Raw genomic sequence first — 230,686 nt, forward strand, 5'->3', positions numbered from 1 at the left:
ATTTGCGCAGGTCGAATTACGTCGGCGTCATTTGTGACAAGAGTGCACCAGAGCGTGCAAAGTGTCGTACGGTGCCAGTGGCACTTTTTGGGGAAGAAGTGTCGCATGAGTGACGTGACGATTCATGTGACGGCGAGAAACGTCGCGTGATCTGCGCGTCGGCGCGGTTCGTCTCCGCGGTGACGCTCCTCCCCGCACGGGCCGGGCAGACAGCCGGGTTCGGTCACAGCAGTTGGGAGGGTGTTGTGGGGCGAAGGGGCTCACGCGCAGGCGTGCGGCGTCCGGCATTGGTACGCGCGCGCTCGGCCGGTGCGCGGGCTCTGCTGGGCGCGAGCGTGGTGTGCGCCCTCGTCGCAGGCCTGCCCGGCACGGCTGCCGCGGTGCCGCCACCGCCACCGAACCCGTCCGATGCCGAGATCGAGAGCGGAAACGCCCGAGTCTCCGAGGGTGTCTCGCAGGTCGGCGACCTCATCAATCAGGTCGCGACCGCGAACCAGCAGCTCGCGCAGCTCGACGACGAGGTTGCGATCAAACGCGAGGACGTCAACAAGGCCCTCGTCGACCTGCAGACCGCGCGGGACGAGGCCGCAGCCGCCGGTGCGCAGGTGGAACAGAGTCAGCAAGCGTTGCGCGACGCCGGCACCCAGATCGAGCAGGCCCGTAAACGGTTCACCGACTACGCGGTGTCGAGTTACACCAAGGGGCGTAACGTCGCGTCGCTGTCGTCGTTCTTCGGCGCGGACGGACCCGAGGACATCCTCGACCGGGCCCAGATGATGCGGATGCTGTCGGCGAGCCAGAAGGCGATCCTGGAGAACCTCGAGCGGGCGCGAACCGAGCAGGCCAACCGGGACTCGGCGGCGCGCGAGGCGAAGCAGCGCGCCGATGCCGCCGCGGGCGCTGCCGAGAACAAGAAGGCCGAAGCCGAACAGGCGATCGCCGCGGCTCGCAACGCCCTTCAGGAACAGGCCGCACGCAAGGCGCAGATCGAGTCCCAGCGAGACGGCGCCCAGGCGCAACTCGACGCGGCGCGCGCCAACGTGAGCGGTCTGCAGGGGCAGCGCGACGCCTATCTGGAGTGGGACAACCAGCGTCGTGCCGAGGAGGCCGCAGCGGCGGCTGCGGCTGCGGCGGCCGCCGAGGCCGCGCGCCGGGCGGCCGCCGACCAGGCGTCGCGGGAGCGCGCATCGCAAGTGGCGGACAGCGAGCGGCCGCACACCCAGATCGACGACGACGGCGAATGGTCGGCGCCCGCGCAGTCCGCGCCCAAGCCGATGGCGCCGTCGGTGACCGGAGCCGGCGCGATCGAGACGGTGATCGACCGCGGCATGTCGCAGCTCGGCCTGCCGTACGCGTGGGGTGGTGGCAACGCGAACGGTCCGACGCTGGGCATCCGCGACGGCGGCGTCGCGGACAGCTACGGCGACTTCAACAAGGTGGGGTTCGACTGCTCGGGCCTGATGATCTACGCGTTCGCCGGGATCGGGATCTCGCTCCCGCACTACACGGGTTACCAGTACACCGCCGGTACGCAGGTCCCGTCGTCGCAGATGCGACGCGGAGACATGATCTTCTGGGGCCCCGGCGCAAGCCAGCACGTCGCGCTCTACCTGGGTGACGGGCAGATGCTCGAGGCCCCGCAGTCCGGTACGACGGTCCGGGTCTCGCCGGTGCGCTGGGACGGAATGACTCCGTACGCTGTCCGTATGGTGTCGTAGCTCGCGCCGGCTTCGTGCGGCGGTGGGGTGACACCTGGAATAGTTGAGCGGGCAAGACTGGCAAGGCGATGGAACCGATCTAGGTGGAAGCGGGGACTGTTGGTGACCTCACGTGACGGCGCGGTGGCTGGGTCGGGTTCGCAGGGGGCGGTCCATCCGGACGCGGGCTCGGGAACGTCGGACCTGGCGCGGGACGTGCACACGCTCGAGCGCGCGATCTACGAGGTCAAGCGGGTCATCGTCGGCCAGGACCGTCTGGTGGAACGGATGCTCGTCGGCGTTCTCGCCAAGGGTCACGTGCTGCTCGAGGGTGTTCCGGGCGTCGCGAAGACCCTTGCGGTGGAGACGTTCGCGAAGGTGGTCGGCGGATCGTTCTCCCGCGTCCAGTTCACCCCGGACCTCGTGCCGACCGACCTGATCGGCACCCGCATCTACCGGCAGGGGCGCGAGCAGTTCGACACCGAGCTCGGCCCGGTGGTCGCCAACTTCCTGCTGGCCGACGAGATCAACCGCGCTCCCGCGAAGGTGCAGTCCGCACTGCTCGAGGTCATGGCCGAGCGGCACGTCTCGATCGGCGGCAAGACCTACGCGATGCCGGAACCGTTCCTGGTGATGGCGACGCAGAACCCCATCGAGAACGAGGGCGTCTACCCGCTGCCCGAGGCGCAGCGCGACCGCTTCCTGTTCAAGGTGCTCGTCGACTACCCGTCCGTCGAGGAAGAGCGCGAGATCGTCTACCGCATGGGTGTCGCGGCACCCGAACCCAGCCAGGTGCTCGACCCGCAGGAACTGGTCCGGCTGCAGAAGGTCGCGAGCAACGTCTTCGTGCACCATGCGCTCGTCGACTACGTCGTCCGCGTCATCGCCGCGACCCGCACGCCGCGCGAGTTCGGTCTCGACGACGTCGCGGGCTGGATCGCGTACGGCGCGTCGCCGCGCGCGACCCTCGGCATCATCTCGGCGTCGCGTGCGCTCGCGCTGCTCCGCGGCCGCGACTACGTGGTACCGCAGGACGTACTCGAGATCATCCCGGACGTCCTTCGCCACCGGCTGGTGCTGTCGTACGACGCCCTCGCCGACGAGGTCACCCCGCAGGACGTGATCACTCGTGTCCTGCAGACCGTCGGGCTGCCGCAGGTCGGTGCACAACCGGTGCCGCAGGCGGCGCCGCCCGCGCCCCCGGCGTACGACGCCGGGCCGCTGTCCCCGTCGGGCACGCAGCCGCAGTGACCCGGAAACCGGGTGCGGTTCCGTCGTTCCGGTCCGGATCGTTGCGTGATCCGGAACTCACCGCGGCGCTGCGCACGCTCGAACTGACGGTGCGTCGACGCCTCGACGGCGTGCTGCACGGCGATCACCTCGGGCTCATCCCGGGCCCGGGTTCCGAGCCCGGCGATGCCCGCGAGTACCAGCCCGGCGACGACGTCCGGCAGATGGACTGGTCGGTCACGGCGCGCACCACGCACCCGCACGTCCGGCAGACCGTCGCCGACCGCGAGCTGGAGACGTGGCTGGTGGTCGACCTGTCGTCGAGCCTGGACTTCGGCACCGCGCTGTGCGAGAAGCGCGACCTCGCGGTGGCGGCCGCGTCGGCGGTGACCTATCTGGCGGGTGGCAGCGGCAACCGGATCGGGGCGGTCGTGGCGACTGGCGACCGCATGCTGCGCATCCCGGCCCGCGGCGGACGCGTCCACGCGCAGGCGATGCTGCGCCGGATCGCAACCACCCCGCATGCCGCCGAGGGCGTGCGCGGCGATCTGCGGGGCGCGCTCGAGTCGCTGCGCCGCCCGGAACGTCGACGCGGGCTCGCAGTGGTGATCAGTGACTTCCTCGGCCCGATCGACTGGGAGCGGTCGCTGCGGGCGCTGTCCGGGCGACACGAACTGCTGGGCATCGAGGTGCTCGACCCGCGGGACCTCGAGCTGCCCGACGCCGGGGACGTCGTACTCTTCGACCCCGAGTCCGGTCGCACCCGCGAGTTCGCGACCACGCCGCGCCTGCGTGCCGACTTCGCGCAGGCCGCGGCCGCGCACCGTCACGCCGTCGAATCGACGTTGCGGCGTTGTGGCGCACCGCGGCTGAGTCTGAGCACCGATCGGGACTGGATCGCCGACGTCGTGCGGTTCGTCTCGTCCCGGCGGCACAGCTACGGCGCGCCCACTCGCGGGGTGACCGGCCGATGAGTCTGTCCCAGTTCGCATCTCCGTGGTGGCTGCTGTTCCTGGCGGTCGTCGTCGCGCTCGCCGCCGGGTACGTGGTGATCCAGCGGCGCCGGCAGAAGCACGTGCTGCGCTTCGCCAACATGGAGCTGCTCGAGAAGGTCGCACCGAACCGGCCGAACATCACCCGCCACCTGCCGACCGCGCTGCTGCTGGTCGGGTTGGTGTTCCTCACGGTGGCGCTGGCCGGACCCACCGCCGACAAGCGGGTGCCGCGCAACCGCGCGACCGTGGTGCTGGTGATCGACGTGTCGCTGTCGATGAAGGCGACCGACGTCGAGCCGAGTCGTCTGGCCGCAGCGCAGGAGGCCGCTAAGTCGTTCGCGGACGGGCTCACTCCGGGCATCAACCTCGGTCTGGTCGCGTTCGCGGGCACCGCGTCGGTGCTGGTGTCGCCCACCCCGAACCGCGATGAGACGAAGGCTGCGATCGACAACCTGACGCTCAGCGAACGCACCGCGACCGGTGAGGCGATCTTCACGTCGCTGCAGTCGATCGACACCCTCGCGGCGGTACTCGGCGGCAGCGAGCAGGCGCCGCCTGCCCGGATCGTGTTGCTGTCGGACGGCAAGCAGACGGTCCCGGAGAGCCCCGACGACCCGCGCGGCGGTTTCACCGCGGCCCGCCAGGCCAAGGACAAGGGCGTGCCGATCTCGACGATCTCCTTCGGTACCGGTTACGGCACCGTCGAGATCGAGGGCGACCGGATTCCCGTCCCGGTCGACGACCCGTCGCTGCGGGAGATCGCGAACCTGTCCGGCGGCAACTTCTTCACCGCGTCGAGTCTCGAGGAACTACGTGACGTCTACGACACGCTCGAGGAGCAGATCGGATTCGAGAACGCACGCGGCGACGCGAGCCGCCCCTGGCTGGTGCTCGGTGTGCTGTTCAGCGCCTCGGGGCTGGCCACCGCGCTGATCCTCCGGCAACGCCTGCCATGACCGCTGGGGCGCCCGTCCCGTGCGTCGATTTCGTCCACCTGGACACGTAACCCGCAACCGAACAGATAGGTTGATCGCATGTCGAACACCAGCAGCCCGTCCCGTTCCGTGCTCGTGACGGGAGGCAACCGCGGCATCGGCCTGGCCGTCGCGCGGCGCCTCCTCGACGACGGTCACAAGGTGGCCGTCACGCACCGTGGCTCGGGCGCGCCGGAGGGGCTGTTCGGAGTCAAGTGCGATGTCACCGACGCGGATTCGATCGATCGTGCGTTCAAGGAGGTCGAGGAGCACCAGGGGCCGGTGGAGGTGCTGGTCGCCAACGCCGGCGTCACCGACGACACGCTCCTCATGCGCATGGACGAGGACCAGTTCACCCGCGTCCTCGATGCCAACCTCACCGGTGCCTTCAGGTGTGCCAAGCGCGCCAACCGCGCCATGCTCCGCGCCCGCTGGGGTCGGATGATCTTCCTGGGATCGGTGGTCGGCATGGCGGGCCAGGCCGGTCAGATCAACTACGCCGCCTCCAAGGCCGGTGTGATCGGCATGGCGCGGTCGCTCACGCGTGAGTTGGGGTCGCGATCGATCACCGCGAACGTCGTCGCGCCGGGCTTCATCGAGACCGACATGACCGCCGAACTGTCGGACAACCTGCGGGACACGGCCAAGAAGTTCATCCCGCTGCAGCGGCTCGGGCAGCCCGAGGACGTCGCCGCCGTGGTGAGCTTCCTGGCGTCCGACGATTCCGCGTACGTCTCCGGTGCCGTGATCCCGGTCGACGGCGGCATGGGCATGGGGCACTGACCGCACCCGCTTTTCCCGGAAATCTCACGCACCCACAGACTTTCATCACAGGAGTAGCAACAACATGGGCGGACTGCTCGCGGGCAAGACCATTCTCGTCACCGGCATCATCACCGACGCCTCCATCGCGTTCCACGTCGCGCGAGTGGCGCAGGAGCAGGGCGCGAAGGTGATCATCACGGGCTTCGACCGCCTGCGGCTGATCGACCGGATCGCGCAGCGGCTGCCGGAACCGGTGCCGCCGGCAGTCGAACTCGACGTGCAGAACGACGAGCACCTCGCGACCCTGGCCGAGCGGGTCCGCGAACTGGCCCCCGAGGGCCTCGACGGTGTCGTCCACTCCATCGCGTACTCGCCGCGCTCGGGTCTCGGCGCGCCGTTCCTCGACGCCCCCTGGTCGGACATCTCGAACGCGATGGAGATCTCGGCGTACTCGTACGCGTCACTCGCCAAGGCGCTGCTGCCGGTCCTCAACGACAACGCGTCGATCGTCGGCATGGACTTCGACCCGTCCCGCGCGATGCCGTTCTACAACTGGATGGGCGTGTCGAAGGCCACCCTCGAGGCCGTGAACCGGTACGTCGCCAAGGAGGTCGGCGCTCGCGGGATCCGCTCGAATCTCGTTGCGGCCGGCCCGGTCAAGACGCTCGCCGCGAAGGCCATCGCGGGCGACGCGACCGGCCCCGGCGCGGAGTTGAACAAGCTGAACACCGCGTGGGACAGTGCGGCGCCGATCGGCTGGGACGTCGACGACCCGACGCCGGTCGCGAAGAGCGTCTGCACGGTCCTCTCGGACTGGCTGCCCGGCACCACAGCATCGATCATCTACGTCGACGGCGGCTTCCACGCGGTGGTCGGCTGACCCGTCCCGGGCACCGATGTCGACACTGGGCGAGAATGGACGCATGAGCGGACAGCGGAATTCGGATTTCGACGCACTTCTCGTGCTCTCCTTCGGGGGGCCGGAGAAGCCGGACGACGTGATGCCGTTCCTCGAGAACGTCACCCGCGGTCGAGGCGTTCCGCCCGAGCGTCTCGCCGCGGTTGCCGAGCACTACATGCATTTCGGTGGCGTGTCCCCGATCAACGCTCTCAACCGCGACATCATCGCGCGCCTGGAAGCCGAATTGCGTGAGGGCGGAATCGATCTGCCGGTGTACTTCGGCAACCGTAACTGGCATCCGATGGTCGAGGACACCGTCGCGCGTATGCGTGACGACGGCGTCCGGAACGCGCTCGTGTTTCCCACATCGGCGTGGGGCGGCTACTCCGGGTGTCGTCAGTACGACGAGGACATCGCGCGGGCCCGGGACGCAGCGGGCCCCGACGCACCGAGCCTGGAGAAGCTGCGGCAGTACTACGATCACCCGCTCATGGTTGCCGCCTTCGCCGATGCGATCCGTGCTGCGCGCGAACAGCTTTCGGAGGATGCGCGGGACCGGGCGCGGCTGGTGTTCACCGCGCACTCGGTACCCCTCGCTGCCGACGAGAACGCCGGTCCGCCGGCCGAGGGCGGCAACCTCTACAGCCGGCAGGTCGCCGATGCGTCCCGTCTGTGCGCAGAGGCGGCGGGCATCGACGACTTCGACCTGGTGTGGCAGTCGCGCTCCGGTCCGCCGCAGGTGCCGTGGCTCGACCCCGACATCTGCGATCACCTCGACACGGTTGCGGCGTCGGGCGCGCCCGCGGTGATCGTGTGCCCGGTCGGATTCGTCTCGGATCACCTCGAGGTGGTGTGGGACCTCGACACGGAGGCCCGCGACAAGGCGGCGGAACTGGGGATCGAATTCGTGCGCGCCGCGACACCGGGCACGGATCGCCGCTTCCCGCGGATGATCCGGGAACTCGTGGAGGAACGTCGTGCCGGCGCGGCCCCCGCGCGCCTGGGCCGGGAACCGCTGCTCGGTGCGACCTTCGACGGGTCGCCGTGCGCGGTGAACTGTTGCGCGCCGGCGCGCCGTCCGGTTGGAAACTAGCGAGGGACTCTTGACCTCGATCTACGTTGAGGTTCTAGGGTCGCGGAATGACCGAGATTCTGCGTATCGACAAATTCCACGTCCCCGAGGCGTCCCTGCCCGAGTTCCTGGCGACGGTGGGGCAGACCCATGAGGTGCTGGGGCGCCTGGACGGCCTCGTCGCCAACGACGTCGTCCGACTGCAGGAGGGCGAGAGTCACTTCAACGTGGTGACCGTCGTGAAGTGGCGGGACCGGCATGCCCATGATGCAGCCGGGCGAGTGATGGCCGATCGCGCCCGCGCCACCGGATTCGACAGGACCGCGTTCTGGGACCGCCTCGGCGTCGAAGCGGATCTGGGGATCTACACGGCCTAGGCTGTGCTGCCGTCGTTGTCCCTCGGCCTGTTTCCGGATGGAAACCGCCCGGCCGACTATGTTGATCGGGTGCAGGACAGCCTCTATCACCGCTTCGAGTTCACATTCATCGTTCCGCTGCTGACGGTGTCGCGGGAAGCGGCCATCGCGGACGAGTTCGACGTGACCGTGCGTGATCAGGGCGGGCTGCAGTTGCTGACGGTGACCGCCGAGGGAATGCGCTGCGCCACAGCGGGAATGAGCCTGGTCGATCAGCTCGTCGCGCACGGGGTGACTCCTGCGCGCACTCATCCGGACCTCGTCACCCGCCAGGACGTCGCGGATCGCGCCGGAGTGACCCGGCAGGCGGTGGGGCAGTGGGTGCGCGGCGTCCGGCAACGCGGGACGCCGTTCCCGACGCCGTTCAACACGGTCTCGGGCGGCATCTGGCTGTGGGGCGACGTGTACGCCTGGCTGCGGCAACATGACTACGGCCGCGACACCGGACTGCTCTACCCGACGCTCGACGAGCACGTGCGAATCGACCGGCACATCGTGATGAACCACCGGTGACGCGTCGGGAGATCGGCCGTCAGGCCCGGTGGGCGTCCCTCGCCGAGGCGGACACCGCGGCCACGCGGGCCGTCCGGACCGCGGACCACAACGGGCGCAACAGTTCCTCGCGGGCGGCCGCGCTCGTCGCGGACGGCGCCTCGGTGGGTGAATCGTGTTCGGCAACGGACAGGATCGCCGCCACCTGATCCGACGAATCCAGGATGCGCAGCGCCCGCGTGGGCATCGAGTCGGGGTAGCGGTGGTGTGCGCGGTCGTCGAGCGCCTCGGCGATCCGGCGGCGAGGATCGCCGTCGGCCCGGCCCGTCTGCACCGACGACAGCTGCAGCAGCGCGTCCGCGGCATCGCGGATCGCCTCCCGCATCGCGTACTCGGCCTCACCGAGACCTGTGTGCTCGGCGACCGGCGGCACCGCAGCGATCGAGTGGACCGTCCAGCGCAGGACGTCCGGGCCCTCCACGACGGGCACCAGTCCGATGCCGGGCTGTCCGGGTTCGCCGACGATCACGCCCTCACCGGCATCGAGTGCGGCCCGGGCGAACGGGGAGCCGGCGGGCAGCCCACGCACGTCGCCGGGGGCAGGTAGCACCAGGCGAAGTCCGCCAGGATTGGCGATACTCCGGCGGACGAGGCGCAGCAGGATCGGTGCCCCGCCGTCCTGTACCCCCGGCCACCCGAGATCGGTCGCCAGCGCGGTCTCGGCGTCCGCCGCGCCCACGAGGTGCATCGGCGCCCACTGCTGCAGAGCGTCGATCACGTCGTCGGGTGCGCTGTCCCCGGCGAGCCAGGAAGCGGCCCACACGGTCAGCGTCGCGCTGGGAGAACTCACGGTTACCGAGCATAGGACGGCGTGGCGGTGTCCGCGCGTGCCCCCGGCTGACATAGCGTGAGGTGCCGTGAACGCGAGCAACATGTACGGCGACATCTTCGCCGGCCACTCCCGGACCCGGAAGCCCAAGACGCCCGAGGTGGCCGCCGAACGCGACCTCGTGGTGGAGGACGCCGCCACCGGATTCTGCGGTGCGGTGGTCGGTATCGAACGCACCTACGACGGCGATTTCGTGCGGCTCGAGGACGGCGCGCGCCGCACCCGCCTGTTCGCGATGCGCGAGGCCGCGTTTCTCATCGACGGTCGCCCCGTCACCCTCGTCCGCCCCGTGCCGCGGCAGCAGAAACCGGCGGCGCAGCGGTCGGCCTCGGGTTCGACCAAGGTCGAGGGTCTGAGAGCGCGTACCGCCCTGCCGAGCCGGATCTGGGTGGAGGGCGTGCACGACGCCGCCCTGGTCGAGCGGGTGTGGGGCCACGATCTGCGGGTCGAGGGTGTGGTGGTCGAGCACCTCGAAGGGCTCGACAACCTCGGTGATCGGCTCGCGGAGTTCCGGCCCGGCCCGGGACGCAAGGTCGGCGTGCTCGTCGACCACCTGGTGACCGGATCCAAGGAGGAACGCCTGACGCAGGGCCTGGGGCCGCACGTGATGGTCACCGGCCACCCCTACATCGACGTGTGGGAGGCCGTGCGGCCCAAGTCGGTCGGCATCGCCGCCTGGCCGAAGATCCCGCGCGGCCAGGACTGGAAGACCGGCGTGTGCACCGCGCTCGGCTGGGGGACTCCGCAGGACGGCTGGCGCCGCGTCTACGGCGCCGTCGAGAGTTTCCGCGACCTCGAGGCGCCGCTGATCGGCGCGGTGGAGCGACTGGTGGATTTCGTGACCGCCGACTGAACTGTGGTTTCGCCACGGCTGCCGTTTCTCCACAGGGCGTTTCGCGAACATCGCGGTGACCGGTACTTCTGGTTAGATGGTCTTGTGGCAGCTTTGATTTGGCTGGTAGCGGGCGTTCTCCTGGCAGCGGCGGAAGCGCTGGTAGGGGAGTTCTTCCTGCTGATGCTCGCGGGCGGCGCACTGGCGACCGCCGGATTCTCCGCGGCGACCGACTTTCCGGTCTGGGTCGACGCGGTGGTGTTCGGTGTGGTTTCGCTGGTCCTGGTGCTGGGTGTGCGCCCGGCGCTGCTCCGCCGGTTCGAGAAGCCGCCACTGAAGCTGATGAACACCGAGGCCCTGCCGGGTAAGCATGCGCTGGTGCTCGAGGAAGTCGGCGAACATGCCGGCCGGGTCAAGCTCGACGGTGACGTGTGGACGGCCCGTCCACTCGACGTCAGCGAGGTGTATCCGCCGGGGACCACAGTCACGGTGATGGAGATCGACGGCGCGACCGCCGTCGTATGGAGGGGACCGTAGAGAAGATGGCTGCACTGATAGTTCTGGCGGTACTGGTCGTACTCGTCGTCATTCTCGTCGCGAAGTCGGTGGCGTTGGTGCCGCAGGCCGAGGCGGCCGTGATCGAGCGGCTGGGCCGCTACGCGCGCACGGTGTCGGGTCAGCTGACCTTCCTGGTGCCGTTCGTGGACCGGATCCGGGCGAAGGTGGATCTGCGCGAGCGGGTGGTGTCGTTCGCGCCGCAGCCGGTCATCACGCAGGACAACCTGACGCTGTCGATCGACACGGTCGTCTACTTCCAGGTCACCAACCCGCAGGCCGCCGTCTACGAGATCAGCAACTACATCGCCGCGGTCGAGCAGTTGACCATCACCACGCTCCGCAACGTCGTCGGCGGTATGACGCTCGAGGAGACGCTGACGTCCCGCGACTCGATCAACGGGCAGCTGCGCGGCGTGCTCGACGAGGCCACCGGACGCTGGGGGCTGCGTGTCGCCCGCGTCGAGCTCAAGAGCATCGACCCGCCGCCGTCGATCCAGGAGTCGATGGAGAAGCAGATGAAGGCCGACCGTGAGAAGCGGGCGATGATCCTCACCGCCGAGGGCCACCGCGAGTCGGCGATCAAGACCGCCGAGGGTGCCAAGCAGAGCCAGATCCTGGCGGCCGAGGGTGCCAAGCAGGCGTCGATCCTCGGGGCCGAGGGTGAGCGGCAGTCGCGGATCCTGCGCGCGCAGGGTGAGCGTGCCGCCAAGTACCTGCAGGCGCAGGGTCAGGCCAAGGCGATCGAGAAGGTGTTCGCCGCCATCAAGTCCGGCAAGCCCACCCCGGAACTTCTTGCGTACCAGTACCTTCAGACGCTTCCGCAGATGGCGCAGGGCGACGCCAACAAGGTGTGGCTCGTGCCCAGCGACTTCGGGGACGCCCTCAAGGGGTTCGCGAAGACACTCGGCGCGCCCGGCGACGACGGCGTCTTCCGCTACGAGCCCAGCCGTACCGAGGACGAGAACCTGCCTCGGCCCGAGGACGACTCCGACGAGGTCGCCAGCTGGTTCGAGACGAAGGCCGACCCGGCAGTTGCGCAGGCCGTCCGCGCGGCCGAGGCCGTCGCGCGGACTCCCGTCGAGAGCCCGCTGTCGCAGGAGCACTTGCTCGGCGGTGGCGAGCAGCCGGAAGGACTTCCGCCGGGGCAGGCGTAGTTGGTGCTGCGCTGGTTGGACCGCGAACCGGTCCAGCGGTGGCTCGGGACACTATTCCTGGCGTGGCTCGTGGTCCTCGTCGGACCGTCGGCGATCGATCGAGCGACGTCGGAACCGTCAGCATGGGACTGGGTGTGGCTCGGTATCTTCGGCTCCGCCCTGGCCGTCTCCGTCGTGTCGACTATTCTGGCGTGGCGCAACCGCAACACCGTTCGGGTGCCGGCGAAGGTCTCACCGGCAGAGGTCGCACTACCGGACGTGTCTGCGGCGATCGCGTCCTCGTCGGGCCGGATCGACGCGATCAGACGACTCCGGCAGATGTATCCGGGACTGGGGTTGCTCGACGCGAAGGAACTGGTCGACAGGCAGCTCCCGGGTCCCGGCTGAGGCGGGTGGGACCGGTGGTCAGAGCGTGTCGGTGAACAGGTCTTCGACCTCGCTCAGCGGCAGTCCCGTCCTCGGCGATGTCGTCCAGCGGCAGCCCCGCCCGGCACAGTTCGACGGCGCGGGAGCGGGGACCGTCGAGCCATCCGAGGGACACGAGGGACTGCTCGGCGGCGTGCCTGAGCTCGGCCCGCTGGGAGGGCGACCACGGTGCCGTCCGCGATCGCGACGCCCTTCCGATCCAGTGGCGCAACAGCTCTCCGAGAGTCTCGCGTTGCTGCGCCGTGGGGCGTCCGCCCATCGCTTCCTCGGACACACGGATGTCGACGAGCATCGCGGGCTCGACCGTCTCGTAGCGGGTGAACGACCGTCGGCCGTAGCTCTCGGGTAGGCAGCGCAGACAGATGACGAGAGCGCCGGGGACCGACTTCGTGGCGACGGCGAAGTCGACTCCGGCGTCCTGCAACTCGCTCGCCAGCCGGTACACGTCGCCGACCGGCCCGGTGTCCGACGTGACCACGAGATCCATTCGCCCGACGATACCTACTTGCGGCGCTGGTAGGCGGAGGTCAGAGGCTCAGCAGCTGCTCGGCTCGGGCTTCGTCGAGGCCACCGCGCCAGGAGGCCAGGGGAACCGGGATGTCCGATCGCGGCCCGCTCTTGACGCTGCGATACGCCGCCCTGCGTTCGGTGTCGGGGACGAACCGATCCCAGCTCGGTACGAGGGCAGGGCAGGGTAGGACTCCGATCTCCGACAGTCCGATCAGGATTCCGTAGCGCTGATACTTGTCGGTACCCGGAACGATCTTGGACCGTGCGACGGCCTTTTCGAGTTCGCTCGGAAGTGTCCCCGCGGGCTGCGTGCGGACGAGGTCCAACAGGACACGCAGTCGTTGCCGGTCGTCGCCGGTCGGGATCGGAAGACCTTGCGCTACAGCGGCTTCGAGATCGGGAAGATAGTGCTGAGGCAGTTCGTTCCACGCCCATCCGAGCGAGAGCCGCAACAGTCTCTCCGTGACGTCGACGGCGTACGAGTCCTCGGTCAGACCGCAGTCGGGGACACCGCGATCGCCCCGACGACCGGTACCGAGATGCCGAGCCCACCCGAACGAGATCGCCGTCTGTCGGCCACGCGGAGCGCTACCCAGTCCGGCGACGAAGGCGCCCAGTACAGCGTCGACGTCGAGGGCGTCGGCGGCGACGGTCGCGCGTTCGACGATCTCCTGTGGCGTCCAGCGTTCTGTGCTCCGGACCGGCCACCCGAATCCTTCGGCAGCGGCGATGTCCTCGGGTGCATGCGACGGTTCCGTGCCCTTGACGGTTCCCGCCCGGGTGAGGCGGTAGCCGTAGCAGAGGAGCAGCGGCTCGAGTTCGGCTCCCTGCGGGATGCGACGCGGCGCGGTGCTCACGATCGGTCCCGAAGCGCTGTTCTCACCCATGACGCTATGTCACCAGCGCCCGGCCGACGCCCGCCACGGCGATGGCCCACAGCACGCTTGTGAAGGTGCCGATGATGAACTGCTCCGACGCGTGCGGCTCCCGCAGCTCGGGATAGCGGGCCAGGCCCTTCACCGCGAGGACGATCGCGATGCCCTCCGGCCAGCCCGCGAGGACCGAGACGGCCACGGCGGTGCGCTCGAGCAGTCCGATGACGCGGCCGCCGCGCAGCGGGCCGTCGTCGGGTTCGGGTCCTGCGTCGGGCTGGCGGCGGGCGAACCGGAAGGCGGCCAGCACCATCGGGGCGCCGCCGGTGGCGGCCGCCGCGACGGTCAGGACGTAGGTGGCGCCGAGGGCGAAGCCCTGGACCGGCGGCACAGCCGTCGCCGCGAGAGCGGACCCCGCGAGTGCCAGGACTGCGACGGCAGGGGCGATGCGAACGACCGTCCCGGCCCGGCTGGACGTCGCACCCAGCCGGCCGGCGACGACGCCGACCAGCGCCGCGATCCCCACGAGTGCGAGGCTCAGTGCAGTCATCGGTCGGCCCTCGCGAGGAGTCGAGCCGCCAGTTGCCTGCCGGCGGACTCGGCGTGCCAGCCGGCTGCGATGAGGCGCTGCGAGACGGCTTGCTTGCTGATGCCGAGTTCGGCGGCGGACTCGGCCTGGTTGAGGCCGCGTCGCGCCAGATCGACGGCGGCGTGGCCCTGCGGTGTCCGGCGCGAGACCAGCAGCGCGAGCAGTGTGAGGGCGGCATCGGCATCGGCTGCCGCCAGGGCGTCCGTAGCCTCGACCGCTACCCCGGACGGACTCCTCTTGGCGCGTTCGACGGCGTCGCGTGCGGCCTCGAAGGCGGGTCCGCGGCCGGCGCGGGTCTGAGCGGGGAGGGGTTCCTCGACCTCGCCCACTCCGATGCCGACACTCCAGTGTTCGCGGCGCACGAGGTCGAGTGCGAGATCGACGACGATGTCGGCGTCGTCGGCCACGGCCTGGACCTCGTCTCCGGCGGTCCGCTCGAACGGGCGGAGCAGGGGAGTCGAGGCGAGGTCGTCGAGCAGTGGTCCGACGCGGTCGATGTCTCGCCTGCTGCCTCGCTGGTCGACGGTCAGTACGAACATGATGCAAGGTTATGAGCTTGATTCTGCAAGATCAAGCTCCTGGGCCTTACTTTTAGGAATCCAGGTCTCGAGCTTGACCAACTGTGGGCGTCGGGGAGAGCGGGGTGCGGGCGTCGACGAACAGGCCCAGCATCCCCACTGCGATGCAGATGCCCGACACCACCAGCAGTCGCGGATCGGTCTCCCCGGTCAATGCGTCGCCGAGAAGCACCACGCCCACCGTGCCGGGCAGAATCCCGGCCACCGTGGCGAGCGTGTAGGGCAGCACCCGGACGGAGGAGACGCCGCAGCAGTAGTTCACCACCGAGAACGGGATCATCGCGATCAGGCGCATGGAGCCGACGGCCAGCCAGCCGCGCCGCTCGAGCCGGGCGTCCACCGAGCGGACTGCGGGATGGGTCAGATGCGCGGCGACGGCGTCTCGGCCGATCGCGCGCACGATCAACAGGGCGAGGACCGCGCTGATCGTCGTGGCCGCCATCGTCACCGCGATGCCGGTAGCCGCACCGAACAGCACACCGGCGCTGACCGTGAACAGCGTCCGCGGGACGGGCGCGATCGTCACCACGACGTGAACAAACAGGAACACCAGAGGGAACATCGGTCCCACCGATTCCGCCCACGACCGAATCTGCTCGATCGACGGGTGCGGGACCATCGCCGCGGCGACGAACAACACCGCCAATCCGACGAGGGCGCCGAGCACACGGGGATCCCTCAGTCGCGCAATCACAATCGTTCAGACTACCTGCGAGGCCGGTGCCGACGCGGCTACCGGCTGGGGCGCCGGCACGTGACGGTGGCCACGGCACACTCCCGGCCGTCGCTGCCGGTGCTCGTGACACGTGCGACCGCGACCGACCGGCCGGCGCGCACGACCTCCGCGGTGAACGTGACATCGGCGTCGACGGGGGCGGGGCGGAAGAAGTTGATGCGCATGGATGCGGTGTACATGGGTGCGTCCGGCCTGCTCAGGGCGGCGGCGCCGACCAGATCGACGGCACAGGCCTGGATGCCGCCGTGCATGACGCCGAGCTTGTTGGCCAGGGCCGGGTTCGCGGGTACGACGAGGCGCGCGCCCGCGTCGTGGTCCTCGAACCGCGCACCGATCCGCGTCAGTGAGGACACGGAGGCGTCCGGAATCGAGCCGGGTGCGGACGAGGGACGCACGACACTCGTGCTGCGATCGGCGTTGCCGTCGACGAAGTTGCCCCACGCGGTCGCGGTGGCGAGCAGCGTCCCGGCGCCGTCCCGAAGTTCGGTCGAAGCGATACCGCCGTCGGCGGTGATCGCGACGGCGCGACCGTCGGCTACCACTTCGGGACCGACCCAACCGGTCGGTGTGACGAAATCCACGGACAGATCGGCGGTCACGACGCCGGCACGGTCCCCGCGCCGGTCCCAGAGCGTGAAGCCGAGGATGTCGTCGATCAGAATGCCCAGCGTGGCGGTGGGGGAGACGCCGTGCGCGGCGTGCCCGTCGATGTCCATCGTGAGGCGGTTGACCCCGTCGAGTCGCTGCGGGCGACTCATTCGGAAAAGCCGCTGGGGGGTGATCGAGACACCTTCTTCCAGCACGTTCGCAACGCTCATGAAAAGAGGCTAGCGAACCGTGGGTGGCCTGACGTCGGGAGCCGGACCGGTGCGGTTAGCATCACAGGTCGAGGGGACGAGAATCGTCCGATTTGTTTGCCCGATTGTTTGTCCGATTGGAAGACCGCTCGCACGAGCGATCATGCACGAGAGTGAGAGGGAGCCGCCCCGTGTCACCAGCTTCACAAGCCGAGGACGCCGCGCGCGCCTACTCGGAATGGCAGCAGGCCGTCGCCGGCGTGCTTGCCAAGTCGCGTCGAGTCGACGCCGCCGAGCTGGGCCCGGAGCCGCAGAAGCTTCTCGATACCACCACGTACGACGGCGTGACCGTATCGCCGCTGTACTCCGGTCGCGACGAGCTTCCCGAGGCACCGCTGCCCGGTCAGTTCCCGTTCGTCCGTGGCGCCGACGCGAGCCGTGACGTCAACTCCGGCTGGCTCGTCAACGCCCGCTTCGGGCAGGACACCCAGGACGCAGCCGCGGTCAACCGCACCGTCCTCGACGGTCTGGAGAACGGCGTCAGCGCGCTCACCCTGTCGGTCGGTGGCAAGAACCTGCCGGTCGCCGAACTCGAGGCCGCGCTGGCCGGTGTGCTGCTCGACCTCGCCCCGTTGACCCTCGACGCCGGCGCGGACGTCGCCGCCGCCGCGCAGCAGCTCTACTCGCTGCTCGACGCGCGCGCCGCTGCCGGTGACGGCGTCTCCGACCGGGCGCAGGTCCGCATCGGCCTCGCTGCCTCGCCGCTGACCGACGCCTTCTCGGGCGCCTCCGGTGTGGAGCTGGACGACGCCGTCGCGCTCGCCACGGCCGCCGCGGCCCGTACCGAGACGGTCCGCGCCCTCATGGTGGACGGCACCGCCTTCCACAACGCCGGTGCCGGTGACGCCGAGGAACTCGGCGCCGCGATCGCCGCCGGTGTCGAGTACCTGCGCGCGCTCACCGCGCAGGGCCTGACCATCTCGGAGGCCCTGGGCCAGCTCGAGTTCCGTCTCGCCGCGACCGACGACCAGTTCCAGACCCTCGCGAAGTTCCGGGCCGGCCGCCAGGTGTGGGCGCGCGTCGCGCAGGTGTGCGGCGCCTCCGAGTTCGGTGGCGCAGTGCAGCACGCGGTCACCTCTGCCGCGATGATGTCGCAGCGTGACCCGTGGGTGAACATGCTCCGCACCACGCTCGCCGCGTTCGGTGCGGGTGTCGGCGGCGCCGACTCGGTGACGGTGCTGCCGTTCGACGTCGCGCTGCCCGCGGGCGCTGCGGGAGTGTCCAAGTCGTTCTCCGAGCGCATCGCGCGCAACACCCAACTGCTGCTGCTCGAGGAGTCCCACCTCGGCCGCGTCCTCGATCCGGGTGCCGGCTCGTGGTACGTCGAGCAGCTCACCGAAGAGATCGCGGCGAAGGCGTGGGAGTTCTTCCAGCAGATCGAGGCCGCCGGTGGCTACCGCGCCGCGCTCGCCGCCGGTGTCGTCGCCGACCGGATCGCCGCCACGAAGGCTGCCCGAGACGCGGACATCGCGCATCGCCGGACCGCTGTCACCGGCATCAACGAGTTCCCGAACCTGAGCGAGGCGCCGCTGCCCGCGGGGGCCGCCGAGGCCGGAGCCGCCGTCTCCGGCACTCCCGTCGCCCGTTACGCGTCGGCGTTCGAGGCGCTGCGCGACCGTTCGGATGCCTATCTGGCCGCGAACGGGGCTCGCCCGCAGGTGCTTCTGGCGCCGCTGGGCTCGGTCGCCGAACACAACGTGCGCACCACGTTCGCCGCGAACCTGCTGGCCTCCGGCGGCATCGAGGCCGTCAACCCGGGCCCGCTGGATCCGGCGGACGGCGGCATCGCCACGGCTGTCAAGGAGTCGGGTACGAAGATCGCGGTGCTGTGCGGCACCGACAAGCGTTACGGCGAGCAGGGCGCGGCGGCCGTCACGGCACTCCGCGAAGCCGGTATCGAGCAGGTCCTGCTGGCGGGGCCCGAGAAGATCTTTGCCGACGTCGAGGACGGCGCCGCGCGTCCCGACGGATTCCTCACCGCCCGCATCGACGCAGTCGCGGCACTGACTGAACTGCTCGGCGCGATCGCCGGTGACAACGAGTGAGTGGGAGCACCGAAGTGACAACGAACGAGGTCAAGCACCTCATCGGCAGCTTTGCCGACGTCGCCTTGACGGACCCGGACTTCCCGCAGCCGCCTGCCCCCACCGCGGAGCAGGCCGATGCGCTGGTCGAGAACCTCGCGGCCGCGAACGGCTACACCGCCGAGCAGGTCGTGTGGTCGACGCCCGAGGGTATCGACGTCAAGCCCGTCTACACCAAGGCCGACCGGGACGCCGCCGAGGCGGCCGGCTACCCGCTCGACAGCTATCCGGGCGCGGCCCCGTTCCTGCGCGGGCCGTACCCGACGATGTACGTCAACCAGCCGTGGACCATCCGTCAGTACGCGGGCTTCTCCACCGCGGCCGAGTCCAACGCGTTCTACCGCCGCAACCTCGCGTCCGGTCAGAAGGGCCTGTCGGTCGCGTTCGACCTGGCGACTCACCGCGGATACGACTCCGATCATCCGCGCGTGCAGGGTGACGTCGGCATGGCCGGTGTCGCGATCGACTCGATCCTCGACATGCGTCAGCTGTTCGACGGCATCGACCTGTCGCAGGTGTCGGTGTCGATGACCATGAACGGCGCCGTGCTGCCGATCCTGGCGCTGTACGTCGTGGCCGCGGAGGAGCAGGGCGTCGCTCCCGAGCAGCTGGCCGGAACCATTCAGAACGACATTCTGAAGGAGTTCATGGTCCGCAACACCTACATCTACCCGCCGAAGCCGTCGATGCGGATCATCTCCGACATCTTCGCGTACACGTCGGCGAAGATGCCGAAGTTCAACTCGATCTCCATCTCGGGCTACCACATCCAGGAGGCCGGTGCGACCGCCGACCTGGAGCTGGCGTACACGCTCGCCGACGGCATCGAGTACATCCGCGCCGGTCTCGACGCGGGCATGGACATCGACAAGTTCGCGCCGCGGCTGTCGTTCTTCTGGGCGATCGGCATGAACTTCTTCATGGAGGTCGCCAAGCTCCGCGCCGGGCGTCTGCTGTGGGCGGAGCTCGTCGAGAAGTTCGCGCCGAAGAACGCCAAGTCGCTGTCGCTGCGTACCCACTCGCAGACCTCTGGCTGGTCGCTCACCGCGCAGGACGTGTTCAACAACGTCGGCCGCACGTGTGTCGAGGCGATGGCCGCGACGCAGGGCCACACGCAGTCGCTGCACACCAACGCGCTCGACGAGGCGATCGCGCTGCCGACCGACTTCTCGGCCCGCATCGCCCGCAACACTCAGCTGCTGATCCAGCAGGAGTCGAACACGGTCCGGCCGATCGACCCGTGGGGCGGCTCGCACTATGTCGAGTGGCTCACCAACGAGCTCGCGAACCGTGCCCGCGCGCACATCGCCGAGGTCGAGGAGGCCGGCGGCATGGCGCAGGCCATCGGTGAGGGCATCCCGAAGCTCCGCATCGAGGAGGCCGCGGCTCGCACCCAGGCCCGTATCGACTCCGGCCGGCAGCCGCTGATCGGCGTCAACAAGTACGTGCCGGACGAGCCGGACAGCATCGAGGTTCTCAAGGTCGACAACACCAAGGTGCGCGCCGAGCAGATCGCGAAGCTGCAGCAGTTGCGCGCCGAGCGCGACGAGGCCGCCACCCAGGCGGCGCTGGCCGAGCTGACCCGCGCCGCGGCCTCGAACGAGGGCGGCATGGAGAACAACCTGCTGGCCCTCGCCATCGACGCTGCGCGTGCGAAGGCGACCGGCGGCGAGATCTCGGACGCGCTCGAGAAGGTGTACGGGCGCCATCAGGCCGAGATCCGGACCATCAGTGGTGTGTACCGGGACGAGGCAGGCAAGGTGAGCAACATCTCGAACGCAATCGCACTGGTCGAGAAGTTCGCCGAGGAGGAGGGACGCCGTCCCCGCATCCTCGTCGCGAAGATGGGCCAGGACGGTCACGACCGCGGCCAGAAGGTGATCTCCACCGGCTTCGCGGACCTCGGCTTCGACGTCGACGTGGGACCGCTGTTCCAGACCCCCGAGGAGGTCGCCCAGCAGGCGGCCGACGCCGACGTCCACATCGTCGGCGTGTCCTCCCTCGCCGCAGGTCACCTCACGCTGGTGCCGGCGCTGCGGGAGGCGCTCGCCGCGGCGGGCCGCCCCGACATCATGGTCGTGGTCGGCGGCGTCATCCCGCCGGGTGACTTCGAGGAGCTGTACCAGGCCGGTGCCGCGGCGATCTTCCCGCCCGGCACGGTCCTCGCGGACGCGGCGATCGGTCTGCTGCAGAAGCTGTCGGAGCAGTTGGGACACGATCCGATTGCCGCCGACTAACCGTCCGCCGCTCGATCTGGCTGCGCTCGGTGACGCGGTCCTCGAGGGCCGGCGAAGTGATGTGTCCAAGGCGATCACGCTCGTCGAGTCCACCCGGGCCGATCACCGGGAGCAGGCGCAGCAGTTGCTGCTGCGCCTGCTCCCGCACGCCGGAAGCGCGATCCGTGTAGGCATCACGGGTGTGCCCGGCGTCGGCAAGTCGACGACCATCGAAGCCCTCGGGATGCACCTGATCTCGTTGGGCCACAAAGTTGCCGTCCTCGCGGTCGATCCGTCCTCGACCCGCACCGGTGGCTCGATCCTCGGCGACAAGACCCGGATGCAGAACCTGTCGGTGGAACCGAACGCCTTCATTCGGCCGTCCCCGACGTCGGGCACGCTCGGCGGCGTCGCGAAGGCGACCCGCGAGACGATGGTGCTCCTCGAGGCCGCCGGCTACGACGTGATCCTCGTCGAGACGGTCGGCGTCGGGCAGTCGGAGGTGACGGTCGCCAACATGGTCGACACGTTCACCTTCCTCACCCTCGCCCGCACCGGTGACCAGTTGCAGGGCATCAAGAAAGGTGTCCTCGAACTCGCCGACATCGTCAGCGTCAACAAGGCCGACGGCAAGCACGAGACCGAGGCGCGCGTCGCGGCCCGTGAACTGAGCGGTGCTCTGCGGTTGATCTACCCGCACGACGCACTGTGGAAGCCGCCCGTGCTCACGATGAGCGCGCTCGAGAACATCGGTGTCGACAAGTTCTGGGGCGAAGTGCTCCGGCATCGGCAGGTCCTCGGTGACGCGGGGGAACTCGAACGCAAGCGGCAGAAGCAGCAGGTGGACTGGACGTGGTCGATGGTGCACGACCAGTTGTTGCGTCGCCTCGACTCGAACGAGCGCGTCCGGAAGATCCGCAGTGAGGTCGAGGACCAGGTTCGGGAGGGCTCGCTCACTGCGGCACTGGCGGCGAACCGGATCCTCGACGCGTTCGACGGCGCCGAATAGCGCAGTCTCGCAGCAGGTACGACGCGAGGGCCCCGCACCGTACGGTGCAGGGCCCTCGCGTTGTTCGGCTCTCAGATGTCCGTCGTCAACCGCACCCGCCCGTCGGCGTCGACGCTCCAGCCCGGGTTGTGGCAGATCTCCCAGATCACGCCGTTCGGATCGGCGAAGTGTCCGTGATAGCCGCCGAACGCGGCCTGCTGCGGATGCTTGACCAGCGCGGCGCCCGCCCGCACCGCAGCGGCGACCAGGGCGTCGACCGCCTCGGCGCTGTCGACGTTGTGGGAGAAGGTAATTCCCGACGTCGCGACGTGTGTGCCGGGCCGTCCGATGTCCTCACGGAACTTCTCGGCATCGAACAGGCCCAACACCGTGCCGGGTGCAGTCTGGAAGAAGATGATCTCCCCGGGCACGTCGAGTAGGGCTTCCCACCCGAGCCCGCCGCAGTAGAACGCGCGCGCTGCATCGAGATCCGGCGTCGCAAGCGTCACGAAGTGGATGTGCTGGTCCATGCTCGGCAGTCTCGCACTGTTCCCTGCGGTGTGCAGGAAACCCCCGGAAACCCCCGGAAACCCCCGGAAACCCCCGTGCCCTGAGCGCGGGCACGGGGGACTGAATGGATTCAGGCCTCGGGGTCCGCTGCCTGGGGTTCTGCCTCGGCAGGCGGGGTCCACCGTGCCGCACGAATCGCCGAGAGTTCCGCGGCGTCCTCGGTGGTGGCGATCGCGGGAAGTAGGTACTCCCACATGTCGTCGACGCGTTGCTCGATGTCGGCGCGCAGCGTGAGGACCTGCGACACGAGTTGCACGCCGGTGAACGACCCGATCACGAACCGCGCGAGGGAAGCTGGATCGACGGTGCTCGTGATCTCGCCCTGCTCGATTCCGTGCTCGACGATCTGCTGCGCATTCGCGATCCACTCGACGTAGGGCTGGGCAGGTTCACTCGAACCACCGAACTCGAGGGTGAGCCGCATGCCGGCGCGCACGACCGGATCGTGAATGATCTGGCGCGCCATTTCGTGGCACAGCATCACGAGTTGCCGCAGCGGGCTCGCACCCGTCTCGGTCACCGCGCGAACCGATTCGATCGATGTACGGTGCTGCTCCTCGATGACGACGCGAGCCAGCTCGTCCTTCGAGCGGAAGTGGAAATAGAGCGCGCCCTTGGTTGTTCCCGAACCGTCGACGATGTCGCCGAGGCTCGCTCCTTCGAATCCGGATTGCTCGAACATTCGAGCCGCACCGGTGATGATCTGCTGCCGTGTTGCCACGGCGCGTGCCTGTCGTGCCACGTGTACCGCCTTTTTTCCCGACTGAACAACCTGTCTGGCCGTAGCCGGCATGCCGACTGGACGCCCATCCAGATCACGAAACGGTACCAGTGTCGAGCTACCGTTCGGTTCGCTCCGATTGCTGTCCGAAGGGCCGCGCGAAGGCGGCCAGCCGGGTGATCAGGTCTTCGAGAAAAACGGACTCATCGGTATCCCACGCAATCCGGGCATTGGGTGATCTTCCCCACAGTCCGTGACGATCGGCGACCGTCTGTCCTCGCGTGATCCGCCCCTCGGTTTCGACATCGACCGTGGCGGCTCGGTAGGTGGCGATCGACGGATCGAGGGCGACCGCCGCCGCGAAGGGATCGTGCAGATGCGCGATGAACCCTTGCGCATGGTCGCGGTGGAACTCGAAGTAGAAGCGCACCGCGTCGCAGACGTGCCGGACCAGGGGGTTCGATGCAGCGGACCGGAGTCCGGGCGGGTCGGTCGGCTCGATGTCCTCGATCGGGGCGCTGCCGGCGAGTTCCGCGAACCGTCGAACGTGGTCCGGGGTCAGCACGATCCGCTCGGTCAGGTTGAGCCCGCAGACGATGGGCGCCCGTTCGGGCGGGACGGCGGAGAACGCCGCGAACACCTCTGCCGCGGCCTCGGGATCGACGGAGATGTTCCATTCGGCGACGGGTGTGGTGTTCCCGGGATACTCGAAGGCGCCGCCCATCACGACCAGCCCCCTCAGCCGATGGGGGAGTTCGGGGTCCGCCCGGATCGCGAGCGCCAGGTTCGTCAACGGACCGGTCACGAGGCCGACCAGTTCACCGGGCCGCTCGCGCGTGAGCTCCACCCAGGCGTCGGCTGCAGAACGCCCGGACGGGCGCAGTTCGGGGGCGGGCAGCTCGGCGTATCCGATGCCTTGCGGCCCGTGGGTGTCCTCGGTGGTGCGCAGCGGGACGGACAGTGGTCCGTCGGCGCCCACGGCGACCTCGATGTCGGTGCGCCCGCACAGCTCCAGCCACGCCAGATTGTTGGCGGCGACCTGCGCGGTGGGTACGTTGCCGGCGGTCGAGAGAACCGCGACGATATCCGCGTCCTCGCGGGCGAGCAGGTACAACAGGGCAATCGAGTCGTCGATTCCGGTGTCCACGTCGACGATGAGCGAGGTGCGGTCGATCATCGCGGACCGCCGTCTGCAGTGACCGTGGAGCGGTGCCCGACGGCGAAGTTCACCGAACGAGCGATGAAACACATGTCGTGTGCGTCGGCATGCAAGCGCTCGGCACGCGCGACCATCGACGGCTCGGCCACCACCACCTGCGGTGCCAGCACCACCTCCGAGAACTGGCCGGAGCCATCGGGGTTCGTTTCCATCCGGCCGGTGGGGTGGTCGGTGTACCGCGTGACGACGATGTCGGCGTTTGCGGCCAGCCCGAGATACCAGAGCATGTGGCACTGGGACAGCGCAGCGACCAACAGTTCCTCGGGATTCCACGCTTCCGGAACGCCTCGGAACGCGGGATCCGCGCTTCCCGCCAGCGTCGGTTTTCCTGGAGCCGACACCGTGTGTTCGCGGTCGTACTCGCGGTAGCCGCTCGTTCCGGAACCGCGGTTCCCGGTCCACTCGACGTCGAGGCTGTAGGTGTGGTCGGCCATGCAAGCATCATGGCTCGAGCCGGGGTTCGGCGGCGCCGCGGCGTCCCGGTCCTACCATGTGACGATGAACTCGCAGCGGAGCCGTTCGGTTCGGGTCGCCTGGACGGTTTTCGGGCTCCTCGGGGTCGCGCATCTCGCCGCCCAACTACTCGATGCCGACGCGGTCGCGAACGTCACCCAGTGGTTCCTCATGCCGGTGCTGGCGGCGATCGTGTGGCTGTCGACCGAGACGCCGCGCACGCGGCTGGTGATTCTGGTCCTGATCGCGCTGGGCTTCTCGTGGCTCGGCGACACCGCCCCCGACCTCGCCGACGGGGACACGGCGTTCCTGCTGATGGTGGGCTTCTTCCTGGCGGCTCAGGCGACGTATATCGCCGCTTTCGTGCCGTTCAACGGGCGCGGGGTGATACGCCGACACGCCGGCCTGGTCGCGGTGTACGCCGTCGCCGTCGTACTGCTCGTCGCCGCGTGCGCGCCGGGCGCCGGGGCCCTACTGGTTCCCGCACTGGTCTACGGGACAGCGCTCGGGGCCATGGCGGTGCTGTCGGCGGGACTCGGGCGCACCGCGGCGATCGGCGGCGGTCTGTTCCTGGTCTCGGACGGCATGATCGCGCTCGGCGCCTTCGCCGATTGGTTCGAGCCCCCGGCGGAAGGATTCTGGATCATGGCGACGTACATCGCTGCGCAGGTGCTGATCGTGCTGGGAGTGCTCGCGCGAGACCGCGGTCACCACTCGGCCGTGTCCGCGCCCCAGGCTCTCGCCGGAAAGGGATAGTCGGGGAACTCCGGCAGCGGTGGCCGTGCCGTGGTGATCCCGTCACGGGTGACGACCGTGGCGGGCCCCGGCGCCGCCGCGACCGGCGGTTCGGCGCGCCGACCGGGAGCGGCGAGCAGCCAGGCTGCGGTGCACGCGAGGGAGACGTCGACGTCGTGTCCGCCGCCGTCGTGGTGGCGGCGGGCGAGGGCGTCCAGCACGCCGGACGCCAGCAGGTAACCCGACGCGTGGTCGAGGATCTGCGCGGGCAGGGCGCCGGGCCGTCCGTCGCCCTCGACCAGCGCGATGCCCGACGCGGCCTGCACGATGCTGTCGAAGCCGCGGCGGCCGGCCCAGGGGCCGCGGTGACCCCAGGCGCAGACCCGGCCGTGGATCAACCCGGGACGGTACCCGGCGGCGTCGCCGATCAGGGACTCGACGGCGCCCGGCCGGTACCCGGTGAGCAGGATGTCGGCGCGGGTGAGCAGTGTCCGGAACCGTTCGAGTCCACCGACGTCCCGCAGGTCGAGCAGCGCCGACCGCTTTCCCTGCCCGTTCTCGAGATGCTGCCACGCGATCTCGGGCAGGGCCGGTGGATCGATCCGCAACACGTCGGCCCCGAGCAACGCGAGCGCGCGCGACGCGACCGGGCCGGCGATCACGCGGGTGAGATCCAGAACGCGCACCCCGGTCAGCGGTTGCGAGGCGGTACCCGTCGCTCGGTGCGACGACCGGTCGCTGCGGGCGTGAACGCTCACGAGTGCGCCCGACGCTGCCGCGACACCGGCGGCACTCGATGCCCACTCCTGCTCGGTGCGGACGCGGACCGCGATCGCCTCGCCCGCGGCTGCCCGCTCCTCCACTTCTGCGCCGGACAGGGTCGCGACACGTCGGGCGAATTCTGCTCGCGAGCAGTCCGCGGGCAGTTCGACGATGTCGGTCAGTCGGGCGCGGTGGTGGGGATAGTTCGCATGCGTGCGGATCCAGCCGTCCGCGACGTCGAAGAAGCCCGACAACTCCGCGAACCCCGCGACCGGTCGGCCGTCTCGGCGGAACATCCGGTCACCGGCGAACGAGGCGGCGATCCGCTCCGGAGCGATGGTCACCCCGTGCGGTGCGTGCCCGGTCGCGACCCGCATCGCGTCGGCTGCCGTCGCGAATGCGGACACCGCGTGCACCGCGAGGTCGAAGGCGGGCAACCGGGCCGCCAGGAACGCATGAGTCGGGGGAGTCACCTCGTGAAGGCTAGGGCCCGGCCGAGGATCTGCCTGCCGCCGACACCCGAGTTTCGCCCGCCTCGCTATTGCGGACCGAATGTGTCCGCAATAGCTCGTAGCGTGGTTTTCATCGAGCTCGACCCACACCGACCGAAGGACGAAACACCATGAGTGGAATCGACAGCGGACGCGCCGACATCCTTGCGCTGCTCGACGATCAGCGCCACAACTTCCTGATCACCGTGCGGGGGATCGACGACGAGCAGGCCCGGACGCGTTCGACCGTGAGCGACCTCACGCTCGGGGGTCTGGTCAAGCACGTGACCCACACCGAGCGGGACTGGGTGCGCAAGATCGTCGAGCGCGACGAGACCGCGGAGTTCGACATGGAGACTGCGATGGCGACGTACACGATGACCGAGGACGAGACCCTCGCCGGTCTGCTCGACGACTATCGGGCAACCGCGCAGGAGACCGCGCGGGTGGTCGCGTCGCTCGACGACCTCGACCTGCTCGTCCCGCTGCCGACCGCACCGTGGGCACCGGAACGGCAGTGGTGGACCGCACGCCGGGTGCTGCTGCACGTGCTGCGCGAGACTTCGCACCATTCGGGCCACGCGGACATCATCCGCGAGTCGTTGGACGGGGCGAACACGACGATGCAGATGGGCGCCGACGCCGGCATGGAGTTCTGACGGCGGCGAACGCGCACACCGGGAGGGTGTGCGCGTTCATACTGGTGCGAGACCGGCCTCGACGTCAGGAGGACGACGACCATGTGTCGACTGTTCGGAATGTCAGCCGCCCCGCACCGCGTGCACGCCACGTTCTGGTTGCTCGATGCGCAGGACAGCCTCGCCCAGCAGAGCCGGCGGATGCCGGACGGGACCGGCTTGGGCACGTTCACCGAGGACGGGACTCCACGGCTCGAGAAGCAGCCCGTCGCCGCGTACGAGGACAGCCGGTTCGCGTGGGAGGCCAAGGAACGCGAGTCGGCCACGTTCGTCGCGCACGTGCGGTACGCGACCACGGGCGCGAACAACCTCGCCGACACCCACCCGTTCGAGCAGAGGGGCCGACTGTTCGCGCACAACGGGGTGATCGAGGACCTGCCGAAGCTGGAGGCGGAACTGGGGGACTACCGCGATCTGGTGCAGGGGGACACCGACTCCGAGCGCTACTTCGCGCTCATCACCCGGCACATCGACGAGAACGACGGCGACGTGGCTGCCGGGATCACGGCCGCGGTCGGCTGGATCGCCGACAACCTGCGGATGCTCTCGATCAATTTCGTCCTGATCGAGGCGGAACAGATGTGGGCGTTCCGCTACCCGGACACCGACGACCTCATGGTGCTGCGGCGCCGTCCCGGAGGCCCCAGCGGGCGGCGACACCTCGACCACGCGAGCACTGCGGGCACCGTCCGGGCCAGGTCGGGTGCGCTCGCAACCCTGCCGGCGGTCGTGGTCGCGACCGAACCGATGGACGAGGATCCCGACTGGGAGTCGTTGTGCCCGGGCGAGCTTCTGCACGTGGGGCCGAACCACGAAGTGACCCGGACGATGATCCGCGAGCGACCGCCGAACCATCGGTTGACACTCGCGGATCTGTCCGAGCACGCCGCGTCGTCGCAGGGGCAGAGCGGCGCCTGACGGTCAGGCCGGTTCGGCGCGGATCTCGAATCCCGCAGCGCGCAGGCGGTCGGCCAGCACGTCGCCCATCGCGGTCGCGGGGGTGAGGACGCCGGCACGATCGGGTAGCTCGTCGCGCTGCAACGCCAACGCCAGCGCCGACTCGCCGAACATGACCGCCGTCGCCGCGTACCCGGGGTCGCCCTGCGCGGCGATTCGGCTGGTGTAGCGGGCGCCGGACGTCGTGTCGCCGTACAGGTCGATCGTGAAGTGGCCGCTGCGCCGCGCCTTCTCGCTCGGTCCCTCTCCCGGCTTGGGCAGCACACGGTCGAGCACCCAACGGGTCGGCGGGAACAGCAATCCGCCGACCAACGCACCCATGCCCGCGGCCACGGCTCCGGCCAGCACGGGGGACACGAACGACGACCCGACGTTCATCACCTCGCGGTACCGGAAGTGTTTGCCGTATGCGTAGCCGGAGAGGGCGTTGGAGCGGCGGACCACCCGCGTGTTGTACGGGCCCATGAAGAAGGGCGCCTTCCATCCCGCCATCCCCGGCCTGATGTCCGACCCGCGCACGAGGGCCATGTCGGGCTGGCGGCCGAGATCCGGTTCCGCCGCCCGATCCGGGCTGAGCGAGTACGGCGAGACGGTGATCCGGCGCAGCTCGGCATCGCGCTTGGTGGCATCGAGCTGGGTCCGCAACGAATCGATGGTGCCGCCGCTGACGCCGCCACGCATCGAGGTGACCACCAGCGTGGTGTCGGTGAGATCACCGGCACCGTCCGCCTGGACCCGCCGGTGCAGCACGTGTACGCCGAGATCCGAAGGGATCGAGTCGAATCCGCACGAGTGGACGATTCGGGCGCCACTCGCGACGGCCTTGTCGTGGAAGCGGTCGATGCTCTCCCGCGCGAAGGGCGTCTCCCCGGTGAGGTCGACGTAATCGGTTCCCGCTTCCGCGCACGCTGCGACGAGCGGCAACCCGTACTTGGCGTACGGCCCGACGGTGGTCGCGACCACGTGGGTGGCGGCGGCGAGATCTCGCAACGACTGCTCGTCCTTCGCGTCCGCCCGCAGAAGCGGCCAATCCGCCGCGGCCGGACCCAGTTCCGCCCGGACGCGTTCGAGCCGGTCGATCGAGCGGCCCGCCAGGCCGATGCGGGTACCGCCCGGCGCGCTGCGTGCGAGATACTCGGCGACCAGGCGCCCGACGAATCCGGTGGCGCCGTAGACGACGACATCGAGCGTGCGGGTGCGCTGTTCAGAGGTCATACGACGACCCTACTAGCGAGTAAGAAATCGTGCGAGGAAAGTCACACGGGGGCGCGGCGTCCGCTACCGCGATGCCGGAGCGTCACGAAACCGATCCACGACGCCACCACGCACAGCGCGACGAGTGCCCGGACGACGTCGAGGGCGTCGGTCGGGTAGAGCACACCGGTCAAGTAGTGCGCGATGAATCCGTCCGACGGCAGTTGCTGCTCCCCGGCCTTGCCCCGGGCCCAGTTCTCGAGGTGCGTGAGAGGGCAGTCGAATCCGACGAGCACCGTGGCGAATCCCCATGCCACCGCCGCGACGTGCAGCCAGATCGTCCGACGCCATCGCCACGCGAGAAAGCCACCCGCCACCACGTACCCGAGGAACGCCAGGTGGACGAGGACCGTGGCGTCCACGAGAAACCCATACGGCACCGCGCCACCTCCCCGGCGAATCGGGACGGGTCTTCGGGAGTGGGACCTGGGTCCAGGCTACTGCGGTTCCTTCACCACCAGCACCGGAACGTCGACCTCGAGCAGGATGCGTTGCAGCGACCGTTCGAGCAGGAACTTGCCGATGGGAGACATCCGTTTGCTGCCCGCCACGAACAGTCCGGCGCCGCTGTCGGCGACGAGGTCGACGAGAGCGCCGACGCGGTCCCCGCTGTGCTCGCACGTCCGCAGTTCCCACGGGGATTCGCCGACTCCGCCGGCGTCGAGCACGGTCTGTACCTCCGCGCGCAGGGCCTCGCGGTCGGCGTCGCTGCCGGCATCGTCGAGCACCTGCAACACGAGCAGCTGTTCGCGACGCTGCATGGCTTCCCGCGCGGCGTACACCATGGCCACGCGGCCTTCCGGGCTGTCGCTGTGTGCAACGGCAATCGCCATCAGGCCTCCAGAGCAGGGAGTGATCGGTACGCCCACCCAGTATCCCCGCTCCGCGGCGGAATGCCGGTGTGGCACACGTCGCTCTCCGCGCTCACCAGGGTGACGGCCGGTAGTCCTTGAGGAAGCACCCGTAGAGATCCACGCCCGCCTCGCCCTGCACGATCGGGTCGTAGACCCGGGCCGCGCCGTCCACCAGGTCGAGCGGGGCGTGGAAACCTTCGTCGGCCAGGCGCAGCTTCGTGTAGTGCGGGCGCTCGTCGGTGATCCAGCCGGTGTCGACGGCCGTCATGAGGATGCCGTCGTCGAGCATCTCCTTGGCGCTCGTGCGGGTGAGCATGTTCAGCGCGGCCTTGGCCATGTTGGTGTGGGGGTGGCCCGGGCCCTTGTAGGCGCGGCTGAACTGGCCCTCCATCGCCGAGACGTTCACCACGTACTTCCGCCGAGCCGCGGCCGCCGCCATCGACGGACGCAGCCGCGAGACGAGGATGAACGGCGCGACCGAGTTGCACAGCTGCACCTCGAGCAACTCGATGGGATCGACCTCGCTCACCGTCTGGACCCAGCTGTTGGTGTGCGCCAGATCGGGCAGCAGCCCGCCGGCGTCGATCGCGACACCCTGCTCGATCCGGGCCGGGGTTGCGGAACCGGCGACGAGAGCGAGGGAACTCACCTCTTCGGCGGTCAGATTCGCGGACGCGGCCAGCGCGGACGTGGACAGCGAACCGGCCAGCGCGGCCGGGTGCGCGTCGCTGGTCTTGCCGAACGTCACGACGTCGGGCAGCTCGCCGGCCGGCAGCGGCCCGGACTCGGCGTCGGCCAGCGCGCTGTACGCCCCGGGGGAGCGGCGCACCGTCTGGGCAGCGTTGTTGATCAGGATGTCGAGGGGCCCCTGCGCCGCAACGGAATCGGCCAGCGCGACCACCTGCGCGGGATCGCGCAGGTCGATGCCGACCACCCTCAGGCGGTGGATCCAGTCGGTGCTGTCCTCCATGGCCTTGAAACGCCGGATGGCGTCGTTCGGGAACCGGGTGGTGATCGTCAGGTGGGCGCCGTCGCGCAGCAGCCGCAACGCGATGTACATGCCGATCTTGGCGCGGCCTCCGGTGAGCAGGGCCCGGCGTCCGGTCAGATCGGTGCGCTGGTCCCGCTTCGCGTGACTGGCGGCCGCGCAGTCGGGGCACAGCTGGTGGTAGAACGCGTCCACCTGGGTGTACCGCTGCTTGCAGATGTAGCACGGGCGCGGCCGGATGAGCGTTCCCGCGGTGGCGCCGACCGTGTTGGACGTCAGGGGGATTCCGGCGGTCTCGTCGTCGATGCGGTCGGGCGAACCCGTCGCGGTTGCGGCGACGACGGCGCGATCGGCCTCGGAGACCGCGTCGCGCGTCTCGTTGCGGCGACGACGCTTGAGCTTCTTGAACAGGTTGCCGACGGCGCGCTGCAGTGCGACGGAGTCGGGGTGGTCGGCGTCGAGCGAGGATGCCTCCGACAGCACTCGCAGGCAGACGTCGAGGTCGGTGGGGTCGATCCCGGTCATCGGTTGTGCCATCGGTGGGTAACTCAGTCCTGATCTCGAGTGGAGGCCGCTCGCCCCGGATGTGGGTGGGCCGACCGGACATTCTACCGACCGCACGAGTCGCTGATTCACGCTCGCCGGGCTGGTGACACGGCAGCCCCGCCGGAGGAGCATGTGAGCTACCAGGGGGACTGCCCCCCGGGCAGCCCCCGCTCGAGAGATGACCCTCGAGGAGGGTGAGGACAATGAACGAGTCGAACGGTTCCTCCGGGCGATCCGCGACGGACCGGTCGGGGTCGGGCGCCGTCGTCGGTACCTTCGAGGCGCTGCACGGCGAGGCCGTCGCACCGGTCGAAGCGCCGCTCCAGAAGGACGGGCCGTTTCTTCCGGAACTGACCGAGGTGGACCTGCTGGTGCGGGCGCCGGAGGCGCGCCGCGACTTCAACGTGTCGGGATCCGGAATCACCGTCGCGGTCCTCGACACGGGCCTGCGGTCGACGCACGTCGACTTCGCGGGACGTGTCGTGCCGGGCCGCAACTTCACGTCCGACTACGGAGGTGACCCGTCGGAGGTGACCGACGGCCACGGCCACGGCACGTCCGTCGCGGGGATCGCCTGCGCCGGGCGGATCCACACCGGGATCGCACCGAACGCGCGGATCGTGCCCGTGAAGGTCCTGTCGAACGCCGGCACCGGGCGGTTCGCCGACATCCGTGACGCGCTCGACTGGCTGCTCGACCGCCGCTCCATGCTGGGCATCTCGGCGCTGTGCCTGGCCACCGGCGCGGCCGACAACCGGACCACCGACACCGACATGCCCGGTGACGCGATCGGGGCGCTGCTGCAGGAGCTGACGGACGAGGGCGTGTGCTGTTGCCTCGCGGCCGGCAACGACTACTACGCGCACGGCGGCATGCAGGGAATGTGTTACCCGGCGATCTTCCGGCAGACCATCAGTGTCGGTGCGGTGTACGACGCCGACGAGGGCAGCTTCCGGTACCGCGACGGCGCCAAGGCGTTCGCATCGGACTCCGACAGGCTGACGCCGTTCACGCAGCGCCTGCACCGGACGATCGGAGGGCCCTGCGCGACGGACACATTCGCACCGGGCTCGCCGATCACGTCGTCGGGCATCCTCAACGACACCGGTGAGTCGATCCAGTACGGCGCGAGCCAGGCGACACCCGTCGTGCTGGGCGTGGTGGCGTTGCTGCAGTCGTTCCACCTGCGGACGACGGGGCATCTGCCGACGGTCGCGGACGTCAAGCGGTGGCTGGCCCGAGGCTCGACCGTCGTGTACGACGGTGCGGACGACCACGACAACGTCAATCACACCGAGTCGACGTTTCCTCGCGTGAGCGCGCTGGGCTCGCTGTTGGTGTGTGCCAAGGATCTCGCGGTGCGGGAACTGGCGGAGGCGCACCGCGTGGATCGGAGAGCCGGGACCATGCGCTCCTGACGACGAGAGCGGACCGATCCCGGGGGGTGGATGGAGAACGACGAAGACCCCGGTTCGATGAACCGGGGTCTTCGTCGTCTGTCTCAACTCAGAGTGTCCGAGGGGGGACTTGAACCCCCACGTCCGTTAATAGGACACTAGCACCTCAAGCTAGCGCGTCTGCCATTCCGCCACTCGGACTCGTTGCTTTCCCGCCTGTTCGCGGGGCCTTCAGTTGTTTTTCGTCTGCCCCCGTTCTCCGGGTGCCTGGAAAGATTATCCGATATTGCGCCAGGTCCAAAATCGGCTGGTCAGGGGTGGTTTTTGCGGCTTATATGTGGGCTTGTCGGTTCATCGGTGGGGCGCCCGACGGTGGTAGGAAAGTGGGGTGGCAGCAAATGGAGAAGCAGTGACGTCGGATCGGTCGTCGGAGGGGTCCCCGGGCCGCGCCGAATCCGAGGTCGTCGAGCTCGTCAGTTCCCTGATCCGGTTCGACACGTCGAACACCGGTGAGCTCGAGACGACCAAGGGGGAGCGAGAGTGCGCCCTGTGGGTGCAGGCGAGGCTCGAGGAGGTCGGCTACGAGACCGAGTACGTCGAGTCGGGCGCCCCCGGGCGCGGAAACGTCTTCGCGCGACTGAAGGGCGCGGACCCGGCGCGGGGGACGCTGCTGATGCACGGCCACCTCGACGTCGTCCCCGCGGAGCCCGCCGACTGGAGCGTGCATCCGTTCTCGGGTGCAGTCGAGGACGGCTACGTGTGGGGCCGCGGCGCGGTCGACATGAAGGACATGTGCGGCATGATGCTCGCGCTCGCCCGGCAGTTCAAGGCCGAGGGCACGGTGCCCCCGCGCGACATCCTGTTCGCGTTCGTCGCGGACGAGGAGGCCGGCGGCAAGTACGGGTGCCAGTGGCTCGTCGACCACCGGCCGGACCTGTTCGAGGGTGTCACCGAGGCCGTGGGCGAAGTAGGTGGCTTCTCGCTGACCGTCCCGCGCGCGGACGGCACGGAGAAGCGCCTCTATCTCGTCGAGACGGCCGAGAAGGGACTCGGGTGGATGCGACTGACCGCGAAGGCCACGGCGGGCCACGGATCGTTCCTGCACGAGGACAACGCGGTGACGATCCTCGCGGACGCGGTATCCCGGCTGGGCAACCACACCTTCCCGCTCGTGATGTCCGACTCGGTTGCCGAATTCCTCACCGTCCTGGCGGAGGAGACCGGTGTCGACTTCGATCCGCACTCCCCGGACATCGACGGCACCCTCGCGAAGCTGGGCAGCATCGCGCGCATCATCGGTGCGACACTGCGCGACACCGCGAACCCGACGATGCTGAAGGCGGGCTACAAGGCCAACGTCATCCCGCAGACGGCCGAGGCCGTGTTCGACTGCCGCGTACTGCCGGGGCGGCAGGCCGCGTTCGAGCGGGAAGTGGACGCGCTGATCGGCCCGAACGTCACTCGCGAATGGATCACCAAGCTGGACTCGTACGAGACGACGTTCGACGGGGATCTGGTCGACGCCATGAACGACGCGATCCTCGCGCACGATCCGAACGGGCGCACCGTGCCGTACATGTTGTCGGCAGGAACCGACGCAAAGGCATTCGCGCGCCTGGGAATCCGCTGCTTCGGCTTCGCGCCGCTGCGGCTGCCGCCGGACCTGGACTTCGCGGCGCTCTTCCACGGTGTGGACGAGCGTGTGCCCGTCGACGCCCTGCGCTTCGGCACCCGGGTGATGGAACATTTCCTGATGCACAGCTGATCGAGAGAGAGGACTCCCACATGTCGCACAACCCGTACGACGACCTTCCCGCCCTGCCGTCCTTCACGCTGACGTCCGACGACGTGACGGACGGTGCGCCGCTGAAGAACGATCAGGTCAGCGGGATCTTCGGGGCGGGCGGCCACGACGTGTCCCCGCAGTTGTCGTGGTCGGGATTCCCGCCCGAGACCAAGAGCTTCGCCGTCACGATGTTCGACCCGGACGCCCCGACCGCATCCGGTTTCTGGCACTGGGCGGTCGCGAACATCCCGGTCGGCACGACGTCGCTGGCCGCGGACGCCGGAGACGAGAACGGATCCGGGCTGCCCGCCGGCGCCGTGACGCTGGAGAACGACGGCGGTCTCGCCCGGTATCTGGGCGCATGCCCGCCCAAGGGGCACGGGCCGCACCGCTACATGTTCGCGGTCCACGCGGTGGACGTCGATCACCTCGACATCACCGCGGACTCGAAGCCGGCATTCCTCGGCTTCAACCTGTTCTCGCACGCGATCGGGCGCGCGGTGATCACCGGAACCTACGAGCAGAAGTAGCTTTCCACCGTCGAGGGCCCGCCACCGGATCAACGGTGACGGGCCCTCGACGCGTGCGGGGCTACGTTCGTGCCCCGGCGCCCACGGCATCGGCGATGGACCGGAAACCGGCCTCGCGAACCTTGCGGGCCAGGCCCTTGTGCAGCTTCTTGGCGTAGAAGGGGCCGCCGTAGATGAAGCCGGTGTAGCCCTGCACGAGCGTCGCGCCCGCGAGGATCCGCTCCCACGCCTGGTCCGCTGTCTCGATACCGCCCACCGAGATCAGAACCAACTTGTCGCCCACCCGGCCGTGCAGGCGCCGCAGCACCTCGAGCGAACGCGCGGCCACCGGCGCACCGGACAGTCCGCCCGCGCCGATCTCCTCGATCCGGGACTGCGGGGTGTTCAGCCCAGTCCGCGAGATCGTGGTGTTGGTGGCGACGATGCCGGCCAGCCCCAACTCCACCGCGAGATCGGCGACCGCGTCGACGTCCTCGTCGGACAGGTCCGGCGCGATCTTCACGAGCACCGGGATGTGCACGGTGTCGAGCACGGCCTGCAGCAGCGGGCGCAGCGACTCGACGGCCTGCAGATCACGCAGGCCCGGCGTGTTGGGGGAACTGACGTTGACGACGAGGAAGTCGGCCAGCGGGCCCAGCAACCGGGCGCTCGCGGTGTAGTCGCCCGGTGCGTCCTCGGCCGGGACGATCTTCGTCTTGCCGATGTTGGCGCCGATCGGCACGTCGCCGCGACGGTGACGGAGGTGGTTGGCCGCATTGCCGGCGCCGTGGTTGTTGAAGCCCATCCGGTTGACCAGGGCCCGGTCGTCGGGCAGCCGGAACAGTCGCGGCGCCGGGTTTCCGGGCTGCGCCTGCGCGGTGACGGTGCCGACCTCGGCGAAGCCGAAGCCCAGCGGACCCCACGTGTCGACACCCGTCGCGTCCTTGTCGAAGCCGGCGGCCAGGCCCACCGGGGCCGGGAAGTCGACGCCGAACGCCGTGGTGCGCAGCGCGGGATCGTCGACGACGAGCACCTTCGCGACCAGCGCGCGGATCGGCGCGAAGCGCGTGACGAGCCGCATCGCCGCGAACGCGAGGTGGTGGATGCGTTCCGGGGGGACCCGGAACATCAGACGAAGAAGCAGGTAGTACACGAATCTCCTCGAGGCAGGATGCCGGAAACGTGATGGGTGGTGTCGATCAGCCCGCGAGCGGGATCCGCTGCAGGCCGTCGCCGGTGGCCGACCCGACGACGAGCGTGCCCGTCGCGGTGTCGACCGTGACCGAGTTCGGCTGACGGACGGTGTCGAAACGGTTCTTCTCCACGGGCACGCCGGTGGACAGGTCGTAGCCGACGACCTTGTTGTTGCCCGTGAGTGTCACCCACACCAGGTCGGTGCGATTGTCGTACGCGAGCGCGTAGGGGGCGTGCGGGACGGGGTAGCGCTGGCGCATCATCAGCGGATCGGTCGTGAAGACCAGCAGTTCGTCCCCCGCGGTGTCGGTGACGAGGATCCGCTCGTGCTCGTCGGTGACGAGTTGCGTGGCGCCCTCGCCGGCGCGCAACGCCATGCCGAGCGACGAGTCACCCAGATCGATTTCGGTGAGCGACGTCTGACGGCGGTCCAGGGCGCTCAGATCTCCGTCGGTGAGGGCGAGTTCGTCGACCGATGCGAGCCCGGAGATCGTCTCGGTGACCTCGCTCGTGGTGGGGTCGACGAGCTGAACCTTGCCGCCGGCAAGACCCACGGCGAGCTTGCCGTCGGGCAGGAAGAGAGCGGACCGGGCGTCGCCGTCGACCGTGACTGCCGACTTCTCCCCGGAGGCCGCGTCCACGATCTGCACCCGGCCGTCCATCGGGAGCAGCAGTCGGCCCTCGGCGGCGACGGTCATGTCGACGGCCCGGCCGTCGAGCGTGACGGAGCGCGGCTCACCCGCACCTCGCAGCAGCAGGTTCGCGCCGCCGTCGGTGAGAATCGCCGTGGTGTCGGTGGCCGGGTCGAACGCGAGAGCGTCCACCGGGCGCCCGAGGGACTCGACCGATCCGGACGGTGTGGCCGCGGCCGGGGCGACTGCAGCGGTGGCCGGTTCGATCGTCTGGAGATCGTCACCGTCCTTCTCGCTCGAGCACCCGGTGAGCAACAGCAGCGCGGCCCCGATCGTGCAAGCGGTGATGCGCGGTGCGGTTACTCGCATGGGTGTGCTCCTCGGAGATGATGCAGGGGTGCTGCGTGGTCGCTCGCCTCTAGCATCCATGATCGACACCGACCGTCGGAATTCGAGTCGGCCTGTTCGTGAGGCGCGCGACACCCACACGCGGTCAGTGCCGCGTGGCAGTACCGTCGTCGCGGCGCGGAAGGACCAGCGTGGCGCCCGAACGGGGATGCTCGAACACTTCGACCGGATGCCCGTACACGCGGCTGAGCAGTTCCTCGGTGAAGACCTCGGCGGGTGTGCCGTCGGCTGCGGCACGCCCATCCTCGAGGATGCAGATGCGGTCGGCGTAGGCAGCGGCCAACCCCAGGTCGTGCAGCACGACGACGACAGCGGCGCCGTTCGCGGCCCGGGCCCGTGCGATCGTCATCACCGACTCCTGATGACCCAGGTCCAGCGCCGCAGTGGGCTCGTCGAGGAGGACCGTCTCGGTGTCCTGCGCGAGGACCCGGGCCAGGGCGACGCGGGCCCGTTCCCCGCCGGACAGGACGCTGAACGGTCGATCGGCGAGGTGCGCGACGTCACAGATCGCCAGGCTCTCGTCGACGACCTTCTCGTCGTCGGCGCTGCGATCGGTGCGCTGCCACGGGGAGCGTCCCATGCGCACCACGTCGCGAGCGGTGAACGAGAATCCGACGGTGTGCTGCTGCGGCAGCACCGCGCGGCGACGCGACATCTCGGCCGGTGTCCACGCGGAGAGTGGCCGGCCGTCGAGTTCCACGGTGCCATTCGCGACGGGCTGGTCCCCGGACAGTGCGGCCAGCAGCGTCGACTTGCCGGCGCCGTTCGGCCCGACGAGGGCGAGGACCTCGCCCGCGCGAACCGTGATGTCGACGCCGTCGAGGACGATGCGGCCGCCGCGTTCGACGCTGATGCCGGCGGCCCGCATGGTGACGGCGCCCGGCTCGGTACGTCCCGGTCCCGTGACCTCGCGACCGAACAGGTTGCGGGCCCGGTCGAGCAGCGATGCCATCAGGCCCACCCTCCCTGCCGGGACCGGGTGCGGCGGAGGAGCCAGAAGAAGAAGGGCCCGCCGACGAGCGAGGTGAGCATGCCGAGCGGCAGATCGGCGTTCTCCACGAGGGTGCGCGAACCGAGGTCGGCGGCGAGGAGGACCACCGCGCCGCCGAGCACGCTGGCGGGTAGCAGCAGACGGTGTCCGGGGCCGACCAGCATGCGCATCACGTGTGGGACGACCAGGCCGACGAACAGGATGATGCCGGTGAACGCGACGCCGGACGAGACCAGCACCGCGACGATGACGATGGCGATCAGGCGCAGCTTCTCGACATCGACGCCGAGATGCCGGGCCGCGCTCTCGCCGAGGGCGAGCAGGTCCAGCTTGGGGGCGATCAGCATCGACGCCGCGATACCGGCGATCGCCATGGGGGCGACGATCGCGACGGCATTCCAGGTGGCGCCGTTGAGACTGCCGAGTTGCCAGAAGACGATCTGGTCGCGGGCCGCGGGGCTGGCCACGAACGTGAAGAACGCGATGAGACCACCCGCGAAGGCGTTGATCGCGACGCCGGTGAGCACGAGCGTGACGACCTCGGTGCGGCCGTCCGAGCGGGCGAGCAGGTAGACCAGTGTCGTGGTGACGAGGCCGGCCACGAACGCCGCGCCCGCCACCGCGGGGCCCGCGGTGAACGCGCCGCCCAGGACGATGGCCGCGCTGGCGCCGACGGCCGCGCCCGCGGAGACGCCGATGACGCCGGGTTCCGCGAGCGGATTGGAGAACACGCCCTGCAGGAGGGCGCCCGAACAGCCCAACGCCGCCCCGACGAGGATCGCGAGGATCACCCGCGGGAAGCGCACCTGCCACAGCGTCACCTCGCCGCTGGGATGCGACGGCATGGGTCCGATGTCGAGTCCGACACGGTGCGCGATGCTGCCGAGGACCTCGGCGGGGCTGGTGGGCACCTGGCCGATGCATGCCGACGCGAGCGCCAGCAGGGCCAGCAGGACCACCAGCCCGACGACGACGGCACCGGGCCGCACTCTCGGCCGGCTGGCGACGGCGGTGCTCATTCCGCGTCGGGGTGGTAGATCGCCTCGGCCAGTGCCGCCAGAACCTGGCCGGTGTTGGAACCGAAGCTGAGCAGCATGGTGTCTGCCATGTCGACGACACGTTCGTTGCGGCCCGCGGGTGTCTGCGCGATGCCCGGGATCTTCTCGAGCCCGTCGACGCCGCCGATCGACTGGAGGCCACCGCTCATCATCAGGATGACGTCCGGGGCCGACGCGATCATGGCCTCACTCGTGATGGGAACGAACTCACTGGTCAGTCCGGACGCGGTCCCGGCGTCGGTGGCCCCGAGCGCGGCGATCAGCGAATCGGCTCCCGAACCGGGGCCGGCGAGCATGGTGATCGACGGCCCACGCATGTAGAGGAAGGCGATCTTCAAGTTCTCGGACCCGGCCGGGACCATGGCCTTCGCGTCCGCGATCTCCTGTTCGGTGCGCGCGACGAGCTGCTCTCCCTGGCCCGGCACGCCCAGCGCCTGCGCCACGGCGGTTATCTGCCCCGGGACGCCCGCGAGGGTGCGCGTCGGATCGAAGAAGATCACCGGGACACCGGCCGCACGCAACTGGTCCTGGACGGACTTGGGGCCGATGCTGGTGTCGGTCAGCACGACGGTGGGTGCGAGGTTCAGGATCGCTTCCGCGTTCATCGCCTGGCCGCCGGGGGTGACGTTCGGGATGTCCTTCGCAGCCGGGAACGCCGACGCCGTGTCGCGGCCGACGACGTTGTCGCCGAGTCCGAGGGCGAACACCGTCTCCGTCAGCGTGCCGTAGCGGTCCGCGGTGACGATGCGACTGGCATCGGTCACGGTGACGTCGACGCCGTCGAAGCTGCGCACCGTGACCGGCAGTTGGGGCACGGGGTCGTTCGAGACGGGTCGCGGATCGGCGTCGGCGACCACCGCGGTGGTCCGGCCGCGCTGCTCGGTGTCGCCGGTGGGGACCGACGTACACGCGGCGAGCGAGACCACGGTCGCGGCCGAGGCGGCCACGACGAGGAGCCGGGAGAGCACAGATCTCATTTCACAAGGTAACGATCGATGTCGGCTTCGAGGTCCGCGAAGAGGGCACCGTTGAGACCGTAGGCGAGGTTGACCTCGGCGATGAAGCGAGCCTGTTCCTCGGGGGAGAGCGGTGCTGCGTCGAGGTTGGCGCGGTACTCGTCCTTGAAGACCTTCGGCTTGGCGATCCGGTCGAAGATGTAGAAGCGCAGTCCGTCGACCTCGTAGCCGTAGGCGCGCTCGAGCATGCGGCGGATGATCTGGCCGCCCGAGAGGTCGCCCATGTAGCGCAGGTAATGGTGCGCCACGAAATCGGCGGCCGAGTCGAACGCCACCTCCTCGAGGCGGGCGACGTATGCGGCGGTCGCGGGAGTCGCGACGACCTGGTCGCGCCAGCCGGGTCCGAGGAGGAATTCGAGGTCCGCGGCGAGGGACGGCAGCCGGACGAGGTCGTCGGTGATGAAGGGCGCGGCGATGGGGTCGGCGACGTGCGCCTCGGCAGCGCGCTCGAGTGCTTCGTACACCAGGTACGTCTGCGCCAGCAGGGCCGCGTAGCCCTCCTCGGTGAGCTTGCCCGCGAGGAGATCACCCACGAATCGGGACTGCTCGGTGGCGCGGTGAGCAGCATCGGTCTCGCTCTTGATGCGCTCGGCGAAACCGGCGAGTTCGCCGGCTTCGGTACCCTGGTCCAGCACGTCCATGTGATCTCCTTCACGTCGACATCCGTCGAACTCAACGGACACGAGGTTAGCCTATCCTCGCATGGTTGTCGTCGCTAAATACCGGGAATCAATCGAAAGTTGGACGCGCGCCCGATTCACGCGCTCACGTCGTCCAACGCCGCAGCGATTGCCGGGGGAAGCCGGAGGTCTTCGGCGGACAGCACGCCCGTCAGCTGGGCCAGATCCCGAGCGCCGACCACGGCACTCGCGATACCGGGACGGTCGCGCGCCCACGCGAGCGCGACCGCGAGCGGTGACGTGCCGAGCCCGTCCGCGGCGGTGAGGACGGCGTCGACGACCCGGATCGACGACTCGGTGAGGTAGCTGCGCACCTCTGAGGCATGGGCGGGGTCCGCGCCGCGGGAATCGGCCGGGATGCCGTCCCGGTACTTGCCGGTCAGTACGCCGCCTGCGAGCGGCACCGCTGCGAAGACGCCGATGCCGTGGTGTGCCGCCGCCGGCAGCAACTCTTCCTCGACCCCCCGCGCGAGCAGCGAGTACTCGGCCTGGGTGGCGACCAGTCGCCCCGGCCCCGAGCGGCCCGCGGCGGTGGCCAGCTGCCAGCCGAGGTAGCCCCGGGCGCCGGTGTAGCGCACCCGTCCGCTGGTGACCGCGAAGTCGAGGGTGTCGGCGATCTCGTCGACGGGCGTCAGCCGATCCCACGTCGCGACCTGCCACATGTCGAGGTGGTCGGTGCCGAGTTCCCGCAGCGTCGCGTCGAGTTGCGTGAGCAGTCCGCGGCGCGAGCAGTCCACCCGCTGCTCGGGCGGCGCGAAGGGGTTGATCCCGGCGCTGCCGCCGAGGATGAGGTAGTCGCGCGGCACGACGTCGTCGAGGAGTTCGGCGAGTAGGCGCTGCGCCTTGCCGTCGCCGTAGGCGGGGGAGGTGTCGACGAGTGTGCCGCCCGCGTCGACGAAAGCGGACAGCTGTGCGGCAGCCTCGTCGCCGTCGGTGTCCCTGCCCCAGTGCAGGGTGCCCAGACCGAGCCTCGACACTCGCAGCCCGCTCGTTCCCACTGCTCTGTATTCCATAACCGCCCACGCCTCGACACCGGATGAATTCGTCGGCGGGTGGCACCCGCCGATCAAGAACACTAGTAGCGCGCACGGCGCGCCGAGTACAGCCACGCCGGGTACCGTCTGAGCCGTGAAAATTGGACTACATGCGTGTAATCCGGATGCCCCCAACCTCATCCGCGGTACTGCCCGTTTCTCGAGTGGCTCGGGGTGCCGCGCGTGATCGGCGAGGCCATGACCTGGCTACAGGCGATCGTCCTGGGGGCGGTGCAGGGTCTGACGGAGTTCCTGCCGATCTCCTCGTCCGGACATCTGCGCATCGTGTCCGAGATCTTCTTCGGCACCGACGCCGGCGCGTCCTTCACCGCCGTGACCCAGTTGGGCACGGAAGCTGCTGTGCTGCTGTACTTCGCGCGCGACATCGGGCGCATCGTCGTCGCGTGGTTCCGGGGCCTGCTGCATGCCGAGCACCGCTCGGACCTCGACTACCGCATGGGCTGGTATGTGATCCTCGGCACGATTCCGGTGGGCGTGCTGGGCTTTCTGTTCAAGGACCAGATTCGTACCGGCGCAAGGAATCTCTGGCTGATCGCGACCATGCTGATCGTGTTCGCGCTGGTGATCGCCGCAGCCGAGTACTACGGCCGCAAGACCCGTCCCATCGAGGACCTGCGGGCCCGGGACGGCATCATCATGGGTTCGGCGCAGGCGCTCGCACTCATTCCGGGTGTCTCCCGCTCGGGCGGCACCATCAGCGCGGGCCTGTTCCTGGGTCTGACCCGTGAGGCCGCCGCCAGGTACTCGTTCCTGCTGGCGATCCCGGCCGTCGTGGCGTCCGGGTTGTTCAGTCTCCCGGATGCATTCGAGCCCGCAGGTGAGGGACTCAACGCCTCCGGTTCGCAGCTGCTGGTCGCGACGCTCATCGCGTTCGCCATCGGCTACGCCTCGATCGCGTGGCTGCTCCGCTTCGTCGTCAACCACTCGATGTACTGGTTCGTCGGATACCGCATCGCGCTCGGGACGCTCGTGCTCGTGTTGCTCGCGACCGGCGTGGTCTCGGCGACGTGACCGGCGTCCGAGCCCGATCCCACTAGGCTGTGACGCATGACGGTGATCCTGCTCCGACACGGACGTTCGACCGCGAACACGGCCCGCACACTGGCCGGTCGCTCGTCGGGCGTCGCACTCGACGAGTTGGGTGTGGAGCAGGCGAAGAGGGTGGTCGAGCGTTTGGCCGGACTCTCGGTGGTGGAGATCGTCCATTCGCCGCTGCTGCGCTGCGAGCAGACGGTCGCTCCGTTGGCCGTCGATCGTGGCCTCACCCCCCGAGTCGACGACCGATTGGTCGAGGTCGACTACGGACAGTGGACCGGGCGTGAGCTGAAGGAACTCGTCGAGGAACCGCTCTGGAAGGTCGTCCAGCAGCACGCCTCCGCGGCTGTCTTCCCCGGCGGGGAAGGCCTGGCCCAGGTTCAGGCACGTGCCGTCGTCGCGGTGCGGGAGCACGATCGGCGACTCGCCGAGGAACACGGCGGCGACGTGCTGTGGGTGGCCTGCAGTCACGGCGACGTGATCAAGGCGGTGCTCGCCGACGCGGTCGGCACGCACCTCGACGGATTCCAGCGAATCGTCACCGAGCCCGCCTCGATCAGCGTGATCCGGTACACGGACACCAGACCGTACGTCCTGCGTATGAACGACACCGGCGGAGACTTGAGCGGCCTCGACGGGCAGGGGCACAAGCCCGACGCGCGCGAGCCCGTTCCCGGAGGTGAGGTCGGTAACGGCGACTAGGCGGATAATGAGGCGGTACGAAGAATTCGAGGAGGTGCAATGCCGCGCGCGATACACGTTTTCCGCACCCCTGATCGATTCGTAGCGGGGACGGTCGGCGAGCCGGGCGACCGGTCCTTCTATCTCCAGGCCGTGCACGACGCCCGGGTGGTGAGCGTGCTGCTCGAGAAGCAGCAGGTGCAGGTGCTCGCGGACAGGATGGGTCTGCTCCTCGAGGAGGTTCATCGCCGGTTCGGCACGGCGGTGCCGCCCGAGACCGGCGAGCTGGACGATCTGAGCCCGTTGGTGACGCCGCTGGACGTGGAGTTCCGGGTGGGCACGATGGGACTCGGCTGGGACGCCGAGGCGGAGTCGGTCGTGGTCGAGTTGCTCGCGGTGAGCGAGACCGAGTTCGACGAGTCGGTGGTTCTCGACGACACGGAAGAAGGCCCCGACGCCGTTCGCGTGTTCCTGACCCCGTTGCAGGCCCGCGAGTTCGCGTTGCGGTCCGAGCGGGTCGTCGCGGCCGGGCGCGCCCCGTGTCCCCTGTGCGGGGAACCGCTCGGTGCGGACGGACACGTGTGCATCCGCACCAACGGCTATCGCCGGATCGCCGGGTTCGATTCCTCCGTCGAGTTCGGGGAAGAGCTCTGACCGCGGTGCCGATCGAGCCTCTCGATCCTGCCGACGGTGCACTGCTCGCGGAGGGCGAGCTGACCCTGGTCGGCCGTATCGTGCACGCCAGTAACGCGACCCTCGTGTGTGATGCGTCGACGGACGGGCGATCGGTGCGGTGTGTGTACAAGCCGATTCGCGGCGAGCAGCCGCTCTGGGACTTTCCGGACGGGACCCTCGCCGGGCGCGAGGTGGCCTCGTACCTGATTTCCGAGGAACTCGGCTGGGGCGTCATCCCGCCCACCATCCTGCGGGACGGTCCGTTCGGTCCGGGCATGGTCCAACGGTGGATCGAGACCCCGGAGCGCCGTCCCGAGGAGGGCGGCCAACCCGATCTGGTGGACATCTGCCCGCCCGAGGAGGTGCCACCGGGCTGGCTCGAGGTGCTGCGGGCGCTCGACGTCCAGGGTGCAGAGGTCTCGCTGATCCATGCCGACGACCCGCGGCTGCAGCGGATGGCCGTGCTCGACGTGGTGTTGAACAACGCGGACCGCAAGGGTGGCCACGCGCTCGAGGGCGTCGACGGCTGGGTGTACGGCGTGGATCACGGCATCTGCCTGCACGAGGAGAACAAGCTCCGGACGGTGCTGTGGGGATGGGCGGGCACGTCGATCGCGGACGACCTCGTAGCCGATTTGGCTGCGCTCGCCGAGCGCCTCTCCGGCGACGAACTGCCCGCGGTGCTGGCCGAGCACATCACGTTCCGGGAGATCGACGCATTGCGCGACCGCGTGCGGATGCTGGTCCGGGATCCGGTCATGCCGCATCCGTCGGGCTCCCGGCCCATTCCGTGGCCGGCGTTCTAATCCGCCGGTTCGTGGCGGGCGCGGATCAGTTCGATCAGGAGCGCGCGTAGCGCGGGGGGATCGGAAACACCCGCGGTGAGCGAGTCGTCGTCCTGTTCGAGGGCGAGCAGTCGGGTGTAGATGTCGCGGCCCGACGCGGTGATCGTGACGCGCTGTCGACGTTCGTCGCCGGGATCGGTGGCGCGGGTGACGAAGCCGCCGCGCTCGAGCCGCTCGACGGTGCGGCTCATCGTCTGGTCGGTGACCCGGCACGCGCGCGCCATGTCGCGCTGGGAGCGGGGTCCGTCGGTGAGACTGTGCAGCGCGATCAATCCGGCGTGGGTGGTGCCGTGTGCGCGCAGCACCTGTTCCCACGAGTGCTCGACCAGGCGAGCCGCGGTCGACAGCAACCGGCCCGTGGGCCAGGTGTCGAAGCCTCCGGTCTCCGGCGGACGGTTCGGGGCGGGCTCGGTCAAGGGCGTCTCCGTGCAATTGTTCAGTGGGCTGAATAAACTCCGAGGGGAAGTGTTCCGAGAGTAGCCGTCCACCGACCCCGGAGGCCCCGTGAGCAAGCCGGCAACCAGCAACTCCACAACGCGTCGCACCTCCCGGTGGCGGTGGCTGCTCCCGGCGGTCCTGGTCCTGGTGTGGCTGGGCGTCGGCGGTTTCGGCGGGCCGTTCGCCGGCAAGCTCGGTGACGTCCAGCAGAACGACAACACCGCCTTCCTGCCGTCGTCCGCGGAGGCCACCGAGGCGGGTGCCCTCTACGACGGCTTCACCGACACCCGTTTCGTACCCGCCATCGTCGTAGCCGAACGCGATTCGGGGACAACGCCGTCGGACTCGGATTTCCTCGCACGGGTGGGCGCCTCGGTCGCGGGACAGCCGGGATTCGGTGACCAGATCTCACCGCCGATCCCGTCGCAGGACGGCCGCGCGCTGCAGATGATCGTGCCGATCGATTCGACGGTCGACGTCGGCGACAGTGTCGAGACGTTGCGGACGGATCTGAGCAGCCCGCCGGACGGTCTGACGGTTCTGGTGACCGGTCCGGCCGGGCAGGTCGCCGACCTCTCGACGGCGTTCAAGGGCATCGACGGGTTGCTGCTGCTGGTGGCGGCCGCGGTGGTCCTGCTGATCCTCGTGATCGTCTACCGCAGTCCGCTGCTGCCGTTCCTGGTGCTCTCGTCCGCAGTGTTCGCGCTGGGACTCGCGAGCCTGCTCGTCTATCTGCTGGCCGATGCCGGTGCGATCGCGCTGAACGGGCAGAGCCAGGGCATCCTGTTCATCCTCGTGTTCGGTGCCGCGACCGACTACGCACTGCTGTTGGTGGCGCGCTACCGCGAGGAGCTCCACAACGCGCCGGACCGGTTCGACGCGATGAAGCGGGCGTGGCGCGCCACCCTCGAACCGGTCGCTGCCTCCGCCGGCACGGTGATCGCGGGCGTGCTGTGCCTGCTGCTGTCCGATCTCAACTCCAACCGCGGTCTCGGTCCCGTCGCCGCCCTGGGTATCGCGGCGTCCTTCGTGGCGTCGATGACGTACCTGCCGGCGGTGCTCGTGCTGTTCGGGCGGGTCGCCTTCTGGCCCAAGCGACCGGCGTACGACCCCGAGCACGCCGACCGGGACGAGGCTGCCGACCACCGGTTCTGGGGCGCGCTGGCGCGCAAGGTGGGCGCGCATCCGCGACGGTTCTGGGTTGCGTCCACGCTCGTGCTCGCCGCGTTCGCGTTGCTGCTGCCGACCTTCAAGGCGAGTGGCGTTGCGCAGTCCGACATCTTCCTGCTCGACGTCGATTCCGTGGCCGGCCAGCAGATCCTCGGGGAACACTTCGATGCGGGCTCGGGGTCGCCCGCGGTCGTGATCGCCGACGCCGACGCTCTGGACGGAGTCCTCGCGGCGTCCCGCGTCGACGGGGTGAGTGACGCGCGAGCGGTCACGGCGCCGAGGGAGGCGACCCCACTGGTCGTCGACGGCCGGGTCGCGATCCAGGCGACACTCACCGATCCGGCCGATTCGCTGGCCGCTGAGCGCACGATCGAGCGACTGCGCGAGTCGGTGCATGCGGTTCCGGGGGCCGACGCGCTGGTGGGCGGTCCGACCGCGACGGACCTGGACACCAAGAACACCTCCACCCGGGACCGGACGGTCATCATCCCGGTCGTGATCGCGGTGGTGTTCGCGATCCTCGCGCTGCTCCTTCGATCGCTGCTGGCGCCGCTGTTGCTGATGGGCACCGTCGTGCTCTCGTTCGCTGCAACCCTCGGGGTGTCGTCGCTGGTGTTCGACCACCTGCTCGGCTTCCCGGGCGCGGACCCGGTGGTTCCGCTGTTCGCGTTCGTGTTCCTCGTGGCGCTGGGGATCGACTACAACATCTTCCTCATGACCCGGGTGCGGGAGGAGTCACTGCGCGTCGGCACCCGGCGCGGCGCCCTCCGGGCGCTGACCGTGACCGGTGGAGTGATCACATCGGCCGGTGTGGTGCTGGCGGCCACGTTCTCGGCGCTCGCGGTGATCCCGCTGCTGTTCCTCGCGCAGCTCGCGTTCATCGTGGCGTTCGGCGTGCTGCTCGACGCACTGCTGGTGCGGTCGCTCCTGGTGCCCGCGCTCACCGTCGACATCGGACAGCGGATCTGGTGGCCGAGCCGTCTGGCGTCGGCACCGGAGCCGTCGGACACGCCGCCCGCGAGGGCGGAATCGACTCTCCACTAGGCTCGTTCCCATGCAGTCTTGGTCCGACACCGCTGTCCCGTCCGTGCCCGGTCAGGGGCCTGCCCTCCGGCTCTACGACACCGCGGATCGGCAGGTGCGGCCGGTCACTCCGGGCGCGACGGCGAAGATGTACGTGTGCGGCATCACACCGTACGACGCGACCCACCTCGGTCACGCCGCCACCTATCTGACGTTCGACCTGGTGAACCGGGTGCTGCGGGACGCCGGTCACGCCGTGCACTACGTGCAGAACGTCACCGACGTCGACGACCCGCTGTTCGAGCGCGCCGACCGCGACGGCGAGGACTGGGTGGTGCTCGGCATGCGGGAGACGGCGCTCTTCCGTGAGGACATGGAGGCGCTGCGGGTGCTCCCGCCGCAGGACTACATCGGGGCCGTGGAGTCGATCGGCGAGGTCGTCGAGTTGGTCGAGAAGTTCGTCGCGTCCGGTGCGGCGTACGTGGTCGACGACCCCGAGTACCCCGACGTCTACTTCCGCGCGGATGCGACCGCGCAGTTCGGTTACGAGTCGGGCTACGACCGGGCGACCATGGACCACTTCTTCGCCGAGCGCGGCGGCGATCCGAACCGGCCCGGCAAGCGGGATCCGCTCGATGCTCTGGTGTGGCGGGCGCAGCGTCCGGGCGAGCCGTCGTGGCCGTCGCCGTTCGGCCCGGGCCGTCCCGGCTGGCACATCGAGTGCGCCGCGATCGCGCTCAACCGCATCGGCTCGGGTTTCGACATCCAGGGCGGCGGTAGCGACCTGATCTTCCCGCACCACGAGTTCTCGGCGGCGCACGCCGAATCTGCCACCGGCACCGATCGTTTCGCCCGCCACTACGTGCACACCGGCATGATCGGTCTGGACGGCGAGAAGATGTCCAAGAGTCGCGGCAACCTCGTGTTCGTCTCGAAGCTGCGCGGCGAGGGTGTCGATCCCGCCGCGATCCGGCTCGGTCTGCTCTCGGGGCACTACCGGGTCGACCGTCCGTGGACCGATCACGTGCTGGCAGACGCGCAGGAGCGGCTCGCGTTGTGGCGCAAGGCCGCCGCGCTCGAGTCCGCCCCGTCGGCCGAGGACACCGTGGCGCGGCTGCGGCAGCATCTCGCGGACGACCTGGACACCCCCAAGGCCCTCGACGCGCTCGACGGCTGGGCCCGGCGTGCCGTCGATCACGGGGGTCCGGACGCGGGGGCGCCGGGTGCCTTCGCGGCCGCGGTGGATGCGCTGCTGGGCGTCGAACTGCGCTGACCTACAGCCGGGTGAACTTCTCGCTGTCCGCCTCGAATTCGGTGAGTAGTTCGGTGGTGAGGGTCGGTCGGGTGTCGGCGATCGCCGCGAGGTAGTCGTCGGTGGTGGCCGGTCTGCCCGATCGCTCGGTGACCTCGCGTTCGAAAGCGGCCTGAGAACCCTTCCGGGACGCGAACTCGATGTCGGCCGGGGTGAACAGCTCGCTCGCCTCGACGAGTCGGTCGAGATCGACGTGCGCCGCCGATGCGCCGAGATACCGGTGCCAGACGGCCTTGCGGGCCGGCTCGTCGGGCGGGCCCACGGGGATCACGTAGTCGAAGCGCCCCGGCCGCAGGAAAGCGGAGTCGAGGGAATGCACCGAGTTGGTGGCACAGACCATCAGTCGGCGCTCGCCCTCCCGGAACGCGGGAATGAGTTTGAGCAGTTCGTTCGTGACGCCGTGCGCGGGGTTGGTGGCGACTCCGGTTCGGGCGCTTGCGATCTCCTCGACTTCGTCGATGAACAACACCACCTCGTCGAGTTCGGCCAGATCCGCGAACACCTCGCGCAGGGACGCGGCGAGCCCGCCCTCGGACGATGCGGCGAGGCGGGACGGGAACAGTTCGACGAACGGCCAGTCGAGGCGTGACGCGATGGCCTTGGCGAAGCTGGTCTTGCCCGTGCCGGGCGGGCCGAACAGGATCACCGCCTTGGGCGGCTGAACGCCGTAGCGGTCGGCGAGGTCGGGGTTCTCGAGCGGCGAGACGATGCGGCGCTCGATGACCTCCTTGACTCCCTCCATGCCGGACATGGTGTGCCACAGTCCTTCCGGCATCACCCGGCCGCCGAGCTCACTGAGCAGAGTCTTGTCCGGGCCCAACGGTTCGAGCAGTTCGTAATAGACCAGGCCGTCGCGACGGAGGTATCCCGAGTGCTCGAACGCCGCGGATCCGGTGGCGGCATCGGGCATCACCGCCGAGATGCGGTGGGCGCCCGCGCTGCGCAGTCGTCGCTCGAGGTTCGCGAGCAGGGCGCTCCCGATGCCACGGTTGCGCCAGCGTGAGCCGAGCGCGACGAGCAGGATCCACGCCCGTTCGCCGTGCACCTGTGCGACCGCCATGCCCACCAGTTCGTCCCCGACGGTTGCGACCACCGCGGGCTGGCCGGCGCGGGCCGCCGCCATCACCTCCGCGAGTGTGAACACCGGTTCGGACGAGCCCGGGATGCGACTCTGGTCCCAGATCTGGATGGCCTGGTCCAGGTCGTCGTTCTGAAAGTCGCGCAATCGCCACACCGGCATGTGCGGTCACCTCGATCCGATCGGGTCGGTCACGTCGTCGGGTCCTACGAGTAGACACCGCGCTCTCGGGGCTGTCAGCCCGAGGCGGGAATTGCAACGACCCTGATATGCGGCAAATCCCCTGGTCATCTGCATGTTCGACGCCAAACCGCTGTGGTGCGGCTCACCTGGTCGTTAGATTGTGGGGGTCCCTGCGACGTGTGGAGGCGGTCGGCCATGCCACCGGACGAGCTCATGAACGAGGCGTGCCGACTCGCGATCGAGTCGGTCGAGAACAACTGGGGTGGTCCGTTCGGGGCGGTGATCGCCCGTGACGGGGACATCGTCGCGCGCGGCCAGAACCGCGTCCTGCTCACCGGCGACGTCACGGCCCACGGCGAGATCGAGGCCATCCGCAAGGCCGTCCAGGTACTCAACGCGGCGGCGCCGAGCATCTCGCGCGAGCACGTCGACGAGTCCACCCTGAAGCTGGTGCCGCGGCCGGAGGGCTCGCCGGATCGGGTACCCGAACGGGCACGGATGTTGATGGGGATGGAGATCTACACGTGCGGGGCGCCGTGTCCGATGTGTATGAGTGCGATCTACTGGTCACGGCTCGACGCGGTGTACTTCGCGAGTGATCTGGCGGCCACGAGCCACATCGGCTTCGACGACGCGTTCCAGTACGAGGATTTCACCCGTCCGCTCGCGGAGCGGTCCATCAAGGTCGAGCAACTGCGCGCCGACCTGGGCGCAGCTGCGTACGCGACGTGGGCCGAGAAGCCCGACAAACATCCGTACTGACATGGCGCCCGAGCCGCCTGCGAGCAATCCTCGACCCGCGACGGTCGTCGTCACCCATCGGCTCCGCCCGGGGGCCGACGCCGACTTCCGGCGATGGCAGGGCGAAGTGGATTCGGCCGCAGCGACGTTCGTCGGTTTCCTCGGTTCGGAGATGGTGCCGCCGTCGATGGGCGGCTCCGAGTGGTCGGTGGTGTACAGCTTCGATTCGCTCGATCACCTCCGCGCCTGGCTCGACAGCGGCCGGCGGCGGAAACTGGTGGACGGCGGCGCCGCTCTGTTCGCCGAGACACCCACCCAGAACGTGCTGCCCGAGAACGCTTCGGAGGCGGTGACCGTCGTGGTGTCGCATCCGCCGGTGCCGGGCCGCGAGCCCGAGTTCGTGGCGTGGCAGCACCGAATCACCGACGCGGAGAAGACGTTCCCGGGCTTTCGGGGCTCAGAGTGGCACCCTCCGATACCGGGGGTGCAGGACGACTGGACGATCCTGTTCACGTTCGACTCCCAGGCCGACCTCGACCGGTGGCTAGGGTCACCGGAACGGGCGGCGCTGCTCGCTGAGGGACAGGAGTTCAGGGACTTCACCGTGCGGCCGATCCCGAGCCCGTACGGATCGTGGTTCTCGGCGGGCGGGGCCGGGGAGGCGAAGGTGCCGTCGTGGAAGACCGCGTTGTCGGTGCTGGTGGGGCTGTACCCGCTCGTGGTGGTTCTCACCATCACCATCGACGAGTTGTGGCCGGACGCGCCCCTGTGGGCGAGTCTGCTGATCGGCAACATCGCCTCGGTGTGTCTGCTGACGTGGGTGGTGATGCCCGTGGTCACCCGAGTCCTGCGTTTCTGGCTCGAACCGGGCGACGCGTCGATCGGGCGCGTCGACACGATCGGGCTGGTGGTCTCGGTGGGATTCCTCGCAGTGGCGGCAGTCGTGTTCTGGCTCGCGACCACGGTGGTGTGGTCCCTGCCCTGATCGCGGACCTCCCGCTACCCCGACCCCGTCACGGTCAGCCACAACAGCGCGATGTTCAGCGCCGTGACGAGTCCGACACAGATCCACGCGACGGCGGTGGTGGCGGGGGCGTTCCGTTCGGGACCCATCAACTCGGGATCCGACGTCATCCGCACGAGTGGGACCAGTGCGAACGGGATGCACAGGCTCAGCACGACCTGACTGATCACGAGCGCGTACGTCGGATCGACGCCGATCCCGAGCACGATCAGAGCGGGGATGAGGGTGACTACTCGTCGGGTGAGTACCGGGATCCGCATGTTCAGCAGGCCGTGCATGATCTCGGACCCGGCGGCGCACCCCACCGATGTCGACGCCAGGCCGGATGCGAGCAGGCCGACGGCGAAGACGACCGCTATGCCGGGGCCGAGCGACGCCTGGATGGCGGCGTGGGCGCCCTCGATACTGTCGGTGCCCGGGACCCCGCGCAACGCCGACGCGGCGAGGAGCAGCATGCCGATGTTGACTCCGCCTGCCACGACGAGTGCCGCCGTGACGTCCCATCGCGTGACCCGCAACAGACGGTGCAGGCGAGGGCCGTGCCCTGCCGCGCCGTGCCGATCGCGGGCGAGTGCGGAGTGCACGTAGATGGCGTGCGGCATGACGGTGGCCCCGAGCATGCCGGCCGCGAGCAGCACGGTCTCGGTGCCCTCGAAGCGCGGCAGCAGGCCGGTCGCCGCCTCGCCGACCGCGACATCGGTGAAGAACAGTCCGGCGAGGAAGCCGATCGTGATGATCGCCAGCAGTCCCATCACCACGAATTCGAAGGTTCGTTGGCCGCGGCGCGACTGGACGGACAGGATGACCATCGACACCACGCCGGTGACCAGGCCGCCGACGAACAGAGGCAGGCCGAACAGCAGATGCAGCGCGATTGCGCCGCCGATCACTTCTGCGAGGTCGGTCGCGGCGGCCATCGCCTCCGCTTGCAGCCAGAACGCGCGGCGGTTGCCCTTCCGCAGTCGCCGGCCCAGCATCTCCGGCAGGGATCGCCCGGTGACCAGGCCGAGCTTCGCCGAGAGGTACTGGATCAGGACCGCCATCGCGTTCGCGAGCACGAGTACCCACACGAGGAGGTAGCCGTACTTGGCGCCGGCGGTGAGATTGGCCGCGACGTTGCCCGGGTCGACGTATGCGATTGCGGCGACGAAAGCGGGACCCATGAGGGCTACGGAGCGCAGACCCCCACCGCGCCGTCGGAGCGGGGTGGGGGCGTCGATCTCGGTGCTCACGGGACTCCGCTCGTCGAACTTGCCGGGTACGGGCAGCGAGCACCGAACGCGCGGTGATTCGCTTATTCGTACTATAGAGTTCGGGGAGCCGAACTTTCAATCGACGCGGGTTCAACGCGAATCGCCCCCTGCCGGACGGGGTGTCCGGCAGGGGGCGACGAGGTGGGCCGTCAGTGGAAGACGGAGAGCGCGCGCTGGAAGCTGTCGATGCGCTGCGGCAGGCCGTGGGTCCCGCCGTTGACGATGCGGGAGACGCTCTCGATGCTGCCGGAGTCCGACACGGCATTGAGGTTGCGGGACTGCCAGTACCAGGCGGCGGTCTCGAAGGCGTTCTCCGGTGTCGCCATCAGCTCGGGGTTCGCGACGAAGTCGATCCCGAGGTACTGGCTCACACTCTCGTAGTTGTGGCGTCCGGTCACCTGGATTGCGCCGCGACCCTTGAACCGCTCGCCGTCGCCGGGTGCGAAGTTGCCGAGATCCGAGCGGCCCTCGTAGGCGCGACCGGACGCGTACTCCTCGAACGTGCGGAACGAGTCGGATTCGACCACGAGCTGGGCGATGAATGCGGCCTTGCGGAGCGGGGTGTCGATCGCGGCCTTCGCGAGTGCCTCGTTGAGCGGTGCGACGTACTGTGCCAAGCGGTCGGGCGCCACCTGCGGGACGATGTTGACGAGCTCGTCCAGGGTGACGGACGCGGGGGCCGGCGGGGGCGGGGGTGCCGGCAGTGCAGGTTCCGGCACGACGCGCGCCTGCGGGACGGGTGCGGGAGCGGTCGAGGACTGGGGCAGCTCGAGCGCCTTCAGCAGGCCGGCGGTGTCGAGGAACTGGGCGGGCGCGGTGGGTAACGAAGGCGTGACGCTCGCGGAGGCGACCGGTCCGGTCGCGAGGTTGCCGGCGCAGAGCCCGGCGACGGTGGCGGTTGCGAGGACGGCGACACGGGCTCGCGACAGGAGTCCGCGCTGGGTGCCGCTCTTGCGATCGGTCGTGCAGTCAGGAGTGTTGTGCAAGGCTCATGCTCCGGCTGGGGGCTGCGGGTGCAGCCGCTTCGGGCGTGAACACCGGTATCATCGGAAGTGGTCCTCGGGATCGAGACCGTCGGATCACCGGGTGGTCACGGCAATGTCACAACCAGATAACAGGCCGTTACCAAAGATCTTCAAGTGATCGAGACGAGCGCCACTCTGGGCACCGAAAGTGATTCAGATCACAAATCTGTCGGCGTGTCGTTACGGGCTTTGTGCCCTCAGGCCTGGTAGGTGAGCCTTTCCTCGTGGCTCGGGTGGGGGAGGGAAACCCCTCGTCGTGACCTTCCAGCCCCGCAATCGGCTCCACACGAGCGCGAAGATGAACCGCGATCGGCGCCCACGAGACCGGTTCGTGACATCGGTTCGTGACATCACCGCCGCCGACCGATACATGTCTGCGACCCCGTGCCTCGACCCGTCGGCCTCCTCGGGTGGGGGCAACGAACGGCGCCGCCCGGCGTCCCTACGCGTCCGCGAACTCCAGACCACCGTCCGCCGTGGCGGGCACGCGGCGCCGCAGCGGTGACCCCAGGGCCCGGGCGAGATCGCTGCCGTCGTGCTCGGCGAGCAGGTCGCCGCCGGACCAGACGAGCAGTGCCGCGCTGACGCTCTGTTCGGCTGTCGAGTGCGCCAGGTCGTAGTGCGCGCACCCCGGAACGCCCGGGTACGTGATCCAGAGGTCGTAGCCGGTCATGAACAGGTCGAGATCGAACTGGACACTCAGACCCAGCAATTCGCTGCGCCCGTTGTCGTCGACACCAGCGAAGGCCTCGTCGAGGCCCAGCAGGCGGGGCGAGTGCGGATCGGCCGACGAGAGCATCACGTGCGCGGCAGCGAACAGCGGAAGGTGCAGGGATACCGATTGCTCGCCACCGGACAGCGCGCTGTGCCGCGCCACGGTGAGACGGTCCTCGCTGCCGTCCCCGCCGATCAATGTGAACGAGAACACCCGCCACCGGCGGTAGTCGAGCGCCGACGCGAGGATCTCGGGGTACGAGCGCTCCGGGTGCGCGGCCCGGGCGATGCGCACCTGCGCCGCGAAGTGGGCGCGGATGGTCGCCAGCTCGTCGGCACTCAACGCCGCGGGCGCGCGGTCCAACAGCTTGGACACTGCACGGGAGGTGTCGTCGAGGTTGTCGGCGAGTACCCAGTGCACGCCGATCGTGCTGCCCGACGACATGCGCCGCTCGCGCATCTCGGCACCCATCTGGGCGATCAGGTCACGGGCGTCCGCGGTGCGCTCGTGGATCTGCTGGGCGAGGCCGGTCAGCAGCGCGTCCTCGAGGATGCGCCGCTCGGAGTCGGTGAGCAGGACCTCCTGGTCCTGACGTGCCGCCGCGATCCGCGTCGAGAACTCGCCGATCGACGAGTAGCCCTGATCGTCCTGGACTCGGACGACGGTCAGCCCGTCCGGCGCGTCCCACTGCAGGCGGTAGTCCTGACCAGCCGCGGCCAGTTGCGCGTCGAAGTCCTGCAGTGCCGCGGTGAGCGCCGACCGGGTCGACTTCTTCGCGTTCTCGCTGGTCCGGACGGACGCGGTCGCGGCGTCCATCGCGCGATAGAGCGCCGCGACCTCGGCCGGCAGGATCGGTGCGTCCGGATCGCCCTCGGTGACGATCCGGTAGACGAGCTGGTCCGGGGTGAGCCACGCGGCCGCACTCTGCGGCCAGGTGTGCTCGCCCTCGACCCGCAGCAGGTCGAGGAGGTCACGTCGCGCGTACGGTGCCAGTCGGTCGGCGTCGGTCCGGGTCTCGGTGAGCGCGCTGCGCAGTCCTTCGACGGCTGCGTTGTGCGCACCCTCGGCCTTGCCGATCTGCTCGACCGCCGCGTCGTAGGCCTTGCGTGCCGCCCGCTGTTCGGTCTTGCACACCTCGATCCGCGCCCGCGCTTCCTCGAGATCGGCATCGATCTGTTCGGCGCTCGCTCCCAACGCCTCGCGCAGCGTCTCGAGGCGCGAGACCTGCTGCGCGTAGTTCTCCTCGGCGACCGCTGCCTCCTCGACGAACTCCTCGGTGTTGCCGCGGGCCTCCTCGAGCCGGTCCTCGGCCTCACGGTGGAGTTCCAGTTCCTTCTCGTGCTCCCGGCGGCAGCGCAACAGCTGTTCGCCCTGGCTCTCGAAGTGCCGGATCGACGCGGCGAGGGCATCGACGTCACGGGCGTGGTGCGACACCCGATGCGCGACCGCGACGGCCCGAAGTTGCTTCTCCTTCGCCGTGTGATCGGCGATGGCCTGGTCGAGTTCCTGGCCGGACGACTCGGTCGACTCCGACCGGGTTCGCAGCGCTCCGGCCGCCTCGGTCAGCTTCTTGAGCGCGGCGAGGACGGCACCGGTGCGCGGAAGAGACTTCGCGGCGCCCGCGAGCGTGTCGAGCAGTGCCTTCGCGTCGCCTTCGACCGCGCGGGCGGCGGTCCGGGCGTCCTCCGCCGCGGTGATCTCGGCGTCGAGTTCGTCGATGCGCTGGGCGCGGCGACGTTCGCGCGCCGTGGTGCCGATGTACTCGGCGTCGGCCTTGACGTGCCGGCCCCGCGCTATGCCCTGCCAGAACCGTCCGTCGACTCCGATCCCGACGTGCGTGTCGCGGGCGCTGCCGTCGCGGTCCAGCGAGACCGAGTCGAGGATCGCCCGGACCCGCTCTTCGGGCACTCCGGTATCGCTTTCCACGGCGAGCACGTCGGCGAGGGTCGCGCCCTGCGGGCGGCGGTCTTCCGGCAGCGGCTCGAGGAACTGCTCGGACTCGATGTCGGCCGGCGCATCGTCGGTGGGAAGCACCCACCCGTCGAGGAGGTTCGCGGCAGCGAGCGCGGACTCGACGCCTGCAGCGATGACGGGTTCGACGTCGTCGGCGAAGCGCACGAGACGCCACAGCGGAGCTCCGGGCAGTTCGCTGCGGTCCCCGGTGCGGGACGCGAATCGGGCAGGGGCGTCGTCCTTCTCGGCGGCGACGTGCTTGCGGTCGGTCTGCAGTTCCGCGATCCGGGCGGTCGCGGCCGCCTGCGCGGCGGCGGCCTCGCGGCGGCGGGCCCGCTGCTCGTCGAGCGCGGCTTCGACGTGCTCGTGCAGCACGGTGCTCAGACTGGGGGAGTCGTCGTCGCCGGCCTGCGCGAGCGCCTTGTCCAGTGCCGCGAACAGGTCCGCGGTCACGCCGATCGCGGCGTAGTCGGCGGAATGCTCGGTCCACCAGGAGCGCAACGCCGCCGCGCAATCCGCCCGGGCCAGCTCCACCGTCGCCTCGGCTTCGGCGACCGCGGCCTGTGCGGCCTCGAGCAGTTCGCGTCCCTTGTCGGCGGCCCGGTCCGCGCGTTCGCGTTCGGTGTTCGCCTTCTCGACGGTGGCGAGGGCGGCGCGCACGGCGCGGACGTCGCCGTCGCGTTCCTCGGCGTGCCCGCGGACCGCGGCGATGATCTGATCCGATCGCGAGCCCTCCGGCAGCGGGGTCCACGCGATGCCGGCCTGCTCGGCGGCCTCGGCCAGTTCGGTCTCGGCGCGTACCAGTGCCGCGGTGGCGGTCCGCACCGATTCGGTGGCGCGCGTTGCCTCGCCGGTGCGCTGTTCGAGCGTGGCCTGCGCCTTGCGGGCCTTGTCTGCCTGCTGCTCGGTCGACAGCTTCAGCTGTGCGACGGCGGCCGCGAGGTCGTCGAGCTGCTGTTTGCCCTCGTAGGCACCCGAGCGTTGCAGGGTGTCGAGGTCGGCGCGGGCCTGCTCGAGGGCGCGCTCGGCGGCGGTGAAGCGGTCCTCGGCGAGCAGTCGCTCCTCCTGTCGCGACGATTGCAGCGCGACCGCCGCGTCGAGCACCGACCGGGCGCGGTCCACCGATTCGAGGCGTCGCGCCACCTGTTCGACGTCCGTGCGGGCCTGCTGCGCCAGATACTTCGAGTACACGGTCACGAAGCTCTGCGCCGCCTGATCCGCGGCGGCCAGACCCTCGAGGGCGCGGCCTACCTCTTCCATGTCGCTGAAGGAGCGGGCCGCCTCGAGCACGAGCTGCTCGTCGAGCGGGCGCAGACCGTCCGTGAGGGCCTGCGACAGCCCCTTGGGGTCGAGGTTCTTCGCCAGCTGCGGACGCCGCAGCGTCAGGATCAGGTTGATCAGCTGGTCGTACCGTTCGGCGCCGAGCCCGAACAGCCGCGCATCGATGGCGGCGCGGTAGTCGACGGGACGATCGGTGATCGCGTCGCTGCCAAGCTGTTCGGCGAGCTGCTTCTTCGTCAACGGCCGGTCGTCGTCGCCGAGGAGCGAGAAGTCCACGCCGACCCGGCCGTCGGCGACGAAGTACCACCGGGTGACCTTGTCGTTCTGCCGGCTCGCGCGCATGCCGATTCCGACGGTGACGGCCTCGGGGTCGTCCTGCGGCCCGCGGGCGAACTCCATCCACACGTAGGAGTGCGCCGAATCCTGGCCCCGATACAGCAGATTGGACTTCATCGTCCGCTCCTCGCCCGCGAACGGGTTCAGTCGCCGCGGCTCGATGCGGCCGTCGAACACGAACGGGAACAGCACCTCGAGCGCCTTCGTCTTGCCCGAACCGTTCGGGCCCCGGAGCACCAGCCGGCCGTCCGCGAACGAGAACTCCTGGTCGCGGTAGTCCCAGAGATTGATGATCCCGGCGCGGGTCGGTTTGAAACGCGCAGATGCCATGCGAAAAATGCCTCTACTTCTCTAGGAGTGCTTCTCGGCGGAGACCGGTTCGTGGAACAACTCGGACTGGGCGCTCCGGTCGCGGATGTTGACGACGACGCCACGGAACCGGGCGATCGGCGGCAGCACGAGTACGCCGCCGTCGACACTGCGGACGAGCTGCAACCGATCGAGGAGCGCGACGGCGTTGCGGCGCAAGCCGTTGCGGTCCGCCTGCCATTGCGCGGCGAAGGTGCGCCCGAACCGGAGTACCAGTTCGTCGACGGCCCCGGTCACCCAGTCGTCGTCGAGGAGCGCGTAGCGGGCGGGTTCGATCGGGTCGTCACGGTCGTCGGCGGCGTATCCCGCCGACTCCGCTGACTCGGCCGACTCGAACGGGTCGGCCAACTGCTCGAAGATCCCCGATCGGGGGATCGCCGAGTCCAGCCGCTCGATCAGCTCGGCCTGATCGGTGGTCGGCAGCGGGTGCCGGGGGAGAGGGGCAGCATCGAGATCGAGGACCCGGTCGGCCATCTCGCCGGCCAGGAGCAACGCGACCTGTGCGATGGTGCCGGTGCTGGGGAACCGCACGTCGGACATCCGACCGGACGGATCGATCATCGCGATGCCCTCGGCGCGGCGCTCGGCCACGAGCCCGGTGAGATCCTCGACGTCGGCGGCGGTGCGCGGCAGCGCCAGCTGCAGTCGCTCGTCGTCGGTGAGGGTGTCGGCATACACGACCGGACGCTCGACGAGGGCGCGCCGCATCCGCCGGGCGGTCTCGCGCGCGTCGGTGGGTCGGTAGGCGGTGATGTCGTCGTCGAGGGGCGCCGGCTCACCGGTGAGCAGCGAGCGCACCGACGTCACGTGCTGCAGTGCCCGGGGCGGCCGGAACAGCGCCACCACGACCGAGCGGTCGATGTCGTAGAGTGCCTCTCCCGCATCGGGATTCGACGCCCATCCGCCCGCGTCACCGTCGGCGAGGACGATCGCGCCGCGCGCGGCGAGCCAGCCGACGGCGTCGACGAACGCGTCCCGGTCGGCCGCGCGGTCGGTGGACAGCGTCACTCCGGCGACCTGCGTGGCCTCGGATGCGACGTGATCGGCCAGTTCCGACAGGGTGATCTGGTTGCCGGCGCGGCCGAGCGCGGCGAGGGCGAGCGCCAGGTACGCGTAGCGATGCCGGTCGAAGGGGCGATCGGTGCCGGTGCGGGCGGGCGCGCCGGGTTCGAGCCGGTCCGTCACTGTGAACAGGCGCGCGGTGGTCTCGGTGACCTCGAGTCGGTAGCCGAACAACTCGAGCAGGTCGTCGCGCAGCTCGGTGGCCCACCGGCGCAGCAGCGGCAGCGCGAGGCGATCAGGATACGTCTGCGTCACAAGGTGATTCGAGAGGATCACCCGCGCGGCCCGCTGGTACGAATCGAGGTCGAGTGGGGAGACGGAACGGTTCCTCATCGGACGCTCACCCGCAGTCCGTCCAGATGGAGCCTGCCGCGAGCGGTGTGCACGACGGTCGATTCCCCGTGCGGGCTCAGTGTGAGCTTGACGCCGTTCTCCGACCCGGTGGAGCTGGGAACGGTTCCGGTGACCGGCACCCGGGCGGTGAGTGCGGCATTGAGCAGGCTGAGCAGGACGTCGGTCTCCTGCTCGTCGAGCACCCGGTCGTACGCTCCGGAAGCCGCCAGCGACGACGCCGCGATCGCCCGCGCCCGCTGGGCGGCGAGTTGTTCCTCCCGGAGGCGGCGGATGCTGCCTTCGTTGCGCTGCATGCGCGACGGCATACCGGGCTGGGCGGCCCGGCCGGTCTCGGCGAGCGTGCGGGAGATCTCCACCGGAGTGGCGTCCCACCACGACCGGGACTCGGGAATGATGTCCGCGTCCGGGTGCACCATCGACAGGTGTCGAGGGCGACCCAGGTCGAAGACGAGCTGGAACAGCGCGTGGGCCGATTCCTCGTCCGGGGTTGCGGCGAACCAGCCGGCCAGGTGCCGCAATTGACTCTCGCGGCTCACGCCGCCGCGTCTGGTCTCGGTGACGCGGCGCAGCAGCGAGAGCACTGCCGCGATCGCGCTCATCGTGCCCTCGCGCAGCCTGTCCGACTCGCTCGGCCCGGCGGCCGCGACGAACCACTGCGCCAGGCCCGACCACCGCGCCCGCCAATCGGATTCGCGTTCCTCGCGGGAGAGGAACACCCGGTCGTCGCTCGCGGCGGCACGGGTGATCAGCGATTCGATGCCGGTCGCCTCCACGTTCTCGATCGCGGCACCGAGCTTCGGCGCGTACCGCGCGAGGTCGGAACTGAACTCGCGCATGTGACTGAGCAGCGCGTCCTTGTGCGAGAGGAACGCCTCCGGCGTGATCTCCGTCGTGCGCACCAGATCGCCCAGCATCAGATAGAACTGGGCGGCGCGGGCCGCCATGTCGGTGAGCGTCGAATCCAGCCGCGCGAGCTTGCGATAGATGAGATCACCGTCGCCGCAGCGGTTCGCCTGCGCGAGTTCCTCGAGGTCGGACAACAGGTCGGGCAGCGCGAGCCGGGAGAGCGTCGCGTCCTCGAGCCGTGCACCCAGCAGGTCCTCGACCGCCCGGAACGCGAGGTAGCCGGCCTGGCTGAACTGGTACACGAAGTGCCGGTTCCGGTACTCGGCGAGCGTCGCGGCGCGGCTGCCGTCGTAGCTGCGTTCGAGCACGCCCCACGTGTGCAACTGGTCGAGGAGGGGCGGGATCTCACCGGCGGTGAGAGCACCCGACGGATCGTCGTCGGCGATACGGGCGAGGATGTCGGCGACCTCGCCGGCATGCAGCAGGACAACGTAGTTGGCACGCGCGTGGTCGAACGCCCGCATCACCCACAGGTAGTCGGTGCGTTTCTCCGCCGTGGTGAAGGAGAACAGTCGCAACCGGTCCTCGCGCACGGCGAAGTCGACGTCCGCGGCGGACGCGCGCGGGTCACCTGAATCGCTCACCGTGACAGCCTAGGGCGTCGGCCCTCCGACGAGCGAACACGCCGGTCGGTCACCGCGCTCGGCGCATCTCGCGGCGCCAGCCGGACTCGTCCGCGCGCATCGTCGTCAGCTGGTAGTCGGCGGCATCGGGGTGCCGGAACGGACCGGCGACGAGGTCTGCGTAGGCGTGCGACGGGGCGACGCAGCGCAGTCCCTCGCGGATCTGCATGCGCTCGAACACCACCGCCGACCACGGCGTGGCGATCACGACATCGCCACCGCCGTCGACGGGGCGCAGATCGAACTCGGATGCGAAGGCGTCGACGTCGTCGGCATACAGTTCGAGCACGTCGGGCCGGGCGTAGTCGGTGGCACCGATCCCGGTGACCGCGTAGCCCGGGTCCCCGCTGCTCGCGGCGAGTCGGGACCGCAGGTCGTCGAGGCCGTCGGGCGACGCGAAACGCCGCGTGCGACAGGGCTTGCGATCGGTGGCCCACGCCCGCAGCATGTGCTCCCAGCGGACGTCGGTGACGGGGCCGCGGGGCATCCGGCTGAGGAGTTCGCGCTCGAAGAGCACTTCCACGACGCGGTAGGCGGCACCCGTCGACGCGCCCGAGAGCTTGATCAATTCGGGCACCGACATTTCGCCGACGTGATCGGCGAGAGCGCGCACGACGCGTTCGGACGGCTCACCGGTGAGGACGCCGGACGGGCGACCCGGGCCGCGCCACGGGTCCGCGTCCGCACCCCGGTTCCGCACCCAGATCGCCGGCCGGTCCGCGACGAGCGTGAGGTTGCCCGTGGCGTCGGCGTAGGAAATGCCGTGCGAGTCGAGTTGCCGGCGCACCGGGTCGGACAGGTAGTGCGCGCACACGAACCCGCGGTCGCTGTCGGACAGTTCGTTCGCGATGCGGGCGATGTCGCCGCTCAGTACGCCCTTGGACGTCACGATCGCGTACGAGACGGTGTCGCCGTCGGGGGCGGTGACGAGAAGTCGATTGGGTGCGGCGGGGGAGCGGGGGCGATCCGCCGACACGGTCCAGCCGTTGGGCAGTGCGCCTTCCAGCCAGGCCACGGCGCGGCGGTAGATGTCGATGCTGCGCTCGGGGCGAGGATTCGGGGCAACGTCGGTGATGCTCACATTCGTCACAGTAGTCACTCTGTGCACTACGGAACCAATAGAAACTCCGAAACCTGAGCGGCGTGTCGCTCGGAAGTCGGTAGGGGACGGAACATAAGGAATTACCGAATCATCGCGGCGAATGTCGCGTGTTCGGGCGCCTGTCTCGAGATCGGCTACGGAGGTCGAGGGCGCTTCAGTCGGCGCGCGGGCCCCGGGGCATGAGCAGCGGCGGCAGGATCGCGAGAAGCAGCGCGGGCACCAGGAAGCTCGCGCTCGGATGGGTCGCGTACAGCGGGGTGAGGGTGAGCGGCGCGAGTGCCGCTCCCGAGAACCGGAACGACTGCACCACCGACACCGCGCCGCCGCGGTTGCCGCCCTCGGCGCCCAGAACTGCGGCATTGACGCCGACCAGCAGGAACTGCGACGCGACCCCGGCAACGAACCAGGCGATCGCCGCGACTGCGACGTAGCCGACGGTTCCCGCCACGGCCACGAGCGTGGCGCCGGCGACGGCGCCCAGCACGACCGTCCTGCGGGCGCCGATCCGGTCGATCAGGGTGCCGACCGGGCGCGCGGTGAGTATGCCTGCGACGCCGAAGCCGGTCAGCAGCAGCCCGCGGGCGGCCGGGCTCATGCCGAAGACGTCCTCGGCGCGGAAGGCGAGCAGGAAGCCGAGGCCGCCGAGAGCTCCCCACCCGAGCAGGGCGACGACACCCACTCGGAGCACGTCCGGCCGCAACGCGTCGCGCAGCCGGGCTCCGGTGTCGGCCGGAATGGTGCGTGCGGCGTCGGGCAGGCCCACCGCGCCGAGCAGCGCGGCGACGAGGGCGATCGCGAGGAATGCCAGACGCCAGTCGGCTTCGGCGGCCAGGCCGCCGATCAGCGGGGCGCTGGTCTGCCCGGCCGCCTGCAGCGCGCCGAACGCGCCGAGGGCGCGGCCGAGCTTGTGTTGCGGCGTCATCGCGGCGAGCGTCGCCAGCAGCAGGGGAGTGGTGAACGCGTTCGCGCAGCCCTGGAGAACGCGGGCACCGAGGAACAGTTCGAGTGTCGGGGCCGCGAAACAGGCCAGCGACGCCGCGAGGTACACCCCGTACGCCACCCGCACGGTCCGCATCCGACCCCAGCGTGCGCCGAGCGTGCCCGAGACGAGCATGACGAGCGCGAACGGAAGCAGATAGGCGGTGAGCGAGGACGCCGCCGCAGCGGCGTCGGTCCCGAGTCCGTCGCCGATCTCGGGGAGCATCGATGTGACGACACCGCCGCCGAACGGACCCAGGAATCCGCCGGCGTACAGCGCCGAGCGTTGCAGCGTCGCGCGCGGACCGGCGGCGCCGTCCGCCGTCACGCCCCGAAACGCCCCGGTCCGCGGCGACGCAGATAGCGCTCGAACTCGGCCGCCAGCGCGTCCCCGTCGATCTTGGAGATCGCGTCGGAGATGTCGGTCTCGGCGTCGCCGCGTTCCTCGAGCGAGCGCACGTACTCGGCGATCTCCTCGTCGTCGCGGGTCATCTCCGACACCGACTCCTCCCAGTCCTCTGCCTGGTTGGGCAGATCACCGAGCGGCACCTCGATGTCGAGGACCTCCTCGACGCGCTGGAGCAGCGCGACCGTCGCCTTGGGATTGGGCGGCTGCGACACGTAGTGGGGGACCGCGGCCCAGAACGAGACGGCAGGAACGCCCGCCTTGACGCACGCGTCCTGCAGCACGCCGGCGATTCCGGTCGGGCCCTCGTAGCGGGACTTCTCGAGGCTGAACTGCTCGGCGGCCTCGATGCTGTGCGCCGTGCCGGTCACGGGCACCGGTCGGCTGTGCGGGGTGTCCGCCAGGAGCGCGCCCAGGATCACCACCGTGTGCACGCCGAGCTCCTCGACGAACTCGAGCAGCTCGTCGCAATAGCTGCGCCAGCGCATGTTCGGCTCTATACCGCGCAGCAGCAGCACGTCGCGGTCGCTGCCCGGAGGGGTGCACAGGGACAACTGGGTGGTGGGCCAGACGATCTCGCGGGTGACGCCGTCGACCTGCCGGATGATCGGCCGGTTGACCTGGTAGTCGTAGTAGTCCTCGGAGTCCAACTCGGCGAGCGGCTTGGCGTCCCACGTCAACTCGAGGTGCTCGACGGCACCGCTGGCGGCGTCGCCGGCATCGTTCCAGCCTTCGAAAGCGGCGATCAGCACGGGATCGCGCAGGGGTGGCACGTCCGCGTCGGTTTCGTCCGCAGCGGAGGTGTCGGGGAACTCGGGTGAACTCACCCACCCAGCCTACGACCAGGGGCCGACGAGCCGCCCACTACTGTGGACGGCATGTCTGCACCATTCCACTCTGCCCTGCTCGATGCGCTGAAGCAGCGCGTTGTCATCGGCGACGGCGCCATGGGCACGATGTTGCAGGCCGCGGATCTGACTCTCGACGACTTCCTCGGGCTCGAAGGCTGCAACGAGATTCTCAACGAGACCCGTCCCGACGTGCTGCGCGACATCCACCGCGCGTACTTCGAGGCCGGCGCCGACGCGGTCGAAACCAACACTTTCGGTTGCAACCTCCCGAACCTCGCCGACTACGACATCGCCCACCGCATCCGGGACCTGTCCGAGCGCGGTACCCGGATCGCCCGCGAGGTCGCGGACGAGATGGGTCCCGGCCGCGACGGCATGGGCCGGTTCGTGCTCGGCTCGATGGGTCCGGGCACCAAGCTGCCCACCCTCGGCCACGCCCCGTTCGCGGTCCTGCGTGACGCCTATACCGAGTCTGCGCTCGGCATGATCGAGGGGGGCGCCGACGCGATCCTCGTCGAGACCTGCCAGGACCTGCTCCAGGTGAAGGCTGCGATCATCGGCAGCCAGCACGCGATGGAGAAGCTGGGGCGCCGCCTGCCGATCATCACCCACGTCACGGTCGAGACGACCGGCACGATGCTGCTCGGCAGCGAGATCGGCGCCGCGCTCACGGCGCTCGAGCCGCTCGGCATCGACATGATCGGCCTCAACTGCGCCACCGGCCCGGACGAGATGAGCGAGCACCTGCGCCACCTGTCGCGGCACTCGAAGCTGCCGGTGTCGGTGATGCCGAACGCCGGTCTGCCGCAGCTGGGTCCGAACGGTGCCGAGTACCCGCTGTCGGCCGACGAACTCGCGGTCGCGCTGTCGGGCTTCGTGAGCGAGTTCGGTCTGTCGTTCATCGGTGGCTGCTGCGGCACCACCCCCGAACACATCCGTCAGGTCGCCGACGCCGTCCGCCGGGTCGAGCAGGCGAAGCGCACGCCGGAGCCCGAGGACGGGACGTCGTCGCTGTACCAGGCGGTGCCGTTCGATCAGGACGCCTCGATCCTGATGATCGGTGAGCGGACGAACTCCAACGGCTCCAAGGCGTTCCGCGAGGCCATGATCGCCGAGGACTACCAGAAGTGCATCGACATCGCGAAGGACCAGACCCGCGACGGCGCACACATGCTCGACCTCAACGTCGACTACGTCGGTCGTGACGGCGCCGCCGACATGGCCGCGCTCGCAAGCCGATTCGCGACCGCGTCGACGCTGCCGATCATGCTCGACTCCACCGAGCCCGAGGTGCTCCGCGCCGGGCTCGAGCATCTCGGTGGCCGCTGCGCCGTCAACTCGGTGAACTACGAGGACGGCGACGGCCCGAACTCGCGCTACCAGCGAATCATGAAGCTGGTCAAGGAGCATGGTGCCGCGGTCGTGGCGCTCACGATCGACGAGGAGGGCCAGGCCCGCACCGCCGAGCACAAGGTCCGGATCGCCGAGCGGTTGATCCAGGACATCACCACCACATGGGGCCTGTCGCAGTCGGACATCATCATCGACGCGTTGACGTTCCCGATCTCGACGGGCCAGGAGGAGGTCCGCCGCGACGGCATCGAGACCATCGAGGCGATCCGCGAGATCAAGCGCCGCTACCCGGACGTGCACTTCACGCTCGGTATCTCGAACATCTCGTTCGGTCTCAATCCCGCTGCGCGCCAGGTGTTGAACTCGGTGTTCCTGCACGAGTGCACCGAAGCCGGCCTCGACACGGCGATCGTGCATGCGTCGAAGATCCTGCCGATGGCGCGCATCCCCGACGAGCAGCGCGAGACCGCGCTCGACCTGGTCTACGACCGTCGCCGCGAGGGGTACGACCCGCTGCAGAAGCTCATGGAGTTGTTCGAGGGCGTCTCGGCGGCCTCCGCGCGCGAGTCACGGGCCGAGGAGTTGGCGGCGCTGCCGCTGTTCGAGCGGCTCGAGCGGCGCATCGTCGACGGCGAGCGGAACGGGCTCGAGGCCGACCTCGACGCCGCGATGGTCGAGCGTCCGCCGCTCGAGATCATCAACGAGACCCTGCTCTCGGGTATGAAGACCGTCGGCGAGCTCTTCGGCTCCGGCCAGATGCAGTTGCCGTTCGTGTTGCAGTCGGCCGAGGTCATGAAGGCCGCGGTCGCGTACCTCGAGCCGCACATGGAGTCGACCGGCGACGAGGGCAAGGGCCGGATCGTGCTCGCCACCGTCAAGGGCGACGTGCACGACATCGGTAAGAACCTCGTCGACATCATCCTGTCCAACAACGGGTACGAGGTCGTCAACATCGGCATCAAGCAGCCGATCGCCACCATCCTCGACGTCGCTCTCGACAAGAAGGCCGACGTCATCGGCATGTCGGGTCTGCTCGTGAAGTCGACGGTCGTGATGAAGGAGAACCTCGAGGAACTCAACGCGAAGGGTGTCGCGGAGCAGTTCCCGGTCCTGCTCGGCGGTGCGGCGCTCACCCGCTCGTACGTCGAGAACGATCTGTCCGACGTCTACCAGGGCGAGGTTTCCTACGCGCGGGACGCGTTCGAGGGCCTGCATCTGATGGACACGATCATGGCCGTCAAGCGCGGCGAGGGTCCGGCACCGGACAGCCCGGAGGCGATCGCGGCCGCAGAGAAGGCGGCCGAGCGCAAGGCCAGGCATGAGCGCTCCAAGCGGATCGCGGAGAAGCGCAAGGCAGAGTCTGCGCCCGTCGAGGTTCCGGAGCGGTCCGACGTCGCCGCCGACATCGTCGTGCCGAGTCCGCCGTTCTGGGGTACCCGCATCGTGAAGGGCATCGCACTGGCCGAGTATTCGGGTCTACTCGACGAGCGTGCGTTGTTCCTGGGGCAGTGGGGTCTGCGCGGTCAGCGGGCCGGCGACGGCCCGACGTACGAGGAACTGGTCGAGACCGAGGGGCGTCCGCGCCTGCGGTACTGGCTGGACCGGCTGAGCACGGAGGGTGTGCTCCAGCATGCCGCCGTCGTCTACGGATACTTCCCGGCCGTCTCCGAGGGCGACGACGTGATCGTCCTCGAGTCACCGGACCCCGATGCGCCCGAGCGGTTCCGGTTCACGTTCCCGCGTCAGCAGCGCGATCGGTTCCTGTGCATCGCGGACTTCGTGCGCTCCCGTGACGACGCCCGCAAGGACGGGCAGGTCGACGTGCTGCCCATGAACCTCGTGACGATGGGCCAGCCCATCGCGGACTTCGCGAACGAGTTGTTCGCCGCGAATTCCTACCGCGACTACCTCGAGGTGCACGGCATCGGCGTCCAGCTCACCGAGGCGCTGGCCGAGTACTGGCACCGCCGGGTCCGCGAGGAACTGGTGCTGCCCGGCGGTCACAACCTCGCCGAGCAGGACCCCTCGGATGTCGAGGACTTCTTCAAGCTCGAATACCGGGGCGCGCGTTATTCCTTCGGCTACGGCGCCTGCCCGGACCTCGAGGATCGGCGCAAGCTCGTCGCGCTGCTCGAGCCGGAGCGGATCGGCGTCGAGCTGTCGGAGGAGGTCCAGCTGCATCCCGAGCAGTCGACCGACGCATTCGTCCTGCATCACCCGGAGGCCAAGTACTTCAATGTTTGATCGAACGTCGGCGGAGGCCGGCACGCTGCGGGCCGTCCTGTGGGACATGGACGGCACGCTGCTCGAGTCGGAGAACCTGTGGGACATCGGGGTCCGCGAGCTGTCGCTGCACCTCGGCGGCCCGATGTCGGAGGAGACCCGCCAGGCGACCATCGGGGCATCCAGCTACAACGCGCTGATCACGGTGTTCGCGGCGCTCGACCTCGATCCGCATCCGGACGCGCTGGCCGACGCGAAGAGTTGGCTGTACACGAGGATGGGGAAGCTGTTCGAGGCCGGACTGCCGTGGCGGCCGGGCGCACAGCAGGCGTTGCGCACCGTTCGCACGGCGGGACTCGGATCGGCGCTCGTGACCAACACCGACCGGGAACTGTGCGAGTTCGCGCTCGACACGCTCGGGCGCGAGCATTTCGACCACTCGGTGTGCGGCGACGAGGTGCCGGAGGGTAAGCCGGATCCCGCGCCGTACCTGCGGGCGGCCGAACTGCTCGGTGTCGAGACCGCCGAGTGCCTCGCGGTGGAGGATTCGCCCACCGGCGCCGCCGCGGCGGAGGCGGCGGGCTGCACGGTACTGGTGGTTCCGTCCATCACGACGGTCCCCGAGTCGCCGCGTCGGATCTTCCGCACGACGCTCGAGGGTCTCACCGTGCCGGATCTGTTCGCGCTGCATCGGCAGGAGGCCGCCTGACATGGCGACCCCGAAGATCGTTCTGTTCTACCGGTTCACGCCACTCGCCGACCCCGAGGCGATCCGGTTGTGGCAGCAGACCCTCGCCGCGTCGAACAACCTGACCGGCCGGATCCTCATCTCCGAGCACGGCATCAACGCGACTGTCGGCGGCGACATCGCCGACGTCAAGCGGTACGTGCGGGGAACGCGCTCGTACGCACCGTTCAAGGACGCCGACATCAAGTGGTCCGACGGCACCGGCGACGACTTCCCGCGGCTGTCGGTGAAGGTCCGCCCCGAGATCGTCACCTTCGGTGCCCCCGACGAGCTGAAGGTCGACGCGGACGGGGTGGTCGGCGGCGGGGTCCACCTGTCGCCCGACGAACTCCACGAGCTCGTCGAACATCGTGGCGACGACGTCGTGTTCTTCGACGGGCGCAACAAGTTCGAGGCCGAGATCGGGCGATTCCGCAACGCCGTGGTCCCGGACGTCGCGACCACGCGAGACTTCCTGTCCGAGCTCGACAGCGGTCGCTACGACCACCTCAAGACCAAGCCGGTCGTCACCTACTGCACAGGGGGTGTCCGGTGCGAGGTGTTGTCCGCGCTGATGCGCAATCGCGGGTTCGAGGAGGTCTACCAGATCGACGGGGGCATCGTCCGGTACGGCGAGGCCTACGGCGACGAGGGCTTGTGGGACGGTTCGCTGTACGTGTTCGACAAGCGGATGAACCTGCAGTTCTCCGGCAACGCCGTCACCCTCGGCACCTGCACCCTGTGTCAGGAGCCGACGTCGCGGTACCGCAACTACCCGGACACGGGCGGCCGCGAGCTCGTGCTCGTGTGCGAGTCCTGCGTGCCCGACGCCTGACCGACGGCGATGGCACGCGCCCCACTGCCGGTGCGGGACGGTCTCGGTCCGGACCGGATCCGCATGCCCGCGGCTGCGGTCGCGCGCACGATCGTCGAGTTCCTGACCACGCATCATCCCGATGAGGACTGGGCGGGACGGATCGCGGCCCGCGAGGTGGTCGACGAACACGGGCGGGTCGTCGACCACGGGACCGGCTACCAGCCCACCCGGTTCGTGTACTTCTACCGGGAGCCGGCACCGGAGGTGCCGGTGCCGTTCGACATCGACGTCCTGCATCACGTAGGCGGCCTGGTCGTTGTCGACAAGCCGCATTTCCTGTCGACGATTCCGCGCGGCGCACACATCCGGGAGACGGTCGTCGTGCGTCTGCGGCGCGACCTGGGCCTACCGGACCTGGTCCCGGTGCACCGCCTGGACCGGATGACAGCGGGGGTGCTGCTGTGCACTGCCGATCCCAGCCTGCGCCGCCCGTACCAGGAGATGTTCGAGCGCCGACGCGTGCGCAAGGTGTACGAGGCGATCGCGCCGTACCGCGGCGACATCGAGTTCCCACGCACCGTGCGCAGCCGGATCGTGAAGGTGCACGGCGAACTCACCGCGTACGAGGAAGCAGGAGAACCGAATTCGGAGACGCTGATCGAGCTGGTCGAGCGCCGCGGTGACCTCGCGCGGTACCGGCTGCACCCGAGGACCGGCCGCACCCACCAGTTGAGGCTGCACCTGAACGCGATCGGCGCGCCGATCGTGGGCGACAACTTCTATCCGCAGTTCCGACGCCGCGATCGCGACGACTTCACCGACCCGCTGCGGCTTCTCGCGCGGAGCCTCGAATTCGACGATCCGGTCACCGGCGAGAGCAGGCGGTTCGAGAGCCGGCGGGTCCTGGAGTACTGAGTGCGGGCGGCTCGTCGCCTCGTGAGACAATCGATACCCGTGAAGACCTTCGAATCCCTGTTCGCCGAGCTGACCGAGCGCGCCGCCTCCCGCCCCGAGGGATCCGGCACCGTTGCCGCGCTGGACGCAGGTGTCCATGCGCAGGGCAAGAAGGTGCTCGAGGAGGCCGGCGAGGTCTGGATCGCCGCCGAACACGAGACCGACGAGGCACTCGCTGAGGAAATCTCTCAGCTGCTCTACTGGGTCCAGGTTCTGATGGTGGGTAAGGGACTCAAGCTCGAAGACGTGTACCGACATCTGTGATCGCCGCACCGAGCCACTGACACCCCTGGGTTCCTGATACCCATCCCCGGAAGGACCACCCCACATGCTGCGCGTCGCAGTACCCAACAAGGGATCGCTCTCCGAGTCCGCGAGCCAGATCCTGACCGAAGCCGGCTACCGTCGCCGTACCGATTCTCGTGACCTGACCGTCCTCGATCCCACCAACAACGTCGAGTTCTTCTTCCTGCGGCCCAAGGACATTGCGATCTACGTCGGTTCCGGCGAGCTGGATCTCGGCATCACCGGCCGCGACCTGGCACGCGACTCCGGTGCGCCCGTGGACGAGCGTCTCGCACTCGGTTTCGGTGGTTCCACGTTCCGGTACGCCGCACCGGCGGGCAAGGACTGGAGTGTCGAGGACCTCGCCGGTCTGCGCATCGCCACGTCGTACCCGAACCTCGTGCGCACCGACCTGGCCGCCCGTGGCCTCGAGGCCACCGTCATCCGTCTCGACGGCGCCGTGGAGATCTCGATCCAGCTCGGCGTCGCCGATGCCATCGCCGACGTCGTCGGCTCCGGGCGGACGCTGCGTCAGCACAACCTCGTCGCCTTCGGCGAGTCGCTGTGCGACTCCGAGGGCGTGCTGATCGAGCGTCAGGGTTCGGACCGCACCGACAAGGCTCGCAACCAGCTGATCGCCCGCGTGCAGGGCGTCGTGTTCGCGCAGCAGTACCTGATGCTCGACTACGACTGCCCCAAGACGGCGCTCGACGAGGCCGTCAAGGTCACGCCGGGGCTCGAGTCGCCGACCCTCTCGCCGCTCGCGGACGAGAACTGGGTTGCGGTGCGGGCCATGGTGCCGCGCAAGGGACACAACGCGGTCATGGACCGGCTGGCCGATCTCGGGGCGAAGGCGATCCTCGCCTCCGACATCCGGTCCTGCCGCGCCTTCTGACACGGCACTCTCGAACACGTCGACGGCGGTGATTCCCCTCGGGGAGTCACCGCCGTCTGTGTCCGAAGCCGGCGGGGCGGGTGAAGCCGCTAGCGGGCCCGGACCTGGACCGTCTGGTTGATCCGGCCGACGGCCCCCGTCTCGTCGTAGACGACCCCGGCGCACATGCCGACCCCGTCCGGGCCGTACGACGTCTCGGACGACAGCCCGATCCACTCGCCGTCCGGCACCCGGAACAGGTGCACCGTCAGATCGGTGTTGAGGAAGGTCCACTCACTCGGATGGATCTTGGCGCCGACGCCGTTGGAGACGTCGACCACCGAGAAGAGTCGTTGGATCGGGCTCAGCGACTCACCCTCGACGAGAACGGGATTGGGGCGTGCCCACACCTGGCCGGGACCCTCGCAGCCGATCTCCTTCAACCAGCGCCAGTCCAGGCTCGTGACGAACCCCGAACCCCAGAACGGCCCGTCCATGGGGAGCTCGTGGCCCTCGGACACCGGACGCAACGGGGCGTCGGCCGTGTGCGCCACCGCAGCGGTGTCGACGGTCTCCATCCGCCACCCGGTGCCGCGGGCGACCGCGCGGGCCGTACCGTCGGGCCCGGCAGCCCACAGCTCGGCGACCACCAACTCGACCCGCCGGCCCGGCCGCTCGACCCACGAGCGCACCTCGATGTCGCTGATCGGCACCGGGCCGAGGATCTCGACGACCACTCGGGTGAGGCGGGTGTCCGGCCGGGCGTCGCAACGCTCGAGCGCGCGGACCAGCAACGCCGACGGCGGAGCCCCGTGCTGCATGGTGTCGGCCCAGGTGCTCGCGGTCAGAGGTGTGGACGCGAACCTCTCGACGCCGTCCTCCACGCTCTCGAGCGGTACGTAGTAGGCCAGATCGCTCAATCGACTATCTCCTCGAACTCCGAACTCCCCTCCGAAGGGACGTCCGGCCAACCCGGATACGGGGGCGGTGTTCCACCGAAGGCCGGGCAACGAGACCTATGGTCGCACCAGTCACACAATCGGCCCGGATTGGGGCGGAAGTCCCCCGTGGTGCCCGCTTCGGAGATCGCCTGCCAGATCGCCGACAGCGTCCGCTCGAATCGCAGCAGCTCGTCCTCGGCGGGGTCGTAGGTGAGGGTCTGCCCGTCGCCGAGATACAACAGTTGCAGCCGGGCCGGGACGACGCCCCGCGTCCGCAGCAGCACCAGGGCGTAGAACTTCATCTGGAACAGGGCCTTGGACTCGCTCAGCTCCCACGGCGCCCGCCCCGTCTTGTAGTCGACGACGCGGACCAGGCCGGTGGGGGACACATCGACACGGTCGACGAATCCGCGCAGCAGGACTCCGTCGTCGAGCTCGGTCTCGACCCGGAGTTCGCACGCCTCCGGATCGAAGCGCGTCGGATCCTCCAGCCGGTAGTAGTTCGCGATCAGCCGCCGCGCGTCGGTCAGGAACTGCCCTCGGTCCGCGGGCCCGATGAGTTCGGCGAGTTCGGGGGAGTCGGCGAGTACCCGATCCCAGGCAGGCTCGACGAGTTCCTTCGCCCGGTCGGCCACGCGTTCACCGGCAGGCAACGCGAACAGGGCCTCGAGCGCGGCATGCACGACGGTGCCCTTCACCTGTGCCTTCGACGGTGTCTCGGGAAGCCGATCGATGGCCCGGAAGCGGTACAGCAGTGGACATTGCTTGAAATCGCCCGCCCGCGAGGGTGAGAGCGCGAGTCGCCGCGGGCGTCCCGACTCGTCCGCCCGCCCGGCGCCGTCGGTAGCGGGGGCAGGGTGCATCGGAACGCTCGTGGTCACACCTGGCAGGCTATGCGCTGGGTCCGACACGGTGTCGGGCACGGTCGACGACAGGAGTGGGCACGAGATGGCATCAGGCGGACTGGGACGTAGCGGACCGTTTCAGGTCGGTGATCGCGTCCAACTCACCGATGCCAAGGGGCGCAAGTACACGGTGGTCCTGGAACCCGGCAAGGAGTTCCACACGCATCGTGGTGGGATCCTGCACGACGCGCTGATCGGCACGGACGAGGGCACCGTCGTCACCTCGACCAACGGCACCCCGTACCTGGCGTTGCGGCCGTTGCTCACCGACTACGTGCTCTCGATGCCTCGGGGCGCGCAGGTGATCTATCCCAAGGACGCGGCGCAGATCGTGCACGAGGGCGACATCTTCCCCGGCGCCCGGGTCCTCGAGGCGGGGGCGGGTTCCGGTGCGCTGACCTGCTCGTTGCTGCGCGCCGTAGGACCCACGGGGCGGGTGACGTCGTACGAGGTGCGTGAGGATCACGCCGAGCACGCCGTCCGCAACGTCGAGACGTTCTTCGGCGGACGCCCCGAGAACTGGGATCTGACGATCGCCGACCTCGCCGAGTACGAGGCCGACGTCGACGGCAAGGTCGACCGCGTCGTGTTGGACATGCTGGCGCCGTGGGACGTGCTGCCGGCCGTGTCGAAGGCGCTGGTTCCCGGCGGTGTCCTGGTCGTCTACGTGGCCACCACGACGCAGCTGTCGAAGGTGGTCGAGGCGATGCGCGAGCAGGAGTGCTGGACCGAACCGCGGTCGTGGGAGTCGATGGTGCGTGGGTGGCACGTCGTGGGGCTCGCGGTCCGCCCGGAACACCGGATGCAGGGGCACACCGCGTTCCTGGTCACGGCCCGTCGGCTCGCCGAGGGCACCGTGACCCCCAAGCCACAGCGCCGACCCAGCAAGGGCTGAACACCCCGGACGACGACGGAGGGCCTGTCACGCGGTTCGCGGACAGGCCCTCCGGTGTGCCGGGTGGGTCAGGAGCAGGACAGCCGGCCCATGCCGAGGATCTCGCACGTGCTCGCGTCGGAGATCAGCCACTTGCCGTCCTTCTGGACGAAGGTGACGGGCACGGGAGCGCCGCCGTGCGGGCCGGCGATCTGCGTGGTGGCCACGACGGTGTCACCCTCGACCGCAACCTCGCCGACCGTCGCCGTCAGCGGGTAGCCCGCGAGGACCCCGTTTAGCTGGGCGATGACGTCCGCACGCTGGTCACCGTTCTCGATCACCGCGGTCTTCTGCTCGACAGGGGCGGCGGGGTCGAAGAACGTGGTGAGTTCCTCCTGCAGTACCTCCGTGGACGGCGCAGCCACCGTGGATCCCGAGGCTGTCGTGGTCGTGGCCGAGGCGGCTGCCGTGGTGCTGGAGGAGGTCGTGTCCGACGAATCGTCCGAGCTGCACGCAGTCATTCCGAGGGCGGCGACCAGCACGCCGGCGGCGACGAGGGATTTGCGGATGAACACCGTGAGGCCTTTCGGTTCGGGGCACGATCGGGCGCGACCGGCCTTTAGAAAGGTAAGGCTAACATGGGTCACCAGGGCTTCCGTGGGCGTCACGGTTCGTCGGCGGCTGTGTCTCGGAACGGTTCGAGGTCGTGTCACACCCCGCTTTGCTCGCGCTGCCGGTAGCGTTGATGGATCGGACTGGGAGGAGCTGCACATGAACCCGACTGAGAATCCGGATCCGGTTGCCGCGGCACGCGAGCTCGATGCGCTGCGGGCAGAGATCTCGGCGCTCCGCAGGCAACTCGCGGAATCACCCGAGCAGTTGCGCGAGCTCGAGTCCCGCGTGGATTCGCTCACCGTCCGCAACGGCAAACTGATGGACACCCTCAAGGAGGCCCGGCAGCAGCTCATCGCTCTCCGCGAGGAGGTCGACAGGCTCGGCCAGCCGCCCAGCGGCTACGGGGTGCTGCTCGCGGTTCACGAGGATCAGACCGTCGACGTCTTCACGTCGGGACGCAAGATGCGCCTGACGTGTTCCCCGAACGTCGAGACGGACACGCTCCGGATGGGCCAGACGGTGCGCCTCAACGAGGCGCTCACGATCGTCGAGGCCACGAGGTTCGAGAGCGTCGGTGAGATCTGTGCTCTGCGTGAGGTTCTCGACGACGGACAGCGTGCGTTGGTGGTGGGACACGCAGACGAGGAGCGGGTCGTGTGGCTCGCTGCCCCTCTCGCGGAGATCGCCGAGGAGGACGACGTCAAGGACCCGGATTCCCCGTCGCGCCGCCTGCGTCCCGGAGATTCCCTCCTGGTCGACACGAAGGCCGGGTACGCGTTCGAGCGCATCCCCAAGGCCGAGGTCGAGGACTTGGTGCTCGAGGAGGTGCCGGACGTCGGTTACAACGACATCGGCGGCCTCGGTCGGCAGATCGAGCAGATCCGTGACGCGGTCGAGCTGCCGTTCCTCCACAAGGACCTGTTCCACGAGTACGCGCTCCGCCCGCCCAAGGGTGTGCTGCTGTACGGCCCGCCGGGCTGCGGTAAGACACTCATCGCGAAAGCGGTCGCCAACTCGCTCGCCAAGAAGATCGCGGAGGCCCGCGGGGAGGACAGCAAGGAGGCCAAGTCCTACTTCCTCAACATCAAGGGCCCCGAGCTGCTCAACAAGTTCGTCGGTGAGACCGAGCGGCACATCCGGATGATCTTCCAGCGCGCCCGGGAGAAGGCGTCCGAGGGCACGCCGGTGATCGTATTCTTCGACGAGATGGACTCGATCTTCCGTACCCGCGGGTCGGGTGTGTCGTCGGACGTCGAGACGACCGTCGTCCCGCAGCTGCTCAGCGAGATCGACGGCGTCGAGGGACTCGAGAACGTCATCGTGATCGGTGCGTCCAACCGCGAGGACATGATCGACCCCGCGATCCTGCGGCCCGGGCGGCTCGACGTGAAGATCAAGATCGAGCGTCCCGACGCCGAGTCCGCACAGGACATCTTCTCGAAGTACCTCACCGAGACGCTGCCCCTGCACGCCGACGATCTCGCGGAGTTCAACGGCGATCGGGCGGCCTGCGTCAAGGCGATGATCGAGCGGGTCGTGGACCGGATGTACGCGGAGAGCGACGACAACCGCTTCCTGGAGGTCACCTACGCGAACGGTGACAAGGAGGTCCTGTTCTTCAAGGACTTCAACTCCGGCGCCATGATCCAGAACATCGTGGACCGTTCCAAGAAGTACGCGATCAAGTCCGTGCTCGAGACCGGGTCGCCCGGCCTACGAGTGCAGCACGTGTTCGATTCGATCGTCGACGAGTTCTCGGAGAACGAGGACCTGCCGAACACCACCAACCCGGACGACTGGGCAAGGATCTCGGGCAAGAAGGGCGAGCGGATCGTCTACATCCGCACTCTGGTCACCGGGAAGAACGCCAGCGCCAGCCGGGCCATCGACACCGAGTCGAACACGGGTCAGTACCTCTAGACCCCGCCACCGCCGAGGTAGTCGGCCAGCAGGACCCGCGTGTCCGGAACGAACGGCCACGTCGGGTCCTGCAGGTGTGCCTGCAGTTCTCGTTCGGTCCACCACCAGCCGTCGGTGACCTCGCTGGGTTGAAGGCGCAGCGGCCCGTCGTAGCGGGCCTCGAACGCGAACAGGTGGCACCGCAGCGGCGCACCGTTCCACGTCCCGTCCCACGCGATCCGCGAGATCGGGGACAGTTCGACCTCGGTGACGCCCAGTTCTTCGAAGAGCTCGCGCCGCGCCGTCTGCTCGGGTGTCTCTCCCGGGTCGACGACGCCGCCGGCCAGGCAGTCGTGCATGCCCCCGAACACAGCCTTCTGGGGCGTCCGCCGATGAACGTAGATGCGGGAGCCGTCGAGCGAGCGGAGCAGCACGCCGGCGCTGGCATGCCACAGCCCTTCCGCGTACACCCGCGACCGGGGCGCGGTGCCGACCGGTTCACCCTGCGCGTCGTATACGGCGACGACCTCGTCCATGCCCTCATCGTCGCACCGCGCGCCGCGGTGCTGTCAGCGCGGACGTCGACGTCGCCCGCTGTCGCGGTCGCGCAGACCCAGGATCACCGCAGCGGTCCCGGCAACGGTCCGGTCCTGGTCGGCGCCGAGCCGGACGAGGATCTCCCGGACGGTTTCGCCGGGAATCTCGGCCAGCGCCTGCGTGATTCGCAGGCGCGTGGGCGGGTCGTCGGAGTCGTCGAGCGTGTCGTGCACCAGCCGGGCGACGTGGTCGGGATCCGGGGTGCTCGCCGCCAGCCGGCCCAGCACCTCCGCGGCCTCGACGTCCGACCGCCCGTCGACGATCATCGTCATGAGAGTCGGGATGGCATCGGTGTCGCCGAGGGAGCCCAGGGACAGTGCGGCCCGCTCGCGGATCGAGGTGTCCGGATCGTCGAGCACCCGTCTGAGGAGTGCGGTCGCCTCGGGTGTCCGAACCGACGCGATCGCGGCGGTGGCGCGCCGACGGATCTCGACCGACGCCGAGTCGAGCGCGGCGGCGAGTTCGGGAAGTCCCCGATCGGCGGCACGCGCCAGCGACCACTGCAGCGCCCCCGCCACATTCGGGTTCTCCTCCGCCAGCGCGGCTTCGACCAGTGCTGCGACCGGCAGCGCGGCCTCCGGGTCCTGGGACAGGACGGCCTGTTGCCGGCGGCCCGCCGACTCGGAGTCGAGGGCGTGCAGCAGACCGACGACGCGCAGCACGTCGTCCCACAGCGTGGGTCCGGCGTCGTCGACCCGCTCGAGTTTGGCGAGCAGTTCCTGTTCGGCGGCGATCCGCCGGCGGGTGTGCCGGATGAGGTCTCCCACGAGAGCGGACGGTGCGAACTCGGGCTCGTCCAGTGCCCGTTTCGTATCCTCGAGCGACAGCCCCAGCGTCCGCAGACTCTCGACGTGGAAGAGCCGCCGGATGTCGTCGGGGGAGTACTCGCGGTAACCACCCGAGGTGCGCCCGGTGGGGGTGACCAGCCCCAGGGCGTCATAGTGACGCAGCATGCGAGCACTGACCCCCGAACGCCGGGAGACCTCACCGATCAACATGACTGCTCCTGCTCCGTGCGTCTCTATGCATCCGGTCCGGTCGCCGCGACGCGCCTCGCGAGCTCGACCGACACGGTGAACCCGCTGTCCGGATCGAGGTGGAGACGCTGCGTAGCCTGGGCGTGCGCTCGAACGTACGGATCGGCGTGCGCGGCCGCCACGTCGAGTGCCGGCAGGACGTCGTCGCCCAGCGCGACCAGCGCGCGGCTCAGACTGAGCTGCCGATCCCGATCACCGCGCCCGAGTTCGGTCGCGAGATCCGCGGCGAGGTCGGGCTCGGCGCCGGGCGGCACCACCGCGACCGCGGCCCGCCACGCGCTGCGTGCCACGTCGTCGTGACGATCGTGCAGCAAGGTCCGTACCGCCGGCCACGCGCGCGTGTCCCCGATCTTGGACAGCGTGTGCAGCGCCTGACTGCGTGCCTGCGTGATGTCGGAGCCGAGCTCGTCGATGAGCAGCGGCACCGTCACCTCCGCAGGGAGACGGCACAGCGCCCAGGTCAGCATGTCGCGGACGAAGAAGTCCGGTTCGACGCCGCAGCGCGCGACAAGTGCCTCCGCAGAGGCCGGATCCGCGTCCGTGCCGACAGCGAGTGCCGTCCGCAGCCGATCCGAGGGTCCGGGCGCGGCCAGGGCGCGGACGATGCGGGCAACCGGCCCGCCGTGGTTCGTGGTGTTCACGACGACCACCTCCTTCGCCGCCCATTCGAGTCCTTCTCACTGTGTCAGGGTCAAGCGGCTACGTCTCGGAGGCTCCGCGAAGTGGGGATACGCTGGCGTGGACGAGAGGTGGTGACGCCGTGCCCCTTCCACGTTCACTCGCGCGGGCCAATCGGGTGGGACTCAACCGGGTCGTGGTCCACATCGCCGGACGAATTCCCGGCTTCGCGCTGATGCATCACCGCGGCAGACGCTCGGGCCGGCCGTACACGACCCCCGTCAACGCGTTTCGGATCGGAAACGGCTATCGATTCGCCCTGACCTACGGTTCCGGCAGCGACTGGGTTCGCAATGTGCTCGAGGCGGGGGAGTGCGACGCCACCGTTCGGGGACGCACCGTGCATCTCGTCGATCCTCGTCTCGAGAAGGATCCGGGCGCGCGATGGGCACCGGGTCCGGTGGCGGCCGTGCTGCGCCGAATCGGTGCGGACACGTACCTCCAGTGCCGGATCGACGAGTCCCGATGACGATCTCGATGCCGTCGTCCGGATGCGGAGGCGTCTGACGATCTAGGCTCGTGCCATGCAGCGGATCATCGGTATCGAGGTCGAGTACGGCATCTCATCGCCCGGAGAGCCCTCGGCGAACCCGATTCTGACCTCCACGCAGGCGGTCCTGGCGTATGCGGCGGCGGCCGGCGTGCCGCGCGCCAAGCGCACGCGATGGGACTACGAGGTCGAGTCGCCGCTACGGGACGCACGTGGATTCGACCTCGGACGGCTCAACGGCCCCGCGCCGGTGATCGACGCGGACGAGGTGGGTGCGGCCAACATGATCCTCACCAACGGTGCGCGTCTGTACGTCGATCACGCGCATCCCGAGTACTCGGCCCCCGAGGTCACCGACCCGCTCGATGCCGTCATCTGGGACAAGGCGGGTGAGCGGGTTATGGAGGCTGCGGCCCGGCACGCGTCGAGCGTTCCCGGGGCGCCCCGACTGCAGCTCTACAAGAACAACGTCGACGGCAAGGGCGCGTCGTACGGGACGCACGAGAACTACCTGATGTCCCGGGAGACGCCCTTCTCCGCGGTGATCGCGGGGCTGTCGCCGTTCTTCGCGTCCCGGCAGGTGATCTGCGGCTCGGGACGCGTCGGTATCGGCCAGTCCGGGGACGAAGCCGGGTTCCAGCTGTCGCAGCGCGCCGACTACATCGAGGTGGAGGTGGGCCTCGAGACGACGCTCAAGCGGGGCATCATCAACACCCGCGACGAACCGCACGCGGACGCCGACAAGTACCGCCGACTGCACGTGATCATCGGCGACGCGAATCTGGCGGAGATGTCGACGTACCTCAAGGTCGGTACGACGGCTCTGGTGCTCGACCTCATCGAGGCCGGAGTCGATCTCACCGATCTGCAACTCGCGCGACCCGTCACGGCGGTCCACCACATCAGCCACGACCCGACACTGCGGGCCACCGTGGCACTGGCGGACGGACGTGAGCTCACCGGACTCGCCCTGCAACGGATCTACCTCGATCGCGTCGCCAAGCATGTCGATCGCGAGGGCGACGACGATCCTCGCGCGGCCGACATCATCGACAAGTGGGCGATGGTGCTGGACTTGCTCGAACGCGACCCCATGGAATGTGCACACCTGCTGGACTGGCCGGCGAAACTGCGTCTGCTCGAGGGATTCCGCAGTCGCGAGGGGCTGGCGTGGTCGGCGCCTCGGCTGCACATGATCGACCTGCAGTACTCCGACGTGCGACTCGAGAAGGGCCTGTACAACCGCTTGGTCGCGCGTGGGTCCATGGAGCGCCTGGTCTCCGAACAGCAGGTGCTCGACGCGGTACACAACCCGCCGACCGATACCCGCGCGTTCTTCCGCGGCGAATGCCTGCGCCGCTTCGGTGCCGACATCGCCGCGGCCAGCTGGGATTCGGTGATCTTCGATCTCGGCGGCGAATCGCTCGTACGGATCCCGACACTCGAGCCGCTGCGGGGCAGTCGCGCCCACGTCGGGAAGCTCCTCGACTCGGTGGATTCGGCCGCTGAGCTGGTGGAGCAGCTTACGAACTGATCACACCGGCAAATCGCGCCGCGTGCTTGCCGCCCCACGGTCACTGTCGGTCGGTAGGGTTAGGGTCCGAGCAGTACGGACGGCCGGAGGGTTGCTCCGGCAGGTCCGAGGTGAAGAGGAGGTCGGTGGGTATGGCCCAGGAGCAGACCAAGCGCGCTGGTGGTGGCGACGACGACGATGCCCCGATCGGCGAGGGCGCAGCCGGGCAGGAACGGCGTGAGAAGCTCGCGGAGGACACCGACGATCTGCTCGACGAGATCGACGACGTGCTCGAGGAGAACGCCGAGGACTTCGTGCGTGCGTACGTCCAGAAGGGCGGCCAGTGACGGCGGGTCGTGCAGGGGTGCCGTCGACCGTCGGCGGCCTCGGTGCCGGACTCGGATCGGGGTTCGCCTCGAACCTGTCCTCGTTCACCGAGTACCTGCGTCTCAACGCGCCGGAAATGCTGCCCGGCAATCGAATCGACATGAACGGCAACGGCCCGGACGGTGACGTCGCGCCCCACGGCACGACGATCGTCGCGTTGACGTTCGCGGGCGGTGTCGTCGTCGCCGGCGACCGGCGCGCCACCATGGGCAATCTCATCGCGAGCCGCGACGTCGAGAAGGTGTTCGTCACCGACGACTACTCCGCAGCGGGCATCGCCGGCACCGCCGGGGTGGCGATCGAGCTGGTCCGGTTGTTCGCCGTCGAACTCGAGCACTACGAGAAGATCGAGGGCGTCCAGCTGACGTTCGACGGCAAAGCCAACCGGTTGTCGTCGATGGTGCGCGGCAACCTCGGTGCCGCGATGCAGGGCCTCGCGGTGGTGCCGCTGCTCGTCGGTTTCGACCTGGACGCGCCCGACCCCGAACGGGCGGGCCGGATCGTGTCGTACGACGTCGTGGGTGGACGGTACGAGGAGCGGGCCGGCTACCACGCCGTCGGATCCGGATCGCTGTTCGCGAAGTCATCGCTCAAGAAGCTGTACCGCGAAGGCGCCGACGAGGACTCGGCCCTGCGGATGGCGATCGAGGCGCTCTACGACGCCGCCGACGACGATTCCGCCACCGGTGGACCCGACCTGGTGCGCTCGATCTATCCGACGGCGGTGTCCATCACCTCGGCCGGCGCGGTGAACGTGCCCGCCGAGCGGACCGCCGAACTGGCGCGCACAGTCGTCGCCGGCCGCACCGAGGAAGGACGCACCCCGCGATGACGCTGCCGTACTACGCCTCAGCCGAGCAGATCATGCGCGATCGCTCGGAGTTGGCGCGCAAGGGAATCGCGCGCGGTCGCAGCGTCATCGTGCTGACCTACGCCGACGGCGTCCTGTTCGTCGCGGAGAACCCGTCCACGGCGCTGCACAAGGTCAGCGAACTGTACGACCGCCTGGGCTTCGCCGCGGTGGGCAAGTACAACGAGTTCGAGAACCTGCGCCGCGCAGGCATCGTGCACGCGGACATGCGTGGCTACTCGTACGACCGCCGCGACGTGACCGGCCGGTCGCTGGCGAACGGCTACGCCCAGACGCTCGGGACGATCTTCACCGAGCAGCCCAAGCCGTACGAGGTGGAGATCTGTGTGGCCGAGGTCGGCCCGCAGGAAGGGCCGCGGCACGCCCAGCTCTACCGGATCACCTACGACGGTTCGATCGTCGACGAGCAGCAGTTCGTCGTGATGGGCGGCACCACCGAGCCGATCGCGTCGGCTCTGCGTGAGTCGTACCGCCCGGGAATGGATCTGGCCGAGGCCGTGTCGGTCGCGGTGACCGCGCTGCGGGACGGAACTCCCTCCGGCAACGGCGATTCCGAACGTCGAGCGCTCGGGGTTACGGGCCTCGAGGTTGCCGTGCTGGATCAGTCCCGGCCGCGCCGCACCTTCCGCCGCATCGCGGGGGCCGCGCTCGAACCACTGTTGCCGGCACCGTCCGCGCCGAAGCAGGAGTCCGCGGAAGGCGGCGAGGCCGGCGGTGCCCCCGATACCGGGAGCACCACCGGGTCCGACTAGAGCCGGCGGTAGAGCACCACGCGCCGGGGCTCACTGCGGAACTCGAAACGGCGACCGTCGGCGACCACCTCGCCGTCGGTCGCCAACGCGACCGGGTCGCCGTCGATCTCGATGGACACCGAGGGTGCATTGCGGTGCGCGTACGTCGGTGAGGTGCCGAGTGTGCCGGTGAGCGCGGCCGCAACGAGCCTGATCCGGGAGAACCGGTGGTCGGCAAGTAGATACCGCACGTCGAGGGTGCCGCGGTGGATCTCCGGTCGCGACATCGGTACCTGGTCGGACGGGGTGTAGCGGCCGTTCCCGACGAAGAGCATCCAGATCGCGTGCTCGGCGCCGTCGATGGTGACCTTCAGCGGCTGCGCGGACTTGAGCACCCTGGCCATGGCGAGAGCGGCCGCCGGCCACTTGCCCAGCCGGGGCTGCCAGCGCTCACGCAGTCGCACCGAGTCCGGGTAGCCGCCCAGGCTCGCGGTGTTCACGAACGTGGCCTCCTCGCCGCCGTCCACCCGGATCCGGCCGAGATCCACCAGTTCGGCGCTGCCGTCGGCTATCGCGGCCGCGGTCGATGCGACGTCGCCGACACCGGCGTCCCGAGCGAAGTGGTTCAGCGTGCCGCCCGGAAAGACCGCGAGCGGAAGGTCGTGGTGGACGGCGGCTGCGGCCACGGTCACCACCGTGCCGTCGCCTCCGCAGACCCCCAGCGCCTTCGGGGAGCGCGCGGCGACGATCTCGTCGATCTGGGCGGCGAAGTCCCGGTCACCGTCGAACTCGACGATCCGAGCCTTGGGCAGCGCCTGCTCGACCTCGGTACGGACGGCGTCGTCGTCGCTGCCGGACCCGGGGTTGACGAACACGACCATGCCGTCGCCCTCGACCAGCGCCTGCGTCGTGCGATCCGGTCCCAGCGTTGCGGGCTCCTCGTCCCGCACTGCCCACCATCGCCTCGTAGCGAGGGCGACTGCGGCGCCGACACCGGCACCGACCGCGATGTCGGACGGCCAGTGCACGCCGGTGTGCACGCGCGAGTACGCGACTGCCGCGGCGAGCGGTGCGAGCGCAACGCCGGCTGCGGGGTATTCGAGCGCGACGGCGGTGGCGAATGCGGCCGCGGATGCGGAGTGGCCGGACGGGAACGACGACGAGCGCGGCGCGGGCAGTCCGCGTCGAACCGTGAACTCCGGGGTGCCGGCGGGCGGCCGGCGTCGCGGGAAGACGGGCTTGAGGACCGCGTTCGACAGCGCGCTGGCACCGGCCACCGCGAGGACGCCGCGGACCGCGGCGCGCCGAGCGCGGCCACCGGCCAGTCCCATACCTGCCGCGACACCCATCCAGAGGACGCTGTGGTTCGCGGCGTTGCTCAGTGTCCGCAGCCCGCCGTCGAGCCGCGAGGGCGGTAGATCGGCGCTCAGGCGCATGAGTATCCGGTCGGTACGTTCGGGGAAACATCTCACTTCGGCCACGTTCCCACCCTAGGGCCGCGAGGCTGTTCGCGAACGGCAAGGCAAACGCGCTCGGCGCTGTACTGTCGAAGTGTGCAGCGACGAATCATGGGAATTGAGACCGAGTTCGGTGTCACCTGCACCTTTCACGGTCATCGACGGCTGAGTCCGGACGAGGTTGCCCGCTACCTCTTCCGGCGGGTGGTCTCGTGGGGCCGCAGTTCCAACGTCTTCCTCCGCAACGGTGCCCGGCTGTATCTCGACGTGGGATCACATCCCGAGTACGCGACGGCCGAGTGCGACAGTCTCCTCCAACTCGTGAACCACGACCGCGCGGGCGAACGCGTGCTCGAGGACCTTCTGGTCGACGCCGAGCAGCGCCTGGCCGAGGAGGGCATCGGTGGGGACATCTACCTGTTCAAGAACAACACCGATTCGGCGGGCAACTCGTACGGCTGCCACGAGAACTTCCTCGTGGTCCGCGCCGGGGAGTTCTCCCGGATCTCGGATGTGCTGCTGCCGTTCCTGGTGACCCGGCAGTTGATCTGCGGCGCCGGCAAGATCCTGCAGACGCCGAAGGCGGCGACGTTCTGCCTGTCGCAGCGCGCGGAGCATATCTGGGAGGGTGTCTCGTCGGCGACCACCCGTTCGCGGCCGATCATCAACACCCGCGACGAACCGCACGCGGATGCGGAGAAGTACCGACGTCTGCACGTGATCGTCGGCGATTCGAACATGGCCGAGACCACCACGATGCTCAAGGTCGGTACCGCGGCGCTGGTCCTCGAGATGATCGAAGCCGGGGTCCCGTTCCGCGATTTCGCGCTGGACAACCCCATCCGGGCGATCCGTGAGGTGAGCCACGACCTGACCGGCCGCCGTCCCGTCCGGCTGGCAGGCGGGCGGCAGGCCAGTGCGCTCGATATTCAGCGGGAGTACTACTCGCGGGCCGTCGATCATCTGCGCACCCGCGAACGCGATCCCCAGGTGGACCAGGTGGTCGATCTGTGGGGCCGCACGCTCGACGCCGTGGAGAGCCAGGATTTTGCGAAGGTCGACACGGAGATCGACTGGGTGATCAAGCGCAAGCTGTTCCAGCGCTACCAGGACAAGTACGGCATGGACCTCGCCGATCCGAAGATCGCCCAGCTCGATCTGGCCTACCACGACATCAAGCGTGGTCGTGGGGTGTTCGATCTTCTGCAGCGCAAGGGACTCGCCAAGCGGGTGACCGAGGACGAGACCATCGAGGCCGCCGTGCAGACTCCGCCCCAGACGACTCGGGCGAAACTGCGCGGCGAGTTCATCGCGGCGGCCCAGGACGCGGGTCGCGACTTCACCGTCGACTGGGTGCATCTCAAGCTCAACGATCAGGCACAGCGGACCGTGCTCTGCAAGGACCCGTTCCGCTCGGTCGACGAGCGGGTGGAGCGGCTCATCGCGTCGATGTGACCGACGCGGTTGCTCGCCCGGTCCGCTGCGGGCGAAACGACCGTTTTGTTACCGCCCGGTCTGCTTTGCGGCCGCTACTCTTCTCCGAGTGGCGACCACCAAAGTCGAACGGTTGATGAATCTCGTCATCTGCCTGTTGTCGACCCGACAGTTCCTGACCGCCGAGAAGATTCGCGAAAGCGTCGTGGGCTACCACGACTCGCCCAGCGACGAGGCGTTCAACCGGATGTTCGAACGGGACAAGAGCGAACTCCGGGATCTCGGCATTCCGCTCGAGACCGGTCCGGCGAACCGCTTCTCGACCGTCGAGGGATACCGCATCAATCGCACGGCGTACGAGCTGCCCGAGGTGGATCTCGACAGCGGCGAGGCAGCCGCGGTGGCGGTCGCGGCCCGGCTCTGGGGCTCACCGGAGATGATGTCGACGTCGCAGAGCGCGATGATGAAGCTGCGAGCCGCCGGCGTCCAGGTGGACGCGGACGTCGACTCGGTCCCGGTGGCCGCAGTCCCGGCTCGGACCCGGGGGTCGGAGTCTGCTCTGCGGCAGTTGCTCGAGGCGATCGACGCCGGTCGGAGGGTCACCTTCCGGCACCGCAGCGCACCCACCGATCCGTACATCGAGCGAACCGTCGAACCCTGGGGTGTCGTGACCCTGCACGGTCGGTGGTATCTCGTGGGCCACGACGTCGATCGAGATGCGACGCGCACCTTCCGGCTGTCGCGGATCAGCGAGCCCGTTGCCGCGGTGGGCCCGGCGAACGCCGTCCGCAAGCCTGCCGACGCGGACCTGCGTGGCATCGTCGATGCCGTCACCGGTGCCGGTTCGGCAACCGGCACCGCGACGGTGTGGGTGGCCGCGGGCCGAGCGTACGAGCTGCGACGGCTCGGAACCGTGCGGGAGGAGCGGGAACTCGGCGGACGTGCCGGAGTGGTCCTCGACCTGCCCGTCCGGTCGTGGGGCTGGACGGCCAGGCTGATCGCCGGCCACGGTTCGGATGCTCTGGTCCTCGCGCCGGACTCACTACGCGCGGACGTCAAGGAGAAGCTGCGGTTCGCGGCGGGCGGGACGTCGGCGACCGACGAAGGGGGAGACGTCCGATGACAGCCGGACTGTCGCGGCTGGCGCGACTGCTGAACATGGTTCCGTACTTCATCGCGAATCCGGGGATCAGCAAGGAGGCTGCAGCCCGGGACCTCGGCCTGAGTGTCGCGAATCTGACGAAGGACCTGCAGCAACTGTTCGTGTGCGGGCTTCCCGGCTACGGTCCCGGCGATCTGATCGACCTGTCCTTCGAGGGCGACACCGTGTCGGTGATCTTCTCGGCGGGAATCGATCGACCGTTGCGGCTGACGTCGACCGAGGCGACGGTACTGCTGATCGCCCTGCGGTCGCTCGCCGAAATGCCGGGCATGGTCGACCCGTCGGCCGCGCAGAGCGCGATCGCGAAGATCGAATCGGCCGCGGGCAGTGCGGCGCGACGAGAAGGCGCCGGCAGCGACGACCCTGCGGTGGAAGACGGCGATCGGGCCACCCGGGAGAACCCGGTGGCCGCAACCGTCCGGGATGCGCTGCAACACGACCGAGCGCTGCGCCTGACGTACTACTCCGCCTCGCGTGACGCGCTCACCGAACGCGTCGTCGATCCGATCCGTTCGCTGCTCCTGGACGACCACACGTACCTGCAGGGGTGGTGCCGGCAGGCCGAGGGTGTGCGGCTGTTCCGATTCGACAGGATCGACGCGGCGGTCGAGTTGGACGAGCCGTCGCAGCCGCCCGCGCAGGCACTCGGGACGGACGAGCACCTCGAGTTGTTCAGTCCGGACGGCGATCTTCCCCAGGCGGTGCTGCAGGTGTCCGCCGACCACGGTTGGATCCTCGAGAACTACCCCCTCGATCCCGTTCGCACGCTGCCGGATCGGTCGGTCGAGGCGACGATGCGATACGGCTCGCAGGAATGGATGGCGCGCCTCGTGCTGGGATTCGGGTCGGGTGCCCGCGTGGTGGGACCTCCGGAATTGGTAGAGGCGGTTCGGCAGCGTGCGCGTGGGGCGCTGGAGGCGTACGACGCTCTCGAGACGTGACGTCCCGCTACGTCGGTGGCCGATCTTGTCGGCGTCGTTCGATCGGCCGTTCGGCCACCGCGTGAGCGTCGGAAAGTGTAATTTCGGGTTGCTGCTTCGTTAACGGCAATGCTGGTTCTGCAGCAGTGGCTCCGGTTGGTTGTTACGTCACGGTGAACTGGACATTTACCGCAAGATCGACGCACACACGTCCGGTAGCATCGTTGGCATCTGATACCTGGAGGTAATTATGGGAGCCATGAGCCCCTGGCACTGGGCCATTGTGGCGCTGGTCGTCATCATCCTGTTCGGTTCGAAGAAGCTGCCCGATGCAGCTCGCGGACTCGGACGCTCGCTGCGCATCTTCAAGAGCGAGGTCAAGGAGATGCAGAACGAGGGCAACCAGACTCAGAACGCTGCTCCGCAGCCGCCCGCCGCACCCACCGGTCAGCTTCCGACGGCGCCGGTCGACGCGACTGTCGTGGAGACGCCGCAGTCGCACACCGAGCCGAAGTCGGCCTAGTTCACGTACCACAACACACCGGGGTGAGACGCTCACCCCGGTGTCCGGCTGATCAAGGCTAGGGCCCACTGTGCGAATTCCGTTCGACCCGCGTCGCAGCAGGCGCAGGACAAATCCAGACGGCACGATGTCGCTCGTCGATCACCTGTACGAGCTGCGGACGCGACTGATGATCGCGGTCGCCGCGATCATCGTGACGACGATCATCGGATTCGTCTGGTACTCGACCCGCATCCTCGGGATCGAGAGTCTCGGCGAACTCCTGCGTGGTCCCTACTGTTCGCTGCCGTCGTCGAGTCGTGCGGATCTGAGTAACGACGGGGCGTGTCGACTGCTCGCCACCGGTCCGTTCGACCAGTTCATGCTCCGCTTCAAGGTCGCGATGACAGCCGGAATCGTCCTGGCGTGCCCGGTGTGGCTGTATCAGATCTGGCGGTTCGTCACCCCGGGTCTGTACGCGAAGGAACGCAAGTACGCGATCAGCTTCGTCTTCGCCGCATCGGTGCTGTTCATGGCCGGCGCGGTCCTCGCCTACGTGATCGTCGCCAAGGCCCTGCACTTCCTGATGACGATCGGCGACAACGTCCAGATCACCGCGCTGAGCGGTAACCAGTACTTCGGCTTCGTGATCAATCTGCTGATCATCTTCGGCGTCAGTTTCGAGATTCCGCTGCTCATCGTCGCGCTCAACGTCGTCGGCGTGCTGCCGTACTCCAAGCTCAAGGCGTGGCGCCGAGGGCTCATCATGGCGCTGTTCGTGTTCGCCGCAGTCGCCACGCCGGGCCAGGATCCGTTCTCGATGTTGGCTCTCGCGCTCGCACTGACCGTTCTGTTCGAGATGGCAGTGCAGATCGCCCGCCTCAACGACAAGCGCAAGGCCCGCCGGGAAACCGAGAACTGGGGTGACCTCGACGACGAGGACGCCTCTTCGATCACGGCTCCGTCGCCGATCGAGGGCACCGCACCGGTCCAGGCGTCCGCCGCTCCCAAGACCCCGGCGCAGGACTACTCGGACACGCTGTGACCACGAATGATCGACTCGCGTCCTTCACCTCCCAGCTGAGTTTCCCGCTCGACCCGTTCCAGCTCGAAGCCTGCGCCGCACTGGAGGCGGGGCACGGTGTGCTGGTGTGCGCACCGACCGGGGCCGGCAAGACGGTGGTCGGCGAGTTCGCCGTCCACCTCGCGCTCGAATCCGGCCGCAAGTGCTTCTACACGACGCCGATCAAGGCGTTGAGCAATCAGAAGTTCAACGAACTCTCCGCGCGCTACGGCAGCGACGCGGTGGGTCTGCTCACCGGTGACACCAGCATCAACTCCGACGCGCCCGTGGTGGTCATGACCACAGAGGTGCTGCGCAACATGCTCTATGCGGACTCGCCGACCTTGCGTGGCCTGTCGCATGTGGTGATGGACGAGGTGCACTACCTCGCCGACCGGTTCCGCGGCGCGGTGTGGGAGGAAGTGATCCTGCACCTGCCCGAAGACGTCCGGCTGGTGAGTCTCTCGGCAACCGTGAGCAACGCCGAAGAGTTCGGCGCATGGATGGAGACGGTCCGCGGCGACACGACGATCGTCGTCGACGAGACACGGCCGATTCCGCTGTCGCAGCACATCTTGGTGGGCCGGCGCCTGTTCGATCTCTTCGACGCGAAGGCCGCCGCAGGTGCGAGCCACCAGGTGGTCGTCGATCCGGACCTGGTGCGGCACGTCAAGCAGAGGCTGGCGCTCGACCGGATGAACTCGTGGGAGCCGCGCGGTCGCGGCGGCTACCGGTCCAACGACTTCCGTCCGCTGCCGAGGCCCGAGGTGATCGCCCGCCTCGACGAAGAAGGTCTGCTGCCGGCGATCACCTTCATATTCAGCCGCGCCGGGTGCGAGGCGGCGCTCGCACAGTGCGTCCGCTCGAAGTTGCGGCTGACGACTCCGGAACAGACCGCGCGGATCCGCGAGATCATCGACGAGCACACGCGGCACCTGCCGCGACCCGACCTCGAGGTGCTCGGCTACTGGAGCTGGCGGGAGGCCCTGGAACGGGGATTCGCGGCCCATCACGCCGGAATGCTGCCGGCGTTCAAGGAGACCGTCGAGGAGTTGTTCGTCAACGGTCTGGTGCGGGCGGTCTTCGCGACCGAGACGTTGGCACTCGGCATCAACATGCCCGCGCGCTCGGTCGTTCTCGAACGCCTCGTCAAGTACAACGGGGACACGCACGCGGAGCTCACGCCGGGCGAGTACACGCAGTTGACCGGGCGTGCCGGTCGGCGCGGTATCGACGTCGAGGGACACGCCGTCGTGCTGTGGCAGCCCGGCGTCGAGCCGACCGACGTCGCCGGCCTCGCGTCGACGCGCACATTCCCCCTGCGCAGCTCGTTCCGGCCGGGCTACAACATGTCGATCAACCTGGTCGACCGGATGGGCGCGGTGGAGTCGCGGGCGCTGCTCGAGCGGTCGTTCGCGCAGTTCCAGGCCGACCGGTCCGTGGTGGGCCTGACTAGATCGATCGAACGCAACGAGGCCGCTCTGACGGACCTGCGCGACAAACTCGGCGGTGCGGACGGCGAGTACTTCGAGTACTTCCGGATCCGGGAACAGCTACGCAGCCGCGAGCGCATGCTCGAACGGCAGGGCCGCGCCGACCGCCGGGGTGCTTCGGTGTCGTCACTGGTCGACCTCCGGCGCGGCGACGTCGTCGCGATCCCCGTCGGTAAGCGCTCGGGGCTCGCAGTAGTTCTCGAACCCGATCAGAACCCCAACGATCCGCGACCGCTGGTGCTGACGGAGGACAAGTGGGCGGGCCGGGTCAGTGCCGCTGACTTTCCCGTCCCCGCGCGTTCCCTCGGGAAGCTGCGCCTACCGAGGCACGTCGATCACCGCACGGCGCGTGTGCGGCGCGACCTGGCGTCGGCGCTTCGCTCCACCGGCATCGTGCCGCCACGCCGCCCCAAGCGGGGCAAGGCCGGCCGCGAGGACAGCGAGGTCGTGGCTCTGCGTAAGGCGCTCCGCGACCACCCATGTCATTCCCGGCCCGACCGCGAGCAGCTGAGCCGGATCGGGGAACGGTACAACCGACTCGCCCGCGAAACCGAGTCGCTGCGTCAGAAGTCGGCCGCGACGACGAATTCGCTCGCGCGGACCTTCGACCGGATCGTCGCCCTCCTCACCGAACGGGGCTTCATCTCCGCCGGTCCGGATCCGAAGGCGACGGAGGAAGGGCAGCGGCTCGCCCGGATCTACAGCGAGAGCGATCTTCTGGTGGCCGAGTGCCTTCGGCGGGGCGCCTGGAAGGGACTCACCCCCGCCGAACTCGCGGGCGTCGTGTCCTCCGTCGTGTACGAGTCCCGTCAGGATGCGGACGCTCCCGATCGGGGCCCGACCGCGCCGCTGCGGCAGGCGCTGGCCGAGACAATGCGCGTGTGGGGTTCGCTGCAGGCCGACGAGATCCGGCACAAGCTTCCGGTCACCCGAGAACCGGATTCGGGATTCGTCACCGCGATCTACCAGTGGGCCAACGACGAGCCACTCGTCGACGTTCTCGTCGCCGCCGGTTCGGGTGGCAAGGAACTGGCGGCCGGGGACTTCGTGCGTTGGTGCCGTCAGGTGATCGATCTGCTCGACCAGGTGCACGCGACAGCACCCGATCCGGCCGTCGCGAAAGCAGCCGCGCGGGCCATCGGGTCGATTCGCCGCGGCGTCGTCGCGATCTCCGCGGCCTGAATGTCGCCGCCCTGGTATTTCCCGGGTGTCCGTCGTTGACTGGTTGGTGGGGGCGCCTCGCGCGTGCACGGGCGAGGCGCCGGCACCGCGAGAGGAGAACGGCGATGGACGGGAAGAACTGGTCGGTGGACATCAGCATCGACGAGCACGATGCGCAGACCCGCTCGACGGCCCGCCTGCACACGGTCGAGTCCACCATCGTGGGCGTCGGCTTGGCGCGGCGGAATCCGGTCGACCGGAACGTGCCGTCGATCGGCGACGAGTTGGCGACGGCACGGGCTCTCGCCGACCTCGCGCACCAATTGATCGACAGCACGGTCGGGGACATCGAGGCGGTCACCCACGCGAGGGCGCACCTGACACAGTGAGGCGGGCCGCGAGGGTCCGGCAGTAGACACGGACGGCGTGGGGCAATGTTCCGCGTCGCTCCCTGTACTGCGTAATGTGGCAGTCGTCTCGCGCCCGGGGTGGGATTCGATCGGGGGATCGAGGAACGAGTTCCGGCGTCGGCGAGGCGTTTCAGTGCGGCACAGATGGCCGCGGACCGGACACGAGGAGACGACATGAGCGGCCCGCACGGACCGAACGAATCGACCACCGGTCGGACACCCGACCGTGGTGCCGCCGAGGGTTCGGGCGCGCCGGCGCCCACCGAGCAGTTCCCCACCTACGCGTACCCCGCCGACGTCCACGGTCCCGGCAACTACCGGGGGCCCGAACAGGGACAGTGGCAGCAGAGCCAGGCCTGGGGGCAGCCGCACCAGGGCGCGCCCAACCCCGGCCCGGGGCAGCAGTGGGGGCCCGCGCCACAGGGCTGGCCGCAGCAGAATCCCGGTCAGCAGCAGTGGGGTGCTCCGGGTCAGCAGCAGTGGGGGCCCGGAAACCAGGGCATGGCCCAGGGGTACCCGCAGCAGTTCGGCCAGCCCGGCAACCAGTGGGCACCACCGCAGCAGGGCCCGCGGCAGGGTGGCGGGAAGACGATGCTGTGGGTCGGGATCGGTGTCGCCGCGGTCGTGGTGGTGGCGCTGGTCGGCTGGTTACTCACTTCCGCGCTCGGCGGTAAGACTCTGGACGAGCAGGCGGCGCAGCGCGGCGTCGAGCAGATCGTCACCGAGTCCTACGGTGCGCGTTCGGTCACCGGCGTCAGCTGCCCGTCCGGTCAGAAGGTGGAGAAGGGTGCTTCGTTCGAGTGCAGCCTGACCGTCGACGGTTCACCGAAGTCGGTCAAGGTCACCTTCACCGACGACGAGGGCACGTACGAGGTCAGCCGCCCCAGCTGATCGGTCCGATGTACTTCAGGAGCGTTCGGTCGCCATCGCCGTGAGCAGACGGGCGACCGAACGCTCGATTCCGAGCTCCGCCGCGACCTTGTCGAGTCGCGCCGAGTCGGCGGGCACACGCGGCAGGACGTCCGGCCGCGACAGCCGGACGTCGGCGTCGGTGACGACCCGGACGACGGGAAGGGCGGCGTCGAGATAGTCCGCGGCTGCGTCCAGTTTGGCCCGGATTCCCTTTGCGACGTCGCCGGCGGGATCGGCGGCAGCCGCCCGCAGATCGCGGAGGGAGCCGTGGCGCAGCAGGAGCGTGGACGCGGTCTTCTCGCCGACGCCTTTCACCCCGGGCAGTCCGTCCGACGAATCACCACGCAGTAGGGCGAGTTCTGCGTAGGCCGCGCCGGCCCGGTCGGCCGGGACCCCGTACTTCGCGGCGACCTCCTCGGGGCCGAACAGTTCCGCCTTCGCGAGGCCCCGCCCCACGTACAGCACCCGAACCGCGACCGGGTCGTCGGCGACCACCTGGAGGAGGTCGCGGTCGCCGCTCACCACGACGACGGTATCGGTCTTCTCCTGTGCTGCAAGAGTTCCCAGCACGTCGTCGGCCTCGAGGCCCGCGGCGCCTGCCGTCGCGATGCCCGCGGCGTCGAGGACGTCCATGATCATGTCCACCTGTGGGGTGAGCGTGTCCGGCACCTCCTCGGCTGAGCCGTCGGACCCCTCCGCCACCCGATGCGCCTTGTACGACGGAACCGCGTCGACCCGGAACTGCGGTCGCCAGTCCAGATCGAGGCAGACCGCCAGACGGGAGGGCTGCGTGCGGGTGATCAGGGCGGCCACCATGTCGGTGAAACCGCGGACGGCGTTGACGGGACGTCCGTCCGGCGCGGTCATCGACTCCGGTAGGGCGTAGAACGCCCGGAACCACAGACTCGCACCGTCCAACAGCAGCAAAGGCCCACTCATGCGCCTCATCCTGCCAAACGGCACTAGCCTGGATCCATGAGTTCCCACAGCGCCGCGTCCGCCGGCCTCGACGCCTCCCGCTTCCCGACGGCGGTGTACGCCGACCGTCTGGCCCGAGCCGCGCAGGTCGCGCACCGCGCCGGGCTCGACGGCCTGCTCGTGACACCGGGTCCGGACCTGCGGTACCTGATCGGTTCCCGCGCAGATTCGTTCGAGCGACTCACGTGCCTGGTGGTGCCGTCGGACGGGAACGCGCCGTCGGTGGTGCTGCCGAGGCTCGAGCTGGCGTCGCTGGGAGATTCGGCCGTCGCCGAACTGAATCTGCCGGTACACGACTGGGTGGACGGCGTCGATCCGTACGAGTTGGTGTCGTCGCTGCTGCCGGAGACGCCGCAGGTCGCCGTCACCGACGCTATGCCGGCGCTACACCTCGTGCCGCTGTCGCGGCGTTTCGGCGGGGTCCCCGTCCTTGCGACCGGGGTACTGCGCGAACTCCGCATGATCAAGGACGACGCCGAGATCGAGGCGTTGCGCCGCGCCGGTGCCGCGATCGACCGGGTCCACGCCCGCATGGGCGAGTGGCTGCGACCCGGTCGGACCGAGAGGGAGGTTGCCGCCGACATCACCGCAGCGATTCTGGCGGAAGGCCACACGGAGGCGGCGTTCGTGATCGTCGGATCGGGCCCGCACGGCGCCGATCCGCATCACGAGGTCTCGGACCGGGTGATCGAATCCGGCGATGTCGTCGTGATCGACATCGGGGGGCCGGTCGAGCCCGGCTACAACTCCGATTCGACCCGCACGTACGTCCTGGGGGAGCCGGATCCACAGGTGGCCGAGCAGGTTGGCGTCCTCGAGGCGGCCCAGCGCGCTGCCGTCGAGGCGGTCCGTCCCGGCGTCACAGCCGAGTCGGTGGACGCCGCCGCCCGGGACGTGCTCGCGGATGCGGGCCTGGGCGAGGTGTTCGTGCACCGCACCGGGCACGGTATCGGGCTGTCGGTACACGAGGAGCCGTACATCGTCGCCGGCAACGAGATGGTGCTCGAGCCGGGCATGGCGTTCAGCATCGAACCGGGCGTCTACTTTCGGGGCCGCTGGGGTGCCCGCATCGAGGACATCGTCGTCGTCACCGCAGACGGCTGCGAGTCGATGAACCTTCGACCGCACGAGTTGACGGTCCTCCCGGGCTGAGGCGGCCGCCCGTCAGACGATGAAGTTGCCGAACGTCGGATTCGACTGACACAGCGGCAGGCTCCACAGATCGATCGTGCCGAAGACGGTGGCCCGGATGTTGCCGTGACCGGTGTAGACGGTCTTCGAGTAGTACGGGTAGGCGCCCTCGAGAGCCGCCATACCGCTCGCGCCCGTGTCGAGGTTGACCCACGCGACGGTGACCTGACCGGCGGCGGGGATCGGGGGCGCCGCCGGGAACGACTCGAACCGGATCTCACCCGGTCCGATCGGCGGATTCTGCTCGGGCCCGGTCTGTCCCGTGGCGCCGGTGAGCGACATCAGGCTGCCCTGGTTGGCGCAGCCGATGGTCATGGCCGGCGGGCCGAACGGATGCGGTGGCAATGCCTGAGCTGTCGCAGGAACCGCGACAGCCGCCAGAGCAGCGCCTGCGACCGCCACAGATCGGATGATGCATCGGGTTGTTCGTCGATCGGTCATGGCCATCCCCGTTCGGGTGCGCTGGTGACGTCCACCCACGGTACCGCCGAAGGATCCGCGGCACCGGCACTCGGACCACCGAATGCCGGTGCAAATCAGGCTATTTCACCGATCCACCAGAATCGCCGACCCCATCACGCGCTGGACCGAGATCTCGATGACGACGCGTGTCGGGTTTTCCCGGGGCGTCCGGTACCGCGCCGCATAGCGCTCGACGCCCTCGGCGACGGACGCTGCGTCCGACAGCACGCGCGCGGGCCCCTCGAGGGTGAGCCACCGGCCGCCGTCCACCTGGCTGACCGCGGCGTACCCGCCGCGGTCGGCGTTGCGGGCCTTCTGGGACGTGTCGTTCGTGATGATTCGGGCGATCCGGTTGTCCGGGTCCCACGTGAATCCCACCGCCACGACGTGCGGGGAACCGTCCTTGCGCAACGTCGTCAGAGTTGCGAGGTGTCGTTCGGTGAGGAACGTGCCGGCCTCGGCGGTCAGGTGGGAGGGATCGGCGGGGGTTCGGGCCATGCCCCGACGGTACTCGAGCGCGGCTGATCCAGGACACTGGAGGCATGAGTGACACGGACTATGCGCCCGGCTCGGTGGTGCTGCTCGGCGGTCGCAGCGAGATCGGTTTGGAGGTCGCGCGCCGGCTGGCGCCGGGGCGGGTCGTCGTGTTGGCGGCGCGGCGCTCCGGTGATCTCGAACGGGAGACGCGCACGATCCTCGACGCGGGTGCGAAAGCGGTGCACTGCGTCGAGTTCGACGCGGACCGGGTCTCGGACCATCCGGCGGTGCTGTCGTCGATCGCCGAGCAGCACGGCCCCATCGGGGTCGCTGTGCTCGCGTTCGGGGTGCTGGGCGACCAGACCCGGGCCGAGCAGGACGCGGGCCACGCGCTCGCTGTCGTACACACCGACTACGTCGCGCAGATCAGTGTGCTGACACACCTAGCGAACTTGATGCGCGCGCACGGATCGGGACAGATCGTGGTCTTCTCCTCCGTCGCGGGGGCGCGCGTGCGGCGCGCCAATTACGTGTACGGCTCGGCGAAGGCCGGTCTGGACGGGTTCGCGAGTGGTCTGACGGATGCGCTGCACGGCAGCGGTGTCCGCGTGCTGCTGGTCCGGCCCGGATTCGTCATCGGCCGGATGACCGAGGGCATGAAGCCGGCCCCGTTCTCGAGCACCCCGCAGCAGGTGGCCGACGCCGTCGCACACGGGCTGCGCAAGGGGAGCGAACGGGTGTGGGTGCCGGGGTTGCTCCGTCCGGTGATCTTCGCGATGCGGCTGGTGCCGCAGTTCGTGTGGCGGCGGATGGCCCGGTGACTTCCTCTGCGATCGACCCGATCGTGGTCGTCGGAATCGGCGCCGACGGCTGGGACGGCCTCGCGCCGCGCGCACAGGCGGCCATCCGCGACGCCGAAGTGCTGATGGGCTCGACCCGGCAGCTGGAGTTGATACCCGTGTCGGTCGCCAAGCGGGTGGCGTGGCCGTCCCCGATGCTGCCGGCGCTGCCCGCACTGTTCGACGAACACCGCGACCGCCGGGTGTGCGTGCTGGCCAGCGGCGACCCGATGTTCCACGGGATCGGTGTCACACTCGGCCGAGTACTGGGAGCGGAACGCCTGCACGTGATCGCGCATCCGTCGTCGGTGTCGCTCGCGTGCGCCCGGCTGGGCTGGCCGCTGCACGAGACGACGATCGTCAGCCTGGTGAACCGCGACGTCACGACGCTCGCGGCGAGTCTCGTCGACGGTCAGCGTGTGCTCGTACTCGCGAACGACGAGCACACGCCCGCGGCCGTCGCGCAGCTTCTCACCGAGCTCGGCTTCGGTGACAGCACTGTGGTGGTTCTCGAACAGTTGGGTGGGCCGGCCGAGTACGTGGCCCGGGGCCGGGCCGGAAGCTGGGATCGGGCCCCCGGCGACCCGCTCAACGTGATCGCGCTCGAACTGCGGGCATCGGGCACCGCGCTGAGACTCACCCGGACCTCGGGACTGCCCGATGCCGCCTACTGCGGGGACGGGCAGATGACCAAACACGAGGTGCGGGCGCTGACCCTGTCGGCCCTCGCGCCGGCGCCCGGCGAGATGCTCTGGGACGTCGGCGGCGGCTCCGGCACCATCGGCATCGAGTGGATGCGCACCGACCCGCGGTGCCTCGCGGTCGCCTTCGAACGCGAGGACGTTCGCGTCGGGCAGATTGCCGACAACGCTGCCCGACTGGGCGTGCCGACCCTGCGGGTGCGGGGTTCGGCGCCGGGCGCGTTCGAGGACGAGGGGTCGGTTCCCGACGCCGTCTTCGTCGGCGGCGGCGTGACGCAGGACGGCATGCTCGACGCCTGCTGGGCGAGGCTTCGTCCGGGTGGCCGGATGGTGGTCAACGCGGTCACCGCGGAGTCCGAGGCACTCGTGCTGCAGTGGCACGCGCGACTGGGCGGGGGCCTGCGCAAGTTCCAGATCTACCGCGGCGAACCGCTCGGCGGATTCACGGCGTGGCGACCGCAACTGCCGGTGGCGCAATGGTCGGTCGTCAAGCCGCACAGCACCGAAAGGGAAGAGCAATGACAGTCCACTTCATCGGCGCCGGACCGGGCGCCGCGGACCTGATCACGCTGCGGGCTTCGCGCATCATCGCCCAGAGCCCCGCCTGCCTGTACGCGGGCAGTCTGGTCCCGGCCGAGTTGCTGACGCTGTGCCCGGACGACGCAGAGGTGATCGACACCGCGCGACTGAGTCTCGACGAGATCATCGAGCAGATCATCGCTTTCGACGCGGCCGGACTCGATGTGGCACGCCTGCATTCGGGCGACCCGTCCATCTATTCGGCGGTGGCCGAGCAGGTTCGACGCCTCGACGCCGCCGGTGTCGCATACGACATCGTGCCCGGCGTACCGGCCTTCACCGCAGCCGCCGCCGCTCTCGGCCGGGAACTGACGGTGCCCGGGGTCTCCCAGTCGATCGTGCTGACTCGCGTGTCGACGTTGTCGACGGCGATGCCGCCGGGGGAGGACCTGCGCTCACTCGGCCGAAGCGGGGCCACGATGGTGGTGCACCTGGGTGCGCACCGGATCGAGCAGATCGTGGAGGAACTGTCCGAGAACTACGGTTCCGACTGTCCCGCAGCGGTCGTCGCGTTCGCGAGCCGCCCGGACGAGGTGGTGCTGCGCGGCACACTCGCAACGCTGGTCGACCAGGTTCACGCGGCAGGGATCACGAAGACCGCAGTGGTGATCGTGGGGCGCGTCCTTGCTGCGGAAGGCTTCCCGGACAGCTACCTGTACTCGGCGACGCGGTCGCGCACCACGCATTGAGTGCCTCGATGCGCAGAGTCCTCGTCCTGGGCGGTACCGGCGAGGCGCGGATGCTCGCGGCGCGCCTCGCCGACGCTCCGTCGGTCGAGGTGATTTCCTCGCTCGCCGGCCGGGTGCGTGAACCGGTGCTCCCGGTCGGACAGGTCCGGGTGGGCGGCTTCGGTGGCGTTGACGGCCTGACGCACTGGTTGCGGGACAACGAGATCGACGCCGTCGTCGATGCGACGCACCCGTTCGCCGCGCAGATCACGGCGAACGCGGCCGCCGCGACCGCGCGGGTAGGGGTTCCGCTGCTGGTGCTGCGCCGCCGCGAATGGGCACCCGGACCGGGGGACGACTGGCATGTCGTACGGGATCTGGCCGCGGGCGCCGAGGCGGTGGCCGGGCTGGGGGAGCGGGTGTTCCTCACGATCGGCCGGCAGGGGGTCGACGCGTTCGCCGACGGCGACGGCTGGTTCCTGATCCGTGCGATCGATCCACCCGAGGTGCGGTTGCCGGAGAAGGCCGAACTGCTGCTCGCGCGTGGACCTTTCACCGTCGGCGACGAGGTCGCGCTGTTGCGGGAGCGCCGCATCGACGTCGTCGTCACGAAGAACAGCGGGGGAGCGCTCACGTCGGCGAAGCTCGAGGCAGCACGGAAGGTGGGGGTGCCAGTGGTGATGGTGGCCCGCACCCCGATTCCGGAGGGGATCGCGTCGACGTCCGATCTCGACGTCGCGGCCGCCTGGGCGGCCGATGGGGTGCTTCCGCTCCCGAAGTGACGTCCCGCGACTGCGATCGAGTGAGCGACGGCGAGGCGAATTTCGTGCCGGACGGAACAGTAGGAATCTCCGAATGCTCACCGAAGGGTCGCGGAACCCCCAAAGTCCTATGCGGACTCACCTCCCGACAACTGCACTTCTCGCAGCGACGGAAGGGTTGAATGTCCGGGACGAAGGGGAGAGGTCATGGATCGGATGTACGTCGTCGGGGCGGGCCGCGCATGAGTCGGGCGGTGGTCACCGGCGCCGGCGGCGCGATCGGGTCGGCGATCTGCCGGGGGTTGGCCGGGCGGGGGCACGACATCGTCGCGGTGGATGTGGACCCCGACGGGGCTGGTGGCTCTCGCCCGCGAGCTGCCCGGGCGGGTCACCCCGCATCGGTGCGACCTCACGAACGCGGCAGAACGCGACGGGTTGGTGCGGGCCTTGGGAGGGCGCTGTGATCTGTTGGTCCACGTCGCGGGTGTCGTCGTCACGACACCGTTCGAGCGGGTGACCGACGTCGAGACGGATCGCGAGCTCGGCGTGAATCTGTTGGCTCCGGTCCACCTCACCCGCGCTCTGTACCCGGCGCTTCAGGATTCCCAGGGCCACGTCGTCGCGATCGTGTCCATCGGCGGAATGCTGCCGTTGGCCGAGAGTCCCGGTTACAGCGCGTCGAAGTTCGGGCTGCGGGGGTTTCTGCTCGCGCTCGCGGCCCGTACACCGGAAACCGGTGTCCGCGTGAGCCTCGTCAATCCCGGATCGGTCGACACCCCGATGCTGCGGCACGAAGCGCCCACAGGTGGATCGGCGCTGAACTTCCTGAGCACCCCCATCCGGCCGGAGGCGGTGGCCGCGCGGGTGCTGAGGCTCGTCGACCGGCCCAGGATCGAGACGAACGTGCCTCGATCGGACGGGTGGATGGCCAAGGCGGGAATGCTCGTTCCCGGCCTGACGGTGCGGGCCCTGCCGTGGATCGCCAAGCTCTCGAGTGGCAACCTGCGGCGATATCGGGCACGGCACGGCATCGAGTCCGTCGTCCGGTAGTTCGCCGCGGTCCCGCAGCGCCATACTGGTCGGGTGGAGGCCGAGAGGCGGTTGCAGGTGTCGGACGTCGCGTCCGCGGCGTGGGGATACGTTCGCCGCGCGCCGGGCACCTTCGTGTGGCTGGCCGTCCTGTTCGTGACGACGGTCGTCATGCATCATCTGTCGCCGCAGGTGCTGAACGACGTCCTCGGCGACCGGTCGACCAATCTGCACCACCTGCGCGAGGATCCGATCCGAGTCCTGGTCACGAGCGCGTTCTGGATCGCGGGCGGCACGTGGATCGGCTATTTCCTGCTCTTCAACCTGTTCCACGTGCCGGTGGAGCGTTGGCTCGGGTCCTGGCGATGGTTGTCGGTCGCAGTGATCGCGCACGTCGGGGCGACGTACATCAGCGAGGGCGTGCTGTACCTGGCGATCCAGCATCACCGCGCCCCGGAATCGGCTGTCAACACCCTCGATGTCGGGGTCAGCTACGCCCTCGCGGGAGTCATGGCTGTGTTGGCGTACCGGATCGCGCCGCCGTGGCGCTACGTGTACGTAGTCGGCGTGCTGCTCGTCTACGGGCTCCCCCTGTTCGGTGGGCTCACCTTCACCGACATCGGCCATTTCACCGCGGTGATGATCGGCTTCGGGTGCTATCCGCTCACCCGGTCGCGCCCGGGAGTGTGGGATCCGGCGGACTGGTTGCGCGGAATGCGTCAACGTGTCGGAGCGCACAGGTAGCGTTCGCGCCATGACCGAACCGGTGAAGGGTCCCGCGTCCTACTTTCCGTCGATCGAGAAGAAGTACGGCAAGCCGATCAGCGAGTGGCAGAGCCTGATTCGCTCCTCGGATCTCACCAAGCACATGGAGTTGGTGAGCTGGCTCAAGAGCGAGCACGGCCTCGGCCACGGGCATGCGAATGCCCTCGTCGCGCACACGCTGAAGGAGGATGCGACGGGCTGATGCGCCGAGTATCGGCCTAGGCGCCGGTGACGTCGAGTCCGTGCAGCCGCTTCGCGGTGGGCGACTTGTCGACGGATTCCGTATCCGGCTCGGTGCCGAACAGGCGGTCGGCGGTCCCGGACGTGGTGACCGTGAACCAGTAGTGCTCGTTGCGGTAATGGTGGTTCCGGTGATGCCGCCACGTCGCCTTGTACAGCGCAGTCTTCGGCTTGTAGTCGGTGTGGATGAGGAAGTGCGTCCACTCGTAGCCAAGGCCCAGCGCGGTGATGCCGATCAGGAACGTCAACCCGAGCTCGAGGCGGGGTGTCGCGAGCAGCGCGATCGCGAGGAGGAGTGGCACCAGCCACGCGAACACCGGCGCGGGAATGAAATCCAGCGGAATGTTCCGCGGATCCCCGTGGTGCGCGCGGTGTTTCCGGGCGAGCAGTGGGTCGATCGTGAACCCGGCTACCCGCTTCGGGCGCCAGTGCAGGACGAACACGTGGATGATCCACTCGAGCACCGGGAACAGTGCGAGCATCACCAACGGCACCAGAGCGTCGGCCCAGGTCCAATTACCGACGACCGACCGTGCCGCAACCGCGCCGAGGGACAACGTTCCGATGATCCACGGACTCGGGTGATGCACGAACTCCCGGAACGCGGCAGCAAGGGTGACGTTGCGCCCGAAGGCCGGCGACTCTGAGCGGGCGATGGTCACGAGTTCTCCTCGGATGCATCCCGTGCGGCCACCAGGGCGCTACCCAGGAGTGTGGTCGCCGGCTCGAGCAGGGCATGCGCCGCGGCGAAGGCCGCCTCTCGGTCGCGGCGTCGAATCGCGTCGGTGATCGCACGGTAGCGGTCGCTCTCGTTCACCTCGGCCGCCATCACCATCGCCAATGCGTCGATCATCGGTTCGTATGCACGGCGCAGCGTGTTGAACATCAGCCGGAACGTGATCGAGTCGGCGCCGTCGACGACCAGGTCCCAGAAGTCGAGGGCGATGCGTTGCCTGGCCACGGGATCGTCGGCGGCCGCGAGGGCATCGACGGCGGAGTCCAGCACGTCCGCCGTGCCCCCCGGTGCGCGCTGTGCCGCGAGTTCCGCGACCTTCGGCCCATCCAGAGCCGGGCCTCGAGAATGCTGTGCGCCACCGCCGGATCGATCTCGCCGCCTCGGACGAGCAGTCGGGGGAGTAGGTCCAGGCCGCCCCTCCTGCGTAGGTCGTTGACCACTGTCGCGCCGCCCTGCCGGACGTCGACCAGCCCCATCGCGGCGATCCGGCCCAGAGCCTCGCGCACCGCAGGACGGGACACCCCGAGCGCCTCCGCCATGCGCCGCTCGCTGAGCAGGGTCTCACCTGGTGCCACCCGACCGTCGACCACGCGGCCGAGCAACTGGTCGAACACGTCGTCGGGAATCGAGCGGCGCTGCACCGGAGTGAGATCCATGTCACAGACGTTAGGTCCGCTCGGTACGGTGGTCAAGTGGTCAGACCAGTTTCGGTGAGGCGGCGTTGGAACCCGGCGAGCAGGATCGCAATGAAGACACTGGGTAGGCAGTACCCGACGAATGCGAGGGGAAGGCCCTCGCCCGGAAATGGTCGATTTCCGAGGAGGAAAGCGATGACGATGAGTGCAACCAGCGTGGCCGCGACGCCCCATGCGACGAGTCTTCGTGGCGCGAGTATCGGTATCGCGCACAGTGCCACCGGGAGCGCGAGCGGAACCAGCAGGCCGGCACCGTAGAAGTCGTACGTCGACGTCGTGCAGTCGTCCCAATCGGAAATCAACTCTGTCGGTAGCAGACCCAACTGGCATTCACTCGTCCACCACATGGGTTCGATCGCCGTGCCGATGGCCAGCATGACGGTGAGGGCCACGAGTACCAGCCACTCGATTCGGACGAAGATCACCCGGTGATCCAAACATGCGCACCACGGCGCCCGCGTCAGTCGCGGCCACCCGGAATTCGTCGCGGGGTCCAGTTCGCCGACCACGGGGCTGCCGTGAACGACGTCGGCTGGTCGAGGCGCTGGACCGTGCCACCTCGGGCGCCGAACGACGAGCGAATCGAGGCGCCGTCCGCGTGGACGTCGACCTGCAGGGAACCGTCGACGATCGCCAGCACCCACCGGTCAAGTTCTTCGAGCAACGCGGCGGACCCGCGATCGCAGGCGTCGCATCCACAATCGGGAATCTCCGCCATCCGCACCGCTGGGTCGCCGGCCGCAACCGTGACGGTGAAGATGTGCTCGCTGTCCACCGGCGTGTGCGTCGTCAGCACCAGGGGTACCGCACCGTTGGCCGTGGGTTCGAGGACGGTGGCGACCCCTCCGGGTTCGATGGGGCGCAACGCCCACTCCACGTGCGAGCCTTCTCGTGCCCAGCGCCGGTCGCGCAAAACCCGCGTCCAGGCCCGCGCGCGGGCCACCACGATCACGAACTTGTCCGGGTTCGTGAGTCGCTCGTACTCCGCCTCGTCCGGCTCAGCGCCGTCCTCGTACGGGTTCGGCCATCCCGGGGCGGCCGCGCCGGTGACCGCGAACGTCGCGTCGACGTCGTCGAGCAGTTCGCAGATTTCGCGCGAGAGCACCGCTACGTCCGCACCCCAGCCGGTTTCGTGCATGCGTCGAATACCGGTGTTGTACCGCTCCCACCACGACATATCCGGATCAGCACCCACTTGTGGGACGCTACCCGGCTGCGGGAGAGATGTCTGTGACGGCATTGTCGGCGTAATGAGTGGCACGGGATTCGATGGCATCGAACCGCTCGCCGAGGTGTGATGTATCGATGGATGGATCGAAGACCGACGGACGCGACTGGGACGAGCGCGGTCTTCGGATGGTTCCCGACGTCGACGCGGGACAGTGGATCGTCGACCGGGTTCACTGCTTCGATCACACGATCGCGTCGCTGCTGCCGCCGCATTTTCCTGCCTACGCCCGCATTTTCCATCCGGCAGCCATGGCCGACGACCGGCCGGTGCGCTGGTCCGAGGTTGCGGCCGCGAACGGCACAACAGCGCACCCGGTTATGGAATGGGGGTCGATCGTTCGCGCCTGGGATCTCCCGAACCAGCTCGGAGTGTGGGACGACGAACCGTCGCGAGGTTCGCTGCCTCCGGCGACCGCCCGCGCACTGGCCGCGATCCTGCGTCGCTTCACCGGAACGCCGGAGATGTGCTGGTTCGCGCACTGGGAGGGCTCCGGGCACATCTGTGCACCTTCCGACTATCGACGCCTTCGCATGCCGGCGCGGGACATGATTCTCTTCGCCGGTCCCCTGGACATGGCCGACACACAGTTCGGCGCGACACAACAGTTTCCCACCGGGATGAGCGCACATCTGTGGTGGCCCGACGACCACGCGTGGTGCGTGGCAACCGACATCGACCTGATGTCCACCTACCTCGGGGCCTCCGCGGAGTGCGTCGCCGCAGTCCTGGCCGGCCAGGATCTCGAGGCGTTTCCCGTGTGCGCGGACCAGAGGCTGACCTGGGACAGCGACACTGTCAATCCGCTGCCGTCGGAACCTTACGGCTGATCGGCACCCACCACCGTCGAAGGGGAATTCAGGGCACGGGATCTGAGCGAAAGTGTGCCGTGAACTCCCGTTCGGGAGAGCGATGTCAGGCCGGGTAGTGCCGCGGAGTGAAGACCGTTGTCCCCGAAGCACTCTCGACAACCGTCGTCTGTGACGACCCGACGATCAGCAGGCAGCGCATATCGACGTCGGCGGGGTCGAGGTCCGCGAGGCGCACGATCTTGATCGACTCCTCGGGGCCGGCGACGTCGCGGCCGATGATCACCGGGGTGTCGGGGGAGCGGTGCTCGAGCACCAGGTCGCGCATCGCGGCCACCTGCCACGTGCGGGACTTCGACGCCGGGTTGTAGACCGCGAACGCCATGTCGGCGCTTGCCACCGCGGAGACGCGCTTGGCGACGATGTCCCACGGCTTGAGCCGATCCGACAGCGAGAGCATCGCGTAGTCGTGGCCCAGCGGGGCGCCGACCCGGCTCGCGACCGCGTTGGCGGCGGTCATGCCGGGCAGGATCCGGACGGGGACGTCGCGCCACTGCTCCTCGGCCGCCACCTCGAGCACGGCGGCGGCCATCGCGAAGACGCCCGGATCGCCGGACGAGACGACGGCGACGCGGGCGCCGCGCTTGGCCATGTCGAGCGCCATCGCGGCGCGTTCGGCCTCGACGCGGTTGTCGCTGGCGTGCCGGCGCTGGCCCGGCCGGATCGGGACCCGATCGATGTACGTGGTGTAGCCGACCAGGTCGGTGGCCAGGGCGAGCTCCTGCCGGACTTCCGGGGTGGTCCAGGCCTGGTCTCCGGGACCGAGGCCGACGACGACCACCTCGCCGCGCGACGGTTCGGCCTCGGCGCGGTTGTTCACCGGGCTGGGCACGACGGCGATCGCGAAGTACGGCACGTCGGCGTCCTCGACGTCGTCGGCCTTCGCGACCCGTTGCCGGTCGGTGCTGGCACGCTCGACGTAGTACGTCTCGTCGATCCGTCCGGAATCCTTGAGCGCCTGGCGCACAGCCGGATAGGTGCGGCCGAGCTTCATGATCGCGGCCGCGTCGGTCTCACGGAGCCGCCGGGTGAGCTCCTCCTGCGGCAGCGTCCCGGGCAGGACGGTGAGCACCTCCTCGCCCTCGACGAGCGGCTCCGCCAGGGCGGCTGACGCGGCGCTGACGGCGGTGACGCCGGGGATGACCTCGGCCTCGAACCGGTCGGCCAGACGTTTGTGCATGTGCATGTAGGAGCTGTAGAACAGCGGGTCGCCCGCGGCGAGCAGTGCGACGCTGCGGCCGGCCTCGAGGTGCGCGGCCAGACGTTCGGCGGCCTGCTCGTAGAACTCGTCCATCGCACCCTGGTAGCCGCCCGGATGGTCGATGGTCTCGGTGGTCACGGGGTAGACCAGGTGCTCTTCGATCTGCCCCTCCCGCATGTACGGGGCGGCGACACCGCGGGAGATGCTGCGGCCGTGCCGGGCGCTGTGGAAGGCGACGACGTCGGCCTCACCGATGACGCGGGCGGCCTTGACGGTCATCAGCTCCGGGTCTCCGGGTCCGATGCCGACACCCCACAGTTTTCCGTTGGCGCTCATTCGATTTCGCTCGCAATCGCATTGAGGGCGGCCGCGGTGATCGCGCTGCCGCCGCGGCGTCCACGCACCACCAGGTACTCGAGGCCGGCGGGATGCTCGATCAGCGCTTCCTTCGACTCCATCGCGCCGATGAACCCGACGGGTCCGCCCACGATCGCGGCGGGCCGCGGTGCACCGGCCTCGATGAGGTTCAGCAGATGGAACAGTGCGGTGGGGGCGTTGCCGATCGCGACCACCGCGCCGTCGAGCTTGTCGCCCCACAGCTCGAGCGCGGCGGCCGAGCGGGTGTTGTCGATCGCCTTGGCCAGCACGGGAACTCGCGCGTCGTCGAGCATGCACAGCACGTCGTTGTCGCGAGGCAGGCGCTTGCGGGTGACTCCGGCAGCGACCATCTTGGCGTCACACAGGATCGGGGCACCACGGCGCAGCGCCTCGCGGGCATCGGCGACGACGTTCGGGGTGAACGCGACGTCGTCCACCAGATCGACCTGACCGCTCGCGTGGATCATCCGGACGACGGCCTGCGAGACGTCCGCGGGGAAACGGGCGAGGTCGGACTCGGCGCGGATGGTTGCGAAGGACTGGCGATAAATCTCCGCACCGTCGCGGATGTAGTCGATCATGCGCCACACGATAGAGGCATCACGTGGGCGGGTTCTCCACCCGGTAACCGTCGGGGTCGGCGACCACGTCTGTTACCTCACCGCGTGGACGCCCGCACTTGCGATCGCAGCCGGACCAGTGCTGACGACCGTCGGCGGGGAGGTCGCCGCTCTCGATCGCCGCCCGGGCGTCGGCCCGGACGTCGGTATGCGACTTGGCGCAGCCGGGTTGCCCCGCGCACGCGCTGACCTGCAGGTACGGTGAGTTCTCGTCGAAGATCAGACCCATCGGCGCGAGTACCCGCACTACCTGCTCGGCCGCCCACTCCTCGAGGTCGGGCAGCACGATCGACCGCCACGGGGTGACGATGATCGGCTTCTCGACGGCGGCGAGGAACTCCGCGAGTCGGGCCGGGAGGGTGCCGAACGCGAGACCGGCGGCGAGCGCGACATTGCCGTCGGGCTGATCGAGCCACCCGATCGGGCCACGGTCGATCGCCCCCGGGAACTGCACCGGGTCCCCGTACGCGAGCCCGAGCCGTCCCAGCACGCGTTCCGTGCCACCCGGAACCTCGTTCAGTCGCCACGCGTCACCGCGGATCTCGGCGAACGTGCGCGCCGACGCCAGCAGCACGTCGACCGCGTCCGCCTCCGCGAGCCGGGCGCCGGTATCCGTACCCGCAAGGACCAGCGCGAACCTGCCGTCGTCCAGCGCGTGGACGCCGAAGTCGCCGCGCAGTCCCGAGATGTCGCCGGTGCCGTCGTCGAGCGTGAACAGGGTGCGTCCGGGCAGCTCGGCCAGCGCAGGGTCGGCGCACAGGCCGCGGTCCAGGTCGGTGACGAGGCCGCGCACGTCGGCGAAACCGCCGATCCGTCCCGACAGCGGGGAGGCCAGGATGTTGCGCACCCGCTCGTGCGTCGTGGACGGCAGCAGGCCGACGTCGGCGATGCGGCGGGCGAACTCCTCGGGATCGGACACCGCCCGCAACTGGACGTTGCCACGCGAGGTCAGCTCGATCTCGCCGTTACCGATCTCGTGCGCGGCCGTCGCCAAGGCCTGGAGCTGCGGCGATGTGATCACGCCGCCGGGCAGGCGAACCCGGGCGAGCGGGCCGTCGGCGGCCTGGTGGACCTGGAGGGCACCCGGGCACTTGTCCGGGCCGGAACGTGGAGATGACACGTCTCCAGGCTAGAGAAGTGCGGGGGCGGGTGCGCGCACGCCTGACCGGTAGGATCACCGGCGACCGCGGCAGAAGAGGAAGCCGGTGAGATTCCGGGCGGTCGCGCCACTGTGAAAGTCAGACCCTCTTCCGCCGCCCGAACCCGTTCCCGAGACGTGTCTCGCCGGAACCCTGCCGTGGGGCGCGAAACCCCGGAAAGGCTGCAACAGTGATCCTGCTGCTGTCGACGTCCGACACCGACCTGCTCAGCGCCCGTGCCAGTGGCGCCGAGTACCGCTGGGCCAACCCGGCCCGTCTGCTGGTCGACGAGGATCTGCCCGGACTGTTCGATGGCGTCGACCTGGTCGTCGTCCGCATCCTGGGCGGCCGCCGGGCGTGGGAGGACGGTATCGACGCGGTGCTCGCGTCCGGGTTGCCGGCGGTGGTGCTGGGCGGTGAGCAGGCCCCCGACGCCGAACTGATGGAGTGCTCGACCGTTCCCGCCGGCATCGCCGCCGAGGCGCACACCTACCTGGCCGAGGGCGGCGCCGCCAACCTGCGTCAGCTGCACAACTTCCTGTCCGACACGGTGCTGCTCACCGGCCATGGCTTCGAACCCGCAGTGCACCTGCCGAACTGGGGGGTTCTCGAACGCGAGACCCGCGCGGTGGACGGCCCGACAGTCGCGGTGCTGTACTACCGCGCCCAGCACCTGGCCGGGAACACCGCGTACATCGAGGCGCTGTGCCGGGCGATCGAGGATGCCGGGGCGAACCCGCTGCCGATCTTCTGCGCCTCGCTGCGCACCGCGCCCGGCGATCTGCTCGAGACGCTGGGCCGCGCCGATGCGATGGTCGTGACGGTCCTCGCGGCCGGCGGCACCAAACCCGCCAACGCGCAGGCCGGCGGCGACGACGAGGCGTGGGACGTCGCGGAACTCGCGGCGCTCGATGTGCCGATCCTGCAGGGTCTGTGCCTGACCAGCAGCCGCGAGGCGTGGGAGGCCAACGACGACGGCATGTCGCCCCTCGACGTCGCCACCCAGGTCGCGGTCCCGGAGTTCGACGGCCGCCTGATCACCGTGCCGTTCTCGTTCAAGGAGATCGACTCCGACGGCCTCACCGCCTACGTGCCCGACGCCGAGCGGGCCGCCCGGGTCGCGGGGATCGCCGTGAGGCACGCACGTCTGCGACGGATCCCGAACCCGGACAAGAAGATCGCGCTGATGCTGTCGGCCTACCCGACCAAGCATGCCCGCATCGGCAACGCCGTCGGCCTGGACACCCCGGCCAGCGCGATCGACCTGCTCACCGCGATGCGTGACCACGGCTACGACCTCGGCCCGGTCGACGGCGACGACGCGCTGCCCGGGCTCGCCGCCAAGGACGGCGATGCGCTGATCCACGCGCTCATCGCCGCGGGCGGGCAGGATCCGGACTGGCTCACCGCCGAGCAGCTCGAGGGCAACCCGATCCGCATCTCCGCCGCCCGCTACCGCGAGTGGTTCCAGACGCTGCCGCAGGACTTCCGCGAGGGCGTCGAGGAACACTGGGGCGCCGCGCCCGGCGAGCTGTACGTGGACCACTCGTCGGATCCCGAGGGCGAGATCGTCATCGCCGCGATCCGCGCCGGCAACGTCGTGCTGATGGTGCAGCCGCCGCGCGGCTTCGGCGAGAACCCGGTCGCGATCTACCACGACCCGGACCTGCCGCCGAGCCACCACTACCTGGCCGCGTACCGCTGGATCGCCGCGACCGCCGAACAGGGTGGATTCGCGGCGGACGCGATCGTGCACCTCGGCAAGCACGGCAACCTCGAGTGGCTGCCCGGCAAGACGCTCGGCATGTCGGCGTCGTGCGGCACCGACGCCGCGCTCGGCGACCTGCCGATGATCTACCCGTTCCTGGTCAACGACCCGGGCGAGGGCACGCAGGCCAAGCGCCGCGCGCACGCGACGCTGGTCGACCACCTGATCCCGCCGATGGCCCGCGCCGAGTCCTACGGCGACATCTCGCGGCTCGAGCAGCTGCTCGACGAGCACTCCAACATCTCGGCGCTGGACCCGGCGAAGCTGCCCGCGATCCGTCAGCAGATCTGGACGCTGATGCGGGCCGCGAAAATGGACCACGACCTGGGCCTGACCGAACGGCCCGAGGAGGACGTGTTCGACGACATGCTCATGCACGTCGACGGCTGGCTCTGCGAGATCAAGGACGTCCAGATTCGCGACGGCCTGCACGTTCTCGGCACGGCGCCGCAGGGCGACGCCGAGGTGGAGTTGGTGCTCGCGATGCTCCGGGCCCGGCAGATGTGGGGCGGCGAGCAGACCGTGCCGGGTCTGCGGGAGGCGTTGGGGCTCAGCGAAGCCGGCGACGAGGACCGTGGCCGCGTCGACCAGATCGAGGCGCAGGCGCACGCGCTGCTGTCCGCGCTGGCCGAGACGGACTGGGATGCGGAGGCCGCCGACCGACTGTCGGACGACGACACCGTGCGGCAGATCCTGCGCTTCGCCGCGACCGAGGTGGTGCCGCGGCTGCGGCAGACGTCCGGCGAGATCGACCAGGTGCTGCACGCGCTCGATGGCGGTTTCATCGCGGCCGGCCCGTCCGGGTCGCCGCTGCGTGGGCTGATCAACGTGCTGCCCACCGGCCGCAACTTCTACTCCGTGGACCCCAAGGCCGTGCCGTCGCGGCTCGCGTGGGAGACCGGTCAGGCGATGGCCGAGTCCCTCGCCGCCCGCTACCGCGCCGACCACGGCGAGTGGCCCAAGTCGGTAGGCCTGTCGGTGTGGGGCACGTCCGCGATGCGGACGTCGGGTGACGACATCGCCGAGGTGTTCGCGCTGCTCGGTGTCCGCCCGGTGTGGGATGAGGCGTCGCGCCGTGTCACGAGCCTCGCGGTGATCGACCTCGCCGAACTCGGCCGCCCGCGCATCGACGTCACCGTCCGGATCAGCGGATTCTTCCGGGACGCGTTCCCGCACGTGCTGGCGCTGCTCGACGACGCCGTCCGCCTGGTCGCCGGCCTCGACGAGTCCCCGGAGGACAACTACGTCCGCGCCCACACACAGGCCGACGTGGCCGAACACGGCGACGACCGCCGCGCCACCACCCGCATCTTCGGCTCCAAGCCCGGCACGTACGGCGCCGGCCTGCTGCAGCTGATCGACTCGAAGAACTGGCGCGACGACGCCGACCTGGCGCAGGTGTACACCACGTGGGGCGGCTACGCGTACGGCCGCGGGCTCGACGGCGTTCCCGCGTCGGACGACATGCGCAGCGCGTACAAGCGGATCACGGTGGCCGCGAAGAACACCGACACCCGCGAGCACGACATCGCCGACTCCGACGACTACTTCCAGTACCACGGCGGCATGGTCGCCACGGTCCGCGCGCTCACCGGCAAGGACCCGGAGGCGTACATCGGCGACAGCACCCGCCCCGACGCCGTCCGCACCCGGACGCTGTCGGAGGAGACCGCGCGCGTCTTCCGGGCCCGCGTCGTGAACCCGCGGTGGCTCGACGCGATGCGCCGCCACGGCTACAAGGGCGCCTTCGAGATGGCCGCGACCGTCGACTACCTGTTCGGCTACGACGCGACCACCAACGTCGTCGCGGACTGGATGTACGAGAAGCTCGCCGAGACGTACGTGCTGGACGAGCAGAACCGCAAGTTCATGTCCGAGTCGAACCCGTGGGCGCTGCACGGCATCTCCGAACGCCTGCTCGAGGCCGTCGAGCGCAAGATGTGGGAGGAGCCGTCCCCCGAGGTGCTCGACGGCCTGCGACAGGTGTACCTCGAGACCGAGGGCGAGCTCGAGGGGGAGTAGCCCGACCGGCTACTTCCGCCAGAACAGGTGGTGGGTGACCCCGCTCGGGCTGGGCACTGTTTCCAGATGGAATCGGTCGCGCAGCTCGTCCGGGGTCTCCCACAACCGCAGGCCCGTTCCGAACGTGATCGGGGAGACGGCCACGTGCATCGTGTCGACCAGATCGGCGTCGAGGAACTCGCGGATCGTGGTGACACCGCCGCCGAGTCGGACGTCCTTGCCCTGTGCCGCCTCCTTCGCCTGCTCGAGGATCGTGGCGGGCTCGCCGTCGACGAAGTGGAACGTGGTCTCGCCGCGCGTGATCGACGGCCGGAGGTGGTGGGTCGCGACGAACACGGGCGTGTGGAACGGCGGCTCCTCACCCCACCAGCCCTCCCACTCCAGGTTCTCCCACGGGCCGCGCTGCGGCCCGAACTTGTTGCGACCCATGATCTCGGCGCCGATGTTGTGGGAGAAGTCGCGGGTGAAGTAGTCGTCGAGGCCGCGGCTGCCGCCGCCGTCGGTGCGCATGGGCCAGCTCGCCGTCGCGCCCGCCCACGCGAGCATCTCGCCGGGGTCGATGCCGAACGGACTCTCGAAGGTCTGGTTCTCACCGCAGGCGACGCCGTCGCTCGAGACGTTGAAGTTCTGGACCCGTAGCAGCTGACTCACGTAATGCTCCGCTCTCGAAGGTGGTGTTACGAGAAGACAGACTCGCCGCGGCGACGAAACTCATCACGGCGCGGCTTCAGTCCTGTCCGTGACGATACGAGACTGACCGTTCTGTCGTCGGATCCCGACGGCGTGCCACCATGGATAGGTCGACGCTCTACGCCTGATGCTGACCGGAGGCCGTGGCGATGGACGACTGGACGAGAAGCGAGCGCCCGCGGGTCGTGGTCGAGACCGAGAACGGCCGTACCAGCCACAGCGCAGGCAAAGCGGTACGCATCGGCCGGGACCCGCAATTGGAGATCACGATCGTCGATCCTGTGGTGTCGCGCGAGCATGCGCGGCTTAGATGGGACGAGGGATGGCAGCTCGTCGACTCCGACAGCAAGAACGGGATCTACGTCGACGGCAAGCGCCGAGACGAGGTACCCGTCACGGACTCCGTCCTCGTCCGCCTGGGTGACGCGGTCGAGGGACCCACCATGCGGATCTCGATCGAGGATCCCGACGCGACGCGACGGGACGTGGGCGGTCGATGGGACGAATCGACGATCGACGTGGGGGACTCGATCGCCCCGCCCGCGGCAGCGACACCAGCGTCGGCGACGGCACCCCACGAAACCGTCCCGGCGGGAGCCCTCACGATCGGACGGTCCCCGGACAACGACATCGTCGTTCGGGATGTGCTGGCCTCACGCCGTCACGCGATAGTCCACACCGCGCCGTCCGGCCTCGAGATCGACGATCTGGGCAGCGTCAACGGAACGTTCGTCGACGGCGACCGGGTGTCGCGCGCACGGCTGACCGACGGCGACGTCGTCACAATCGGCAACACCGACCTCAGCGTGCAGGAAGGCCGCCTCGTTCGACGGCAGGCGCCGACCACGACCGCCGGCGGTCTACGTGTGGACGGCGTCGGACTCACCATCGAAGGCGGGCGACGACTGCTGGAGGACGTCACCTTCACGGCGGGACCCGGCAGTCTCACCGCGGTGATCGGACCCTCCGGCGCGGGAAAGACCACGGTCGCCAAGATCATCTCCGGTTCGGCAAGCCCCACGGAAGGCGTCGTCGAATTCGATGGGCGCAGCGTGCACACCGACTATTCGGTCCTGCGCTCCCGCATCGGCATGGTCCCGCAGGACGACGTCGTCCATCGGCAGCTGACACTCCGGAAGGCCCTCGGCTACGCCGCCGAGCTGAGACTGCCGCCGGACACCACCCGGGCCGACCGTGAAGCGGTGATCGCTGGGGTACTCGACGAACTGCAGCTGACCGAGCACGCCGACACGCGCGTCGATCGCCTCTCCGGTGGGCAACGCAAACGCGCATCGGTTGCGCTGGAGTTGCTCACGGGCCCTTCCCTGCTCATCCTCGACGAACCGACCTCAGGTCTCGACCCCGCGCTCGACCGACAGATCATGGCGACCTTGCGCGGCCTCGCCGACTCGGGCCGCGTCGTCGTCATCGTCACGCACTCGCTGTCGTACCTCGAGATGTGCGATCAAGTGCTGCTCCTCGCCCCGGGCGGCAAGACCGCCTACGTCGGCCCGCCGGACCGAGTGGGGGCCGCGCTCGGCAGCACCGACTGGGCCGACATCTTCGCCCGTGTCGCATCCGACCCGGACGGAGTGTTCGCCGAATATCGCGCCACCCGACCCGAAGTGGCGCCGCCGCCGAGCCCGCCCGGGCCTTTGGGGCGTCCCGCGCACACGTCGAGGCGCAAACAGTTGAGCACCGTCTCCCGCCGCCAGGTTCGGCTGATCCGCGCCGACCGGGGCTACCTGATCTTCCTGTCGCTGCTGCCGTTCGTGCTCGGCGGCCTGGCCCTGCTCGTACCGGGAGACACCGGGTTCGGGCAGTCCGGTGCCGACGTATCCGGCGAGCTGACCCAGATCCTGGTGGTGCTGATTCTCGGCGCCGCGTTCATGGGCTGTTCACTGACCATCCGCGACCTGGTCGGCGAGCGCATGGTCTATCAGCGCGAACGTGCCGCCGGTCTGCTGCCGTCCGCCTACCTGACGGCGAAGATCGTCGTGTTCTGCGCCGCCGGCATCGTGCAGTCGGTGATCATGGTGCTGATCGTCTACGTGGGCAAGGGTTTCCCGGGCCACGGCAGTGTGCTCCCGTCGGGCTCCGTCGAACTGATCGTGGACATCGCCGCCACCACCTGCTGCTGCGTCGTGCTGGGACTGGCGTTGTCCTCGGTGGCGCGGTCGAGTGAGCAGGTGCTGCCGATGCTGGTGGTCACGATCATGGCGCAGCTGGTGATGTGCGGCGGATTGATCACGATCACCGGACGCGCCGTGCTCGAACTGGTCGCGTGGCTGTTTCCGTCACGCTGGGGGTTCGCGGCCGCCGCCTCGACGGTGGACCTGGTCACCAACGCCACCGGCACCGAGCCGGACACGCTGTGGCAGCACACAGGATCGTGGTGGCTGCTAAGCATCGCCATGCTGGTGCTCATCAGTTGCGTGCTCGCGGTATTCACCTACAGCCGACTCCGGCTGCGCCGTCGGTAGGGGCCTACAGCCGGCGGTCGAACGCGAGTGTCGGTTGGGCCGTGGGGATGTCCACGGTGTAGACCCGCAGTCGCACCGAATCGGGGTTCAGGTCCATTACCATGAATCCGAGGTCGTCGAAGTTCTGGTAGAGATTCGCTCGGTCCGGGCTGGTGGACTTGCCGTGACTGTCCTTGCCGGTCGCACCGGAGACGATCTGCCGGGTGCCCTTGGAGGCGACGGTCGGCTCGAGCACCTGCAGTGTGTGATCGTGCCCGGACAGGATGAACTGGCAGCGACCGACGACGTGGTCCTCGTAGAAGCGCTTGGCGTGGACGCCGTTCATCGGTTCGATCGGAATGCCGTCGTACGCACCGGCGTCTCCGTGCGAGCCGTTGCTCAGGTACGGGTGGTGGGTGCACGCGATCTTCCACTTCGCCGGCGATGCGGCGATCGCCGCGTCCAGCCACGCGCGCTGCTCGTTCATGAACTGCCCGTCCGCCGCCCAGTACGGCACGAACAGCGGGGGCAGATAGGCGGCGACCGGGTTGAGGTCGAGCACGAAGAACTCCACGATCGGGTTCTCCTCGGGCACCCGCGCCGAGTAGTACCGCGACGGCATCCACCACTTGCGTGAGGTCTGGTGGTAGCCCACCTCGTCGTTGCCGCGCAGCAGCCAGCCACCGTCGCCGGGGAAGAGGGCGGTGTTGTCGTGGTTGCCCAGAGCCATCACCCACGGGAAGTCCAGGCCGTGGTTGGGGTCCTCGAACTTGGTGGCGAACTGGACGTCGCGGTCACCGTTCGGTCCGGCCTCGTAGATGTTGTCGCCCAGGCCGAGTGCCATCCCGAACGGCTCGGCGCCGTGCACCTTGCGCATCGCGTCCGCGACCGCCCACTGCGCAGGCGTGCCGGTTCCGGCGTCGCCGGTGACGAGCACCCGCACACCGGATCCGGTCGGGAAGGCGAACTTGCCGCCGGCGGGGACGACTCCCGGAACAGCGGCGACGGCAGTCGGTGCCAGGGCGGCCAGTGAGACGGCCGCACCGGCCAGGCCGGCTCCGGCGAGGAAACTGCGGCGGTCGATCGGGTTGAACTCGGTCACGGGCGGTCCTCGTCAATGTCCAGGATGTCGGGAAGTCCGTCCCAGCAAACCGCACGACGAGCCGGAGAACGCTCGAAACAGCAATATCTCCACCGATATTCACGAAACGTTCAATCGGCCGACGGCTGGACGGTGGTGCTCAGTGGTGGTCGAGCCATGTGAGGATTGCCTTGACCCGGCGGTTGTCCTCGCCGGGCGGCAGACCCAGCTTGAGGAACACGTTGGCCACGTGCTTGCTGACCGCCGCCTTCGACAGGAACAGATGGTCGGCGATCTCGCCGTTGGACTTGCCCTCGGCCATCAGCGCGAGGACCTCACTCTCCCTTGCCGTCAGCCTGCCGAGCGGCCCCGACGAGGAATCCGGCCGGGTGACGTGGCGCACCACCTCCGGGTCGACCACGACGCCGCCGGAGGACACCGTCTCGACCGCGCGCAGGAAGTCGCCGACGCGACCGACCTTCTCCTTGAGGAGATAGCCGACTCCGTCTGCGCCGGGTCCGTTGAGTAACTCCTTGACGTACGGTCCGGTGACGTAGGCCGACAGCACCAGAATCGGCAGGTCCCGGTGGCGGGCTCGGAGATCCATTGCGGCGCGAAGGCCGTCGTCGGTGCCCTCGGGCGGCATCCGCACGTCGGTGATCACCAGGTCGGGCAGCTCACCCGCGGAGGCCATGGCGTCGACGGCCGACACCAGCGAGGGCGCGTCGTCACACTCGCGTACCACGTCGTGCCCGCTGGCCACCAGGATCTCCTTGATCCCGGCCCGGATGAGCGGGGCATCGTCGGCGAGCACGATTCTCATGGCTTCACAGTTCCTCGTCGTGCTCGGATCCGAATCTTCACCACGGCGGTTCGGCGGGGGCCGTCACCACCACCGTAGTTCCCACACCGGCCGGACTCACCACCCGAATGTCGCCGCCGACACTGCGCATCCGCTCCCGCAGCCCCACCAGCCCGGTGCCACGTCCTTCACCGAGTTCGACGCCGCCGCCGCCCTCGTCGACGATCCTCGCCGTCACACCATCGGAGGTGCAACAGAGCTCCACGCGGACGTGGTCGACTCCGGCATGTTTGACGACGTTGGTAAGCGCCTCCGAGATCGTGAAGTAGACGGCGCCCGCGATGGGGGCGGACAGTGGCGAGTCGTCGCCCTCCGCCTCGAACTCGACGGACAGCGGCGATCGGGAGACCAGTTCGCGCACGGCCGCCACGAGCCCCAGATCGGTGAGGTCGCGCGGGTGGATGCCGCGCACCGTCTCCCGCAGCCGCTCGAGCGCCCGCTCGGCCTGCGCGTGCGACCTCGAGGCAAGTTCCCGGAGCCACTCAGTGTCGGCGCCGGCATCGGCGGCCGACTCGAGCATGCCGAGACTGAGCACCACCGCCACGAGGTCCTGTTGCGCGCCGTCGTGCAGGTCCCGTTCGATGCGTTGCCGTTCCAGTTCGAAGGCTTCGGTCAGCGAGGCACGACTGCTGCGGAGGTCGCGAAGCTGGGATTGAAGATCGCGGTCGCGCTGTGTGGAGAAGCCGAGCAGCGTCACGTCGCGCAGCGACGAGATTCCCGCCAGCAACGCCGCTGTCACCACAGCCAACACGAAGCCGAAGGGCACCGCCGCCACCGACTGTCCGGCGGACGACGGAGTGAATGGACCCGCCTGCGCCGCGATGCCGAACGCCCAGAACACGGGGGAGAAGATCAGCACCAGCGCGCCGATGAAGCCGAAGAACGCGATCAGCAGCGACAGCACGCTCAGCACCACCGAGACCAGCAACACCGGGAGATCGGTGCGCCACAGCCCGGAAGTACGCACCCGGGACCGGATCCAGGGCCACCACGGCTCGTCCTTCGGCCGCAGCGGACGGCTCGGCGCACCGCACGCGGCGGCGCGCATGCGGTCGAGTTCGGCGGCGACCACCGCGGTGATCGGCAGCAGCGGCACCAACACCACGCCCACCAGCAGGAGCGGTAGGAGCGCCGCGGCGGCCATCTCCAGCACCACCCTGCGGCCCAGGCGTGAGGACGACATGGCATCGAACTCTGCCAGACGCCGAGCCCCGAGAAGGTAGTGCTCGCTCTACCTTCTCGGGGAGGCAGCACCAGTGTTTGCCGGGCGTGAAACCGATCGAATGGATTCATGCCACACGACGCCTCGACCACCGCCCCCTGTATCCGGCTGCGCGGCCTGCGCATGGACTTTCCCGTTCCCGGTCGTCGCCGTGACACCACCCGCGTGCTGCACGATATCGACCTCGACATCCCCGAGGGCCGACTCACCGCGATCGTCGGTCCCTCCGGGTCCGGGAAATCCACCCTGCTCTTCTGCGCGGCCGGCCTCGAGGTGCCCACCGGTGGCACCGTCGAGGTGCTCGGCACCGACCTCGGTTCCCTCGGCGCCCGCAAGCGCGCAGCGTTTCGCAGCGAGCACATCGGTTTCGTGTTCCAGGAGTACAACCTGGTCAGCTCGCTGTCGGTCGAAGAGAATATTGCGCTTCCGGCCCGCCTCGCCGGTCACAAGGTGCCGCGAGCCCGGATCCGCGACGCCATGGACCGACTGGGCATTCGCGAACATGCCGGACGTCGACCCGACCGGCTGTCGGGCGGTGAACGCCAGCGCGTGGCGGTCGCCCGCGTCGTAGCCAACCGGCCTCGCATCGTGTTCGCCGACGAGCCCACCGGGGCGCTCGATCTCGCGTCGGGCCGGGTGGTGCTCGACTGGCTGCAGGCCCTGCCCGCGCAGGGCTCGACGGTGGTGATGGTCACTCACGATCCCCATGCCGCGGCCCGCGCCGACCACGTGGTCGTGATGGGCTCCGGGCGTGTCCACGGCGTCATTCCCGGCGGCGACAGCCGCGCCGTCAGCGACTCCATCCTCGAGGCACAGGCCGCTACCGCGGGCGAGGTGCTCGCATGATCCGCCTCGTTCTCGCCGACATCCGACGCCAGTCCGCCATGTGGCTGTGGACCGTCCTGTGCGCCACCGTCGGTGGCGCGTGCGCCGCGGGGGCCGTCATCGCGATGCTCACCGCGATCGGTTCGGCTCAGTCCGCGGGCGACGCCGACATGACCCAGGCCGCGATCGCGCTGGGCGGCAACATCGTGTTCTTCACCGTCCTCGCCGCGGTCGCCGTCGTCGCATCCACGGTCGGGCTCACCCTCACCGCACAGCGCCGCGAGCACGCGCTGTGGCTGATCCTGGGCATCCCGCGACGCGCGGTGCGCCGGGTACTCCTCACCGAACTGCTGGTACTGGGACTGGTGGCCGGCGTGCTCGCGCTGCCGCTCGCGCTCGTGGTGGCCCGCGTCGCGCTGTGGCAGTGGACCGACACGGGTCTCGACCTACACGGCGCCCACGTCCACTTGCGGCTGTGGCACCTCGGCGCGACGCTGGCGGCCGGTGTCGTGCCGTGCCTGATTGGCGGATGGGGCGCCGCCCGACGTGCCTCGCGAACACCCGAGATGCGTGTCTTCCGCGACACCGCGGAACCGGTTGCCCGCCCCGGCATCGGCCGCAGTCTCCTCGCACTGAGCCTGCTCGCCGGCGTGGTCGGCATGTGGATCTCGGGTCTGGGCTTCGAACTCAGCGGACTCGAACAGCGCACCGCTTTCGCCTTCGCCGGAAACCTGTTTTTGGTGTGCCTTCTGCTCCTGATGGGGCCGTGGGTGCTCACGCCCCTGATGAGACTGTGGACCGCGCTGGTGCCGGCCGCCGATATCGCCTGGCGAGTGGCCGTGCAGTCCTGCCGCGCCCGCGCTGCGCGCAGCGTGACCACCGTCCTCCCATTCGCTCTAGCGCTGTCGATCGTGGGCACCTTCATGGTGATCGGCAACGCGATGCCCGGCAGTTCGACCGGGTTCGACGACGTGCTCGTCGTGCTCGGATGGGTATTCGTGGTCTCGTGGGTCGGCGGGCTCGCCGTCATCGCGCTGGTCGGTGGCGAACGTCGTCGGGACTCCGCCCTCATCAGTGCGGCTGGGGCCCGACCCGGAGTGATCGCCCGATCCACCGTGTACGAGGGCGTCATCTACGCCGTGACCGCGATCCTCTTCAGCCTCGTCACGCTCCTGGTGTCCTGCTGGACCATCGCCGTCGGGGCGCGGACGCCGATTGCCGACGTCGCAGGCGGCCTGCCCTGGCCGATGCTGGCGGGTCTGGCCGCCGGGACAGTGCTCACGACGTGCCTGTCGCTGGCGTGGCCCGCACTTCAGGCCTCGCGCATCGATGTCACCCGTGCGCTTCGCAGCTGAGTTCCGATCTCGAAAGCCCCTGCGATCCAACCAAAGTCATCACCGAACCCAACTCCCATCTCGAGAGGATGGAAACCCCATGTTCAAGCGGCACCGCACTCGACTTACTTCGATCATCGCAATACCGGTCGTGGCGGCATCGGCGATCGCGGCGTGCTCGAGTCCAGCCGTCGACGGATCCTCGGGTACGGCCACACCGGAGTCGGGAGTGAGCGTCGAGTTGCAGCGGCTGATCGACGCCGATCCGTGGGATGCAGGACATTGGGGGATCTTGGTCGCCGACCAGGAATCCGGTGAGGTCCTCGAGTCACTGAACGCAGAATCGCAGTTCGTGACCGGATCGACTGCGAAGACATTCGCCGTCGCCTCGGCACTCGAGGTCCTGGGTGGGGACCACCGCTTCCGAACCCCGATCGTGCACACCGGGGTGGTCACGCCGGAGGGTCGTCTGTCGGGTGACCTGATCATGGTGGGTAGCGGCGATCTCACACTGGGCGGACGGACGACTACCGCGGGCTCCATCGCAGTTCCCGACTTCGATCACTACGACGCCAACGCCGTGCCCGGAATGGCCACCATCACCCCGCAAGATCCACTCGCGGGGATCAACGAACTCGCTCGTCAGGTCGCAGCCACGGGAGTTCGGCACGTCGACGGCGACGTCATCGTCGACGATCGACTCTGGGACCCCGTGTCGATCGGGGGAGTGCCGATCACTCCGACGGTGGTCAACGACAATCTCGTCGACCTGCTCGTCACACCCGGGGAGCCCGGCGACCCGGCGACGCTCGACTGGCGTCCGAAGACGGCCGCGTTCACCGTCGACGCGGATATCACGACCACGCCCGCCGGAACAGCACCGTCCGTGACCACCGACAGCGACGCCGCTGGACACATCCAGGTGTCCGGCACCGTGCCCGCCGACGCCGCGGCGCCGTTCGTCGCGACCTACCAGGTGCCCGATCCGCCGGCATTCGCGCGCACCCTGCTCGTCGAGGCCCTGGCCCGTAACGGGATCACCACCAGCGCCCCCACAGTGGGACCGAACCCGGGCGACGCGCTCCCGACCTCACCCGAGGTGGCCGGACTTCCTGTGTCGGCGACCTACACGTCCCCTCCGTTCCGGGAGTACGCAAAGTTGATAAACAAGGTCAGCCACAACCTCGGCGCCAACCTCCTACCCCCGCTGATGGCCGTCCAGCGCGGACAGCGCACCTACGAGGACGGTATGGCCATCGAACGCGGCGTCCTCGCGAAGGCGGGCATCGACCCGAAATCGTTCACCCTGGTCGACGGGCAGGGGCTTCCGGGCGACAAGGCCGCGCCCATTGCGCAGACCGAGCTGCTTCGAGAGCTCGCTCGGTGGGACGACTTCAGCGTCTTCTACGACTCGATGCCGAGCATGGGGGTCGACGGCTCCCTGGCGAACGTGATCGCGCCTGATGATTCCGCCGTGGGCCACATTCGAGCCAAGACGGGGACGCTGATCGGAACGCTCGACGGACAACTCGCTCTCACCACGAAGGCGCTGGCCGGATACATCGACGCGAAGAGCGGGCGCCGCCTCGTCTTCGCGATCTACCTCAACGACATACCTGTGGCCAGCGGGTCGGTGGCCGACGCCATCGAGATAGCGCTCGATGCCAACGAGCAGCTCGGCGCCATGGCCGCCGCGATCTATCGATCGCACTGACGGCCGACAGTGCCGAGACAGTACAGATGCGCGCACGTCGCCACGATCACGCGACGGCGGCCCCCGGTTCCCACGTACTGTGGCGACATGACCACGCTGAGCGAGATCGGTGCCGCGAAATACGTTCTGCTGACCACGTTCCGGAAGGACGGGTCCGGTGTGCCGACGCCCCTGTGGGCGGCGATGGACGGCGATCGGATGCTGATGTGGACCGAGACGAAGTCGTGGAAGGTCAAGCGGATCAAGAATCGCTCGCGGGTCACGGTGGGCGCGTGCGATGCGCGCGGCAATCCGAAGGGCCCCCAGATCGACGCGACCGCCGCGGTTCTCGACGACGCCGGCACCGAGGAGACGCGGGACGCGATCGCGCGCAAGTACGGCGTGATCGGGTGGATCGCCGTCAAGGGCAGCATCCTGCGGCGCGGTCGCAAGGGCACGGTGGGCCTGGCGGTGACGGCTCCGTCCTGATGTGTCGACAGCTCGCCGAATCGGTCATTCCGTAATTCGTCGACGACGCGAACGGTTGCGGTGCTTCAATTCGCCCATGCGAAAAGCACTGCTGGCAGTTGCCTTGATCGCTTCGTGGTCGATTGCCGGGTCCCTGCCGGCGGCCGCCTCATCTCTGGGGGCGACGCAGCCGTCGTGGTCCGGCGACTACTCGGTGAATCGCTTCGCCGCGACCAAGACTGGCACGAGCCTCGCTGCAAGCCAGTGGGAACCCGATTTCGCCGACACCTACACGTTCGAGACGACGTGCACCGACGGCACATGCGTGGCCACCGTAGTCGGCGGGCCCGCCCCTGCCAATCCCACTCTGCCGCAACCGGCGCAGTACACGTGGGACGGCACCAGTTGGGTGCACCCCTACGACTGGGAGTGGGACTGCTGGATGGGTGAGGGCAACCCCAAGGTTTGGGCGCCGGCGCATTCCGAGGCCTACTACACACCACAACCGGACGGCACCCTCGTCGGATCGTGGCGCACCGACATCGCGAGCGGCCCGTGCGCGGGCTCGGTCATCATGAACGTCGCCGCCTACCCGGTCGACCCGCCTCCCGCGTTCGGCAGCGGCAGCTGACGTAGCTCGCGATCGGTGCGCGTGTGCCGGTCTAGGCTGCGGACGTGTCGCGAACTGTGTGGTGTGCCGCAGCCCTCGCCGCGGTGACGTTCACCGTGTGGTTGGGGACCTCGTGGTCGATGGCCGAGATCTCGCTGGCGTGCGCGAAGATCGGCGAGAGCGGATCCTCTTTCCGGTGCGATGACTCGATTGTCCACGTGCTCGGCGTGTGGCCGTTGGTCGGTCTGGGGCTCTTGCTAGCCACTCCGCCGGTGGTGGCGGCACTGGCAACGCGACGGCACGTCTCCTGGTCGATGGTCGCCGCACTCGTCGGCCTGTCGATCGCCGGGCTGGTGAACTGGACGTCCTTCTGGGGTTCGCTGCTCTTCGCTTTGCCACTCGCGGCTCTCGGGTGGGTCGCCACCATCCTGCAGCGGTCCGGCCCGGGTATGGCGTAGCTGCCGCCCTGCGGCGCAGCCGAGGCCGCAGGGCGGCAGCTACGGGGTCAGCGAGTCCGCGGATCCTGGAGCGACGCCATCGCTTCCATGAGCGAGGAGTGAACAGCGGTCAACTCCGGTGTCGCGAACGACTCCCAGGATTGCTCGCCCGCACCGGCCTCGACGGAATCGGACTGCACCCAGTTGCCTTCGCCGGTTCCGTCCGCCGATCCTTCATCCCAGGACGCGTTACCCGGATTGTGCTTGTACACCCACCACAGGTGGCCGAACGGGTCGGCGAACCGGGACAGTACGTCGCCCCAGAAATCCGTCGGCTCGGTGACGATCCGCGCACCACGCGCGGCGGCTCGCTTCAGCGTGGCGGCCGGATCGTCGACGTAGACGCGAACGAAGGACGGCGTATACGGCCAGTCCGGTTTGCGATCGGCGATCGTCAGCGTCGAATCGCCTATTCGCAGTTCGGAATGCAGAATCAGGTCGTCGGTGTCGGCGGTCCGCGCCTCGGTGACCTCGATCGCCCCGAACACATCAACCAGGAAGTCGAGCAGACCTGCCGCGTCGTCGGTCCAGATGAAGGGGTCGACCGTTGCGGACCCTGCGGGCGCCGGGGGGACTGCGGGAGTGGTGGACATACTGTCTCCTTTCGGTTGGTGCCCCCAGATTCGCCTCAGTTGCGGACAGTATGTGGCCACAAGTGCGCCTAGCCTCGGGGTGTGTCCACCAGTACTCGAACCCTTGCGCTTCTCGGTCTACTGCAGAGCCGTCGCCACTGGTCCGGTGCCGACCTGGCCCGCCGGCTCGACGTCAGTGAGCGAACCGTCCGCCGCGATGTACTCGGTCTCCAGGAGATCGGCTATCCGATCGTCACGACGCGCGGCACCGGCGGCGGCTACCAGCTCAGTCCGGGTGCCTGCCTGCCGCCACTGGTGCTGGGTGAGGAGGAGGCCGCCGCGACGGTGCTGGGGTTGAAGGAGATCGCCACCGGTGTCCATCCCGCCTCTGCGGAAGCCGCGGTGAGCGCCATGGCCAAGATCGTCCAGGTCCTCCCCGTTCGTATCCGTCGCCGGATCGACAGTCTGCGGACCGTCGTGACCCCCGCCGGCGAGAGGTACAACCGGGCCAGGATCGACGATGTCACCGCATTGACCACGCTCGCGCTGGCGTGCCGGGACGCCGAGACCGTCTCGTTCTCCTACCGCGGCAGCGGCGCGGCCATTTCGCATCGCACCGTTCAATCGCATCAGATCGTCAATGTCGAAAGCCGCCTCTACCTGGTGGCCTGGGATCTCGATCGCACCGATTGGCGTACCTTCCGGATCGACCGGATCGCGCAACCACGCCGTACCGGCGCACGATTCGCGCCGCGCAGCCTGCCCGGCGGCGATCCGGTGGAATATGTCCGCGACCGAATCAGGTCGATGCCGTCGAGGTACCGGGTGCACGCCACCATCCATGTCTCCGCCGAACGTGTCAGAGCCGAAATCGTCCACTACGGCACGGTCACCGCCATCGACCCCGGATCGTGTGAGGTCCATATCGCCGCCGAATCCCTGGACTGGGCAGCTTTCTGCCTCGTTTCGATCGGCGCACCGTTCGTCGTGCACGGACCACCCGAAGCCACCGACCTCATGAAGGACTGGGGATCCAGGCTCCTCACCGCCACACGAGCGACCTGAAACGAACTCGTCTCCGCATGCGGCGGTGATCGCCGCGGTTTCCCAGGACAAGGGCCGCACCTCGGTGGTGCCTGGTCAGGAAGGTCGTTCGGGTGTGAACGTTCACAACGCTCCGACCGCGCTTCTCAACTGGACAGCGTCCGATCGACGGTCGATCAGATCTCGAAGCCGGCGACCGCGTTCCCCGTGAGCGGATTGTGTTCGCGGGCATAGATTTCCAGGGTGGCGGGATTCTTGTGCCCGGTCTGCCGCATCACTTCGTGGGCCTGCGCGCCGTTCCGGAACGCCTGGGTGACGAACCCGGCACGCAGGGAGTGCCCGCCGAGGTTCGCGATCTTGGCGGGGGAGAGTCCGGCGTCGGCGGCGGCGCGGCGGATCACGCCGTGGATGCCCTGCCCGGTGAGGGCGCTGTCGCCGATGTTCCCGTTCACGCGCAGCGGCCGGAACACCGGCGCGGTCGCGAGTTCGGGGCCGAGGTCGGGGTAGGGGACGTGGCAGACGTGCGTGCGGAACGTGTCGGGGGCGCCCAGCAATTCGGCGATGCCGACGCGGCCACCCCGATGGTGAGCGAGAACGACGTCGAGCCACCGCCGGTAAACGCACGGCGGGCAGGCGCGGTGCCCGACCGCGAACGGGGTGGCCTTGACCATGCCGCCGCCCACCTGGTCGGTCTTCGATCGCCGCACCAGGATGTGCAGCCCGTCCTGGGGGTGCAGGGTGATGTCGCGCAGTTGCAGGCCGGACAGCTCGGCGCGGCGGAAGGCGCCCAGGAAGCCGATCAAGATGACCGCCGAGTCGCGGCGCTCACGCAGTCGGTCCTGCCACGTCTCGGCGTTCTGCCGCATCGCGGCGAGGATGTAGCTGATCTCGTCCCCCAGTAGGGGTGCGACGCGTTTGGTCGGGCGTTCCCCGGCCGCGGCGTAGGTGCGACGCAGGCCGGCCAATGTGTCCTTGACGATCTGGGCCTGCCCGGGCGCGGGGCGGGCGCACGCCCGGTGCCAGTAGTTGATCGACGCCACCCATCGGGTGAGCGTGTTCGTCGCGTACCTGCGTTCGCCGGTGCCGGCGCGCCGATCGGCGTGCTCGGTGAGATAGTCGGCGACGGTGTGCGGGTGCGCCGGCATCGGCACGTGCCCGCGCTCCGCGCACCAGCTGCGGAACTTGTCCCAGTCCGTGCGATAGTTCCGGGCGGTCGACGGGGAGTGCCGCTGCTCGAGAGCGGCCACGATCCGGGCCTCGGCGGACGCGGACAGCACCGGGACGGCGGGCTCGAGTCCGGGCCCGGTCGATGCCGTCGGGCGTTCGGGAACGGCAGGCAGAGCGGGCACGACACGGACCGTGTCGACCTCTTCACTCACACCCGTGCTCCTCTCGTGTCGACGACTGAGCCTACCGAGGGGTACCGACAGTTCCGTATGTCCGGGTGCGGTGCCCCATGCCGTCACAGTGACGTAATGACCTCATGTCCATGGCGGAGCCCTCACCGGAGTGTTGTGGCGATATTGCCCCTCCGACTTCACGATTCGATGATGGCGCTAACTGTCATTAGCGTGAGTTGGGTGCGCGCGGCCGGGAACCCGTTCCTCAACGCGCATCACGCCGCGACACCGGCGGCATGAACTCGCCCTCGAGGGTCCGGTGCCACCACGCACCGGTCTCCCGGCGTTCGGCGGGCGTGGTGAAGCGGTAGCGGTACATCCGCGCCCGGATCACCGCCGGGCGAGCGTCGGGAAACGGATTGTGGTGCAGGAGCTTCAGCACCGCGTCGTCGCCCGCGAGCAGGCGGGTGACGAATCCGCCGAACCACGAGGCCGCGTAACCGGAGGAGATCGCGGCGAACCACATCAGCCAGTCCAGCCGCAGGTGGTAGGGCGCGAACTGGCGGGGACGGCGACGCAATCCGCCGGGTTTGCCCTTGAACTCGTATTCACGCCACTCGGTGTCGGGGGTGATGTGTTCGTCGGTGGTGCCCTCGACGACGATTTCGCGTCGGACACGGGTGATGTGGCCGAACGCTCCGTACGTGTTCACCAGATGCCACGGATCGAACGACGCGTTCATCATCTGATGGCTCGAGAACAGGTTGCGGGCGGGCCGATAGCTCAGCGCCGCAATCGCCAGCGTGAAGGCCACCACGACACTGACGAACCACGGCGGTGACGACGCAATCTCCGACGGCGACGACACCGGGAGCACGAACTCCCAGAACCCGTCGGGCAGCACCGACAGTCCGAGCACGATCGCGAGCCAGTTGAGCCACGCGAAGTTCCCGCTCGCCACCAACCACAATTGGGTGACCACCATGATCGCGGCCGCGCCGCCCGCGACGGGCTGCGGAGCGAAGAGGAAGAACGGCACGATCAGCTGCGTGAAGTGGTTGCCAGCCACCTCGATCTTGTGCAGCGGCCGCGGCAGGTGGTGGAAGTACCAGCTCAGCGGCCCAGGCATCGGCTGGGTCTCGTGGTGGTAGTTCAGGCACGTCAGATCCCGCCAGCACGGGTCGCCGCGGATCTTGATCAGGCCGGCACCGAACTCGAGCCGGAACAGCAACCACCGCAGCAACAACAGCGTCAGCAACGGCGGGGCGGTGTCCCAGTTCCCGACGAACACCGCGAGCAATCCCACCTCGAGCAGCAGCGACTCCCACCCGAACCCGTACCAGAGTTGGCCGACGTTGACAATCGACAGGTACAGCCCCCACAGCAACAGCCAGCCCAGCATCGACAGCGGAAGCGGCAACCGGTCCACCAGCCCGAGCAGCGCGAGCGAAGACAGCACCACCCCGGACCACGCCACGATCGCGTAGAACCGGTCGGAGTAGTGCAGGTGGAAGATGCTCGGCGAACGCTGCCAACGGCTGCCGGCCAGGAACCGTCGGATCGGCAGCATCCCGTCGTCGCCGACGAGAGGTCTGAACTGATTGACCGCCACGAGGAAGGCAGCAAGATAGATGGCGGCGAGCCCCTCCTTGAAGAGCAGCCGCGACAGCCAGTAACCGTCCGCGTCGAACCACACCACAGCAGGCCCCTCTGCTGTGGACGCTACTCGCTCCCGTCAAGCGCTCACATCAGATGCGGCAGCACTTCCTTCTCGAGGAGTTCGAGACCGGACGGGTCGTACGCCGCCTCGGGGACGTAGAAGATCGCGTACTCGAGGCCCTGCTTCTTCAGCGCCGTCAGGTTCTCGACGATCTGCTCCGGCGTGCCGACGGCCGGTAGCCCGCGGAACGCGTTCAGCGACGCCTCGGCCTTCTCGGCACCGACGACCGGTTCGAGCCGCGCCCGCAGCGCCTCGAGGCGGTCCTGTACCTCGGCCTCGGTGCGGCCGATCGCGACGTTGTAGTTCGCCGACCGGGTGATGGCGTCGAAGTCGGTGCCGACCTCCGCGCAGTGGCGCCGCAGGATCTCCGACTTGTGCGCGAACACCTCGGGGGTGCCGTCGAAGTTCGTGTACTGCGCGTACTTCGCCGCGATCTTCAACGTCACCTTCTCGCCACCACCGGCGATCCACAGCGGGATGCCGCCGTCCTGCAGTGGCAGGGGGCGGACGATCGCGCCGTCCACCTGGTAGTGCTTGCCGTCCAGAGTCGCGGCGCCGGTGGACCATGCCTGCCGCATGATCTGGACACCCTCGTCGAGCCGGCCGAGTCGCTCGCCCGCCGACGGGAAGCCGTAGCCGTAGGCGCGCCACTCGTGCTCGTACCAGCCGCCGCCGATGCCCATCTCGACCCGTCCGCCGGAGATCAGATCGGTCGTCGCCGCCACTTTCGCCAGGTAGGCGGGGTTGCGGTAGCTCATCGCGGTGCACATCTGTCCCAGCCGTACCCGCTCGGTGACCGCCGCGAACGCCGCCATCAGCGACCACGCCTCGTGCGTCGCCTCGTCGGTGGGCTCCGGGACGGTGTGGAAGTGGTCGTACACCCAGATCGACTCCCACGGACCGTTGTCGGCGCGCAGCGCGACATCGCGCATCACGCCCCACTGGTCGGCGGGATCGATGCCGACGAGGTCCAGTCGCCAACCCTGGGGCACGAAGAGTCCGAAACGCATGACAGGATCCTGTTCTCTAGAGGTCTACTGCACGGCGTCCACGTACAGCCATCGTCCGTCCTCGCGGACGAACGTGCTGTGTTCGCGCATCGATCCGCGTGTCCCGTGGTCCACATAGTGCGCGACGAACTCGACGGTGCCGGTGCTGTCGAGGAGACCGCCGCCCGACGTGGTCAGCACGTCCAGTCGGCGCCACACCTGCTCCGGGTCGAGGTCCAGCCGTTTCGGCCTGGTGTCCGGGTGCCACGTGCGCAGCAGATAGGCCTCGTCGCCGACGGCGAACGCGCTGTAACGCGACCGCATCAGCTGTTCGGCGGTGGGCGCCTCGGCCGTCCCGGAATGGAAGCGGCCACAACACCGGCCGTACTGCTCACCGGACAGGCAGGGACAGCGGTCGTCGTCGGAGATCGTCGGCATCGGGACCCTCACTGTGCCTGGCTGACGGAGGACATGTGGAAGTCGGGAATCCGCATCGGCGGCATCGCGGTTCGCGTGAACCAGTCCTTCCACTCCCGGGGCAGTGTCGGCTCGGTCGCGCCCACCTCGGTGACCCGCCGCAGCAGATCCAGTGGGCTCTCGTTGAACCGGAAGTTGTTGACCGCGGCGGTCACCGCGCCGTCCTCGATCAGGTACACACCGTCGCGGGTGAGACCGGTGAGCAGTGCGGTGGCGGGGTCGACCTCCCGGATGTACCACAGCGTCGTCAGCAGCAGGCCGCGTTCGGTCCGCGCCACCATGTCGTCGAGCGTGGCCGCCGATCCGCCGGTCAGCAGCAGGTTGTCACCCGGAACGGCGGCGGGCGCATCGAACTCGGCGGCCGCCGCACGCGGGTAGGCGAGCGCGTTGATCACGCCGTCCCGGATCCAGTCGACCCGTCCGGCGTCCATCCCGTTGTCGAACACCGACAGCGTGTCGGACGAGGAGGTGGTCGCGACGAACGGGGTGTAGCCCAACCGGTCGGCGTGTGGATCCGAATAGAGCGTCAGCGGAATGTCGGTGAGTCGCTCACCGACCCGGGTGCCACCCCGGCGGGAGAACGCGGTGTGCCCCTCCTGTGCGCCGCGGCCCTCCATCGCCCACATCAGCGGGATCATCAGGTCGGACACCGCCGACGGTGGCAGCACCGTCTCGTACCTGCCGGCCGGCAGCGCCACCGTTCGGTCCGACCAGCCCAGCCGGGTGTCGAGGTCGGCCAGCAGCTTCGGCACGGACACGTCGGTGAAGTCGAGGCTCGCCGAACCCACCCAGGCGCTGGCGTCGCCGCGCTTGCCGTTGATCTCGATCGACCCGGTGGGCTGGGTGTACCGGCGGCGCACCCCCGCCGATGTCCCGAGCCACGTGGAGTGGACCTGGTGGTGCGCGAAGCCGTAGAGCCGGTCGGCCCCCGCGAAACCGTCTGCGAGACCGGGCACCAGACCTTCGAACACCTCGACGCCCGGGCTCGCCGGACCGTCGGCCCAGTCCACGCCGCCGACGCCGTCCCCGGCCGGGAGGTCCATGGCGTCCTCGGCGGGCTGCGCCGAGCGGGCCGCGTCCTCGCTGGCGCGCACGACGTCGGCGATCGCACCGGCGTCGACCGTCGACGACGTCACCGCACCGACGCGTGCGGACCCGTCGGCGGAGCGGATCACGGACAGCACGGTCCACGACCTGGATGTCGAGACCCCGTTGGTGGTCATCGAATTGCCGGCCCAGCGCAGCGACGCCTCTGCGGCGTCGGTGACCAGCACCATCGCCTCGTCGACCGTCGAGAGCGCGAGGGCCCGCTCGACCAGTTCCTGCGCGGGGATCATCGGCCGCCCTCCGGCTGAGTCATGGTCACTGCCCGCCCTCCACCCGCGTGTTGAGTACGTTGACGCCGCGGAAGAGCGCCGACGGGCAGCCGTGGCTCACCGCCGCGACCTGCCCGGGTTGCGCCTTGCCGCAGTTGAACGCGCCGCCGAGCCGCCACGTCGACGGGCCGCCGACCGCCTCCATCGACCCCCAGAAGTCGGTGGTGGTGGCCTGATAGGCGACGTCGCGCAGTTGGCCGTCGAGTCGGCCGTTCCGGATCCGGAAGAACCGCTGGCCGGTGAACTGGAAGTTGTAGCGCTGCATGTCGATCGACCAGCTCTTGTCGCCGACGACGTAGATCCCGTTCTCGACACGGGAGATCAGGTCGGCGGTGCTCGGGTCGGATCCCGGGTCCGGCTGCAGCGACACGTTCGCCATCCGCTGGATCGGCACGTGGTGCGCGGAGTCGGCGTACGAGCAACCGTTGGATCGGTCCAGCCCCAGCCGCGGCGCGAATACCCGGTCGAGCTGGTAGCCGACGAGCACGCCGTCGCGCACCAGGTCCCAGCGCTGCGCGGCGACCGCGTCGTCGTCGTATCCGACGCTCGCGAGCCCGTGCCGTTCGGTCCGGTCGGCGGTCACGTGCATCAGCGGGGTGCCGTACTGCAGGGTGCCCAACAGGTCCGGCGTCGCGAAGGAGGTTCCCGCGTACGCCGCCTCGTACCCGATGGCGCGGTCGTACTCGGTTGCGTGCCCGACGGATTCGTGGATGGTCAGCCACAGATTGGTGGGGTCGATGACGAGGTCGGTCGGGCCGGCCTCGACGCTCGGGGCCGCGACCTTCTCCACCAGCAGGCCGGGGATCTCGGCCAGTTCGGCGTCCCACTCCCACCCCGCACCGGTGAGGTACTCCCAGCCCCGGCCGACCGGCGGCGCGAGTGTGCGCATCGTCTCGAAGGTTCCGGCATCGGAGTCGACGGATGTGGCCTCGAGTTCCGGATGCAACCGCACGCGTTGCTGGGTGATCGTCGACCCGGCGAGGTCGGCGTAGAACGTCTGCTCCTTGACCTGCAGGCAACTCGCGGTGACGTGGTCGACGCCGTCCGCATCCAGCAGACGGCGCGACCAGTCACCGAGTAGCGCCACCTTGTCGGCCGTCGCCACGGTGAACGGGTCCGTCACGTAGTCCGAGACCCACACCGCGCCCGGGTAGACCGGTTCCGGCGCGAGCTCCACCCGTTCGCGGTTGAGAGCGCGGAGCGCACGAGCGACCCGGACCGCTTCCGCCGCCACGGCGGCCGCAGTGTCCGACGTCAACTGCGCGTGGGAAGCGAATCCCCACGTGCCGTCCACGATCACGCGGACCGCGAAGCCGGTCTCGGTGCCGTCCTCGACCGCCTGTACCCGCCCGTCCCGCAGGCGCAGCGACTGCGTGACGGTGCGGTGCACCCGAAGATCCGCGTGCTCCGCTCCGGCTGCTCGAGCCACTGCGAGCGCTGCGTCGGCGAGGGCGCGCAGGGGGAGCGCGGTGAATTCGTCGTCGACCGCGTGCGGGGCGCGGTCCGAGTGGCGGGCACCGCCATGCGTCACGATCACCGGGTCAGTCTAGAGCGCGGCAGCGCGACGAAGGTCCGCCCCGGCACCCTCGCCGCGCCTGGGCCGACTAGCCCCCGGACCGGACGATGCGCGGCATCGCATACCCGCCGTCGATCAGCCCCGCGGTGGGCCCGTAGAACCGGGCCGCCAACTGGAATCCGTCCGACGGTGCGGTCGGCAGCCAGTTGCGGGCCTGCTCGGGATCGGTGGGCCTCTCCGGCTGCAGATAGAACGTGAGCTTGCCGTCGACCACGGCGTAGTCGCCGGCCTTCAGCAGTTCACTTGTCGCGCTGTACCGGTTCACCGGGTTGTCGATGAAGTAGCCGGCCGAGTCGTACACCGGCAACTCCCAGAACTCGGTGGTCGGCGGCAGATCGTTCACGTCGAAGGTGAGCGTGTAGTCGTACTTGCCCTCGAGCGGACGGCCCTCGCTGTCGTCGAAGACGTAGGCGATCGTGTGCGACTCGTACGGGACGGGGGTGCCCCAGGCGACGTCGTCGGCGCCGGCCTTGGCGACGTAGTCGAGGTCGTCGAAGAACAGGCTCGACTGCAGGCGCCAACCGTTCATGTCGACCTGCGAGGACTCGAAGGCGTCCTTGGCCTCGCGGCGGGCACGGGTGAAACCGTCCTCGATGGCGGCCTTCTGCTCGGCCGAAACCTCCTCGGGCTCGAAGATGGTGCCTTCGCGCAGCCCCAACTTCGCGAGCCGGTCGAGCGTGTCGGTCTCCTTGACCGAGTCGGTGCGCCTGGTCAGCGACGGATCGTTGATCGACAGGCTCAGCAGTTGCAGGTAGTCGATGGGAGTCATCGACTTGCCGATGTCGGAGATCTGATCCATCCGCGGGAAGGTTCGGTAGGCGCCCTTGACGACCGGCTGCTGGTCGAGCGGGGGAACCCTGCCGCCGTTCGCCTCCCACTGCGCGAGCGGCGCGGCGAGCACCCCGGTCACCGTCTGCCGGGCCGCGGCCATGTCCTGTTCGTCGCGGGTCGTCACCGCCACCCGGACCGCCAGCGTGAACGAGTTCGACGACGCGCGGATGATCTCGGTGCCGCGGAAACCGCTGGGCAGCTTCCCTTTCCAGTCGGGTCCGACGATCAGATACCGCTGCGGCGCATTTCCGGTGAACTGCGAGCCGGCCTTGAAGAAACATTCGACGTTCTGGTCGGTGGCCTGCACGCTCCAGTACCGGCCGTCCGTGACCGCCGGGGTCTCGACCACGATCAGGTCGTCGGAGATGTCGAAGGCGCCGCCGGAGTACAGCGTAGATGCGTTCACCGTGGTGGCGTAGCGGGTCTTCGCGTCGAACAGGTTCAACTGTGGCTGGACCCGGTTGATACCGCGGTATGCCGGTTGCCCCTCGAGTTCGGTGAAGACGTGCCGCAGTTCGTAGTAGCCGGCGATGTTGAGGCCCCAGTAGAAGGCTTCCTCGGACAGGTCGGCGATCTGTTCGGTGGACAGCGCGGGGTCGATCAGGGCGTGCTCGGTCGACTGCGCGGCGGACGGTCCACCGCACGCGGTGAGCAGCAGCAGTGCCGAGGCGCCGGCAGCGGCGAGAGCCGTCGAACGGGAGTGGGGGCGAAGCTTCATCGAAACTCCTCTCACGGTGTAAGACAGAGTGACTTAACTTGCGGGCAGCGGGAGACCGCACGCGGTGGCGCGGTCGAAAGACGGGGGAGAAGGGGTAGGCCGACCGGGTCAGGGCGCCCGCAGGTAGGCGGCGGCTCCCGCGACGAGGGTGTCCACCGCGACCGTGGCCTGGGCGCCGGTGATCTGACGATGTTCGAGACGTCGTTCCACGTCGGCGAGAACAGCGGTCACCAACCGCTTGAACTGCTGGATTCGTTCCATCCGGTACGACTCGTCGAGGTCGCCGAGTCGCACGAGCAGCTCGGCGGTGATGGCCTTGACGCCACTGTTGTGCCGGTCGTCGAACGGTTCGAAGTCGCCGGCGCCCTCGCCGAGGTAGCGGTGCACGAAGCGGGCGTACGAGCTGCCTCCGCCGGTCTCGACGACCGCGTCACCCAGCGGCCGGATGTACGCCTCGACCAGTTCTTCGAAGGTGTGCTCGTCGCGGGCGGCGAGCATCTCGAGGCGGCGTCGGTTCAGCGGGACGAGACGGAAGTCGTACAGCGCCTGGATGAGTGCCGCCTTCGTCTTGAAGTGGTACTGGACCGCCGAATGGTTGCGCTGCTGCGCGCCCGCGCCGATCTCGCGCAGCGACACGTTCGCGACACCTCGCTCCGCGAAGAGGCGTTCGGCCGCGACGAGCAGCCTGCGCTGGACGTCGGACAGGACCGACTCGACGTCCGTGCCGGATGCCGTCGACGTCATGCCCACTCCTCTCGGGTCCGACGCCCCTGCGGCGCGGTTAAGTCACCTTGTCTCACCGATGCGACGCTTCCCAGGGAGGCTCCCACTGAGAGGGATGCCGGGCATGCCCGAATCGTTCGGTTACGTTGGGATACATGGTGGGGAGGCGGAAACACGCTCGACGGATGCTCGCCGCGACCGTGGCGGTCCTGGTGCCGGCGGCCCTGGTTCCACGGGGTGCTCGAGCAGCGACGACGGCGAACGCACTTCGTCCGAGGCGGGATTCACTCGGCAGGAGGGCGGTAGGGCGCTCGACCTGCCGGATCCGGACACGGCCACGGCCAGTCGGCTGGAACTCGGGATCTCGTGGACGGGCGGCGCGGTTCTGCCCGCCGAGGGTGCCACGACGTGCCGTCACGTCACGTACTCGCGGGGCAGCGAAGAGTACTGGGAGTACGAGGTGGAGTCGAGCGACTTCGCCGACTACGACGGCGGGGGAGAGTTACCGGGACGGGACTTCGCGGTGCGCGCGGCCCTGGGGATCCGATCCGCGGAGGCCGATCGAACAGACGCGGTCGACATCGTGTTCTCGGGTCCCGGTGGCAGTCACCACCGCCTCGGCGGTACCCGGGAGGACGGACTCTCGCTTGCGGTGAGCGCCGACCACATGACGCTCACCTTCATGATCAACAGCCTGGCGACGAGCATCGACCGCGAGCCGCGGTGGACGGCGGCCGCGCGAACGATCCGCTGCGACGAGGTGGAGGAAGTGACGTCGGGCACCTGAGTCGGTGCGGCCGAAACGAGAAGTCCCCCGCCGAATCACCGATTCGACGGGGGACTCCGACTCCGAGACGCTACGCGGTGAACTGCCCCACCGTGCCGAGCGCGGTGCAGGTGACGCCGGACTCGTACCCCACCTGCCCGAACATCGCGGCCAGCACGTTGCCCTCACCGGTCTCGACGGTCTTCGACAACGTCGGCACGTTCACGATCGAGTCGTCGAGCGGTACCACGCCGCCCTTCAGGGTCGTCGTGTTGAACCACGCGACCTGCAGATCCGACTTCTTCGGGATCCCGAGATGCGCCGGCAGTGCCTGGAAACGCAGCTGGCCGCGTTCGACCCACGGGGGCAGGGGGAAGTTCGGCCCGGACTGCGCGCTCGCGACCGTCACCGTCATCGGATTGTCGGCGACACCGCAACCGAACGTCGGGGCGGGGAACAGGAAGTCCTTCGCGGTGGTGGTGCCCACCTCCTGGCCCGTCACTCCCTCGATGACCTCGGTGACGCCGGGCGTGGCGAGCAGCCCTCCCAACAGATCCTGGGGTAGCGGGACGTTCTTGGTCAGATCGCCGAGGAGCGTCTGCAGCGACGGCGGCGCGGCCGGTGCAGGCGCGGCATTCGCCACGCCCGAGAACACGACGGCTCCCGCGGCGGCGGCCGCAACGGTGGCGGTGACACGGACGGCCAGACGGCGTGCGGCGGTGCGCCCGAAGCGTCGTGACATGTGAACTCCTCCCTGAGTGACCAGCCCTCCCAGCCGATCTGTCCTGGTACTGCACCACGCCGGAAGTCTCTACGTCAACTTTAGGGTTAGACCGTTACCGCATCGACTCCGATGCCGGCGAGCGGACGTGGGAGCATTTTCGGGTCGCCGATCGTTGAGCAGACAGAGCATTCCGCCGCCCCCGGCGGTCCGCGCCACCGAAAGGATCAACCGATGATCGCCGCACTGTTCGTTCTCTACGTCGTCGTGGAGGTCGGTGTGCTGATCTGGGTGGGCAGCACGATCGGCGTCCTGTGGACCGTGCTGCTGCTCATCGCCGGATCCGCTGTCGGCATGGTGCTGGTGAAGTCGCAGTGGCGCGCCGTCATGGCCGGCTTCCGCCGAGCCACCCGAGGGGAGACGTCGCCGACCGGAGCGGTCGCCGACGGCGCGATGGTTGCGGCCGGCTCCGTGTTGATGTTCGTGCCGGGGCTGGTGACCTCAGTGTTGGGGCTGCTCATGCTGCTGCCGCCCACCCGATGGGCGCTGCGCCCGGTCGCGGTCTTGCTCGCCGGCAAGCGCGCCAACGTGACCTTGGCAGGCGTCGAGTTCGCATCCCGCACGGCAGGTGCACGGCGTGGAACCGTCATCGACGGCGAAGTCGTGGACGCGGACCCGGACTTCGGCTCCGACACCCCGACCCAGGGACCCCGCGCCCTGCCGTAGCAGGCAGACTGGATGCTCGTGAGTACCCAACTGTTGGTCGGCGGCCGCATCTACAGTCCCAGTGCCCCCGACGCCACCGCGATGGCCGTCACCGACGGCACGGTCGTCTGGACCGGCGAGGACCGTCCGGGCCGTGCCCTGCACCCGGACGCCGAGGTGATCGACCTCGACGGCGCGTTCGTCACTCCCGGCTTCGTCGACACCCATGTCCACGTCACCGCGCTCGGCCTGCAGTTGACGGGCCTCGACCTCGGGGGAGCCCGCAACCGGTCCGAATGCCTGGAGCTGCTGCGGCGCTTCGCGAGCGAGCACGACGACGCGGTCGTCTGGGGCCAGGGCTGGGACGACAGCACGTGGCCCGACACCGCCCCGACCACTGCAGATCTGGACGCCGCCGCACCCGGCCGGGCGGTGTACCTCAGCCGCGTCGACGCGCATTCCGCGCTGTGCTCGACGCCGTTGCGTGCCGCGACGCCGGACCTGACCGCGGCCACCGGGTTCACGCCGGACGGTGCGCTCTCCGCCGACGCCCACCACCTGGTCCGCGACCGGGCCCGGGCACTGTTGACCGAGACGCAGCGCGCGAGCGCCCGCCGTGCGGCCCTCGACCACTGTGCGGCCCGGGGCGTCGTCGCCGTCCACGAGTGCGGCGGTCCCGCGATCGGCGGCCTCACCGACTTCCGCGAACTGCTCGCGCTCACGCACGGGGTCGAGGTCCGCGGCTACTGGGGTGAGGCGGTCACCACTGCGGAGGAGGCCACCGAGCTACTGGCCCACGCCGGCGCGGACGCCCTCGGCGGCGACCTGTTCGTCGACGGCGCGCTCGGGTCCCACACGGCCGCACTGGTCGAGCCGTACCACGATTGCGCCGGCCGTCACGGGAACCGCTACCTCGACGTCGACGCGGTGGCGGCGCACGTGCGCGCCTGCACCCTTGCCGGGATCCAGGCGGGCTTCCACGTGATCGGCGACGCCGCGATCCGCACCGCCGTCGCGGCGTTCGAGACCGTCGCGAACGAACTGGGCGGACCTGCCGTCGCCGCGCGCGGCCACCGGCTCGAGCACCTCGAGATGGTGACCCCCGAGCAGGCCGCCCTGCTCGGCAGCTGGGGCGTGATCGCCAGCATGCAACCCGTGTTCGACGCCCTGTGGGGCGGCACCGAGGGCATGTACGCGCAGCGCCTCGGCGCCGAGCGGGCCGCGCGCATGAACGCGTTCGCCCCCATCGCGTCGACGGGCATGTCGCTGGCCTTCGGCTCCGACGCGCCGGTGACTCCCGTCGAACCGTGGGCGATGCTCCGCGCCGCCGTCAACCACCGCACTCCGGGCAGCGGGGTGTCGCCGCGCGCGGCGTTTTCCGCGGCGACGCGCGGCGCGTGGCGGGCGGGCGGTGTCCGCGACGGTATGGCGGGCACCCTGAACCCGGGGGCTCCCGCGTCCTACGTGGTGTGGGACGCCGACGAACTGGTCGTGTCCGCTCCCCAGGACTCCGTCCAGCGCTGGTCGACGGATCCCCGCTCCCGGGTGCCGGCGCTGCCTCGCCTCGAGGACGACGCCCCGGTGCCGGTGTGCCTGCGTTCGGTGCATCGCGGAGTCACCGTCCATGAAGCGTGACCGGTCTGCCCTGACGGCGACCGCACGCGACGCCGCACTCGCCGTCGCTTCGGGCCTGCTGCTGTTCGCGAGCTTCCCGCCGCGACCACTGTGGTTCCTCGCCCCGGTCGGCATCGCCCTGCTCACCGCTGTCCTCACCGGTTACGGCTGCGGCGGGCGCACGCTGCGTGCCGGGTTCGGCTACGGCTATCTAGCCGGTCTCGGTTTCCTCGTCCCGCTGCTGCCGTGGATCGGCGTCTACGTCGGCCCGCTGCCGTGGCTCGCGCTCGCGGCGGCCGAGTCGGTCTTCATCGGTTTGTTCGGCCTCGCCGCGGTCCTCGTCACGCGCCTACGGGCACCGATCTGGGTCCTGGCCGTCGCGGTCGCGGCGGTGTGGAGCCTCACCGAATGGCTCCGATCGTCGCTGCCGTTCGGTGGATTCCCTTGGGGCCGGCTGGCATTCGGCCAGCCGGAGGGCTGGTTGCTTCCGCTGGCCGCGCTCGGCGGTGCGCCGCTGCTCAGCTTCGGGGTGGCCGTCACGGGGACGGGCCTGGCGGCCGTCGCCTTCACGGCGTGGCGCCGCCGGCCGTTGCGGGCCCTCGCAGGTCCGGTCCTCGTCGCGTGCGGCGCCTCGATCGTGGCCGTGGCCACCGTGCCCTACGTGCACGCCGATGCGGACGGCGACCGAACCGTCACCGTCGCCGCGATCCAGGGCAGCGTGCCCCGGCTCGGCCTCGACTTCAACGCGCAGCGTCGCGCGGTGCTCGACAACCACGTGCGGCGCACCTTCGAGCTGGCCGACGACGTCGCCGCCGGCCGGCAGCCGCAGCCGGACCTGGTGGTGTGGCCCGAGAACGCGTCGGACATCGACCCGTTCCGGAACGCCGACGCGGCCGAGGAGATCACCGCTGCGTCCGAGGCGGTGGGCGCGCCGATCCTGGTCGGCGCCGTGCTCGTCAACTCCGACCGCACCACCACCAACTCCGTCATCGTGTGGGACGGGTCCGCCGGTGCGGGCGAGCGGCACGACAAGCGGATCATCCAGCCCTTCGGCGAGTACCTGCCGTACCGCGACTTCTTCCGGTTCTTCTCGGAGTATGCCGACAAGGCCGGCAACTTCGTGCCCGGCGACGGCAACGGTGTCGTCCACGCCGACGGCATTCCGGTGGGTGTCGCCACGTGCTACGAGGTCGCGTTCGACCGCGCCCTCACCGAATCGGTGCGGGACGGCGCGGAACTGATCGCCGTGCCCACCAACAACGCCACCTTCGGTGACACCGAGATGACCTATCAGCAGTTGGCGATGTCGCAGGTACGGGCCGTCGAACACCGGCGCGACGTCGTCGTGGCGGCCACCAGCGGAGTCAGCGCGATCATCGGTTCCGACGGCTCGGTGCTGCAGCAGTCGGAGCTCTTCGTGCCGGCGGCCCTGGTGTCGGAGGTGTCGCTGCGCACCGAGACCACCCTCGCCACCCGACTCGGACCGATCCCCGAGTACCTCCTGAGCCTGGGTGCGCTCGTCGCGCTCGCCCTGGCGGTCGTCGGCGGGCGTCGCTCGAGGAGCACGTCGGGCGGCCACGCGGATCCAGAGACCGACCGGACGGTGACGGAAACCGCCCGGCGGGGTCCGGGCGAAGCTTGATCCACCCGGCGGATTCACCGAAAACGCCCCTGCACCGTCTCGATGTCGGTGCAGGGGCGTTTTCGCGCGCCTAACATGGTGTAACAGCCAGCGTCCGGCGGTCGAACTAAAGAATGGTGTGCATCACATTTCGTCGACAACGATCGAGAGGTGAGACGGTGACCAATCCGTTCGACGACGCCGATGCCGAATACCTGGTGCTGGTCAACGAGGAGAACCAGCATTCACTCTGGCCCGCCTTCGCGGACGTTCCGTCCGGCTGGGCCGTAGTGCACGACCGGGACACGCGCCGCGCCTGCGTCGCCTACATCGATGCGCACTGGACCGATCTGCGGCCGCCGGCAACGGTCGTCGCATCGGAGCATGATTCGTCGCTCGGCTAGGCGCGGGACGAGCGCCGCGACCCCCATCGGACCGACCCCGGACCACCGCCCGGGACCAACCGGACCGAAGGGTCAAATACCACTATCTACCAGGCCATATGAGCAACCTTCACGGGTCCGGAAACCGTCCGTGCGTGTTGTGGATCTTGATATGGTGTGGTCCCGATGCAACCAGGGCATTCTGCTCGCAGGGGGCGTGTAAATGACGATGTCAGGATCTCGGGAACCGGTCGGTCACGGTTCCCGCACACCAGCTCTTCCCGCGGAAGCGTTTCCGCTCTCCGCGGTGCAGCGAAGTATGTGGTTCGCCCAGCAACTCACGCCGGCGGTCCCCATCTTCATCGCGCAGTACGTCACGCTCCAGGGCGACTTGGACGTCGACCTGCTGAGCCGCTGCGCGGTCACCGCTGCGGAGGAGTTCCAGTCGCCGTTCCTGCACCTGATCGACGTCGACGGTGAGCCTTACCAGTTCATCGACCCCGACACCGACACATCCATCGAACAGGTCGATCTACGCGATCACCCGGATCCGACGGCCGCCGCGCACGCCTGGATGGAACACGACTACTCGGTCCCGATCGATCTCACCCGCGATCGCCTCATCGACATGACCATCCTGCAGGTCGGTGATCGAGAGTATCTGTGGTACACGAGGATTCATCACGTCGCCCTCGACGGGTACAGCGGCATGACGGTAGCGAACCGGATCGCCGCGCTCTACACCGCCGCGCTCGAGCACCGGGATCCGGAACCGAACCGGGCGCTCGATCTGCGCGAGCTCCTCGCGATCGACCAGAAGTATCGCGCGTCCGGTCGCTTCCAGGCCGATCGTGAGTACTGGGCCGACCACATCGCCGGAATCGAGGCCGGGTCCACGCTGGCCGAGACGGACGCACCGGTCTCCGCGGTGAGCCGGCTCGAGAGCGCACCGCTGCCCGAGGCCGTCATCACCGCACTCGACTCCACCGATCGGACACTCGAGGCCACGCCGGCCGCCGTGCTGATCGCGGCCTTCGCGTGCTACCTCGCCCGCATGACCGGGCGCACCGACGTGCTGGTCAACATGCCCGTCTCGGCCCGCACCACGGCGCCGCTGCAGCGGTCCGGCGGCATGCTCGTCAACGTGGCACCGCTGCGTGCGACGGTCCTGCCCAACGACACCGTCGCCGACCTCGTGGGCCGGATCCAGCTGGAACTGATGGGCGCCCTGCGGCATCAGCGGTGCAGCATCGAGGACATCCGCCGCGATGCCGGTCTCACCGGGACCGCCCGCGGGTTGGCCGGACCGATGGTCAACGTCATGCTCTTCCACCAGAAGATGACCCTCGGCGACATCGAGGGCGAATACCACATCGTCACCTCCGGCCCGGTCGAGGACCTGCTCGTCAACTTCTTCCAGAGCGGCAGTCCGACAAGAACATTCGTGGAGTTCCGGGCGAATCCCGGACGCTACTCGCAGGAAGCGTTGCACACCCACCACCGCCGGTTCCTCGAACTGGTGGAGGAGTTCGTGCAGGCCTCCGCCGACACGCGGGTCGCCGACATCCACGCCGAGAGTTCGGTGGTGGGCGCCCAATTGTTGCGCACCGCGGCGCAACTCGAGTTCTGGTCGCGGGAGCTGGCCGGCCTGCCCGACATCCTGTCGCTGCCGTCGGACCGGCCCCGCCCGGCACGGCGCGCCCTCGCCAGCGACCGGGTGGACTTCGAGATCCCCGCGGCGGTGCACCGGGCCGTCGTCGCGCAGTCCGAGGCCCGGGGCTGCACGGTGTTCGCCGCCGTCCATGCGGCGCTGGTGGTGCTGCTGGCACGCCTGGCCGACGTCGACGACGTCGCGATCGGCACGCCGGTGACGGGCCGCAGCCCGGCAGGAGAGTTCGTCAACACCCTCACGTTGCGGACCCGGTTGTCGCCGGGCCTGACGTTCGACGACCTGCTCACCGACGTGTGCCGCGCCGACACCGCTGCATTCCGGCACGCCGAGACACCGTTCGCGCAGCTGGTCGAGTCGCTGGACCGGACGCGGGAGAACGCGCACTCGCCGCTGTTCCAGGTGATGCTCGAGTTCCTCGACGGCCGCACCCCGCATCTCGACGAGGACGGCCTGGTGGTGCGCGGCGTCGACACCGGACCGGACATCTCCGCCCTCGATCTGCGGCTGACGGTGGAGGAACGCTTCGCCGGCAACGCTGCCGGGGACGCGGTCCCGGACGGTGTCCACGCGTCGTTCGCGTTCGCGACCGACATGTTCGATCCGGAGACCATCGAGACGTTGTCGGCGCGGTTCCTGCGCGTGCTCGACGCGGTGCTCGAGGATCCGTCGACGGTCGTCGCCGACATCGATCTGCTCTCCGAGGAGGAGCGCCGACAGCTGTCCGGGGTGTGGGGCGGCGACGGCGTGGAGCCGCGCACGCTCGCCGAGATCCTCGCCGCGGCCGCGCACACCGACCCCACGCGGACGGCGCTGACGTACGAGGGCCGACAGCTGAGTTACCGCGCCCTCGACGAGGACTCGAATCGGCTGGCCCGGCTGCTCGTCTCCCGGGGTGTCGGCCCGGAATCGGTGGTGGCGCTGTCGATGCCCCGCTCCATCGAGTCGGTGGCGTCGGTGTGGGCGGTCGCCAAGACCGGTGCCGCGTTCGTACCGGTGGATCCGAACTATCCGGCCGATCGCATCGAGCACATGCTCACCGATTCCGGTGCGACGCTGGCACTGACCGTCGCCGCGCATGCGGCCGCGGTTGCGGACATCGTGCCGGCCCTGGTCGTCGACGATCCGGGATTCGGCGCACAGGTGCACCAGTGGTCGCCCGACTCGATCACCGACGCCGACCGTTCGGCCCCGGTTCGCATCGACAACCCGGCCTACCTGATCTACACCTCCGGGTCGACCGGAACCCCCAAGGGCGTCACCGTCACTCATCGCGGGTTGGCGAACTTCGCCGAGGACGAACGTCGGCGCTACGGGGTGCGGCCCGATTCGCGCACGCTGCACTTCTCGTCGCCGAGCTTCGACGCGTCGGTGCTCGAACTGATGCTCGCGTTCGGCGCGGGCGCGACCATGGTGATCGCACCACCGACCGTCTACGGCGGCGCCGAGTTGACCGCGCTGCTGCGCGACGAACGGGTCACCCATGCGTTCGTCACCCCGGCCGCGCTGGGATCGGTCGACGCGGACGCGTTGCCCGAGCTCGAGTGCGTGGTGACCGGCGGCGAGGCCTGCCCTCCCTATCTCGTGGAACAGTGGGCGCCGCGGCACCGGATGTTCAACGCGTACGGCCCCACGGAGGCGACCGTCGTGTCGAGTGTGTCCGACCCGTTGGTGGTGGGGCAGGACGTCACGATCGGCTGCCCGCCCATCGGCACCGGGGTACTGGTGCTCGACGCTCGGCTGCGGCCGGTGCCGCCGGGTGTCGCCGGCGAGTTGTACGTGTACGGGGAGGGGCTGGCCCGCGGTTACCACGCGCGGGCGGGGACCACTGCCGAACGCTTCGTGGCGAACCCGTTCGACGGCACCCGGATGTACCGCACCGGGGACCTGGTGCGCTGGCGCCGGTTCGGTCGGCGGCACTCGCTCGAGTACGTGGGTCGCACCGACTTCCAGATCAAGATCCGCGGCTACCGGATCGAACTCGGTGAGGTCGAGGCCGCCCTCCGGTCGCACCCCGACGTCGGGTTCGCGCTCGCCACCGGGTTCGTCGGACCGTCGGGGGACACGCTGCTGGTGGCGTACGTGCAGGCGGAGAGCAACCGGGAGACCGGCGTCGGGGAGCATCTGGCGTCCGAGGTCACCGCGCACGCCGCGGACGTGCTGCCGCCGCACATGGTGCCCGCGAGCGTCGTCGTGCTCGATTCGCTCCCGCTGACCCCGGCCGGGAAACTCGATCGCCGGGCCCTGCCCGAGCCCCGGTTCGACGTGGGCACCGGCGAGTTCCACGCGCCGGCCACCCTGGACGAGAAGAAGATCGCCGGGGTGTTCTCCGAACTGCTCGGCGTGGAGCGCATCGGCACCACCGACAGCTTCTTCGATCTCGGCGGCAACTCGCTGACCGCGACCCGGATCGTGGCCCGCATCAATGCGACCCTCGGGACCGAACTCTCGGTCCTCGACCTGTTCGAGGCACCGACCGTGGGGGCGCTCGCCGCACGCGTCGAGGCCGCCGGACCGGGCCACGGCGCACGCCCGCCACTGGTGCCGCGCGACCACACCGGACCGGTGCCGGTCTCTCTCGCGCAGCAGCGGATGTGGTTCGTCAATCAGCTCGCCCCGGGATCGGCCGCGTACAACATCCCGATCGCGGTCCGGCTGAGCGGCCCGTTGGACGTTGCCGCACTCCGCGGCGCGCTCGCCGACGTAGTCGAACGCCACCAGACGCTGCGCACGGTGTTTCCGAACACCTCCGACGGCCCGGTGCAACAGGTGCGTTCGGTCGCCGACGCGGCGCTCGACCTCGAGCCCGAGGACGTCACCGAGACGCAGCTGCCACAGCGCCTCCAGGGCGTCGCGACCGCACCCTTCGACGTCTCCGTGCAGCTGCCCGTACGGGCACATCTGTGGCGGCTCGGCCCCACCGAGCACGTGCTCGCCCTGGTTGCGCATCACGTGGCGGCGGACGGACTGTCGATGGCGCCGCTCGCGCGCGACGTCATGGTCGCCTACGGGGCCCGCGCGGCCGGCACCGAACCGGCGTGGCCGCCGCTCGCGGTGCAGTACGCCGACTACGCGGTGTGGCAGCGGGAACTGCTCGGCGCGGAGGACGACCCGCGCAGCCTCGCTGCCCGTCAGATCGCCTTCTGGCGCGACGAATTGACCGGGGCACCCGATCTGCTGGAACTGCCCACCGACCGCCCCCGGCCGCCGCAGCAGTCGATGCGCGGCGGCACGGTGAGCTGCACCATCGCCCCGCACCTGCACCGCCGTCTCCTGGAGGTGGCCGGCGAGTACGAGGCGAGCCTGTTCATGGTCCTGCACGCGGCCCTGGCCGTGCTGCTGGCCCGCGCCAGCGGCGCGACCGACGTCACGATCGGCTCACCGGTGTCCGGTCGCGGGGAGGCCGAACTCGACGACCTGGTCGGCATGTTCGTCAACACCCTCGTGCTGCGCAGCCGGGTGGACCACGGCGGGACGTTCAGCGATCTGCTGGCGCACACCCGCACCACCGACCTGGCGGCCCTCGGCAACACCGACGTGCCGTTCGAGCGTCTGGTCGAGGTGCTCGACCCGCCCCGCTCGGAGGCGTACTCGCCGCTGTTCCAGGTGATGCTGGTGTTGCAGGGATCCGAGCGTAATCGGCTCGAACTGCCCGGGCTCGCCGTCGAGGTAGACGAGATCGACACCGGCACAGCTAAATTCGATCTCCAGGTGATCCTGACCGAACAATCGGACGAGGAGGGCCGCCCGGGCCCGATCGAGGCCACGCTGTCCTACGCGACAGACCTGTTCGATCCCGACACGGTCGCCGCCCTCGCGGAACGCTACCTGCGGATCCTCGAGGCGGTCAGCGTCGATCCGGCGGTCCGGGTCGGCGACATCGACGTCCTCGTCGACGGCGAGCGCGAACTCGTCCTCGACGAGTGGAACGCCACCGCGCACTCGGTGCCGGACGCGACGCTGACCGATCTGTTCGACGCCCAGGCCCGACGCACCCCGCACGCGGTCGCCCTCACGTTCGGCGACGAACAGCTCACCTACGCGGAGTTCGCCTCCCGCGCCCGACGCCTCGCGCGTGAGCTGATCGCACGCGGCGTGGGTCCGGAGAGCCGGGTGGCACTGTCGATGCGGCGGTCGTTCGACCTGCTGATCGGGATGTACGCGGTGACCGAGGCGGGCGGCGCGTACGTCCCCCTCGACCCGGACCACCCCGCCGCCCGTACCGAGTACGTCCTCGCGAGCGCCGCCCCGGCGTGCGTGTTGACCACCCGCCGCGACCGTGCCGGTCTGCAGACCGACATCGACGTGCTCGAGATCGACAGTCTCGACCTCGCCGGCCGCGGCGACGGCCCGATCCGTCCCGAGGAGCGGGTAGGCGCCCTCCGCCCGGACCACGTCGCGTACGTGATCTACACGTCGGGCTCGACGGGCCGGCCCAAAGGCGTCGCCGTCAGCCACCGCGCGATCGTGAACCGGCTGGCCTGGATGCAGGACCGGTACCACCTCACCGGCACCGATGTCGTCGTGCAGAAGACCCCCGCCACCTTCGACGTCTCGGTGTGGGAGTTCTTCTGGCCGCTGCAGAACGGCGCGAGCCTGGCCATCGCGCTGCCCGAGGGGCACCGCGACCCGGCTTATCTGTCGCAGCTGATCCACGACCGGGGTGTCACCGTCGCCCACTTCGTGCCGTCGATGCTCGCCGCGTTCGTCGTCGGCGCCGACCCGGTGCAGTGCCGGTCACTTCGCACCGTGTTCTGCAGTGGTGAAGCGCTCCCACCCAGCACCGCGGAGGCGTTCGCCGAGTTCGTCGGTCCGGCGGGCGCCGAACTCCACAACCTGTACGGCCCCACCGAGGCCGCCGTCGACGTCACCTACCGGCAGTACACCGCCGCCGACACCGTTTCCGTCCCGATCGGCACGCCCGTCTGGAACACCCAGGTGTACGTGCTCGACGCCCGCCTGCATCCGGCGCCGGTCGGGGTGCCGGGCGAGCTGTTCCTGGCCGGTGTCCAGCTGGCCCGCGGCTACGTGGGACGTCCGGACCTGACCGCGGAACGCTTCGTCGCGAACCCGTTCGGCGCTCCGGGCACCCGGTTGTACCGCACCGGCGACCTGGTCCGCTGGCGCAAGGCCGGACACCTCGACTACTCCCTCGACTACCTGGGGCGCACCGACTTCCAGGTGAAGCTGCGCGGGCTGCGGATCGAACTCGGCGAAGTGGAGGCCACACTGCTCTCCCGACCGGGTGTGGCACAGGCGGTCGTCGTGGTGCGCCGCGACGAGCTCGTGGGGGAGGCGCTCGTCGGGTACGTCATCGCCGATCCGGGCGTCGAACTCGAGCCGGCGGCACTGCGGGAGTCCCTCGCCGAGTCGTTGCCCGCGTACATGGTGCCGTCGCAGATCCTGGTGCTCGACGAGTTCCCGCTCGGCTCGACCGGCAAGCTGGACCGCCGGGCGTTGCCGGCTCCCGAATTCGGTTCCGTCGAGGCCGAGTTCGTGGCACCTCGTGGCCCGGTCGAGGAAATCCTCGCACTGATCTTCGGCGAACTCGTCGGCACCACGCGGATCGGTGTGTACGACAGCTTCTTCGACCTCGGCGGCAACTCGCTGACCGCGACGCGGCTGGTGGCGCGCGTCAACGACGCGCTCGACGCGCACATCGGGGTGCGGGACGTGTTCGACGCCCCCACCGTGGCCGCTCTCGCGCTGCGCATCGAGTCCGGTGGGATGCGCGGGTCCGAGCGGGCACCGCTCGCGCCCGCCGAACGGCCCGCGGCCGTCCCGGTGTCGCTGGCGCAGAAGCGGATGTGGTTCATCAACCAGTTCGACACCAGCTCCGCCGCGTACAACGTGGTGCTGCCCGTCCGCCTCGACGGCGACCTCGATCGCGGAGCGCTCCGCGCGGCCGTCGCCGATGTCCTCGACCGGCACGAGTCGCTGCGCACCCGGTTCCCCATGATCGACGGCGAACCGGTCCAGGTGATCGTTCCGACCGCGGCCGTCGCACCGGACCTGGAGCCGGAGTCGGTGGCCGAACAGGACGTCGCGGAACGGGTCGCCGAGTTCGCCGGACGCGGGTTCGACGTCACGGTCGCCCCGCCGGTGCGGTCGCTGCTTCTGCGCGTGGGCCCGCAGACCCACGTACTGGTGATCGTCGTGCACCACATCTGCGCCGACGGGTTCTCGCTGGCACCGCTCGCGCGGGACGTGATGAGCGCCTACATCGCCCGCACCGAGGACCGGGCCCCGCACTGGACACCGCTCGCGGTCCAGTACGCGGACTACGCACTGTGGCAGCAGAAGGTGCTGGGCGGCACCGACGATCCGGACAGCGTGCTGTCCAGGCAACTCGAGTACTGGGCGCGCACCCTCGACGGACTGCCGGAGGTCCTCGATCTGCCCACCGACCGGCCGCGGCCGTCGGAACGTACGCTCCGCGGCGCGGTCCACGGGTTCCGGCTCGGACCCGACGTGCACCGTCGGCTCACCGCCGTCGCCCGTACCCACAACGCGACCGTGTTCATGGCGGTACACGCGGCGCTGGCAGCCCTGCTGGCCCGATTGGGCGACACCGACGACGTCGCGATCGGCACACCGATCGCGGGCCGCGGTGCGGCCGCCCTCGACGACATGGTCGGCATGTTCGTCAACACACTGGTGCTGCGGAGCCACTTCGATCCCGCCGCCACCTACTCGGAGTTGCTCGCCGCGGTCCGCGACGGCGACCTCGATGCGTTCCACAACGCCGACGTGCCGTTCGAGCGCCTCGTGGATGCGCTGGCACCGGAGCGTTCCACCGCGCACTCGCCGTTGTTCCAGGTGATGCTCGAGTTCCGCAACAACGAGCAGCCACGACTGGAGCTGCCGGGCCTGACGGTCACCGTCGTCGACACCGGCACCGATTCCACCAACTTCGATCTGCAACTCACTCTCACCGAGGAGTTCACCGAGTCCGGTGAACCGGCCGGGGTGGCAGCCGGATTCACCTACGCGACCGACCTGTTCGATCCGGCGACCGTGACCCGCCTCGCCGAACGGTTCGGTGCCGTCCTGCGCGCCGTCACCGCCGATCCCGCCGTCCGGGTGGGTGACGTCGACCTGCTGACGGCGGACGAGCGGGCCGCGATCGCCCCGGTGAGCGGCGGCGCGGGGGTGCCCGCACGGACTCTGCCCGAGCTGTTGGCGACGGCCGGGGTCGTCGATCCCGACGCCACCGCGGTGGTGTTCGAGGGACGCGAACTCAGCTACCGGCAGCTCGACGCGGACTCGGACCGGCTGGCGCGGTTGCTGATCGCCCGCGGCCTCGGGCCCGAGTCGGTGGTCGCACTGGCACTGGCCAGGTCCCTCGAGTCGGTGACCGCGACGTGGGCGGTCGCCAAGACCGGTGCGGCGTTCGTCCCGGTGGACCCCAACTATCCGGCGGACCGCATCGAACACATGCTCACCGACTCCGGGGCCGTCGTCGGGCTCACCGTGCACGGGCACCGCGACGCGTTGCCGCCCGTCACGGAGTGGCTCGTGCTCGACGACAGTGCCGTCCGGGATCGGATGCAGCGCCAGCCCGGTGGGCCGGTCACCGACACCGACCGGGTGCGACCGGTCCGGCTCGACGACCCCGCGTACCTGATCTACACGTCCGGTTCCACCGGCATTCCCAAGGGTGTCGTGGTCTCGCACCGCGGCCTCGCGAACTTCGCGGCCGAGGAGCGGACCCGGTTCGGCATCACACCGCGCTCGCGGACCCTGCACTTCTCGTCGCCCAGCTTCGACGCTTCGATCCTCGAGTTGCTACTCGCGGTGGGCTCGGGCGCCACGATGGTCGTCGCGCCGCCCACGGTCCTCGGCGGCGACGAGCTGCGGGACCTGTTGCGCGAGAACCGCGTCACGCACGCGTTCGTCACGCCGGCCGCGCTCGCCTCGGTGGACCCCGCCGGTCTGACGGCGCTCGAGTGCGTCGCCACCGGAGGCGAGGCGTGCCCGCCCGAACTGGTGGCTCAGTGGGCGCCGGGCCGTCGGATGTTCAACGCGTACGGGCCGACCGAGGCCACCGTCGTCGCGAGCATCAGCGAACCGCTCGCGGTGGGCGTCCCGGTCACGATCGGACGTCCCCCGCTGGGCACGTCGCTCGTGGTGCTCGATGCGCGGCTGCATCCGGTGCCTGCCGGGGTGCCGGGGGAGCTGTACGTTCTCGGCAGCGGCCTGGCGCGTGGCTATCACGCCCGTCCCGGTACCACCGGGGAACGCTTCGTCGCGAACCCGTTCGGGGACCCGGGCAGTCGCATGTACCGCACCGGCGACCTGGTCCGTTGGAACGGCTCCGGACAGCTGGAGTACCTGGGCCGCACCGACTTCCAGGTCAAGGTCCGCGGCTTCCGCATCGAGCTCGGCGAGATCGAGTCCGCCCTGCGCCGGTTCCCGGGGGTGGCGCGTGCCGTCGTCACGGTCGACGGATCCGGGCCGGCGAGTCGACTCGTCGGGTACGTGGTGCCCGAAGCCGGCGCCGCGGTCGACCCCGCCGACGTCACCGAGTTCGTCGGCACGTTCCTCGCGTCGTACATGGTTCCGTCCGCGGTGATGGTGCTCGACGCGCTCCCGCTCGGTCCGGCGGGCAAGCTGGACCGGCGGGCACTGCCCGCGCCCGACTTCGGCGCCCGCACGGCGGGACGCGCTCCGCGGTCCGAACGCGAACGACAGCTGGCCGACCTCTTCGCCGAGGTCCTGGGGCTGGACTCGGTGGGCGTCGACGACTCGTTCTTCGGGCTGGGCGGCGATTCGATCATGTCGATCCAACTGGTGTCGCGGGCGAAGGCTGCGGGACTGCACTTCACACCCCGGGACGTGTTCGAACACAAGACGGTCGAGGCGCTCGCCCGGGTGGCGCAGAGCGGGGCGGACACCGCCACCCTGGCCGAACTCGACGGCGGCGGCGTCGGGGACGTGCCACTGCTGCCCGTCGCCCATTGGCTGCTCGACCGCGGCGGACACCACGACCGGTTCTCGCAGGCGGCGCTGCTGACCGCGCCGGAGGGGCTCGACGACGCCTCGCTCACCGGTGCAGTGCAGGCGGTCCTGGATCGGCACGACATGCTCCGGGCCCGGATCCGTCCCGGCGAGCACCGCATGATCGTGCCGCCGGCAGGTTCGGTGTACGCCGAGTGGCTGATCCGGCGCATCCGGGTCGACGCGGCGCCCGGCACAGACGCCTTCGCCGACACCGTCCGCGCCGAGCTCGACGCGGCCGAGGATCGTCTCGACCCGTCCGCGGGCGAGATGATGCAGGTGGTGTGGCTCGAATCCGCGTCGGGCGGTGGGCGGCTGCTGATCGTCGTGCACCACCTCGTGGTCGACGGTGTCTCGTGGCGCATCCTGGTGCCGGATCTGGCGACCGCGTGGGCGCAGATCGTTGCCGGTGAACGGCCCGACCCGGCACCGGTCGGCACGTCGATGCGGCGGTGGGCGCACGGTCTCGTCGACGCCGCCGCGGACCGCCGCGACGAGCTCGAGCTGTGGCGCGCGATGCTGTCCGGGGACGACCCGCTGCTGGGAGCGCGCCCGCTCGATCCGGCGGTGGACGTGGCCTCCACCGCCCGGACCGTCACCGTCGAGGTCTCACCCGACGTGACCGACGCGTTGCTGACGACGGTGCCGGACGCGTTCCGCGGCAGCGTCAACGACGGCCTGCTCACCGCGCTGGCGATGGCCCTGGTCCGCTGGCGCCGGGACCACGGCGTCGACGCCGACACCGCGCTGGTGACGCTCGAGGGTCACGGGCGCGAGGACCACGTGCTGCCCGGCGCGGACCTCGCGCGGACCGTCGGGTGGTTCACCACCCTGTTTCCGATCCGGTTGGACCTGACCGGAATCGACATCGACGACGCCTTCACGGGCGGGCGCGGCGCCGGCGCGGCGGTCAAGGCCGTCAAGGAACAGTTGCTGGCGGTGCCCGACCACGGCATCGGATACGGGATGTTGCGGTACCTCGACGACGAGGGCGGACGCGCGCTGCGCGGCCTGGCGTCGGCGCAGGTGAGCTTCAACTACCTGGGCCGGCTCACCGCGGCGGTCCCTGAGGACCAGCGGGCCGCCGGCTGGGTACCGACCGACGATGCCGACCTGAGCGTCCTGCAGGACGCCGACCTGCCGGTCGCGTCGGTCCTCGACATCAACGCGGTCACCACCGACGGGGCCGACGGATCCCGGCTCCGCGCCACGTGGGGCTTCCCGGCCGGCGTTCTGACCGCCGCGGACGTCACCGAGCTGGCCGGGCTGTGGACCGAGGCCCTGGTCGCGCTGGCCCGGCACGTGTCCCGGCCGGGGGCGGGCGGACTGAGCCCGTCGGATCTGGATCTGGTCGACCTCGGGCAGCCGGAGATCGAGACGCTCGAGCAGCGCTTCCCGAACCTCGCCGACGTGTGGTCGCTCTCGCCCCTGCAGTCGGGTCTGCTGTTCCACGCCCAGCTGGCCGACCGCTCGGTCGACGCCTACCTGGTGCAGATGATGCTCGACGTGCGCGGCGCCGACCCCGCCCGGCTGCGGCGGGCCGGGCAGGCGATGCTCGACCGCCATCCCAACCTGCGGGCCGCGTTCGTGCACGGGCCCGACGGCACCCCCGTCCAGGTGGTGCAGGAGCGGGTGCCGTTGCCGTGGAACGAGATCGACCTGTCCGAGCACGACGAGCCGGTGCGGGAGGCCGAACTGGCGCGGCTGATCGCCGACGACCGGACCCGACGCTTCGATATGGCGGAGGCCCCGCTGATCCGGTTCCTGCTGGTGCGGACCGGCCCGGACGAGCACCGGCTGATCCTGACCAACCACCACATCCTGCTCGACGGCTGGTCGACACCGCTGATGATGCAGGAGCTGCTCACCCTGTACGCCACGGACGGCGACACCACCGTGCTGCCGCGGGTGCACGCCTACCGGGACTACCTGGCATGGATCGCCGCACAGGATCCGGAGGCCGGGGTGCGGGCGTGGACCCGGTCGCTCGCCGGTCTCGACGAACCGACACTGCTGGCGCCGCTCGACCGCGGCCGCGAACAGGCCACCGTGCCCGCCGAGATCGACATCTCGCTCGACGTCACCCGCACCGCCCGGCTGCAGTCGATCGGCCGGCAGTGGGGCGTCACGTTGAACACGATGGTGCAGGCCGCGTGGGCGATCGTGCTGGGCGCCTCCACCGGCCGCGACGACGTCGTGTTCGGCGGCACCGTGTCGGGTCGCCCGCCGCACATCCCCGGCATCGAATCCATGATCGGGCTGTTCATCAACACGCTGCCCGTCCGGGTGCGGCTCGACGCGCGGGAATCGGTGGGGGAGTTGCTGCGCCGGATCCAGTCCGAACAGGCCGGACTCCTCGACCATCACCACGTGAGCCTCACCGACATCCAGGACGCCGTCGGACCGGCGCTGGCGTTCGACACCCTCACGGTGTTCGAGTCCTATCCGGTGGACCGGTCGGCGATCACCGACGCGGACATCTCCGGGCTGCGCCTGGTGCGCGTGCACGAAGGCTCCGACGCCGCACACTATCCGCTCACCCTCGTCGCCAACGCCGACGACCGGCTCCGGATGAAGCTCAAGTTCCTGCCCGACCTGTTCGACCGCGGGCAGGCCCGGTCGCTGGCGGAGCGGGTCCAGCGCGTCCTCGTCGAGGTGTCGGAGGATCCGCAGTGCCCGCTGGCGCGCCTGCGGCTGCTGTCCGATGCGGAATGGGCCGAATTGGTGCCGCTGCGTGGCCGTCCCGGCCGGTCCGTGCGCACCCTGCCGCAGTTGTTCACCGATGCGGCCGCGGCCGATCCGGACGCGATCGCACTGGTGGCGGGCACCACCGAGGTCACCTACCGCGAACTCGACGAACGATCCAACCGATTGGCCCGCGTCCTCCTCGACGACGGGGTGGGTCCGGAGTCGTTCGTGGCGTTGGGGATTCCCCGGTCGATCGATTCGGTCGTCGCGGTGTGGGCGGTCGCCAAGACGGGTGCCGCGTTCCTGCCCGTCGACCCGAACTATCCGGCGGAGCGGATCGCGTTCATGCTCGAGGACTCCGGCGCGACGGCGCGCCTGACGGTGACCGGGGCGCGCGACCGGCTGCCCGCTACCGTGCCGTGGACCGTCCTGGACGATCCCGCGTTCGAAAGCCGCCGCGCCGCGCAGTCCGCCGCGCCCGTCGGCGACGACGAGCGGCCGGTGCCGCTGCGGCTGACGCACCCGGCGTACGTGATCTACACCTCCGGCACCACCGGGACCCCGAAGGGTGTGGTCGTCACGCACGAGGGCCTCGACAACCTCTCCGAGGAGTACCTCACGCACTTCGCGACCCGGCCCTCGTCGCGGACCCTGCACTTCTCGACTCCGAGCTTCGATGCCGCGGTGCTGGACTACCTGCTGGCGTTCGGTCCGGCCGCGACCATGGTCATCGCTCCCACCAGCGTGTACGGCGGCAGCGAACTCGCGGACCTGATCCGCGACCAGCACGTCACGCACGCTTTCATCACCACCGCGGCGGCGGCGACCGTCGACCCCGCCGGTCTCGACGAGTTCACCGAGGTGATGGTGGGCGGCGAGGCCGTCCCACCCGAACTGGTGGCGCGGTGGGCGCACGGGAGGCGCTTCTACAACGGTTACGGGCCCACCGAGGCCACCGTCATGGCGAATGTCAGCGCGCCGTTGGTCACCGGCGAAACCGTCACGATCGGCGCGCCGCTGCGCGGGGTGTCCGAGCTGGTGCTCGACACCAACCTGCGGCCGGTGCCGGCGGGGGTTCCCGGCGAGCTGTACATCGCCGGACCGAACCTGGCGCGCGGCTACCATCGGCGTCCGGGCCTCACGGCGGAACGGTTCGTTGCGAACCCGCACGGGGTCCCCGGCGAACGCATGTACCGCACCGGCGACGTGGTGCGTGTGCTCGCGGACCGCACGATCGAGTACGTCGGACGATCCGATTTCCAGGTGAAGATCCGCGGCTTCCGGATCGAACTCGGCGACATCGACAACGCGTTCGGCGACCACCCCGACATCCGGTTCGCGGTCACGCTGGGACGGCCCGGACCGACCGGGGAGACGTCGCTGGTCACGTACGTGCTGCCGGTCGCCGGCGCGCAGCCCGAGCCGGGTGCGCTGCGGGAGTACGTCGCCGAGCACCTGCCCGCGCAGATGGTGCCCGCGAGCATCATGATCCTCGACGAGATCCCCCTGACCCCGATCGGCAAACTGGATCGCGCCGCACTCCCGGCACCGGAGTTCCTGCCCGCCGCCACCACGTTCCGGGCCCCGACCGATCCCACCGAGCAGACCATCGTCGACACGTTCACCGCGGTCCTCGGGCTCGAGCGCATCGGCGTCGACGACAGCTTCTTCGACCTCGGCGGCAACTCGCTCATCGCCACCCGGGTGATCGCCCGACTCGGCGCGGCTCTCGGCGTCGACCTCGGGGTGCGGGCGCTGTTCGAGGCGCCGACCGCGCACGAACTCGCGCGCTGGGTCTCGCGGGCGCACCTCGACGCGGCGGCCCGTCCACCGTTGCGGCCCCAGGACCGGCCCGACCCGCTTCCGCTGTCGCTGGCCCAGAAGCGGATGTGGTTCATCAACCAGTTCGACACCGAATCCGCCGCCTACAACATCCCGCTCGCGGTCCGCCTCACCGGCGACCTCGACGTCGACGCTCTCACCGCGGCGGTCGCGGACGTGCAGGAGCGCCACGAGACGCTGCGCACCCTGTTCCCGTCGCGGGACGGCGAACCGGTCCAGCTGGTGGTGCCGGCCGCCGAGGCCGCGCCGAGCCTCGACGCCGTCGACGTACCACCGGACCGCGTTCCGGAGCGGATCGCGGCGCTGATCTCCCGTGGGTTCGACGTCACCACCGCCGTGCCGGTGCGCGCCGAACTGCTGCGGCTCGGCCCGCGGGAGCACGTCCTGACGATCGTGGTCCACCACATCTGCGCCGACGGCTTCTCGATGGCACCCCTCGCGCGGGACGTCATGGCGGCCTACGTCGCCCGCACGGGCGGCCACGTCCCACAGTGGGCGCCGCTGCCGGTGCAGTACGCGGACTTCGCGCTGTGGCAGCACCAGGTGCTCGGCTCCGAGGACGACCCGGATTCGCCGGGGCGTCGACAGCTGGCGTTCTGGACGGAGGCGCTGGCCGGGCTCCCTGAGGCGATCACGCTGCCCACCGACCGACCCCGCCCCACCCGGCAGAGCTTCGACGGCGCCCGCGTCGAGTTCGAGATCCCCGCGGAGGTGCACCGGGCGCTGGCCGAGTCGGCACGGCGGCACGGCGCGACGATGTTCATGGCCACGCACGCCGCCCTGGCGGTGTTGCTGGCCAAGCTCAGCGGCACCGACGACATCGCGATCGGCACCCCGATCGCCGGCCGCGGCGAGGCCGAACTCGACGACCTGGTCGGCATGTTCGTCAACACCCTGGTGCTGCGGTCCGACGTCGACCCGGCGGGCGGTTTCGCGGACCTGCTCGCCCGCACCCGCGAATTCGACCTCGCGGCGTTCGGGCACGCGGATCTGCCGTTCGAGCGCCTCGTCGACGTGCTGGCCCCGGAACGCTCCACCGCGCACTCGCCGCTGTTCCAGGTGATGCTCGAGTTCCAGAACAACGAGCTGCCCCGGCTCGAGCTGCCCGGCCTCGTCGCGGACCCGGTCGCCGCCGATCTGGCGGTGGCGAAGTTCGACCTGCAACTGACCCTCGCCGAGCGTCACGACGACGCGGGCGTCCCGGACGGTATCGCCGCGGTCTTCACCTACGCGACGGATCTGTTCGACCCGGGCACGGTGCGCGAGCTGGGGGAGCGGTTCACCCGACTGCTCGACGCTCTCGTGGCGGAGCCCGAACGGGCGATCGGCGACATCACGATCACCACCGCGACCGAACTCGACACGATGCTGCACCGGTGGAACGCGGAGGGGGTCCGCGCGGCAGACGAGACGCTGGCCGACCGGTTCGCGCTCGCCGCGGCCCGCTTCCCGGACCGTCCGGCGCTCACCTACGAGGCGTCGACGCTCGGGTACGCCGAACTCGACGCCCGCGCCAACCGCCTCGCGCGGCATCTCGTCTCGCTCGGGGTGGGCCCGGAGACGCTGGTAGCGGTGGCGCTGCCGCGGTCGGCGGACCTCGTCGTCGCGCTCCTCGCCGTCATCAAGTCCGGTGCCGGCTACCTGCCGCTGGACGTCACCTATCCGGCCGAACGGCTCTCCTACATGCTCACCGACGCCGCGCCGGTGTGTGTGCTGACCACCGGCGCCGACGCCGACGCCATCCCGTCGACCGACGTTCCCCTGATCCGTCTCGACACCGACGAGACCGCCGCGGCGCTCGCGGCGGCGCCGGACCGGGCGGTCACCGACGCCGACCGGCTCACGCCCCTGCGCCCCGACGACGTGGCGTACGTCATCTACACCTCCGGTTCCACCGGCCGCCCCAAGGGCGTGCAGGTCACCCACCGCAACGTGCTGACCCTGTTCGCGAACACCACCGGCGCCTTCGGGTTCGACGAACACGACGTGTGGACGATGTTCCATTCCTACGCCTTCGACTTCTCGGTCTGGGAGCTGTGGGGCCCGCTGCTGCACGGCGGGCGGCTGGTCGTGGTCGACTTCTACACCGCACGCTCGCCGGAGATGTTCCTCGACCTGTTGCGCACCGAGCAGGTCACGGTGCTCAACCAGACGCCGACCGCGTTCTACCAACTCGCGGAGGCCGACCGCCTCGCGAGCGAACAGGGCACGACGGCAACCGATCTGGCGTTGCGGTATGTCGTGTTCGGTGGCGAGGCCCTCGACCTCGGCCAGCTCGGCCGCTGGTACGCGCGGCATCCGGACAGCGCGCCGCGGCTGGTGAACATGTACGGCATCACCGAGACCACCGTGCACGTCACCCATCTCGAACTCGACCGCGCGTTCGCCGAGGCCGCCGACGCCAGCGTCATCGGCCGCGCGATCCCCGGCCTGCGGGTGGTCGTCCTCGACGAACGCCTGCACCCGGTCCCGCCGGGCGTCGTCGGCGAGATGTACGTCGCGGGAGAGCAGTTGACCCGCGGCTACCTGGGTCGGAGCGCCCTGACGTCGAGCCGGTTCGTCGCCGACCCGGTCGGTGCGCCGGGATCCCGGATGTACCGCACCGGCGACCTCGCCCGCTGGAACCGCGACGGGCGGCTCGAATACCTGGGCCGCAGCGACTTCCAGGTGAAGATCCGCGGCTTCCGGATCGAGCTCGGCGAGATCGAGGCCGCGCTGTTGCGGTACCCCGGCATCGCACAGGCCGTGGTGGCCGTGCACCGGGACGGCACCGGACCAGCGCGGCTGGTCGGCTACGCGGTGCCCGAACAGGGACTCGACGTCGACCCGCAGGACGTGCTCGGTCACGTGGGCCGGGAACTGACGTCGTACATGGTTCCCGCGACCCTGATGCTGCTCGACGAGCTTCCGCTCACCGCGAACGGCAAGCTGGACCGCAAGGCGCTGCCGCAACCGGAGTTCGGCACCGGAGCCGCCCGCGGCCGCGCTCCCGAGACCGACGTCGAACGCACCCTCGCCGGCCTGTTCGCGGAGGTGCTGGGTCTGGATTCGGTCGGTGTGGACGATTCGTTCTTCGGGCTGGGTGGCGATTCGATCATGTCGATCCAGCTGGTGTCGCGGGCGAAGGACGCGGGGTTGCGTTTCACGCCGCGTGACGTGTTCGAACACCGCAGTGTCGCGGGCCTCGCGGCCGTCGCCGCGGCCGATTCCGGGGAAACCCCGGTGCACCTCGACGAACTCCCCGGCGGCGGGGTCGGTGAGTTCCCGCTCACCCCGATCATGCACTGGCTCCTCGAGCGCAGCGACGACGTGCGTCGGTACACGCAGACCGCCCTCCTGGCGCTGCCGAGCCGCACCGACCGGGATCGTCTCGCGCGCACGTTGCAGGCCGTCGTCGACCGGCACGACATGCTGCGCGCGCAACTACACACCGGCCCGGACCCGCACATGCTGGTCCGGCCGGTCGGGGCGGTCGACGCCGACGACCTGATCACCCGGATCCCCGTCGACGCACTGTCCGGACCCGACTTCACCGCCGTGGCGGGTGCGGCGCTCGACGACGCCGCCGGCCGCTTGGATCCCGCTGCCGGAGCCGTGCTGCAGGCGGTGTGGTTCGACGCCGGCGAGACCGGGGGTCGGTTGCTCCTGGTGATCCACCACCTCGCCGTGGACGGCGTCTCCTGGCGCATCCTGGTTCCGGACCTGGCCGCCGCGTGGACGCGGATCGCCGCGGGGGAGCTGCCCGACCTGGCACCGACCGGCACCTCCATGCGGCGCTGGGCGCACGGTCTGGCCGATGCGACCGCAGGCCGGGACCGCGAGCTCGAGCTGTGGCAGGGCACCCTCGACACCCCGGACCAGGTGATCGGGTCGCGTCCGCTCGACCCGGCAGTCGACGTGTACGGGACGGTCGACAAGGTGTCCGTGGAACTGCCGTCCGCGGTCACCGAGGCACTGCTCACGACGGTGCCGGAGGTGTTCCGCGGCAACGTCAACGACGCCCTGCTCACCGCGCTGGCGATGGCACTGACCCGGTGGCGGCGCACCCGCGGGGCCGACACCGACGCCGCACTGGTCAACCTCGAGGGCCACGGCCGCGAGGATCAGGTGGTGCCCGGGGCCGACCTGGGACGAACCGTCGGATGGTTCACGACGATCTTCCCGGTCCGCCTGGATCTGACCGGAATCGACGTCGACGACGCGTTCGCCGCGGGGCCGGCCGCCGGGGCAGCCCTCAAGGCCGTCAAGGAACAGTTGCTGGCGATCCCCGATCACGGCATCGGGTTCGGGATGCTCCGGTACCTCGATCCGCGCACGGGGCCGGTGCTGGCGGAACTGCCGGTGCCGCAGGTCGGGTTCAACTACCTCGGCCGGCTCGGGGGAACCTCGACCGGCACCGACGTGCCGTGGGTTCCGGTGTCCGACACCGAACTCGACGACGCCCCGAGCGCCACGATGCCGGTCGCGTCCGCCCTCGACGTCAATGCCGTCGTCGGCGACACCCCCGACGGGCCGCGGCTGCGCGCCACGTGGGCGTTCCCCAGCGGGGTCCTCGCGACCGTCGACGTCGGGGAACTCGCCGACCTGTGGGTGCGGGCGCTGTCCGCGCTCGCACGGCACGCCGCGCATCCCGGAGCGGGCGGGCTCACCCCGTCCGATCTGGACCTGGTCCGGCTCGACCAGGACGCGATCGAGGCACTCGAGCACCGGTACCCGGGCCTGGACGACGTGTGGTCGCTGTCGCCGCTGCAGGCGGGCCTGCACTTCCACGCGATGCTCGCCGACGACTCCGTGGACGCGTATCTGGTGCAGCTGACGCTGTCGCTGGGCGGCACGGTCGACACCGACCGGCTGTGGCGGGCGGGGCAGGCGCTGCTCGACCGGCACCCGAATCTGCGGGCGGCGTTCGTCCGGGTCGAGGGTGCCGCGTCGGACAGCGGCGCGGTGCAGGTGATCCCCGACCGCGTGGAACTGCCGTGGACCGAGGTGGACCTCTCGCGCCTCGATCCGGGCACCCGCGCCCGCCGCTTCGACGAACTGACCGCCGCCGATCGCGGGACCCGATTCGATCTGACGGCGGCGCCCGCGATCCGGATGACGCTGGTGAAGTTCGGTGCCGGCGACTACCGCCTGGTCGTCACCAACCACCACATCCTGCTCGACGGCTGGTCCACACCCCTGGTGATCCGCGATCTGCTGACTTTGTACGCGACCGACGCCGATGCGTCCGTGCTGCCGCGAGTGCACCCGTACCGCGACTACCTGGCGTGGATGGCGACGCAGGACCCGGCCGAGTCCACCGACGCGTGGCGCAAGGCGCTCGCCGGGCTCGAGGAGCCGACCCTGCTGGCCCCCGCCGTCCCCAGTGCCGGCGGCGGGACCGCCGAACTGGAGGTGGCCCTGACCGCGGAGCACACCGACACACTGCGGTCCCTCGTCCGGGAGCGCGGGCTGACCCTCAACACCGTCGTGCAGGCCGCGTGGGGCATCGTGCTCGGCGCGCTGACGGCGCGCACGGATGTCCTGTTCGGCGGCACCGTGTCCGGTCGGCCCCCGCAGATTCCCGGCATCGAGTCGATGGTCGGTCTGTTCATCAACACACTGCCGGTGCGGGTCACCCTCGACGCCGGCGAAACCCTCGGTGAACTGCTCGATCGCGTCCAACGCGAGCAGGCCGCGCTCCTCGACCACCACTACCTCGGGCTCGCCGACATCCAGCGCGCCACCGGCCCCGCCGCCACCTTCGACACTCTCACGGTGTTCGAGTCGTACCCGGTGGACCGCAACGCTCTGACCGCGGACACCGACATCGCCGGCCTCAAGGTCACCGGTATCGACGGCCGCGACGCCGCGCACTACCCGCTGTCGCTGGTGGCGTCGGTGAACGGCAGCCTGAACCTCAAGTTCGAGTACTTCCCCGAGGTCTTCGACCCCGCCGTGGTCGAGTCGATCGCGACACGCGTCACCGTCGTCCTCGAACACATCGCGACCGACCCGGACCGTCCGCTCGCCCGCCTGGACCTGCTCACCGACACCGAGCGCCACGATCTGGCGCCGGTCGAGGGCCCGGTCGGCGGATCGATCCGCACCCTGCCCGACATCTTCACCGACGCCGCGGCCCTGGACCCCGACGCGATCGCGTTGTCGTTCTCCGGTCGCGAGGTCACCTACCGCGAACTCGACACCCGGTCGTCGCGGATCGCCCGCGTCCTCATCGACCAGGGTGTGGGACCGGAGTCGTACGTCGCGCTGGGGATACCCCGGTCCGTGGAGTCGGTGCTCGCGGTGTGGGCGGTCACCAAGACCGGTGCCGCCTTCGTCCCGATCGACCCCAACTATCCGCCCGAACGGATCGAACACATGCTCGCCGATTCCGGTGCAGGCCTCGGTCTGACCGTCGCGGCGCATCGACACCGGCTGCCCGACACCGTCACCTGGCTCACCCTCGAGGACCCGGACGTCGCGGCGGCCTGCGCGGCCCACTCCGACGCCCCGGTCACCGACGCGGACCGCACCGCGCCGCTCGGGCTCGAACACGCCGCGTACGTCGTCTACACCTCCGGGTCGACGGGCCGGCCCAAGGGCGTCGTCGTCGCGCACCGCGGCCTCGACAACTTCGCCCTCGACCAGCAGGCCCGCTTCGGGGCCACCGCCACATCCCGGACCCTGCACTTCGCCACCCCCAGCTTCGACGGCGCGGTCTTCGAGTACCTGCAGGCGTTCGGTGTGGGCGCGACGATGGTGATCGCCGAACCCACGGTGTTCGGCGGAGCCGACCTGGCCCGCGTCCTCGCCGACGGTCACGTCACCCACGCGTTCGTGACCACCGCCGCCCTCGCGACCGTCGATCCGACCGGGCTCGACGAGTTCACCCACGTCGCGGTCGGCGGCGAGGCCTGCCCGCCGGAACTGGTCGCGCGCTGGGCCCCGGGCCGGGACCTGCACAACGCGTACGGGCCGACCGAGACGACGATCATGTCGAACATCAGCGCGCCCATGACCGTCGGCGAACAGATCACCATCGGTGGCCCCATCCGCGGTGTCCACGAGGTGGTTCTCGACGGGCGCCTGCAACCGGTGCCGGTCGGGGTGCCCGGCGAGCTGTACATCGCCGGCCTCGGACTGGCCCGCGGCTACCACCGGCGTCCGGGACTGTCCGCGGAACGCTTCGTGGCGAACCCGTTCGGTAAGCCGGGCGAACGGATGTACCGCACCGGCGACATCGTGCGCTGGCGCCCCGACCTGACGATCGAATACGTCGGCCGCTCGGACTTCCAGGTGAAGGTCCGCGGGTTCCGCATCGAACTCGGCGAGATCGACGCCGCGTTGGCCGCCGATCCCACGGTCGGGTTCGCGGTCACCCTCGGCGTGCCCGGACCGGCCGGCGACACCGTGCTCGCGTCGTACGTGGTCGCCACGACCGGGGCCACCGTCGAGACGGGCGCCCTGCTCGACCGGCTGTCGGAACAGTTGCCGTCCCACATGGTGCCCGCCGCGGTGACCGTGCTCGACGAGATCCCGCTGACCCCGGTCGGCAAGCTCGATCGCGCCGCGTTGCCCGAACCCGAGTTCGCGTTCACCAGCGGCGAGTTCCGCGCCCCGACCAACCCCCTCGAATACACGCTGTCCGACGTGTTCACCGAGGTGCTCGGCATCGACCGGATCGGCATCGACGACAGCTTCTTCGATCTCGGCGGTAACTCGCTCATCGCCACCCGCGTCACCGCCCGGCTCAGCGGCCTGCTCGACGCCGACATCCCGGTGCGGGCACTGTTCGAGGCGCCGACGATCCACGCGCTCGCACAGTGGGTCGCGCGCGAACGCGGCGCCGGCACCGGGCACACCCGGCCGGACCTCGGCCGTCGCGAACGGCCGGACCGTATCCCGCTGTCGCTCGCGCAGCAGCGCATGTGGTTCATCAACCAGTTCGACACCGCGTCCGCCGCCTACAACATCCCGATGGCGGTGAACCTCACCGGGGCACTCGACACCGACGCACTGCGCGACGCGGTCGGCGACGTCCTCGAACGGCACGAGTCGCTGCGCACCGCCTACCCGATCGTCGACCAGGAGCCGACGCAGGAGGTCTGGCCGGTCGGCGACGTGCTCACCGACCTGACGCCCGTCCCGGTCGACGACGACGCCGAGCTGCGCCGGCAGATCACCGCCTTCGCCTCGCACGGGTTCGACGTCACCGCCGCACCGCCGGTGCGCGCCGAACTCCTCGAGATCGACGACGAGCACCACGTCCTGGTCATCGTCGTGCACCACATCTGCGCCGACGGCTACTCGATGGCGCCGCTCGGCCGGGACCTGATGGCCGCGTACACCGCTCGGGCCGCGGGGACGAGTCCCCAGTGGGCGCCGCTGCCGGTGCAGTACGCCGACTACACCCTCTGGCAGCACGAGATGCTGGGGACCGACACCGATCCCGACTCGCTGATCTCGCGGCAGCTGCGGTTCTGGACCGAGGAGCTCGCGGGCCTGCCCGACGTCATCCAGTTGCCCACCGACCGCCCCCGTCCCGTGCAGCAGACGTTCCGCGGTGGCCGGGTCGAGTTCCGGGTACCTGCCGAACTGCACACCCGCATCACCGAACTCGCGCACCGGCACGGCGCGAGCATGTTCATGGCGATGCATGCCGCACTCGCCACCGTGTTGGCGCGGCTGGCCGACACGGACGACATCGCGATCGGCACCCCGATCGCCGGCCGCGGCGAGATGGCCCTCGACGAGCTCGTCGGCATGTTCGTCAACACGCTGGTGCTGCGGACCCGGATCGACCACGACACCTCCTTCGACGCGCTGCTGCAACAGGTCCGCGAGTCGGATCTGGCCGCGTTCGGGCACGCCGAGGTGCCGTTCGAGCGCCTGGTGGAGGAGATCAATCCGCCCCGGTCCACGTCCTACTCGCCGCTGTTCCAGGTGTCGATCGAGTTCCAGAACAACGAGCGACCGCGACTCGAGCTGCCCGGCCTGACCGTCGAGGGAGTCGGGATCGACGCCCAGGTCGCCAAGGAAGACCTCGAGTTGGTGCTCGCCGAGGAGTTCACCGACACCGGCGATCCGGCCGGGGTCCTGGCGTCGCTGGACTTCGCCACCGACCTGTTCGACGAATCCACCGTGCGCGGCATCGCCCACCGGTTCATCCGCGTCCTCGAGGCGGTCGTCGCCGACCCGGCACGCGCCGTGGGCGACATCGAGATCCTCGACTCCGGTGAACTCGCGGCCCTGGCACCCGCGCACGGTGGCAACGACGTCTCACCCCACGTGTGGCCGGAACTGCTCGAGTCGGCGGCGGCCGTGGACCCGGACGCGGTGGCCCTGTCCTACCTCGGCCGCACCCTCACCTACCGGCAGCTCGACGAACGGTCCAACCGGCTCGCCCGTGTCCTCGCCGGACGCGGCGTCGGCCCGGAGACGTTCGTCGCCCTCGGGATGCCCCGCTCGATCGACGAGATCGTGTCCATCTGGGCGGTCGCGAAATCGGGTGCGGCATTCGTTCCGGTCGATCCGAACTACCCGGCCGAACGCATCGCGCACATGCTCACCGATTCGGGTGCGCGCCTCGGGCTCACGACGTCGGCACTGCGCGAACGACTTCCGGACACGGTGCCGTGGCTGGTCCTCGACGACGATGCGATCGCGGCTCGGCTCGCGGACGCCTCACCCGCGCCGGTGACCGACGCCGACCGGACGGCGCCGCTGCACCTCACACATCCGGCGTACCTCATCTACACGTCGGGATCGACGGGCCGACCCAAGGGCGTCATCGTCACGCACCTGGGCATCGCGAACCTCACCGAGGAGGAACGCCAGAGGTTCTCGGTCACCCCCGACGCCCGGGTATCGCACCTGGCCTCGCCGAGCTTCGACGCCTCCGTGTTCGAGATGATGATGGCGTTCAGCGCCGGCGCACGCCTGGTGATCGTGCCGCCCACCGTCTACGGCGGCGCCGAACTGACCGACCTGCTCTCACGGGAAGGTGTGACGCACGGCTTCATCACCCCCACCGCCCTGGCCTCGATCGAGGACGAGGGACTCGAGTCGCTGCGGATCCTCGCGGTGGCGGGGGAGGCGTGCCCACCCGAACTCGTCGCCAAGTGGGCGCCCGGCCGCCGAATGTTCAACGGGTACGGTCCCACCGAGACCACCATCCAGGCCAGTGTCAGCGCCCCGATGCAGCCCGGCGAGACCGTCAACATCGGTGGACCGGCGATCGGATTCGAGGAGGCCGTCCTCGACGGCCGCCTGCGCCCGGTCCCCGTCGGAGTGCCCGGCGAGCTGTACATCTCCGGCCCCGGCCTGGCCCGCGGCTACCACAACCGGCCCGGACTGACCGCCGAACGGTTCGTCGCGAACCCCTTCGGCCCGCCCGGATCCCGGATGTACCGCACGGGCGACGTGGTCCGGTGGCGCCACGACGACACGATCGAGTACATCGGCCGGTCGGACTTCCAGGTGAAGGTCCGCGGCTTCCGCATCGAGCTCGGCGAGATCGACGCCGTCCTCACCCGGCATCCCGCGATCACGTTCGCGGCGACGCTGGGCCACACGGGGCCGTCCGGGGACACCCTGCTCGCGTCGTACGTCCGGCCGGTGGAGGGGCACTCCGTCGAAGCCCGTGAGCTGCGAGCGCACGTCGCGGCGCAACTGCCCGCGCACATGGTGCCGTCCGCGGTGGTGGTACTCGACGAGATCCCGCTGACGCCGGTCGGCAAGCTCGACCGCCGGGCCCTGCCGACACCGGAATTCACGTCGCTGACCACCGAGTTCCGGCCACCGTCGACCGCCACCGAGCGTGCGGTGACGGAGGTGTTCGCCGACGTCCTCGGAGTCGACCACGTCGGCATCGACGACAGCTTCTTCGATCTCGGCGGCAACTCGATCATCGCCACGCGCATCATGTCGGAGCTGCAGGCCCGCCTCGGCCGGCAGCTGCCGCTGCAGACGATGTTCCTGGATCCGACCCCGTCGGGCCTGGCCAAGCGGATCGACCTGCCGGTGGGATACCTGGGACGCAGCGATTCCCCGGTCGACGACGCCCTGGGTGTGGTGATCCCGCTGCGCCCCAACGGCGAACGACCACCGCTGTTCTGCATCCATCCCGGCATCGGCCTGTCCTGGGGCTACGCCGGCCTCGTGCAGTACCTCGCGAAGGACCGTCCGGCGTTCGGTCTGCAATTGCCGTTGCTGAGCGGCGGTCCGGACTTCGGGTCGGTGCAGCAGCTCGCGCACCGGTACGTCGAGGAGATCCGGACGGTGCAGCCGCACGGGCCGTACCACCTGCTCGGCTGGTCGCTCGGCGGTGTGATCGCCCACGCGATGGCCGTCGAACTGCGGGGCGCCGGTGAGGAGGTCGCCACCCTGGCGATCATGGACAGCTACCTCACCGAGGGGGAGGAGGAACCAGGGCATCTGACCGTGGTCGAACTGCTCGAGGGATTGGGCCTCGATCTCGCCCCGTACGGCGACGTCCGGGACCTGACGTACGCGCAGGCGGTCGATCTGCTCAACGAATCCCTCGGTCAGGACACGGGTCTCACCCCTGCGCACCTCGAACGCATCAACGAGGGGTTCACCACCTCGGCCCGGATCATGAACCGCTACGCACCCGATGTGTTCGACGGCGACCTGCTGTTCTTCACCGCCGGACGCGGTGACGGCAGTGCGCAGTCCACCCCCCGGCATTCGCCGCAGGTGTGGCAGCCCGCGATCACCGGACGCATCCGTGAGTTCACGATCGACTGCGAGCACAACCAGATGATCGAGCCCGAGGCACTGTCCGCGATCGGACCGCTCCTCGAAGAGTATCTGGCTTCGCACTGAAATCGGTCCTGCCGCAACAATCTTCACATAGATGACCGTCCACCCGGATCCACTGCGAAGGCGGGGTGCAAGGACTAGCGTCGGAACGACTGGACTGCGATCTTCCACACCGTTTGGAGAGCGTCATGAACCTTTCGAAGGCATCGAAGGCCGCTGCTGCATCCGTTCTCGCCGTTGCGGCGCTCGGAACGGGAGCCGGCACCGCGTACGCGGGAACCGCCCCCGGCGACGTCTCCGCGCCCCTCGTCCAACCCGTCGTCGACAAGCAGACGGCACAGGACAATCTGATACGCGAGATCGGAATCGGGTGGGAACGCGGGGGTCCCGCCGCGATGGCGACCGGCGCCGGCGTCGGGCTCGCGATCGGCTGTGTGTCGATCTTCCCGAACTTCATCGCCGGCTGCATCCTCGGCACCGGCATCGGTGCCGGTATCGGCGCCTACAACGGCATCACCGGGGCCAACCCGAACGTCCAGCCGGCGTTCTACGAATGGCTCAACGCCACACCGTGACATCGGGCCGGGTCCCAGGCGAGCGGTTTCACGACCACTCGTAGGGGACCTCCTCGGTGACCCCGAGGTCGTCGCACAGCCGCCGGATCGCGGTGCAGTCCTGCACCAGGTTCCGTCGACCGGAGTCGTGGGCGGCGTCGGCCACGATCCGGTGCGCGCCGCGCACCTGTTCGTGGTCCAGCACCGCCGACCAGGTGGAGAAGTCGTTGGACCGGAACGCCTCGAGCCCGTCCGCGAGGCCGGCGAGCAGGAGTCGCCGGTCGTCTCCGTCCAGACGCTCGAACACGATCTTCAGGAGTTCGCCGGCGATCGACGAGTGGCAGTACTCGTCCCGACGGTGCAGCACCACCGTGGCCCGGTTCACCGGCTGCAGATCCTCGTCGTCGGTCATCAGTCCCAGGTACGAACTGATCGAGGTCTCGGCCACGGTCGTGAACGCGAGCGACACCAGTGCCGACTCGCGCGGCGTCTCGGCCGCGTCCACGGCCTGCTGATGGCGGCGGACCGTGGGCCCGTAGGGGAGCCGGCGCTCGGGCAGGTCCCACCCCCGTCGACGCCGGGTCAGCGCGCTCGCGTTCAGGTGCATGAGCGTGTGGTACTGCTCGTCGACCATGGCCTGCATCGTCGCGACGGTGAGCGTGTCGCCCAGGCCGGTACCGAACGCGTCCTGTGACAGCAGTCGGAAGCCCGGGTTGACCACGTACTGTTCGACGTCCATCACGTTCTTGTTGTAGGCGATCCACGCCCACGCCAGGATCCGACGCCGTACCGGTTCGTCGAGCCGGGTGAAGACGTCGTGGTCGCGGAACGGAATCAGCGACTCGGGATAGTCCGCCTTCTCCGCGTCGAACAGGTCGTCGAGGTCGGGCTCGGGACGCTTGACCACGGCGCGGCGCGGCCAACTGCCGGCGAGGCTGCTGATGATCGCGCTCTCCACGGGATCGGCCGGATCGAACGGCGGTAGCGACGGCAACCGCAGCAACTCCTCGTGCACCGCGGCCTCGTCTCCGAATGCGTTGTCGGTCAAGGCGTTCCTCCTCCCGATCGTCGTTCCGGTGCGAGGGGCCCCGTGAACAGGTCCGCACACAGGGCCCGGTACCGGTCGAGGTGGTCACCGAGCGGTGCGCGCGCCGCCGCCATCACGTCCCCGAATTCGCGTGGACCGCCGTGTTCGACGGCCTCGGACAGCCGCCGCAGCGCGGCGGCGAGGGCAGCGCGGGCCGCCGCGGCCTGCGGGTTGCCGGCCTGGATGTCGTGATAGACCTCCGCCTGCCCCGCGGCGACCCGCCCGAGCAGCGCCAGCAGCGTCGTGTGCGGCGGGGTCGCGGCATCGACGAGGGTGTCCGCGTCGATGCCGAGATCACCGAGCGCCAGCCCGAACGCGAGGATCGCGGCGTGGGTGAGCGCCTGCGTCGCCGCGGCGGTCCGATCGTGCTCGTCCGCGCTCATCGCGACCACCCGCGCGCCCCAACCGGTCACGGCACCGAGGAATCGTCCGACGGCGGGGGAGTCGTGGTGGATCACCGCCGCGACGGGGCGCCCGGCCATCCCGAGGCCCGGCGCGAACAGCGGGTTGATCCCCACGGCGGGCCGGGTCGACGCGCGGTCCCGCAGCACGCGATGGATCTCGGACTTCACCGACAGCGTCTCCACCAGTACCGCGCCGGGTTTCATCGCTCCGTCGACGACGGGGACCGCCGCCACCGCGACCGCCTCCGGGACCGCGAGGATCACCACATCCGCCTCGGCGAGCAGCGCCCGCACCTGCGGGTCGGGGTCGGTGACGTCACCGCACACACCGTCGACGCCCGGGACGGGCGCTGCCGCCGGGTCCACCACGGTCACCGAGTCGCCCTCGGCGCGAGCAGATTCCGCGAGCATGGCGCCCACCGCACCGGCCCCGCCGACGATCACCAGCGCGCACGTCGTCGTGTCGGGGGGCGTGGTCATCGATCACCCGCCCCGTCCCCGGTCGGGTCGTCCGGCTCGCCTTCGGCGTCGTCCGCGGAGGTCACCGACAGGCAACGCCGCATCGTGACCGCCTTGACCATCGTCTCCTCGAGTTCCTCTTCGGGGTCCGACAGCGCGACGATCGCCCCGCCCACACCGAAAGTCACCCGATCGGCGGTCGCCACCATCGTGCGGATCACGATGGAGAAGTCGGCAGTCCCGTTGATCGAGAAGTAACCGATCGCCCCCGAGTACACGCCGCGAGGCCCCTCCTCGAGCTTGTCGATGATCTCCATCGTCCTCAGCTTCGGCGCACCCGTCATCGACCCGCCCGGGAACGCCGCCCGCACGCATTCGACGGACGACACGTCGTCCCGGAGCGTGCCACGCACCGTCGACACCAGTTGATGGACGGGAGCGTACGTCTCGACGTCGAACAGCTTGGGGACGTGTACCGAACCGGGGACGCACACCCGCGACAGGTCGTTGCGCACCAGATCGACGATCATCAGGTTCTCGGCCCGGTCCTTCTCGCTGTCGAGCAGGTCCTGGCGGAGCGCGGCGTCCTGCTCCGGCGACGCGTGCCGGGGGCGGGTGCCCTTGATCGGTTTCGAGTCGACCACCCGGTCCGCGCCGATCCGCAGGAATCGCTCCGGTGAGGCACTCAGCACCGATACTCCCGAGAACTGCAGCAGCGCACTGTACGGGGTGGGACTGATCTCCCGGAGCGTCTCGTAGCTCTGCAGTGGATCGATCACCCGGTCGACGGTCGCGGCATTGGTCAGGCACACCTCGTACGACTCGCCGGAACGGATCTCGTCGAGGCACTGGCCGACCAGTGCCAGGTACTCGGCGCGGCCATGTCGCAGATGGGGTTTGGTGTCGTCCTCGAGCTTCACCAGTGGGTGCGGCGGCGGCGGCTCAACGGCCTCGTCCAACTGCCGGATGCGGGTCTCGGTGTCCGCGAACCATTTCGCGACTCCGGGATCGTCCGGCTCCTCACTCAACGCGAGCAGGTGGCAGGCGCCACCGACGTGGTCGATCACCACCGCGCGGTCCGCGAACACGAACGCAGCGTCCGCAGTCGGGGAGGTGTGGACCAGCTGGCTGCCGGCGTCAGCCTTGAGTTCGTACCCGAGGTAGCCGACGTAGCCGAGCCCGAAGGCGAACGGCAACTCCGGGTTCGGCGGCACCGCGCGGATGCGGAGCTGCTCGTCGATGTAGTCGAAGAACCGCCGATGCAACAGCTCGTCCGGCCGGCCCTGCCGCTGCACACGCACCGTGGTCTCGGCGACCCGGTAGGTGATGTACTCGGCGAGCGGTCCCGAACAGTCGCCCATCACCGAGAACTGCGACTCGGGCTCCAGCGCGGCGCTGCCGTCGAGCCAGAAGCTGTTCGGTCCGTCCGCGAACAGGCTCCCGTACACCGCGTGCGGATCGACCGCCCGGTCGATCCGGGTGCTCGACACGTGATAGCGCGGCTGCGGCCCGGCGGCCTCCGACGGCGTGTCCGCCGCGGCAGGTGTCGCCGGTCGGGTCGGCCGACGCCCGGATCGCGACGGGGTCAGATCCCGGAAGTTGCCGAGCAGTTCCCGTCCGTACCGGGTGCAGATCGACTCGGGGTGGAACTGCACCCCCCACAACGGGTGCGTCCGGTGCCCGGCGGCCATGACCAGCCCGTCCTCTGTCCACGCCTGCTCCTCCAACTCCGGAGGCATGGAATCGACGATGAGCGAGTGGTAGCGCACCGCCGGGAAGGGCGACGGAATACCTTCGAAGATGCCGGTCCCGGTATGCCGGATCGACGAGATCCTGCCGTGCATCGGTACCGGCGCCAGACCGACGCTGCCACCGAACAGGTGACACAAGCCCTGGTGCCCCAGGCACACCCCGAGCACCGGGATCTCGCGGTTCGCGATCGCCCGCGCGCTGATCCCGAAGTCCCGTTTGCGGTCCGGCCGGCCCGGGCCGGGCGAGATGACGATGTTGTCGAAGTCGACGAGCGGCACCGACGCCCAGTCGGCGTCGTTGTGCACCACGACCGGCGGTTCCCCGTTGACCTCGGACAGCAGGCTGTAGAGGTTGTAGGTGAACGAGTCGTAGTTGTCGATCAGGAGCGTGCGGGTGCCCATGACGCCATCAGCCCGTCGCGCGATTCGTGTCGTCGGCCGTCCCGATGACCAGGTCCTCGACCCGGCAGGTCTCGCCGATCATCACCTCGTACAGCCTGCGCAGAAAGTCCGGTGACAGTCCGTGGGAGCGAGCGAACTCCTCCGCCCGGTCCTGCACCAGATTCACCCGCTGGGGCTGCATCATCGGGATGCTCCGATGGCGCTTGACCTCCGCGATCCGGACACACACGTCGATCCGTGCACGGATGTCCTCGAGGAACCGACGGTCGATCTCGTCGAGTTCGGCGCGAAGCCGAACGAGCTCCGGCTCGTCGACCGGAAAGGTTCCCGTGGATTCTTCTGAGGTGTCGGCCGTGATCGGGCCGCTGGTGTCGTCCATACGCCACCTCGCCTTACGTCTACTGGACCTTCGCGGTAGTTCTGCGAGCCATCGCGTCAGCCGGATCCGCTAGCTGCGTGCGTTCCCTTCATGATTGCACGGGGGCTGGGGCGTGGCGAATCTTCGCCGATATTCCGAGGGCCCCGAACCGGGCCCGCGAACGGTTCGGTTTCGATGCGGTCACGAACCTCGTGATGTGTCCGGATTCGATTGCAGCGCACGCGATCGCAAGGTATCCGCCAACGAATCAGTGGGCGCCTCAGCGTGGTTCACCCGAACCCCCGCGACCGCACACCGACGTCGCATATGCTGGGTCGCCGTTCGGCCGAATCGCACCCGTCATCGGATTCTCGGGGCGATCTGAAAAGCGTGGTTTCGGCGGACATGAACCATTTGTGGTGCCGTGCTTTTCGAGGGGGAGCTTCGATGTCGTCAACTCCACTCCTGCCGCCGGGACGCGTCGGGCCCGCCGGTCGCGTGGCGGCGGCAGCCGCAATCGCGATCGGTGTGCTCGTCGCGCCCGTCACGGCAGCTGCGCCGGTCACCGCCGCACCCGCCCCGGTGGCGGCCGATCCCGACCCCTTCTACGGCCAACCGACCGACGTCGGCGACCACGCGCCCGGAGACGTGCTGGCGGCACGCCGCATGCCGGCTCTCCCGCAGTTCCCGGGCACCACGGTCTGGCAGGTCCAGTTCCGGTCGACGGGCTCGGAGGGTCGCCCGATCGCCGCGGTGACCACGATCCTCGTCCCCGACGTGCGTGCACCGTCCGGTCCGCTGCTGTCCTACCAGCACATCATCAACGCGCTCGGCACCCACTGCGCCCCGTCCCGGACGCTCTACACCGCCGACCCCGACCTCACGATCCGGGAGGCGCCGGCGCTCAACATCGCCCTCGCCCGCGGATGGACGGTCGCCCTGCCCGATCACCTCGGCCCGTCCAGTGCCTACGGCGCGGCCAGGCTCGGCGGTCAGATCACCCTCGACGGCATCCGGGCCGCGCAACGCGTCCCGGAACTGGGGCTGGCGACGAGCCCGATCGGCATGGCCGGGTACTCCGGCGGCGGAATGGCCACGGCGTTCGCGGCGGCGCTCGCTCCGTCGTACGCCCCGGAACTGGACATCGTCGGTGCCGCGGCGGGCGGGGTGCCGATGAATCTCGGCAAGATGGCACGAGGACTCGGGACGGCGCCGCACCCCGCGTTCGGTCTCGCGCTCGCCGCGGCCCTCGGCCTCGAACGCGAGTACCCGGACCGCCTGCCGGTGAGCGAGCAGTTGAACGCGCAGGGACTCGCCATGCGGGACGCGGTCGCGGACGCCTGCACCAACGGCATCCTGCTCACCGGTGCCGGGCACAGCGCGTCGGAGATCGCCACCACCACCGATCTGCTGTCCAGCCCGACGGCCCAGGATGTCCTGTCCGACAACAGCATCGAGGACTATCCGGGAGTGCCGACCGCGCCGCTGTTCGAGTGGCACAGTCCGACGGACGCCCTCATCCCGGTCGACTCGATCGACGCCACGCTGCAGCGGTACTGCCGGGCCGGGGCGCGGGTCGAGTCGGAACTGTTCCCGAGCCCGGACCACCTCACCACCGCGGTCCTCGGCGCGCCGCGGGCGCTGGACTACCTCGACGCCCGCTTCCGCGGCGAACCGGCGCCGAGCACCTGCTGACACGCGACGGCGCCGCCACGACAGGTCGTGGCGGCGCCGAGACGATCAGTGTGGAGAGGGAGCCGACTACGCTCCGCGGCGCTTGGCCTTGAGCAGGTCCAGCCGCTCCTTCAGCAGGTCCTCGAGCTCCTCGACGGAACGACGCTCGAGCAGCATGTCCCAGTGCGTACGCGGGGGCTTGACCTTCTTGACTTCGGGCGCAGCGCCCTCGACCAGAGTGCCCTCGAGACCGTTCTTGCACAGCCACGTGCCGGGGATCTCGGCCTCGTCGGCGAAGGGGACGTCGAACTCCTCGCCGTTGTCGCACCGGTAGCGTGCGATGCGGCGGGGCGCCAGGTCGTGGTCACGATCGGTCTCGTAGCTCACCGCTCCGAGTCGACTACCTCGAAGTACGCGATCTGCCATGGTGTGTCCTCTCTTCGTTCGTCACCGCGCCAGTTCGCCGGGGGGCGCACCGAGCGTTCACAACCATCTACAACGTCCCGGACTCCCGGATCGTTCCCGAGACTCCCGTGGATGCGGCCGCACCATCTTACCGGGCAGCCGTCCCGCGACCCGCAGTAAGGTGTGCGTTCATGGCCGCAGCGTCCCGGAGACCCGAATCGTGTGTGTGGTGCGGTCGGGAGGTCGCCCCGGCCGGCATCGGACGGCGCCGCCGCTACTGCCGCCAGTCCTGCCGCCAGCGCGCGTACGAGCAGCGCAACGCGGTCAAGGGCACGTCGATTCCCGCCGACGCCGTGGTGCTCAGCGTGGAGGAGGCCTCCGCACTGTCCGATCGGCTGTTCGAGCTGCGCTGCGCCGCCGAGGACGTCGCCACCGCCGTCGCGGAGGGCGCCGAGGGGCGTGAGCTGTCCGCTGTCACCGAGCGCCTGGTCGCGATGGCCCGCGACGCCGAACGGTTCCGCTGAACCCGACCGTCCCGGCACGCGCGCCCGGAAACGCGTCCGCGCTTACCGAACCGCACTACCGTGGGAGATGTCAGCCCGGAACCGACCGGAGGGAAGAATCATGACGACCCCCGAGCATCACCCGCACGATCCGGCCGATCATCCCCACGTCCACGGCAAGGACTGTGGACACGAGACGGTCCAGCACGGCGACCATGTCGACTACCTGCACGACGGGCACCGCCATGCCGAGCACGAGGGCCACTACGACGAGCACGGCGAAGCCGACTGAGTCCGCAGCGTCGTTGACCGCACAACCGGACCAGCCGTTCGCCGGGCTGCACGAGACCCACTCCGGAGTGGTGATCCTCCTCGGCGACCGCGTCTACAAGATCAAGAAGCCGATCCGTACGGAGTTCCTCGACTTCCGCAGCCGTGAGGCGCGCCTCGCGGCGTGCCGGAACGAAGTCGAGCTCAACCGCCGCCTGGCGCCCGACGTGTATCTCGGGGCGGGGGAGCTCGGCGACCCGGAGGGCGGCGACGGGGAACCGACGGTCGTGATGCGGCGGATGCCGGAATCAGCGCGGCTGTCGACCCTGGCCCGCGCGTCGTCGACCCAATGCCCGTCCGCGGTCGATGCGATCGCCCGGATCGTCGCCGACTTCCACCGCCGCGCGGCCCGCGGACCCCGGATCGACCGGGAGGGGACCGCCGACGCGGTACGTCGGCGCTGGCACGACAACATCCGCGAGACCCGAGAGCTGCCCCGCGCCGTGGTCGCCGAGGACCGCCTGGCCGCGATCGAGCGGACCGTCGACCGCTACCTCGACGGACGCGGCCCGCTCTTCGCGCAGCGGATCACCGACGGCTGCATCGTCGACGGTCACGCCGACCTGCTCAGCGACGACATCTTCTGCCTCGAGGACGGCCCCCGCATCCTCGACTGCCTCGAGTTCGACGCCCGACTCCGCTACCTCGACCGGATCGACGACATCGCCTGCCTGGCTATGGATCTCGAGTTCCAGGGCAGGCCCGACCTCGCCCAGCGACTGGTGCTCCGCTACCGCGACGCCCTCACCGAGACCACTCCCGACTCGCTCGTGCACCACTACATCGCCTACCGCGCGTTCATGCGCGCCAAGGTCGACTGCGTCCGGCATCTGCAGGGCCGTGCGGCGTCCGCGGACGACGCGGCGCGCCACACCGCCCTCGCCGAACAGCACCTCGATCGCGCGCGCTGCCGCCTGGTCCTCGTCGGCGGTTTGCCGGCCACGGGCAAGTCCACCGTCGCGGCGCGACTGGCCGAGACCGTCGGCGCGGAACTGATCTCGAGCGACCACGTCCGACGCCGCTTGTTCGCCGCCGACCGCACCGCGACGCCCGATCCCGGCTACCGCAGCGGCCGGTACTCGCCCGACTCCACCGGCCGCGTCTACGACTCGATGCTCGACCGGGCCCGAGAGTTGCTCGCCGGGGGCCGCTCCGTGGTCCTCGACGCGTCCTGGACCCATCGGGAACACCGACTGCGCGCCGCCGAGACGGCCGTGGCGGTGTGCGTCGACCTGGTGCAACTCCAGTGCACAGCGCCCGCCGAGCTGACCGAGCACCGACTGCGGGAGCGGGCCGCTTCCCGCCGGGACCACGACTCCGAGGCGACGCCCGCGGTGGCGGTCGCGATGGCCCACGACGCCGACTCCTGGCCCGCCGCCACACGGGTCGACACCTCCGGACCGCTCGATGCGTCGCTCTCCGTCGCCGCGGCGGAATGGGACCGCGCCCCGGGCTAGATTCCGGCGTCCCGCCACACGTCGTCGACCCGGCGCCGACCCGTCCGCGGCACCTCGTACTCGTCGGCCGACGGCGTCCCCAACCGCACCACGACCTGCGGGAACCTACCGCGAGCTCCGGACGCCGTCGCAGCCTCGCGCACCATCTCCCGGCTGGTCGCTATCTCCGTGACGTGGGTGAGCGGGCACGTCGCCAGTCCCCGGGCCGTCGCCTCGAGCAGCAACTCCGACAGCGCCTCGCCGCATCGCAGCCAGTCCAGCCGGGTGTCGGTGTCGGTGCTCAGGACCGCCAGCGCAGCGCGATCCGCCGCACCGGGGGGCTCCAAGGCTCCCCGCGGGAACTCCCGGCCGACCGGCACCGTGCCACCGTCCGGCAACACACTCGCGGGGACTCCCGTCTCGTCACAGGAATGCCCTGTCCACCAGAACAACTCGGCCCGGTACGCGGCGTCGTGGCGGCGCACGTCGGCACCGCTTCGGGTGGCTTCGGCCAGCCGAGACGGACCGTCCGCCCCGAGGAACGTGATCGCGACGTCGTGGCGACCGAGCACATCAGCGAGGCCCGCGAGTGCATCCGGAGTGGGCGGACCGAACGCCCGGCGGTCCGTCCACCGGCCCGGGATCGCTCGCCGTAGCGACCGGGTGCGCACCGAATCGGTGCCCGAGACGAACCCGACGGATGCCAGCAACATCGGATTCCCCGGATCGGGCAGCCGATCGATCACCACGCCGAGCCCGTGCTCGGCGACCGCGACCTCGAGATGATGCAGAGCCGTGCCGCAACTGATCACCATCTGCCGAGCCAACGGATCGACGACCGGCAGCGCCCGCATCCGGTCGGCATGCAGTTCCAGGCTCCCGCAACTGAACACCCACGACCACGGCTGGCTGTTGTGCACCGACGGAGCCCGACAGGCGACGGAAACCGCCGCCCGGATCGGCTCGGGAGCCGTTCGGGTGCCCATGCATCGAGTGTGGTCCCACCGGCGTGTCGCGGCAAGATCTGCGCGGCGCAACAGTCCGTCAAGGAATCGGCCGGTACTGGCCCTGCTCCAGCACGAAACCGCGACCGGACCGGTCGGCACACACGATGCCCGCGGACCGACTCGCGCAATCGATCATGCCGAGCGTGACGGTCTCCCCGGGTCGGAGGACCCGACCTCCGCTCGCGGTCGGCGAACCGTCACAGCGCACCTCCGGTCCCCACCCCGTCCACGTGGTCACCTCCATCGAGGACCCGGCCGGGCAGGGTTCGGCGAATCCGCCGGAGTCGAGACCGGCCGCGGTCGTGGTGCATGTCGCCCGCGGGGCGGAGGAGCCGTCGCCCGGATCGACCATCTCGCAACTCACTTCGCCCGAAGTGGACGAGAAGCGCTCGGTGCTCGCCTCGGTGGTGCCCGCCGTCACCAACGCCAGCACGACACCCGCCAGCCACAACATCCCGAAGGCGAGTCCGAACCACTTCAGGATTCGCAGCGCGAGCCGTGTCGGTGGCCTTCGTCGGCGACGTTGCGGCGATTTCCAGGTGGCTGGAGCAGCGGGTGGGGGCAAGGCGGGCCCTGCGGCACGCGCAGCCAGCGCCGACGCCACCATGGACGAGGGCATGGACCTCGGTCGCATCTGCTCCACGCCCGGAAGCGACATCAGGTCGGGCACGCGCAGAAGGTCGTCGGGGAATCCCTCGCGCACGAGTTCGTCCACGGTCGGGACGTCGGGCAGGCCGAGCGCCTCGAACGCCGACACCATGGCCGACGCGCTCCACCGAGCCGTCCGGCGCGGACCCCCGACACCGTCGAGAAACTGTCGCAGACGTGCGTCGCTACCCACGACGACGTGGATGCCACTTCGCAACTCCACACGGTCGCCCACGTCACCGACGGGATTGCGCGGTCCGACGCGCGCCAGCGCGATCTCGGCAGGCGACGACGGCATCACCACGACCGCACCGTGGACGAACAAGCGATCGGGACCCGCGGCGCCGATCCCGTTCTTCACGGCGTAGCAGTTCGTCTCCAGCTGATCGAGGGGGTTGGTGCTCGATCGGCTGGTGTAGAGATCGGCGGGACGCCCGCCCACCGTCCATGGGGCATTGACCGGCACGCGCAGTGTCCCCGACTGGGGAGAGCGGAACCCCTTGATCTCGAGAACCACACACCCGTACGGCGTCCACACGATCGCGTCCACCTGCCGATATCCGGTCCGCGTCGGAACCCGACAGTTGACCACCGCGAGACCGGGCAGCGCGGCTGTCTCCTGCCACGACCGTATCCAGCCGACGACTCCATCCAGGTCACCGACTGCTGCCGTGACTTCGCGGGATCGTAGCCAGATCGTCGGCCGCAGCGTCACGGAATCGGGAAAGGAACTATCGGTCGATTTCGGCACCGATGGGCATGACCCGCCACGCGATGCCGGAAACCGCTGTGGGGACCCCGTCCCGGGTGTTTCCTAGGAGGAGTCGACCGAAAAGTCTTCGTCGAGGGGGTCCGCATGGGAACTGCACCGATCGTCGTCGGCGTCGACGGCTCCGCGAGTGCCCGTGACGCGGTGCGCTGGGCCGCGTCCGAGGCGTCCGTGCGTGGTGATCCGCTGCTGCTGGTCACGAGCGTCACCACCGGCGGCATCGGGATGTCGTCGCCGTTCACCGACGACCTGCGCATCGGTGGCGAACACGCGCTCGCGGAGGCCGTGAGTCTGGCCGCGGCCGTCGGGCAGACCGCGACGTCGACGGAGATGGTGACGCTCACCCCCGTCCACGCCTTGATGAACCACGAGGGCACCGCCCGCATGATCGTTCTCGGTACCCGTGGCCTGGGGGAGTTCACCGGCGGACTGATCGGGTCGGTCACCTCCGCGATCGTCCACCACGCCGCCTGCCCTGTCGTCGTGGCGGGGTGGCCGCGGCCGGGCGAGCCGGACTTCGACGGCCCGGTCGTCGTCGGGGTGGACGGCACCGAGACCAGCGAACCCGCGATCGAAGCCGCGTTCACCGAAGCGGCGCTGCACGGAGCCGAGCTGGTGGCCCTGCACGCATGGTCCGATCGTGCGGTCCCCGAGGGAACGCTCGCCGGCTCCTGGTCCGACATCGCCGCCACCGAACAGAGCCGGCTCACCGAGCGGTTGGCACCGTGGCGGGACAAGTATCCGGAGGTGCGCGTCAAACAGGTGATCGTGCAAGACCGTCCGGCGCGGAACCTGCTGACGCGCGGCGCCGGTGCGAGACTGATCGTCGTCGGCAGTCGCGGCCGCGGCGGTTTCCACGGCATGACCCTCGGATCCACCAGCGCGGCACTGCTGCGCACCGTCACCATCCCGTTGATGGTGGTGCGCTCACACTGAGTCGCCGGTCCAGACTTCGCCGTCGCTCACACCGTCGGAGCTGCTCCGCTCGCCGCGACAGATCATCACCGGGCATGGCGCGTGGTGTAACAGATTCTGACTGGTCGAACCGAGCAGCGCCCCGGTGATCCGGCTCCGGCCCCGGCTGCCCACCACCACGAATCGCGCGCGACCGGCGTACTCGAGCAGCGTTCGCCCCGCACTGTTCTGCTCGAGGACCGTCTCCACCGGGACGTCCGGCCACGCCGCCGAGTGGCCGGACAGACTCTCCGCCACGAGCGCGCGTTCCTCTGCCTCGACAGCCGACCAGTCGACGAGCCGAAAAGCCCCGTACCGCTGGACCGTCCGTGCCGGACCCCACGCGTGTACGGCCACCAGCCGCGCACCCAGCACCGCCGCGTACTCGTACGCCACGCCCACCGCGCGGATGCTCAACTCGCTGCCGTCCACACCGACGACGATCGGACGGTCGTCGGTTGCCGCCGGCGCCCCGCCCCGGCACACCAACACCGGGCACCGGGCGTGGTTGGCTACGCGCTGGCCCGTCGAACCCACCAGCATCGCGCCCACCGTGCCCGCTCCCGTCGCCCCCAGGACCAGCAGACCGGCGCGCGCGCTCAGATCGAGAAGCGTCGCGGCCGGTGGGCCCGGATACTGCGCGAACGTCGAATCGACGTCGGCGAACTCGGCGCTCACCACCTCACGGGCGCGACGCAGCATGCCCTCCGAGTCCGATTCGAGTTTCTCGGTGAACTGCGCCTGGATCAGCACTGCCGCTTCACTCAGATACACCCCTGGGCTGGGGAGCACGTGCACGACGTGCAGGGGAGCGGTTCGGCGTCGAGCCAATTGCGCCGCCCACCGCAGCGCATCGAACGACGACGGCGACCCGTCGACCGCGGCCACCACCGCACCCTCGGCGAAGTCCGTCTCCGGATCGATCTCCATCGAACCTCCTCACGCGTCCGGTGTGGGCTCCAGCGTGCCATCGACGACGGCGTCGGTGCGGGACCTTCCGTCCGGTCCGCGCGGCACCCGCACCCGGGTGCCCGACGCGAGGACGTGTTCGGTGCCGTCGATGTCGAGTCGGATCGGCGCAGCCTGACTGCGGCGCGTCGAAACCGTCACCGACGCGTGGTCGCACCGCACGTCGATCCAGTGCCCGCGATAGCGGATGTCGAAGTCGAGGGTTCGCAGCTCGTCGGGCAGTTGCGGATGCAGCCGCAGAACTCCGCCACGGATCTCGAAACCGGAATAGCAGCGCTGCAGGATGTCGATGCTGCCCGCCATCGCGCCCAGATGGATGCCCTCGCGGGTCGTGCCGCCCTGTGTGTCGGACAGATCCGATTCGAGTGCCTCACCGAGCATCTGCCACGACCCGCGCCGATCACCCCGAACCAGCACCCACGCGTGCGTCACCCGGCTGAGCGTCGACCCGTGCGACGTCCGCGCCAGATAGAACTCGACGGTGGCCGGGATCGACCCCGGATCGAACCGATAGCCCATGTCGCGCACCAGCGCCGCCAGTTCCTCGGCCGAGAACAGGTACAGCAGCATCAACACGTCCGCCTGCTTGGAAGCGCGGTACCGCCGACAGGTGTCGCCCTCGGCCTCGAGGATCAGATCCAGCCGGCCGATGTTCCCGTACCGGGCCCGGTAGCCCGCCCAGTCCAGTTCGCGCAGCGACTCGTACCCCTCGAACTGGGCCGGTAACCCGTTGTCGAGGAAACACAACCGCAGCCGCCGTCGCAGATAGTCCCAGTGTTCGATCTCCTCGGTCGTCACACACAGCCGCTCCCACACGCCGGCAGCCTCGTTCTCACCGAGGATCCGGTAGGCGTCGAGCGCCCGGGCCAGGGCCCACGACGTCATGACGTTGACGTACGCGCTGTTGTCGATGCCGCCGCCCGGCCGATCCGGATAGCCGTCGTGGAACTCGTCCGGACCCATCACCCCGCGGATGTCGAACCGATCGTCGGTGGGGTCGTACACCGCCAGACTCGCCCACAGCCGCGCGTTCTCCACCAGCATCTCGGCGCCGAAACTCGCGAGGAAGCCCAGGTCCGCGGACGCCTCCCAGTAGTGCCACACGTTGTAGGCGACCGCGAGCCCCACGTGGTACTGCCGCCGCGAATGGTCCGCCATCCAGCGGCCGGAACGAGGGTTGAAGAACAGTCGCGGTGTCTCCTCCCGGCCGTCGCTCCCGCTCTGCCACGGGAACAACGCTCCCCGCAGGCCCTGAGCCTGGGCCAACCTCCGGGCCTGCGGCAGTCGCCGGAACCGGTAGAGCAGCAGCGCCCGGGTCAGCTCCGGCAACCGAAGATTCAGGAACCCGAACACGAAGATCTCGTCCCAGAAGATGTGCCCGCGATATCCCTCACCGTGCAGTCCTCGGGCCGGCACCCCGACGTCGAGATCCGCGGTGTGCGGCGAAAGCGTCTGCAGCACATGGAAAATCTGTACGTTCGCCGCCAGCCGGGTGCGCACATCGGCGTCGACGGCCACCTCGAACCGCCGCCACAGCGACGCCCAGGCCGCCACGTGATCGGCCAGGATGCGCTCGAACGCGCACGCACCCTGCGCGGCCTCCCGCGCCGCCAGCCCCGGCTCCGAGATCGCCCGATCGTGCGAGGTGAACATCGCGACCGTCTTCTCGATCTCGATACTCCGGCCCGCCTCGACGGTCAGGGAGATCTCGTCGGCAACGGCGTCCGCTTCGAAACAGCGGCGCCGGTCGACCTCGACGAACATCCCGTCCACCCGCACCCGCGTGCGGGCCGCCTGCGCGATGCGGAGACGGGACTGGCTGGTCTCCGCATGCAGCCACACCACATCCGTGCCCGACGGCCCCGTCGTCACCTCGGTCAGATGCCGATCCGCGAACCGGGCCAGATCCGGGACGTTCGTGTTCCGGACGGTCCCGTCCAGCGTCGACCGGATGGTCAGCCGGCCGGACCAGTTCTCCGGCCGCAGCAGCGTGTCGACCACCCCGAGATGCGGGTCCGCCATCGACACCAGGCGACGCTGCCGCAACCGCGTCCGGCGTCCCGCCGCGTCGACCAGCACCGTCTCCCGCAGCAACAGGCCGCCCCGGACGTCCAAACCCACATGGTGGTGAGCGACGGCGTCGCCGCCCCCGGGGGAGAACCACGCCCCGTCGTCGATCCGGAACGTCACGCCCACCCAGTTCGGCAGATTGACGATGCTCTCGTCCTCGTGCCGGACGTCGTCGATCATCGAGTCGAGACGGTTGTAGCAGCCGGCGACGTACGCGCCGGGGTAGTGCACCCCGTCGGCGTGGGACTCCGACAGCGCACCCCGGACGCCCTGGTAACCGTTCGCGAGCGTGAGCAGCGCCTCGCGCCGGCCCTCCACGAGGGGATCGAACCCGAGATACGTAAGCAGCCACGCCCCGCTGTCCCCGTCCGACGCCGTGAGCGAACACAGGTCGCACCCGGGATCGGGTCGTGCACCGACGGCGGACACGGCGTCATTCTCCCACGCGAACCCGCGCCCGGCCGGATGTGCGGAGCCCTGGGCAAGCCGCGACCCGACGTGGCAGCATCACGCACGTGGCCAGCAGACCCGTCGCAGAACAACAACTGCGCGACCTCGCGCAGCTACGCCGTGTCCGGGATCGGATCGACCGGGAGTACGCGCAACCGCTGGACGTCGAGGCGCTGGCGCGCGGCGTCAACATGTCCGCCGGGCACCTCAGCCGCCAGTTCAAACGCGCATACGGCGAACCGCCGTACGCCTACCTGATGACCCGCCGCATCGAACGCGCGATGGCACTGCTGCGCCGCGGCGACCTGAGCGTCACCGAGGTGTGCTTCGAGGTCGGATGCTCGTCCCTGGGCACCTTCAGCACCCGCTTCACCGAACTCGTCGGCATCTCGCCCAGCGCGTATCGCGACCAGGTGCGCGCCGACGAGGAGATGCCGTCGTGCGTGGCCAAGCACGTCACCAGACCGATCAGGAATCGAGAAGCGCAGACCTCACGCCCCGCCTAGCGTGATCGTCATGAACATCACCATTCACTCCGCCTTCCTCCCGCACACCGACCGCGACGCGGCCCTCGCCTTCTACCGCGACCTCCTCGGGTTCGAGGTCCGGAAGGAAGTGGGATACAACGACATGTACTGGATCACCGTCGGCCACCCCGACCAGCCCGACACCTCGCTGGTACTGCATCCGCCGGCCGCCGACCCCGGCATCACCGACGACGAGCGCCGCACCATCACCGAGATGATGGCGAAGGGCACCTACGCGATCCTCACGCTCGCCACCCCCGACCTCGACGGCACCTTCGAGAAGCTCGCGGCCGGCGGCGCCGAAATCGTCCAGGAACCGATCGAGCAGCCCTACGGCATCCGCGACTTCGCCGTCCGCGACCCCGCAGGCAACCTGCTCCGCATCAACGAGGAGGTGCGCTGACATGGTGGCCATCGGATCCGTCACCCTCGACGTACCGGACACGTCGGCCGCGAAGTCCTTCTACAACCAACTCGGGGTCGACGCCCACGTGTCCGTCGCCGAGGCGCCGACGCCCGGCACCGGGTTCCGCGGCTACACCCTCTCGCTCGTGGTGTCCCAGCCGAACATCGTGGACGCGTTCGTCGAGGCCGCACTCGGCGGCGGCGCCACCGTTCTGAAACCGGTGAAGAAGAGCCTGTGGGGGTACGGCGGCGTCGTACAGGCCCCCGACGGGTCGATCTGGAAGGTCGCGACGTCGTCGAAGAAGAACACCGGGCCCGCCGAACGACGGTTCGACGACATAGTCCTGCTGCTCGGCGTCGACGACGTCAAGGCGAGCAAGCAGTTCTACGTCGACCGGGGGCTGGAGGTAGCGAAGAGCTACGGACGCAAGTACGTCGAGTTCACCACCGAACCAGGCACCGTCAAACTGGCGCTGTACGGACGTCGCGCCCTCGCCAAGGACGCCGGCGTCGCGGAGGCCGGAACCGGCGCCCACGGGATCGCCATCGGCAGCGACCTCCCGGCCTTCACCGACCTGGACGGCTTCACGTGGGAGACCACCGCGCGATGACGGCACCCTCCGGTAGACATGGAGGCCGCACACCACAGAGGGAGACACGATGACCACGACCGCCCGGCCGGCCACGCAGTCACCGACGCGGCACACAGCCGACAGCCACGACCTGATCCGCGTCCACGGAGCGCGGGAGAACAACCTCAAGAACGTCAGCGTGGAGCTGCCGAAGCGTCGGCTGACCGTGTTCACCGGAGTGTCCGGCTCGGGTAAGAGCTCCCTGGTCTTCGCCACGATCGCCGCCGAATCGCAGCGGATGATCAACGAGACATACAGCGCCTTCGTCCAGGGCTTCATGCCGACCCTGGCGAGGCCGGACGTCGACGTCCTCGAGGGCCTGACCACCGCGATCATCGTCGATCAGGAACGGATGGGCGCCAACCCGCGCTCCACCGTCGGCACCGCAACCGACGCCAACGCAATGCTGCGCATCCTGTTCAGCCGTCTCGGGCAACCGCACATCGGCTCGCAGCAGGCGTTCTCGTTCAACGTCGCCTCGATCAGCGGCGCCGGGGCGGTCACCGTCGAGAAGTCCGGGCGCACCGTCAAGGAGCGGCGCAGCTTCTCGATCACCGGCGGCATGTGCCCGCGCTGCGAGGGCATGGGCAAGGTCTCGGACTTCGACCTCACCGCGCTGTACGACGACAGCAAGTCCCTCGAAGAGGGCGCGCTGACCATCCCCGGCTACAGCATGGAGGGCTGGTACGGACGGATCTTCCGCGGCTGCGGCTTCTTCGACCCCGACAAGCCGATCGCCAAGTTCACCAAGAAGCAGTTGAACGACCTGCTGTACAAGGAACCCACCAAGGTCAAGGTCGACGGGGTCAACGTCACGTACGAGGGCCTGATCCCGAAGATCCAGAAGTCGTTCCTGTCCAAGGACCGGGAGGCGATGCAGCCCCACATCCGGGCATTCGTGGACCGCGCGATCACCTTCCAGACCTGCCCCGACTGCGAGGGCACCCGCCTGAGCGCGGAGGCACGGTCCTCCAAGATCGCCGGGCTCAGCATCGCCGACGTCTGCGCCATGCAGATCAGCGACCTCGCCGAGTGGGTCCGTGGCCTCGACGAACCGTCGATGGCCCCACTGCTGAAATCGCTGGGGGAGACACTCGACTCGTTCGTCGAGATCGGGCTCGGCTACCTCAGCCTCGACCGACCCGCCGGCACGCTGTCCGGCGGAGAAGCGCAGCGCACCAAGCTGATCCGACATCTCGGCTCGTCACTCACGGACGTCACCTACGTGTTCGACGAACCCACCATCGGCCTGCACCCACACGACATCGCGCGGATGAACGACCTGCTGCTGCAGTTGCGCGACAAGGGCAACACAGTCCTGGTCGTCGAGCACAAGCCGGAGGCCATCGCGATCGCCGACCACGTCGTGGACCTCGGGCCGCGCGCCGGGACCGAGGGCGGTGAAATCGTGTTCGAAGGTTCCGTCGACGAACTGCGCACGTCCGGCACCCTCACCGGCAAACACCTCGACGACCGCGCGTCGGTCAAGACCTCGGCCCGGACAGCGTCGGGCGCCCTCGAGGTGCGAGGCGCCGACACCCACAACCTCAGGGACATCGACGTCGACATTCCGCTGGGGGTGCTCACGGTGGTCACCGGCGTCGCCGGATCCGGAAAGAGCTCGCTCATCGGCGGCTCCGTGGTGGGCCGGGACGGTGTGGTCTCGATCGATCAGGGCGCGATCAAAGGCTCACGCCGCAGCAACCCGGCGACGTACACGGGCCTGCTCGAGCCGATCCGCAAGGCATTCGCGAAGGCCAACGGCGTCAAGCCGGGCCTGTTCAGCGCCAACTCCGAGGGCGCCTGCCCCAACTGCAACGGCGCCGGCGTCGTGTACTCGGACCTGGCGATGATGGCCGGGGTGTCCACGCCGTGCGAGGTGTGCGAGGGCAAGCGGTTCCAGGCCGAAGTGCTCGACTACAAGTTCGGCGGCAAGGACATCAACGAGGTCCTCACCATGTCGGTGGCCCAGGCCGAGGAATTCTTCGGCGCCGGGGACGCGAAACTACCTGCCGCCCACAAGATCCTGGCACGTCTGGTGGACGTCGGGCTCGGCTACATCAAGATCGGTCAGCCGCTCACCACGCTGTCCGGCGGCGAGCGCCAACGCCTCAAGCTCGCGACACACATGGGGGAGAAGGGCGACGTCTACATCCTCGACGAGCCGACGACCGGTCTGCATCTCGCCGACGTCGAGAATCTGCTCGGCCTGTTGGACCGGCTCGTCGACTCCGGTAAGACGGTCATCGTCATCGAACATCACCAGGCTGTCATGGCCCACGCCGACTGGATCATCGATCTGGGTCCCGGCGCCGGCCACGACGGCGGCCGCATCGTCTTCGAGGGCACGCCCGCGGACCTGATCGCCGACCGTTCGACCCTCACCGGCAAGCATCTCGCGGAGTACGTCGGTAGTTGAGCATCCACGTCCTACCCATCAATACGTCACTGTGACGTATTGATGGGTAGCTACCGGGACGGCAGGAGAGCGCCCAGCGGACGGGGTCGACCACCGGACGGCCCGCCGATGGCTGCGAACTCAAAACGGACGGCGCCGACATGGCAATGGACGGCGAGGTCGAATCAGCCGTCCCGAAGGATCGGCGGATCTCGACAGCCGGGCAGCATTGGCTACCCGGTGCGGCCACCCGGTGACGATGCCGGCTGCGCACGGTGCGTGCCTGCGATCCGGTCGGGCGTGCGTGCCGGACACCTGCAGCGCGCGGCCGACCACACGGCGGCACGGTTCACGCAGTTGCTTCAGGTCGATCCGGCTGCGCAGGCAGAATCGTGAAGCCCGGCGGACTCATCCGCGATATGCGCGCCGCGTTATCCCAGCTTCCCGTTTCGCCGATAATCCACATTATGTCAAGTAATCGAGATCTGGGGCTCCCCACGGGAGCCGGGTGGATCCTGATCGGCAACCGGTGCGGTCCAGCTTGCGCACGCAGCGCCGGCCCACACACGCGGTCCGACGGACCCCGCGCGGATCCTGGCCTCCCGCGTGCACAACTGCGCGGGCGGGACGTCAACCTGCGCGCGGCGGCCCACCCACCGCGGTTCGGTACCACTCACAGGCGGCCCCGACGCCGGACGGCCACCGACGCTCATGGCCCGATATCGTGCATCCGAGTCGGCGGCGTCGCCCAGACGCCTGCGCTCTGCGACGACACCCGGTGAGAACGCGCCCGCGCATAAGCCGACATCGCGTACGCAATCCGCGCAGCGCACCCGCACCGGTCGCTGTACTGTGTCATGAGATCCGACCACGCTGCCCCGCCGGTTCCGGCGGACACCTCCACCACCGTCATGGATAATGACGAATATCCATGTCCGCGAGAAGGTTTCGCGATCCCCGACGTTCTGCGCCGGTTCACCCCGAGCGACCCGGATATCCACCGTCCCGCTGGGCTGCGTCGCCGTGATGACGCCGCATCCCGCTGCCTGCACGAACCCGCCCAAGCCCGGGCGGCCGCCGCCGATCCAGAAGTCGGCAGTGCACGTCCGCGGCCGAGTCCTCGGTCACTCCCCTCCCCGCTCGGCGCATACCCGGGGCGCCCCATGCCTCTCGTCAGGCGCGGTCGACGAGTTGCTCGTGGCCGGCGGTTCGCGCGCAGTTCGCACAGCAGAAGATGCGGCTCTCGTCCTCCACGCCGTGCCCGAGGATCCGGCAGCCGCAGTGGGCGCACACCGGCGCCATCGCGTGGGCGGCGCATTCGAAACTGTCGAACACTCCACGCCGGTCCCCCATCACCACCGTGAAGGTCTTGTCATAGTCGTTGCCGCACGTCTCACATTTCGCCATCACACGCCTCCACCCGGGCCGCGCCCGATTGGCACCGTGCCGCCGGGGGCCCTGCACTTGGCGGGCTACCCGCAACCACCGCGCTCCATGCATCGGCGACACCGGCCGAGAACGACGGAACCCCCGCCGCGATGAGTCTGCGGCGGGGGTTCCGGAAGTAGATGGTCAGGCACACGTCGGGGGGTGCGCCTGACCTCCTTCAAAATATCCATACCGCGCGGTCAGGAAAAGGCGCAATGGGGTGAAATCGAGGGTGAAGCCTGTCCGTCCCGCGATCCGTCGTGCGCGAATTGTTCGCCGGGAAGCGAAGTTACGTCGTCCCCCGGCGCCGCCGCTCGTTGTCGTAGCCTGCCGATAAGCTTGTTCGGACGCGAGCCCGCCCCGGCTCCGCGCACGACGCAGCCGCGGAAGGACATTGGAGCAGGCCCACGTGAGCGACGATCGACGACTACTCGAGGCCTGGTTCGCCGAATTCCTGCTGCATCGCAGCACGGCGAAGCCGTCCCCGCACACCCTCAAGGCGTACCGCCAGGATTTCGCGGCGATCAGCGGGTTCCTCTCCGAACAGACCGGGGTGCCCGTATCCGCGTTGTCCGTGGAAGCGATCACCAAACCCTCCATGCAGCAGGCTTTCGCGTCGTTCGCCGCCACGCACGAGGTCGCGTCGATCCGCCGCTGCTGGTCCACTTGGAACACGCTGTGCGACTACCTGTTCTCGATCGACACCATCGTGGCCAACCCGATGTCTGCGGTGCTGCGCCCGAAAGCCCCCAAACGCATCCCCAAGGCGTTGCCGGCGGACGCCGTCACGCGGCTCATCCAGACCTTGCAGGAAGACGACACCGACGGGGTCCGGCCGTGGGGCGAGCGGGACTTCGCCATCATCCTCACGGCTCTGCTGACGGGAATGCGGTCGTCGGAGCTGATCGCGGTCGATCTCGGCGACGTGCGCAGCGCTCCTGATCCGAGCGGTGGCTCGGCGCGCGTCATCCGGGTGCGAGGCAAGGGCAGCAAGGACCGTGTGGCAACCGCGGAGCCCGCCCTGGTGGCGACGCTCACCGGCTATCTGGAGTCGCGCATCGCGCGGTTCCCGGAGACCACGAAGCGCCGCGTGCCCTCGGGCGCCACGCCGTGGCAGCATTTCCGTTCCACCGATCCCCTGTTCGTCGGTGCGGACGGGACCCGGATCACTCGGGGCACACTGCAATACCGGGTGCTGCGCGCCTACCGCAGGGCCGGGATCAACGGTGAGCGCGCCAAGGGTGCGCTGACGCACCAGTTCCGGCACACGTTCGCCACCAACATGGCCGACGAGAACGTCAGCATCTTCACGCTCATGCGGATGCTCGGGCACGAGTCCATGAACACGACGCAGGTGTACACCGAGGGGGCGGGCACCGGCGTGCGCGAGGCCGCCGCCCGCAATCCCCTGTACCGGTTCCTCGATGGGGCCTGACTTTGTTTTCACCGATTTCAGCTGTTCCGCCCTCATCGGGTGCTTTTCCCTGAGACACTCGGACCGATCGTCCGGTTGCGGAATCCGCTACGCACGAGACGACCCGGACCGGACAGGGCGTCCCGTTGAACGGGACCACGCCGCCGTGTCGGCCAGCTGCTGCTCAGGCCCGCTACCAGGCAGTTTCACCGTTTCCCCAGGTCGGCTGTGTTGCGCCGGTCACCCATCGGTCCCACTCAGTGCACATCACTCCGATGCCCCCTCAGTGACGCGCCACACTCTGTGACCAACGGAACAGGACCAGCCCACCCACGGCCGCCGGAATCCGTGTAAACGCGACGATCTCGCGGATTTTCGAATTCACGCAGCACAGCCCGGCATTCGGGCGAGTCAAGAGTCTGGACAACTACTTCAGTGACAGCTACTGCAGATACCCGCGGTCCGTCCGCGGTCCCCGCCGCCACGGGCCGTGGGCGGTACAACCGGCAGCGACCGGCTTGGGTGATCATCACCGTCCTCGTGTTGGTCGAGATCATCAGCGCATTCGAGACGTCGATGGTGTACGCCGCCATCCCGACGTTCATCCGGGAGTTCCACAGCGACGCGGCCACGGTCGGCTGGGCCGTCACGGCGTTCCTCCTCGTCGCAGCCGCCTCGGCAGCGGTCTGCGGCCGCCTCGGCGACATGTACGGACGTGAGCGGGTCCTGGTCGTGCTCCTCGGCGCCGCCGCGATCGGCTCGTTCATCAGCGCGATCGGTGACAGCATCGGCAGCATCATCGTCGGCCGCGCCATCCAGGGCGTGGCGGGTGCGATCCTGCCGCTGTGCATCGGGCTCGCCCGCGAACACCTGCCGGCGAAGAAGGTTCCCGTCGCGATCGCGATCATCTCCGGTTCCGCGGTCGCGGCCGGATCGGCGTCCCTGCTCGTGGCCGGCGTCATGCTCGACCACGCCAGCTGGCACATGATCTTCGTCGTCGCCGCCGTGTACGCGGTGCTGGCGCTGCTCCTGGTGCTGTTCGTCCTGCCGTGGCGTCCGCCGACGGGCACCACGCAGAAGGTGGACTACCTCGGCACGATCGCGTTCGCGCCGGCCATCGCGGCGGTGCTGCTGGGTATCAACAAGTCCGGCGCGTGGGGTTGGACCGACATCAAGACCCTGGGTCTGATCATCGGTGGTCTCGTCGTCCTGGCGCTGTGGGTGCTGTGGGAGCTGCGGGTGACGGATCCGATCGTCAACGTGCGCCTGTTCACCGACCGCAAGGTCGCCCTGACGATGGTCGCGACCATGGCGATCGCGGTGGGCCCGATGGGTATCAGCACCATGATCATCCCGATGATCCTGCAGTCGCCCACCACGGCGCCGTTCGGTCTCGGTATCTCGGCCACGAACGCCGGCTGGCTGTCGTTCATCGGCTCGATGTTCGGTTTCGTCTGCACCCCGCTCAGCGGACGCATCTCGCGGGCCGTGGGAGCTCGGGCCTCGATGCTGCTCGGCACGGCACTGTTCACGCTCGGCAGCGCGATGCTCATCGTCTTCCACGACTCGGTGGTCGGCATGGTAGCGATGATCATCACGGTCTCGGTCGCCACGGCGTTCGCCTACACGGCGCTGCCGAACCTGATCGTCGAAGCCGTCCCGGAGAGCAACACCAGCGAGGCGACCGGAACCAACTCGGTGTTGCGCACCGGTGGTCAGGGCATCGGCACCTCGATCGCGACGATGCTGCTGGCGTCGTCCGCGACTGCGGCCGGGGGCGTGGCGCCGACTGTCAGCGGCCTCAACACGGTGGCGACGATGATGGTCGTCCTGGGCCTGGTGACGTTCGGCTTCACCTTCCTGATCCGCCGCGGCAGCGTCTTCAAGGACGCATGACGCACGGGCTGTGACATTCCGCGATGGGCGGTGGGTTCTCCCACCGCCCATCGTCGTATCCGGAGGTCCGCCGAGTTGGCAGGACGATGGACCGGGTGGCGGCTACGGTGACAAGAGACAGCACGTTTCGACGAGCTTCGAGGAGCGTGGGATGAGCAACCCCTCGGCACGACCCGGACGGCACCGAGTCGTCGTCATCGGATCCGGTTTCGGCGGCCTGTTCGCCACGCAGGCGCTCAAACGCGCGGACGTGGACATCACCCTGGTCGCCAGAACCACCCATCATCTGTTCCAGCCCCTGCTGTACCAGGTGGCCACCGGCATCCTGTCGGTCGGCGACATCGCGCCGGCGACCCGGATGGTGTTGCGGAAGCAGAAGAACGTCGAGGTACTGCTCGGCGACGTGGAGTCGATCGACCTCGCTGCAGGCAAGGTCACCTCCCGCCTGCTCGAACGCGAAACCGTCACCGAGTTCGATTCGCTCATCGTGGCGGCGGGCGCCGGGCAGTCGTACTTCGGCAACGACCATTTCGCCGAGTTCGCACCTGGTATGAAGACGATCGACGACGCGCTGGAGTTGCGCGGCCGCATCCTCGGCGCCTTCGAGCAGGCCGAGCTGTCCGACGATCCGGAGGAACGGCGCCGCCTGCTCACGTTCGTCGTGGTCGGTGCGGGGCCCACGGGCGTGGAGATGGCCGGCCAGATCGCCGAACTCGCGAACCGCACGCTGGCCGGAGCGTTCCGGCGGATCGATCCGCGTGACGCCCGGGTGATCCTCGTCGACGGCGCGCCGGCCGTGCTCCCCGTGTACGGCGGCAAGCTCAGCCGCAAGGCCGCCGAGCGACTCGAGAAGCTCGGCGTGGAGATCCAGCTGAACGCGATGGTGACCAACGTCGACGTGAACGGGTTGGTCGTCAAGGACAAGGACGGCAACGAGACGCGGATCGAGGCCCAGTGCAAGGTGTGGTCGGCCGGCGTGCAGGCCAGTCCGCTGGGCCGACAGCTGGGCGAGCAGACGGGCGCGGAGGTCGATCGGGCCGGTCGCGTCCACGTCAATCCGGACCTGACGCTGCCGGGCTACCCGAACGTGTTCGTGATCGGCGACATGATGTCGCTCGACAAGCTGCCCGGCCTCGCCCAGGTCGCGATGCAGGGTGGCAAGTACGCGGCCAAGGAGATCCGGGCGGGGCTCGACGGAGCGCAACCGCAGGATCGACAGCCGTTCAAGTACTTCGACAAGGGGTCGATGGCGACGATCTCGCGGCACAGCGCCGTCGCCAAGGTCGGCAAGCTCGAGATCAGTGGCTTCATCGGCTGGATCATGTGGCTCGTGATCCATCTGATGTACCTGATCGGTTTCCGGAGCCGGTTGTCGACGGTGATCTCGTGGACGGTGAGTTTCCTCGGGCGCGGGCGCGCCCAGATGGCCTCGACCGAGCAGCAGGTGTTCGCGCGCAACGCGATCGACGTCCTGCAGGAGCAGAATCGAACGCGTCACGCGACCGAATCACGCGAAGCGGGCTGAATCCGCTCGGGTCACTTGCCGCCGAGCGCCGACGTCTCGGTGATGTTCTGCAGGCGCACCTGTCCGCGCGCGACGAGACGGTCCTGCTCGTCGGTGACGGTGACGGCCCAGAGCTGCTGGGTCCGACCGCGGTGCACGGGGTTCGCCTCGGCGTAGAGCGTGCCCTCGCGTGACGCGCGCAGGAAGTCGGTGTTGTTGTTGACACCGACGACGTGGCCCTTGTCGCCGAGCCAGAGGCTGGCGGCGATGCTGGCGACGGATTCGATCACCGCGCAGTGGACGCCGCCGTGCATGATGCCCCACGGCTGGTACAGCGCCGGGGTCACCTTCCACTGGGCGCGGACGCGGTCCGCGGTCAGTTCGGTGAATTCGAGCCCGAGTGCCTCGCCGAAGCCCTTGTTCAGGAAGGCGTTCACCTCGGCGGGGTCGGATCCGTCGCTCAACCCCAGTGCCCGCTCTGCATCGCTCGCCATGACCTGCTCCATCGCTTCACACGGACGGCCCGGATACGGGCCGTCGACCGAATATGTACCTCGTCATAGTGATCCACCCGTGTCGACGCCGCACGCGCGACCCACCGGAGTCGGTGGCGAGCCCCGGTCGGGGGCCTGCCCGCGGACAAAAAAATCGGCGGGTTCCGCGCGTTGTGCGCGGAACCCGCCGAGGAAGGGACCGGGAGTCACTGCAGCCCTCAGGACTCCGGCACGGTCCAGCGTTTCGATGTCTCGATCATAGGAAAGGCTGCCCTAATCTCGCAACCCCTTCAGCAGGCCATCGCCAGGGCCGTGCGGGTGCGCACCGGAATGCCCGCGGCCTCGAACGCGTCCAGCAGACCCTGACCGCGGCGTACCGCCACCGCATTCGACATCCCGGTCGCCAACGGGATCCGCGTCACCGCACTCAGCACTGCATCCGCCACCAGCATCGCGAAGCGCGACGTGTCGACCGGAGCACACAGCTCGAGCGCGCGGCGCACCGCGGTGAGTGAGGTAAGGCATCGATGCGCGGTCCAGACGTGGAGCGCACGCTCGCACGGGAGCGTCACGACTCCCCGCGTGTGCGCCAGCTCGTCGTCGGGAAGCACCCGCAGCGTGGTGTCGACGACAGCGGCCCAGTCGATGCCGTTGTCGCTGTCCATGTGGACCCACAGGTTGTCGACTCCGGGATCCCACGCCCTCCCCTCGGTCACGACCAGGGCGGCGACGCGTCCGACGATCGCGTGCACCAGCGCAGCGGCCACCTGAAGGGCGGCGGCATCGGGCGAATGCAGATCCTCCAGCACGCGCGCGAACATGCGGTCCACGCGATGCGCCGGCTGATGGTCGGAGCCGGCGACACAGGACGCGATCGGCCACCAGCGCCGCTTGCCTTGATGGGCCATGGTCGCGACGGCGTAGACGCGGGGGTAGTCGGGAGAGATCTCCCGTAGGCGGCAACACGAGGCGTCGAGCGCTGTCGTCTCCGAACTGAACTGGATATGCGCAGTCGCGGCCATCGTGCCTCCATCGAGAGTTCGAGTTGATCAACAGAAGCGTAGGCTATCCTTACCTAGGATGCGACCGAGGGGTCCACATGTGCCGCACAGCGGATACCGCCCTCGCGCGTTCGGTTAGGCTTCCGTAACCTGACGCTCGATAGCGTTACCTCTCATAGGAGCACCCTGCACGTGTCGACGACCCGCCTCCCGGACGTGACCTCGGATGCGTCGAAGCACCGTGTGCCGAGCGCATACGGCAAGGAAGTGATTCCGGAAGGCCCGGCGCCCCGGTCCCGTCGACTGCTGGCCGACCTGCTCGATCTCGGCGTCGTGGCCATCCCGATCGTCATCGGTTGGTACCTCGTCGACTCCCTCGGCGACGCGAAGGGCGGCGGCCAGGCCGACCGAGTCGTGTTCGGAGGCGCCGCACTGCTGATCGCGGTGGCCCTGCTGGTGTGGAATCGCGGCTTCCGGGAGGGCAATGCCGGCACCACCGTCGGCAAGGGCTGGTGCAGTCTCGTCACCCGGGACGCCGCGACGGGTGCTCCGATCGGAGTGCGGCGCGCGCTGCGCCGACGGCCATGGCGCTCGTCCGGCGCCGAGGTGGTCCACGACGCGACCGCCCGCGCCGATGGGTTCACGCCGGTCGTGCCGGACTCCTCGCTCGCGGCGGTCCGCCGCCGCAGACTCCTCGGCCTGGCAGTGCTCGCCGCCCTGCTGGTGCTCGTGTTGTTCGCGAGTGTCGCCGTCGGCGCGCGGCCACTGTCGTTCGCCGAGGTGTTCCACGCGCTGTTCTCGTCCACCGACAGCGAGACCGACATCATCGTCCACACGTTGCGGATTCCGCGGACGCTGCTCGGGCTCGTCGTCGGCATCGCCCTCGGAGTCGCGGGTGCCCTCATCCAGGGACATACCCGCAACCCGCTCGCCGACGCCGGACTGCTCGGCCTCAACGCCGGTGCGGCCTTCCTCGTCGTCATCGCGATCTACGCATTCGGCCTCACCGCGCCGAGCCAGTACCTGTGGTTCGCTTTCGCGGGATCGGCGCTCGCCTCGATCACCGTGTTCGGGCTGTCGTCGATCGGCAACGGCAAAGCCAGTCCGCTGAGCCTGGCGCTCGCCGGTGCCGCCGTCGCGTTCTTCCTCCAGGCCATGACCAACGCCGTCGTCATCCTCGATCAGACCACGCTCGACGGCTACCGGTTCTGGGTCGTCGGCTCGGTCGCGGGCCGCGGCTTCGACATCTTCTGGCAGGTGCTGCCGTTCCTGATCGTCGGCCTGGTGATCGCGATCGCGAGCACGCCCAGCCTCAACGTGATCAGCCTCGGCGAGGACGTCGCCCGGTCGCTCGGCACCAACATCGCAATGTCCCGCACGATCGGCATCGTCGCGATCACGTTGCTGACCGGCGCGGCGACCGCGGCCTGCGGTCCGATCGCGTTTATCGGCCTGGTCGTCCCGCACGTGGCCCGGGCCATCACCGGTCCCGACTACCGCTGGCTGGTGCCGTACGCCGGACTGCTCGGCGGCTTGATGCTGGTGATGTCCGATGTCATCGGCCGCGTCGTGGTCCGTCCCGGCGAACTGCAGGTCGGCATCGTGCTGGCCGTGGTCGGCGCCCCGTTCTTCATCGCGCTCGTGCGGCGCAGGAAGCTGGCCAGCCTGTGAGCGTCCTGAATTCTCTGCCCCAATCCGCGGCCGGCGACAGCGCCAAGGTGCCGTCCCGCCCGGCGCTGCGCATCGGTCCCCTGTCCCTGGTACTGCGACCGTTCATGATCGTCGTGAACGTGGCCCTGCTGGTGCTGCTCTTCCTGCTCGTGTGCATCGGCATCGGCCGCGGCGACTTCCCGCTGTCGATCGCGGAGGTCACCAACGTCCTCTTCGGCGGCGGCTCCAAGGTGCAGCGGTTCATCGTCATGGATCTGCGCCTCCCGCGAGCGTTGGTCGCGGTCCTGATCGGCATCGCGCTCGGCATCTCCGGAGCCATCACCCAGTCGATCGCCCGCAACGCGCTCGCGAGCCCCGACATCCTGGGCATCACTTCGGGCGCCAGCGCGGCGGCTGTCGCGCTGATCGTGCTCGGCGGCGGGGGCTCGTTCGTGGGTCTGCTCGCGACACTCGGCATCCCGCTGGCGGCACTGGCCGGTGGCCTGCTGACCGCCGCGGTGATCTATCTGCTGGCATGGCGGAACGGTGTCGAGGGTTACCGCCTGATCCTGATCGGTATCGGGATCAACGCCATGCTCATCGCCGTCACCGGGTGGCTGCTCATCTCCGCCGACATCAACGACGTCTCCCGCGCCAAGGTCTGGCTCAACGGTTCCATCAACGGCGCCGGGTGGGGTCAGGTGTGGCCGGTGGCGATCGCACTCGCGATCATCGGCGGCTGGGCGATCATCGCGACGTTCACCCTCGGAGCACTGCGCCTCGGCGACGACAACGCCCGCTCGCTCGGCGTCCGGCAGCAGTCCGCACAGGCGAAGCTGCTACTCGCGTCGGTGATCCTCGCGGCCGTGGCCACCGCTGCCGCCGGCCCGGTCGGTTTCGTCGCGCTCGCCGCGCCGCAGGTCGCGATGCGCCTGGTCCGCTCCCCCGGCCCGCCGATCATCGCATCGGCGCTCACCGGCGCGGTGCTGGTCGTCGGCAGCGACATCATCGCCCGCACGATCCTGCCCGTCGAACTGCCCGTCGGCATCGTGACGTCGGCGCTCGGCGGCCCGTTCCTCCTGTATCTGCTCGTCCGCAACAACCGGAAGGTCTCGGCATGACCACCACGGCTCACCCCGCTCCCGCGCCGCGCCTCGTCGCCGAGAACCTCACCCTCGGCTACGGCGACCGGGTGATCGTCGAGGGACTCGATGTCGAGATCCCCAGCGGCGTCATCACGACCGTCATCGGCCCCAACGGCTGCGGCAAGTCGACGATGCTCCGCGCGCTCGGCCGCCTCCTCAAGCCGCGCTCGGGCACGGTCCTGCTCGACGGCAAGGCCATCACGACCATGCGCACCAAGGACGTGGCCCGCACGCTCGGCATGCTGCCGCAGGCCCCCGTCGCCCCCGAGGGGCTCACCGTCGCCGACCTCGTCGCCCGGGGCCGGCACCCGCACCAGTCGTGGATCCGGCAGTGGTCGTCCGACGACGAGACCGAGGTCGCGCACGCGCTGGCCCTCACCGGCGTCGCCGACCTCGCGGACCGTCCCGTCGACCAACTGTCCGGCGGCCAGCGCCAGCGGGCCTGGATCTCGATGGCGCTCGCGCAGGGCACCGACATCCTGCTGCTCGACGAGCCCACCACCTACCTCGATCTGTCGCATTCGGTGGAGGTACTCGACCTCGTCGACCGGATGCACGAGGAGATGGGCCGCACCGTGATCATGGTGCTCCACGATCTCAACCTCGCCGTCCGCTACAGCGATCATCTGATCGTCATGTCCGAAGGCCGGATCGTCGCGTCCGGCAAGCCGCAGGACGTCATCTCCGCCGAACTCCTCGCGGACGTCTTCGGGCTCGAGGCCACCGTCATCGACGACCCGGTCTCGGATCGTCCGCTGATCGTCCCGATCGGTACCCGGCACGTGTACGGCGCGGTCGGCGGCCCGCACCGCGAACGGTGATTCTCGTCAGGGCGTGACGATCGCGAAATCCGGATCCGGGGCGTCGAGGTAGCCGATCAGCTCGGTGAGCTTCGCGGCGTCGCCCTCGACCCCGATCCGGCCGGCGCCGACCATGCCGGCAACGTCGCCGCCCCCGACGACGGCGGCGATCAGGTCCGGGCGGGACAGCGACAGTCGGATGTCGGGCTCGGACGCTTCACCGTCGAGGTCGTAGTGCACGAGCAACCCGTTCCGGAGGTGGGTGCGGTGGTCGATGCCCTCGTCGGTGATCCGCCAGTCGATGGTGATGTCGGCGTCCCATGCGCGGGGCCCGTCGATGCGCAGCGCGATCGCGTCGAAGACCTGCTCCACCGACAGGGCCGCCGCGATGTCCGGGGCGTCCGTCCGCGTGGGCGTGCCCACCGGCCCGTTGCGCAGCTCGTAGGCGCCCATGAGGAAGAAGTTCCGCCACGTCCCGTTCTCCGAGCCGAAGCCCAACTGTTCCAGGGTGTCCGCCTGCAGCGTCCGCGCCTCGGCATGATCCGGCTGGGCGAAGATCACGTAGTTGAGGACCTGCGCGACCCAGCGGAAGTCGCCCTCCGCGTACGACTTCCGGGCCTTCGCCACCACCTCGTCGGCGCCGCCCATGAACTCGACGTGCCGTCTCGCCGCATCGACGGGCGGATGCTCCCACAGGGTGGCCGGGTTGCCGTCGAACCAGCCCATGTAGCGCTGGTAGACGGCCTTGACGTTGTGGCTGACCGATCCGTAGTAGCCGTGCGTGTGCCAGGCCCGCGCCACCGCCGGTGGCAGCTCCAAGTTCTCGGCAATCTCGATACCGGTGGCGCCCTGGTTGAGGGCCCGCAGCGTCTGATCGTGCAGATACCCGTACAGGTCGCGTTGCAGCGACAGGAACTCGGTGAGCCGCTCGGTACCCCACGTCGGCCAGTGGTGCGACGCGAACAGCACGTCCGAGTGCGCCGCATACCGGTTGATCGACTCGGTGAGGTACTTCGACCACACGTGCGGGTCACGCACGAGTGCGCCGCGCAACGTGAGCAGGTTGTGCAGCGTGTGGGTGGCGTTCTCCGCCATGCACAGTGCCCGGCGGTCCGGGAAGTAGAAGTTCATCTCCGACGGCGCCTCGGTGCCGGGCGTCATCTGGAACTCGATGCGGACCCCGTCGATGGTCGCGGTCTGTCCCGTGTGGTCGATGTCCACGGTCGGAGTGAGGAGGGTCGGTGTCCCGGTGGAGGTGGTGGGGCCCAGACCCGCGCCGACGGCGCCGAGCGGCCCGCGCGGTAGAGCGGCCCCGTACATGTAGGCCGCCCGCCGCCCCATCGCCGTGCCCGCGTAGACGTTCTCGGCCACCGCGTGCTCGACGAACCCGACCGGGGCCAGGATCGGGCACCGGCCCGCCGCGACGTCCTCGGCGGTCGTGACGCCCTTGACGCCGCCGAAGTGGTCGATGTGCGAATGCGAGAAGATCACCCCCACCACGGCACGGTCGCCGCGGTGCGAGCGGTACAGGGCCAGACCCGCGGCCGCGGTCTCCTCGGAGATCAGCGGATCGATCACGATCACCCCGGTGTCGCCCTCCACCAGCGTCATGTTCGACAGGTCCAGGCCCCGGACCTGATAGATCCCGTCGGTGACCTCGTACAGGCCCTGCATCGCGCAGAGCCGGGACTGACGCCACAGACTCGGATGAACCGTCTCGGGGCAGTCCTCGTCGAGGAAGGCGAACGAGCCACTGTCCCAGACCACCGCACCGTCGGCGTTCTTCACGACTCCCGGCTCCAGCGCGGCAACGAAGCCGCGCTGCGCGTCGGCGAAGTCCTGGTCCTCGTCGAACGGCATCACCTTCAGCGACTCCGCGTGCCGGGCCTGCACGGTCGCCGTGGCCTGTCCCTGATCGGTCATGAGTTCCCTTCCGCCGCACCGCTGTATCCGAACGCAGTCGCAGCGTGACATCTCGGGCGCGGTCGACGCCTCACCCGGCACGGGTGAACAGGCGCAGTCCGACGCTCGGCAGCCCGTCTCACAACCTGACGTGTCGGATCCCGACCGCCGCCCGGCGCAACTGATAGCGCACCGGATGCAGGCGAGGGCGTTCGAGCTGCAGATTCAGCCTGTCGCCCAGGTGCTCCACGATCTCGTCGACGGTTCGGGTGTCGGTGTCGACGTGCTCTGCGAATCGGTCGGCGGCGAGTGCGGTCACACACCGGTCTATCTGCTGCATGGCCCAGGTTTCGTCTCGGCCGACTGCGCGCTCGAGCCAGTGCCCGCCGCGCGTCCGGAGCCGACGCCGGAGCGTTTCGGGCGACGCGACGAGCGTGAAGTGCCGCACGTCCACCTCTTCTGCCGCCAGGCCGGTCGTGATCTCGTCGAAGTAGTCGGAGTTCACCAACGTCATCGGCACGATCACCGGACCGGCGTGCGCGGTCACCGCGTCGGCGAGGGTGGCAATGACCGCCGACCGCCACTGGGCTCGGTCCTGGAAGTCGTCCCGCGCGGCCGCCGGCAGCATCTTGTGAATCGCGAATCCGATGAGTTCGGGATCGGCCACGTGCGAGCCCGGGATCCGACGGTGCAACTCGAACGCGGTCTGCGTCTTACCCGCACCGAAGGCGCCGTTGATCCACACCAGCATGGGCCGAGCGTAGCGGTGGACGTTCGGGGAGCCACCCACCGAGACGACCGCCGCAGAACCGCGTATGCGATGGGCCGCCTGAGATCAGTCGACCGGTGACGTCGCTGCTGCGGCGACGATGCGGGCGAGGTCGCCGGGCCGGCTCCACATGGGCCAATGCCCGGTCGGGAGGTCGACGACATCGACGTGGTCGAGTTTCGACACCTCGGCGAACATGGGGTGGCCCGCGTCGGCCCACTCCAGCACCTGCGCGCTCGGGATCGAGCAGCACACCAGGGTGGTCGGGACAGCGAGACGCGCATCGTTGGTGAGCGTCACTTCTCGGCGCAGCACTGGGCCCGGTTCCGGAACGGCCCTGTCGCGAAAGCGCTCGAGTGCCGCGGCGCTCAGGCCCTCGAGGCTGGCCTGCCGGCCAAGCTCCTCGAACGGCGGCAGTGGGAACTCGGTCAGGTCTTCGGGCGTATCCGGGGCGAAGACACTGCCGTCGGCGACGGGGCCGCTGTCGACCCACACCACTCGGCGGACGAGTTCGGGATGCCGATCGAGGACGAGACTCACCGGCGCGTTGGCTCCGCTGTGCGCCACGATGACCACCGGCCGGGCCGTGGAGGCCGAAACCTGGGTCAGAACCCGTTCGATCGCGGCAACCTGGTCGTCGAGCGTCCTGGATGCACGGTGGGGGTCCTGTCCGTCGAGCCCGGGAAGCGTCATCGGGAGGGCGCGCCAGCCATCGGCAGTGAGGTGTTCCAGCACCTCGTCCCACGCCCAGGCGCCCAGCCAGTGGCCGCCGATCAGAATGAGGGTCGGGTTACTCGCGTTTGTCGTCACACGACGATGCTCTCAGGCCTGCTGGACAACGGTATGTCACCATTTTGGCATGATTTTTCGTCGGGCTGAGCAGTGAAGAGGGCCGAGCGGCTCCACGCCCTGTCCGAGATGCTGCGCCGCAGCGGACCACGGGGATGCACCGCCGAACGACTCGCCACCGAGTTCGGTGTGTCCGTGCGGACGGTCAAGAGAGACCTCGCCGCGCTCGAGAACAGTGGCGCGCTGCTCTGGTCACGCCCGGGCCCCGGCGGCGGCTACGGGCTGGTTGCCCGAAGCACCCTGCCACCGGTGAGCCTGTCCCCCGCGCAGGCGGTGGCGCTGCTGACGGCGGTCTCCGCCGCACCCGATGCCCCCTACGCCGATCTCGCCGCGGCCGGCGTCCGAAAGATCATGGACGTACTCGATCCGCGGACCCGGGCGAAGGCCGACGAGCTCGCCGGTCGAATCTGGGTCGACGCCCCTCCTACGCCGCGCACGATCAAGTCGGCGCTGGAGGAAGCGATGTCCGAGCAGCGTGTGGTGCGCATCCGCTACACCTCCCGCGACGGCGACACGACCACCCGGGACGTCGAACCGGTGACGTTCGCCGCCAGGAACGGTCAGTGGTACCTGATCGGGTGGTGCCGACTGCGCAGTGAGATGCGGTGGTTCCTGGTGCCCCGGATCGAGCACGCCACCGCAACCCGCATCCCGTGCAGCGGCCACGGCATCGACGAGATCGGCACGCCTCCCCCGACAGCACGCCCCGTGAACGGCCACGGTGAGTGAGGCGCTCGATCGGCGTCTGCGACCGGCCCGCCGGACGGTCGGTCAACCCGGCGGCTGCACGATCCGTACGGTGCGCGGCACCGACCCGACGGCGAACCCGCAGCGGCGCGCGGCGGCCACGAACGGCTCCGGGGCGTCGTCCACAGCCCAGGCTTCCCGCGCGCCCGCATCGTCGAACAGCGCGGCCGCGTTCGCGGCCGTGCCGGTGGTGAACCGGGACTGGTAGCGCAGGCCGTCGCACGATCGCGCGAGCGCGACAGCCCACCGCTGCGGGATCGTGTACGGAGTGACGGTGCACAATTCGCGGGTGAGTCCGTAGTCCGCGGCCGCCTCGGCGCAGGTGTCGGCCAGGGTCCGGCGGGCGGGGATGCGCAGGCGGGACAGCACCCGCTCGTCGGCGAACTCGCGGGAGATGATGCCGGCGGTCGCGAGCACCTCGCCGACCGTCTCCCGGATCGCGGTGCGCTCGTCGAACGCGACGTAGCAGGTGCCGCGCGGTTCGACGAGATCGAAGCGGCCCCGCCCCGACGACGCGAACCACCACGGACCGTTGCCGGCCTTGTGTCCACGCCACAGCTGCCGGCGGGTAGTCAACGACCAGGTGGGGAATCCTGTGAGGGAACGGTTTTCGGGCGAGCCGAGCGCGATTACCTCACGGGTCATGCAGCCCACCGCTGCGCGTCGGCGCGGGCGACGGCCCGGACCGGGTCGATCGGCCCGCCCCCGGTGAGCCATTCGGCCGCGGACCGGCCGTCCAACCCATCCTGCGGGGTGCACAGCCACATCGCGGCCGTCCACGGGTCCGCGGCGGCGCGCAGGATGCGCCACACCTCGACGAGTGCCGGGTGCACGGCGCCGCCATCGGTGAACTGCCATGTCGGGTACACCCATTGGCCGTCGTCCAATCGGCACGCGATGACCGCGTTGGTCGCGACCTTCTTGCTGACCGCCTGCCGACTCACCCGCCACCACCGGGTCAGTCCCGCGGTGTCGTAGAAGGGACCCACGATCTGGTCGTACACGTGACTGGCGGGCAACGCCGCGGACATGGCGTCGGCGATCGCCTCGACATCGGCGAACGTCTCGGCGGGGACTCCGGCCTCGGCGGCCGCGGCGAACGTGTCGTGTACCCGCTGCTTCAACAGCGCCATCAACTCGTGCTCCTGCTCGATCAGCGATGCCCGTGTCGTCATGGCCCAGCCCTCTCGCGCGTCAACCTTGTCAACCTCACCCTGCCACCAGCAAGTCAACCACGTCAACCACCGATCGGGGGTACGTCAGCGCTTGATCAGCGTCCGCACCAGGCGCACGCTCTGCCCCAGCGACACGTCCGGCAAGTAGGCGCGGCCGATCGCATTGCCGATGCTCGGCAGGGCGACAGGGTCCGGGAAACACATGTACATCGGCTCGTACCGCGGCTGGAACTTCGACTTGAACGCCAGCAGCGACCGGAACCCGTACACCGGTTCGAGAGTCTGGCCGAGCACGTCGAGCAACGAGTCCATCGCCTCCGACAGCCCGGGCCGCACCTCGCTCGGCACGTCCGCCTGCTCGCCGTCGCGCACGGTCGCCAACGGGGCCCCGGACAGGCTCACGAACTCGGCGCCCTCCTGCTCGAGGAGCAACGCCGCCGACGCGATGAGGAACTCCATCGCCGGGCGGAAGGCCTCGGGGGTGCCGCGCCGACGCATGAAGTCCAGCGTCCATCCGACCACCCGGCCGTCCCGGTACACCGGCAGCCACGACGTCACCCCGTGCACGGTGCGCTGCTCGTCGACCGCGATGAGGCAACGCACCTCGGGGTCGTCCATTTCCTGCAGGCCGCCGAGCGTGAACCCCATCTCGGGCATGCCCTTGTCGGCCACCCATTCCTCGGAGATCGCGGTGATCTGGTCGGTGATCGCGAGCGGCGCCGTGGGGAAGCTCACCCATTCGGCGGTGATCCCCGACTTCGCCGCCTTGTTCAGTGCGGTGCGCACGTCCTGGAACTTCTTGCCGGTGAACGCGATCGAGCCGAGATCGAGGACCGTCTCCTCGGCCACCTGCACGCCCACCCAGCCCTGTGCGGTCGCCGCGTCCCGTACGTCCCCGGTCACCGAGTAGAAGCACGGCACCCAGCCGTTCGACGCCGCGAACTCCGCGAACCCGACGACGTCGTCACGCACCCGATCCGGTCGGCCCACCGGCCCGCCCGTCGTGAGCGCCGCACCGCCGATCACCCGGTAGGCGACGTAGCTGTCTGCTCCGGCGCCGAACCAGTAGGAGTTGCCGCGCCACGTCGTCATCCAGGCCAGCGCACTACCCGATCCGTGCACGAGGATCTCCCGTGCCCGTTCGGCGGCGCCGGTGTCGGCGCCGTGCGCGGGCCGCAGGAACGTGGCGCCGACGAGCACGCACACCACGACCCAGAACACGACGCCGGTCCACTCGTAGAGCAGTGTCGACGCCCAGTCGTCGGGCAGCAGACGCGGGTCGAGCATCTGCAGGTACACCGGCGGCACCAGCCGCTCCGGGAAGTCCGCGAGCAGCGTCCAGGCGGTGGGGCGACGGTCGAAACCGTTGCGCGCCCACAGGCCCCCGAGTACGTACAGCACACCGAGACCCGCGATCAGCACGGCGAGTTTGCCGGCGAGCCTGCGATAGGTCTTCGACGGCGCCTGCACGTCGAACAGTTTGCGGGTCGCCAACAGCAGCACCACCAGCGCGAGCGGCGTCAGGAAAGGCGTCAGTGTCCGGTACACGTTGGGGGCGTCGAGGCCGTAGAAGAGCGACTCCTCGTCGGCGACGTCGATGTAGCGGACCGCGAAGTTCAGCAGCGACAGCGCCAGCAGCAGCAACTGCGCGACGAGCGAGGCGATCCACGCGAACCGGCGGCCGCGGCGCAGCCCGTCGCACAGCACCAGTAGGAACACCGACGGCATCAGGCTGAGCAGGGTCGGGCCGAGCCCGGACAGGCGCAGGTCGAGTTCACCCCGCCGACAGTCGAGGGACGACGAGGACTCCGCGCAGATCTCGCGGACCTCGGCGGTCGTCCAGGGCACCCCGCGGAACAGGTCACGCAACACCGACAGCGGCCCGACCGCGTGCGGCGACAGCGCCGCGAGCATCGTGCCGATCGAGGTGGCGGCCACGACGATCGCGACCAGGACCCGGCCCTCGCGCCGGGTCCCGGAGATCCGCGCGCCACGGGCGGACCGGTGGACGATCCACGGACCGATACACAGGCCCACGATCACCGCGCCGAGTCGGATCACGTCCTGCAACTGTCCGGCGAACAACACCAGCGTGATCGTGAGAGCCAGCAGGCTCACGCGGATCCGTCTGCGCCACAGCGTGTCCATCGAGGCGCTCGCCGCCATCGCGGCGCCCGCGATCCATGTCGTCGGGCCTACCGCGGTCCCGATGTGCAGCCGGAAGCCCCAGTCCGCGTCGAGCAGTTTCACCGCCGACGCGACGGCCAGGCCCACCAGCGCGCCGGCTACCTGGGTGATCAGCGCCGCGAGTGCGAAGCGCCCCGACCCCATCCGGCGCTCGAGCGGGGCGGCGACCAGGAAGACGAGCACGGTGGCGCCGAGGTAGCCGGCGAGCCCGGGTGCCCACAGACCCGCACTGAGACTGGTCCACAACCGCCAGTGCTCGACGGGACCGATCCCGACGGCGAGATGCCGGTCGACGAACTGACCGGGACCGTGGACGATGGAGTCGGTCGCGAAGCCGAGTACCCACATGACGGCGAGCAGGGTGATGCTGACCGGTGCTCCGGCAGCTCCGTAGCGGAGCAGCTCGTATGTCCGGCGCGCGTAACGGCGGAGCGTTGTCACGAGATCAGTCCCATCCTCTCGGCCAGCCAATCCATCTCCTGCCGTAGCCCCGCCGACCACACCGCGAAACTGTGGCTGCCCGGCACCTCCACGTACTGCACGTCCATGCCCGCGTCCCGCGCTGCCGCGAAGACCTTCTGGGCGCCGCCGCGATAGGCGTCGTCGCGCGTGCCCACGACGATGATCCCCGCCGTGTCCGGATAGCGTCGCGACTTCATCAGATCCAACGGATTCACCGCGACGAACGCAGCCTCGTCACCGCCGAACGCCTGGTCGACGGTCCGTCGGCGGTCGCCGAGCGTCGGTTCCTCCTGACCGGACAGGTCGAGGAACGTCGGGTACACCTCGGGATGGTTGGTCGCCAACTGCAGCGAACACGTTCCGCCGTAGGACAATCCGCCGACCGCCCAGGACCGCGGATCGGGGTCGACCTGCAGGTGCGTCGTGATCCAGGTCGGTACATCCACTGCGAGGTAGCTGGCGACCTTCCCCAGCTGCGAGTCGAGACACAACGGGTTGGCCAGCTGCGAACCCGTGCCGTCCGGAACGACGACCACCGGGGCGAGTCCGTGGTGTTCGCGCGCGAACGCGTCCATCGTCATCGCGAGCTTGCCGCCGTTGAGCCAGTCCTCCGGGGACCCGGGTTGCCCGGCGAGCATCACCAGCACCGGCAGCAGGGGCCGCGGGTTCGCGAAGTAGGCGGGTGGCAGATAGACGACGGCGTCGCGCGCGGCGAACCCCGACGTCGCGCCGGGGATGGCCACGGTCGTGTAGCGGCCGCTGGCCGGAAGATCGGTGGGAGCCTGCGGCGCCCACGCATCCTCGAGGGGCCTACCGGTGACGACGGGGTCCGTCGGCGGAGGTACCTCGGCGAAGTCGATCCGGTCCGGGTCCGGCAGCCCCAGCGCGGTCCCCACCGTGGGATAGGCGTAGAACACCAGGTTGATCTGCACGGCGACCGCGAGCACGACGGCCCCCGCCGCGAGCACCGTGATCGGCACCCACCACTTGCGAGTGGTGAAGGCGCGCGGGAGCGCCAGCAGCGCCGCCCACAGCCCGATGCCGATCCACACGTACACCGACGTCTCGATCGGGTCGGGGAACGGCTTCCACACCTTCTCGACGATCACCCACAGCAGCAGCGTCGCGGCGACCGCTCCAACCACCGACGCGGGCAGCGCCCAGCGCAGGAACCAGCGTCGCCGACTCGCGAGCAACCAGCCGGCACCGGCGATTCCGCAGACCGCGAGGACGACCGGCAACGGCCCGGAGACCAGCGACAGTCGATCGAGCCACCCGAACATCGGACCTCCGCGCTGTCGTTTCCCCACCGGTATACCGCCCGGCGCCGCGGTGAGACCGATACCACACCGAACTTCCCGAAGTTACTACCGCCAGTAGTAACCATTCCGGGAGGGCGGTCCGTAGAATCGGAGCATGGCTGGACTCGGCGAGCTCGAACGTGCGGTGATGGACCATCTGTGGTCGGTGACGGAGCCTCAGACTGTGCGACAGGTACACGAGGCGCTGGCGACCCGGCGCGAACTCGCGTACACCACGGTGATGACAGTGCTGCAGCGACTTGCCAAGAAGCACCTGGTGATCCAGCAGCGCGACGACCGCGCGCACCGCTACCTCCCGATGCACGGCCGCGACGAACTGGTCGCGAGCCTCATGGTCGACGCCCTGCAGCAGGCCGACGCGTCCGGTGAGCGTGCTGCCGCGCTGGTCCATTTCGTGGGCCAGGTCGGCGCCGACGAGGCGGCCGCACTGCGTGAGGCCCTCGCCGCACTCGAGGCTGCCGAAGCCGCGAAGTCCGAGCCGGTGACTCAGGTCGGGGATCCCGTTCGTCCCACCGGGTTGCGCCCGGGCACCGGACGAGCGAGCTGAGGCCCCCGCTGCCATGACCTGTCGACGATGAACGCCACCACGGCGCTGGCCTTCGGGCTGCTCGCGCTCGCTCTCACCGGTCCCGTACCGGCGCTGCTCAGTCGCGCGCGGTGGCCGTTCCGCGCCCCTCGGGCCGCTCTCGTGCTCTGGCAGGCGATTGCGCTCGCAGCGGTGTTGTCCGCGTTCAGCTCGGGCCTCGCGATCGCGAGCCAGCTACTGGTGCCCGGCCCCGACGGCCGCCCCACGACGGAGCCGACCGCCGAGATCGACGCGCTCGGGCTCCCCCTGTGGATCCTGTACGTCGTCGTGTTCGGTCTCACCCTCCTGATCGGCGCCAAGCTGATCTTCTCGATGGTGCGGGTGGGGGTGCACACCCGCCGCCGGCGTGCCCGCCACCGCATGCTGGTCGACCTTCTCGACCGCGGCGACATCTCGACCGCGCTCGGAACCTTCCCGGGCGTTCGGGTGCTCGACGCCGCGGAGCCGATCGCCTACTGCCTTCCGGGTCTCCGTCAACGGGTGGTGCTCAGCGAGGGCACGCTGAATTCGCTCAACGACGCCGAGGTCACTGCGATCCTCACCCACGAGCGTTCGCACCTGCGGGCCCGGCACGATCTGGTGCTCGAAGCATTCACCGCCGTCCACCACGCCTTCCCGCGGGTGGTGCGCTCGAAGTCCGCGCTCGGCTCGGTGCAGTTGCTCGTCGAACTCCTCGCCGACGACTCGGCCGTCAAGGTCACCGGCCCCGGCCCACTCGCCCGCGCGCTGGTCGCGTGTGCCGGCTCCACCGCGCCCCGCGGGGCGATGGCGGCCGGCGGGCCCAGCACACTGGTGCGGGTCCAGCGCCTCACCGACTCGGTCGGCGACATCCGGATCGCCGCGGCCGCGTACGTCTGCGCGGCCGCCATCCTCGTGGTACCGACCATCGCCGTCGCGGTGCCCTGGTTGGTGGAGCTCAGCCGGCTGTTCTCGGCCGCGCAACCCTGAGCCACCGAAGTAGCACTGGTCACACCTGCCGCCGCGGATCGTCCACTGCCGACGTCGTCGCGTACACTCGAATGCGGCCGCTGTCGCGGCCCGATCAACTAATTGTGCGGCACACAGCCCCATCTCTCCCGCAAGACGCGTTTCGGATGGCCAAGGTGACATGTGCCCTGGCTCGTCTCTTCGTGCGGCTGCATGACAGCCCGCTCCGCGACGCGCCCTACGTCCGGAGAGGTAATTCCGCGTGACCACTGCTGCCCAAGATTCGTCGGTACAGGAGAGCCAGGACGACATCGTCGTCCCGGCCTCCGTCGAAACCGTATCCCCCGAGGTCGACGAGTCTTCTGAAACCATCGAGACCGAAGGCGCCACCGCCGAGGTGACGTTCGCCGAGATCGGCCTGCCCGAACCCGTCGTCGCCGCGCTGGCCCGCAACTCGATCACGGTGCCGTCCCCGATCCAGGCGATGGCCATCCCGGATGCCATCGCCGGCAAGAACATCCTCGGTCGCGCGCAGACCGGTTCGGGTAAGACGCTCGCGTTCGGTCTGCCCATGCTGGCACGCCTGGCTCGCCACGAGGACCGCCCGGCGCCCAAGCGTCCGCGCGCGCTGGTTCTCGTGCCGACCCGCGAACTCGCATTCCAGGTCGTCGATTCGCTCACCCCGTACGCCGGTTCGCTCGGACTCAACGTGCGCGCCGCCGTCGGCGGCACCCCGTTCACCAAGCAGGTCGACCAGCTGCGCCGCGGCGTCGACATCCTCGTTGCCACCCCCGGCCGCCTCGGCGACCACCTGCGGCAGAACACGTGCGTCCTCGGCGAGATCGAGATGACCGCGCTCGACGAGGCCGATCAGATGGCCGACATGGGCTTCCTGCCCGAGGTCCGCACGCTGCTCGCCGACACGCCGAACGACAGCCAGCGCCTGCTGTTCTCGGCGACGCTCGACAACGACGTCAAGACGCTGGTGCGGGAGTTCCTGCCCGAGCACGAATTGCATTCGACGCAGGACGGCCGCGCCTCGGTCACCACGATGGACCACTACGTGCTGCTCGTCGACCGCGGCGACAAGGACGCGGTGCTCGCCGAGATCGCCTCCCGCGAGGGCGGCCGCACGATCATGTTCGCGCGCACCAAGCTGGGCGCCGAGGGCATCACCGAGCGCCTGCGTGAGAAGGGTGTCGCGGCCGAGGCCCTGCACGGCGGCAAAGCCCAGAACCAGCGCACCCGCGTGCTCGAGCGCTTCAAGACGGGCCGCACCCCGGTACTCGTGGCCACCGACGTCGCGGCGCGCGGCATCCACGTCGACGGTATCGACCTCGTCGTGCATGTCGATCCGCCGCAGGATCACAAGGACTACCTGCACCGCGCCGGCCGCACCGCCCGCGCGGGCGAGGCGGGCGTCGTCGCGGCGATCGTGCTCCCGAACCAGCGACGCATGTTCCGGCGTTTGACGGGCATGGCCGGCGTGAACGCGACCGCCGTCCCGGTGTTCCCCGGCTCGGAGGAACTGGCGACCATCACGGGCGCGCAGGCGCCGAGCGGTGAGCCGGTGCGCGACAGCTACTTCCGCAGCGAGCGCGACAGCCGTGGCGATCGCCGTGAGCGCTCCTTCGGTGATCGCGGTCCCCGCCGCGAGGGCGGCTTCCGGGGCAACCGGGACGACCGGGGTCCGCGCCGCGACTTCGGGGACCGTGGCCCGCGCCGGGACGGCGACGGTGGTGGTTTCCGCGGCAATCGCGACGACCGTGGTCCGCGTCGCGACTTCGGGGACCGTGGCCGGGGTGAGCGCAGCTTCGGCGACCGCGACAACCGCTCGTTCGGCAACCGCGACGACCGCGGCCCGCGCCGCGACTTCGGCGACCGGGACAACCGCGCTCCCCGCCGCGACGGCGACGGTGGCGGTTTCCGCGGTAACCGCGACGACCGCGGGCCCCGTCGTGATTTCGGCGACCGGGACAACCGCGCGTTCGGCAACCGCGACGACCGCGGCCCGCGCCGCGACTTCGGCGACCGGGACAATCGCGCTCCCCGCCGCGACGGCGACGGTGGCGGTTTCCGCGGCAATCGCGACGACCGTAACGACCGTGGCCCGCGTCGGGACTTCGGCGACCGGGACAACCGCTCGTTCGGCAACCGCGACGACCGCGGCTCGCGCCGCGATTCCGGCGACCGTCGCAGCGAGGGCGGCTTCCGCGGAAACGATTCTCGTGGAGGCGATTCGCGCAGCAACGGGTTCCGCGGCGACCGCGACAACCGTTCCTTCGGCAACCGTGACGACCGCGGCCCCCGCCGGGACGGCGACAACCGTGGCCCCCGCCGGGACTTCGACAACCGTGGCCCCCGCCGGGACGGCGACGGTGGCGGTTTCCGCGGGAACCGCGACGACCGTAACGACCGCGGCCCGCGTCGGGACTTCGGCGACCGGGACAGCCGCTCGTTCGGTGACCGACGCAACTCCTCGGGTCCGTCCGAGCAGCGCAGCAACGGTTTCCGTAGCCGCACCGAGCGTCGCAGCTACGACGGCTTCGACGGTCCGCACCGCAACCGCAACGCATAGTGCACGGGTCGAGGTGATCGACCGCCCGTGAACCGCATTCGGCCCCGGCCGCCCTACGCAGGGCATCCGGGGCCGAATGCGTGTCCGGTGTCACGCCCCGAACAGCGGGGCCGGTTCGCGTCACGGTGGGGTCTCGGGGGAAGCTGTAACCATGACCTCAGAGACTTCTGCCAGCACCGAGGCTGCCCGCGCCCAGATCGGCGTCACCGGGCTCGCCGTCATGGGATCCAACATCGCCCGCAACTTCGCCCGCCACGGACACACGGTGGCCCTGCACAACCGCAGCATCGCGAAGACTGACGCGCTACTGGCCGAGCACGGCGACGAGGGCGACTTCGTCCGCACCGAGACCATCGAGGAGTTCGTCGGCGCGCTGCAGAAGCCGCGACGCGTGCTGATCATGGTCAAGGCGGGCGACGCGACCGACGCGGTCATCGAGGAGCTCGCCGACGCGATGGAGCCCGGCGACATCATCATCGACGGTGGCAACGCGCTCTACACCGACACCATCCGCCGCGAGGCGGCGCTGCGTGAGCGCGGATTGCACTTCGTCGGCGCCGGCATCTCCGGCGGCGAGGAGGGCGCGCTCAACGGCCCCTCGATCATGCCGGGTGGCCCCAAGGAGTCGTACGCGGCGCTCGGCCCGCTGCTCGAGTCGATCTCGGCGCACGTCGACGGCACCCCGTGCTGCACGCACATCGGACCGGACGGCTCCGGTCACTTCGTGAAGATGGTGCACAACGGCATCGAGTACGCCGACATGCAGCTCATCGGCGAGGCCTACAACCTGTTCCGTGACGCGCTCGGCTTCGACGCCGAGCAGGTCGCCGACGTGTTCACCGAGTGGAACGGCGGCGATCTCGAGAGCTACCTGGTGGAGATCACCGCCGAGGTGCTGCGCCAGAAGGACGCCAAGACCGGCAAGGCGCTCGTCGACGTGATCGTCGACGCCGCCGAGCAGAAGGGCACCGGCCGCTGGACGGTCAAGTCCGCACTGGATCTGGGTGTGCCGGTCACCGGCATCGCCGAGGCCGTCTTCGCCCGTGCGCTGTCCGGGTCGCGCGAGCAGCGCAAGGCCGCGCAGGGACTGGCGTCCGGTGAGCTGGGCGCCAAGCCGACCGATGTCGCGCAGTTCACCGAGGACATCCGCCGCGCGCTGTACGCGTCGAAGATCGTCGCGTACGCGCAGGGCTTCGACCAGATCCGTGCCGGCAGCGACGAGTACGGCTGGGACTTGACGCCCGGCGACATGGCCACGATCTGGCGCGGTGGCTGCATCATCCGCGCCCGCTTCCTCAACCGGATCAAGGAGGCGTACGACACCAATCCGGAGCTGACGTCGCTGATCGTCGAGCCCTATTTCCGTGAGGCCATCGAGAACGCGATCGACAGCTGGCGTCGGGTCGTCGTCACGGCGACCACGCTGGGTATCCCGGTGCCGGCGTTCGCATCGTCGCTGTCGTACTACGACGGTCTGCGCGCCGAGCGTCTGCCGGCCGCACTGACCCAGGGCCAGCGCGACTTCTTCGGCGCCCACACGTACGAGCGCGTCGACATGCCGGGCAAGTTCCACACCCTCTGGAGCGGCGACCGCTCCGAGATCGAGGCCTGAGCAGCCCTGCCTACAGACGGATCGGGGCGGACGCTGCGGCGTCCGCCCCGATCCGTCTGTGACGACTAGCCCTGGTGGAGCCGGCGGTGCAGCAGATGCACGTCGTCGACCAGTTCCGGGATCGGTCCGACGACGGTCACCCCGGGCGCGATGTCCTGGATCGGCAGCGGACGGACGGGCGCCGGCGGCACTCCCATCTCACCGAGCCACGACACCAGTTGCGCGGTGGAGGCGACGTAGACGATGCGGCCCAGGCCCACCCAGGCGTGCGCGGCCGCGCACATCGGGCAGTGCTCCCCCGACGTGTACACCGTCGCGCCGGCCCGTTCCTCGGCGCTCAGGTTCTCGGCAGCCCAACGGGCCAGTTCGAACTCGGGATGCCGCGTGCTGTCACCGTCGGCGATGCGGTTGCGATCCTCCGCCACCGCGGTGCCGTCGGCGGTCGCGAGCACCGACCCGAACGGCTCGTCACCGGCCAGCAACGCCTCCGCCGCGAGCTCGACGCAGCGCTGCAGATGCCGGAACTCGACCTCGCTGACCAGTTCGGAACTTCCCGTTTCGGACACCAGTACCTCCTCTTTCACACGGAACCGCGATTGTCCCACCCCGCGGTAGCCTGTGACTTCACGACCGGAAGGCCCGCGCCACCCATGTCCGACCGTCCCCTCCCCACCTTCGCGCAGCTCGGTCTGCCCCCGATACTGGTGCACGCCCTCGGCCGCGCGGGTGTTTCGGCGCCGTTCCCGATCCAGGCTGCCACCATTCCCGACATCCTCGCCGGACGTGACGTTCTCGGTCGCGGCCCCACCGGGTCGGGCAAGACCCTGGCGTTCGGTCTGCCGCTGCTGGTGCGCCTCAAGGGCGGGGCGAGTCGGCCATCGCGTCCGCGCGCGGTGGTCCTGGCCCCCACCCGCGAGCTGGCCGCACAGATCGAGAAAGCGCTCGACGACCCGGCCCTCGCGCTGGGTCTGCGGACGGCCACGATCGTCGGCGGCGTTCCGTTCAAGGCGCAGGCTGTCAAGCTCTCACGCACCGTCGACGTCGTGATCGCGACACCGGGCCGGCTCGCCGACCACGTGTCCCAGGGGACGATCACGCTCGACGACGTCCGCATCACCACCGTCGACGAGGCCGACCACATGGCCGAGCTGGGGTTCCTGCCGCAGGTCACCGAGATCCTGGACCGCACCCCGGAAACCGCGCAGCGGCTGCTGTTCTCGGCGACCCTCGACGGCGAGGTGGACACGCTCGTCGCGCGCTACCTGCACGACCCGGTCACGCACGCGACCGCGGAGGCCGTCGCCGCCGTCGACTCGATGGAACACCACGTGCTGCACGTGCCGCGAGAGATGAAGTACCCCACCGTCGCCCGCATCGCGGCCCGTAAGGGCCGGACGCTGCTGTTCGTCCGAACCAAGGCGGGCGTGGACCGCCTCACCGACGAGTTGCGGGCGGTCGGGATCGCGGCGGGCGGCCTGCACGGCGACAAGCCGCAGGGCCACCGCACCCGGGTGCTTGCCGAGTTCGCCGGCGGGACCCTGCCGGTGCTGGTGGCGACCGATGTCGCAGCGCGGGGCATCCACGTCGACGACGTCTCGCTCGTCGTGCACGTCGACCCGCCCACCGAACCCAAGGCGTACCTGCACCGCGCGGGCCGCACCGCCCGCGCCGGGGAGTCGGGTGTCGTGGTGACGGTGGTGACCGAGGACGAGCGCGGTCCCGCCGCGAAGGTGATGCGTGCCGCCGGGGTGGACGTCGACCCACTCACCGTGGGCGGCCGCGACCGCCGCTGGGAGGCGGTGACCGGCGCCCGCGAGCCCAGCGGAACCCCGGTGCCCGAGCCCGAGACCGCATCCGCGCCACCGAAGAAGGAGGCCCCCGCGGACCGGCGGGGCCCGGGTCCGCAGCGCGGCTTCCGCGGACGCGGCGGGCCACGCCGCGACGGGACCGGCCGTCCCGAGTCCGGGCAGAGCCGCCGTCGGCGCGGCGGGAGCTGACCGATGTCCGGGCTGCCCGCCGCCTCGATCCTGTGCGCGCTCATCGCCGCGTTCCTGTTCGCGTGCGCGTCGGTGGCCCAGCAGACCGCGGCGGCGCAGGTTCCCGAGGACCGATCGCTCATCGCGGCTCTGGTGCGCAGCCCACGCTGGTGGGCGGGCATCGTCGGGGACGGCGGAGGCTACCTGTTCCAGGTGATCGCGCTCGCACTCGGCTCGGTGCTGGTGGTGCAGCCACTGCTGGTGTCGATGCTGCTGTTCGCGCTGCCGCTGTCGGCAAAGTTCTCCGGGCACCGGCTCACCCGACGTTCGTGGGCGCTGGCGATCGCACTGACGGCCGCGCTCGCGGTGTTCCTCGTCGTCGGCAATCCCACGGAGGGCGGCACCGACGCACCGTGGGCGCAGTGGTCGGTGCCGCTGATCACGGTGGTGGTGCTCGTCGCCGGCGCGACCGCGCTCGGGTTGTCGCCGCGGATGGATCCGGGGTGGCGGGCGCTGCTGCTCGGCACGGCGAGCGGCGCGCTTTACGGAGTCGCGGTGGCCTTCACCAAGTACGTCACCGACCTTCTCGAGCACGGGGTAGGACACCTGCTCGGCGCGTGGCAGACCTACGCCCTGCTCGCCGCCGGGATCGTCGGCGTGTACCTCCAGCAGCGCGCGTTCCAGGTGGGGCCGCTGTCGGCATCGCTGCCCGCCATGACGATCGGCGAGCCGGTGGTCGCGATCTTCCTCGGCATGACCGTGCTCGACGAGCGCCTGCAGGTCTCCGGGACCGGTCTGGCCGTCGTCGCCGCGGCGATCGTCGTGATGCTGGCGACCACGATCGCGCTCTCGCGCGACCAGGCCACGCTGCAACCAGAGGCGGAGTCCGTCGCGAACTGAAGGGGAATGCCTGCCCGCCGCCCGGACGTTGAGATCATGAGAAATGTAACTTTCAACTATCTTTCTCCTGGAGGCACCGTGAGCACCCCCGCCCGCACGGCACAGGTCTTTCGTCTCGGCACCCCGTGGCCCGCGCTGGACCCGTTCCTGTTCGCCGTGCACCACGTCGACCACTACCCGCAGGGGACCGCGGATCTCACTCCCGCCGTCGACGTCTCCGACCGCCCGCTCGGCCAGGACTTCGGCAACCCGTCGGGCTGGAACATGTACCACGGCACCACGGTCCCCGGATTCCCCGCACACCCGCACCGCGGCTTCGAGACGATCACCGTCGTCCGGCGCGGTTTCGTCGACCACGCCGACTCCACCGGCGCGTCCGCCCGCTACGGCGGTGGCGACGTGCAATGGGTGACCGCCGGCGGCGGCGTCAGCCACTCCGAGATGTTTCCGCTGCTGAATCAGGACGGCGACAACGACTTCGAGCTGTACCAGATCTGGCTGAACCTGCCTGCGCGCGACAAGTCCGCACCGGCCGAGTTCACGATGCAGTGGAACGAGGACATCCCCGACGTGGCCCTCGACGGTGCGCGGGTGCGGGTGATCGCGGGACGCTTCGCGGGCGAGGATGCGCCGGCGCCGCCGGCCAACTCGTGGGCGTCCGACGTCACCTCGGACGTCGCGATCTGGCTCGTGGACCTCGAGCCCGGCGCCGTCGTCGAGCTGCCCGCGGCCACGTCGCCGGATGCGCGCCGGGTGCTCTACGTCCACGGCGACGGAGCCCGCGTCCATGTCGACGGCACCGACGTCGAGTCCGGCTGGGGGTACGCCCCCGACGACGGCGCCGCGCTCACCGTGCGCGCCGAGACGGCGGCCACCGTGCTGGTGCTGCAGGGCGTCCCGATCGGCGAGCCCGTCGCGGCCCGCGGCCCGTTCGTGATGAACACCGAACGCGAGATCCTCGAGGCGTACGACGACTACCGGCGCACCGGCTTCGGAGGCTGGCCGTGGCCCGACGACGCGCCCGTGCACGACCGGGACGCCGGGCGCTTCGCCCGCTACGGCGACGGGCGGGTCGAACGCCCGGACCCGGCACACGCCGGATAGCGGGCGCACTCCCCGTCCGGGCAGTACGCTCGGCGACTGTGCAGTTCCTCGAAGGGCAGCGCCCGCCGTACGACCTCACCTACGACGACGTGTTCCTGGTCCCGAACCGGACCGACGTGGCGTCACGCTTCGACGTGAACCTGGCGACGTCGGACGGGTCGGGCACCACGATCCCGATCGTCGTCGCCAACATGACCGCCGTCGCGGGCCGTCGGATGGCCGAGACCGTCGCCCGGCGCGGCGGGCTCGTCGTCATCCCGCAGGACGTTCCGTCGTCCGCGGTCGCCGAAACCGTCGAGTTCGTCAAGAGCCGGCACCTGGTCGCGGACACCCCGATCACCCTCGACCCCGAGGACGCCGTCTCCGACGCACTGACCCTGCTGCACAAGCGGGCGCACCGCGCGGCGGTCGTCGTCGACGGCGGCAAGCCGATCGGGGTGCTCACCGAGTCGTCCTGCGCGGACGTCGACCGGTTCACCCGGGTCGGCGCGGTGGCGGTGCGTGACTTCGCGACCGCTCCGGTCACCGCGACCCCGCGCGAGGTGTTCGGGCTGCTCGAGTCGCGGCACGATCCGCTCGCGGTGATCGTCGACGACGACGGCATGCTGGCCGGTGTCCTCACCCGTACCGGTGCGATCCGGGCCGGCATCTACTCCCCCGCCGTCGACGAGCGGGGCCGGCTGCGGATCGCGGCGGCCGTCGGGGTCAACGGGGACGTGGCCGCGAAGGCGAAGGCCCTCGCCGACGCCGGCGCCGACCTGCTGGTGCTCGACACCGCGCACGGCCACCAGCAGCGAATGCTCGACGCCCTGCGTGCGGTCGCCGCGCTCGGTCTCGGGGTACCGCTCGTGGCGGGCAACGTGGTCTCGGCGCGCGGCACCCGGGATCTGATCGACGCGGGAGCGAACATCGTCAAGGTCGGCGTCGGCCCGGGCGCGATGTGCACTACCCGCATGATGACCGGCGTCGGCCGGCCCCAGTTCTCCGCCGTCGCCGAGTGCGCGGCCGCGGCGCGCGAACTGGGCGCGCACGTGTGGGCGGACGGGGGTGTGCGGCACCCGCGTGACGTGGCGCTCGCGCTCGCAGCCGGGGCGTCGAACGTGATGGTCGGGTCGTGGTTCGCCGGCACCTACGAGTCGCCGGGCGAGCTCCGGATCGACCGGGACGGCAATCGCTACAAGGAGAGCTTCGGGATGGCGTCGAAGCGCGCCGTCGCGGCCCGCACGGTCGAGGATTCCGCTTTCGACCGCGCCCGCAAGGGCCTTTTCGAGGAGGGCATCTCGAGTTCCCGGATGCGCCTCGACCCCCACCGTCCCGGCGTCGAGGATCTACTCGACCACATCTGCTCGGGTGTCCGCAGCACCTGCACGTATGCGGGTGCTCGCACGCTCGACGAACTGCACGAGAAGGCCGTGCTGGGAGTGCAGTCGGCGGCCGGGTTCGCCGAGGGCCGTCCCCTGCCGTCCGGGTGGTGACCCAGCACTGAGCGGGATGTCTGTTTCATCCCGTTCGATTCGCGCCCGATATAGTGGTGGCTTCGTTTCCTGAAATATCGTCGGCGCTGCTTCGGTTGAAACCGACGACATGTGCCGCCCGACAGAGAGGACGCCGGTGCCCGAGGCACCCATACACACGCCCCCCGACGCACAGCCCGTCGCGACCGCTTCGGGCCCGGACGCCGAGTCCGAGGGCTCCTCTAGCGAGCCGGGTGACAAACCCGGCGCCCCCAGCAACTCCCCCTCCCCGGGTCGGGTGGTGCTGACGTGAACGTCGCACTGACCGTCCTCAGCCTGGTCGGCTTCATCGCCTTGACCGCAGGCACCGCCCTCTTCGTGGCGGCCGAATTCTCCCTGACCGCGCTCGAGCGCAGCACCGTCGACGCCCACGCGCGCGGCGGCGATCGGCGTGCCCGGCAGGTCCAGCACGCGCATCGCACGCTGTCGTTCCAGCTGTCCGGCGCCCAGTTGGGCATCACCATCACGACACTGATCACCGGTTACCTGGCCGAGCCCGTGCTCGCGCGGTTCATCACCCCGCTGCTCACCGGCGTCGGGCTGTCCGATGCCACGGCCGGCGGCATCTCGCTGGCCCTTGCGCTGATCATCGCGACGTCGTTCTCGATGATCTTCGGTGAGCTGGTGCCCAAGAACCTGGCGATTTCGAGGCCGCTGCCGACCGCCCGCGCCACCGCGGGGCTGCAGGCCGGCTTCTCGCTGATCTTCAAGTGGGCGATCAACGGGCTCAACGGCACCGCCAACTGGGTGGTCCGCCGTCTCGGCATCGAGCCCGCTGAGGAACTGCGATCGGCCCGGTCGCCACAGGAACTCGGCTCCCTCGTCCGCACCTCCGCCGAGCGCGGATCGCTCGACGCCGGCACCGCGCTGCTGGTGAACCGATCGCTGCGCTTCGGCGAACTGAGCGCCGAGGAGTTGATGACACCCCGCGTGAAGATCGAGACACTCGATACCGACGCCACGGTGACCGATCTGCTCGAGGCCGCCTCGCGCACCGGATTCTCGCGATTCCCGGTCGTCGACGGCGATCTGGACAACACGATCGGTGTCGTTCACATCAAGCACGCGTTCACCGTGCCCGCCGCCCGCCGTTCCACCACCCGGCTGGATTCGCTCGCGCAGGCCGTACCGGTGGTGCCGTCGACGCTCGACGGCGACGCGGTGATGGAACAGGTCCGCGCGGACGGCATGCAGGTCGCCCTCGTGGTCGACGAGTACGGCGGCACCGCCGGCGTCGTGACGATGGAGGACCTCATCGAGGAGATCCTCGGGGACGTCCGCGACGAGCACGACGAACCCGAGATCGACGTCCAGCGGGTGGGCCACAGCTGGGCCTGCTCCGGACTGCTGCGCACCGACGAGGTCAGCCGTGCCACCGGCTACCTCGCTCCCGAGGGCGAGTACGACACGCTCGGCGGCCTGGTGCTCACGTCGCTCGGCCGCATCCCGGTCGAGGGCGACGAGGTGGCACTGCCGGACGCGAACGGCCTGCCCGCCGGCCCCGACGGCCGCGGCTGGATCGCCCGGGTCCTGACGATGGACGGTCGCCGCATCGACCGGGTGTTGCTCACCCCGGTGCCGGCGATCGAGCCGGCGCGGGAGGTGACGCACCATGGGTGACCTGTTCGGTGTTCTGCTCACCGTCGTCCTGCTGGCCGGCAACGCGTTCTTCGTGGGCGCCGAGTTCGCGCTCATCACCGCCCGCAGGGACCGGCTCGACGCGCTGCACGCGCAGGGCAAGAAGCGTGCGGCCACCGTCATCAAGGCCGGCGAGAACCTGTCGCTGATGCTCGCCGGGGCCCAATTGGGCATCACGATCTGCTCGATCCTGCTCGGTAAGGTCGGCGAACCCGCCATCGCGCACCTCATCGAGGCCCCGATGGACGCGCTCGGCGTACCCGACGCCCTGCTCCACCCGATCGCGTTCACGATCGCGCTGGGTCTGGTCGTCGTGTTGCACATCCTGCTCGGCGAGATGGTCCCCAAGAACATCGCGATCGCCGGACCGGAGAAGACCGCGATGCTGCTGGTGCCCGCGCACCTGGCGTTCATCAAGCTCGCCAGGCCGCTCATCGCGTTCTACAACATCAGCGCCAACGGCATCCTGAAGATGCTGCGCGTGGAACCGAAGGACGAACTCGACGCCACGGTGTCCACGATGGAGCTGTCCGAGATGATCGGCGAATCCCACACCGAGGGCCTGATCGACGAGGAGGAGCACCGCCGGCTGACGCAGGCGCTCGAGACCGAGGGCCGCACCGTCGCCGACGTCATGATCCCGTCGGCCAAGATGCGCACCGTCCCCTTCCGGGACGGCGGCACCACGCTGGGAGCGGTGGAGGAAGCGGTCGTGCAGACCGGCTACTCGCGCTACCCGGTGCGCGGCGCCGACGGTGCCCTGATCGGCTACCTGCACCTCAAGGACGTGCTCGATCGGATCGCCGACGAGGCCGCCGGACCCGAGACGGTGATCCCGCGCTCGGACATCCGCCGGCTGCCGCTGATCTCGGTGACGCTGCCGCTCGACGACGCGCTCGCCCGGCTGCGCCGCACCAACTCGCACCTCGGTGCGGTGGTCGACGCGTCGGGTGCGGTGATCGGTATCGTCGCGCTCGAGGATCTGGTCGAGGAGTTCGTCGGCACGGTGCGGGACGGCACCCACCGGATCGTCGACGTCGTACCCGGTCAGAAGGCGGTCTGAGAGTAGTGAGTTCGGCAGTTCTGCCGGAAGAGGTGTGGACTGCCCGGCGGGACCGCCACCGAGAGGTGGTGGCGGATCTCGTCGGGCCGCACCTGCAGCGCAAGGCCGCGGGCGTCAAGCATCCCGTGCACGACTTCCTGTTCACCTACTACAGCGTCAAACCGAACCAACTGCGCCGCTGGCATCCCGGGTACGGCACCGCCCTCGCCGGGCCGTCGGCGCGCGACTACCTCATCTACGCCGGCTACGAGACCGCCGACGATCTGGTGGCCCTGTCCCCCGACGTCCTGGCACGGCGTCGAGAGACGGTCGAATTCGTCGCCGAGCTGCTGTCCGCCACCGCCGCCCGGCGCCCCCAGCTGAGCTGCTTCGGTCTGCACGAGTGGGCGATGGTGTACCGCGGCGGCGAGGAGGCGGTGCGGCACGCGCAGGTCCCGCTGCGGCTGGGGCACGCCGGCACCGACGAGGTGGTCGAGTCGATGCAACTGCGCTGCACGCACTTCGACGCGTTCCGCTTCTTCACCGCCGACGCGGTCCCCCGCAACGAGGCCGCGCTCACGCGGGACACGCAGGTCGCCCGGGAACAGCCCGGCTGCCTGCACGCGGGCATGGACCTGTACAAGTGGGCGACCAAGCTCGGGCCGCTCGTCGAATCCGAACTCGTCATCGACTGTTTCCGTTTGGCAACGGACGCGCGGGAGTTGGACATGAAGGCCAGCCCCTACGACCTGACCGAGTACGGGTACGAACCCGTCCGCATCGAGACCCCCCAGGGGCGCGCCGACTACGTCCGCGAGCAGGTGTCGCTGGCGGAAAGGGCCGGGCGACTGCGGACGCACCTGGTCGAACGGTGCCGGGCACTGCTGGTCACGGCGCACAGTTAGCCATATCCAGCCGTCACGGCCGATGCCCCAGCAGCGCATCGCCGACTACACCGGCACCGGCCGGTTCGTGCGCGGCGCCTCCACCCGGCCCGGCGAGTAGTCTCGGTTGTGTTGATCTGACGGAAACGTAGGTGGCGGAATGGCCGACGTCGACACCCTCGGGCCCCACCAGGCGTCCGGTCCGTCGCCCGGTCACGGCCGACTCCCGGCCGATCTCACCAGTTTCGTCGGTCGCCGCCACGAACTCACTGCGGTTCGTGGCGCGCTCACCGAATGCCGTCTCGTGACGCTCACCGGCATCGGCGGTGTCGGCAAGACCAGGCTCGCTCTGCGCGTCGCGACCTCGGTCCGGCGGAACTTCCCCGACGGCGTGTGGCTCATCGAACTCGCCGATGTCCACGACCCGGACTTCGTCGTCGACGTCGTCGCCACCACGCTGGGGGTGCGCGACTACACCGGCCGCCCACCCCGGGATTCGCTCGTCGAAGCCATGGCCGAGGGGGCCAGGCTCCTCGTTCTCGACAATTGCGAACAGGTCGTCGACGCGGTCGCGGAGCTGGTCCAGACGTTGCTGGAGCGGTGCGCCGGCCTGCATGTCCTCACCACGAGCCGGGAACTGCTCGGACTCGGCTGCGAGACCGTCATTCCGGTGTCCCCGCTGACCACGCCGAGCCGGGACCGGAGCCAACCGGTGATCAAGGTGTCCCGGTTCGACGCCGTCGCCCTGTTCGCCGAACGGGCCGCCTCCGCGGTGCCGGGGTTCGCACTGACGGACGACAACACCGCGACGATCGCCAAGATCTGCGCCCGGCTCGACGGGTTGCCGCTGGCAATCGAACTGGCTGCGGCCCGCACCCGCGCCCTGTCACCCGAGCAGATCCTGCAGCGCCTGATCGAGCGTCGCGGCCTGCTGACGTGGAGCAGTCGAGGTGTGCCGCCCCGACAGCAGACGCTGAAGTGGAGCATCGGGTGGAGCTACGACCTGTGCACCCCCGAGGAACAGCAGCTGTGGCGCCGGCTGTCGCTGTTCACCGGGAGCTTCGACATCGACGACGTCGAGCACATCTGCGGGGAGGACTGTGCCGGCGACCTGCTCGACATCCTGGCGTCGTTGGTGGACAAGTCGATCATCGTCCGCGAGGACGCCCGCGGCCGGGCTCGCTACCGGATGCTCGACACGGTCCGTGGTTTCGGCCGCGAACAGCTGGACGAGACCGCGGGCGATGTGAATCTGCGGTTGCGGTTCCGCGACTGGTACACCCGGATGGCGCTGGACGCGGAGGCCGACTGGATCAGTCCCCGGCAGCTCGACTGGAGCGATCGGCTTCGCGGGGAACTGCCGAACCTGCGGGAGGCATTCGACTTCGCGATCGCCGAGAACGACGGAAGCGCGCTGCCCCTCGCGGCCGCCCTCTACCCGTTCTGGATCGCACGCGGCCTGTTCGCCGAGGGCCGGCGCTGGCTCCATCGCGCACTCGACCAAACCCACCGGCAACCGACCACCCTCCAGGCCAAATCGCTCTTCGCGGCCGCGATCCTGGCCGCCTTCCAAGGTGACCTCACGGTCGCCGCTGCCCGAGCCGAGGACGCGCTTGCACTGGAGTCGCCGGCGGCGGATTCGATTGCCCGCGCCTACGTCGCGATGGCCGCCGGGATCACAGCCTTCTGCAGCGGCGACCTCGAACAGGCTCGGGTACGCCTGCGGTTCGCGGCGGACACCCCCGGCGTCGACGCGTATCCGCAACTCCAGCTCGAGGCGCTCAGTCTGCTCGGCTGGGCCCACGTCGGTGACCACACCTCGCAGGCTCTGACCTTCCAGGGCCGCGCTCTCGCCATCGCGCAGGGCCACGGCGAATACATCCATCGCGGCTATTCACTGTGGGCCAACGGAGTCGACACCTGGCGCTCGGGCGATCGCGAGCACGCAACCGAACTTCTCGAAGCGGGACTGCGCCTGACCCGGCAGACTCGCGATCCACTGATGGTCTTCACGTGCCTGCAGGCGCTGGCCTGGCTCGACGCGGAGAACGGTCAGGTGCGACGCGCGGCCGTCGTCATGGGAGCGGCCGACGCCCACCGCCGGCTCGTCGGTAGCAACCCGGTCTTCTTCCCCAATCTGCTCGTTCACCAGAACGACTACGAAGAGACGGTCCGCGAGGCGCTGGACGCGAAGACGCTCGACGCCGCGCACCGTGAGGGTGCATCGATGACCACCGCGGACGCGATCGCGTACACACTCGGTGAACAGTCCCGCGAGCCGATGCCGGACACGCCCGGTCAGGAGCGGACGGTGCTGACCAAGCGGGAGCACGAGGTTGCCGAACTCGTCGCGGAAGGCCTGACCAACAAGGAGATCGCACAGAGGCTCACGATCTCGCGCCGCACCGTCGACGGCCACGTCGACCACATCCTGACGAAGCTGGGCTTCACCTCACGCGTGCAGGTCGCCAGCTGGATCACAGAGTCGGCGCCGACGGACTGACACCCCGGTCACGGCACCCGATACGTCCACTCCGGGTTGGCGAACTTGGTGGCGACCAGTTGCTGCGCGGCCGCCAACTCGGCGTCGGTGTAGGCGCTGGTGGTCGTGTCGTAGCGGGCGCGGAAGTGCGCGAGGAAGGCGGCGATGATCGCATCGCGCGCCATCCCGGTCTGCGAGCGCATCGGGTCGACCCGTTTGCCGGAGCTGGTGATGCCCTTGTCGGATATCTTCTCCCGGCCGATGCGCAGCACGTCGGTCATCTTGTCGGCGTCGATGTCGTAGGCCATGGTCACGTGGTGGACGACCGCACCGGCCGCGAAGCGTTTCTGCGCGGCGCCACCGATCTTGCCCTGTTCGGATGCGATGTCGTTGAGCGGGACGTACCGGGCCTTGATGCCGACGTCGGCGAGCGCGCCCATCACCCACTGGTCGAGGAACTCGTACGAGCGTTCGAAACTCAGCCCGTCGACCAGGGACGTGGGCACCGACAGCGAGTAGGTGATGCAGTTGCCCGGTTCCATGAACATCGCCCCGCCACCGGAGATGCGTCGCACGATGCCGATACCGTGCCGGGCCGCGGCCTCCTCGTCCACCTCGTTGCGCACCGACTGGAACGAGCCGAGCACCACCAGCGGAGAATCCCAGTCCCAGAATCGCAGCGTCGGGCGGCGCTCACCGGTGGCCACCTCCCGGGTGATCACCTCGTCGAGCGCGACGTGCATCGCCGGGTCCAGCACCACCGGTTCGATGACGTCGAAGGTGTGGTCGTGCCAGCTGGTCGCGTGGCCGAGCGCTCGGCGGATCGCGATACCGACCGATTCGGGGGTGAATCCGATCAGAGCCACGTCGTCGCCGATCTTCTCGGCGATCGCCTGGCCCATTCGGGTGGCGTCGGCGGTGGTCGGCAGCCCGGTGACCGCGGCGACGATGTCCTCGAGTGCGTCGTCCGGCTCGAGGAAGAAGTCGCCGGACAGCGCCACCCGGGACAGCTGCCCGTCCTCCACATCGACGTCGACGATCACGAGCTTGCCACCGGGAACCTTGTATTCACCACGCACGAAAAGAAGCGTATCGGTGAGTGCGACAGGGCGGTGGCGCGGGAACCGGCGACACCTACGGTGTGAGCGACGGCGCAGGCGCCGCGTCACCCGCGGCGGGCTGTCCGCAAGTCACTTGCGCGCGAGCGGGCTGTAGAAGACCAGGCCGTTGCCGTTGTTGTCGTAGACCACCGCGCGGCGCTCGTGGGCGTCGTCGTACGGACCCTTCACGATGGCGCCGCCGCCGTCCTCGATGGCTGTCGCGGCCGCATCGACGTCGGCGGTCTTGATGCCGACGACGACCTTGCCCGGGATCGGGTGGTCGACGGCGGTCGCGAGCGCGATCGTCACCGATCCCCCGTCGAGCGCGGCGAAGTGCGCGCCGTCGCGGAACTTCAGGGTCATCCCGAGGGTCCCGGTGTAGAACTCGAGGGCCTCGTCCAGGTTTTCCACCGACAGCATGATCATCTTGGCGTCGTAGTCGCTCACTTGTGCCTCCGGTACTCGATCGAAACTTCGGCGCGTGCGCCGGAACGGACCCGTCCGGGTCCGCCACGGCCCGCCGCGTGCTCGCTGATCCTCACCCACGACCGGCTCCCGCTCATCCCGACCCGCCGCGGATGCTGCGCACGGGGGACCTGGGGCCCTACCGGACCGGGTCCTCGGGCCCGGCGGACGTGTCGCAACGACGTGTCGTAGCTGAGTCGC

At 69.5% G+C, this 230,686-nt stretch carries 189 protein-coding genes, 1 tRNA gene and 2 pseudogenes; 105 read left to right on the forward strand and 87 right to left on the reverse strand.

What is annotated here, in order from left to right:
- Positions 1-272 precede the first annotated feature (272 nt).
- From PSS76_RS18050 to PSS76_RS18090, 9 genes are all read left to right on the forward strand, one after another.
- Positions 273-1,718 (forward strand): NlpC/P60 family protein, encoded by a 1,446-nt coding sequence (locus PSS76_RS18050; RefSeq protein ID WP_337456488.1) that lies wholly within the window; start codon positions 273-275, stop codon positions 1,716-1,718.
- Between the two features lie 102 nt (positions 1,719-1,820).
- Positions 1,821-2,948 (forward strand): AAA family ATPase, encoded by a 1,128-nt coding sequence (locus tag PSS76_RS18055; RefSeq protein ID WP_013415966.1) that lies wholly within the window; start codon positions 1,821-1,823, stop codon positions 2,946-2,948.
- On the forward strand, positions 2,945-3,901 hold the full coding sequence (locus PSS76_RS18060) for a DUF58 domain-containing protein (protein ID WP_005513328.1): 957 nt from the start codon (positions 2,945-2,947) through the stop codon (positions 3,899-3,901). The genes PSS76_RS18055 and PSS76_RS18060 overlap by 4 nt, the downstream gene beginning before the upstream one ends.
- Positions 3,898-4,878: a VWA domain-containing protein gene (locus PSS76_RS18065; RefSeq protein WP_013415967.1), complete on the forward strand. Its 981-nt coding sequence runs from the start codon at positions 3,898-3,900 to the stop codon at positions 4,876-4,878. The genes PSS76_RS18060 and PSS76_RS18065 overlap by 4 nt, the downstream gene beginning before the upstream one ends.
- 78 nt (positions 4,879-4,956) lie before the next feature.
- Entirely contained in the window at positions 4,957-5,679 is a 723-nt protein-coding gene (gene fabG1, locus PSS76_RS18070; RefSeq protein ID WP_337456489.1) for a 3-oxoacyl-ACP reductase FabG1, read from the forward strand.
- A 64-nt stretch (positions 5,680-5,743) separates the two neighbouring features.
- A complete protein-coding gene (inhA, locus tag PSS76_RS18075; protein WP_064058793.1) occupies positions 5,744-6,541 on the forward strand; it encodes an NADH-dependent enoyl-ACP reductase InhA in 798 nt (265 codons plus the stop codon).
- A 43-nt stretch (positions 6,542-6,584) separates the two neighbouring features.
- Positions 6,585-7,655, forward strand: a complete 1,071-nt coding sequence (locus tag PSS76_RS18080; RefSeq protein ID WP_337456490.1) for a ferrochelatase — start codon at positions 6,585-6,587, stop codon at positions 7,653-7,655.
- A gap of 47 nt (positions 7,656-7,702) precedes the next feature.
- A complete protein-coding gene (locus tag PSS76_RS18085; protein ID WP_005513323.1) occupies positions 7,703-8,011 on the forward strand; it encodes an antibiotic biosynthesis monooxygenase family protein in 309 nt (102 codons plus the stop codon).
- Between the two features lie 69 nt (positions 8,012-8,080).
- Positions 8,081-8,563, forward strand: coding sequence for a helix-turn-helix domain-containing protein (locus tag PSS76_RS18090; protein ID WP_084848167.1), 483 nt, complete (start codon positions 8,081-8,083; stop codon positions 8,561-8,563).
- Positions 8,564-8,582: 19 nt separating this feature from the next.
- On the opposite strand, the gene PSS76_RS18095 is transcribed toward PSS76_RS18090, so the two are convergent.
- A complete protein-coding gene (locus PSS76_RS18095) occupies positions 8,583-9,392 on the reverse strand; it encodes an Rv1486c family protein (protein WP_337456491.1) in 810 nt (269 codons plus the stop codon).
- Between the two features lie 82 nt (positions 9,393-9,474).
- Here PSS76_RS18095 and PSS76_RS18100 point away from each other — a divergent pair, with 82 nt between their 5' ends.
- The 4 genes from PSS76_RS18100 (at position 9,475) to PSS76_RS18115 (ending at position 12,362) form a co-directional block, all read left to right on the forward strand.
- Positions 9,475-10,284: a DUF3097 domain-containing protein gene (locus PSS76_RS18100; protein WP_269455520.1), complete on the forward strand. Its 810-nt coding sequence runs from the start codon at positions 9,475-9,477 to the stop codon at positions 10,282-10,284.
- Positions 10,285-10,368: 84 nt separating this feature from the next.
- Positions 10,369-10,800: an NfeD family protein gene (locus PSS76_RS18105; RefSeq protein ID WP_013415972.1), complete on the forward strand. Its 432-nt coding sequence runs from the start codon at positions 10,369-10,371 to the stop codon at positions 10,798-10,800.
- 5 nt (positions 10,801-10,805) lie between these two features.
- Positions 10,806-11,975, forward strand: coding sequence for an SPFH domain-containing protein (locus PSS76_RS18110; RefSeq protein ID WP_013415973.1), 1,170 nt, complete (start codon positions 10,806-10,808; stop codon positions 11,973-11,975).
- A 3-nt stretch (positions 11,976-11,978) separates the two neighbouring features.
- On the forward strand, positions 11,979-12,362 hold the full coding sequence (locus PSS76_RS18115) for a hypothetical protein (protein WP_139792058.1): 384 nt from the start codon (positions 11,979-11,981) through the stop codon (positions 12,360-12,362).
- Here PSS76_RS18115 and PSS76_RS23955 read toward each other — a convergent pair.
- The 6 genes from PSS76_RS23955 to PSS76_RS18140 are packed head-to-tail and all read right to left on the reverse strand — an operon-like array spanning position 12,277 to position 16,504.
- Complete coding sequence (locus PSS76_RS23955) at positions 12,277-12,888, reverse strand: Imm44 family immunity protein (RefSeq protein WP_511731162.1); 612 nt, start codon at positions 12,886-12,888, stop codon at positions 12,277-12,279. The genes PSS76_RS18115 and PSS76_RS23955 overlap by 86 nt on opposite strands.
- 40 nt (positions 12,889-12,928) lie before the next feature.
- Positions 12,929-13,798 (reverse strand): hypothetical protein, encoded by an 870-nt coding sequence (locus tag PSS76_RS18120; RefSeq protein WP_013415975.1) that lies wholly within the window; start codon positions 13,796-13,798, stop codon positions 12,929-12,931.
- Positions 13,799-13,802: 4 nt separating this feature from the next.
- The gene (locus tag PSS76_RS18125; RefSeq protein ID WP_005513311.1) at positions 13,803-14,333 is read right to left on the reverse strand and encodes a hypothetical protein; all 531 of its coding nucleotides are present in this window, start codon (positions 14,331-14,333) and stop codon (positions 13,803-13,805) included.
- Entirely contained in the window at positions 14,330-14,911 is a 582-nt protein-coding gene (locus PSS76_RS18130; RefSeq protein ID WP_013415976.1) for a hypothetical protein, read from the reverse strand. The genes PSS76_RS18125 and PSS76_RS18130 overlap by 4 nt, the downstream gene beginning before the upstream one ends.
- A 52-nt stretch (positions 14,912-14,963) precedes the next feature.
- A complete protein-coding gene (locus PSS76_RS18135; protein ID WP_231849592.1) occupies positions 14,964-15,644 on the reverse strand; it encodes a TVP38/TMEM64 family protein in 681 nt (226 codons plus the stop codon).
- Positions 15,645-15,682: 38 nt separating this feature from the next.
- The gene (locus PSS76_RS18140; protein WP_013415978.1) at positions 15,683-16,504 is read right to left on the reverse strand and encodes a PaaI family thioesterase; all 822 of its coding nucleotides are present in this window, start codon (positions 16,502-16,504) and stop codon (positions 15,683-15,685) included.
- A gap of 170 nt (positions 16,505-16,674) precedes the next feature.
- Here PSS76_RS18140 and mutA point away from each other — a divergent pair, with 170 nt between their 5' ends.
- Genes mutA through meaB form a run of 3 tightly spaced genes read left to right on the forward strand, consistent with a single transcriptional unit; the run spans position 16,675 to position 21,852 of the window.
- Positions 16,675-18,588, forward strand: coding sequence for a methylmalonyl-CoA mutase small subunit (gene mutA, locus PSS76_RS18145; RefSeq protein WP_064077368.1), 1,914 nt, complete (start codon positions 16,675-16,677; stop codon positions 18,586-18,588).
- A 14-nt stretch (positions 18,589-18,602) separates the two neighbouring features.
- Entirely contained in the window at positions 18,603-20,864 is a 2,262-nt protein-coding gene (gene scpA / locus PSS76_RS18150) for a methylmalonyl-CoA mutase (RefSeq protein ID WP_022595867.1), read from the forward strand.
- A complete protein-coding gene (gene meaB, locus PSS76_RS18155; RefSeq protein WP_022595870.1) occupies positions 20,851-21,852 on the forward strand; it encodes a methylmalonyl Co-A mutase-associated GTPase MeaB in 1,002 nt (333 codons plus the stop codon). The genes scpA and meaB overlap by 14 nt, the downstream gene beginning before the upstream one ends.
- Before the next feature lie 71 nt (positions 21,853-21,923).
- On the opposite strand, the gene PSS76_RS18160 is transcribed toward meaB, so the two are convergent.
- The 4 genes from PSS76_RS18160 to PSS76_RS18175 form a co-directional block, all read right to left on the reverse strand.
- Positions 21,924-22,361 (reverse strand): VOC family protein, encoded by a 438-nt coding sequence (locus PSS76_RS18160; protein WP_022595871.1) that lies wholly within the window; start codon positions 22,359-22,361, stop codon positions 21,924-21,926.
- A gap of 110 nt (positions 22,362-22,471) precedes the next feature.
- Positions 22,472-23,143 carry a ScbR family autoregulator-binding transcription factor gene (locus PSS76_RS18165; RefSeq protein WP_005513299.1) on the reverse strand — a complete coding sequence of 224 codons (672 nt, stop codon included), beginning with the start codon at positions 23,141-23,143 and terminating at the stop codon, positions 22,472-22,474.
- Between the two features lie 97 nt (positions 23,144-23,240).
- Positions 23,241-24,299: a nucleoside hydrolase gene (locus tag PSS76_RS18170; protein ID WP_005513298.1), complete on the reverse strand. Its 1,059-nt coding sequence runs from the start codon at positions 24,297-24,299 to the stop codon at positions 23,241-23,243.
- Positions 24,296-24,775: an OsmC family protein gene (locus tag PSS76_RS18175; protein WP_064058801.1), complete on the reverse strand. Its 480-nt coding sequence runs from the start codon at positions 24,773-24,775 to the stop codon at positions 24,296-24,298. Before PSS76_RS18175 ends, PSS76_RS18170 begins: the two co-directional genes overlap by 4 nt.
- A 64-nt stretch (positions 24,776-24,839) precedes the next feature.
- Between PSS76_RS18175 and PSS76_RS18180 the strand changes: the two genes are divergently transcribed.
- A complete protein-coding gene (locus tag PSS76_RS18180; RefSeq protein ID WP_337456492.1) occupies positions 24,840-25,550 on the forward strand; it encodes a lysoplasmalogenase in 711 nt (236 codons plus the stop codon).
- On the opposite strand, the gene PSS76_RS18185 is transcribed toward PSS76_RS18180, so the two are convergent.
- The gene (locus tag PSS76_RS18185) at positions 25,502-26,764 is read right to left on the reverse strand and encodes a CoA transferase (protein ID WP_337456493.1); all 1,263 of its coding nucleotides are present in this window, start codon (positions 26,762-26,764) and stop codon (positions 25,502-25,504) included. The genes PSS76_RS18180 and PSS76_RS18185 overlap by 49 nt on opposite strands.
- 149 nt (positions 26,765-26,913) lie before the next feature.
- On the opposite strand from PSS76_RS18185, the gene PSS76_RS18190 reads away from it, so the two are divergent.
- Together PSS76_RS18190 and PSS76_RS18195 are read left to right on the forward strand one after the other, a co-directional pair.
- A complete protein-coding gene (locus PSS76_RS18190; RefSeq protein WP_022595883.1) occupies positions 26,914-27,441 on the forward strand; it encodes a DinB family protein in 528 nt (175 codons plus the stop codon).
- A gap of 81 nt (positions 27,442-27,522) precedes the next feature.
- Positions 27,523-28,398 carry a class II glutamine amidotransferase gene (locus tag PSS76_RS18195; RefSeq protein ID WP_005513291.1) on the forward strand — a complete coding sequence of 292 codons (876 nt, stop codon included), beginning with the start codon at positions 27,523-27,525 and terminating at the stop codon, positions 28,396-28,398.
- Positions 28,399-28,401: 3 nt separating this feature from the next.
- Here the strand turns inward: PSS76_RS18195 and PSS76_RS18200 are convergent, their stop codons facing one another.
- The 4 genes from PSS76_RS18200 to PSS76_RS18215 form a co-directional block, all read right to left on the reverse strand.
- Complete coding sequence (locus PSS76_RS18200) at positions 28,402-29,652, reverse strand: saccharopine dehydrogenase family protein (RefSeq protein WP_005513290.1); 1,251 nt, start codon at positions 29,650-29,652, stop codon at positions 28,402-28,404.
- Positions 29,653-29,693: 41 nt separating this feature from the next.
- Positions 29,694-30,071, reverse strand: coding sequence for a DUF2784 domain-containing protein (locus PSS76_RS18205; protein ID WP_013415988.1), 378 nt, complete (start codon positions 30,069-30,071; stop codon positions 29,694-29,696).
- A gap of 57 nt (positions 30,072-30,128) precedes the next feature.
- Entirely contained in the window at positions 30,129-30,524 is a 396-nt protein-coding gene (locus tag PSS76_RS18210) for a universal stress protein (RefSeq protein ID WP_005513287.1), read from the reverse strand.
- Positions 30,525-30,615: 91 nt separating this feature from the next.
- Entirely contained in the window at positions 30,616-32,070 is a 1,455-nt protein-coding gene (locus PSS76_RS18215) for an SDR family NAD(P)-dependent oxidoreductase (RefSeq protein ID WP_084987382.1), read from the reverse strand.
- Positions 32,071-32,282: 212 nt separating this feature from the next.
- Here PSS76_RS18215 and PSS76_RS18220 point away from each other — a divergent pair, with 212 nt between their 5' ends.
- On the forward strand, positions 32,283-33,497 hold the full coding sequence (locus tag PSS76_RS18220; RefSeq protein WP_337456494.1) for a S8 family peptidase: 1,215 nt from the start codon (positions 32,283-32,285) through the stop codon (positions 33,495-33,497).
- A gap of 94 nt (positions 33,498-33,591) precedes the next feature.
- On the opposite strand, the gene PSS76_RS18225 is transcribed toward PSS76_RS18220, so the two are convergent.
- Positions 33,592-33,677, reverse strand: a tRNA-Leu gene (locus PSS76_RS18225).
- Between the two features lie 208 nt (positions 33,678-33,885).
- Here PSS76_RS18225 and PSS76_RS18230 point away from each other — a divergent pair.
- The gene (locus PSS76_RS18230; protein WP_013415991.1) at positions 33,886-35,241 is read left to right on the forward strand and encodes a M20/M25/M40 family metallo-hydrolase; all 1,356 of its coding nucleotides are present in this window, start codon (positions 33,886-33,888) and stop codon (positions 35,239-35,241) included.
- A gap of 20 nt (positions 35,242-35,261) precedes the next feature.
- Positions 35,262-35,792 (forward strand): YbhB/YbcL family Raf kinase inhibitor-like protein, encoded by a 531-nt coding sequence (locus tag PSS76_RS18235; RefSeq protein WP_005513280.1) that lies wholly within the window; start codon positions 35,262-35,264, stop codon positions 35,790-35,792.
- Between the two features lie 61 nt (positions 35,793-35,853).
- Here PSS76_RS18235 and PSS76_RS18240 read toward each other — a convergent pair whose 3' ends face one another.
- The 7 genes from PSS76_RS18240 to PSS76_RS18270 form a co-directional block, all read right to left on the reverse strand.
- Complete coding sequence (locus PSS76_RS18240; RefSeq protein WP_013415992.1) at positions 35,854-36,924, reverse strand: quinone-dependent dihydroorotate dehydrogenase; 1,071 nt, start codon at positions 36,922-36,924, stop codon at positions 35,854-35,856.
- 46 nt (positions 36,925-36,970) lie between these two features.
- On the reverse strand, positions 36,971-37,966 hold the full coding sequence (locus tag PSS76_RS18245; protein WP_013415993.1) for an NHL repeat-containing protein: 996 nt from the start codon (positions 37,964-37,966) through the stop codon (positions 36,971-36,973).
- Positions 37,967-38,090: 124 nt separating this feature from the next.
- A complete protein-coding gene (locus PSS76_RS18250; RefSeq protein WP_064058880.1) occupies positions 38,091-38,957 on the reverse strand; it encodes a heme ABC transporter ATP-binding protein in 867 nt (288 codons plus the stop codon).
- Positions 38,957-40,015 carry a FecCD family ABC transporter permease gene (locus tag PSS76_RS18255; RefSeq protein ID WP_005513274.1) on the reverse strand — a complete coding sequence of 353 codons (1,059 nt, stop codon included), beginning with the start codon at positions 40,013-40,015 and terminating at the stop codon, positions 38,957-38,959. Before PSS76_RS18255 ends, PSS76_RS18250 begins: the two co-directional genes overlap by 1 nt.
- Positions 40,012-41,031 carry a heme/hemin ABC transporter substrate-binding protein gene (locus tag PSS76_RS18260; protein WP_041674236.1) on the reverse strand — a complete coding sequence of 340 codons (1,020 nt, stop codon included), beginning with the start codon at positions 41,029-41,031 and terminating at the stop codon, positions 40,012-40,014. The genes PSS76_RS18255 and PSS76_RS18260 overlap by 4 nt, the downstream gene beginning before the upstream one ends.
- Positions 41,028-41,711, reverse strand: a complete 684-nt coding sequence (locus tag PSS76_RS18265) for a biliverdin-producing heme oxygenase (protein WP_005513272.1) — start codon at positions 41,709-41,711, stop codon at positions 41,028-41,030. The genes PSS76_RS18260 and PSS76_RS18265 overlap by 4 nt, the downstream gene beginning before the upstream one ends.
- A 116-nt stretch (positions 41,712-41,827) precedes the next feature.
- The gene (locus tag PSS76_RS18270; protein WP_005513270.1) at positions 41,828-42,763 is read right to left on the reverse strand and encodes an aldo/keto reductase; all 936 of its coding nucleotides are present in this window, start codon (positions 42,761-42,763) and stop codon (positions 41,828-41,830) included.
- Between the two features lie 207 nt (positions 42,764-42,970).
- On the opposite strand from PSS76_RS18270, the gene PSS76_RS18275 reads away from it, so the two are divergent.
- The 4 genes from PSS76_RS18275 to PSS76_RS18290 are packed head-to-tail and all read left to right on the forward strand — an operon-like array spanning position 42,971 to position 46,002.
- Positions 42,971-43,816: an undecaprenyl-diphosphate phosphatase gene (locus PSS76_RS18275; RefSeq protein WP_175271474.1), complete on the forward strand. Its 846-nt coding sequence runs from the start codon at positions 42,971-42,973 to the stop codon at positions 43,814-43,816.
- Positions 43,817-43,852: 36 nt separating this feature from the next.
- A complete protein-coding gene (locus PSS76_RS18280; protein WP_005513268.1) occupies positions 43,853-44,542 on the forward strand; it encodes a histidine phosphatase family protein in 690 nt (229 codons plus the stop codon).
- 39 nt (positions 44,543-44,581) lie between these two features.
- On the forward strand, positions 44,582-45,175 hold the full coding sequence (locus tag PSS76_RS18285) for an Rv2134c family protein (RefSeq protein ID WP_005513266.1): 594 nt from the start codon (positions 44,582-44,584) through the stop codon (positions 45,173-45,175).
- 5 nt (positions 45,176-45,180) lie between these two features.
- Positions 45,181-46,002, forward strand: a complete 822-nt coding sequence (locus PSS76_RS18290; protein WP_064058807.1) for an Rv2133c family protein — start codon at positions 45,181-45,183, stop codon at positions 46,000-46,002.
- Here PSS76_RS18290 and PSS76_RS18295 read toward each other — a convergent pair.
- Entirely contained in the window at positions 45,999-46,457 is a 459-nt protein-coding gene (locus PSS76_RS18295) for a MarR family winged helix-turn-helix transcriptional regulator (RefSeq protein WP_005513264.1), read from the reverse strand. The two genes, PSS76_RS18290 and PSS76_RS18295, sit on opposite strands and share 4 nt — an antisense overlap.
- A gap of 88 nt (positions 46,458-46,545) precedes the next feature.
- Here PSS76_RS18295 and PSS76_RS18300 point away from each other — a divergent pair, with 88 nt between their 5' ends.
- Together PSS76_RS18300 and mshC are read left to right on the forward strand one after the other, a co-directional pair.
- Positions 46,546-48,693 (forward strand): MMPL family transporter, encoded by a 2,148-nt coding sequence (locus PSS76_RS18300; RefSeq protein WP_337456495.1) that lies wholly within the window; start codon positions 46,546-46,548, stop codon positions 48,691-48,693.
- 10 nt (positions 48,694-48,703) lie between these two features.
- Complete coding sequence (mshC, locus tag PSS76_RS18305) at positions 48,704-49,945, forward strand: cysteine--1-D-myo-inosityl 2-amino-2-deoxy-alpha-D-glucopyranoside ligase (RefSeq protein WP_064077371.1); 1,242 nt, start codon at positions 48,704-48,706, stop codon at positions 49,943-49,945.
- A 1-nt stretch (position 49,946) separates the two neighbouring features.
- Here mshC and PSS76_RS18310 read toward each other — a convergent pair whose 3' ends face one another.
- Positions 49,947-51,224, reverse strand: a complete 1,278-nt coding sequence (locus PSS76_RS18310; protein WP_005513261.1) for an ATP-binding protein — start codon at positions 51,222-51,224, stop codon at positions 49,947-49,949.
- A 216-nt stretch (positions 51,225-51,440) separates the two neighbouring features.
- On the opposite strand from PSS76_RS18310, the gene PSS76_RS18315 reads away from it, so the two are divergent.
- Complete coding sequence (locus PSS76_RS18315; protein WP_337456496.1) at positions 51,441-52,007, forward strand: nucleoside deaminase; 567 nt, start codon at positions 51,441-51,443, stop codon at positions 52,005-52,007.
- Between the two features lies 1 nt (position 52,008).
- Positions 52,009-52,971 (forward strand): antibiotic biosynthesis monooxygenase, encoded by a 963-nt coding sequence (locus PSS76_RS18320; protein WP_337456497.1) that lies wholly within the window; start codon positions 52,009-52,011, stop codon positions 52,969-52,971.
- Positions 52,972-52,985: 14 nt separating this feature from the next.
- Here the strand turns inward: PSS76_RS18320 and PSS76_RS18325 are convergent, their stop codons facing one another.
- The 8 genes from PSS76_RS18325 to PSS76_RS18360 form a co-directional block, all read right to left on the reverse strand.
- The gene (locus tag PSS76_RS18325) at positions 52,986-54,242 is read right to left on the reverse strand and encodes an Nramp family divalent metal transporter (RefSeq protein ID WP_005513257.1); all 1,257 of its coding nucleotides are present in this window, start codon (positions 54,240-54,242) and stop codon (positions 52,986-52,988) included.
- Positions 54,243-54,412: 170 nt separating this feature from the next.
- Positions 54,413-55,249: a glycoside hydrolase family 19 protein gene (locus PSS76_RS18330; RefSeq protein ID WP_013416005.1), complete on the reverse strand. Its 837-nt coding sequence runs from the start codon at positions 55,247-55,249 to the stop codon at positions 54,413-54,415.
- Positions 55,250-55,730: 481 nt separating this feature from the next.
- Positions 55,731-59,903, reverse strand: coding sequence for a TIGR02680 family protein (locus PSS76_RS18335; protein ID WP_081206116.1), 4,173 nt, complete (start codon positions 59,901-59,903; stop codon positions 55,731-55,733).
- A 21-nt stretch (positions 59,904-59,924) separates the two neighbouring features.
- Positions 59,925-61,337, reverse strand: coding sequence for a TIGR02678 family protein (locus PSS76_RS18340; protein ID WP_005513253.1), 1,413 nt, complete (start codon positions 61,335-61,337; stop codon positions 59,925-59,927).
- A complete protein-coding gene (locus PSS76_RS18345; RefSeq protein WP_164490701.1) occupies positions 61,334-62,782 on the reverse strand; it encodes a TIGR02677 family protein in 1,449 nt (482 codons plus the stop codon). Before PSS76_RS18345 ends, PSS76_RS18340 begins: the two co-directional genes overlap by 4 nt.
- A gap of 115 nt (positions 62,783-62,897) precedes the next feature.
- Positions 62,898-63,968, reverse strand: coding sequence for a hypothetical protein (locus PSS76_RS18350; protein WP_005513251.1), 1,071 nt, complete (start codon positions 63,966-63,968; stop codon positions 62,898-62,900).
- Between the two features lie 175 nt (positions 63,969-64,143).
- The gene (locus tag PSS76_RS18355; protein WP_005513250.1) at positions 64,144-65,295 is read right to left on the reverse strand and encodes an MFS transporter; all 1,152 of its coding nucleotides are present in this window, start codon (positions 65,293-65,295) and stop codon (positions 64,144-64,146) included.
- Positions 65,292-66,200, reverse strand: a complete 909-nt coding sequence (locus PSS76_RS18360; RefSeq protein WP_005513249.1) for a PAC2 family protein — start codon at positions 66,198-66,200, stop codon at positions 65,292-65,294. Before PSS76_RS18360 ends, PSS76_RS18355 begins: the two co-directional genes overlap by 4 nt.
- A 51-nt stretch (positions 66,201-66,251) precedes the next feature.
- Between PSS76_RS18360 and metH the strand changes: the two genes are divergently transcribed.
- The 6 genes from metH to hisG all read left to right on the forward strand — a co-directional run bounded on the left by metH (position 66,252) and on the right by hisG (position 73,478).
- The gene (gene metH, locus PSS76_RS18365; protein WP_064058881.1) at positions 66,252-69,821 is read left to right on the forward strand and encodes a methionine synthase; all 3,570 of its coding nucleotides are present in this window, start codon (positions 66,252-66,254) and stop codon (positions 69,819-69,821) included.
- Positions 69,814-70,509, forward strand: coding sequence for an HAD family hydrolase (locus tag PSS76_RS18370; protein WP_337456498.1), 696 nt, complete (start codon positions 69,814-69,816; stop codon positions 70,507-70,509). Before metH ends, PSS76_RS18370 begins: the two co-directional genes overlap by 8 nt.
- 1 nt (position 70,510) lies before the next feature.
- Positions 70,511-71,362, forward strand: a complete 852-nt coding sequence (trhO, locus tag PSS76_RS18375) for an oxygen-dependent tRNA uridine(34) hydroxylase TrhO (protein WP_231812439.1) — start codon at positions 70,511-70,513, stop codon at positions 71,360-71,362.
- Between the two features lie 9 nt (positions 71,363-71,371).
- A complete protein-coding gene (locus tag PSS76_RS18380) occupies positions 71,372-72,259 on the forward strand; it encodes a pseudouridine synthase (protein ID WP_064058813.1) in 888 nt (295 codons plus the stop codon).
- Positions 72,260-72,280: 21 nt separating this feature from the next.
- Positions 72,281-72,562 carry a phosphoribosyl-ATP diphosphatase gene (locus PSS76_RS18385; protein ID WP_172504527.1) on the forward strand — a complete coding sequence of 94 codons (282 nt, stop codon included), beginning with the start codon at positions 72,281-72,283 and terminating at the stop codon, positions 72,560-72,562.
- A 64-nt stretch (positions 72,563-72,626) separates the two neighbouring features.
- Complete coding sequence (hisG, locus tag PSS76_RS18390; RefSeq protein ID WP_005513241.1) at positions 72,627-73,478, forward strand: ATP phosphoribosyltransferase; 852 nt, start codon at positions 72,627-72,629, stop codon at positions 73,476-73,478.
- Positions 73,479-73,567: 89 nt separating this feature from the next.
- On the opposite strand, the gene PSS76_RS18395 is transcribed toward hisG, so the two are convergent.
- Positions 73,568-74,377 carry a thioesterase family protein gene (locus PSS76_RS18395; RefSeq protein ID WP_013416013.1) on the reverse strand — a complete coding sequence of 270 codons (810 nt, stop codon included), beginning with the start codon at positions 74,375-74,377 and terminating at the stop codon, positions 73,568-73,570.
- Positions 74,374-75,261, reverse strand: a complete 888-nt coding sequence (locus tag PSS76_RS18400; protein WP_337456542.1) for a RecB family exonuclease — start codon at positions 75,259-75,261, stop codon at positions 74,374-74,376. The genes PSS76_RS18395 and PSS76_RS18400 overlap by 4 nt, the downstream gene beginning before the upstream one ends.
- An 85-nt stretch (positions 75,262-75,346) precedes the next feature.
- Here PSS76_RS18400 and PSS76_RS18405 point away from each other — a divergent pair, with 85 nt between their 5' ends.
- Positions 75,347-76,198: a tRNA (adenine-N1)-methyltransferase gene (locus tag PSS76_RS18405; protein WP_013416015.1), complete on the forward strand. Its 852-nt coding sequence runs from the start codon at positions 75,347-75,349 to the stop codon at positions 76,196-76,198.
- Positions 76,199-76,266: 68 nt separating this feature from the next.
- On the opposite strand, the gene PSS76_RS18410 is transcribed toward PSS76_RS18405, so the two are convergent.
- A complete protein-coding gene (locus PSS76_RS18410; protein ID WP_013416016.1) occupies positions 76,267-76,752 on the reverse strand; it encodes a nuclear transport factor 2 family protein in 486 nt (161 codons plus the stop codon).
- 196 nt (positions 76,753-76,948) lie between these two features.
- Here PSS76_RS18410 and arc point away from each other — a divergent pair, with 196 nt between their 5' ends.
- Positions 76,949-78,712, forward strand: a complete 1,764-nt coding sequence (gene arc / locus PSS76_RS18415; RefSeq protein WP_005513236.1) for a proteasome ATPase — start codon at positions 76,949-76,951, stop codon at positions 78,710-78,712.
- Here the strand turns inward: arc and PSS76_RS18420 are convergent.
- Genes PSS76_RS18420 through PSS76_RS18430 form a run of 3 tightly spaced genes read right to left on the reverse strand, consistent with a single transcriptional unit; the run spans position 78,709 to position 80,966 of the window.
- The gene (locus tag PSS76_RS18420) at positions 78,709-79,227 is read right to left on the reverse strand and encodes an NUDIX hydrolase (protein ID WP_022595929.1); all 519 of its coding nucleotides are present in this window, start codon (positions 79,225-79,227) and stop codon (positions 78,709-78,711) included. The genes arc and PSS76_RS18420 overlap by 4 nt on opposite strands.
- 33 nt (positions 79,228-79,260) lie before the next feature.
- A complete protein-coding gene (locus tag PSS76_RS18425) occupies positions 79,261-80,286 on the reverse strand; it encodes a HEAT repeat domain-containing protein (protein ID WP_064078161.1) in 1,026 nt (341 codons plus the stop codon).
- A 23-nt stretch (positions 80,287-80,309) separates the two neighbouring features.
- Positions 80,310-80,966 carry a HEAT repeat domain-containing protein gene (locus PSS76_RS18430; RefSeq protein WP_064077412.1) on the reverse strand — a complete coding sequence of 219 codons (657 nt, stop codon included), beginning with the start codon at positions 80,964-80,966 and terminating at the stop codon, positions 80,310-80,312.
- Positions 80,967-81,085: 119 nt separating this feature from the next.
- Here PSS76_RS18430 and PSS76_RS18435 point away from each other — a divergent pair, with 119 nt between their 5' ends.
- From PSS76_RS18435 to prcA, 5 genes are all read left to right on the forward strand, one after another.
- Positions 81,086-81,472 carry a nitroreductase family deazaflavin-dependent oxidoreductase gene (locus PSS76_RS18435; RefSeq protein ID WP_175271877.1) on the forward strand — a complete coding sequence of 129 codons (387 nt, stop codon included), beginning with the start codon at positions 81,086-81,088 and terminating at the stop codon, positions 81,470-81,472.
- Between the two features lie 55 nt (positions 81,473-81,527).
- Entirely contained in the window at positions 81,528-83,027 is a 1,500-nt protein-coding gene (gene dop / locus PSS76_RS18440; protein WP_005513231.1) for a depupylase/deamidase Dop, read from the forward strand.
- Positions 83,028-83,158: 131 nt separating this feature from the next.
- Positions 83,159-83,353, forward strand: a complete 195-nt coding sequence (locus PSS76_RS18445) for a ubiquitin-like protein Pup (RefSeq protein ID WP_005513229.1) — start codon at positions 83,159-83,161, stop codon at positions 83,351-83,353.
- 116 nt (positions 83,354-83,469) lie between these two features.
- On the forward strand, positions 83,470-84,225 hold the full coding sequence (gene prcB, locus PSS76_RS18450) for a proteasome subunit beta (protein WP_242421286.1): 756 nt from the start codon (positions 83,470-83,472) through the stop codon (positions 84,223-84,225).
- Positions 84,222-85,016 (forward strand): proteasome subunit alpha, encoded by a 795-nt coding sequence (gene prcA / locus PSS76_RS18455; protein ID WP_013416021.1) that lies wholly within the window; start codon positions 84,222-84,224, stop codon positions 85,014-85,016. Before prcB ends, prcA begins: the two co-directional genes overlap by 4 nt.
- Here prcA and PSS76_RS18460 read toward each other — a convergent pair.
- The gene (locus PSS76_RS18460; RefSeq protein WP_064077377.1) at positions 85,013-86,431 is read right to left on the reverse strand and encodes a bifunctional phosphatase PAP2/diacylglycerol kinase family protein; all 1,419 of its coding nucleotides are present in this window, start codon (positions 86,429-86,431) and stop codon (positions 85,013-85,015) included. The genes prcA and PSS76_RS18460 overlap by 4 nt on opposite strands.
- 117 nt (positions 86,432-86,548) lie before the next feature.
- On the opposite strand from PSS76_RS18460, the gene pafA reads away from it, so the two are divergent.
- From pafA to PSS76_RS18500, 8 genes are all read left to right on the forward strand, one after another.
- The gene (gene pafA, locus PSS76_RS18465; protein WP_005513222.1) at positions 86,549-87,907 is read left to right on the forward strand and encodes a Pup--protein ligase; all 1,359 of its coding nucleotides are present in this window, start codon (positions 86,549-86,551) and stop codon (positions 87,905-87,907) included.
- An 88-nt stretch (positions 87,908-87,995) separates the two neighbouring features.
- Entirely contained in the window at positions 87,996-89,009 is a 1,014-nt protein-coding gene (locus PSS76_RS18470; RefSeq protein ID WP_013416023.1) for a helix-turn-helix transcriptional regulator, read from the forward strand.
- Positions 89,006-89,989: a helix-turn-helix transcriptional regulator gene (locus tag PSS76_RS18475; protein WP_013416024.1), complete on the forward strand. Its 984-nt coding sequence runs from the start codon at positions 89,006-89,008 to the stop codon at positions 89,987-89,989. Before PSS76_RS18470 ends, PSS76_RS18475 begins: the two co-directional genes overlap by 4 nt.
- A 229-nt stretch (positions 89,990-90,218) precedes the next feature.
- Positions 90,219-90,491 carry a Sec-independent protein translocase subunit TatA gene (gene tatA / locus PSS76_RS18480; RefSeq protein ID WP_005513218.1) on the forward strand — a complete coding sequence of 91 codons (273 nt, stop codon included), beginning with the start codon at positions 90,219-90,221 and terminating at the stop codon, positions 90,489-90,491.
- A gap of 70 nt (positions 90,492-90,561) precedes the next feature.
- Positions 90,562-91,515, forward strand: coding sequence for a twin-arginine translocase subunit TatC (gene tatC / locus PSS76_RS18485; protein ID WP_005513216.1), 954 nt, complete (start codon positions 90,562-90,564; stop codon positions 91,513-91,515).
- Positions 91,512-94,208, forward strand: coding sequence for a DEAD/DEAH box helicase (locus tag PSS76_RS18490; protein WP_022595945.1), 2,697 nt, complete (start codon positions 91,512-91,514; stop codon positions 94,206-94,208). The genes tatC and PSS76_RS18490 overlap by 4 nt, the downstream gene beginning before the upstream one ends.
- A gap of 104 nt (positions 94,209-94,312) precedes the next feature.
- Positions 94,313-94,576: a DUF1876 domain-containing protein gene (locus PSS76_RS18495; protein ID WP_013416028.1), complete on the forward strand. Its 264-nt coding sequence runs from the start codon at positions 94,313-94,315 to the stop codon at positions 94,574-94,576.
- Between the two features lie 195 nt (positions 94,577-94,771).
- Complete coding sequence (locus PSS76_RS18500) at positions 94,772-95,488, forward strand: DUF4333 domain-containing protein (protein WP_084955767.1); 717 nt, start codon at positions 94,772-94,774, stop codon at positions 95,486-95,488.
- Between the two features lie 15 nt (positions 95,489-95,503).
- On the opposite strand, the gene PSS76_RS18505 is transcribed toward PSS76_RS18500, so the two are convergent.
- A complete protein-coding gene (locus PSS76_RS18505; protein WP_037084250.1) occupies positions 95,504-96,448 on the reverse strand; it encodes a 5'-3' exonuclease in 945 nt (314 codons plus the stop codon).
- Between the two features lie 36 nt (positions 96,449-96,484).
- On the opposite strand from PSS76_RS18505, the gene PSS76_RS18510 reads away from it, so the two are divergent.
- Positions 96,485-97,639: a M24 family metallopeptidase gene (locus PSS76_RS18510; protein WP_084968660.1), complete on the forward strand. Its 1,155-nt coding sequence runs from the start codon at positions 96,485-96,487 to the stop codon at positions 97,637-97,639.
- Between the two features lie 12 nt (positions 97,640-97,651).
- Here the strand turns inward: PSS76_RS18510 and PSS76_RS18515 are convergent, their stop codons facing one another.
- Together PSS76_RS18515 and PSS76_RS18520 are read right to left on the reverse strand one after the other, a co-directional pair.
- Positions 97,652-98,119, reverse strand: coding sequence for a hypothetical protein (locus tag PSS76_RS18515; protein WP_013416032.1), 468 nt, complete (start codon positions 98,117-98,119; stop codon positions 97,652-97,654).
- A gap of 105 nt (positions 98,120-98,224) precedes the next feature.
- The gene (locus PSS76_RS18520; protein WP_005513206.1) at positions 98,225-98,638 is read right to left on the reverse strand and encodes a PPOX class F420-dependent oxidoreductase; all 414 of its coding nucleotides are present in this window, start codon (positions 98,636-98,638) and stop codon (positions 98,225-98,227) included.
- A 44-nt stretch (positions 98,639-98,682) separates the two neighbouring features.
- On the opposite strand from PSS76_RS18520, the gene dprE2 reads away from it, so the two are divergent.
- The 8 genes and pseudogenes from dprE2 to PSS76_RS18560 all read left to right on the forward strand — a co-directional run bounded on the left by dprE2 (position 98,683) and on the right by PSS76_RS18560 (position 104,161).
- Positions 98,683-99,438 (forward strand): decaprenylphospho-beta-D-erythro-pentofuranosid-2-ulose 2-reductase, encoded by a 756-nt coding sequence (gene dprE2 / locus PSS76_RS18525; protein WP_084968659.1) that lies wholly within the window; start codon positions 98,683-98,685, stop codon positions 99,436-99,438.
- Entirely contained in the window at positions 99,417-100,679 is a 1,263-nt protein-coding gene (gene cbiE / locus PSS76_RS18530) for a precorrin-6y C5,15-methyltransferase (decarboxylating) subunit CbiE (protein ID WP_175281997.1), read from the forward strand. Before dprE2 ends, cbiE begins: the two co-directional genes overlap by 22 nt.
- Positions 100,676-101,425 carry a precorrin-4 C(11)-methyltransferase gene (gene cobM / locus PSS76_RS18535; RefSeq protein WP_005513203.1) on the forward strand — a complete coding sequence of 250 codons (750 nt, stop codon included), beginning with the start codon at positions 100,676-100,678 and terminating at the stop codon, positions 101,423-101,425. The genes cbiE and cobM overlap by 4 nt, the downstream gene beginning before the upstream one ends.
- Positions 101,426-101,433: 8 nt before the next feature.
- Positions 101,434-102,186 (forward strand): cobalt-precorrin-6A reductase, encoded by a 753-nt coding sequence (locus PSS76_RS18540; protein ID WP_084870559.1) that lies wholly within the window; start codon positions 101,434-101,436, stop codon positions 102,184-102,186.
- 221 nt (positions 102,187-102,407) lie between these two features.
- Positions 102,408-102,476: pseudogene (locus tag PSS76_RS18545) on the forward strand (hypothetical protein); the annotation flags it as partial.
- Between the two features lie 25 nt (positions 102,477-102,501).
- The gene (locus PSS76_RS18550) at positions 102,502-103,215 is read left to right on the forward strand and encodes an SDR family NAD(P)-dependent oxidoreductase (RefSeq protein WP_337456499.1); all 714 of its coding nucleotides are present in this window, start codon (positions 102,502-102,504) and stop codon (positions 103,213-103,215) included.
- Positions 103,216-103,248: 33 nt separating this feature from the next.
- A complete protein-coding gene (locus PSS76_RS18555; protein ID WP_337456500.1) occupies positions 103,249-103,938 on the forward strand; it encodes a rhomboid-like protein in 690 nt (229 codons plus the stop codon).
- 10 nt (positions 103,939-103,948) lie between these two features.
- Positions 103,949-104,161, forward strand: coding sequence for a DUF4287 domain-containing protein (locus PSS76_RS18560; RefSeq protein WP_005513199.1), 213 nt, complete (start codon positions 103,949-103,951; stop codon positions 104,159-104,161).
- A gap of 16 nt (positions 104,162-104,177) precedes the next feature.
- Here PSS76_RS18560 and PSS76_RS18565 read toward each other — a convergent pair whose 3' ends face one another.
- From PSS76_RS18565 to PSS76_RS18580, 4 genes and pseudogenes are all read right to left on the reverse strand, one after another.
- Entirely contained in the window at positions 104,178-104,861 is a 684-nt protein-coding gene (locus PSS76_RS18565) for a sterol desaturase family protein (protein ID WP_337456501.1), read from the reverse strand.
- Positions 104,858-105,591 (reverse strand): annotated as a pseudogene (locus tag PSS76_RS18570) (FadR/GntR family transcriptional regulator). The gene PSS76_RS18565 and the pseudogene PSS76_RS18570 overlap by 4 nt, the downstream one beginning before the upstream one ends.
- A 32-nt stretch (positions 105,592-105,623) precedes the next feature.
- The gene (locus tag PSS76_RS18575) at positions 105,624-106,055 is read right to left on the reverse strand and encodes a hypothetical protein (protein WP_084980030.1); all 432 of its coding nucleotides are present in this window, start codon (positions 106,053-106,055) and stop codon (positions 105,624-105,626) included.
- Between the two features lie 35 nt (positions 106,056-106,090).
- Entirely contained in the window at positions 106,091-106,825 is a 735-nt protein-coding gene (locus PSS76_RS18580) for a DUF6226 family protein (protein ID WP_237172295.1), read from the reverse strand.
- A gap of 110 nt (positions 106,826-106,935) precedes the next feature.
- Between PSS76_RS18580 and PSS76_RS18585 the strand changes: the two genes are divergently transcribed.
- Positions 106,936-107,688: a hypothetical protein gene (locus PSS76_RS18585; protein WP_049799488.1), complete on the forward strand. Its 753-nt coding sequence runs from the start codon at positions 106,936-106,938 to the stop codon at positions 107,686-107,688.
- 85 nt (positions 107,689-107,773) lie between these two features.
- Here the strand turns inward: PSS76_RS18585 and cobJ are convergent, their stop codons facing one another.
- From cobJ to cobG, 3 genes are read right to left on the reverse strand one after another with little or no spacing between them, the layout of a single operon-like run.
- On the reverse strand, positions 107,774-109,264 hold the full coding sequence (gene cobJ / locus PSS76_RS18590; protein ID WP_069854847.1) for a precorrin-3B C(17)-methyltransferase: 1,491 nt from the start codon (positions 109,262-109,264) through the stop codon (positions 107,774-107,776).
- Positions 109,261-109,887, reverse strand: a complete 627-nt coding sequence (locus PSS76_RS18595) for a precorrin-8X methylmutase (protein WP_013416044.1) — start codon at positions 109,885-109,887, stop codon at positions 109,261-109,263. Before PSS76_RS18595 ends, cobJ begins: the two co-directional genes overlap by 4 nt.
- A 19-nt stretch (positions 109,888-109,906) precedes the next feature.
- Positions 109,907-111,046, reverse strand: a complete 1,140-nt coding sequence (cobG, locus tag PSS76_RS18600; protein ID WP_084987360.1) for a precorrin-3B synthase — start codon at positions 111,044-111,046, stop codon at positions 109,907-109,909.
- A 209-nt stretch (positions 111,047-111,255) separates the two neighbouring features.
- On the opposite strand from cobG, the gene cobN reads away from it, so the two are divergent.
- On the forward strand, positions 111,256-114,855 hold the full coding sequence (gene cobN / locus PSS76_RS18605; RefSeq protein ID WP_337456502.1) for a cobaltochelatase subunit CobN: 3,600 nt from the start codon (positions 111,256-111,258) through the stop codon (positions 114,853-114,855).
- A 9-nt stretch (positions 114,856-114,864) separates the two neighbouring features.
- Here cobN and PSS76_RS18610 read toward each other — a convergent pair whose 3' ends face one another.
- Entirely contained in the window at positions 114,865-115,506 is a 642-nt protein-coding gene (locus PSS76_RS18610; protein WP_337456503.1) for a dihydrofolate reductase family protein, read from the reverse strand.
- A gap of 188 nt (positions 115,507-115,694) precedes the next feature.
- On the opposite strand from PSS76_RS18610, the gene PSS76_RS18615 reads away from it, so the two are divergent.
- Complete coding sequence (locus tag PSS76_RS18615; RefSeq protein ID WP_337456504.1) at positions 115,695-118,028, forward strand: FHA domain-containing protein; 2,334 nt, start codon at positions 115,695-115,697, stop codon at positions 118,026-118,028.
- Between the two features lie 4 nt (positions 118,029-118,032).
- On the opposite strand, the gene PSS76_RS18620 is transcribed toward PSS76_RS18615, so the two are convergent.
- From PSS76_RS18620 to PSS76_RS18630, 3 genes are all read right to left on the reverse strand, one after another.
- A complete protein-coding gene (locus tag PSS76_RS18620) occupies positions 118,033-119,109 on the reverse strand; it encodes a metallophosphoesterase (RefSeq protein ID WP_337456505.1) in 1,077 nt (358 codons plus the stop codon).
- Between the two features lie 139 nt (positions 119,110-119,248).
- Entirely contained in the window at positions 119,249-119,911 is a 663-nt protein-coding gene (locus PSS76_RS18625; protein WP_337456506.1) for a response regulator transcription factor, read from the reverse strand.
- A gap of 37 nt (positions 119,912-119,948) precedes the next feature.
- Complete coding sequence (locus PSS76_RS18630) at positions 119,949-121,133, reverse strand: sensor histidine kinase (RefSeq protein ID WP_337456507.1); 1,185 nt, start codon at positions 121,131-121,133, stop codon at positions 119,949-119,951.
- Positions 121,134-121,241: 108 nt separating this feature from the next.
- On the opposite strand from PSS76_RS18630, the gene PSS76_RS18635 reads away from it, so the two are divergent.
- The 6 genes from PSS76_RS18635 (at position 121,242) to PSS76_RS18660 (ending at position 126,560) form a co-directional block, all read left to right on the forward strand.
- Positions 121,242-122,018: an ABC transporter ATP-binding protein gene (locus tag PSS76_RS18635; RefSeq protein ID WP_337456508.1), complete on the forward strand. Its 777-nt coding sequence runs from the start codon at positions 121,242-121,244 to the stop codon at positions 122,016-122,018.
- On the forward strand, positions 122,015-123,352 hold the full coding sequence (locus PSS76_RS18640; protein WP_337456509.1) for an FtsX-like permease family protein: 1,338 nt from the start codon (positions 122,015-122,017) through the stop codon (positions 123,350-123,352). Before PSS76_RS18635 ends, PSS76_RS18640 begins: the two co-directional genes overlap by 4 nt.
- Positions 123,353-123,560: 208 nt before the next feature.
- On the forward strand, positions 123,561-125,045 hold the full coding sequence (dacB, locus tag PSS76_RS18645; RefSeq protein ID WP_337456510.1) for a D-alanyl-D-alanine carboxypeptidase/D-alanyl-D-alanine endopeptidase: 1,485 nt from the start codon (positions 123,561-123,563) through the stop codon (positions 125,043-125,045).
- Between the two features lie 87 nt (positions 125,046-125,132).
- The gene (locus PSS76_RS18650; RefSeq protein ID WP_337456511.1) at positions 125,133-125,513 is read left to right on the forward strand and encodes a PPOX class F420-dependent oxidoreductase; all 381 of its coding nucleotides are present in this window, start codon (positions 125,133-125,135) and stop codon (positions 125,511-125,513) included.
- A gap of 76 nt (positions 125,514-125,589) precedes the next feature.
- Entirely contained in the window at positions 125,590-126,123 is a 534-nt protein-coding gene (locus PSS76_RS18655) for an Rv2253 family sensor-like surface protein (RefSeq protein WP_337456512.1), read from the forward strand.
- Between the two features lie 44 nt (positions 126,124-126,167).
- Entirely contained in the window at positions 126,168-126,560 is a 393-nt protein-coding gene (locus PSS76_RS18660; RefSeq protein ID WP_337456513.1) for an ABC transporter permease, read from the forward strand.
- 47 nt (positions 126,561-126,607) lie between these two features.
- On the opposite strand, the gene PSS76_RS18665 is transcribed toward PSS76_RS18660, so the two are convergent.
- Entirely contained in the window at positions 126,608-127,192 is a 585-nt protein-coding gene (locus PSS76_RS18665; RefSeq protein ID WP_337456514.1) for a VOC family protein, read from the reverse strand.
- 81 nt (positions 127,193-127,273) lie between these two features.
- On the opposite strand from PSS76_RS18665, the gene PSS76_RS18670 reads away from it, so the two are divergent.
- Positions 127,274-128,236, forward strand: coding sequence for a helix-turn-helix transcriptional regulator (locus PSS76_RS18670; RefSeq protein ID WP_337456515.1), 963 nt, complete (start codon positions 127,274-127,276; stop codon positions 128,234-128,236).
- A gap of 155 nt (positions 128,237-128,391) precedes the next feature.
- On the opposite strand, the gene PSS76_RS18675 is transcribed toward PSS76_RS18670, so the two are convergent.
- From PSS76_RS18675 to PSS76_RS18710, 8 genes are all read right to left on the reverse strand, one after another.
- On the reverse strand, positions 128,392-129,594 hold the full coding sequence (locus PSS76_RS18675) for a site-specific integrase (protein WP_337456516.1): 1,203 nt from the start codon (positions 129,592-129,594) through the stop codon (positions 128,392-128,394).
- Between the two features lie 226 nt (positions 129,595-129,820).
- Positions 129,821-131,254, reverse strand: a complete 1,434-nt coding sequence (locus PSS76_RS18680; protein ID WP_084969504.1) for a lipase maturation factor family protein — start codon at positions 131,252-131,254, stop codon at positions 129,821-129,823.
- A 44-nt stretch (positions 131,255-131,298) separates the two neighbouring features.
- Complete coding sequence (locus tag PSS76_RS18685; protein WP_022595978.1) at positions 131,299-132,285, reverse strand: LLM class F420-dependent oxidoreductase; 987 nt, start codon at positions 132,283-132,285, stop codon at positions 131,299-131,301.
- A gap of 24 nt (positions 132,286-132,309) precedes the next feature.
- Positions 132,310-132,702: a YchJ family protein gene (locus PSS76_RS18690; protein WP_013416055.1), complete on the reverse strand. Its 393-nt coding sequence runs from the start codon at positions 132,700-132,702 to the stop codon at positions 132,310-132,312.
- A gap of 8 nt (positions 132,703-132,710) precedes the next feature.
- Positions 132,711-134,078, reverse strand: coding sequence for a metallopeptidase TldD-related protein (locus PSS76_RS18695; protein WP_022595982.1), 1,368 nt, complete (start codon positions 134,076-134,078; stop codon positions 132,711-132,713).
- Positions 134,079-134,103: 25 nt separating this feature from the next.
- Positions 134,104-135,654, reverse strand: a complete 1,551-nt coding sequence (locus PSS76_RS18700) for a TldD/PmbA family protein (RefSeq protein WP_022595984.1) — start codon at positions 135,652-135,654, stop codon at positions 134,104-134,106.
- Between the two features lie 67 nt (positions 135,655-135,721).
- Positions 135,722-137,242: a DUF1254 domain-containing protein gene (locus PSS76_RS18705; protein WP_337456517.1), complete on the reverse strand. Its 1,521-nt coding sequence runs from the start codon at positions 137,240-137,242 to the stop codon at positions 135,722-135,724.
- Between the two features lie 108 nt (positions 137,243-137,350).
- Positions 137,351-137,986, reverse strand: a complete 636-nt coding sequence (locus PSS76_RS18710) for a TetR/AcrR family transcriptional regulator (protein ID WP_005513169.1) — start codon at positions 137,984-137,986, stop codon at positions 137,351-137,353.
- Positions 137,987-138,089: 103 nt separating this feature from the next.
- Between PSS76_RS18710 and PSS76_RS18715 the strand changes: the two genes are divergently transcribed.
- Positions 138,090-138,752, forward strand: a complete 663-nt coding sequence (locus PSS76_RS18715) for a hypothetical protein (RefSeq protein WP_337456518.1) — start codon at positions 138,090-138,092, stop codon at positions 138,750-138,752.
- A gap of 70 nt (positions 138,753-138,822) precedes the next feature.
- Here the strand turns inward: PSS76_RS18715 and PSS76_RS18720 are convergent, their stop codons facing one another.
- The gene (locus PSS76_RS18720; protein WP_013416059.1) at positions 138,823-139,473 is read right to left on the reverse strand and encodes a hypothetical protein; all 651 of its coding nucleotides are present in this window, start codon (positions 139,471-139,473) and stop codon (positions 138,823-138,825) included.
- Positions 139,474-139,686: 213 nt separating this feature from the next.
- Here PSS76_RS18720 and PSS76_RS18725 point away from each other — a divergent pair, with 213 nt between their 5' ends.
- The 6 genes from PSS76_RS18725 to PSS76_RS18750 all read left to right on the forward strand — a co-directional run bounded on the left by PSS76_RS18725 (position 139,687) and on the right by PSS76_RS18750 (position 171,315).
- Positions 139,687-140,178, forward strand: a complete 492-nt coding sequence (locus PSS76_RS18725) for an FxsA family protein (protein ID WP_064077389.1) — start codon at positions 139,687-139,689, stop codon at positions 140,176-140,178.
- Between the two features lie 12 nt (positions 140,179-140,190).
- Positions 140,191-141,792 carry an amidohydrolase gene (locus PSS76_RS18730; protein WP_064079176.1) on the forward strand — a complete coding sequence of 534 codons (1,602 nt, stop codon included), beginning with the start codon at positions 140,191-140,193 and terminating at the stop codon, positions 141,790-141,792.
- Positions 141,782-143,413: an apolipoprotein N-acyltransferase gene (lnt, locus tag PSS76_RS18735; protein WP_064079175.1), complete on the forward strand. Its 1,632-nt coding sequence runs from the start codon at positions 141,782-141,784 to the stop codon at positions 143,411-143,413. Before PSS76_RS18730 ends, lnt begins: the two co-directional genes overlap by 11 nt.
- Positions 143,414-143,571: 158 nt before the next feature.
- The gene (locus tag PSS76_RS18740; protein WP_005513160.1) at positions 143,572-143,796 is read left to right on the forward strand and encodes an MbtH family protein; all 225 of its coding nucleotides are present in this window, start codon (positions 143,572-143,574) and stop codon (positions 143,794-143,796) included.
- Positions 143,797-143,998: 202 nt separating this feature from the next.
- Positions 143,999-170,803 (forward strand): non-ribosomal peptide synthase/polyketide synthase, encoded by a 26,805-nt coding sequence (locus PSS76_RS18745; protein WP_337456519.1) that lies wholly within the window; start codon positions 143,999-144,001, stop codon positions 170,801-170,803.
- A 125-nt stretch (positions 170,804-170,928) separates the two neighbouring features.
- Positions 170,929-171,315 carry a hypothetical protein gene (locus PSS76_RS18750; RefSeq protein ID WP_013416065.1) on the forward strand — a complete coding sequence of 129 codons (387 nt, stop codon included), beginning with the start codon at positions 170,929-170,931 and terminating at the stop codon, positions 171,313-171,315.
- A gap of 28 nt (positions 171,316-171,343) precedes the next feature.
- On the opposite strand, the gene PSS76_RS18755 is transcribed toward PSS76_RS18750, so the two are convergent.
- Genes PSS76_RS18755 through PSS76_RS18770 form a run of 4 tightly spaced genes read right to left on the reverse strand, consistent with a single transcriptional unit; the run spans position 171,344 to position 175,776 of the window.
- Positions 171,344-172,342, reverse strand: coding sequence for an AurF N-oxygenase family protein (locus PSS76_RS18755; protein ID WP_022595997.1), 999 nt, complete (start codon positions 172,340-172,342; stop codon positions 171,344-171,346).
- Positions 172,339-173,265 (reverse strand): NAD-binding protein, encoded by a 927-nt coding sequence (locus PSS76_RS18760; protein WP_084848134.1) that lies wholly within the window; start codon positions 173,263-173,265, stop codon positions 172,339-172,341. Before PSS76_RS18760 ends, PSS76_RS18755 begins: the two co-directional genes overlap by 4 nt.
- Positions 173,262-175,397, reverse strand: a complete 2,136-nt coding sequence (pabB, locus tag PSS76_RS18765; protein WP_084961869.1) for an aminodeoxychorismate synthase component I — start codon at positions 175,395-175,397, stop codon at positions 173,262-173,264. Before pabB ends, PSS76_RS18760 begins: the two co-directional genes overlap by 4 nt.
- A 7-nt stretch (positions 175,398-175,404) precedes the next feature.
- The gene (locus PSS76_RS18770; protein ID WP_013416069.1) at positions 175,405-175,776 is read right to left on the reverse strand and encodes a chorismate mutase family protein; all 372 of its coding nucleotides are present in this window, start codon (positions 175,774-175,776) and stop codon (positions 175,405-175,407) included.
- A 426-nt stretch (positions 175,777-176,202) separates the two neighbouring features.
- On the opposite strand from PSS76_RS18770, the gene PSS76_RS18775 reads away from it, so the two are divergent.
- A complete protein-coding gene (locus tag PSS76_RS18775; protein WP_337456520.1) occupies positions 176,203-177,450 on the forward strand; it encodes a lipase family protein in 1,248 nt (415 codons plus the stop codon).
- A gap of 66 nt (positions 177,451-177,516) precedes the next feature.
- Here PSS76_RS18775 and PSS76_RS18780 read toward each other — a convergent pair whose 3' ends face one another.
- Positions 177,517-177,855, reverse strand: a complete 339-nt coding sequence (locus PSS76_RS18780) for an RNA polymerase-binding protein RbpA (RefSeq protein ID WP_005513150.1) — start codon at positions 177,853-177,855, stop codon at positions 177,517-177,519.
- A gap of 170 nt (positions 177,856-178,025) precedes the next feature.
- Here PSS76_RS18780 and PSS76_RS18785 point away from each other — a divergent pair, with 170 nt between their 5' ends.
- From PSS76_RS18785 to PSS76_RS18795, 3 genes are all read left to right on the forward strand, one after another.
- A complete protein-coding gene (locus PSS76_RS18785) occupies positions 178,026-178,358 on the forward strand; it encodes a hypothetical protein (RefSeq protein ID WP_084968643.1) in 333 nt (110 codons plus the stop codon).
- Positions 178,359-178,458: 100 nt separating this feature from the next.
- The gene (locus PSS76_RS18790; RefSeq protein ID WP_005513144.1) at positions 178,459-178,629 is read left to right on the forward strand and encodes a hypothetical protein; all 171 of its coding nucleotides are present in this window, start codon (positions 178,459-178,461) and stop codon (positions 178,627-178,629) included.
- A gap of 13 nt (positions 178,630-178,642) precedes the next feature.
- Positions 178,643-180,124, forward strand: coding sequence for a bifunctional aminoglycoside phosphotransferase/ATP-binding protein (locus PSS76_RS18795; protein WP_337456521.1), 1,482 nt, complete (start codon positions 178,643-178,645; stop codon positions 180,122-180,124).
- Here PSS76_RS18795 and PSS76_RS18800 read toward each other — a convergent pair.
- Together PSS76_RS18800 and PSS76_RS18805 are read right to left on the reverse strand one after the other, a co-directional pair.
- Positions 180,121-181,089, reverse strand: coding sequence for an Acg family FMN-binding oxidoreductase (locus PSS76_RS18800; RefSeq protein WP_337456522.1), 969 nt, complete (start codon positions 181,087-181,089; stop codon positions 180,121-180,123). The two genes, PSS76_RS18795 and PSS76_RS18800, sit on opposite strands and share 4 nt — an antisense overlap.
- Before the next feature lie 58 nt (positions 181,090-181,147).
- Positions 181,148-182,473: a nuclease-related domain-containing protein gene (locus PSS76_RS18805; protein ID WP_337456523.1), complete on the reverse strand. Its 1,326-nt coding sequence runs from the start codon at positions 182,471-182,473 to the stop codon at positions 181,148-181,150.
- Positions 182,474-182,614: 141 nt separating this feature from the next.
- Here PSS76_RS18805 and PSS76_RS18810 point away from each other — a divergent pair, with 141 nt between their 5' ends.
- Complete coding sequence (locus PSS76_RS18810) at positions 182,615-183,463, forward strand: universal stress protein (protein WP_337456524.1); 849 nt, start codon at positions 182,615-182,617, stop codon at positions 183,461-183,463.
- Here the strand turns inward: PSS76_RS18810 and PSS76_RS18815 are convergent.
- Together PSS76_RS18815 and PSS76_RS18820 are read right to left on the reverse strand one after the other, a co-directional pair.
- Entirely contained in the window at positions 183,455-184,411 is a 957-nt protein-coding gene (locus tag PSS76_RS18815; RefSeq protein WP_013416075.1) for a universal stress protein, read from the reverse strand. The two genes, PSS76_RS18810 and PSS76_RS18815, sit on opposite strands and share 9 nt — an antisense overlap.
- Positions 184,412-184,420: 9 nt before the next feature.
- Positions 184,421-186,949, reverse strand: coding sequence for a glycoside hydrolase family 65 protein (locus PSS76_RS18820; RefSeq protein ID WP_205316421.1), 2,529 nt, complete (start codon positions 186,947-186,949; stop codon positions 184,421-184,423).
- An 86-nt stretch (positions 186,950-187,035) separates the two neighbouring features.
- On the opposite strand from PSS76_RS18820, the gene PSS76_RS18825 reads away from it, so the two are divergent.
- Genes PSS76_RS18825 through PSS76_RS18840 form a run of 4 tightly spaced genes read left to right on the forward strand, consistent with a single transcriptional unit; the run spans position 187,036 to position 190,953 of the window.
- Positions 187,036-187,476 carry a helix-turn-helix transcriptional regulator gene (locus tag PSS76_RS18825; protein ID WP_013416077.1) on the forward strand — a complete coding sequence of 147 codons (441 nt, stop codon included), beginning with the start codon at positions 187,036-187,038 and terminating at the stop codon, positions 187,474-187,476.
- 10 nt (positions 187,477-187,486) lie between these two features.
- Complete coding sequence (locus tag PSS76_RS18830) at positions 187,487-187,900, forward strand: VOC family protein (RefSeq protein WP_238774188.1); 414 nt, start codon at positions 187,487-187,489, stop codon at positions 187,898-187,900.
- A 1-nt stretch (position 187,901) separates the two neighbouring features.
- Positions 187,902-188,513 (forward strand): VOC family protein, encoded by a 612-nt coding sequence (locus tag PSS76_RS18835; protein ID WP_337456525.1) that lies wholly within the window; start codon positions 187,902-187,904, stop codon positions 188,511-188,513.
- Positions 188,514-188,562: 49 nt separating this feature from the next.
- On the forward strand, positions 188,563-190,953 hold the full coding sequence (locus PSS76_RS18840; protein ID WP_337456526.1) for an ATP-binding cassette domain-containing protein: 2,391 nt from the start codon (positions 188,563-188,565) through the stop codon (positions 190,951-190,953).
- 1,152 nt (positions 190,954-192,105) lie between these two features.
- Here PSS76_RS18840 and PSS76_RS18845 read toward each other — a convergent pair.
- The gene (locus PSS76_RS18845; RefSeq protein WP_013416081.1) at positions 192,106-192,339 is read right to left on the reverse strand and encodes a metallothionein; all 234 of its coding nucleotides are present in this window, start codon (positions 192,337-192,339) and stop codon (positions 192,106-192,108) included.
- A 430-nt stretch (positions 192,340-192,769) separates the two neighbouring features.
- On the opposite strand from PSS76_RS18845, the gene PSS76_RS18850 reads away from it, so the two are divergent.
- The 3 genes from PSS76_RS18850 to PSS76_RS18860 all read left to right on the forward strand — a co-directional run bounded on the left by PSS76_RS18850 (position 192,770) and on the right by PSS76_RS18860 (position 197,195).
- Positions 192,770-193,795: a tyrosine-type recombinase/integrase gene (locus tag PSS76_RS18850; protein WP_013416082.1), complete on the forward strand. Its 1,026-nt coding sequence runs from the start codon at positions 192,770-192,772 to the stop codon at positions 193,793-193,795.
- A 501-nt stretch (positions 193,796-194,296) separates the two neighbouring features.
- Entirely contained in the window at positions 194,297-195,670 is a 1,374-nt protein-coding gene (locus PSS76_RS18855; RefSeq protein WP_005513132.1) for an MFS transporter, read from the forward strand.
- A gap of 151 nt (positions 195,671-195,821) precedes the next feature.
- Positions 195,822-197,195 (forward strand): NAD(P)/FAD-dependent oxidoreductase, encoded by a 1,374-nt coding sequence (locus tag PSS76_RS18860; RefSeq protein ID WP_005513131.1) that lies wholly within the window; start codon positions 195,822-195,824, stop codon positions 197,193-197,195.
- 11 nt (positions 197,196-197,206) lie between these two features.
- Here the strand turns inward: PSS76_RS18860 and PSS76_RS18865 are convergent, their stop codons facing one another.
- Both PSS76_RS18865 and PSS76_RS18870 read right to left on the reverse strand, forming a co-directional pair.
- The gene (locus PSS76_RS18865) at positions 197,207-197,668 is read right to left on the reverse strand and encodes a PaaI family thioesterase (protein WP_013416083.1); all 462 of its coding nucleotides are present in this window, start codon (positions 197,666-197,668) and stop codon (positions 197,207-197,209) included.
- 290 nt (positions 197,669-197,958) lie between these two features.
- Positions 197,959-198,690: a hypothetical protein gene (locus PSS76_RS18870; protein ID WP_064078736.1), complete on the reverse strand. Its 732-nt coding sequence runs from the start codon at positions 198,688-198,690 to the stop codon at positions 197,959-197,961.
- 171 nt (positions 198,691-198,861) lie between these two features.
- Here PSS76_RS18870 and PSS76_RS18875 point away from each other — a divergent pair, with 171 nt between their 5' ends.
- From PSS76_RS18875 to PSS76_RS18885, 3 genes are all read left to right on the forward strand, one after another.
- A complete protein-coding gene (locus tag PSS76_RS18875; RefSeq protein ID WP_084846015.1) occupies positions 198,862-200,340 on the forward strand; it encodes a FecCD family ABC transporter permease in 1,479 nt (492 codons plus the stop codon).
- 104 nt (positions 200,341-200,444) lie between these two features.
- Positions 200,445-201,440: a FecCD family ABC transporter permease gene (locus PSS76_RS18880; RefSeq protein WP_226347398.1), complete on the forward strand. Its 996-nt coding sequence runs from the start codon at positions 200,445-200,447 to the stop codon at positions 201,438-201,440.
- On the forward strand, positions 201,437-202,285 hold the full coding sequence (locus tag PSS76_RS18885) for an ABC transporter ATP-binding protein (protein ID WP_013416087.1): 849 nt from the start codon (positions 201,437-201,439) through the stop codon (positions 202,283-202,285). The genes PSS76_RS18880 and PSS76_RS18885 overlap by 4 nt, the downstream gene beginning before the upstream one ends.
- Positions 202,286-202,291: 6 nt before the next feature.
- Here the strand turns inward: PSS76_RS18885 and PSS76_RS18890 are convergent, their stop codons facing one another.
- From PSS76_RS18890 to PSS76_RS18900, 3 genes are all read right to left on the reverse strand, one after another.
- The gene (locus PSS76_RS18890) at positions 202,292-204,187 is read right to left on the reverse strand and encodes an alkyl/aryl-sulfatase (RefSeq protein WP_084979151.1); all 1,896 of its coding nucleotides are present in this window, start codon (positions 204,185-204,187) and stop codon (positions 202,292-202,294) included.
- 118 nt (positions 204,188-204,305) lie between these two features.
- Positions 204,306-204,917, reverse strand: a complete 612-nt coding sequence (locus tag PSS76_RS18895) for an AAA family ATPase (protein ID WP_337456527.1) — start codon at positions 204,915-204,917, stop codon at positions 204,306-204,308.
- 84 nt (positions 204,918-205,001) lie between these two features.
- Positions 205,002-205,745: an alpha/beta fold hydrolase gene (locus tag PSS76_RS18900; RefSeq protein ID WP_337456528.1), complete on the reverse strand. Its 744-nt coding sequence runs from the start codon at positions 205,743-205,745 to the stop codon at positions 205,002-205,004.
- A 72-nt stretch (positions 205,746-205,817) separates the two neighbouring features.
- Between PSS76_RS18900 and PSS76_RS18905 the strand changes: the two genes are divergently transcribed.
- Positions 205,818-206,513, forward strand: a complete 696-nt coding sequence (locus tag PSS76_RS18905) for a helix-turn-helix transcriptional regulator (RefSeq protein WP_084870533.1) — start codon at positions 205,818-205,820, stop codon at positions 206,511-206,513.
- Between the two features lie 42 nt (positions 206,514-206,555).
- On the opposite strand, the gene PSS76_RS18910 is transcribed toward PSS76_RS18905, so the two are convergent.
- From PSS76_RS18910 to PSS76_RS18925, 4 genes are all read right to left on the reverse strand, one after another.
- Entirely contained in the window at positions 206,556-207,176 is a 621-nt protein-coding gene (locus PSS76_RS18910; protein WP_337456529.1) for an RES family NAD+ phosphorylase, read from the reverse strand.
- On the reverse strand, positions 207,173-207,706 hold the full coding sequence (locus PSS76_RS18915) for a hypothetical protein (protein ID WP_064077414.1): 534 nt from the start codon (positions 207,704-207,706) through the stop codon (positions 207,173-207,175). Before PSS76_RS18915 ends, PSS76_RS18910 begins: the two co-directional genes overlap by 4 nt.
- A gap of 84 nt (positions 207,707-207,790) precedes the next feature.
- The gene (locus PSS76_RS18920; protein WP_337456530.1) at positions 207,791-210,334 is read right to left on the reverse strand and encodes an MprF family protein; all 2,544 of its coding nucleotides are present in this window, start codon (positions 210,332-210,334) and stop codon (positions 207,791-207,793) included.
- Entirely contained in the window at positions 210,331-211,638 is a 1,308-nt protein-coding gene (locus PSS76_RS18925; protein ID WP_064078741.1) for an alpha/beta hydrolase, read from the reverse strand. Before PSS76_RS18925 ends, PSS76_RS18920 begins: the two co-directional genes overlap by 4 nt.
- A 133-nt stretch (positions 211,639-211,771) precedes the next feature.
- On the opposite strand from PSS76_RS18925, the gene PSS76_RS18930 reads away from it, so the two are divergent.
- From PSS76_RS18930 to gnd, 4 genes are all read left to right on the forward strand, one after another.
- Complete coding sequence (locus tag PSS76_RS18930; protein ID WP_013416095.1) at positions 211,772-212,224, forward strand: BlaI/MecI/CopY family transcriptional regulator; 453 nt, start codon at positions 211,772-211,774, stop codon at positions 212,222-212,224.
- A 27-nt stretch (positions 212,225-212,251) separates the two neighbouring features.
- Positions 212,252-213,211 carry a M56 family metallopeptidase gene (locus PSS76_RS18935; RefSeq protein ID WP_064058855.1) on the forward strand — a complete coding sequence of 320 codons (960 nt, stop codon included), beginning with the start codon at positions 212,252-212,254 and terminating at the stop codon, positions 213,209-213,211.
- A gap of 241 nt (positions 213,212-213,452) precedes the next feature.
- Positions 213,453-215,768 (forward strand): DEAD/DEAH box helicase, encoded by a 2,316-nt coding sequence (locus PSS76_RS18940; protein WP_337456531.1) that lies wholly within the window; start codon positions 213,453-213,455, stop codon positions 215,766-215,768.
- Positions 215,769-215,919: 151 nt separating this feature from the next.
- Positions 215,920-217,380, forward strand: coding sequence for an NADP-dependent phosphogluconate dehydrogenase (gene gnd, locus PSS76_RS18945; protein ID WP_022596069.1), 1,461 nt, complete (start codon positions 215,920-215,922; stop codon positions 217,378-217,380).
- 65 nt (positions 217,381-217,445) lie between these two features.
- On the opposite strand, the gene PSS76_RS18950 is transcribed toward gnd, so the two are convergent.
- Entirely contained in the window at positions 217,446-217,946 is a 501-nt protein-coding gene (locus tag PSS76_RS18950; protein ID WP_390892570.1) for a nucleoside deaminase, read from the reverse strand.
- An 84-nt stretch (positions 217,947-218,030) separates the two neighbouring features.
- Between PSS76_RS18950 and PSS76_RS18955 the strand changes: the two genes are divergently transcribed.
- The 8 genes from PSS76_RS18955 to PSS76_RS18990 all read left to right on the forward strand — a co-directional run bounded on the left by PSS76_RS18955 (position 218,031) and on the right by PSS76_RS18990 (position 228,941).
- Positions 218,031-219,377 (forward strand): DEAD/DEAH box helicase, encoded by a 1,347-nt coding sequence (locus tag PSS76_RS18955; protein WP_337456532.1) that lies wholly within the window; start codon positions 218,031-218,033, stop codon positions 219,375-219,377.
- 3 nt (positions 219,378-219,380) lie between these two features.
- Complete coding sequence (locus tag PSS76_RS18960) at positions 219,381-220,256, forward strand: DMT family transporter (protein ID WP_337456533.1); 876 nt, start codon at positions 219,381-219,383, stop codon at positions 220,254-220,256.
- Between the two features lie 78 nt (positions 220,257-220,334).
- The gene (locus PSS76_RS18965; RefSeq protein ID WP_106851438.1) at positions 220,335-221,360 is read left to right on the forward strand and encodes a pirin family protein; all 1,026 of its coding nucleotides are present in this window, start codon (positions 220,335-220,337) and stop codon (positions 221,358-221,360) included.
- Between the two features lie 38 nt (positions 221,361-221,398).
- Positions 221,399-222,835: a GuaB1 family IMP dehydrogenase-related protein gene (locus tag PSS76_RS18970; protein ID WP_005513104.1), complete on the forward strand. Its 1,437-nt coding sequence runs from the start codon at positions 221,399-221,401 to the stop codon at positions 222,833-222,835.
- 288 nt (positions 222,836-223,123) lie between these two features.
- Positions 223,124-224,494, forward strand: a complete 1,371-nt coding sequence (locus PSS76_RS18975) for a hemolysin family protein (RefSeq protein WP_005513103.1) — start codon at positions 223,124-223,126, stop codon at positions 224,492-224,494.
- Positions 224,487-225,575 carry a hemolysin family protein gene (locus PSS76_RS18980; RefSeq protein WP_022596082.1) on the forward strand — a complete coding sequence of 363 codons (1,089 nt, stop codon included), beginning with the start codon at positions 224,487-224,489 and terminating at the stop codon, positions 225,573-225,575. Before PSS76_RS18975 ends, PSS76_RS18980 begins: the two co-directional genes overlap by 8 nt.
- A 5-nt stretch (positions 225,576-225,580) precedes the next feature.
- Positions 225,581-226,459: a 3-methyladenine DNA glycosylase gene (locus PSS76_RS18985; RefSeq protein WP_084848125.1), complete on the forward strand. Its 879-nt coding sequence runs from the start codon at positions 225,581-225,583 to the stop codon at positions 226,457-226,459.
- 139 nt (positions 226,460-226,598) lie between these two features.
- Positions 226,599-228,941, forward strand: a complete 2,343-nt coding sequence (locus PSS76_RS18990; RefSeq protein WP_337456534.1) for a LuxR C-terminal-related transcriptional regulator — start codon at positions 226,599-226,601, stop codon at positions 228,939-228,941.
- An 8-nt stretch (positions 228,942-228,949) separates the two neighbouring features.
- Here the strand turns inward: PSS76_RS18990 and lplAB are convergent, their stop codons facing one another.
- Together lplAB and PSS76_RS19000 are read right to left on the reverse strand one after the other, a co-directional pair.
- Positions 228,950-229,999 (reverse strand): lipoate-protein ligase LplAB, encoded by a 1,050-nt coding sequence (gene lplAB / locus PSS76_RS18995; protein WP_221277952.1) that lies wholly within the window; start codon positions 229,997-229,999, stop codon positions 228,950-228,952.
- 111 nt (positions 230,000-230,110) lie between these two features.
- The gene (locus tag PSS76_RS19000; RefSeq protein ID WP_005513097.1) at positions 230,111-230,467 is read right to left on the reverse strand and encodes a VOC family protein; all 357 of its coding nucleotides are present in this window, start codon (positions 230,465-230,467) and stop codon (positions 230,111-230,113) included.
- Positions 230,468-230,686 lie beyond the last annotated feature (219 nt).

It is taken from the genome of Prescottella sp. D32 (assembly GCF_037287305.1).
GTDB lineage: Bacteria > Actinomycetota > Actinomycetes > Mycobacteriales > Mycobacteriaceae > Prescottella > Prescottella equi.

Coding starts and splice junctions, on each gene's coding strand:
- PSS76_RS18065 (WP_013415967.1), top strand. CDS start 3,898: ATGAGTCTGTCCCAGTTCGCATCTCCGTGGTGGCTGCTGTTCCTGGCG.
- fabG1 (WP_337456489.1), top strand. CDS start 4,957: ATGTCGAACACCAGCAGCCCGTCCCGTTCCGTGCTCGTGACGGGAGGC.
- inhA (WP_064058793.1), top strand. CDS start 5,744: ATGGGCGGACTGCTCGCGGGCAAGACCATTCTCGTCACCGGCATCATC.
- PSS76_RS18080 (WP_337456490.1), top strand. CDS start 6,585: ATGAGCGGACAGCGGAATTCGGATTTCGACGCACTTCTCGTGCTCTCC.
- PSS76_RS18085 (WP_005513323.1), top strand. CDS start 7,703: ATGACCGAGATTCTGCGTATCGACAAATTCCACGTCCCCGAGGCGTCC.
- PSS76_RS18100 (WP_269455520.1), top strand. CDS start 9,475: ATGTACGGCGACATCTTCGCCGGCCACTCCCGGACCCGGAAGCCCAAG.
- PSS76_RS18110 (WP_013415973.1), top strand. CDS start 10,806: ATGGCTGCACTGATAGTTCTGGCGGTACTGGTCGTACTCGTCGTCATT.
- PSS76_RS23955 (WP_511731162.1), bottom strand. CDS start 12,888: ATGGATCTCGTGGTCACGTCGGACACCGGGCCGGTCGGCGACGTGTAC.
- PSS76_RS18120 (WP_013415975.1), bottom strand. CDS start 13,798: ATGGGTGAGAACAGCGCTTCGGGACCGATCGTGAGCACCGCGCCGCGT.
- PSS76_RS18125 (WP_005513311.1), bottom strand. CDS start 14,333: ATGACTGCACTGAGCCTCGCACTCGTGGGGATCGCGGCGCTGGTCGGC.
- PSS76_RS18130 (WP_013415976.1), bottom strand. CDS start 14,911: ATGTTCGTACTGACCGTCGACCAGCGAGGCAGCAGGCGAGACATCGAC.
- PSS76_RS18140 (WP_013415978.1), bottom strand. CDS start 16,504: ATGAGCGTTGCGAACGTGCTGGAAGAAGGTGTCTCGATCACCCCCCAG.
- PSS76_RS18160 (WP_022595871.1), bottom strand. CDS start 22,361: ATGGACCAGCACATCCACTTCGTGACGCTTGCGACGCCGGATCTCGAT.
- PSS76_RS18170 (WP_005513298.1), bottom strand. CDS start 24,299: ATGATCGACCGCACCTCGCTCATCGTCGACGTGGACACCGGAATCGAC.
- PSS76_RS18175 (WP_064058801.1), bottom strand. CDS start 24,775: ATGGCCGACCACACCTACAGCCTCGACGTCGAGTGGACCGGGAACCGC.
- PSS76_RS18180 (WP_337456492.1), top strand. CDS start 24,840: ATGAACTCGCAGCGGAGCCGTTCGGTTCGGGTCGCCTGGACGGTTTTC.
- PSS76_RS18190 (WP_022595883.1), top strand. CDS start 26,914: ATGAGTGGAATCGACAGCGGACGCGCCGACATCCTTGCGCTGCTCGAC.
- PSS76_RS18195 (WP_005513291.1), top strand. CDS start 27,523: ATGTGTCGACTGTTCGGAATGTCAGCCGCCCCGCACCGCGTGCACGCC.
- PSS76_RS18200 (WP_005513290.1), bottom strand. CDS start 29,652: ATGACCTCTGAACAGCGCACCCGCACGCTCGATGTCGTCGTCTACGGC.
- PSS76_RS18210 (WP_005513287.1), bottom strand. CDS start 30,524: ATGGCGATTGCCGTTGCACACAGCGACAGCCCGGAAGGCCGCGTGGCC.
- PSS76_RS18215 (WP_084987382.1), bottom strand. CDS start 32,070: ATGGCACAACCGATGACCGGGATCGACCCCACCGACCTCGACGTCTGC.
- PSS76_RS18220 (WP_337456494.1), top strand. CDS start 32,283: ATGAACGAGTCGAACGGTTCCTCCGGGCGATCCGCGACGGACCGGTCG.
- PSS76_RS18235 (WP_005513280.1), top strand. CDS start 35,262: ATGTCGCACAACCCGTACGACGACCTTCCCGCCCTGCCGTCCTTCACG.
- PSS76_RS18245 (WP_013415993.1), bottom strand. CDS start 37,966: ATGCGAGTAACCGCACCGCGCATCACCGCTTGCACGATCGGGGCCGCG.
- PSS76_RS18250 (WP_064058880.1), bottom strand. CDS start 38,957: ATGGCATCGCTGCTCGACCGGGCCCGCAACCTGTTCGGTCGCGAGGTC.
- PSS76_RS18255 (WP_005513274.1), bottom strand. CDS start 40,015: ATGAGCACCGCCGTCGCCAGCCGGCCGAGAGTGCGGCCCGGTGCCGTC.
- PSS76_RS18260 (WP_041674236.1), bottom strand. CDS start 41,031: ATGAGATCTGTGCTCTCCCGGCTCCTCGTCGTGGCCGCCTCGGCCGCG.
- PSS76_RS18265 (WP_005513272.1), bottom strand. CDS start 41,711: ATGGACGTGCTGGACCAGGGTACCGAAGCCGGCGAACTCGCCGGTTTC.
- PSS76_RS18270 (WP_005513270.1), bottom strand. CDS start 42,763: ATGGAATACAGAGCAGTGGGAACGAGCGGGCTGCGAGTGTCGAGGCTC.
- PSS76_RS18280 (WP_005513268.1), top strand. CDS start 43,853: ATGACGGTGATCCTGCTCCGACACGGACGTTCGACCGCGAACACGGCC.
- PSS76_RS18285 (WP_005513266.1), top strand. CDS start 44,582: ATGCCGCGCGCGATACACGTTTTCCGCACCCCTGATCGATTCGTAGCG.
- mshC (WP_064077371.1), top strand. CDS start 48,704: ATGCAGTCTTGGTCCGACACCGCTGTCCCGTCCGTGCCCGGTCAGGGG.
- PSS76_RS18310 (WP_005513261.1), bottom strand. CDS start 51,224: ATGCCGGTGTGGCGATTGCGCGACTTTCAGAACGACGACCTGGACCAG.
- PSS76_RS18315 (WP_337456496.1), top strand. CDS start 51,441: ATGCCACCGGACGAGCTCATGAACGAGGCGTGCCGACTCGCGATCGAG.
- PSS76_RS18320 (WP_337456497.1), top strand. CDS start 52,009: ATGGCGCCCGAGCCGCCTGCGAGCAATCCTCGACCCGCGACGGTCGTC.
- PSS76_RS18335 (WP_081206116.1), bottom strand. CDS start 59,903: ATGGCATCTGCGCGTTTCAAACCGACCCGCGCCGGGATCATCAATCTC.
- PSS76_RS18340 (WP_005513253.1), bottom strand. CDS start 61,337: ATGAGGAACCGTTCCGTCTCCCCACTCGACCTCGATTCGTACCAGCGG.
- metH (WP_064058881.1), top strand. CDS start 66,252: ATGTCTGCACCATTCCACTCTGCCCTGCTCGATGCGCTGAAGCAGCGC.
- PSS76_RS18370 (WP_337456498.1), top strand. CDS start 69,814: ATGTTTGATCGAACGTCGGCGGAGGCCGGCACGCTGCGGGCCGTCCTG.
- trhO (WP_231812439.1), top strand. CDS start 70,511: ATGGCGACCCCGAAGATCGTTCTGTTCTACCGGTTCACGCCACTCGCC.
- PSS76_RS18380 (WP_064058813.1), top strand. CDS start 71,372: ATGGCACGCGCCCCACTGCCGGTGCGGGACGGTCTCGGTCCGGACCGG.
- hisG (WP_005513241.1), top strand. CDS start 72,627: ATGCTGCGCGTCGCAGTACCCAACAAGGGATCGCTCTCCGAGTCCGCG.
- PSS76_RS18400 (WP_337456542.1), bottom strand. CDS start 75,261: ATGCACCCTGCCCCCGCTACCGACGGCGCCGGGCGGGCGGACGAGTCG.
- PSS76_RS18405 (WP_013416015.1), top strand. CDS start 75,347: ATGGCATCAGGCGGACTGGGACGTAGCGGACCGTTTCAGGTCGGTGAT.
- arc (WP_005513236.1), top strand. CDS start 76,949: ATGAACCCGACTGAGAATCCGGATCCGGTTGCCGCGGCACGCGAGCTC.
- PSS76_RS18420 (WP_022595929.1), bottom strand. CDS start 79,227: ATGGACGAGGTCGTCGCCGTATACGACGCGCAGGGTGAACCGGTCGGC.
- PSS76_RS18425 (WP_064078161.1), bottom strand. CDS start 80,286: ATGTTGATCGGTGAGGTCTCCCGGCGTTCGGGGGTCAGTGCTCGCATG.
- dop (WP_005513231.1), top strand. CDS start 81,528: ATGCAGCGGATCATCGGTATCGAGGTCGAGTACGGCATCTCATCGCCC.
- PSS76_RS18445 (WP_005513229.1), top strand. CDS start 83,159: ATGGCCCAGGAGCAGACCAAGCGCGCTGGTGGTGGCGACGACGACGAT.
- prcB (WP_242421286.1), top strand. CDS start 83,470: ATGCTGCCCGGCAATCGAATCGACATGAACGGCAACGGCCCGGACGGT.
- prcA (WP_013416021.1), top strand. CDS start 84,222: ATGACGCTGCCGTACTACGCCTCAGCCGAGCAGATCATGCGCGATCGC.
- PSS76_RS18460 (WP_064077377.1), bottom strand. CDS start 86,431: ATGCGCCTGAGCGCCGATCTACCGCCCTCGCGGCTCGACGGCGGGCTG.
- PSS76_RS18475 (WP_013416024.1), top strand. CDS start 89,006: ATGACAGCCGGACTGTCGCGGCTGGCGCGACTGCTGAACATGGTTCCG.
- tatA (WP_005513218.1), top strand. CDS start 90,219: ATGGGAGCCATGAGCCCCTGGCACTGGGCCATTGTGGCGCTGGTCGTC.
- PSS76_RS18495 (WP_013416028.1), top strand. CDS start 94,313: ATGGACGGGAAGAACTGGTCGGTGGACATCAGCATCGACGAGCACGAT.
- PSS76_RS18500 (WP_084955767.1), top strand. CDS start 94,772: ATGAGCGGCCCGCACGGACCGAACGAATCGACCACCGGTCGGACACCC.
- PSS76_RS18505 (WP_037084250.1), bottom strand. CDS start 96,448: ATGAGTGGGCCTTTGCTGCTGTTGGACGGTGCGAGTCTGTGGTTCCGG.
- PSS76_RS18510 (WP_084968660.1), top strand. CDS start 96,485: ATGAGTTCCCACAGCGCCGCGTCCGCCGGCCTCGACGCCTCCCGCTTC.
- PSS76_RS18515 (WP_013416032.1), bottom strand. CDS start 98,119: ATGACCGATCGACGAACAACCCGATGCATCATCCGATCTGTGGCGGTC.
- PSS76_RS18520 (WP_005513206.1), bottom strand. CDS start 98,638: ATGGCCCGAACCCCCGCCGATCCCTCCCACCTGACCGCCGAGGCCGGC.
- dprE2 (WP_084968659.1), top strand. CDS start 98,683: ATGAGTGACACGGACTATGCGCCCGGCTCGGTGGTGCTGCTCGGCGGT.
- cobM (WP_005513203.1), top strand. CDS start 100,676: ATGACAGTCCACTTCATCGGCGCCGGACCGGGCGCCGCGGACCTGATC.
- PSS76_RS18540 (WP_084870559.1), top strand. CDS start 101,434: ATGCGCAGAGTCCTCGTCCTGGGCGGTACCGGCGAGGCGCGGATGCTC.
- PSS76_RS18550 (WP_337456499.1), top strand. CDS start 102,502: ATGTGGACCCCGACGGGGCTGGTGGCTCTCGCCCGCGAGCTGCCCGGG.
- PSS76_RS18560 (WP_005513199.1), top strand. CDS start 103,949: ATGACCGAACCGGTGAAGGGTCCCGCGTCCTACTTTCCGTCGATCGAG.
- PSS76_RS18585 (WP_049799488.1), top strand. CDS start 106,936: ATGGATGGATCGAAGACCGACGGACGCGACTGGGACGAGCGCGGTCTT.
- cobJ (WP_069854847.1), bottom strand. CDS start 109,264: ATGAGCGCCAACGGAAAACTGTGGGGTGTCGGCATCGGACCCGGAGAC.
- PSS76_RS18595 (WP_013416044.1), bottom strand. CDS start 109,887: ATGATCGACTACATCCGCGACGGTGCGGAGATTTATCGCCAGTCCTTC.
- PSS76_RS18615 (WP_337456504.1), top strand. CDS start 115,695: ATGGACGACTGGACGAGAAGCGAGCGCCCGCGGGTCGTGGTCGAGACC.
- PSS76_RS18625 (WP_337456506.1), bottom strand. CDS start 119,911: ATGAGAATCGTGCTCGCCGACGATGCCCCGCTCATCCGGGCCGGGATC.
- PSS76_RS18630 (WP_337456507.1), bottom strand. CDS start 121,133: ATGTCGTCCTCACGCCTGGGCCGCAGGGTGGTGCTGGAGATGGCCGCC.
- PSS76_RS18635 (WP_337456508.1), top strand. CDS start 121,242: ATGCCACACGACGCCTCGACCACCGCCCCCTGTATCCGGCTGCGCGGC.
- PSS76_RS18640 (WP_337456509.1), top strand. CDS start 122,015: ATGATCCGCCTCGTTCTCGCCGACATCCGACGCCAGTCCGCCATGTGG.
- PSS76_RS18650 (WP_337456511.1), top strand. CDS start 125,133: ATGACCACGCTGAGCGAGATCGGTGCCGCGAAATACGTTCTGCTGACC.
- PSS76_RS18655 (WP_337456512.1), top strand. CDS start 125,590: ATGCGAAAAGCACTGCTGGCAGTTGCCTTGATCGCTTCGTGGTCGATT.
- PSS76_RS18665 (WP_337456514.1), bottom strand. CDS start 127,192: ATGTCCACCACTCCCGCAGTCCCCCCGGCGCCCGCAGGGTCCGCAACG.
- PSS76_RS18685 (WP_022595978.1), bottom strand. CDS start 132,285: ATGCGTTTCGGACTCTTCGTGCCCCAGGGTTGGCGACTGGACCTCGTC.
- PSS76_RS18690 (WP_013416055.1), bottom strand. CDS start 132,702: ATGCCGACGATCTCCGACGACGACCGCTGTCCCTGCCTGTCCGGTGAG.
- PSS76_RS18695 (WP_022595982.1), bottom strand. CDS start 134,078: ATGATCCCCGCGCAGGAACTGGTCGAGCGGGCCCTCGCGCTCTCGACG.
- PSS76_RS18705 (WP_337456517.1), bottom strand. CDS start 137,242: ATGAAGCTTCGCCCCCACTCCCGTTCGACGGCTCTCGCCGCTGCCGGC.
- PSS76_RS18710 (WP_005513169.1), bottom strand. CDS start 137,986: ATGACGTCGACGGCATCCGGCACGGACGTCGAGTCGGTCCTGTCCGAC.
- PSS76_RS18715 (WP_337456518.1), top strand. CDS start 138,090: ATGCCCGAATCGTTCGGTTACGTTGGGATACATGGTGGGGAGGCGGAA.
- PSS76_RS18720 (WP_013416059.1), bottom strand. CDS start 139,473: ATGTCACGACGCTTCGGGCGCACCGCCGCACGCCGTCTGGCCGTCCGT.
- PSS76_RS18725 (WP_064077389.1), top strand. CDS start 139,687: ATGATCGCCGCACTGTTCGTTCTCTACGTCGTCGTGGAGGTCGGTGTG.
- PSS76_RS18730 (WP_064079176.1), top strand. CDS start 140,191: ATGCTCGTGAGTACCCAACTGTTGGTCGGCGGCCGCATCTACAGTCCC.
- lnt (WP_064079175.1), top strand. CDS start 141,782: ATGAAGCGTGACCGGTCTGCCCTGACGGCGACCGCACGCGACGCCGCA.
- PSS76_RS18745 (WP_337456519.1), top strand. CDS start 143,999: ATGACGATGTCAGGATCTCGGGAACCGGTCGGTCACGGTTCCCGCACA.
- PSS76_RS18750 (WP_013416065.1), top strand. CDS start 170,929: ATGAACCTTTCGAAGGCATCGAAGGCCGCTGCTGCATCCGTTCTCGCC.
- PSS76_RS18760 (WP_084848134.1), bottom strand. CDS start 173,265: ATGACCACGCCCCCCGACACGACGACGTGCGCGCTGGTGATCGTCGGC.
- pabB (WP_084961869.1), bottom strand. CDS start 175,397: ATGGGCACCCGCACGCTCCTGATCGACAACTACGACTCGTTCACCTAC.
- PSS76_RS18770 (WP_013416069.1), bottom strand. CDS start 175,776: ATGGACGACACCAGCGGCCCGATCACGGCCGACACCTCAGAAGAATCC.
- PSS76_RS18775 (WP_337456520.1), top strand. CDS start 176,203: ATGTCGTCAACTCCACTCCTGCCGCCGGGACGCGTCGGGCCCGCCGGT.
- PSS76_RS18780 (WP_005513150.1), bottom strand. CDS start 177,855: ATGGCAGATCGCGTACTTCGAGGTAGTCGACTCGGAGCGGTGAGCTAC.
- PSS76_RS18785 (WP_084968643.1), top strand. CDS start 178,026: ATGGCCGCAGCGTCCCGGAGACCCGAATCGTGTGTGTGGTGCGGTCGG.
- PSS76_RS18790 (WP_005513144.1), top strand. CDS start 178,459: ATGACGACCCCCGAGCATCACCCGCACGATCCGGCCGATCATCCCCAC.
- PSS76_RS18800 (WP_337456522.1), bottom strand. CDS start 181,089: ATGGGCACCCGAACGGCTCCCGAGCCGATCCGGGCGGCGGTTTCCGTC.
- PSS76_RS18810 (WP_337456524.1), top strand. CDS start 182,615: ATGGGAACTGCACCGATCGTCGTCGGCGTCGACGGCTCCGCGAGTGCC.
- PSS76_RS18815 (WP_013416075.1), bottom strand. CDS start 184,411: ATGGAGATCGATCCGGAGACGGACTTCGCCGAGGGTGCGGTGGTGGCC.
- PSS76_RS18830 (WP_238774188.1), top strand. CDS start 187,487: ATGAACATCACCATTCACTCCGCCTTCCTCCCGCACACCGACCGCGAC.
- PSS76_RS18835 (WP_337456525.1), top strand. CDS start 187,902: ATGGTGGCCATCGGATCCGTCACCCTCGACGTACCGGACACGTCGGCC.
- PSS76_RS18840 (WP_337456526.1), top strand. CDS start 188,563: ATGACCACGACCGCCCGGCCGGCCACGCAGTCACCGACGCGGCACACA.
- PSS76_RS18845 (WP_013416081.1), bottom strand. CDS start 192,339: ATGGCGAAATGTGAGACGTGCGGCAACGACTATGACAAGACCTTCACG.
- PSS76_RS18860 (WP_005513131.1), top strand. CDS start 195,822: ATGAGCAACCCCTCGGCACGACCCGGACGGCACCGAGTCGTCGTCATC.
- PSS76_RS18865 (WP_013416083.1), bottom strand. CDS start 197,668: ATGGCGAGCGATGCAGAGCGGGCACTGGGGTTGAGCGACGGATCCGAC.
- PSS76_RS18870 (WP_064078736.1), bottom strand. CDS start 198,690: ATGGCCGCGACTGCGCATATCCAGTTCAGTTCGGAGACGACAGCGCTC.
- PSS76_RS18880 (WP_226347398.1), top strand. CDS start 200,445: ATGATCGTCGTGAACGTGGCCCTGCTGGTGCTGCTCTTCCTGCTCGTG.
- PSS76_RS18885 (WP_013416087.1), top strand. CDS start 201,437: ATGACCACCACGGCTCACCCCGCTCCCGCGCCGCGCCTCGTCGCCGAG.
- PSS76_RS18890 (WP_084979151.1), bottom strand. CDS start 204,187: ATGACCGATCAGGGACAGGCCACGGCGACCGTGCAGGCCCGGCACGCG.
- PSS76_RS18895 (WP_337456527.1), bottom strand. CDS start 204,917: ATGCTGGTGTGGATCAACGGCGCCTTCGGTGCGGGTAAGACGCAGACC.
- PSS76_RS18910 (WP_337456529.1), bottom strand. CDS start 207,176: ATGACCCGTGAGGTAATCGCGCTCGGCTCGCCCGAAAACCGTTCCCTC.
- PSS76_RS18915 (WP_064077414.1), bottom strand. CDS start 207,706: ATGACGACACGGGCATCGCTGATCGAGCAGGAGCACGAGTTGATGGCG.
- PSS76_RS18925 (WP_064078741.1), bottom strand. CDS start 211,638: ATGTTCGGGTGGCTCGATCGACTGTCGCTGGTCTCCGGGCCGTTGCCG.
- PSS76_RS18930 (WP_013416095.1), top strand. CDS start 211,772: ATGGCTGGACTCGGCGAGCTCGAACGTGCGGTGATGGACCATCTGTGG.
- PSS76_RS18935 (WP_064058855.1), top strand. CDS start 212,252: ATGAACGCCACCACGGCGCTGGCCTTCGGGCTGCTCGCGCTCGCTCTC.
- gnd (WP_022596069.1), top strand. CDS start 215,920: ATGACCTCAGAGACTTCTGCCAGCACCGAGGCTGCCCGCGCCCAGATC.
- PSS76_RS18955 (WP_337456532.1), top strand. CDS start 218,031: ATGTCCGACCGTCCCCTCCCCACCTTCGCGCAGCTCGGTCTGCCCCCG.
- PSS76_RS18960 (WP_337456533.1), top strand. CDS start 219,381: ATGTCCGGGCTGCCCGCCGCCTCGATCCTGTGCGCGCTCATCGCCGCG.
- PSS76_RS18980 (WP_022596082.1), top strand. CDS start 224,487: ATGGGTGACCTGTTCGGTGTTCTGCTCACCGTCGTCCTGCTGGCCGGC.
- PSS76_RS18990 (WP_337456534.1), top strand. CDS start 226,599: ATGGCCGACGTCGACACCCTCGGGCCCCACCAGGCGTCCGGTCCGTCG.